This is a genomic window from Desulfovibrio sp. UIB00, assembly GCF_022508225.1.
In the GTDB taxonomy this organism is placed as follows: Bacteria; Desulfobacterota; Desulfovibrionia; order Desulfovibrionales; family Desulfovibrionaceae; genus Desulfovibrio.
In genome coordinates this window covers 57,672-288,357 of the sequence record NZ_JAETXJ010000001.1, presented here as the reverse complement: position 1 = coordinate 288,357, position 230,686 = coordinate 57,672, and the positions used below count along the sequence as shown (strand labels likewise).

At 56.7% G+C, this 230,686-nt stretch carries 206 protein-coding genes, 6 tRNA genes and 1 riboswitch (2 of these 213 only partly in view); of the genes, 94 read left to right on the top strand and 118 right to left on the bottom strand.

The window, feature by feature from the left end:
* The 3 genes in view from JMF94_RS01290 to JMF94_RS01280 are tightly spaced (at most 30 nt apart) and all read left to right on the top strand, a layout consistent with a single transcriptional unit that may run on beyond the window.
* On the top strand, positions 1–240 hold the final stretch of the coding sequence (locus JMF94_RS01290; RefSeq protein ID WP_240823414.1) for a glycyl-radical enzyme activating protein. The gene continues 702 nt to the left of window position 1, outside the view; 240 of the gene's 942 nt are visible here — the last part of the coding sequence; its start codon lies off the left edge, out of view; its stop codon occupies positions 238–240.
* 30 nt (positions 241–270) lie between these two features.
* Entirely contained in the window at positions 271–1,671 is a 1,401-nt protein-coding gene (locus JMF94_RS01285) for a sigma 54-interacting transcriptional regulator (RefSeq protein WP_240823413.1), read from the top strand.
* Positions 1,671–2,597 carry a DMT family transporter gene (locus JMF94_RS01280; protein ID WP_240823412.1) on the top strand — a complete coding sequence of 309 codons (927 nt, stop codon included), beginning with the start codon at positions 1,671–1,673 and terminating at the stop codon, positions 2,595–2,597. Before JMF94_RS01285 ends, JMF94_RS01280 begins: the two co-directional genes overlap by 1 nt.
* 73 nt (positions 2,598–2,670) lie before the next feature.
* Here the strand turns inward: JMF94_RS01280 and JMF94_RS01275 are convergent, their stop codons facing one another.
* Together JMF94_RS01275 and JMF94_RS01270 are read right to left on the bottom strand one after the other, a co-directional pair.
* Positions 2,671–3,114: a MarR family transcriptional regulator gene (locus JMF94_RS01275; protein WP_240823411.1), complete on the bottom strand. Its 444-nt coding sequence runs from the start codon at positions 3,112–3,114 to the stop codon at positions 2,671–2,673.
* 347 nt (positions 3,115–3,461) lie between these two features.
* On the bottom strand, positions 3,462–4,439 hold the full coding sequence (locus JMF94_RS01270) for a lipoate--protein ligase (protein ID WP_240823410.1): 978 nt from the start codon (positions 4,437–4,439) through the stop codon (positions 3,462–3,464).
* Between the two features lie 10 nt (positions 4,440–4,449).
* Between JMF94_RS01270 and JMF94_RS01265 the strand changes: the two genes are divergently transcribed.
* Positions 4,450–4,668, top strand: coding sequence for a hypothetical protein (locus JMF94_RS01265; protein ID WP_240823409.1), 219 nt, complete (start codon positions 4,450–4,452; stop codon positions 4,666–4,668).
* Positions 4,669–4,705: 37 nt separating this feature from the next.
* Here the strand turns inward: JMF94_RS01265 and JMF94_RS01260 are convergent, their stop codons facing one another.
* From JMF94_RS01260 to JMF94_RS01230, 7 genes are all read right to left on the bottom strand, one after another.
* Positions 4,706–5,887 carry a mandelate racemase/muconate lactonizing enzyme family protein gene (locus JMF94_RS01260; protein ID WP_240823408.1) on the bottom strand — a complete coding sequence of 394 codons (1,182 nt, stop codon included), beginning with the start codon at positions 5,885–5,887 and terminating at the stop codon, positions 4,706–4,708.
* Between the two features lie 140 nt (positions 5,888–6,027).
* Complete coding sequence (locus JMF94_RS01255) at positions 6,028–6,840, bottom strand: MetQ/NlpA family ABC transporter substrate-binding protein (protein WP_240823407.1); 813 nt, start codon at positions 6,838–6,840, stop codon at positions 6,028–6,030.
* A 71-nt stretch (positions 6,841–6,911) separates the two neighbouring features.
* Positions 6,912–7,559, bottom strand: coding sequence for a methionine ABC transporter permease (locus JMF94_RS01250; RefSeq protein ID WP_240823406.1), 648 nt, complete (start codon positions 7,557–7,559; stop codon positions 6,912–6,914).
* A gap of 24 nt (positions 7,560–7,583) precedes the next feature.
* Positions 7,584–8,549, bottom strand: a complete 966-nt coding sequence (locus JMF94_RS01245; protein ID WP_240823405.1) for an ATP-binding cassette domain-containing protein — start codon at positions 8,547–8,549, stop codon at positions 7,584–7,586.
* A gap of 590 nt (positions 8,550–9,139) precedes the next feature.
* Positions 9,140–10,447 (bottom strand): nickel-dependent lactate racemase, encoded by a 1,308-nt coding sequence (gene larA / locus JMF94_RS01240; protein ID WP_240823404.1) that lies wholly within the window; start codon positions 10,445–10,447, stop codon positions 9,140–9,142.
* Positions 10,448–10,599: 152 nt separating this feature from the next.
* A complete protein-coding gene (locus tag JMF94_RS01235; protein WP_240823403.1) occupies positions 10,600–11,325 on the bottom strand; it encodes a sulfite exporter TauE/SafE family protein in 726 nt (241 codons plus the stop codon).
* A 32-nt stretch (positions 11,326–11,357) separates the two neighbouring features.
* Entirely contained in the window at positions 11,358–11,669 is a 312-nt protein-coding gene (locus JMF94_RS01230) for a hypothetical protein (protein WP_240823402.1), read from the bottom strand.
* A gap of 256 nt (positions 11,670–11,925) precedes the next feature.
* On the opposite strand from JMF94_RS01230, the gene JMF94_RS01225 reads away from it, so the two are divergent.
* Positions 11,926–12,630 carry a DUF554 domain-containing protein gene (locus JMF94_RS01225; protein ID WP_240823401.1) on the top strand — a complete coding sequence of 235 codons (705 nt, stop codon included), beginning with the start codon at positions 11,926–11,928 and terminating at the stop codon, positions 12,628–12,630.
* Between the two features lie 80 nt (positions 12,631–12,710).
* Here JMF94_RS01225 and JMF94_RS01220 read toward each other — a convergent pair whose 3' ends face one another.
* A complete protein-coding gene (locus JMF94_RS01220) occupies positions 12,711–13,709 on the bottom strand; it encodes an Ldh family oxidoreductase (protein ID WP_240823400.1) in 999 nt (332 codons plus the stop codon).
* A gap of 440 nt (positions 13,710–14,149) precedes the next feature.
* On the opposite strand from JMF94_RS01220, the gene JMF94_RS01215 reads away from it, so the two are divergent.
* Entirely contained in the window at positions 14,150–15,424 is a 1,275-nt protein-coding gene (locus JMF94_RS01215) for a DUF4910 domain-containing protein (RefSeq protein ID WP_240823399.1), read from the top strand.
* 45 nt (positions 15,425–15,469) lie between these two features.
* Here JMF94_RS01215 and JMF94_RS01210 read toward each other — a convergent pair whose 3' ends face one another.
* Entirely contained in the window at positions 15,470–16,258 is a 789-nt protein-coding gene (locus JMF94_RS01210) for an L-2-amino-thiazoline-4-carboxylic acid hydrolase (RefSeq protein ID WP_240823398.1), read from the bottom strand.
* A gap of 377 nt (positions 16,259–16,635) precedes the next feature.
* On the opposite strand from JMF94_RS01210, the gene JMF94_RS01205 reads away from it, so the two are divergent.
* The 5 genes from JMF94_RS01205 (at position 16,636) to JMF94_RS01185 (ending at position 21,958) form a co-directional block, all read left to right on the top strand.
* The gene (locus tag JMF94_RS01205; protein ID WP_240823397.1) at positions 16,636–17,130 is read left to right on the top strand and encodes a GyrI-like domain-containing protein; all 495 of its coding nucleotides are present in this window, start codon (positions 16,636–16,638) and stop codon (positions 17,128–17,130) included.
* 232 nt (positions 17,131–17,362) lie between these two features.
* Positions 17,363–18,829, top strand: coding sequence for a 4Fe-4S dicluster domain-containing protein (locus JMF94_RS01200; protein ID WP_240823396.1), 1,467 nt, complete (start codon positions 17,363–17,365; stop codon positions 18,827–18,829).
* A gap of 210 nt (positions 18,830–19,039) precedes the next feature.
* The gene (locus tag JMF94_RS01195; RefSeq protein ID WP_240823395.1) at positions 19,040–19,840 is read left to right on the top strand and encodes a dioxygenase; all 801 of its coding nucleotides are present in this window, start codon (positions 19,040–19,042) and stop codon (positions 19,838–19,840) included.
* A 54-nt stretch (positions 19,841–19,894) separates the two neighbouring features.
* A tRNA-Ala gene (locus tag JMF94_RS01190) sits at positions 19,895–19,970 on the top strand.
* A gap of 428 nt (positions 19,971–20,398) precedes the next feature.
* Positions 20,399–21,958, top strand: coding sequence for a hypothetical protein (locus tag JMF94_RS01185; RefSeq protein WP_240823394.1), 1,560 nt, complete (start codon positions 20,399–20,401; stop codon positions 21,956–21,958).
* A 366-nt stretch (positions 21,959–22,324) separates the two neighbouring features.
* On the opposite strand, the gene JMF94_RS01180 is transcribed toward JMF94_RS01185, so the two are convergent.
* Positions 22,325–22,780 (bottom strand): hypothetical protein, encoded by a 456-nt coding sequence (locus JMF94_RS01180; RefSeq protein WP_240823393.1) that lies wholly within the window; start codon positions 22,778–22,780, stop codon positions 22,325–22,327.
* Between the two features lie 589 nt (positions 22,781–23,369).
* On the opposite strand from JMF94_RS01180, the gene JMF94_RS01175 reads away from it, so the two are divergent.
* Both JMF94_RS01175 and JMF94_RS01170 read left to right on the top strand, forming a co-directional pair.
* The gene (locus JMF94_RS01175; RefSeq protein ID WP_240823392.1) at positions 23,370–23,894 is read left to right on the top strand and encodes a hypothetical protein; all 525 of its coding nucleotides are present in this window, start codon (positions 23,370–23,372) and stop codon (positions 23,892–23,894) included.
* Between the two features lie 43 nt (positions 23,895–23,937).
* Positions 23,938–24,423, top strand: a complete 486-nt coding sequence (locus JMF94_RS01170) for a hypothetical protein (RefSeq protein ID WP_240823391.1) — start codon at positions 23,938–23,940, stop codon at positions 24,421–24,423.
* Positions 24,424–24,485: 62 nt separating this feature from the next.
* Here the strand turns inward: JMF94_RS01170 and JMF94_RS01165 are convergent, their stop codons facing one another.
* Both JMF94_RS01165 and JMF94_RS01160 read right to left on the bottom strand, forming a co-directional pair.
* Positions 24,486–25,664, bottom strand: a complete 1,179-nt coding sequence (locus JMF94_RS01165; protein WP_240823390.1) for an HD-GYP domain-containing protein — start codon at positions 25,662–25,664, stop codon at positions 24,486–24,488.
* Positions 25,665–26,027: 363 nt separating this feature from the next.
* Entirely contained in the window at positions 26,028–26,612 is a 585-nt protein-coding gene (locus JMF94_RS01160) for a DUF4823 domain-containing protein (protein WP_240823389.1), read from the bottom strand.
* Between the two features lie 369 nt (positions 26,613–26,981).
* On the opposite strand from JMF94_RS01160, the gene JMF94_RS01155 reads away from it, so the two are divergent.
* Both JMF94_RS01155 and JMF94_RS01150 read left to right on the top strand, forming a co-directional pair.
* Positions 26,982–28,151 (top strand): HD-GYP domain-containing protein, encoded by a 1,170-nt coding sequence (locus JMF94_RS01155; protein ID WP_240823388.1) that lies wholly within the window; start codon positions 26,982–26,984, stop codon positions 28,149–28,151.
* A gap of 126 nt (positions 28,152–28,277) precedes the next feature.
* On the top strand, positions 28,278–28,595 hold the full coding sequence (locus tag JMF94_RS01150) for a multidrug efflux SMR transporter (RefSeq protein ID WP_240823387.1): 318 nt from the start codon (positions 28,278–28,280) through the stop codon (positions 28,593–28,595).
* A 136-nt stretch (positions 28,596–28,731) separates the two neighbouring features.
* On the opposite strand, the gene JMF94_RS01145 is transcribed toward JMF94_RS01150, so the two are convergent.
* From JMF94_RS01145 to JMF94_RS01115, 7 genes are all read right to left on the bottom strand, one after another.
* Positions 28,732–29,379 carry a L,D-transpeptidase family protein gene (locus JMF94_RS01145; RefSeq protein WP_240823386.1) on the bottom strand — a complete coding sequence of 216 codons (648 nt, stop codon included), beginning with the start codon at positions 29,377–29,379 and terminating at the stop codon, positions 28,732–28,734.
* 269 nt (positions 29,380–29,648) lie between these two features.
* A complete protein-coding gene (locus JMF94_RS01140; protein ID WP_240823385.1) occupies positions 29,649–30,686 on the bottom strand; it encodes a hypothetical protein in 1,038 nt (345 codons plus the stop codon).
* A complete protein-coding gene (locus JMF94_RS01135; RefSeq protein WP_240823384.1) occupies positions 30,658–30,894 on the bottom strand; it encodes a hypothetical protein in 237 nt (78 codons plus the stop codon). The genes JMF94_RS01140 and JMF94_RS01135 overlap by 29 nt, the downstream gene beginning before the upstream one ends.
* Positions 30,895–31,277: 383 nt before the next feature.
* Positions 31,278–31,691: a hypothetical protein gene (locus JMF94_RS01130; RefSeq protein WP_240823383.1), complete on the bottom strand. Its 414-nt coding sequence runs from the start codon at positions 31,689–31,691 to the stop codon at positions 31,278–31,280.
* Between the two features lie 10 nt (positions 31,692–31,701).
* On the bottom strand, positions 31,702–32,079 hold the full coding sequence (locus JMF94_RS01125; protein WP_240823382.1) for a hypothetical protein: 378 nt from the start codon (positions 32,077–32,079) through the stop codon (positions 31,702–31,704).
* 5 nt (positions 32,080–32,084) lie between these two features.
* Entirely contained in the window at positions 32,085–32,564 is a 480-nt protein-coding gene (locus JMF94_RS01120; RefSeq protein ID WP_240823381.1) for a hypothetical protein, read from the bottom strand.
* Between the two features lie 901 nt (positions 32,565–33,465).
* The gene (locus tag JMF94_RS01115; protein ID WP_240823380.1) at positions 33,466–33,699 is read right to left on the bottom strand and encodes a hypothetical protein; all 234 of its coding nucleotides are present in this window, start codon (positions 33,697–33,699) and stop codon (positions 33,466–33,468) included.
* Positions 33,700–33,973: 274 nt separating this feature from the next.
* Between JMF94_RS01115 and JMF94_RS01110 the strand changes: the two genes are divergently transcribed.
* From JMF94_RS01110 to JMF94_RS01100, 3 genes are all read left to right on the top strand, one after another.
* A complete protein-coding gene (locus tag JMF94_RS01110; protein WP_240823379.1) occupies positions 33,974–34,654 on the top strand; it encodes a hypothetical protein in 681 nt (226 codons plus the stop codon).
* Between the two features lie 311 nt (positions 34,655–34,965).
* Positions 34,966–35,469, top strand: a complete 504-nt coding sequence (locus JMF94_RS01105; RefSeq protein WP_240823378.1) for a hypothetical protein — start codon at positions 34,966–34,968, stop codon at positions 35,467–35,469.
* A 64-nt stretch (positions 35,470–35,533) separates the two neighbouring features.
* A complete protein-coding gene (locus JMF94_RS01100) occupies positions 35,534–35,725 on the top strand; it encodes a hypothetical protein (protein ID WP_240823377.1) in 192 nt (63 codons plus the stop codon).
* Positions 35,726–35,960: 235 nt separating this feature from the next.
* On the opposite strand, the gene JMF94_RS01095 is transcribed toward JMF94_RS01100, so the two are convergent.
* From JMF94_RS01095 to JMF94_RS01080, 4 genes are all read right to left on the bottom strand, one after another.
* Entirely contained in the window at positions 35,961–36,575 is a 615-nt protein-coding gene (locus JMF94_RS01095; RefSeq protein WP_240823376.1) for a hypothetical protein, read from the bottom strand.
* The gene (locus tag JMF94_RS01090) at positions 36,545–37,408 is read right to left on the bottom strand and encodes a DUF4747 family protein (protein ID WP_240823375.1); all 864 of its coding nucleotides are present in this window, start codon (positions 37,406–37,408) and stop codon (positions 36,545–36,547) included. The genes JMF94_RS01095 and JMF94_RS01090 overlap by 31 nt, the downstream gene beginning before the upstream one ends.
* A gap of 288 nt (positions 37,409–37,696) precedes the next feature.
* A tRNA-Ala gene (locus JMF94_RS01085) sits at positions 37,697–37,772 on the bottom strand.
* 103 nt (positions 37,773–37,875) lie between these two features.
* Positions 37,876–39,066, bottom strand: a complete 1,191-nt coding sequence (locus JMF94_RS01080; protein ID WP_240823374.1) for a pyridoxal phosphate-dependent aminotransferase — start codon at positions 39,064–39,066, stop codon at positions 37,876–37,878.
* 89 nt (positions 39,067–39,155) lie between these two features.
* Between JMF94_RS01080 and sfsA the strand changes: the two genes are divergently transcribed.
* Positions 39,156–40,034: a DNA/RNA nuclease SfsA gene (sfsA, locus tag JMF94_RS01075; protein ID WP_240823373.1), complete on the top strand. Its 879-nt coding sequence runs from the start codon at positions 39,156–39,158 to the stop codon at positions 40,032–40,034.
* Positions 40,035–40,704: 670 nt separating this feature from the next.
* Here the strand turns inward: sfsA and JMF94_RS01070 are convergent.
* A complete protein-coding gene (locus JMF94_RS01070) occupies positions 40,705–41,214 on the bottom strand; it encodes a methylated-DNA--[protein]-cysteine S-methyltransferase (RefSeq protein WP_240823372.1) in 510 nt (169 codons plus the stop codon).
* Complete coding sequence (locus JMF94_RS01065) at positions 41,211–42,401, bottom strand: MFS transporter (RefSeq protein ID WP_240823371.1); 1,191 nt, start codon at positions 42,399–42,401, stop codon at positions 41,211–41,213. The genes JMF94_RS01070 and JMF94_RS01065 overlap by 4 nt, the downstream gene beginning before the upstream one ends.
* 124 nt (positions 42,402–42,525) lie before the next feature.
* On the opposite strand from JMF94_RS01065, the gene JMF94_RS01060 reads away from it, so the two are divergent.
* The 5 genes from JMF94_RS01060 (at position 42,526) to JMF94_RS01040 (ending at position 46,763) form a co-directional block, all read left to right on the top strand.
* On the top strand, positions 42,526–43,092 hold the full coding sequence (locus JMF94_RS01060) for a GNAT family N-acetyltransferase (RefSeq protein ID WP_240823370.1): 567 nt from the start codon (positions 42,526–42,528) through the stop codon (positions 43,090–43,092).
* 24 nt (positions 43,093–43,116) lie between these two features.
* Complete coding sequence (locus JMF94_RS01055) at positions 43,117–44,166, top strand: asparaginase (protein WP_240823369.1); 1,050 nt, start codon at positions 43,117–43,119, stop codon at positions 44,164–44,166.
* Between the two features lie 101 nt (positions 44,167–44,267).
* Positions 44,268–45,548 (top strand): phenylacetate--CoA ligase, encoded by a 1,281-nt coding sequence (locus JMF94_RS01050; RefSeq protein WP_240823368.1) that lies wholly within the window; start codon positions 44,268–44,270, stop codon positions 45,546–45,548.
* A gap of 57 nt (positions 45,549–45,605) precedes the next feature.
* Positions 45,606–45,971 (top strand): hypothetical protein, encoded by a 366-nt coding sequence (locus tag JMF94_RS01045; RefSeq protein ID WP_240823367.1) that lies wholly within the window; start codon positions 45,606–45,608, stop codon positions 45,969–45,971.
* A 216-nt stretch (positions 45,972–46,187) separates the two neighbouring features.
* On the top strand, positions 46,188–46,763 hold the full coding sequence (locus tag JMF94_RS01040; protein ID WP_240823366.1) for a hypothetical protein: 576 nt from the start codon (positions 46,188–46,190) through the stop codon (positions 46,761–46,763).
* 176 nt (positions 46,764–46,939) lie between these two features.
* Here the strand turns inward: JMF94_RS01040 and JMF94_RS01035 are convergent, their stop codons facing one another.
* The gene (locus tag JMF94_RS01035; protein ID WP_240823365.1) at positions 46,940–47,878 is read right to left on the bottom strand and encodes a sirohydrochlorin cobaltochelatase; all 939 of its coding nucleotides are present in this window, start codon (positions 47,876–47,878) and stop codon (positions 46,940–46,942) included.
* Between the two features lie 31 nt (positions 47,879–47,909).
* Positions 47,910–48,130, bottom strand: a riboswitch (cobalamin riboswitch).
* 210 nt (positions 48,131–48,340) lie between these two features.
* On the opposite strand from JMF94_RS01035, the gene JMF94_RS01030 reads away from it, so the two are divergent.
* Positions 48,341–50,053, top strand: coding sequence for a 30S ribosomal protein S1 (locus tag JMF94_RS01030; protein WP_022659135.1), 1,713 nt, complete (start codon positions 48,341–48,343; stop codon positions 50,051–50,053).
* A 254-nt stretch (positions 50,054–50,307) separates the two neighbouring features.
* On the opposite strand, the gene JMF94_RS01025 is transcribed toward JMF94_RS01030, so the two are convergent.
* On the bottom strand, positions 50,308–51,144 hold the full coding sequence (locus JMF94_RS01025; protein ID WP_240823364.1) for a DMT family transporter: 837 nt from the start codon (positions 51,142–51,144) through the stop codon (positions 50,308–50,310).
* 390 nt (positions 51,145–51,534) lie between these two features.
* Between JMF94_RS01025 and JMF94_RS01020 the strand changes: the two genes are divergently transcribed.
* Positions 51,535–52,779 carry a diguanylate cyclase gene (locus tag JMF94_RS01020; protein ID WP_240823363.1) on the top strand — a complete coding sequence of 415 codons (1,245 nt, stop codon included), beginning with the start codon at positions 51,535–51,537 and terminating at the stop codon, positions 52,777–52,779.
* A gap of 53 nt (positions 52,780–52,832) precedes the next feature.
* Complete coding sequence (nspC, locus tag JMF94_RS01015; RefSeq protein ID WP_240823362.1) at positions 52,833–54,053, top strand: carboxynorspermidine decarboxylase; 1,221 nt, start codon at positions 52,833–52,835, stop codon at positions 54,051–54,053.
* Between the two features lie 183 nt (positions 54,054–54,236).
* Here the strand turns inward: nspC and JMF94_RS01010 are convergent, their stop codons facing one another.
* On the bottom strand, positions 54,237–55,271 hold the full coding sequence (locus JMF94_RS01010) for a polysaccharide deacetylase family protein (RefSeq protein WP_240823361.1): 1,035 nt from the start codon (positions 55,269–55,271) through the stop codon (positions 54,237–54,239).
* Between the two features lie 306 nt (positions 55,272–55,577).
* Here JMF94_RS01010 and JMF94_RS01005 point away from each other — a divergent pair.
* Both JMF94_RS01005 and JMF94_RS01000 read left to right on the top strand, forming a co-directional pair.
* Positions 55,578–55,653 (top strand) — tRNA-Val (locus JMF94_RS01005).
* Between the two features lie 11 nt (positions 55,654–55,664).
* Positions 55,665–55,741, top strand: a tRNA-Asp gene (locus JMF94_RS01000).
* A gap of 129 nt (positions 55,742–55,870) precedes the next feature.
* On the opposite strand, the gene JMF94_RS00995 is transcribed toward JMF94_RS01000, so the two are convergent.
* The 5 genes from JMF94_RS00995 to JMF94_RS00975 form a co-directional block, all read right to left on the bottom strand.
* The gene (locus JMF94_RS00995) at positions 55,871–56,806 is read right to left on the bottom strand and encodes an efflux RND transporter periplasmic adaptor subunit (RefSeq protein WP_240823360.1); all 936 of its coding nucleotides are present in this window, start codon (positions 56,804–56,806) and stop codon (positions 55,871–55,873) included.
* Between the two features lie 20 nt (positions 56,807–56,826).
* Entirely contained in the window at positions 56,827–57,522 is a 696-nt protein-coding gene (locus tag JMF94_RS00990; protein WP_240823359.1) for an ABC transporter ATP-binding protein, read from the bottom strand.
* Between the two features lie 9 nt (positions 57,523–57,531).
* Positions 57,532–58,656: an FtsX-like permease family protein gene (locus JMF94_RS00985; RefSeq protein ID WP_240823358.1), complete on the bottom strand. Its 1,125-nt coding sequence runs from the start codon at positions 58,654–58,656 to the stop codon at positions 57,532–57,534.
* A 79-nt stretch (positions 58,657–58,735) separates the two neighbouring features.
* On the bottom strand, positions 58,736–59,332 hold the full coding sequence (locus JMF94_RS00980) for a TetR/AcrR family transcriptional regulator (RefSeq protein WP_240823357.1): 597 nt from the start codon (positions 59,330–59,332) through the stop codon (positions 58,736–58,738).
* Between the two features lie 190 nt (positions 59,333–59,522).
* Positions 59,523–59,870 carry a helix-turn-helix domain-containing protein gene (locus JMF94_RS00975; RefSeq protein WP_240823356.1) on the bottom strand — a complete coding sequence of 116 codons (348 nt, stop codon included), beginning with the start codon at positions 59,868–59,870 and terminating at the stop codon, positions 59,523–59,525.
* A gap of 215 nt (positions 59,871–60,085) precedes the next feature.
* On the opposite strand from JMF94_RS00975, the gene JMF94_RS00970 reads away from it, so the two are divergent.
* Together JMF94_RS00970 and JMF94_RS00965 are read left to right on the top strand one after the other, a co-directional pair.
* The gene (locus tag JMF94_RS00970; RefSeq protein WP_240823355.1) at positions 60,086–61,075 is read left to right on the top strand and encodes an MBL fold metallo-hydrolase; all 990 of its coding nucleotides are present in this window, start codon (positions 60,086–60,088) and stop codon (positions 61,073–61,075) included.
* A 257-nt stretch (positions 61,076–61,332) separates the two neighbouring features.
* On the top strand, positions 61,333–61,926 hold the full coding sequence (locus JMF94_RS00965) for an adenylyl-sulfate kinase (RefSeq protein WP_240823354.1): 594 nt from the start codon (positions 61,333–61,335) through the stop codon (positions 61,924–61,926).
* Positions 61,927–62,049: 123 nt separating this feature from the next.
* Here the strand turns inward: JMF94_RS00965 and JMF94_RS00960 are convergent, their stop codons facing one another.
* Positions 62,050–63,393 (bottom strand): deoxyguanosinetriphosphate triphosphohydrolase, encoded by a 1,344-nt coding sequence (locus tag JMF94_RS00960; RefSeq protein WP_240823353.1) that lies wholly within the window; start codon positions 63,391–63,393, stop codon positions 62,050–62,052.
* A 153-nt stretch (positions 63,394–63,546) separates the two neighbouring features.
* Between JMF94_RS00960 and gmhA the strand changes: the two genes are divergently transcribed.
* The gene (gene gmhA, locus JMF94_RS00955) at positions 63,547–64,119 is read left to right on the top strand and encodes a D-sedoheptulose 7-phosphate isomerase (protein ID WP_240823352.1); all 573 of its coding nucleotides are present in this window, start codon (positions 63,547–63,549) and stop codon (positions 64,117–64,119) included.
* A 100-nt stretch (positions 64,120–64,219) separates the two neighbouring features.
* Positions 64,220–65,893 (top strand): acetolactate synthase large subunit, encoded by a 1,674-nt coding sequence (locus JMF94_RS00950; protein WP_240823351.1) that lies wholly within the window; start codon positions 64,220–64,222, stop codon positions 65,891–65,893.
* A 925-nt stretch (positions 65,894–66,818) separates the two neighbouring features.
* Here JMF94_RS00950 and cysK (JMF94_RS00945) read toward each other — a convergent pair.
* The 4 genes from cysK (JMF94_RS00945) to JMF94_RS00930 all read right to left on the bottom strand — a co-directional run bounded on the left by cysK (JMF94_RS00945) (position 66,819) and on the right by JMF94_RS00930 (position 69,824).
* Entirely contained in the window at positions 66,819–67,775 is a 957-nt protein-coding gene (gene cysK, locus JMF94_RS00945) for a cysteine synthase A (protein ID WP_240823350.1), read from the bottom strand.
* Between the two features lie 202 nt (positions 67,776–67,977).
* Complete coding sequence (locus JMF94_RS00940; RefSeq protein ID WP_240823349.1) at positions 67,978–68,415, bottom strand: Rrf2 family transcriptional regulator; 438 nt, start codon at positions 68,413–68,415, stop codon at positions 67,978–67,980.
* A 42-nt stretch (positions 68,416–68,457) separates the two neighbouring features.
* Positions 68,458–69,144 (bottom strand): metal-dependent hydrolase, encoded by a 687-nt coding sequence (locus tag JMF94_RS00935; RefSeq protein WP_240823348.1) that lies wholly within the window; start codon positions 69,142–69,144, stop codon positions 68,458–68,460.
* A 101-nt stretch (positions 69,145–69,245) separates the two neighbouring features.
* The gene (locus tag JMF94_RS00930; RefSeq protein ID WP_240823347.1) at positions 69,246–69,824 is read right to left on the bottom strand and encodes a UbiX family flavin prenyltransferase; all 579 of its coding nucleotides are present in this window, start codon (positions 69,822–69,824) and stop codon (positions 69,246–69,248) included.
* A gap of 186 nt (positions 69,825–70,010) precedes the next feature.
* On the opposite strand from JMF94_RS00930, the gene JMF94_RS00925 reads away from it, so the two are divergent.
* Together JMF94_RS00925 and JMF94_RS00920 are read left to right on the top strand one after the other, a co-directional pair.
* Positions 70,011–70,087: transfer RNA gene (locus JMF94_RS00925), tRNA-Arg, on the top strand.
* A 182-nt stretch (positions 70,088–70,269) separates the two neighbouring features.
* On the top strand, positions 70,270–70,857 hold the full coding sequence (locus JMF94_RS00920) for a hypothetical protein (protein WP_240823346.1): 588 nt from the start codon (positions 70,270–70,272) through the stop codon (positions 70,855–70,857).
* A gap of 199 nt (positions 70,858–71,056) precedes the next feature.
* On the opposite strand, the gene JMF94_RS00915 is transcribed toward JMF94_RS00920, so the two are convergent.
* From JMF94_RS00915 to hisH, 12 genes are all read right to left on the bottom strand, one after another.
* Positions 71,057–72,067: a glycosyltransferase gene (locus tag JMF94_RS00915; RefSeq protein ID WP_240823345.1), complete on the bottom strand. Its 1,011-nt coding sequence runs from the start codon at positions 72,065–72,067 to the stop codon at positions 71,057–71,059.
* 143 nt (positions 72,068–72,210) lie between these two features.
* The gene (locus tag JMF94_RS00910; RefSeq protein WP_240823344.1) at positions 72,211–73,386 is read right to left on the bottom strand and encodes an iron-containing alcohol dehydrogenase; all 1,176 of its coding nucleotides are present in this window, start codon (positions 73,384–73,386) and stop codon (positions 72,211–72,213) included.
* Positions 73,387–73,448: 62 nt separating this feature from the next.
* On the bottom strand, positions 73,449–74,372 hold the full coding sequence (locus tag JMF94_RS00905) for a glycosyltransferase family A protein (RefSeq protein WP_346770000.1): 924 nt from the start codon (positions 74,370–74,372) through the stop codon (positions 73,449–73,451).
* A 23-nt stretch (positions 74,373–74,395) separates the two neighbouring features.
* On the bottom strand, positions 74,396–75,439 hold the full coding sequence (locus tag JMF94_RS00900) for a glycosyltransferase family 10 (RefSeq protein ID WP_240823342.1): 1,044 nt from the start codon (positions 75,437–75,439) through the stop codon (positions 74,396–74,398).
* A 105-nt stretch (positions 75,440–75,544) separates the two neighbouring features.
* A complete protein-coding gene (locus tag JMF94_RS00895) occupies positions 75,545–76,321 on the bottom strand; it encodes a hypothetical protein (RefSeq protein ID WP_240823341.1) in 777 nt (258 codons plus the stop codon).
* 136 nt (positions 76,322–76,457) lie between these two features.
* Positions 76,458–78,740, bottom strand: coding sequence for a L,D-transpeptidase family protein (locus JMF94_RS00890; protein WP_240823340.1), 2,283 nt, complete (start codon positions 78,738–78,740; stop codon positions 76,458–76,460).
* Positions 78,730–79,287 carry an orotate phosphoribosyltransferase gene (pyrE, locus tag JMF94_RS00885; RefSeq protein WP_215647574.1) on the bottom strand — a complete coding sequence of 186 codons (558 nt, stop codon included), beginning with the start codon at positions 79,285–79,287 and terminating at the stop codon, positions 78,730–78,732. The genes JMF94_RS00890 and pyrE overlap by 11 nt, the downstream gene beginning before the upstream one ends.
* Before the next feature lie 33 nt (positions 79,288–79,320).
* On the bottom strand, positions 79,321–80,637 hold the full coding sequence (purB, locus tag JMF94_RS00880) for an adenylosuccinate lyase (protein WP_240823339.1): 1,317 nt from the start codon (positions 80,635–80,637) through the stop codon (positions 79,321–79,323).
* Positions 80,638–80,644: 7 nt separating this feature from the next.
* Positions 80,645–81,037, bottom strand: coding sequence for a zinc ribbon domain-containing protein (locus JMF94_RS00875; RefSeq protein ID WP_240823338.1), 393 nt, complete (start codon positions 81,035–81,037; stop codon positions 80,645–80,647).
* 394 nt (positions 81,038–81,431) lie between these two features.
* Positions 81,432–82,313: a PP-loop family protein gene (locus JMF94_RS00870; protein WP_240823337.1), complete on the bottom strand. Its 882-nt coding sequence runs from the start codon at positions 82,311–82,313 to the stop codon at positions 81,432–81,434.
* Positions 82,314–82,363: 50 nt separating this feature from the next.
* On the bottom strand, positions 82,364–83,143 hold the full coding sequence (hisF, locus tag JMF94_RS00865; RefSeq protein WP_240823336.1) for an imidazole glycerol phosphate synthase subunit HisF: 780 nt from the start codon (positions 83,141–83,143) through the stop codon (positions 82,364–82,366).
* A complete protein-coding gene (gene hisH / locus JMF94_RS00860; RefSeq protein ID WP_240823335.1) occupies positions 83,133–83,771 on the bottom strand; it encodes an imidazole glycerol phosphate synthase subunit HisH in 639 nt (212 codons plus the stop codon). The genes hisF and hisH overlap by 11 nt, the downstream gene beginning before the upstream one ends.
* A gap of 290 nt (positions 83,772–84,061) precedes the next feature.
* Between hisH and JMF94_RS00855 the strand changes: the two genes are divergently transcribed.
* Entirely contained in the window at positions 84,062–84,982 is a 921-nt protein-coding gene (locus JMF94_RS00855) for a sulfite exporter TauE/SafE family protein (protein WP_240823334.1), read from the top strand.
* Positions 84,983–85,131: 149 nt separating this feature from the next.
* Positions 85,132–85,974, top strand: a complete 843-nt coding sequence (murI, locus tag JMF94_RS00850; protein ID WP_240823333.1) for a glutamate racemase — start codon at positions 85,132–85,134, stop codon at positions 85,972–85,974.
* A gap of 9 nt (positions 85,975–85,983) precedes the next feature.
* On the opposite strand, the gene JMF94_RS00845 is transcribed toward murI, so the two are convergent.
* Positions 85,984–86,325: a hypothetical protein gene (locus tag JMF94_RS00845; RefSeq protein WP_240823332.1), complete on the bottom strand. Its 342-nt coding sequence runs from the start codon at positions 86,323–86,325 to the stop codon at positions 85,984–85,986.
* Between JMF94_RS00845 and JMF94_RS00840 the strand changes: the two genes are divergently transcribed.
* Entirely contained in the window at positions 86,324–86,599 is a 276-nt protein-coding gene (locus tag JMF94_RS00840; protein WP_022659096.1) for an HU family DNA-binding protein, read from the top strand. The genes JMF94_RS00845 and JMF94_RS00840 overlap by 2 nt on opposite strands.
* Before the next feature lie 131 nt (positions 86,600–86,730).
* A tRNA-Ser gene (locus tag JMF94_RS00835) sits at positions 86,731–86,820 on the top strand.
* 132 nt (positions 86,821–86,952) lie between these two features.
* On the opposite strand, the gene JMF94_RS00830 is transcribed toward JMF94_RS00835, so the two are convergent.
* Both JMF94_RS00830 and JMF94_RS00825 read right to left on the bottom strand, forming a co-directional pair.
* A complete protein-coding gene (locus JMF94_RS00830) occupies positions 86,953–88,878 on the bottom strand; it encodes a UvrD-helicase domain-containing protein (protein ID WP_240823331.1) in 1,926 nt (641 codons plus the stop codon).
* Positions 88,871–90,754: an AAA family ATPase gene (locus tag JMF94_RS00825; RefSeq protein ID WP_240823330.1), complete on the bottom strand. Its 1,884-nt coding sequence runs from the start codon at positions 90,752–90,754 to the stop codon at positions 88,871–88,873. Before JMF94_RS00825 ends, JMF94_RS00830 begins: the two co-directional genes overlap by 8 nt.
* 259 nt (positions 90,755–91,013) lie before the next feature.
* Here JMF94_RS00825 and JMF94_RS00820 point away from each other — a divergent pair, with 259 nt between their 5' ends.
* The gene (locus JMF94_RS00820; protein WP_240823329.1) at positions 91,014–91,406 is read left to right on the top strand and encodes a nucleotidyltransferase domain-containing protein; all 393 of its coding nucleotides are present in this window, start codon (positions 91,014–91,016) and stop codon (positions 91,404–91,406) included.
* Positions 91,406–91,825, top strand: a complete 420-nt coding sequence (locus JMF94_RS00815) for a DUF86 domain-containing protein (protein WP_240823328.1) — start codon at positions 91,406–91,408, stop codon at positions 91,823–91,825. The genes JMF94_RS00820 and JMF94_RS00815 overlap by 1 nt, the downstream gene beginning before the upstream one ends.
* 150 nt (positions 91,826–91,975) lie before the next feature.
* On the opposite strand, the gene JMF94_RS00810 is transcribed toward JMF94_RS00815, so the two are convergent.
* Complete coding sequence (locus JMF94_RS00810; protein ID WP_240823327.1) at positions 91,976–93,460, bottom strand: L-serine ammonia-lyase; 1,485 nt, start codon at positions 93,458–93,460, stop codon at positions 91,976–91,978.
* A gap of 36 nt (positions 93,461–93,496) precedes the next feature.
* Positions 93,497–95,224 carry a C69 family dipeptidase gene (locus JMF94_RS00805; RefSeq protein WP_240823326.1) on the bottom strand — a complete coding sequence of 576 codons (1,728 nt, stop codon included), beginning with the start codon at positions 95,222–95,224 and terminating at the stop codon, positions 93,497–93,499.
* 367 nt (positions 95,225–95,591) lie between these two features.
* On the opposite strand from JMF94_RS00805, the gene JMF94_RS00800 reads away from it, so the two are divergent.
* Positions 95,592–98,408 (top strand): FAD-binding and (Fe-S)-binding domain-containing protein, encoded by a 2,817-nt coding sequence (locus JMF94_RS00800; RefSeq protein WP_240823325.1) that lies wholly within the window; start codon positions 95,592–95,594, stop codon positions 98,406–98,408.
* A gap of 86 nt (positions 98,409–98,494) precedes the next feature.
* On the opposite strand, the gene mutL is transcribed toward JMF94_RS00800, so the two are convergent.
* Positions 98,495–100,513, bottom strand: a complete 2,019-nt coding sequence (gene mutL / locus JMF94_RS00795; protein WP_240823324.1) for a DNA mismatch repair endonuclease MutL — start codon at positions 100,511–100,513, stop codon at positions 98,495–98,497.
* Between the two features lie 192 nt (positions 100,514–100,705).
* Between mutL and JMF94_RS00790 the strand changes: the two genes are divergently transcribed.
* From JMF94_RS00790 to JMF94_RS00760, 7 genes are all read left to right on the top strand, one after another.
* On the top strand, positions 100,706–101,011 hold the full coding sequence (locus JMF94_RS00790) for a hypothetical protein (RefSeq protein ID WP_192113188.1): 306 nt from the start codon (positions 100,706–100,708) through the stop codon (positions 101,009–101,011).
* A gap of 363 nt (positions 101,012–101,374) precedes the next feature.
* On the top strand, positions 101,375–102,145 hold the full coding sequence (locus JMF94_RS00785) for a DeoR/GlpR family DNA-binding transcription regulator (RefSeq protein ID WP_240823323.1): 771 nt from the start codon (positions 101,375–101,377) through the stop codon (positions 102,143–102,145).
* Positions 102,146–102,182: 37 nt separating this feature from the next.
* On the top strand, positions 102,183–103,514 hold the full coding sequence (locus JMF94_RS00780; protein ID WP_240823322.1) for a four-carbon acid sugar kinase family protein: 1,332 nt from the start codon (positions 102,183–102,185) through the stop codon (positions 103,512–103,514).
* Between the two features lie 48 nt (positions 103,515–103,562).
* Complete coding sequence (gene pdxA / locus JMF94_RS00775) at positions 103,563–104,558, top strand: 4-hydroxythreonine-4-phosphate dehydrogenase PdxA (RefSeq protein ID WP_240823321.1); 996 nt, start codon at positions 103,563–103,565, stop codon at positions 104,556–104,558.
* A gap of 151 nt (positions 104,559–104,709) precedes the next feature.
* The gene (locus JMF94_RS00770) at positions 104,710–106,071 is read left to right on the top strand and encodes a gluconate:H+ symporter (RefSeq protein WP_240823320.1); all 1,362 of its coding nucleotides are present in this window, start codon (positions 104,710–104,712) and stop codon (positions 106,069–106,071) included.
* Between the two features lie 96 nt (positions 106,072–106,167).
* Positions 106,168–107,328, top strand: coding sequence for a glycerate kinase (locus JMF94_RS00765; RefSeq protein WP_240823319.1), 1,161 nt, complete (start codon positions 106,168–106,170; stop codon positions 107,326–107,328).
* A gap of 3 nt (positions 107,329–107,331) precedes the next feature.
* On the top strand, positions 107,332–107,634 hold the full coding sequence (locus JMF94_RS00760) for a hypothetical protein (RefSeq protein ID WP_240823318.1): 303 nt from the start codon (positions 107,332–107,334) through the stop codon (positions 107,632–107,634).
* Positions 107,635–107,752: 118 nt separating this feature from the next.
* On the opposite strand, the gene JMF94_RS00755 is transcribed toward JMF94_RS00760, so the two are convergent.
* Both JMF94_RS00755 and hemW read right to left on the bottom strand, forming a co-directional pair.
* The gene (locus tag JMF94_RS00755) at positions 107,753–108,319 is read right to left on the bottom strand and encodes a hypothetical protein (RefSeq protein WP_240823317.1); all 567 of its coding nucleotides are present in this window, start codon (positions 108,317–108,319) and stop codon (positions 107,753–107,755) included.
* A 498-nt stretch (positions 108,320–108,817) separates the two neighbouring features.
* Complete coding sequence (gene hemW / locus JMF94_RS00750; protein ID WP_240823316.1) at positions 108,818–110,107, bottom strand: radical SAM family heme chaperone HemW; 1,290 nt, start codon at positions 110,105–110,107, stop codon at positions 108,818–108,820.
* Between the two features lie 300 nt (positions 110,108–110,407).
* Between hemW and JMF94_RS00745 the strand changes: the two genes are divergently transcribed.
* The 6 genes from JMF94_RS00745 to sdhE all read left to right on the top strand — a co-directional run bounded on the left by JMF94_RS00745 (position 110,408) and on the right by sdhE (position 118,096).
* The gene (locus tag JMF94_RS00745; protein ID WP_240823315.1) at positions 110,408–111,910 is read left to right on the top strand and encodes a leucyl aminopeptidase; all 1,503 of its coding nucleotides are present in this window, start codon (positions 110,408–110,410) and stop codon (positions 111,908–111,910) included.
* The gene (gene cobA, locus JMF94_RS00740; RefSeq protein ID WP_240823314.1) at positions 111,910–113,427 is read left to right on the top strand and encodes a uroporphyrinogen-III C-methyltransferase; all 1,518 of its coding nucleotides are present in this window, start codon (positions 111,910–111,912) and stop codon (positions 113,425–113,427) included. Before JMF94_RS00745 ends, cobA begins: the two co-directional genes overlap by 1 nt.
* Positions 113,428–113,430: 3 nt before the next feature.
* Positions 113,431–114,105 (top strand): phosphoribosylglycinamide formyltransferase, encoded by a 675-nt coding sequence (gene purN, locus JMF94_RS00735; RefSeq protein WP_240823313.1) that lies wholly within the window; start codon positions 113,431–113,433, stop codon positions 114,103–114,105.
* A gap of 340 nt (positions 114,106–114,445) precedes the next feature.
* Positions 114,446–116,278, top strand: a complete 1,833-nt coding sequence (gene sdhA / locus JMF94_RS00730) for an 8-methylmenaquinol:fumarate reductase flavoprotein subunit (RefSeq protein WP_240823312.1) — start codon at positions 114,446–114,448, stop codon at positions 116,276–116,278.
* Entirely contained in the window at positions 116,278–117,237 is a 960-nt protein-coding gene (locus tag JMF94_RS00725) for a succinate dehydrogenase/fumarate reductase iron-sulfur subunit (RefSeq protein ID WP_240823311.1), read from the top strand. Before sdhA ends, JMF94_RS00725 begins: the two co-directional genes overlap by 1 nt.
* Before the next feature lie 4 nt (positions 117,238–117,241).
* The gene (gene sdhE, locus JMF94_RS00720) at positions 117,242–118,096 is read left to right on the top strand and encodes an 8-methylmenaquinol:fumarate reductase membrane anchor subunit (RefSeq protein WP_240823310.1); all 855 of its coding nucleotides are present in this window, start codon (positions 117,242–117,244) and stop codon (positions 118,094–118,096) included.
* A 185-nt stretch (positions 118,097–118,281) separates the two neighbouring features.
* Here the strand turns inward: sdhE and JMF94_RS00715 are convergent, their stop codons facing one another.
* Positions 118,282–119,223 (bottom strand): chemotaxis protein, encoded by a 942-nt coding sequence (locus tag JMF94_RS00715; protein WP_240823309.1) that lies wholly within the window; start codon positions 119,221–119,223, stop codon positions 118,282–118,284.
* 254 nt (positions 119,224–119,477) lie between these two features.
* A complete protein-coding gene (gene cysK / locus JMF94_RS00710; RefSeq protein WP_240823308.1) occupies positions 119,478–120,389 on the bottom strand; it encodes a cysteine synthase A in 912 nt (303 codons plus the stop codon).
* 170 nt (positions 120,390–120,559) lie between these two features.
* Here cysK (JMF94_RS00710) and JMF94_RS00705 point away from each other — a divergent pair, with 170 nt between their 5' ends.
* A complete protein-coding gene (locus tag JMF94_RS00705; protein WP_192113173.1) occupies positions 120,560–121,021 on the top strand; it encodes a nuclear transport factor 2 family protein in 462 nt (153 codons plus the stop codon).
* Positions 121,022–121,340: 319 nt separating this feature from the next.
* On the opposite strand, the gene JMF94_RS00700 is transcribed toward JMF94_RS00705, so the two are convergent.
* From JMF94_RS00700 to JMF94_RS00690, 3 genes are all read right to left on the bottom strand, one after another.
* Positions 121,341–121,856 (bottom strand): YceI family protein, encoded by a 516-nt coding sequence (locus JMF94_RS00700; RefSeq protein WP_240823307.1) that lies wholly within the window; start codon positions 121,854–121,856, stop codon positions 121,341–121,343.
* Between the two features lie 259 nt (positions 121,857–122,115).
* The gene (locus JMF94_RS00695; protein WP_240823306.1) at positions 122,116–122,598 is read right to left on the bottom strand and encodes a DinB family protein; all 483 of its coding nucleotides are present in this window, start codon (positions 122,596–122,598) and stop codon (positions 122,116–122,118) included.
* 142 nt (positions 122,599–122,740) lie between these two features.
* On the bottom strand, positions 122,741–123,250 hold the full coding sequence (locus JMF94_RS00690) for a peptidylprolyl isomerase (RefSeq protein ID WP_022659070.1): 510 nt from the start codon (positions 123,248–123,250) through the stop codon (positions 122,741–122,743).
* A gap of 112 nt (positions 123,251–123,362) precedes the next feature.
* Between JMF94_RS00690 and mutY the strand changes: the two genes are divergently transcribed.
* Positions 123,363–124,613: an A/G-specific adenine glycosylase gene (gene mutY / locus JMF94_RS15030; protein WP_276612803.1), complete on the top strand. Its 1,251-nt coding sequence runs from the start codon at positions 123,363–123,365 to the stop codon at positions 124,611–124,613.
* A 64-nt stretch (positions 124,614–124,677) separates the two neighbouring features.
* Here the strand turns inward: mutY and JMF94_RS00675 are convergent, their stop codons facing one another.
* The 3 genes from JMF94_RS00675 to JMF94_RS00665 form a co-directional block, all read right to left on the bottom strand.
* Positions 124,678–124,965, bottom strand: a complete 288-nt coding sequence (locus JMF94_RS00675) for an HdeA/HdeB family chaperone (protein ID WP_240823305.1) — start codon at positions 124,963–124,965, stop codon at positions 124,678–124,680.
* 602 nt (positions 124,966–125,567) lie between these two features.
* A complete protein-coding gene (locus tag JMF94_RS00670; protein WP_240823304.1) occupies positions 125,568–126,971 on the bottom strand; it encodes an L-serine ammonia-lyase in 1,404 nt (467 codons plus the stop codon).
* Positions 126,972–127,068: 97 nt separating this feature from the next.
* Positions 127,069–127,515: a MarR family transcriptional regulator gene (locus JMF94_RS00665; RefSeq protein WP_240823303.1), complete on the bottom strand. Its 447-nt coding sequence runs from the start codon at positions 127,513–127,515 to the stop codon at positions 127,069–127,071.
* Positions 127,516–127,696: 181 nt separating this feature from the next.
* Here JMF94_RS00665 and JMF94_RS00660 point away from each other — a divergent pair, with 181 nt between their 5' ends.
* The 5 genes from JMF94_RS00660 (at position 127,697) to JMF94_RS00640 (ending at position 136,831) form a co-directional block, all read left to right on the top strand.
* Entirely contained in the window at positions 127,697–128,911 is a 1,215-nt protein-coding gene (locus JMF94_RS00660) for an MFS transporter (protein WP_240823302.1), read from the top strand.
* Between the two features lie 101 nt (positions 128,912–129,012).
* Complete coding sequence (locus JMF94_RS00655; protein WP_240823301.1) at positions 129,013–129,765, top strand: tetratricopeptide repeat protein; 753 nt, start codon at positions 129,013–129,015, stop codon at positions 129,763–129,765.
* A gap of 125 nt (positions 129,766–129,890) precedes the next feature.
* Positions 129,891–134,789 carry a response regulator gene (locus tag JMF94_RS00650; protein ID WP_240823300.1) on the top strand — a complete coding sequence of 1,633 codons (4,899 nt, stop codon included), beginning with the start codon at positions 129,891–129,893 and terminating at the stop codon, positions 134,787–134,789.
* A 59-nt stretch (positions 134,790–134,848) separates the two neighbouring features.
* The gene (locus tag JMF94_RS00645) at positions 134,849–135,271 is read left to right on the top strand and encodes a universal stress protein (protein ID WP_240823299.1); all 423 of its coding nucleotides are present in this window, start codon (positions 134,849–134,851) and stop codon (positions 135,269–135,271) included.
* A gap of 144 nt (positions 135,272–135,415) precedes the next feature.
* A complete protein-coding gene (locus JMF94_RS00640) occupies positions 135,416–136,831 on the top strand; it encodes a phospholipase D-like domain-containing protein (protein WP_240823298.1) in 1,416 nt (471 codons plus the stop codon).
* A 175-nt stretch (positions 136,832–137,006) separates the two neighbouring features.
* Here JMF94_RS00640 and JMF94_RS00635 read toward each other — a convergent pair whose 3' ends face one another.
* From JMF94_RS00635 to JMF94_RS00585, 11 genes are all read right to left on the bottom strand, one after another.
* Positions 137,007–137,693, bottom strand: a complete 687-nt coding sequence (locus JMF94_RS00635) for an NTP transferase domain-containing protein (protein ID WP_240823671.1) — start codon at positions 137,691–137,693, stop codon at positions 137,007–137,009.
* A gap of 22 nt (positions 137,694–137,715) precedes the next feature.
* Complete coding sequence (locus JMF94_RS00630; protein WP_240823297.1) at positions 137,716–139,404, bottom strand: cytidine 5'-phosphate N-acetylneuraminic acid synthetase; 1,689 nt, start codon at positions 139,402–139,404, stop codon at positions 137,716–137,718.
* 95 nt (positions 139,405–139,499) lie between these two features.
* Positions 139,500–140,687 carry a DegT/DnrJ/EryC1/StrS family aminotransferase gene (locus JMF94_RS00625; RefSeq protein WP_240823296.1) on the bottom strand — a complete coding sequence of 396 codons (1,188 nt, stop codon included), beginning with the start codon at positions 140,685–140,687 and terminating at the stop codon, positions 139,500–139,502.
* A 96-nt stretch (positions 140,688–140,783) separates the two neighbouring features.
* Positions 140,784–141,863 carry an iron-containing alcohol dehydrogenase family protein gene (locus JMF94_RS00620; protein WP_240823295.1) on the bottom strand — a complete coding sequence of 360 codons (1,080 nt, stop codon included), beginning with the start codon at positions 141,861–141,863 and terminating at the stop codon, positions 140,784–140,786.
* A gap of 140 nt (positions 141,864–142,003) precedes the next feature.
* The gene (locus JMF94_RS00615) at positions 142,004–142,444 is read right to left on the bottom strand and encodes a DUF805 domain-containing protein (RefSeq protein WP_240823294.1); all 441 of its coding nucleotides are present in this window, start codon (positions 142,442–142,444) and stop codon (positions 142,004–142,006) included.
* A gap of 24 nt (positions 142,445–142,468) precedes the next feature.
* Positions 142,469–143,326 (bottom strand): bifunctional methylenetetrahydrofolate dehydrogenase/methenyltetrahydrofolate cyclohydrolase FolD, encoded by an 858-nt coding sequence (gene folD, locus JMF94_RS00610; protein ID WP_240823293.1) that lies wholly within the window; start codon positions 143,324–143,326, stop codon positions 142,469–142,471.
* A 188-nt stretch (positions 143,327–143,514) separates the two neighbouring features.
* Positions 143,515–144,816 (bottom strand): phosphopyruvate hydratase, encoded by a 1,302-nt coding sequence (gene eno, locus JMF94_RS00605; RefSeq protein ID WP_240823292.1) that lies wholly within the window; start codon positions 144,814–144,816, stop codon positions 143,515–143,517.
* Positions 144,817–144,971: 155 nt separating this feature from the next.
* Positions 144,972–145,766: a type III pantothenate kinase gene (locus JMF94_RS00600; protein WP_022659053.1), complete on the bottom strand. Its 795-nt coding sequence runs from the start codon at positions 145,764–145,766 to the stop codon at positions 144,972–144,974.
* 247 nt (positions 145,767–146,013) lie between these two features.
* The gene (glmS, locus tag JMF94_RS00595) at positions 146,014–147,843 is read right to left on the bottom strand and encodes a glutamine--fructose-6-phosphate transaminase (isomerizing) (RefSeq protein WP_240823291.1); all 1,830 of its coding nucleotides are present in this window, start codon (positions 147,841–147,843) and stop codon (positions 146,014–146,016) included.
* 222 nt (positions 147,844–148,065) lie between these two features.
* A complete protein-coding gene (locus tag JMF94_RS00590) occupies positions 148,066–149,985 on the bottom strand; it encodes a SurA N-terminal domain-containing protein (protein ID WP_240823290.1) in 1,920 nt (639 codons plus the stop codon).
* Between the two features lie 140 nt (positions 149,986–150,125).
* Positions 150,126–151,763 (bottom strand): sigma-54-dependent Fis family transcriptional regulator, encoded by a 1,638-nt coding sequence (locus JMF94_RS00585; RefSeq protein ID WP_240823288.1) that lies wholly within the window; start codon positions 151,761–151,763, stop codon positions 150,126–150,128.
* A gap of 332 nt (positions 151,764–152,095) precedes the next feature.
* Between JMF94_RS00585 and JMF94_RS00580 the strand changes: the two genes are divergently transcribed.
* The 4 genes from JMF94_RS00580 to JMF94_RS00565 all read left to right on the top strand — a co-directional run bounded on the left by JMF94_RS00580 (position 152,096) and on the right by JMF94_RS00565 (position 155,805).
* Positions 152,096–152,380 (top strand): UxaA family hydrolase, encoded by a 285-nt coding sequence (locus JMF94_RS00580; RefSeq protein WP_240823286.1) that lies wholly within the window; start codon positions 152,096–152,098, stop codon positions 152,378–152,380.
* A 4-nt stretch (positions 152,381–152,384) separates the two neighbouring features.
* The gene (locus tag JMF94_RS00575) at positions 152,385–153,545 is read left to right on the top strand and encodes a UxaA family hydrolase (RefSeq protein ID WP_240823285.1); all 1,161 of its coding nucleotides are present in this window, start codon (positions 152,385–152,387) and stop codon (positions 153,543–153,545) included.
* 148 nt (positions 153,546–153,693) lie between these two features.
* Positions 153,694–155,034 carry a C4-dicarboxylate transporter DctA gene (gene dctA / locus JMF94_RS00570; RefSeq protein ID WP_240823284.1) on the top strand — a complete coding sequence of 447 codons (1,341 nt, stop codon included), beginning with the start codon at positions 153,694–153,696 and terminating at the stop codon, positions 155,032–155,034.
* Positions 155,035–155,133: 99 nt separating this feature from the next.
* Positions 155,134–155,805: a dimethylmenaquinone methyltransferase gene (locus JMF94_RS00565; RefSeq protein WP_240823283.1), complete on the top strand. Its 672-nt coding sequence runs from the start codon at positions 155,134–155,136 to the stop codon at positions 155,803–155,805.
* 157 nt (positions 155,806–155,962) lie between these two features.
* Here JMF94_RS00565 and JMF94_RS00560 read toward each other — a convergent pair whose 3' ends face one another.
* From JMF94_RS00560 to JMF94_RS00550, 3 genes are all read right to left on the bottom strand, one after another.
* Positions 155,963–157,459 carry a sigma-54 dependent transcriptional regulator gene (locus JMF94_RS00560; RefSeq protein ID WP_240823282.1) on the bottom strand — a complete coding sequence of 499 codons (1,497 nt, stop codon included), beginning with the start codon at positions 157,457–157,459 and terminating at the stop codon, positions 155,963–155,965.
* A 238-nt stretch (positions 157,460–157,697) separates the two neighbouring features.
* Positions 157,698–157,922, bottom strand: a complete 225-nt coding sequence (locus tag JMF94_RS00555) for a hypothetical protein (RefSeq protein WP_240823281.1) — start codon at positions 157,920–157,922, stop codon at positions 157,698–157,700.
* A gap of 96 nt (positions 157,923–158,018) precedes the next feature.
* Positions 158,019–159,515, bottom strand: a complete 1,497-nt coding sequence (locus tag JMF94_RS00550) for a M23 family metallopeptidase (protein WP_240823280.1) — start codon at positions 159,513–159,515, stop codon at positions 158,019–158,021.
* Positions 159,516–159,896: 381 nt separating this feature from the next.
* Between JMF94_RS00550 and JMF94_RS00545 the strand changes: the two genes are divergently transcribed.
* The 12 genes from JMF94_RS00545 (at position 159,897) to JMF94_RS00490 (ending at position 177,008) form a co-directional block, all read left to right on the top strand.
* The gene (locus JMF94_RS00545; RefSeq protein ID WP_240823279.1) at positions 159,897–161,234 is read left to right on the top strand and encodes a DnaA/Hda family protein; all 1,338 of its coding nucleotides are present in this window, start codon (positions 159,897–159,899) and stop codon (positions 161,232–161,234) included.
* Positions 161,235–161,384: 150 nt separating this feature from the next.
* Positions 161,385–162,539: a DNA polymerase III subunit beta gene (gene dnaN, locus JMF94_RS00540; RefSeq protein ID WP_240823278.1), complete on the top strand. Its 1,155-nt coding sequence runs from the start codon at positions 161,385–161,387 to the stop codon at positions 162,537–162,539.
* On the top strand, positions 162,539–164,944 hold the full coding sequence (gene gyrB / locus JMF94_RS00535) for a DNA topoisomerase (ATP-hydrolyzing) subunit B (RefSeq protein WP_240823277.1): 2,406 nt from the start codon (positions 162,539–162,541) through the stop codon (positions 164,942–164,944). Before dnaN ends, gyrB begins: the two co-directional genes overlap by 1 nt.
* 205 nt (positions 164,945–165,149) lie before the next feature.
* A complete protein-coding gene (gyrA, locus tag JMF94_RS00530) occupies positions 165,150–167,696 on the top strand; it encodes a DNA gyrase subunit A (RefSeq protein WP_240823670.1) in 2,547 nt (848 codons plus the stop codon).
* A 102-nt stretch (positions 167,697–167,798) separates the two neighbouring features.
* On the top strand, positions 167,799–168,518 hold the full coding sequence (locus tag JMF94_RS00525) for a hypothetical protein (RefSeq protein WP_240823276.1): 720 nt from the start codon (positions 167,799–167,801) through the stop codon (positions 168,516–168,518).
* 5 nt (positions 168,519–168,523) lie between these two features.
* Positions 168,524–169,927 carry an amidophosphoribosyltransferase gene (gene purF / locus JMF94_RS00520; RefSeq protein ID WP_240823275.1) on the top strand — a complete coding sequence of 468 codons (1,404 nt, stop codon included), beginning with the start codon at positions 168,524–168,526 and terminating at the stop codon, positions 169,925–169,927.
* A gap of 57 nt (positions 169,928–169,984) precedes the next feature.
* Complete coding sequence (gene hisS / locus JMF94_RS00515) at positions 169,985–171,241, top strand: histidine--tRNA ligase (protein ID WP_240823274.1); 1,257 nt, start codon at positions 169,985–169,987, stop codon at positions 171,239–171,241.
* Positions 171,234–173,108 (top strand): aspartate--tRNA ligase, encoded by a 1,875-nt coding sequence (aspS, locus tag JMF94_RS00510; RefSeq protein WP_240823273.1) that lies wholly within the window; start codon positions 171,234–171,236, stop codon positions 173,106–173,108. The genes hisS and aspS overlap by 8 nt, the downstream gene beginning before the upstream one ends.
* Before the next feature lie 15 nt (positions 173,109–173,123).
* Positions 173,124–173,642: a peptide deformylase gene (gene def / locus JMF94_RS00505; protein WP_240823272.1), complete on the top strand. Its 519-nt coding sequence runs from the start codon at positions 173,124–173,126 to the stop codon at positions 173,640–173,642.
* The gene (fmt, locus tag JMF94_RS00500) at positions 173,615–174,628 is read left to right on the top strand and encodes a methionyl-tRNA formyltransferase (RefSeq protein ID WP_240823271.1); all 1,014 of its coding nucleotides are present in this window, start codon (positions 173,615–173,617) and stop codon (positions 174,626–174,628) included. Before def ends, fmt begins: the two co-directional genes overlap by 28 nt.
* Positions 174,629–174,796: 168 nt before the next feature.
* Complete coding sequence (locus JMF94_RS00495; protein WP_240823270.1) at positions 174,797–175,615, top strand: DUF116 domain-containing protein; 819 nt, start codon at positions 174,797–174,799, stop codon at positions 175,613–175,615.
* 1 nt (position 175,616) lies between these two features.
* Positions 175,617–177,008: a transcription antitermination factor NusB gene (locus JMF94_RS00490; RefSeq protein ID WP_240823269.1), complete on the top strand. Its 1,392-nt coding sequence runs from the start codon at positions 175,617–175,619 to the stop codon at positions 177,006–177,008.
* Positions 177,009–177,110: 102 nt separating this feature from the next.
* On the opposite strand, the gene JMF94_RS00485 is transcribed toward JMF94_RS00490, so the two are convergent.
* Positions 177,111–178,055, bottom strand: coding sequence for a ParB/RepB/Spo0J family partition protein (locus JMF94_RS00485; protein WP_240823268.1), 945 nt, complete (start codon positions 178,053–178,055; stop codon positions 177,111–177,113).
* A 280-nt stretch (positions 178,056–178,335) separates the two neighbouring features.
* Here JMF94_RS00485 and JMF94_RS00480 point away from each other — a divergent pair, with 280 nt between their 5' ends.
* Positions 178,336–178,848: a hypothetical protein gene (locus JMF94_RS00480; RefSeq protein WP_240823267.1), complete on the top strand. Its 513-nt coding sequence runs from the start codon at positions 178,336–178,338 to the stop codon at positions 178,846–178,848.
* Positions 178,849–178,856: 8 nt separating this feature from the next.
* On the opposite strand, the gene JMF94_RS00475 is transcribed toward JMF94_RS00480, so the two are convergent.
* Positions 178,857–179,645 (bottom strand): ParA family protein, encoded by a 789-nt coding sequence (locus JMF94_RS00475; protein WP_022659024.1) that lies wholly within the window; start codon positions 179,643–179,645, stop codon positions 178,857–178,859.
* Positions 179,646–179,951: 306 nt separating this feature from the next.
* On the opposite strand from JMF94_RS00475, the gene JMF94_RS00470 reads away from it, so the two are divergent.
* Genes JMF94_RS00470 through JMF94_RS00460 form a run of 3 tightly spaced genes read left to right on the top strand, consistent with a single transcriptional unit; the run spans position 179,952 to position 181,634 of the window.
* Positions 179,952–180,341: a response regulator gene (locus tag JMF94_RS00470; RefSeq protein ID WP_240823266.1), complete on the top strand. Its 390-nt coding sequence runs from the start codon at positions 179,952–179,954 to the stop codon at positions 180,339–180,341.
* 27 nt (positions 180,342–180,368) lie between these two features.
* Positions 180,369–181,175, top strand: coding sequence for a thioredoxin domain-containing protein (locus tag JMF94_RS00465; protein ID WP_240823265.1), 807 nt, complete (start codon positions 180,369–180,371; stop codon positions 181,173–181,175).
* 3 nt (positions 181,176–181,178) lie between these two features.
* Positions 181,179–181,634: a GNAT family N-acetyltransferase gene (locus tag JMF94_RS00460; protein WP_240823264.1), complete on the top strand. Its 456-nt coding sequence runs from the start codon at positions 181,179–181,181 to the stop codon at positions 181,632–181,634.
* Positions 181,635–181,730: 96 nt separating this feature from the next.
* On the opposite strand, the gene JMF94_RS00455 is transcribed toward JMF94_RS00460, so the two are convergent.
* The 4 genes from JMF94_RS00455 to JMF94_RS00440 all read right to left on the bottom strand — a co-directional run bounded on the left by JMF94_RS00455 (position 181,731) and on the right by JMF94_RS00440 (position 185,380).
* Positions 181,731–182,315, bottom strand: a complete 585-nt coding sequence (locus JMF94_RS00455) for a MerR family transcriptional regulator (protein ID WP_240823263.1) — start codon at positions 182,313–182,315, stop codon at positions 181,731–181,733.
* A 248-nt stretch (positions 182,316–182,563) separates the two neighbouring features.
* Positions 182,564–182,902, bottom strand: coding sequence for a C40 family peptidase (locus JMF94_RS00450; protein ID WP_240823669.1), 339 nt, complete (start codon positions 182,900–182,902; stop codon positions 182,564–182,566).
* Between the two features lie 434 nt (positions 182,903–183,336).
* Positions 183,337–184,920, bottom strand: coding sequence for an ammonia-forming cytochrome c nitrite reductase subunit c552 (locus JMF94_RS00445; protein WP_240823262.1), 1,584 nt, complete (start codon positions 184,918–184,920; stop codon positions 183,337–183,339).
* Positions 184,913–185,380 carry a NapC/NirT family cytochrome c gene (locus JMF94_RS00440; protein ID WP_240823261.1) on the bottom strand — a complete coding sequence of 156 codons (468 nt, stop codon included), beginning with the start codon at positions 185,378–185,380 and terminating at the stop codon, positions 184,913–184,915. The genes JMF94_RS00445 and JMF94_RS00440 overlap by 8 nt, the downstream gene beginning before the upstream one ends.
* Positions 185,381–185,758: 378 nt before the next feature.
* Between JMF94_RS00440 and JMF94_RS00435 the strand changes: the two genes are divergently transcribed.
* The 3 genes from JMF94_RS00435 (at position 185,759) to JMF94_RS00425 (ending at position 189,874) form a co-directional block, all read left to right on the top strand.
* Positions 185,759–187,969, top strand: a complete 2,211-nt coding sequence (locus tag JMF94_RS00435) for an ATP-binding protein (RefSeq protein ID WP_240823260.1) — start codon at positions 185,759–185,761, stop codon at positions 187,967–187,969.
* Between the two features lie 89 nt (positions 187,970–188,058).
* Positions 188,059–189,498, top strand: a complete 1,440-nt coding sequence (locus tag JMF94_RS00430; RefSeq protein ID WP_240823259.1) for a sigma-54 dependent transcriptional regulator — start codon at positions 188,059–188,061, stop codon at positions 189,496–189,498.
* A gap of 118 nt (positions 189,499–189,616) precedes the next feature.
* A complete protein-coding gene (locus JMF94_RS00425; RefSeq protein ID WP_240823258.1) occupies positions 189,617–189,874 on the top strand; it encodes a hypothetical protein in 258 nt (85 codons plus the stop codon).
* A 263-nt stretch (positions 189,875–190,137) separates the two neighbouring features.
* Here JMF94_RS00425 and JMF94_RS00420 read toward each other — a convergent pair whose 3' ends face one another.
* From JMF94_RS00420 to JMF94_RS00405, 4 genes are all read right to left on the bottom strand, one after another.
* Positions 190,138–193,449 (bottom strand): UvrD-helicase domain-containing protein, encoded by a 3,312-nt coding sequence (locus JMF94_RS00420; protein ID WP_240823257.1) that lies wholly within the window; start codon positions 193,447–193,449, stop codon positions 190,138–190,140.
* A 54-nt stretch (positions 193,450–193,503) separates the two neighbouring features.
* Positions 193,504–194,358 (bottom strand): methyltransferase domain-containing protein, encoded by an 855-nt coding sequence (locus tag JMF94_RS00415; RefSeq protein ID WP_240823256.1) that lies wholly within the window; start codon positions 194,356–194,358, stop codon positions 193,504–193,506.
* A gap of 124 nt (positions 194,359–194,482) precedes the next feature.
* Positions 194,483–196,729 carry a peptidase U32 family protein gene (locus JMF94_RS00410; RefSeq protein ID WP_240823255.1) on the bottom strand — a complete coding sequence of 749 codons (2,247 nt, stop codon included), beginning with the start codon at positions 196,727–196,729 and terminating at the stop codon, positions 194,483–194,485.
* Positions 196,726–197,742 carry an NAD-dependent epimerase gene (locus tag JMF94_RS00405; RefSeq protein WP_240823254.1) on the bottom strand — a complete coding sequence of 339 codons (1,017 nt, stop codon included), beginning with the start codon at positions 197,740–197,742 and terminating at the stop codon, positions 196,726–196,728. Before JMF94_RS00405 ends, JMF94_RS00410 begins: the two co-directional genes overlap by 4 nt.
* A 147-nt stretch (positions 197,743–197,889) precedes the next feature.
* Here JMF94_RS00405 and JMF94_RS00400 point away from each other — a divergent pair, with 147 nt between their 5' ends.
* Both JMF94_RS00400 and JMF94_RS00395 read left to right on the top strand, forming a co-directional pair.
* The gene (locus JMF94_RS00400; protein ID WP_240823253.1) at positions 197,890–198,891 is read left to right on the top strand and encodes a hypothetical protein; all 1,002 of its coding nucleotides are present in this window, start codon (positions 197,890–197,892) and stop codon (positions 198,889–198,891) included.
* Positions 198,892–198,936: 45 nt separating this feature from the next.
* On the top strand, positions 198,937–199,311 hold the full coding sequence (locus JMF94_RS00395; protein WP_240823252.1) for a helix-turn-helix domain-containing protein: 375 nt from the start codon (positions 198,937–198,939) through the stop codon (positions 199,309–199,311).
* A 35-nt stretch (positions 199,312–199,346) separates the two neighbouring features.
* Here the strand turns inward: JMF94_RS00395 and JMF94_RS00390 are convergent, their stop codons facing one another.
* The 18 genes from JMF94_RS00390 to JMF94_RS00305 all read right to left on the bottom strand — a co-directional run bounded on the left by JMF94_RS00390 (position 199,347) and on the right by JMF94_RS00305 (position 213,616).
* On the bottom strand, positions 199,347–199,544 hold the full coding sequence (locus JMF94_RS00390; protein WP_227118795.1) for a tautomerase family protein: 198 nt from the start codon (positions 199,542–199,544) through the stop codon (positions 199,347–199,349).
* Positions 199,545–199,846: 302 nt separating this feature from the next.
* Entirely contained in the window at positions 199,847–200,539 is a 693-nt protein-coding gene (locus JMF94_RS00385; protein ID WP_240823251.1) for a precorrin-8X methylmutase, read from the bottom strand.
* A gap of 7 nt (positions 200,540–200,546) precedes the next feature.
* A complete protein-coding gene (locus JMF94_RS00380; protein ID WP_240823250.1) occupies positions 200,547–202,214 on the bottom strand; it encodes a cobyrinate a,c-diamide synthase in 1,668 nt (555 codons plus the stop codon).
* A 49-nt stretch (positions 202,215–202,263) separates the two neighbouring features.
* Entirely contained in the window at positions 202,264–202,500 is a 237-nt protein-coding gene (locus JMF94_RS00375; RefSeq protein WP_240823249.1) for a hypothetical protein, read from the bottom strand.
* A 10-nt stretch (positions 202,501–202,510) separates the two neighbouring features.
* Positions 202,511–203,581: an endolytic transglycosylase MltG gene (mltG, locus tag JMF94_RS00370; RefSeq protein ID WP_240823248.1), complete on the bottom strand. Its 1,071-nt coding sequence runs from the start codon at positions 203,579–203,581 to the stop codon at positions 202,511–202,513.
* Positions 203,578–204,015 carry a Holliday junction resolvase RuvX gene (gene ruvX, locus JMF94_RS00365; protein WP_022659004.1) on the bottom strand — a complete coding sequence of 146 codons (438 nt, stop codon included), beginning with the start codon at positions 204,013–204,015 and terminating at the stop codon, positions 203,578–203,580. Before ruvX ends, mltG begins: the two co-directional genes overlap by 4 nt.
* 80 nt (positions 204,016–204,095) lie before the next feature.
* Positions 204,096–204,770, bottom strand: a complete 675-nt coding sequence (locus tag JMF94_RS00360) for a site-2 protease family protein (RefSeq protein ID WP_240823247.1) — start codon at positions 204,768–204,770, stop codon at positions 204,096–204,098.
* A gap of 43 nt (positions 204,771–204,813) precedes the next feature.
* On the bottom strand, positions 204,814–205,122 hold the full coding sequence (locus JMF94_RS00355; RefSeq protein WP_240823246.1) for a hypothetical protein: 309 nt from the start codon (positions 205,120–205,122) through the stop codon (positions 204,814–204,816).
* 9 nt (positions 205,123–205,131) lie between these two features.
* On the bottom strand, positions 205,132–205,572 hold the full coding sequence (locus JMF94_RS00350; RefSeq protein WP_240823245.1) for a C-GCAxxG-C-C family protein: 441 nt from the start codon (positions 205,570–205,572) through the stop codon (positions 205,132–205,134).
* 9 nt (positions 205,573–205,581) lie between these two features.
* Entirely contained in the window at positions 205,582–206,562 is a 981-nt protein-coding gene (locus JMF94_RS00345; protein WP_240823244.1) for a hypothetical protein, read from the bottom strand.
* Between the two features lie 101 nt (positions 206,563–206,663).
* Positions 206,664–207,134, bottom strand: a complete 471-nt coding sequence (gene rnhA / locus JMF94_RS00340; RefSeq protein WP_192113110.1) for a ribonuclease HI — start codon at positions 207,132–207,134, stop codon at positions 206,664–206,666.
* 215 nt (positions 207,135–207,349) lie between these two features.
* Complete coding sequence (locus JMF94_RS00335; protein ID WP_240823243.1) at positions 207,350–208,585, bottom strand: M20 family metallo-hydrolase; 1,236 nt, start codon at positions 208,583–208,585, stop codon at positions 207,350–207,352.
* A gap of 90 nt (positions 208,586–208,675) precedes the next feature.
* Positions 208,676–209,668 (bottom strand): ketol-acid reductoisomerase, encoded by a 993-nt coding sequence (gene ilvC, locus JMF94_RS00330; RefSeq protein ID WP_240823242.1) that lies wholly within the window; start codon positions 209,666–209,668, stop codon positions 208,676–208,678.
* 28 nt (positions 209,669–209,696) lie between these two features.
* Positions 209,697–210,467: a (S)-ureidoglycine aminohydrolase gene (allE, locus tag JMF94_RS00325; protein ID WP_240823241.1), complete on the bottom strand. Its 771-nt coding sequence runs from the start codon at positions 210,465–210,467 to the stop codon at positions 209,697–209,699.
* Positions 210,468–210,587: 120 nt separating this feature from the next.
* Entirely contained in the window at positions 210,588–211,316 is a 729-nt protein-coding gene (locus tag JMF94_RS00320) for an amino acid ABC transporter ATP-binding protein (RefSeq protein WP_240823240.1), read from the bottom strand.
* Positions 211,297–211,953, bottom strand: a complete 657-nt coding sequence (locus tag JMF94_RS00315) for an amino acid ABC transporter permease (protein ID WP_240823239.1) — start codon at positions 211,951–211,953, stop codon at positions 211,297–211,299. The genes JMF94_RS00320 and JMF94_RS00315 overlap by 20 nt, the downstream gene beginning before the upstream one ends.
* Entirely contained in the window at positions 211,950–212,618 is a 669-nt protein-coding gene (locus tag JMF94_RS00310; protein ID WP_240823238.1) for an amino acid ABC transporter permease, read from the bottom strand. Before JMF94_RS00310 ends, JMF94_RS00315 begins: the two co-directional genes overlap by 4 nt.
* 194 nt (positions 212,619–212,812) lie before the next feature.
* Complete coding sequence (locus JMF94_RS00305) at positions 212,813–213,616, bottom strand: transporter substrate-binding domain-containing protein (RefSeq protein WP_240823237.1); 804 nt, start codon at positions 213,614–213,616, stop codon at positions 212,813–212,815.
* A gap of 152 nt (positions 213,617–213,768) precedes the next feature.
* On the opposite strand from JMF94_RS00305, the gene JMF94_RS00300 reads away from it, so the two are divergent.
* Positions 213,769–214,506: a FadR/GntR family transcriptional regulator gene (locus JMF94_RS00300; RefSeq protein WP_346769998.1), complete on the top strand. Its 738-nt coding sequence runs from the start codon at positions 213,769–213,771 to the stop codon at positions 214,504–214,506.
* 117 nt (positions 214,507–214,623) lie between these two features.
* Here the strand turns inward: JMF94_RS00300 and JMF94_RS00295 are convergent, their stop codons facing one another.
* Positions 214,624–216,366, bottom strand: a complete 1,743-nt coding sequence (locus tag JMF94_RS00295) for a methyl-accepting chemotaxis protein (protein ID WP_276612800.1) — start codon at positions 216,364–216,366, stop codon at positions 214,624–214,626.
* A 549-nt stretch (positions 216,367–216,915) separates the two neighbouring features.
* Here JMF94_RS00295 and JMF94_RS00290 point away from each other — a divergent pair.
* Positions 216,916–217,176: a helix-turn-helix transcriptional regulator gene (locus JMF94_RS00290; protein WP_240823234.1), complete on the top strand. Its 261-nt coding sequence runs from the start codon at positions 216,916–216,918 to the stop codon at positions 217,174–217,176.
* A 90-nt stretch (positions 217,177–217,266) separates the two neighbouring features.
* On the opposite strand, the gene ahcY is transcribed toward JMF94_RS00290, so the two are convergent.
* Positions 217,267–218,688 carry an adenosylhomocysteinase gene (ahcY, locus tag JMF94_RS00285; RefSeq protein WP_240823233.1) on the bottom strand — a complete coding sequence of 474 codons (1,422 nt, stop codon included), beginning with the start codon at positions 218,686–218,688 and terminating at the stop codon, positions 217,267–217,269.
* Between the two features lie 72 nt (positions 218,689–218,760).
* A complete protein-coding gene (locus tag JMF94_RS00280; protein WP_192113100.1) occupies positions 218,761–219,684 on the bottom strand; it encodes a metalloregulator ArsR/SmtB family transcription factor in 924 nt (307 codons plus the stop codon).
* 159 nt (positions 219,685–219,843) lie between these two features.
* Between JMF94_RS00280 and JMF94_RS00275 the strand changes: the two genes are divergently transcribed.
* Together JMF94_RS00275 and JMF94_RS00270 are read left to right on the top strand one after the other, a co-directional pair.
* Entirely contained in the window at positions 219,844–220,353 is a 510-nt protein-coding gene (locus JMF94_RS00275) for a DUF721 domain-containing protein (RefSeq protein ID WP_240823232.1), read from the top strand.
* Between the two features lie 351 nt (positions 220,354–220,704).
* Complete coding sequence (locus JMF94_RS00270) at positions 220,705–221,082, top strand: hypothetical protein (RefSeq protein ID WP_022658986.1); 378 nt, start codon at positions 220,705–220,707, stop codon at positions 221,080–221,082.
* Between the two features lie 234 nt (positions 221,083–221,316).
* Here JMF94_RS00270 and JMF94_RS00265 read toward each other — a convergent pair whose 3' ends face one another.
* From JMF94_RS00265 to JMF94_RS00255, 3 genes are read right to left on the bottom strand one after another with little or no spacing between them, the layout of a single operon-like run.
* Positions 221,317–222,612: a TRAP transporter large permease gene (locus JMF94_RS00265; RefSeq protein ID WP_240823231.1), complete on the bottom strand. Its 1,296-nt coding sequence runs from the start codon at positions 222,610–222,612 to the stop codon at positions 221,317–221,319.
* A gap of 11 nt (positions 222,613–222,623) precedes the next feature.
* Positions 222,624–223,106, bottom strand: a complete 483-nt coding sequence (locus JMF94_RS00260; RefSeq protein WP_225530006.1) for a TRAP transporter small permease — start codon at positions 223,104–223,106, stop codon at positions 222,624–222,626.
* A 53-nt stretch (positions 223,107–223,159) separates the two neighbouring features.
* Positions 223,160–224,260, bottom strand: coding sequence for a DctP family TRAP transporter solute-binding subunit (locus JMF94_RS00255; protein ID WP_240823230.1), 1,101 nt, complete (start codon positions 224,258–224,260; stop codon positions 223,160–223,162).
* Positions 224,261–224,689: 429 nt separating this feature from the next.
* Here JMF94_RS00255 and JMF94_RS00250 point away from each other — a divergent pair, with 429 nt between their 5' ends.
* The 3 genes from JMF94_RS00250 to JMF94_RS00240 all read left to right on the top strand — a co-directional run bounded on the left by JMF94_RS00250 (position 224,690) and on the right by JMF94_RS00240 (position 226,435).
* Positions 224,690–225,094 (top strand): thioesterase family protein, encoded by a 405-nt coding sequence (locus JMF94_RS00250; protein ID WP_240823229.1) that lies wholly within the window; start codon positions 224,690–224,692, stop codon positions 225,092–225,094.
* Positions 225,095–225,194: 100 nt separating this feature from the next.
* A complete protein-coding gene (locus tag JMF94_RS00245; RefSeq protein WP_240823228.1) occupies positions 225,195–225,737 on the top strand; it encodes an NADPH-dependent FMN reductase in 543 nt (180 codons plus the stop codon).
* An 83-nt stretch (positions 225,738–225,820) separates the two neighbouring features.
* A complete protein-coding gene (locus JMF94_RS00240) occupies positions 225,821–226,435 on the top strand; it encodes a YkgJ family cysteine cluster protein (RefSeq protein WP_240823227.1) in 615 nt (204 codons plus the stop codon).
* A gap of 108 nt (positions 226,436–226,543) precedes the next feature.
* On the opposite strand, the gene JMF94_RS00235 is transcribed toward JMF94_RS00240, so the two are convergent.
* The gene (locus JMF94_RS00235; protein ID WP_240823226.1) at positions 226,544–228,688 is read right to left on the bottom strand and encodes a hypothetical protein; all 2,145 of its coding nucleotides are present in this window, start codon (positions 228,686–228,688) and stop codon (positions 226,544–226,546) included.
* A gap of 136 nt (positions 228,689–228,824) precedes the next feature.
* Positions 228,825–230,686 carry the 3' portion of an FAD-binding and (Fe-S)-binding domain-containing protein gene (locus JMF94_RS00230; protein ID WP_240823225.1) on the bottom strand. 1,690 nt of this gene lie beyond the right edge of the window, so 1,862 of the gene's 3,552 nt are visible here — the last part of the coding sequence; its start codon lies beyond the right edge, outside the window; its stop codon occupies positions 228,825–228,827.

Here is a 230,686-nt window from a genome sequence, read left to right as displayed (position 1 = left end):
CCGGTTATCCCCGGCTTTAACGACAGCGAAGAGGCCATTGCCGCCATTGCCGGATTCCTCAAGCCTTTTGAGCGGGTGGAATACGAAATGCTGCCCTACCATCGCCTTGGCACGCAGAAATACCAGTTTCTCGACAGACCCGTGCCCATGGGTGATGTAAAGCTGGAAACAGAACACATGAACAGGCTTCAGGCTGTGGCGCAGGCCATCCTGGGCGATCGGCTCCGCGTACCGCACTGATAACCACTTACCCCCCCAAAAAATTGACCTATGGCATGCAGATCTTCCGAGCTTCTATCCAAACATGTGGAGCGCATCCTCGATGCCCTGCCCGAAGGCGTCTTTATAAGTGATGCCGCTGGCACCAGCCTGCAGGTTAACCGCATGTACGAACAGCTGACCGGGCTGACCCAGGAACAGATACGCGGCAAAAATGTGCGCGATCTGGTACAGGAAGGCACGTTTGACTGCATTCTGAACCCGGAAATAGTGCGCACGGGCAGGCCCACCACCCATGTGCAGCAACTCAAAAACGGCAAAAAGCTCGTGCTCACGGGCTTTCCCGTTTTTGACGCCAAGGGAGACCTGTGTCTTGTGGTCACGTTTGCGCGCGATGTCACACTGCTGGCGCAATTACAGGATCAGGTGGCCGGGCAGTGCAAGCTTATTGACCAGATCAACGACCAGTTGGCCTACATTGCACAGGGCGCGGCAAAATCACGCGAACCTGTGTATGCCAGCCGGGCCATGGGCGATGTGGTTTCCCTGCTCCGCCGCTTTGCGGACACGGACGCGACCGTGCTTATTTTGGGCGAAACCGGCGCAGGTAAGGACGTATTTGCCCGCTACACCCACTCCCAGTCGGCCCGTAACGATAAAATCCTGCTCAAGGTCGACTGCGGCGGCATTTCAGAATCACTCACGGAATCGGAGCTGTTCGGCTATATGCCGGGGGCGTTCACTGGCGCTTCCAACAAGGGCAAGGCCGGGTATTTTGAAATTGCCGATGGCAGCACGATCTTTCTGGACGAAGTGGGCGAGTTGCCGCTTTCCATGCAGACGCGGCTTTTGCGCGTGCTCCAGGACGGCGAAATCATGCGGGTGGGCGCTTCCAGCCCGCGCAAGGTGGACGTGCGCATCATTGCCGCCACCAACCGCGATCTGGCCGAAAGCGTGGAGGCCGGGACCTTCCGCCGCGACCTGTACTACCGCCTCAATGTTGCCACGGTGCGCATCCCCCCACTGCGCGAAAGGCAGGAAGACGTGCGCCCCCTGGCAGAACACTACCTTGCCCAGTACACTGCCAAATACCACAAGGCCATGGCCTTTATGGACGTGACCCTCGACATCATGACGGCCTATTCCTGGCCCGGCAACGTGCGCGAGCTGCAAAACCTTGTGCACAGTCTGGTCATCACGCTCAGCGGGCCGCTGATTTCCCCTCGCGACCTGCCGCCACAGATATCCGGCGCACCCCGCGAAGCCTCGTGCTATAGCGAGGACATCCTCGCCGCCCGCCGCCCCCTGCGCGACATCATGGCCGAAATGGAGCGGGATTTCCTGCTCAAGGCCATTGAAGTGCACGGCTCTGTGCAGCGCGTGGCGGAGCTGTTCCAGATCAACCGCAGTACTGTGTTCCGCAAGTTGCAGGGCGCACGGCGGATTGACTGATGCGTGTGGGCGTCAGGGCTGGCAACGCGACAGTCAAGACGCATGCTTCCCCCTTGGTGGTGGCGGCCTTGACGACCTTGGTCATGATTCTTTTTGCCGCCAATTCCCTGCTCTGCCGTTTTGCGCTTGCCGAAGGCCAAAACGCTCATCCCCTGAATCCCTCTGCATATACGGCCCTGAGGGCCATTTCTGCCGCTGCCATGCTCTGGCTGCTCCAGATGCGGCGCGGCGGCAACCCGCTGCGTGCCGGCAGCTGGGGTGCGGCCTTGGCGCTGTTTGGCTATATGGCCTGCTTTTCCTGGGCTTATGTTCGGCTATCTGCCGGGGCGGGCGCTCTGGTCATTGCCGTGGCCGTGCAGGCTGGCATGCTCGTGGCCGGGCTGCGGCTGGGGCAACATCCCGGCAAGGCCCAGAGCCTGGGCATTGGGCTTGCCATGGCAGGCCTAATCTATCTGCTGCTTCCGGGGCTTGATGCGCCGCCAGCAGGGGCGGCTACGGTCATTTTCTGCTCTGGCCTGTGCTGGGCGGCCTACACGATCTATGGCAGGGGCGGCGACAATGCCGCTGCGGCCACGGCTGGCAATTTTATCCGTTGCGTTCCACTAGCTGTAGCACTGCTGGCATGGGCTGTGGCCTTTGACCAGGCGGGAATGCCTGCCGCATGGCCGTGGGCAGGCGTTGTGTGCGCCCTGGCAGCCGGGGCGCTGGCATCCGCCCTTGGCTACGTTCTCTGGTATGCGGTTTTGCGCTGGCTCAGCGTGCCCTCAGCAGCTGTGGTGCAGTTGAGCGTACCACTCATCACCGCCCTGGGTGGCGCCATGCTCATGGATGAAACTCTGGGGCTACGACTGCTGGTGAGCGCCCTTGCCATTCTGGGCGGTATTTTCTGCGCAACGGCCCTGCCCCATCTGCTACGCAGGCACTGAACAAACAGGCCACGCGCCTGCGCCCCCCAAGTATGCCGGGGATAAAAACGCTGCTGCAAAGCTGCGTTAAACGCTACTTTGCTGATGCGGACAGCAGATTGGCCAGAATAACTTCCGTCACACGGTAAAAAACTTCAAGGTCTGCATCGGATATGCCCGTCAGAGCTTCAACGCGCAGTTTTGTGCCAATGCTCAAGATATCGTTGATGACGCTGTCCGCCTTGGGGGTCAGACAAATGCGTCTGGCGCGCCTGTCGCCCTCCACGCCCACGCGTTCCACAAGGCCCATCCGTTCAAGGCCGTCCAGCACCCGCACAAGGGTGGGGCCTTCCACACCCACAGAAACAGCCAAGTCCTTTTGCAGGGCCTTGCCGTTCATCCGCGACAGATGCATGAGCACCAGCCAGCGCGCCTGGGTCAGCCCCAGGTGGGAAAGACGCTCGTCAAGCTTGGTACGCCATGTGCGGGAGGTGCGGTTGATGATTATACCAACAAGATCTCTGGTAGAAGCGCTCATTGTAATGCCCCCATTGTGTGCGTTGCCAGCTTGTAATTGATACTTGCTTGCCGCCTGCCTGGCGCCAACGCCAAGTTATTTTTGGCGCCAGATGTTATGCACTGCCACATACAACTGTCTCGCGCAAGTCAGGAAAAATCTTAAAAGTACACATCAGCCCACAGAATCAGACCATGCGCAGAGGATCACCCTGCAAAGCAGACCTGCAACACGCTGCTGGAGCGCATATGCGCAAACAGGAAGATATGGGGAAAAGCCCGAAAAATAAAGCGAATAAAATATATGAAAATTAATAAAGCATAAAAATGAACTGCGCCGACGGTTGCCCCATGCCCCTGTCGGTCTGGCTAAAAAAGACAGTCCAGAAACATGCGGTCGCCAATGCCCTGAATGAATGCGTCAATGTGCACCAGAGCCAGTCGACGTTCAAGAGCCTCACGTTCGTGCCTGCATCCGCAGAGCATGTCTTCAAGTTCCGTCACATCCCGAACGCCAAAATAGTCGCCGAACAGACGGATATCGGCGATTATGCCGTCACGCACATCCATATGTACGTCAAGCACGCCGCTAGGGGTCTTTGTGCTGCGCTCAAAGGCGTAATTGGGTGAATAGCCAAAATTCCAGTACCAGGAGCGGTAGCGTTCTTCTGCCAGAGCTTCAATGGCGGTTATTTCCTCCGCGCTCAAGGCAGTCTGCCCTATAGAATCCTCCCCGGCCACAAAGCGCATGAGGTAGTTTATGAATTCCTCAATGGGCATGGGCTGGGGCAAAAAATCCACAATGTTGCCCACGCGACCGCGCACGCTTTTGACAGATTTATCAATGTATTTTGCGGGACTGGGCTTGAGCGCGGCACAGACGGAATCCAGGTTGGCAGAATACAGCAGGGTGCCGTGGTGCAGCAGGCGGTCGCGGTGCATGTGCTGCGCGTTGCCGGAAATTTTGCTTTCTCCAACGACCATATCGTTACGGCCATTGAATTCACAGGGGACTCCAAGGGCATTGAGCGCTTCGGTAATGGGCGTGGCAAAGCGCTTGAAGTCCAGCAGCCCCGAATGGTTGTTCAGGCTGATGAAGGTAAAGTTGATATTCCCCAGATCATGAAAGACCGCACCCCCGCCGGTGAGCCTGCGCACAACGGGGATGCCGTGCTGCTGCACATAATCGGCGTTGATTTCGGAGTGGGAGTTCTGGTTTCGTCCCACAATAACAGAAGCCGCATTACGCCAGAGCATAAAGATGTCGGTTTCGCTATTGCGCAGCAGCCATTCTTCCGCCGCCAGATTAAACGAGGCGTCTGTGCAAGGATTATAGATAAAACGCATACTCCCCCCCATGAAACACATTGCTGGGACATATCGTATTTTCTACATTTATCCAAGCAATTCGCTGATGCCAGCGCTTGCAGGCATGAAGGGAGCGGCGCTTGTTCCGAAAGTTGGCGGCAATGCAGTGGGCGTTATCAACGCTGGCACAAAAGAGCGTGCATACACTTGGCCATATGCCCGCTCTTTTATACCAGAAAAGTATCAGCAGCGGGTTGTGCGAGCTTAAACAGCTCCCGGCAGCCCACCTTCAGCGAGACTGCCAGCTATTCTACCGTAACCAGTGTGCCTTCTTCAAAAACGCAGGGGGTCAGCTCATTGCCAAGTCCGGGTAGTTCCGGGACGCTGAACATACCGTTCACCGGCTGGTAGTCGTACTTGCACAGGCGTTTGTTATAGCCGTGCAAGTTGTATACATGGTGTTCGTGGATGGTGAAATTGGGAATCACCGCCTCAAGATGCAGGGACGCTGCCGTAAGCAGGGGGCTTGAGCACACGTGCACCTGAACACCCACGTCATAGGTGTGGGCCATATCACATATTTTTTTTGCTTCGGTTATGCCGCCGCAGTTGCCGATGTCCGGCTGGATCATCTGAATGGAGGCATTGTGAAAGTACGGAGCAAAACCCCATCTGCCATAGATGCGCTCCCCCTGAGCAATGGGAATGCCCAGATTGTCGTGGACATATTTGTTCAGTGACGGTTCCGGGGTGCAAGGTTCTTCAAAAATCAGAATGCCATATTCCTTGGCCATGTTTCCGATCTGGATGGCAGACTGCACGTCCGTGTAGGAGTGATTTTCCATTATCAGATCCACATCCGGGCCAATGGCTTCGCGCACGGCACTGATACGATCGCGCAGCATGCGCATGACATGCGGCGGCTGAAGGCGGGTGGTTTGCTCGCTGTTGGTGCGGTTGCCCTTATCATCAAAGGCATAAAAGTCAATTTTGATGGCATCATAGCCGTCACCAACAGCTTTTTTGGCATAGCGCGCGTAATCATCCGGGCTGACTGCCGCCTTTTTACCGTCTTCATCCCATCCAAACTGCAACTGACTGGCATAACAGCGCAGTTTTTCACGCCTTTTGCCGCCGAGCAACCTGTACACCGGTTCTTTGTAGTATTTGCCCTTGATATCCCACAGGGCCACATCAAGGGCTGAAATACCGGCAAAAGCCACGGCTCCGCCATTCTGCCCCCAGAATGTGGATTTATAGAGCGTTTCCCATATGGGTTCATTGTCCAGAGGATTTTTGCCGATCAACAGGGGCGCAAGCTCGCGGATCATGCCAAAGGCAGCATACGCGCCCCGCCCATACGCAAGTGCGGCCTCGCCATCACCATAAAGGCCGTTATCCGTGTACACACGGCAAAGAACTGGTCGCCACAGGGGCGGGTTATTGGGGGTATCCAGTATCACTATGTCGATCTTGGTGATTTTCATGGCAGCATCCTGTTTAGCAAAGTGCATTTGCCTATATGATTACACTTTTTGTCCTGCCATTGCGCGGCAGGGTTACGATCAATGACAACAATCCGCATCCGGCACGATAAACAATGCCAGATACGCTGCGCTGAAGGCGGCTAGAACCCGGCAACGCTGCCGCCCTTGTACAGGGCATTGATGGCATTGCGGACATCTTCAGTGGTATATGCCTTGATGAGATCCCTGGTCCACGGGGCGTCCTTGTTGGCGCTGGAAACAGTGAAGCCCACGCCAAACTTGTCCAGATCGCTGGACTGGGCCAGTTCTGTAAAGTCAGCCACCTTGTTGCTCACGATAAAGAGCTTGGCGCTGCATGCCGCGTCAACATCCTGAAGGGCAGAAATAACCTGATGCGTATCGAGCTTTATGATCTCGATTTGTTTTATGTTGCTTTCGATATCAAGGTCGGTGGGATTGGTGACGCCGGGCTTGAGCTTGATGAAACCCAGTTCCTCCAGCAGAAACAGAGAGCGGCTCATGTTAGATTCGTCCTGCGGAATGGCTATGCTGGAACCTTCTTTTATCTCACTGATATTTTTGTGCTTTGAGGAAAAGATACCAAAGACGTTTTTATGAATATACGGCGTAAGCATGGTTATACTTTTTGATTTTGTTTTGTTGTAGCTGTCCATCCAGGGCTTGTGAGCGTGCAGGGAGGCATCAATTTCGTTATTGTCGATGGCTTCAAACATTATTGTTGCATTTTGCAGAACAATTACTTGAACCTTGTAGTTCATGGCTTCAAGTGCCTTCACCCCTGCCTGAACTTCTGGCTCATTGTAGGCCATGCAAGCCAATCGCAACGTTTTTGGCTGCGCGCTTGCCTCAGCCTTGGAACTTTCCTTTGTTTCATTGCAGGCGGTCAGACACAGCAGGGCAAGGACGGAAAGCAGAACAAAAATCTTTTTCATTGGTAAAATCCCTTTTTCATCATTTATTATATGCTGGTAGCCTTGTGTTAGCTTTATTGCGGCGCGCCATGTCAGCTTGCAGACTTGTACAGCCTGTCTCCTATAGCCTGAATACCCATGACGATAACAAACATTATAAAAACGAGAAGATACATTACAGTGTCGTTAAAGCTCTGGTAGCCGTAAATGAGTGCTGAAGCCCCCACGCCGCCTGCTCCCATTGTCCCGGCAATGGTAGAAAGCCCAAGCATATGGATGACCCCAAGCACGGACGCACTGATGAGCGAAGGGAGAGTGGCGGGCACAACTACCCGAAAGATAATCTGCAAATTACTGGCGCCGAATGAACGCGCGGCTTCAATGAGGGCAGGATTTACTTCTTTCAGGCTGTTTTCAAACATTCTGCCAAAAAACGGAGTGGAGGCCACAGTAAGCGGCAGCAGGGCCGACACCCAGCCAATGGAAGAAGATGTTACAAACCGTGTAACAGGAATGATGGCCACGATCAGTACCACGAAGGGAAAGGAACGTATGCTGCTTACCAGCGCGCTGAGCACCTGATAGGTTCTGGGGTTTGGCCTGAGGCCGTTCTGCCCGGTCACAAACAGCGAAACTGCAAGCAAAAAGCCAAAAAAACCACCGAGAAGCGAGCCAAAAAGCAGCATCTTGCCTGAGGCCACAAGTGCGGGAAGAAGTATCTTTGCCCAAACAACTTCCATAGGATAATCAACCATTGCAGCAACCTACCGCGAAATAATTTTGCAGGGCACGCCCTGTTTCTGAAAAAAAGACAGAAATGCATCCGCGCGTTCACTCGGGAAATTCAGGGCAAACACCCCATATACGCCACCCCTGTGGCGCGACACCTTGCTGTCCAGCAGATGATAGGGGTGGCCCACATCGCGCGACATTCTGTAGAAGAGCTCCTGCTGGGTGCGCTGCTCCAATGTGACAATCTGAACCGTACAACCCTCAGCCGGAATTTCGACCTCTCCTTCACCCAGCAGATTGATGAGAGCTGGCGGCTGCTGAATAAATATTTCGCGCACATCTCCCGTGGTGTCGCATCTGCCATTCTCCAGAATGGCCATCTTTGTGCAGATTTTGCGCACCACAGACATCTGGTGGGTAACGGCAATAATGGTGACCCCAAGTTTTTCATTGAGGCTCATGAGCAACTCGAGGATTTCATCAGTAGTTCTGGGGTCAAGGGCCGATGTGGCTTCATCGCTTAGCAAAATGGCCGGGTCCATGACCATCGCGCGCGCAATGGCCACTCGCTGTTTTTGACCGCCGCTCAGCTCTCTGGTTTTGGTATTTATTTTGCCAGCAAGGCCTACAAGTTCAATAACATATTCAATCTTATCCCTATGCTGCGGCACTTGTTTATGCCAGCACTGCATGGGGAGGGCTACGTTGTCGTAAACAGATTTGCGATCAATGAGCGAAAAATTCTGAAATATCATTCCGATATTTTTTCTTGTTTCGCGCAACGTGTTGTCATTGAGACCTTCAATGGCGATGCCGTTAACCGTGATACCGCCCGAAGAAAATTTCTCCAGTCCGTTGATGCAGCGTAGCAAGGTGGATTTTCCTGCACCGCTACGTCCAACAAGGCCGTATACATCGCCCTTGTTGATGGTCAGATTGATGCTGTCCAGCACCTGCACTGTTCCATAAAATTTTGACAGGTTTTTGATTTCGATCATGGGTGTTTGAGGTGGCTATAGGTGGCGGGGAAACTCCCAAAACCCGCCGGAACTGACGGGTTGGTGCGGGGCTGGGGCAGCACAGGCCAGACAGAGGGGGAATAGAGAACACGTGCGCCGGATGGGGAATGTAAAGCTACGGTATGTGCAGCAGCAAAAGCCGCCAGACCGGTGACAGCCCAAAGGGCAGGCACCAGCCGGCGGCATGCTAATTCAGAAAGAATGCGTAAAAAACAGGAGGAACGTACTGCTAACAGCAAAAGGCCGGCTGTTGGCAGCCGACGTGAGCACCTGAAGGAGTGGATAAACTCATTTGCGCGGGAATTCTTCCAACCTGGAAGAAATGAGGCGGTCATAGCCTCAATCCGTTCATTTGAGCGAAAGGCAGCGGCATCCTGTTACGCAATGGGATAAAACCTGAAAAGAAATTAACGGTTGTGTTATTTTTTAACGATAGTCAAATGAACTTTGTTTGTCCACTGGCGGCCTCTTTGCAGCACTGAGAACCTTTCCGCAGATCAAAGCACTGCATTCTATAAGGGGCATAGAGACTGTATTCTTGTCAGCCCCCTTGGCGGATGGACCGGCCTCTAGCGACTGAACGTCTGAAGCTTGGGCAGGGTATTGGCCCCGTGGGGCAGCAGTGTTGCCCGGAGGTCTTTGCCGCCGTTCAGTTTTTTTGCCAGTGCAAGGGCTTCGTCCAGCGTTGTGGTGATGTGGATATTTGTTTTGGCAAAGTCTGCGGCATTCATGGAGCTGACCATGATGAGGTTGTGCTTTTCCGCCGACTCCGCAAACAGAAAGCCCACATAGCTGCCGATGGAAAAATTCTCGCGCAGGTCTTTTTCACGCGCGTCCATATTGTCAAAATCGCAGATCTGGTGCTGGGTATCTGGGCTGCCAAAGCCCTCGGTGCAGGCTGACAGAATGATGATGGTGCCGCCCTCGCTCACCACCGCAAGGGCGTTGGCCAGGGTTTTGATGGTCTGGTAAAAATTGATGTCCTTGGGCGCGCCGCCCGCGCTGGCGATGACCATAGGCGTGCGCTCGGACACGTTGACGCCGTCGATGGCGTCAACCAACGCGCAGGCCTCGCGGTGGGCCTGCACCATGTCGCCGGCCACGGCCTTGATGATGTTGTAATTGTCGTCCACCACAACGTTGAGCAGAAAACGGGGTTTGGCCAGCAGGGCGGCCTCTTCAAGATCGGCGTGAAAAATATTGCTGGTTTCCATATTGGCGCTGCGCACCGCCGCATTGGTGCCGCTGCCAAAGCCCTTGTTCAGGGCCAGGTTGTGATGCCGCTGGATGGTCTCGTAGCTGGCGATGCCGGGCAGCAGATACTTGGGGCCGCCGCCGTACCCGGCCAGAAAGTGGTACACCACGCCGCCGGTCAGGATGATATGGTCGCACTCCATGGCAAAGCGGTTAAACCACACTTCGGTGCCGTTGCTGGTCACGCCCGCCTTGACCATATCCGCCGCGTCCCGGCACTTGTGATCAATAACCTGAATACGGTTGTAAATATCTTCGGAAACAATGGCGATGTGCTCCTCGCGCGTCATGGGGCGGTGCGTGCCTGTGGCCGTGAGTATACGAATGTCCGCATCGCGGATGCCGCATTTATTCAGACGGGCAACCACAGCAGGAACATAAACATTGGGCGACTGCCACAGGCGCGTGGAATCTGGCACGACAATACACACCGTCTGACCGGGGTTAAGCATTTCCTCAAGCCGGGGTGAACCGATAGGATTATCCAGAGCTTCGTTAATGTGCTCCAGCGCGCTTTTTGCGGGCAGCGCAACCGCGTTGGAATGCAGCTCTGCCGCTATGAGGCCGTTGCCAAGCTCCACAGAAAATTCCCTGTCGCCGTATTTCATGTAATGCTGTGCCATGAGTCGTGTCCCTGTTTGTTGCTGTGCCGCAAATGCAGCGCCGGGCCTTGTTCCACACAATTTTGCCGCAGCGCCAGTTCGTTCAGCGTCTGTTATGCCTCATGCAGGCTTTTGTGAAGAGGGGGAAATTCCGCTTCTGCGCCGCTTAGGCTCTATCCGAACAGCGCGCTGCCCGTCATCACAAGGCCCGCGCAGGCAAGCATGACATCAATAAGCAGGCGGAAGGTCGCTTCAGACATGCCAAGCACAAAACGTTTGCCCAGAAATGTGCCAAGAGCCAGCGTAGCCCCAACCACAAGACCATTGCACAGCACTGGCAGGGGCAGGCCGCCCACAGCGCCGAAGGCCAGGGCCTTGGCAACATACACGGCAATGGACGCAGCCGCCTCGGTGGCGAGCAGCGCCCCCTTGGCGAGGCCAAAACCGGCAAAAAGGGGGATGGTCAGCGGCCCGGTTGAATACACAACCCCAGTCAGATACCCCACAAGGCCGCCTGCCAGGGCCATCTGCCGAGGGCCAAGGCGCACGCTGCGCGTTCGGCTGGCCCGGCGCAAACCGATGAGCGCAAAAAAGAACAGCCCGATGCACAGATTGGAAATTTCCGCAGGCATGATCCAGAGCGTCCGCACACCCAGCACCGCCGCAGGCACGGCCGTTGCCGAATAACAGACAAAGGCCCTGAGGCTTATCTGCCGCCGCCAGGCCACCACCCGCGAGGCATTGCCCGCAATGGAGGCAACAGCCATGATGGGGATGGCGGCCTTGGGGCCAAAGGCCAGGCTCAGCATCGGCAGCAGAATTATGGACGACCCTGTACCCACCACCCCGCTGATGGCCCCAGCCACAATGCCGCACAGCCCAATGAGCGCGTATATCATGGCCTCTCCATTCTGCGCGCGCAGATTTGCGTTTACAGGGGCGTAATCTGATCTACCTCATGGTGGAACACATAGGGGTCTGCCACCAGCTCAAAGCGTTCGTCATCGGGGTAGTGCACCGCAAGCTGGTAATTTTCGCCCGCAAAGGCCTTTATGGCCTCCAGAGAATCCCACCAAGTGGCAAAGAAAAAATGCTCCGATCCGCGAAAGGTCATGCGTTTGACCGCAACCCCCAGATTGCCGTGAACGCTTTTGGCGTGGTCTTCGCCCGTTTTGCGCAGATGCTCGGCAAAGGCGTCGCCCATAGCCTCCGGCACGCAACCGTGCCATGTTCTCACAATCATGTTTCCCCTCTTCTGTTCCTGATTTTCGCCCCAGCCGGGGGATTATTGTCAACCCAAATGCCTTGTGTTACCCAAACTGCACATCAGAACATTCTGTTGATGACACTTTCGGCACGCTGGCGGCCCCGCGCCTGCGCCCTTGCTGTTTTCGGGGCAACAAATCCTGGCATCACCACATCGATTCACACCGGCCTACAGATCACTTTTCCTGTCCGCCTTCCAGAACGATTTCTATGCCATTACGCGGAGCACGCATATGATCGGGCCAATTGTGAACAGTGGCGGACTTTTCATCGGCGGCATCATCGGCGTTATTTTTGCCGATATTTTTCCTGAACGGCTCAAAAAAGCGCTGCCTTCCATCTTTGGCGTCATAACCCTGTGCCTGGGCGCAACCCTTGTGGGTAAGGCCGCAGCACTGCCCGCCGTGACGATTTCGCTCATTCTCGGCACCATGGTGGGCGAAATCATATATGCCGAGGCCCTGTTGCAAAAGTTCCTGCGGGCCATTTTTAGCCTGCTTAAGAGCAAGCGCATGGGCGACGAAAACTTTTCCCTGATGGTCATAACCCTGGTGGCGGCATTCTGCTTTGGCAGCATGGGCTTTTTGGGGGCCTTTCATGAAGGGCTCACCGGCAAGCCCGACATCCTGCTGACCAAGGCCGCGCTGGACATGTTTACCGGCGTGGTTTTCGGCTCCTTCATGGGCTTTTCCGTAAGCCTTATCGCCGTGCCGCAGTTTATTATTCTGGCGCTCATCTACATGGGGGCCACCACCATTGCCCCGTTCATGACCCCGGCCATGCTCAACGACTTTACCGCCTGCGGCGGCGTCATCTTTGTGGCCACGGGCCTGCGCATGTGCGATATCAAGATATTCCCGGTCATCAACATGCTGCCCGCGATGGCCATTATTTTGCCGCTTTCGCACCTGTGGGAGCTGTACTTTCCCTTCAAGTAACCGGCCTGCGACCATGACTGAAATACGGTTTTGCCTTCCGGCCTTGCGCGCCGGAGGGCAAAACCGTTTAAACACTGCGGCTAGAGCAGCGATTGCAGTTGGGCCAGCAGATCCTCCGGCAGATCAATACTATTTCGCTCACTGGCGGCGCGGCTGAGGCCGATGCGGCGGTCGCCCGGCAGACGCGCGCCCGGCTGGTCGCTGATGAAACCCAGCAAGAGCTCCACCCGATCCAGAAAGTTCGCTCCCGCAGTAGCCGCAGGGTCCATGACCAGAAAGCTCTGCCCAAGGCGCGGCGGCGGGCCGTCCGGCGTGAACAGGGAAGAGGCCTCAATGGCCAGGGAAGCCCCCGTAAGCGCTGCCGACATTATTTCCACAATGAGGGCCAGGGCGTAGCCCTTGGGGCCGCCAAAGGGCAGCAGCGCTCCGTTGAAAGCCTTGACCGGATCGCAGGTGGGATTGCCCTCCGCATCCACAGCCGCGCCCTCTGGGATGCTCTCGCCCTTTTTTGCGGCCTGCAAAATCTTGCCGCGCGCCAACAGCCCCATGGAAAGATCAATAACAAGGGGCGGAGCGTCCTTGCGCGGGCAGGCCATGGCCAGCGGGTTCGTGCCAAAGGTCACCTTTGTGCCGCCGTAGGGGGCCAGAGCAGCTGGGCTGTTGGCAAAGCCAAGGGCCAGCAGGCCTTGCGCCGCCAGATCCGCCACAGGGAATCCCATAACGCCCGCATGGTGCGAATTGCGCACGGCCATGAGGGCCACGCCAGACTCCCTGGCAGCCTGAGCCACCACGGACAGGCCATCGGCAAATGCGCTGAAGGCAAATCCGCAGCAGGCGTCAACAAGCACCACGCCGGGCTTTGTGCGCTCCACCACAGGAGCGGCATAGCCATCAACTTTGCCTGCCGCCGCCTGGGATGCATAGTAGGGAATGCGCGAAAATCCGTGCGAGGGCAGGCCTTCCATTTCTGCCCGCAGGAGCGAGGCGATGGTCAATTGGGCATTTCGCTGTCCGACATTGTGGGCCTGTAAAATATCTTCACCCAGTTTTTGCGCTTCGCTAAGGCGGATATGAGGCATGGAGTCTCCAGATTCTAGCTGATTTTACTTATAGTTGCTTGCATTGCGCGAGCACTTTTTGCATACCAGTATTGTTGATGGCGGAAAAGGATGTTTTGCGAGCCCACACTGGGGCTTTTCTGCGCACAAACTAAATGCTAACCTTTAAAAGGCGCGCTGGCTCCCGCTTGGCCCGTGCTGCCGTTGAAGCTCCACGTGCGCGGTCATAATGGCAGTTCTGGCCTGCGCGACGACCGGGAACAAAAGCCCTGTATGGGGGCAGCGGGCATCTTTTTTCCGTTTTACAGAAAATTGCTGCTTGACTGCGCGCCTCAGTCGCCATAAGCAAGCTCGCGACAGGCATTGCCGCCGAAAAATTCCCCCCCTTGGAATTCGGTGCTCAGGGTTAGTGCCCCTTTTGGGAATTGCTGCCTCACGCGATGCCAACATAAGGAAGGATAATGACGAGCTTCCACGACTTTCTTCGCAGTCTTTTTCCCATATGCCGCAGTATTACGGGCAACGGAGTGCGGCAGACGTTGCGCATGTTACAGGAAGAACTACCGGGATTACGCACCTTTGAGGTGCCGTCTGGATCCAAGGTTTTTGACTGGACAGTGCCGGAAGAATGGAACATCAGGGGCGCGCGGCTGACCGGCCCATCGGGCGAAGTGATTGCTGACTTTGCCGATACCAATCTGCACGTTATGGGGTATTCCGAACCCGTTGACTGCGACATTTCGCTGGAGGATCTGCAAAATCATTTGCATTCCCTGCCCGAAATGCCCAATGCCATTCCTTATATCACATCATACTATGCCCGGCGCTGGGGCTTCTGCATCAAGCATGATGAGCGGCAAAAGCTGGCCCCCGGCACGTACCACGCCTCCATAGATTCCACTCTGGCTCCGGGGCATCTGACATACGGCGACCTTGTGATCCCCGGCCAGAGCGAAAAAGAAATTTTTCTTTCCACCTACATCTGCCATCCATCCATGGCCAACAACGAGCTTTCCGGCCCGGTGGTGGCCACGGCACTGGCGCAGTGGGTGGCGCAACGTCCGCGCCGCTACACCTACCGTTTTGCCTTTGTGCCGGAAACCATCGGCTCCATCACCTATCTGAGCCGCAACCACGAGGCCTTGCGCCGCAATGTGGTGGCGGGCTTCAACCTCACCTGCATGGGCGATGAACGGGCCTATTCCTATCTGCCCAGCCGCAAGGGCAACACCCTGGCTGACAAAGCCGCCCTGCACGTGCTGCGCCACTTTGCGCCCGATTTTATCCGCTACACCTTTCTTGACCGCGAGAGCGACGAGCGCCAGTACTGCGCGCCCGGTATCGACCTGCCCCTGTGCAGCGTCATGCGCAGCAAATACCACGTCTACCCCGAGTACCACACCTCGCTGGACGACTGTTCACTTGTGACGCAAAAGGGGCTTGAAGGCAGCGTGAACGTCATGACGCGCATCCTTGAAGCGCTGGAAGAAAACGTCACCTACGAGCCGCGTGTGCTGTGCGAACCGCAGTTGGGCAAGCGCGGCCTCTACCCCACGCTGAGCACAAAAACTTCCTGTACGGAACAGGTCAATCTGATGATGGATCTGCTGGCCTACGCCGATGGCGAAACCACGCTGCTTGAAGAAGCAGACATTGTGGGCAGGGATATTTTTCGCTGCGCGGAAACCATGCGCAAGCTGGTAGAAAAAGACGTGCTGGCGGTAAAAACCTGCTGACGACTGTGCGCGGCATGGCAGCAAGGCCGCCGCGCAACAGCCGCGTCACGCCATGTCCCATCCCTGGATTGTTTCCCGCCCCTGCTTGTAGCGGAAGTCGCATACCTTGCCGCCCTCAGCCAGCGTTGAGGTGCGCGCAAGGCCCGTGCCTTCCGCCCGTGCGGTGGGAAAGTCCACCCGGCAGGGATAAGGAGCCAGCTCGGGCATGCCCAGCGAGGCAAAATACTTCATCAGCCCGCATTCCGTGTAGTTTACGCCGATATCAAAATCGCGCCCATCACCCCGAAATACTGTCTGCACCCAATCCAGCGGGTAGCGCCGCTGCTGGCTGCGCATGGCCCAACCCTGCAACAGGGCAAAATACTCCGGCGTAAAAAACCGCTGCCCGTTGGCGCGGTACACGTCCTTCTGTTCCTCAAAACTGTAGACCGCCAGATCGTACACAAGCTTGCCCACATCCCTGGCGTTGAACCCGTGCGGGCGCAGGGCCGTGTACAGGGCCGCATACTGCGGCCCTACAAGAAAACTGGGATAGGTCAGGTTTTCCGGCCCGCCAATATCCGGCAGAGGCAACAGCCGCGCATGGGCCTGTCTTGCCTGGGCAAACATGGCGCGCAAATCTTCCGCTGGGCGCTGCCCGGCGAGCATCTGCTCCGCACCTGCGCACATACCTGCAAATTCGGCCTTAAGGGCCTCATCACTCACCGGCTTGCCGACACCCTGCGCAATGGAGGCCATACAGGAACAAGGCAGCAGCAGAGCGGCGCAGGTTCCCAGCGCCATAGAGCAAAATGCGCGCCGGGTATAGCGTGGAAGCATAGTGGCATGGTGCATGACGGCTCCTGCTTGTGGCGCTCGCGCGCCAGACTACGGGTTTACGGCATGACTCACACTAGCCGGAGCCGGGGGCGCTGTCCACGCGCGCCAGAGCAGCGGCGTGTGCCTGCGGCATGGTCAACGGGCATGGATGCGCGGCACGCCTCACTTTTGTGAGCAAATCACTATTAATTACAAATTATCATTTACTAATTTTAAATATAATTCAGTGTAATATATGCTTATGGCGATTTCACCACATTGGTATACCGGTTGACATGTAAACATAACTGGTACATGCAAAACGGCTACCCGGCGCATATGGGAGACTGACGTCATTTCACCCCTGCGGCCGGAAACTGTTGCCCTGTGATCAGACCTGCCGAGGAGCGTTCATGCCAATGCCTTTTGCCGTTGTGGTGCTGCAACACCACAGTGTCCGCCTTTTCGGTGTGCGCATCCACACAACCTTGCACAACGCCCCGCAGGAATGCCCCCGGCTGTGGAATGAGGTCTTTACCCCCCGCATGCCAGAACTGAGCGGCAAGCCCAGCAATACCTATCAGGGGCCTTCTTACGGGCTTTCCTTGTTTACAGACCATGCGGGCCTTGCTTTTGATTACTGGGCTGCGATGGAAGCCCCGGAGCTTGCCGCGCCCCCCGCTGGCATGGATGAAGTAACCCTGCCCGGCGGTCTTTATGCCTGTTGCCGCATCCCCGCAGCCGGAATGCTTCAGGAAGCCTACGACTACATGTATGACGAATGGCCCCAAACGCCGGAGGGCTATACCGTTCTGGCAGACAAGCCCTGCTTTGAGCGCTACGACAGCCGCTTTTTTCAGTCCGGTACCCACGATGTCTATGTACCAGTGCTGCCCCGCGAAAAATAGCCTCCTCTTGCGACCTATTCGGCCTGATTTCCCAGCCGCTTGGGCCTGATTTTCGGGCCTGCTTCTCTTTCATTTCCCTAGTTTTTCCCTTGCCTGTTTTGCCCACAAACCGCACCATAAAAGTATGCTATAAATTGCACTCTTTTTCGGAATATGCCATATTGCGAATGAATCGTAATAATCGGCAATTCGGCTGCACCCTTGCGCCCGCATACGCCGATAAGGAGCATACATGGCACTGACCCGACGTAATTTTCTGGTGGGCGCGGCCTCTGCGGCAGGCATTGCGGCTGTGGGGCTGGATGCCCGGTCCGAAACGGGCGCAAGCGCGTCTGCCCAGCACGCGGAATACGCAACATTACTCGACATTGAAAAATGCATCGGCTGTGGCCAGTGCGTGGAAGGCTGCCGCGAGCGCAACGGGAGCCGTTATCCGAAAGTCAAAAAGCCCCTGCCGGTCATGTTTCCGCCTGGAACCAAGGACGAGGATTGGTCTGGCAAGCGGGATGTGGACGACAGGCTCACGCCGTACAACTGGCTGTATATCGAGAGCGTTACCGTGCAGAAGGACGGTGCGCCGCTTGAACTGCACATTCCCCGCCGCTGCCTGCACTGCACAAACCCGCCCTGCGCCAATCTCTGCCCCTGGGGCGCTGCCAGCCGCCAGCCAGAAACCGGCACGGTGAGCATCGACAGCCAGACCTGCCTTGGCGGGGCCAAATGCCGCACGGTCTGCCCCTGGCATATACCGCAACGACAATCGGGCGTAGGACTGTATCTTGACCTCATGCCGCGCTTTGCAGGCAACGGCATCATGTACAAGTGCGACCGCTGCGCGGACAGCTTTGCCCACGGCCAACTGCCCGCCTGTGTGGAGGTTTGCCCTCAGCAGGTGCAGACCATTGGCCCGCGCGATGAAATTCTGGCGCAGGCCCGCACGCTGGCACAGGAGCGCGGCGCGTACCTTTATGGCGTGACGGAAAACGGCGGCACCAATACTTTTTATCTGTCGCCCGTGCCGTTTTCCGAACTGGCGGCGCAGGCCAAACCCGGCCCCGGCAAGCCTACCTTTGGGCCGGTGGCGGACTCCATGGCGCAGGCTGGCAACCTCACCCGCATGATGATGACCGCACCACTGGTGGGTGTGGCAGGGGCGCTGGTGAACGCCGCGCGCCAGGAACAAGGCCCGAACCACAAACACACGCAGGCCCGCCCTCAGGGTGCGCTGCATGACCCAAGAGCTGAAGCTGCCCTCTCCGGAGGATTGCTCAAGAAGCTGTGGGTGGCAGTGGCTCTGCTGCTCGGCTTTACGGGCATGATGCAATTGCCCGTGGCAAGCCGCTACGGCATTGCCAAAGTTCCCGGCCTCACATGGACAGGTGATTTTTACACCACGCTGAATGTCCATTATGTTCTGGCGGCCCTGCTGCTGGCATTGGGCCTGTATTGGCTGACCCTGCAGGTGCGCGGCAGGCTGCGGGGCCGCCTTGCCTACTGGGGCAAGGTGCGGCTGGCAGTGCTTGGCGTTGTGGTGCTGAGCGGCATGGCCCGCGTTGCCAAAAATCTGCCTTCCATCACGTTTTCGCCGGGCATGACGACCTTTATTGACCTTATCCACCTGGGTTTTGCCGTGCTGCTCGGTGCGCTGTGCCTCTGGCTGTGGGTAACTGGGCGCGGCGCGTGGCGCGAGAATGGGTAACGGGCACGGCCCGCAAACATGACTGCATGCACAGGCGGGTATTCTGCGGAATGCCCGCCTTCATTATGGGCTTGGCTTCCAACCCCAAAAATTTGTCTGCACTGGTCACTACGGCTCTTGGCCCCGACAGGATTTGGCGCTACGCTGATTACTGCATCTTCCCTCCTCAAGCTAGTTTTGTGACATCCACCCCCACCAGCGAGGCGCACCATGACCATGCCCGCATTTTACATCCCCCACGGCGGCGGCCCCTGCTTTTTTATGGACTGGATGCCGCCGGACACATGGAATGCCCTTGGCGGCTGGATGCGCTCCATCCCGGCGACGTTGCCGCAACAGCCAAAGGCGCAGATTGTATTCTCCGCCCATTGGGAGCAGCAGGAATTTACCCTGTTGACCACGCGGACACCGGGCCTGTATTATGATTATTATGACTTTCCGCCGCATACCTATGAGTTGCAGTGGCCTGCGCCGCCAGCCCCGGAACTGTTTGACCGTGTGGGCCAGTGCATGCGCTCGGCAGGACTGCCGCTGGCAGAGGACACTACGCGGGACTTTGACCACGGCGTGTTTGTGCCGGGCCTGCTGATGTACCCAGAGGCGCAGATCCCCACGGTGCAAATATCGCTGAGGCGGGGGCTTGATCCGCTGGAGCATCTGGCGCTGGGCCGGGCGCTGGCCCCACTTCGAGAAGAGGGAGTGCTGTTTGTGGGCAGCGGCATGAGCTTTCACAACATGCGGGCCTTCCGCTACGGGGATAACACGCCCATTGATGGGGCGGATGTTTTTGACAACTGGCTGACGGATGCCGTGCGCAACCCCAACGCCGTCATGCGCAACGCGGCCCTTGCGGAATGGGAAAAGGCCCCAGGTGCGCGCTTTGCCCACCCGCGCGAGGAGCATCTGATCCCGCTCATGGTGATTGCCGGGGCTGCCGGAGCCGCGCAGGGCAAACTCGCATGGCATGGAAGAGCTATGGGCGCACCGCTCTCAGCATTTTCTTTTGACTAGATGAAATAAATACTTGCGGCCCACGGCGAAAAGGTATAAATCCAAATTCCTCATGGGGCTGTAGCTCAGTTGGGAGAGCGCTTGAATGGCATTCAAGAGGTCAAGAGTTCAATTCTCTTCAGCTCCACCAGATAGGTAATTGAAACCCCCGATCATTGAAAAATGGTCGGGGGTTTTTTGCGTGTTTAGAAGTTTGTGGAAGCAGCCAATTTCTTGCTTATGCGACGTGCACCCTGTGCAATCGTTGTGGTGAGTTAAAGGTGCTCAACTTCAAAAGATTTCCAAACTCAAGGCTTAGGGGGCAAGCACCATAATTTGCGCGGAAACAGAAGCTGCTATATATATTTTCTTTAATCACACTTTCCCCAGCTATCAAAGAATATTCGATGATATGTAGGAATGCTACATACTGGACTGGACATATCCTGAGGCTTGACCCAAGTGTAATCGCTGGATATGAATATGATTATAGCCTAAATTGTTAGCTTAGAAAGACAACATTTATAATTCCTAGAATAAGTCTGTAATACCTGTTTTTTTAATAAGAGGAGAGCGCTAATGAAACTCTTTGACAAGTTGGTACAGATCAAAGATTCTGTTGTTGACACAACAACTTCTACTAAAGATATTGCCGTTGACGCAAGTGCTTCTGCAAAAGAAAAAATACATAAATCTACAAAAGATGCATTTGAGTATTTTTCGTCTGTAGATTTAAATAAATATAAAGATATTGAATACAAAAATTATATAAAAAATAAATATTGCGACTTTTCAGAGTCTGTTGTTGAAAAATTTAATGCCACTTTTGAACTTGATAAAGACGCAGAGCAACTTGTTAATGACATGAAAGAAGCCCGGCATGGTTGCCCCCAAAATGCCTCTGAGATCTTTGAATTATGTAAAAATGAAGCCTTGCAGCGCACTATAGCGGTATTTTGTTTGGGGCCAATATTTAATAATCTTGATGATACCCTTGAGAACAGGTATTCGAAACTATCTACTCCTTATAAAGATTATGCAAAGGTAAAAGACGTAAGAAGACACAAAAATTTTGCTAAATTGGGTAAGATACGCGATAGGGCAAAAGAAAATATGGAAGTCCTTGATAATGGCTATAATGCTGATAAAGCATTATATCCATGGGAGGCACAAATTGAACATATAATATCTGCAAAAGAATATCATTCAAATGTCATTTTGAAAGCAGGAACAAACGAGAGTGAGTATATTTCTGCCATAAACGATAAAGACAACTTAACATTTATTGACGGAATTGTTAATAGTGCGAAAGGCGAGTTGGATTTAATTGAGTTTGTAAAAAGTAATATTAATTTTGAGATCGATGAAAATGATCCAGATATATATAACTACATTGATAAAAATGGTGATAAGCATTCAATAAATATGAATGACGTTAAAGATAGATATGGTGAAGCAAATGCTGCATATATGCATAATACAATCAATGCCGCTAAAGAGATTGGCCGGACTGCTGTGGAGTCTGGCTTGAAGATGAGCATGCAGCAGATTGTTGGCTTAATTGTTTATGAAACCGTGGATATTTTTGTCGACGAGATTAAAGACATATCAGAAACATGTGATATATTTGATAAAAAAAGCTATAAAGAAAACATATCCAAGCGTGCATCTTCAATTTCAAAAAAACTGAAAAAACGTTTTGATGAGAGAGATTTACTCAATCGGGCAAAAACACTTGGAATAGAGAGCACAATCTCTGGTGCGCTCTCTGTTATACCTCAAATTATAATCGCTATTATCATAAAAATGCCAGCATTTTTAATAGCAATCATTCGAGAATCTACCTTGTCTATGGTTAGGTGCGTGCGGATATTGACAAGCAAGATTGATAATAAATTTGATGCTATTAAGATTGTCTTTGCCGGGACGGCTTCTGCAATTTTAGGTGTTTATATCCAAAAGGTTATATCTTCATCAATCGCAGCCATACCGATCATTAATCGATTCAATAGACAAGTTACGGAGGTTTTATCTGGAATGCTCACTGTTGCAATACCTTTAAGTGCGGTTTATTTATTTGAAATAAACAAAAATAAATTTTCATTTTCTTTTAAAGGCAACACCGGTCTTTCAGAATAAATTTTGGTGAATGGTGCTTGCCCCCTAAGCCTTGAGTTTGGAAATCTTTTGAAGTTGAGCACCTTTAATTCACCACAACGATTGCACAGGGTGCACGTCGCATAAGCAAGAAATTGGCTGCTTCCACAAACTTCTAAGCACGCAAAAACCCCCGACCATTTTTCAATGATCGGGGGTTTTAATTACCTATCTGGTGGAGTTGAAGAGAATTGAACTCTTGACCTCTTGAATGCCATGCAAGCGTGCTTAGCGCTATGCCTGCGGCAACGGGATAGCCCCCAATTGCCCCCGTGCCTACCGCTCAAGATGCATTCAGGAAAATGGTCTTCTTGATGCTGACAAACTCTGGCGGCACAAGCAAGCGAATCAAACGTACACATTCACAGAGGGATTCGCAGCCGCAGGCTGTGCGGCACTGGCTCCAGCGCTATCCCCATCAGCAACGGCTACCTGGGCAGGCTGAACCTGGGCAGTTGAAAGGCTGGGCTGAGAAACAGCCGCAGGGGTTGCTTCCGTAACAGGCGCACTGACCGCAGGTGCTACTGCCTGAGGTTTTTGATCCGTCTGCGTCAGTTGTTGCGGTTGGCCTACAGCGTCCTTTCCATCTGCTGAATCTTTGCCCTCTGCTGCTTTCTTTGCCATTTCTTCAATACGTTTCTTGATTTCCTTGAGGTTGCGCCTTGATTCTTCAGAAACGCTTGTCTGCATGGCAAACCCCATTTGCCGGGCTGCCTTTTTAGCCTCGAGCGCAACCTCTGCGGGGGTTTTGGCAGCAGCGCATGCTGCCATGCCCGCTTCAAGAATGGCCTGTTGGCGATTCATGCTGGCACTTTGCTCGATCTGAGCTCCAAGTCGAGAGGCTTTGACATATTTTGATTCACCTGATGACGCCGACACAAAATTGCGGGACATCAAGCTGGAGTCAACAGATGATATGCTCATGATGGCCTCCCTGCGCTCAGACAATGTTATCTGTTTTATCGTCTAAAAAAGCAAAAGCTATAGGCAAACATTTTTATGTATGGCCATAACTCTGATGCTTGCGCACTGCCGTTAAATGCGCCGCTGTGGCAAGAATTCTGTATTTATCTGATTTTATTGATACTCACACAGATTGCAGATTTTTTTGCAAGCCCAAGCCCTCCCCAAAAAAATTCTGTCAGACATCTGGCACCAACCCCAGGCCATATTTTCCCCTGAATGTATCGAATTGCTTCTCCAACCTGCCAACAAAACAATATCTTTTTGATACACTTCATTTTGTGCACTGCGGCAGCTTTTATAAAAATCATATTACACTGTAATTATTAATACAAAGTACGACTCTCAATTTTTTCTATTGACAAGATACTAAATATCGAAGAGCAGTCATCCTGAAAACTGAACGCTACTGAGTTTTTTGGAGTAGTTTATGAAGCATATTATTCTACTAGCATTTATTTTTACATTGCTCGCTGGCTGTGTGGAGTCGTATTCGCATAAAACTGGTGCGCCAGTGCCGCAGTTGGCCCGCATGCCTACACTTGACCCTGAAACAGGAAAACCCGCCAAATGGTGGCTTCCGGATCTCAGCAATGAAGAAACGGTTGAGCCGCTTGAGGCGCGGGCACAAGAGCGCCGTTGCATGTATGGCCTGTACAATGACAAAAATATCAGCGAGTTGTCCCACCCAAACATGACGCACAAGGCCCTGCCGCAGAAAAAAAATCAGGTATGGGCTTATTCGATCTCGTATGTTGAAGAAAGGGAAAAGTCTCGCGGGTTTTTCCTCCGCAACGAAATAATTAAAAAGCCCGCCAGCACCATATTCAATATTTTTACAGATATGGACGGAAAAATCCTTGCCTGCACGTGGATCAGGGGCACGCCTGCATACCTTGCAGAGCAACGCGCAAAGGCGGCGCAAGATGCAGATGCCGCCCACCCCGCCCCATAGCGCCGCAAAACTTTTGCGTACCTACTGATGTACGGAGAATCTGATGCTCAAGAATATATTACTGGTTGGTGTATTTGTGGTGCTGCTGGGCTGCGGACGGCACGGCAACGGGTATGACGGCTGGGATGAAAACTATGTTGAAACCGGGACTGGCGTTACCATGTGGCTTCCCAAGAAGATGCACACGCGCATGTATTATTCATCCGTTGTGGAAGATTATGCAAAGACCTGCGGTCAAAGCCAGTATCTGGATGTAAACCTTCTACCTGAACCGCAGGATGTTTATAGGGATGATGCCGACGGTGTGCGCACCTATGCGTTTTGTAGCACGTTTTCTGTCCACGAAGGGCGAAAAACGAAGCTAAACAGCCCGGATGTGGACCGAACCGTCTACCATGACTACATTTTCAACGTCATGATGAACCAGAAAGGCGAAGTGCTGGACTGCGACTATATATACTCGGAGAGCACAACCGATTCGCCCATTTCAAACGAACCCTTCAAATTCCCCATTATTATTTTCAAATAAATAGACAGTACCCACCCGTTGCCAATGCTTTTGCAGCGTAGTTTTTCGCTATGGACAATCTGCTACCGGTCAAGAAACATACGGTAAAACTTGCTGTTCTTGATGCTGGCAAGCTCTGACGGCACAAGCACCCTGTTGATGCTGACCTGATCATTCTGCGCAAGCTTGAGGTAGTATGGCGCGTAGGGTCTGTCTTTTTTAAGTATGACAAGCACCGTGGGCTTGAGAGGCGACTTGTGATCCTGCTGACATACAATGCCCGTTGTTTCGTTTGAGAGCTGTACAACAGTACCTACGGGAAATATGCCCACCAGCTTGATAAAGTGCTCTACCAAACCCGGCGCCCACGCCTGCCCAGACATGGTGAACAGCTTTTTTACCGCCTGCGCAGGGGGGATTGCATTTTTGTACACCCGCGTAGATGTCAGCGCGTCATACACATCGCAAATGGAAATAATGCCACCGTGCAGGCTGATGGCCTCGCCGCTGAGCTGGTGCGGATAGCCTGAGCCATCGTGCCGTTCGTGATGGTGCAGTATGCCGTCAAGAATTATGCTGTTAATCCAGGGGATATCCTTGAGGTTGTCGTGGCCAAGCCTGACGTGCGAACGGATAACCGAGGTTTCGTCCGGGTTCAGGCTGCGCGGCGCATTCAGAATTTCCAGTGGCACAAAAGCCTTGCCGTAGTCGTGAAAAAGCCCGGCCATGCCAGTATCAAAGGTTTCATCATCGTCCAGCCCCAAAAACTGGGCAAAGGCGATGGAAAAGATGGCGACGTTGATGCTGTGCCGATAGGTATAATCGCTGGTTTTCTTGATGGTTGTGATAAGCAGCAGGGCGTTGAAATTACGGTGCAGGCTTTGAATAATCTCGTTTACAAAGGCTTTTAGCTCCGCAACTTCAATAGCGCCCACCTTTTTTTCCTGCATCAGGTTTTTGATGTAGTTGCAGGCGTCAAAGTACAGGTCACGCGCCCGGCAAAGCTCCTCGGCAAGTGACGTTTGCCCTGCATCGTTACACCTCGGGGTGCTGTGGCAGGGGCCAGATTGCACAACTTCGGAGCGGGCAGGATCGTAGTAGGCTTCCGTATATCCAGATGCAATAATATGTTTGATATGTTCAGCGCTTTTGATGACACCACTCTTGCCATAGACAAACGGAGCATTTATCCAGGATGTTGTGGGCTCTACGAGCCACATCCCCTGGCGTAACTGCGATACGGATATCTTTATCGGCTTCATGAAATCTCCCGCCAAAAGCATTGCCGCGAATATAGGTTTGCACGAGGCAGACCAAGCACCTCGCAAGCGAAATGTGATTACTTATTACCGTAATCTGATTTTTTTAATCTATCAAATGGAAATTCGACTTCAAATTTATACAGGAATGCTTATCAACAAGGCCTGGATTGCGTGATGCTATTGATTCTTGGCTGAAATTGGAAACCCGAAGTAGATGCATGCGTGCGGCATGTTGTCCAAAAGAATGCCCGGCGCATAGGCTGCATCGGCACTGCATCCCCCCTGCATACATACAAAAAGCCCCCGAATTGAAAAATCGAAGGCTTTGGGTGTTATAGGCGCTGGTGCGTCGGTACGCGCTGCTCACTGTTCAACGGCACGCTCGCCCGCTTCGTAAACGGTCTTTGCATAGCCAGGCAATATGCTTTTAAACAATGCATCGATATCTTTTGGGGTTTGCGCAGGCGGCATTGTATTTTTTTGATATATCCGCATCCCTACACTGCGGACAGGCTCTTTGCTGTCTGACTGAAGGTCAAATGTGCGCAATATGAGCGAGAACCTATACACACGTGGTTCCCACAGCACTCTACGCTGCATCTGGATGTTAAAGAATGGAATGAGAACATATCTGGCCCCTGCCTTTTTGCCGCTTTCGATGGCTTCCTCGTCGGTTTCATATCTGCTGCCTGTGGATACTGTTCCGGCATAGGGGGCAATGGTTTCCCTGAGCAAAACCACAATTTCCTCGCCAGTTCCGGGGTAGCGCTTTGCATCAACAATACCGCCGCCGGGTCTGTCATCAAAATCAGGAACATCCTTGGGCACGGCAATATACGTACTCTGATTCTTCTCCAGCGGCGGAAGCTGCTTAGCTGGCGGCACTTGGGCAGCACACCCGGTCAACGCAACCAAGGCCAGAAGCAGCATTACGACTTTTTGAAACATCTTTCCTCCAGCATTCAGTATCCACAAAAAATATGACATATGATTATTTCATAATAATTTTTATATTACCACCAATTGCGTTAGTATGGATTGTTGCCCGTTGCAAAAGGCAAGGCTTGTGCCCCCCTGCCTTATGCATCTTTGCTACGGAAACCCCTGTGCGTGGGGGACGGCAAAAGTTGGGTTCGGGACCACGATAATCCACTTATTTTTGAGCAGCTTGACAATGATAGTGATAATTGATTTTGTTGCACATAGATCAAGATTTTTGTTTTACTGGTAGCTGCCGCGCGCGTATTGCCCCCTTTTGGGATCCGCCCCCCGTGCGCGCCCATTGCGTCAAACTCCAGATGTGAAGTGACGAACGGCATGTCATCAGTGCGTATTTCCATAGACCGCCTCAAACCTGGCATGTTTTTGGTCAACCCCGGCATCTCCTGGCTGGCAGAACCCAATCTTTACCAACAAGAGGGGTTCATCGCCTCGCAGGATGAAATCAGGGACATTGCCCGTCAGGGCTATGCAGAGGCCTGCTATGATCCCATTCGCTCGCAGATTGTGCGCAATCTGGAATCGCCACCAGCGCCCCAGACGCCTCTTGCAGAAGAAATCTATGCGGCACGGGGCGCGTTTTCCGCTGCCTATGGGCACGTAAAATCATTTATGCAGAGCGCCGCCAGCGGCAATATTGAGGTTGCGGCGGTGGAGCCATGCCTGAGCGCCATCAAAAAAAGCATTGTACGCAACCGCAACGCCCTGCTCCTGCTGGCAAATCTCAAGAGTCTGGACGATTACATGTACCGCCACAGCGTCAACGTGGCTATTTTTGCCGTGTCTTTTGCGCAATATCTGGGCATGGATGACGAGGAACAGCGGCAGATCGGCATTGCGGCGCTGTTTCATGATTACGGCAAAGCGCTGCTGCCCGCCAACATTCTCAATGCGCCGCGCAAACTCAACGAGGGCGAAATGCAGATCATGCATTCGCACGTTGAGTGCGGTCATGCCAAGCTGCAGGCCACAGGCAAATTTTCGGCAGAAGTGCTGGAAGGCATCTTGCAGCATCACGAGCGACACGATGGCACAGGCTACCCATACAACCTTTCCGGCGACCAAATAGGCATGTTCGGGCGCATCATTTCCATTTGTGATGTGTATGACGCCCTTGCCTCAAAGCGCGTGTATAAAGACGCCATCCACCCCAAGCACGCCCTGGGCACCCTGTTCAAGATGGGCGAGAACGCATGGGCACCCGGCTATGCCGAGCATTTCATCAAGATGGTGGGCATCTTCCCCATTGGTACGGCGGTGGTGCTCTCCAACGGGCAAAAGGGCATTGTGTGCCATTCCGACCCGTATGCACCTTCATTGCCGCGCGTACTGCTGGTCAAGGATTGCGAGCACGGCGTCAAGCCGCTCCGCACCATCGACCTGTGGCGACAAAAAAGCATTTCAGTCAACAGATCACTTTCCAAGATCGAAACAGCCTACTGGGATATTGCCGCCCTGCTTGATTCCGCGCACGAGGACGATGCCTAGCAACGCCTTGAGCCTCAGTAGGCGCTTTTTTTGCGCCATGCGCAGACAAAACCTTTTGCACAAGCACCACAAGATGCCTTTGTTTGTCGCGTTCGGCTTTAAAAAATCAACCATCATGGAGGCTGTATGGCGTGGCTTTATCTTGTACTGGCGGGCTTTCTTGAAATTGGCTGGCCCATCGGCCTCAAACTGGGCTGGACAGAAGAAGGACTGCGCGTGTTGTGGCTCGCCTTTGCCATTGCCTGTATTTTGTGCAGCGGCATGATGCTGCTGATGGCCCAACGGGAAATTCCCATGGGCACGGCCTATGCGGTGTGGACGGGCATTGGCGCTGTGGGCACCTTTGTGGTGGGCATTGTTGCCTTTGGCGATGCGGCAACGCCCTTGCGCATGGCCTCTGCCGGTTTGATTATCGCCGGGGTGATCGGCCTTAAATTCGCCTGATTCCTGCCATCGGCAACTCTGATAAAATTGGCGGGACAATAGCGCAGAATCATGTTGCGCCATTGTCCCGCCTTTTGTTCATACCCTTGCAGCCGGCGCATCCGCCAGGCTCCATGCAAAAGTTTGCCCCTACGGGCTACTTTGTCAGGTTTTTCAGCTCGGCATCTGAACGCGCAATGGCAATGCGCGTACCGGGCTGTATGAATCCCAGAATCTTGACCATTGCTTCCTCCGGCACGCTGATACAGCCGGATGTGGGTTTGTCCTGCGTACAGTGCAGAAAGATTGCCGAACCTGCCCCCTTGACGATCTTATCCGTATTATACTCGACCACGGCTACATACTTGTAAGCCACGGTTTCTTTGGACAGATCTTCGGCAGACTTCCAGTCAACGGGGGTTGTATCCTTTGTAACCCACTGGTTGTAGCGGGCTGAGGCAACGTCATCCACCCACTTTTCGTCGCCTGCAAGCTTGGTATAGGCAATGTTCACCACAGGGGGCGTAGCCAGCCCAAAACCGCGCCGGATTTCATACACGCCCACGGGCGTTTTGCCATCGCCCTCGCGCTTGTCCACGCTGCAACCGTTTCTGCCCACATAGGCCGGGGTGCGCAGCAGCTCCTGCCGGGTGCCGTTGGCTGTGGAGTACACCACCAGCGTGCCCGTTGTGCCGGAGGCGACAACTTCAATCTCGGTAGTGGCGGCCTGGCACTGGCTTATGCCGTTGCTGCCGCAAACCAGCACGAAAAGAAGAAGACAGATCGAAAATAGATATCTTTGCATGGTGCCTCTGAATGTTTGTACAAGCCTGCTGACCTATTACCCCGCCGTTGCGCAACAAAAAGCTATGCAAGCCTTTTTTCACGCAACAGCGCGGCATGCCTGCTACACGCTCGCATACTGCTATCGCGATTCGCGGGCATATTCAACAGCAGGACACGCTAGTAAAACAGAAACGAGCCCCATACGTTATAAAAGCCCCGACCAGTGATGAACTGGCCGGAGCTTTTTTCAGACGCGTAATGGCAGAAGATTGTTCTGCCTTACGCGCATCAGTAGTCTTTGATTTCCAGATACACAAGAGTCTGGTTCAAGAGCTGGTAGGCTATTTCGCCAAACGTAACAGGCCCGACAAAGGCGCCTGTTTTCTTGTTTTCAAGATTGGAGAACAGGTAGTTCAAAATACAGTTGCACGAGAACACAACCTTGTCTGTATCCGAACCCATTACCTTGCTTACATGCGCATCAAAGGCCGCCACGTAATCCGCAATCGGCTTTGCATGTTTATAACGGATGCCACTGAAAACCGGTGCATAAAAGTGCACCATGTTTTCCGCCTCGTTTATGCACTGAAAGCTGATGTTCACCAGCGCGCCATAGTAGTCGGCAACGATTGGCAGCCTGGTATCCAGATTGTGTTCTTTAAGGTAGGCAGCGAAATTTTGGGGAGCGCCATTGACCATGACATCCTTGGCTGAGAACCCGTCGGCAGAAAAGGTCAGCGTGTCGCCATCGCCCTGCTCAAAAAGATTGATGATGCCGATCTCTGCCAGCTTGCCGGGCTTGAGCTCTGCCTGAAGCACTATGGCCCCATCTTCAATCATGCTTCCCGTACTGCCGTTAAAAACCTTTGGTGTCTTTTTGCCAAGATCGTCGAGATGCACGCCTGCAATCCAGCCGATGAGCGGCGACATGCCGAATGATTTGTAGTTGGGTGCATTCACCGCAAACGAAAGATGCGTTTCGCTTGCCGCAGGTATCAGAATAAAACTGAATCCCTGCTTTGGCCCCTCCACATACACATTGGCGAGCGTGTCTTTATTGTACTGGGCAATGCTGACGCTTTGGGCAATATCGGTAATGTCTGTAACAAATATGAGTTCACGGGAGGCAAGCCCTCCATGCTCTTTTGTAATAAAATAAGGAATTGTGCCGCCAACCCAGTTACCCTTAGGCAACTGCTGAATAATAGCTTCTTCGCCTGCAAGGAGAAGTGAACGCCCTTCGGAAATTTTTTTCTGAACGTCATGTATTCCCATAATTGACTGATTCATATGTTCCTCACTTCCCGAAAATTGTTTTGATATCATCCTGCACGGTTTGCGAATTGGCGTTTTGCACAAACAGATTATACAACTGCTCTATACTTGAGGCGATATTCTGCGGTGTTGGGTTGTCATGAACCCCGCGCACAAGTCGACCGAGCATGATCTTGGCTGCCAGAAACTTGAGTTCGAAGGTCTTCTTGCCAGTGATAATGTCTTGCCAGCCCGCATGGCTTTTGCTCGGAACTTCCATTGGCTCCTCCTTTTTCAACTAGCTGAATACACTTAAGTTATAAATCTATGGACATTTCTGTTCTTAATGTAAGAATAATCATATGAAAAATACAAAGTAAAGGTGAAATAATAAATTATATAAACAAAGCAAGTTACACTTCTATTCTGAGCAATTGCATACATATTTCACACACCATATTTAATTTATATATTTTAAAATCAGCGTGTTATAAAAATACAATAAAAATTGCACACATAGATTATTTACAAGAGAAAAATTATACAAGCTAAACTCAGAGCGGCTTGTTCAATAGTATCAGCGGGCTGTTGACAATCAGACGTAGAAAAGCCCCTCGGTCATAGCATGTTGACCGAGGGGCTTTCAAAGCGAGTTACCGTTGCTTATTTGCTTTGATAAATAATTTTTTCGGCTAGGCATTCCTGAATTTTGCCGTCCTTACCCACCGTAAGGTTAAGCATTACTGCGGTGGTAAATTCAACATCGGTTGCATACAGTGAATAGAGCTTGCCTGCCTGCAGGGTTTTGCCGCCTTCCAGCGGTTTGCTGTAAAACTTCATGTCTGCCAGCGTGGCATCTTTTATAGTTTTGCCTTCAAGTGCGCCACCGTTACAGGCCTTCATGGTGGTAATCACCTTTTCCCACGATGTTTTTATGGCCGGGGCCTGTTCTGGCGCCCACACCGCAACAAAGGGCATGGGCGGCGGTGGGGGCGGCAACGTTGAGGGCTTGGGGGCATAGCTGACGCAGGCTGTGAGCATGCAAAAGATGCCAGCCAGCATGATTTGTATACGCATGTTGATTCCTTTATTCCGTTTTGGTGCGACAAGCGGTTATGTTGCCCTGCTCATTCAGCACAATGTTGAACCACGCACGAGCCTGCACTGTGGCGGAATAGCTGCGCCCATCCGCATACGAAAACACACGTTTTTCAGGAAATTCCAGCACCATGGCGCATAACTGGCCAGTATACTGCGGCTGGCAAATGGCCTGATCTGATTGGGGAAAGTTTTGTAAAGCGCTACCCAAATAGGCTCCATCGCGGCATGCGTTGATTATTGGCTCGGCCTGCGCCTTGGTGATTTTAATGGAGGCAAGCTCCGCAGGCCGCCATTGGGGAGCCGAAGTTATCACGCACGCCCCCAGCAGCACATAACAGAGGAATAGAATCAAGTTATGTCGCATTCGGGCTACTCCTTGGGCATTTTTGCTGCCAGAGTTCCTTCCTTGGGCTTTTTGCTGACTTGCACATGGTGCCCATACGAGGCCTTGCAGTCGTAGACCAGACCCTTGGTATTGATGTAGAGATTTATCATGTAGTGGTAGTAGTTGGTGTCCTCTTTTGTTACCGAATGCCACGAATTTGTTTTTGAGTCGAATTCTTGGCCAAGATACTCATGCGTTTCAGAGTCTATGAGTTCTGCCGCACAAATCCTGTTGCCGTTTTCGATTTTTTCGCAGCGCTGGCTCATTATGGGAAAGAGATTCTCTGGGCTAAAACCGCTGTAGTATCCGTTGTTGCACCTTTTGGCGATGTCTTCCATTTCTGGCGAGCCGCCAAATTTATAGGGCGCACTTTTGGGAGCCCAGATTTCATCAGGATACTGCGTGGAGCCGCAGCCCGTAAGAAGCAGAAAAAACACTGCCAAAAGCCCACTATATCTGCCCATTATTACATTCCTTTTAAAGAGGCTGTAGTAAAAACCGGATGCAAGATATACTGCAAGTGATGTGGAGAGTCGAGCAGTAGTGATAATTTTTTTCACCAAGTGAAATAATAGGTATATTAAATTTGGATTATCAGCGCAAATATTGCAATAAAATCAGCATATAATGTGCTAATGCAGGCGCACTAGTATAAAAATCACTCTTGAAGGAGAATATAGAGCCAGTAGTCTGATTTTGTTGGCGGTGTAAGGTTTGGGTCATGATGCCTTAGTATGGCATTCAAGAGGTCAAGAGTTCAATTTTCTTTAGCTCCACCAGATAGGTAATCAACCCCCCCGATCATTGAAAGATGGTCGGGGGTTTTGTGTCTTACGCGATTTGAAAAAAGAGTGGGGTCTACACCAAAGACAGGGGCAATCGCCCCGGCCTGAACAGCTAGACCATAACTCCACTTTTCCGGCCCGCCACTATAAATAATTAGAATGATGACAGGCCAGCACAACAGCACTAAACAAAAAATTTTGTTCTATTTGCGCGCTTGTTAGGAATGACATGTAAACCCCGCTACTTGGGACTACTCATTCACTAGCGCATAACTACAATCAGTTTGAGCCAGAATGCGCGACTATACTGGCCCGAATACGCTTAAGGCCAGAATCATCCAAAACTCCATAAAGGTTGGCCCCAGGGCCGCGAGCAGAAATAACATACAGATGGGGATCTTGACCAGCATTGCGGCGCTAATCTGCGACCTAAAGAAGAATATATACAGGAGCAGTACGCAGATAAACGAAGCAATAGAACCCTGAACTGCAATTGTTATTAAGATGATAGACCATGAGGACAACCATCCAAGGCCCATAATGTCAGCGATATGCTGAGTGTCTATTATTTCGGCAGCACCTATGAAGCATAAAGACATGCCTGAGATATAAATCCATATATTTTTTGCAATTTAAAAAGTGACAACAGCACAATAACGCCAGCCGCTCCAACAGCCTGCACCACATGCCCCATATAGTCGTCATCGACCAATCCACCGAACCAAGTAAAAATCAAGATAATAATATTAGGCCAGTGTTCTCGCACTAGGCCCGCAACTTTTGCTTTTATTTCCGGGCTTGTTGGGAATGCCATATAATTCCTCAAAGCTGTTTATGTGTTTTGCTCAAGCATGCTCAAATTTTGGCAGAAAAAATAAAAATATTTTTTCGAGGTCTGCAAAAAATTTCGGCGTTTATGCCATTCCATGACCTCTGCGCAAAATCATAACTAACTGAAAATTTTATTTTTTTCATCATAAATGCCCTTATTTATCAAACTGAAAAGAACAAAAAACTACTGAAACGTTTCAGTCTTACAAAAACGCCCGCCTCTGCTATATCTCCTCCAAACCCTTTAAGGAGGAGACATGGCAGCGAACAATTTCAGCACCAGAAACATGGGGCATGATGTCTCAGACCAACCACGTTTGAGCAACGGGCGATTCACATTTAAAGACGCAGCAAACGCGGCAACAATGCCTTCCAACAGGCAACAGACAGCGCTTGAGGCCGCAATGCCTGTTCCACAAACTGCTCCGCTGGAGGAGCGCATGTATCCGGCCAGCGTTGCTGACGTTGTGAAAAAACATGCCAACGGCGATCACACAGGTTTGCAACCATATTCAAGTGATCCCAATGCCACAATCCCGTATTATCAAATGGGGGTTAGACCTCTTGAATCACGTTTTTTTTCAGGATGGTATGGCGAGAGATTACCAGGGGCTGACCTACACTTTGACCACATGCACTTCCTTGGCAACGACGGCAGCAATTTTGGCCTGACGTCTGACGGCGTATTTTCTGAACCCTTGCAGAATTTGAATAAATATCAAGTCGAGTCCCCCAAGTATCGCAAGGAATACATTGACAGAGCAAAGATTGAAACAGACCGCAAATGGGAAGAACTTCAGTTAAAAGCGATTGATACACAAGATTATGACCACCGGATGTACAACTTAGCAACGCACAACTGTCAGCACTACTTTGCCGAAGTTCTTCAAAAAGCCCAGGAATACGCAACCAAGGAGAAACCTCTTGTGCTGCCCTGAAGCGCCGGAAAGATTGCCCACACTTGCAGACATGTAATGCATAGTAATCCCATATACATCTAAAATAGCACACAGAACATAAAGCAAAACGCCCCCGACAATCGCGGGATAGTCGGGGCGTTTTGCCTGACCAAGCAATCTGTAAACAAATATTCCATTGCCATATAAATGAGAGTTCCATAAATTGCTGGCAAGTTGGCGGCCAACGGTGCCACCCTTCAGCTTTTTTGCTGAGCAACAGGAGCAAAGCACTCTTTTTTGCGCACCGTATGGCTTTGCGGCTTACACAAAAAACAGCATTGGAGAATTGCATGCCCGCTCCAGCAGACACACAAGTACAAGGGTCAACCCTCTTGTGGGCACATTGGCCTGTAATCGTTGCGCTGATCATCGCATTTTTGGGCTGGTGGCTGCTCATGCGGGAAACCACGTCTGCGGTGGTTATGACCGCAGGCATGGCTGGAATGCTTGTTTGCCTGCCGTTGTTTAAGCAGGAAAAGAATCCGTGGCTCTATGTTGCGGTGCTTGTTTTATGCTCCACAGGTACGCTTGTGGATGCAAAGCACCTCACTGATGCCATAGGGCTTGAATGGCTGCCAAGACGAACCGCTGCGATGATATCCCTTTCTGTGCAGGGATTTGTAGCCTCATTTGTATATTTGTTGCTGCATTTGTATATTTTTAGACTGAAAGGGCGGGCGGGGCTGCTTGCAAAAGTTCCCCCATGCATGTTGTTTATGACTGCGGCCTTGTACCCCGCAGCTGCACTATTCTGGCTGTTTCTTGCTGCCATCGGCCTTGCGCCGCTCTGCTAGATAAGGACGCAGCTCAAAATTTGCCCCTAAACGCTAGTGCTGCACACTAGCGGCACAATAGACCTTGAAGCCAGCAGGAGCACCACGCGCCTTCAAGCTCACGGTGCTGGTCATACAGAAAAAAGACCGCCCCTACGCGCCCTACTACCTTAAGCTTGCGCAAAACGATCAGGTAAGTATCAACAGGGTGCTTGTGCCCTCTGAGCTTGATAGCATCAGAAACAGCAAATTTTACCGCATGTTTCTTGAGGGGTAGGGACGAGAGGAAATTTGGATTGCGCGCGAGAGAGAGGTGGAAGCAGGACGCCATTCCGCGCTGCTGCGTGACGCGCCAGACGGACGCTTGAATGGCATTCAAGAGGTCAAGAGTTCAATTCTCTTCAGCTCCACCAGATAGGTAATCAAAACCCCCGATCATTGAAAAATGGTCGGGGGTTTTTGCGTTTTGGGAGGTTGGAATGGAAGATAGCAAGCGTGCAATCCCGTAATTGCTATTTTTTTTTCGGTGAATCCAAAAAGTTTTTATACCATTTGCTAATTGTTTTTATCTCAAAAGCTATTGCTATGCAAAAAAATAGTGCGTAAGGAAAGGGTATACTCATTAAAAAATTAAGCATAAAATTTGTTATTTCGAGAGATTGATTTATGTATGCTAAAAATATTGCTAATGTTTGACTTATAATAAAGTGCATAAATGCACCGTTAATCATAAGTAATATTGACTTTCCATCCTTTGTTGTCGTCTTAGCCAAAAATTTTCTAAATTCATCATCTCCAAATGTAATAATTATTGCATACCCACCAACAGAAAATCCAAGTATATTAGGCAATACACTTAGAGCAATGTTAGACCAACCGTTTGGACATTGACTAAACAGTGAAATAAAAAGAGCAGTGATAACTGCCAAATGAAAATATGGTGTATATAAAATATCGCGGATTGGGCCAAAATATATAAAATAATCAGAGATATCTTTGGATAAAAACTTGTATTCCTCCACAATTTTTGCCTTCAGCACTTTGCAGGAGGGAGTTATTTTTTTGAAAAAAGGACGAAATAATTTTCGCATGTTTTTTAACCATCTTGTGTTGTAATCTTCTCCCATACTTTTTGAGCGGCCCTAGCAAGGGCGAACAAATAGGGTTCGTTTTTTTCAGTAAAAATACTATCTACAAGTGGCGAATTATCCGTGTCGAATTCGACAGTCTTGCCATCTTCGTCCCGCCCCCTCCCTATCACACGCCCATTATTTCTTGCAGCATTCATAAAATTTTTTGTTAGTTCATTTGGTGTGATATTATCACTTCGAGTCGCCAGCCGATGCTGTAAAGATTCAGCATTTTGCTCTCTTAGACTTTCTTCAACATCAAAATCAAATCTATTCATATTTGTTGGATTTGGTCGATGGACAAAAATTTCTAAAGATCGCAAAGATGGTATGCGCAATATCTCCTCAATATATTCTTTCGTAGAGTGCAGCGACACATCAACCTCACCAAACTCGGCAACAATCTCTTCGCGTTTAAAAATACGCTCAAAAAAATCTTTTGCCATCTTTGGAGTGATATTCCTCACATCTACAAATATGCGGTGCGAGTCTTCAAATAAGCAGAAATTAACGTCCAAAGTATTTGATCTGATCTGTGGATCAATAATATTTTTGGGGTTTCCGTCTTCATCCAAAATAAGCGACAGCTTGTTTATATCAAAATACGGTGGTCGAATGTTAACAAATTTAAATACTGTTCCGAATAAATAGTTTCCATAAGGGGTAAAAGATTCTTTTACCCCTATAAGGCAGGCAGCATGAGTCTTATTAAACTGAACAACATCATGCTTGTCTGAACAATTTTTTAATAATTTGCTGTAATCCCTTTTATTCTCGTCATGGATTACAACATTCAATGCACATACAGCAATTCTTTGTTTTCGCGCCATATAACCACCAAATGAGGAGTGTTTTGCTGCTGCATCTACAGAAACAGTAGCATTATTAAATTTTTATGATGTCTGAATTTTGTCGTCGTTTAAATTTACGCGTTATTCTTTTGTATGGCAATAGCTTTTAAGATAAAAATAATTAGCAAATGGTATAAAAACTTTTTGGATTCACCGAAAAAGAAATAGCAATTACGGGATTGCACGCTTGCTATCTTCCATTCCAACCTCCCAAAACGCAAAAACCCCCGACCATTTTTCAATGATCGGGGGTTTTGATTACCTATCTGGTGGAGCTGAAGAGAATTGAACTCTTGACCTCTTGAATGCCATTCAAGCGCTCTCCCAACTGAGCTACAGCCCCACGGCGAAAAGCAGAATGACCAAAACTAGCCTAACTGTCAATACAATTTTGCATTTTTTTTACAGAGGCGGTTTTGGCGGCAATTCTGCCACGTCTTTCAGCCCTATTTCGGCTCCGCAGCCAGTTGCGCAAGCACCTTGCCGATATTTTCCAGCGCGCCCTTGAGCACGTCGTCACCCACAGCGTACGAAAAGCGGATGCACTTGTCGTCGCCAAAGGCCGCGCCCGGCACCACGGCCACGTGGGCCTTGTCGAGCAGCAGGGTGCAAAGGTCGGTGGAGTTGTGCACGCTGCCGCCATAGCACTTGGAAACATCCAAAAAGAGGTAGAACGCGCCATCGGGCTTGGGGCAGATGGCAAAGGGCCAGCCCTCAATGATCTTCATGGCAAAATCGCGCCGCCGCACAAAGGCCTCGCGCATTTTGTCCACGCATTCCATACTGCCGGTCAAGGCCGCAAGGCCCGCCTTCTGCGCGATGGAGCAGATATTCGAAGTGCTGTGGCCCTGCATGGCCGATATCTTTTTGATCAGGGTCGGGTGCGCAGCCAAAAAGCCCACGCGCCAGCCTGTCATGGCGTAGCTCTTTGAGAGACCGTTGAGCACGGCCACCTGCTCGGGATATTTGGCAAACCAGCCAATGGCGCTGGTCATCTTGGCAGGGGCGAACACAAGCTGATCGTAAATTTCATCAGAAAGCACAAACAGCCCGCGCGCAATGGCCCAATCCATAATGGCTGTAAACTCGGCCTCGCTGTAGACCGCGCCAGTGGGGTTGCTGGGCGAGTTCAGAATGAGCAGCTTGGTTTTATCCGTGGTGTGCGCCTCGAGCATGGCGGGCGTCACCTTGAAGCCCTGCTCCGGCCCGGCAAGCACAGGCACGGGGTTTGCGCCAGTCAGCATGACCATATCGGGGTAGCTGAGCCAGTACGGGGCAGGCACAAGCACCTCGTCGCCGGGGTTGAGCGTGGCCTGCATGAAATTATAGAGGCAGTGCTTGCCGCCCGCGCCGATAACAATGGATTCCATCGGCACCGGGACGCCGTAGTTTCTTTCAAAATACGCGCCCGCAGCCTTGCGGAGTTCGGGAATGCCCGGCACGGCGGTGTAGCGGCAAAAATTGTCGTCAATAGCCGCTTTGGCAGCCTCGCAAACGTGTTTGGGCGTGGGGAAGTCCGGCTCGCCCACGGCAAGGCTGATTACTGAAATTCCCTGGGCCTTAAGCTCAAGGGCGCGGCTGTTGACACTGAGTGTCAGAGAAGGTTTGATACTGCTCAGACGGTCTGAAATCTGCATAAGGGGGCTCCTTGGCGTATGCAACGCACCCGCAATCGGCAGGCGTACTCACAACTGGCTGTTTCTAGCAGCTTCATATCGGGGTGTAAATGAGCTCTGAACCCAAAAATGCAGCACATACAGCCGCTGCCGATACCTCCCGGCCCTCATGCGGCGACCTGCCCGGCCCCTCCACCGCTGCCCCGCTGCTACCCTTGCCGGCCCACTGCATTGTGGCCGCCTTTGTGGCGCGCCGCAAACGCTTCAGCGTGCTGTTGCAGCATCAGGGCGCAGACCTGTGGGTGCACAGCAACAATTCGGGGAGCATGCTGGGCCTGTGCCTGCCGGGCGCGCCGGTGCTGGCATCCCCGGCAAGCAATCCTGAACGCAAGCTCAAATACACGCAGGAATGCGTGTGGCTGGCACGCAGGGCCGTACCTGCACTGGTTGAGAGCGCCCACGAGTCTGGAGCACATGAATCAGACACACACTCCCCTGCCGACGGCTTCTGGGTGGGTGTGAACACCAGCACCCCCAACCGCATGCTTGAGGCGGCCTTTCATGCGCGCCGCCTGCCCTTTGCGCAGGGCTACACCACCATTGTGCGCGAGGCCAAACGCGGGCAAAGCAGGCTGGACGGCCTGCTCACGGCCCCCGGTCTGCCGCCTCTGTGGGTGGAGTGCAAAAACGTCACGATGGTGGAAGACAACGCCGCATGCTTCCCCGATGCCGCCAGCGAACGCGGGCAAAAGCACCTGCGCGAACTCATGGACATTGTGGCCTGCGGCGAACGCGCCGCCATGTTCTATCTGGTGCAGCGTCCGGACGGGGAATGCTTTGCTCCGGCGGATTTCATTGATCCGGCCTATGCCGCCCTGTTTTATGAGGCGCTCTCCGCAGGGGTGGAGATGTATCCCTTCCGCGCCTTGGTCAGCCCTGCGGGCATTGACCTTGGCCCCATGCTGCCCGTGCGACCGGAGCGCCCATAATATTCGAGGTGCCCGTAGTTCCCGAAGCTTGGGGCAGATTCCATGTCCCGGCGCAATGATTTGGTGGTTAGGAACAGTTTCTTCAAAGAATTACTTCAATAATAACAGAATAATAAATTAATTGCGCACAATTTGAGCGCCCGCATTTAAGGAATTGATTTTCGGCTGTGGCAGAATGGAGGGGGAACCTTCATCCTGCCGCTGCCGTTTTTTACGCGCCGTGCAGCAGTGGGCACTTCACCAAACAAAAGCTTGTACCCCACGGCTGATCATCATTGAAATGTTCAAAACAAATATTTAAATTACAGTATGTTATTTTAGTTTTGAACAATATCTACGCCCGTTTTTTGCACTTGTGCACAGTGCCGACATTCTGCCCGATAGCGAAACAGGGGTTCACCCTTGCGCCAACAGGGCCAGATTATGCACAAATCAACATGCAAATTAATATTGTATTTTCAGTATATTACGTAATTTATGAACAGTATCGCCAGTGTCAAACGCACACAAGGCAACACAAGAAACGCGGTCACAAGCGAAGAAACACGCGTGGAAAGAGGCAGCCCCCGGCGTGGATTTGCCCAGCGGACAAAAATGACTGCACACGCAAAAAAGCCGCCCCGAAGGACGGCCTAGAAAAAGGTACACGTGTACCTGAAAAAGTTTGCGGCTACATGTAACCCTCCAGATGCAACAGGGCTTCCTTGATCGGCAACCCGCCCCCGTAGCCAACCATGCTGCCGTCCGCGCCGATAACACGATGACAGGGAATAAATATGGCAATGGGGTTGCGATTATTGGCAAGGCCCACCGCGCGGTATCCATTGGGGCAATTGGCGGCTTCGGCTACCTGCCTGTAGCTGCGCGTCTGCCCGTAGGGTATCGTTTGCAGGGTACGCCACACGCCGCGCTGAAAGTCCGTGCCCTCGGGGGCAAGGGGCAAATCAAAATCGCGGCGCTTCCCGGTCAGATATTCGTCAAGCTGCTTAAAGGCCTCACGCAACAGGGGTGTTTCCTGCTCCGTGGTATTTTTCAATGGCTCAAAGGGTGCCGTGGGGCCAAGATCGAGCCGAATTACGCACCCCCCGCGCTCCACAATACGCACAGTACCGATAAGCGGCACTTCGCGCGTCAGTGCATGCGCTGCATGGGGAGGTTCCGTTTTTTGTTTGCTGTTCATGCCTTCTTTTCCTTCTTCACGGTTACGGGTTTGAGGGAATAGGCAAAAATCGCGCCCACAATGGAAAGCGCCGCCAGCGACTGAAAGGTGGCTGGCATGCCGTAGTTGTCTGCAATCCAGCCAAGCAGCGGGGCAACCACGCCGCCAAGGCTGGTTGCCAGGCCAAGGGTTATGCCCGAGGCAAAACCGATGTTCTTGGCAAGATACTGCTGGCCCAGCACCACCTGCGCGCTGAATGGCGCGTACAGCACAAAACCCAGCAAGGGCAGCAGAGCCCAGGCCGCGTACAGGTTGTTGCTCAGGCTGAATACTGCCACCACTGGTGGCAACAGGGCGAATACCCCGCGAATAACGGCGCGGTAGCCAAATCTGTCAGAAAGCATCCCGCCGAAAAAGTTGCTGATAACACCGCATACGCTGAAAAAGGTCAGGGCCACAGCGCCCGTTGCCGTGGACTGCCCGAAAGCGCTGACCCAGTAGAGCGGAATAAAGGTGTTAAAGCCCACAAAGGTGATGGAACGGGTCACAATGGAGACCGTCAGCTTTGAAAATTCGCGCCAGTTGTTCTCGCCGGGGGTTTCTCCCTCCGCCGCAAGGGCTGGCCCGGCCTTGCCGCCTGCCGCCGCGCCCACCTTCTTGGTAGCGCCCATGCGGGCGATGGACCACACCAAGATGCTCGCCGTTATCACAGCCAGCACGGCAAAAACTGTCGTCCCGGTCAGGCCAAAGGCCCCAAGGCAGGCGGTAGCCAGCAGCGGCCCCAGCACAAAGCCCCCATTGCCGCCAATGGAAAACAGGCTCATGCCCGTGCCCTTGTTCTGCCCCGACACCGCATTGGCAAAACGCGCCCCTTCCGGATGGAACAGGGCCGCGCCAATGCCGCTCAGGCCGATAGCCGCAAAAATTCCCCAGTAGCCGGACATCCAGCCAATGGCCGCGAGGCCGCAGCCCGCCAGCAGCACGCCCACAGGGATGAACCAGGGCTTGGAAAACCTGTCTGAAAGCAGGCCGAACAGCGGCTGGATCATGGACGACAGGCAGGAGTAGGCAAACATCAGCCCGCCCGTGGCCTGATAGCTCAAATCAAAAGCCGACCGCAAAAAAGGCAGTATTGCGGGCAATGCCCCGCCGTTAATATCGCACGACAAATGCCCTAACGACACAAGGAGTATTTTCTTTTTGTCCATTGCGGCACGCTACACCAATGTTGTTCCAAATCCAAGCAACGCGCACGGCTTCACAAGCGCGAGGACTGCACTGCGTTCCCGGCTGTTGACGCGCTGCACTTGCTCGCTTAAGCAGAGGGAGGCCATGAAAACGACAACTTTTCCCGCCCACGCAGGGCATGCCGCACCTCGCCCGGCTGTAACAACAGTCAGGGCCGCATCTACCAAGGATTACTCGATCTGTGCCGACATCTGGCTGGCGGCCTCTCTGGCAGGGCATGACTTTGTGCCTGCCGCGTTCTGGCGCGGGCAGCGGGCGGCTATGGCGGAAAGCTATCTGCCTTCATCGCAGGTCTTATTGCTGACAGCCGATGGAGAGCACGCCGCATTTGCCGCAACCCTGCCGGACGGCAACTGCACGTATCTGGCGGGATTGTTCGTGCTGCCCCGCTGGTGGGGCAAGGGCCTTGGGCGGCAACTGCTGGAACTGGTGCAGGAACAGGTGCTGGCTGAACTCCCAGACCAGAAGAACGCCAGCCTCCGCTGCACCGTATACGATAACAACAGCCGCGCCCTGGCATTTTACGCCAGCAGGGGGTTTATCCCCACAGGGCGCAGCATCTGCCCGCATACCAACGAGCCGCAGACGGATATGCTCTGGACTGCGGCGAGCACTGTTCACGACAACGCGGCTGCAACCTGCCGTCCCTAGGCAAAGCGCGCCGCAGGAGCCACCATGAGCAATCATTCTTCAGCATCGGCCAGTTCCAGCGCAACCTCCCTGCCCAAGGTGGCCCTTATTGCCACGGGCGGCACCATTGCGGGCGTTGCCCCCACGCCGCTTGAGCAGATCAGTTATCAGGCGGGGGTGCTCACCGTTGACAGCATGCTCGAAACCCTGCCCGGCATTGAGGGCGTGGCCCGCATCACCAGCGTGCAGTGCGGCAACCTGCCCAGCGAGAACATCACCCCCGAGCATTGGGCCATGCTGGGCGAGCAGTGCGCCAAGGCGCTGGGCGACCCAGAAATCTGCGGCGTGGTGCTGACCCACGGTACAGACACGCTGGAAGAATCGGCCTTCTATCTGCACCTCACCCTTGCCAGCCCCAAGCCCGTTGTGCTGACCGGCTCCATGCGCCCCGCCACCTCGCTGAGCGCAGACGGCCCCATCAACATACGCGATGCCGTGGCTGTGGCGGCCTGCCCGCAGGCGCAGGCGCGCGGCGCGCTGCTGGTCATGAACAGCCGGGTGCTCTCGGCCCGCACGGCGGTGAAGGTCGCCACGCTTGATGTGGAGGCCTTCCGTGCGCTGGAATCAGGCTGTCTGGGCCGGGTTATCAACGGCGAACCTCAGTTTTACTACGGCGGGGAGGAAAATCCCGCTCTGGCAGGAACCTTTGCCGAGCTTGCGGGCCGCAAAAATCTGCCACGTGTGGATGTGGTCTACGGTTGCGCGGGCATGCCTGTTGATCTTGTGCGCTATTCCGTGGAACGCAGCGCGGGCATAGTGCTGGCTGGCATGGGCAACGGTTCCATGCCCGATGCCGTGCGCCACGAGCTGCGGCAGGCCATTGCAGGGGGCATCCCTGTTATCCGGTGCAGCCGCACCGGTTCCGGCCCGGTCACGCCCCTTGATGAATACGAGGGCTTTGTGCCCGGCGGCATGCTTTCGCCCGCCAAGGCCCGCGTGCTGCTCATGCTGGCGCTGGAGCAGCAAAAGGAGGCAGAACCGGCGCAGCGCATGCTTTCGGTGCGCGAAGTGTTCGCCCTTGGGGCCAAACTGTAGGCAACAGGGCCCTTTGGGCTTGCCTGCGGCGCAAAAAAACCGCAGTGTGTGGTTTATTTTCTTTTTCAAGCCCATGACCCCAATGGAATCAGGAGAGCTTCATGTCGTATCGCTTTATTCCCCAGCTCACCGATGAGGATATCCGCCAGAAACAGCTTGAAGGTCTGCGTTACACCGTGCGTCAGGCCTGGAATTCGCTCCAGTACAGGGCAAAGCTGGAAGCCTGCGGCCTGAAGCCGGACGACATCACAAGTCTTGACGACCTGCGCCGCCTGCCCACCTGCGATGTGGAAGACCTGCGCGAGGGCTATCCCCTGCCGCTTCTCTGCGTGCCGCCGCGTGATGTGGCGCGCATACATGCCTCCAGCGGCACCACGGGCAAACGCAAAATTCTGGCCTACACCCAGCGCGATATTGATACGTTCAGCCTCCAGATTGCCCGCTGCTTTGAGCTGGCGGGCTTTACCCCCGAAGACCGCATGCAGCTTGCCGTGGGCTATGGCCTGTGGACGGCTGGCGCTGGCTTTCAGGCGGGCAGCGAAAGGCTTGGCATGCTCACCGTGCCTGTGGGGCCGGGCAACCTTGAAATGCACCTGCAGCTTTTGCAGGACCTGGGCGCCACCGGCTTTACAGCCACGGCATCCATGGCCCTGCTGCTGGCGGAAGAAGTGGAACGGGCCGACCTGCGCGGCAAGATCAAGCTCAAGCGCATGGTCTGCGGTTCAGAAACCCGCAGCGAAAAAATGCGCCTCGCCATTGAAAGCAAGCTCGGCCTTGAGGGCTGTTACGATATCGGCGGCATGACCGAAATGTACGGCCCCGGCACCGCCATCGACTGCGATGCCCACGAAGGCCTGCACTACTGGGCCGACCTCTTCATCATCGAAGTGCTTGACCCCGCCACCATGCAGCCCGTTGCCGAGGGCGAAGTGGGCGAAATGGTCGTTACCAGCCTGTGCAAGGAGGCCGTGCCCTTGCTGCGCTACCGCACCCACGACCTTTCGCGCCTGCTGCCGGGCCAATGCTCCTGCGGCCTTGCCATGCCGCGACATGACCGCATCCTCGGACGCTCGGACGACATGATCATTTACCGTGGCGTGAACATCTACCCCGGTCAGCTCATGGAAGTCATCGGTCAGTTTGCGGAGCTTGGCGGTGAATATCAGGTGGAACTCACCCGCGATGATCGCTCCCTTGATCATCTGGCCCTCACCGTGGAACGCGGGCAGGGGCAGACCGCAGGCAACGATGCCGCCCTGGCCCATGAGCTTGAAACCCGTCTGCACAAGGCCATCATGGCCCGTGTTTCCGTGAGCGTGGCGGACTACGCCAGCCTGCCGCGTACCTTCAGCAAATCCAAGCGCGTGGTGGACAAGCGCTAGGCCGTGCCGAAAAATATTGATTGTACTGGCGCGGGGTTTTTGCCCTGCGCCTTTATTATGAGCTTTGTCGCCGTATGCCTGCTGGCCTTTTGCCTGTTGCCACTCGCTGCCTCCGCGCGCGAAATCGCCGATGTGGATAGCCCCGCATGGTGCGCCCGACACGTCAACACAGCAAAAAATCAGACAACAGGGCCGAATCAGGCACAAGCCGAATGTCTGCGGCTTGAAGCTGCCTGCCGCGCTGCCCTGCCCGACCTTGCCCCAGCCGCCAGTTGCCCCGACAGACAGCTAGACCGCTGCGTGGCGCAACAGCGTGATGGCGGGTCCTGGTGCGCCATCCTGTGCTGCTTTGCCCCTGATGACGCATCCTGCCGTGCGGCTGCGGCCAGCATGCCCGCCTTTCTCACCACGCCCGAACGCTAGGCCAAAACATCAGGCAAAAGTCGCCGCCCAGAGTGGGTGGGGCAGAGCGCCAGCCCTTCGCCCGACGGCGGACGCTTGCATTGCCGCATGTGCGCTCCACCCCGGCAAATTATCACAACTCCCTTTGCCGCATAGACCTTTGCCCCTTTTTGGCATAGGATTTTATGCGAGCGCGCCCATGTTTTACGCGCCAGAACCGCCGACACTGGAGCGCGTATGCCCCTTGCCGCCTTACCCGCATCCATTTTCTCGCTTGCAGGCTACCTCATGCTTGCAGGGGGATCGTTTGCGCTGGTGAGGCCCGGTCTGGGCCTGCTCATTGTGCCAGTGCCGCTTCTGGCAATTCCCCTGCATTTTCTTGCGCGGCGCATCGGCGATTTTGCTGGCGTGGCGCATTCCCGCTGGCAAATGCGCACCTTTGGTCTTTTTCTGCTGCTGTTTCTTGGTGTTGTGGCCATTTTTTTCATTCTTGGCGCAATTTGCACTGACGGCCCGGCTCTGGACAGGCTGGAACTCATCGGCAATGCCTATAATTCCGGCAATGTTGACCTGTATGCCTCGCTGGTGGGGCTGTGGGAAATCAAGGAGTTGCAGGTTTTTACCCTGAGCGCATCGGTGTGGGCGGGGCTGGCGTTGTTGTGGCCTCTCAAAAGGGCATTTCAGGGCATGCTGGCGCTGGCTGCGGGCATTGCGCCCAAGGCCTTGCCCCTTTGGGGCTGCTGGCTGGCCCTTGCGGCCGCCATTGCGGCGCAGGGCGGCATGCTGGCCTGGCTGGTGGCACGGCAGGCTTAAGTCGCAACATTCTCAAGCGCACTGAGCCTTACAACTAGTCTGAAAAACCTCCGCGAAACACCGCATCGCCCGCATTCCCCAATTTCCCGCACCCAAAAACAGAAGCCGCACAAACCAGACGCGCTGTCCCGGCTTATGCGGCTCCCGCAACAAATATGCGGCGCAGGCAAGCCCTGCTACTGCTTCTTGGGTTCCTTGGTCAGGTCATCGGCAGCTTCGCGGGCATGGCGCACCAGTATGGCGCGCGCACCGGCAATCTGGCCCAAACCCTTGAGGTTGGTCTCCACCTTGAAGCCGGCTGCTTTGAGTTTCGAGGCCCAGGAATCGTCTTCATCCCCGGCCATGTCGTTGTGCGCATGATCGCCAGCCACCAGCATGAGCGGTTCGATAACCACCTTCTTGACCTTGGCTGCCTTGAGTTCCACCAGCAGATCGTCCACGCTGCGCGCACCCTCTACTGTCGCCATAAACACGCGTTTGTCCGCATCGTGGAACACGGCGCGCGTACCTTCAAAGGTCAGATCCGCGCGGCCATGGCTCTGGCCGTGGCCCATGAGCACCAGGGCTGCATCCTTGCCGCGCAGGGATTTGACGTCTTCCCTGATGGCCTGAATGAGTTCCTGCGCGTCTTTTTTCGATTCCAGCATGGGGCGGCCAAGAAACACGGAGTCAAAGCGGCCCGGATTTTTTTGCAGATCGATAAGCACGGCCCGTTCAAGCGCGCTGAACTCCTCGCCCGCCATGACGTGCAGCGACTGTACGCGCACGACCTTGACGCCGTCCTTGGCAAGCTGGGCGAGGCCATCGCTGATGCCGCCCACGGGATGCCCCTCGGCGGCTATTTTTTTGCGGATAATCTGCGAGGTATAGGCCCACACCACCGGCTGACCGGGAAAAGCGGCCTTGAACTCCGCATCCACGGCCTTCATGGAAACCAGGGCTTCGGGAACACTGGTGCCAAAGGCCACCAGCAGCACGCCCGCTTTGGGGCTCTCTGCGCCGGATTCAGCGGCAGGAGCAAGCGCAGGCGCGCCCATAACGGCGCACAGCAAAAGAATGGGCAAAAGGGTACGGGTGAAATAATGCAAAATGGAATGCGGCGTAGCACGCAGCATGGCAACCTCCTCAATGGCGCGTTGACGGGTTGAAGTTGGATAAAATGCCGGAGGATATTCGGACTTGAGGGCGTGGGCCTTGCGCCCCTTGCCTAGACTTCGCCTTCGCCGCTCGCGCGACTGGCTGTAGCGCCCCGCCATGTGGCGGAACGATGAAGCTTCGTTCCCTCTTACCGCAGCGCGACTGTTTCCGATTTTAACGGAATTCCCCGCCGACCCTTTCAAAACAATTCATGCGACAATAAAAGTCAAGTGGGCATACCCTGCAAGCCCCGCCAGACAGGCCCTTGCAGGGTATGCCCCGCGCGGGCTGCCGCGCCTGGGCCATCCGGAGCGGCGCGGAATCCCGATTTTTCGGCGGCTAAAGCCGATTTGGCGCGTATTTTTTCTTGTTCTTTTACTGAAATCCTGATAATAAGGCACCTCCCTGTTATGGGGAAATTATGTTTGGAGGCTGGACATATGGCAGGTTTGGAAACCGGGCACGACAACGAAATCAATTTCGAAAGCGCCCTTGAAAACTACCTCAATCCCGATTTCGGCGATCTTGAGGAAGGCTCTATCACGAAGGGCGAAATCGTCCGCGTGGATGATGACAATGTGCTTGTTGACGTGAACTTTAAGTCCGAAGGGCAGATTCCTGCGGCAGAATTCCGCGACCCCGCCGGCAACATTTCCGTCAAAGTGGGCGATCGTGTTGACGTTTACGTTGTTCGCAAGAACGAAAACGACGGCACCATCACTCTTTCTTTCGAGAAAGCCAAGCGCATGCAGGTGTTCGACCAGCTCGAAGACGTGCAGGAAAACAACCGGGTCATCAAGGGCCACATTGTCCGCCGCATCAAGGGTGGCTACACCGTGGACATCGGCGGTGTGGAAGCGTTTTTGCCCGGTTCACATGTGGATCTGCGCCCCGTGCCGGATATGGATGCCCTGGTCAACCAGGAATTCGAATTCCGCGTGCTCAAGATCAACCGCCGCCGCAGCAACGTTATCGTTTCTCGCCGCGTGCTGCTTGAAGAGGAGCGCGATTCCAAACGCCAGGATCTGCTGCGCACCCTTGAAGAAAACCAGATCGTTACCGGCAAGGCCAAGAACATCACCGAATACGGCGTGTTTGTTGACCTCGGCGGCCTCGACGGCCTGCTGCACATCACCGACATGAGCTGGAAGCGCATTCGCCATCCCAAGGAAATGATCACCATCGGTCAGGAACTGACCCTGAAGGTGCTTTCCTTCGATCGCGACAACAACAAGGTTTCCCTCGGCCTCAAGCAGCTCGTGCCCGATCCGTGGCAGGACATCTCCGCCCGCTTCCCTGAAGGGGCCAAGTGCAGCGGCAAGGTCACCAACCTGGTGGACTACGGTGCATTTGTGGAACTGGAACCCGGCGTTGAAGGCCTGGTGCACATTTCCGAAATGTCCTGGACCCGCAAGCTGCGTCATCCTTCCCAGATGGTTCACACCGGCGACGAAGTCGAAGTGGTCATCCTGGGCGTGGACGGCGACAAGAAGCGCATCAGCCTCGGCATGAAGCAGGTTCGCCCCAATCCTTGGGAACTGGTTGCTGAAAAGTACCCCGAAGGCACCGTCCTTGAAGGCGTCATCAAGAACATCACCGAATTCGGTATGTTCATTGGCATTGAAGACGGCATCGATGGTCTTATCCACGTTTCCGACATTTCCTGGACCAAGAAAGTGCGTCATCCCAACGAACTGTACAAGGTGGGCGACACCGTGCAGGCCAAGGTGCTGACCGTGGATCAGGAAAACGAAAAGTTCACCCTCGGCGTGAAGCAGCTGGTGGACGATCCGTGGGGCCATGTGCCCAACACCTACCCCGTGGGCTGCACCATCAAGGGTATCGTGACCAACATCACCGACTTCGGCCTCTTTGTTGAAGTGGAAGAAGGTATTGAAGGCCTGGTGCACGTGTCTGAGCTTTCCAGCAAGAAAGTGAAGACCCCCGCCGAGATCTACAAGGAAGGCCAGGAAATCCAGGCCAAGGTCATCCATGTCAGCGCTGAAGAGCGCCGTCTGGGCCTGTCCATCAAGCAGATCAAGGACGAAGAAGAACGCCGCAAGCCCAAGGAATTCCATTCCGGCCCGCAAGAAGCCGGTCAGAGCCTGGGCGACCTGCTCAAGCAGAAGTTTGAAGAAAGCGAAAACAGCTAGTCTGTTTCTGCTTCAAAATACAAAAGGGCGTTCCCGCAAGGGAGCGCCCTTTCTTGTTGCCCGCCAGCAATAAAACAGCGGGGGGTGTTTGAGTTGGTAATGTGCCGGCGATGCACCCGTGGCATCGAGGCAGGGCTGACTTCTTGCCCACGGACAGAACGATCCCATACAGGGTGGACTACGCCGCCTTCAGCAAAGGTTCCCTCTCGCATAGTCTGCCGCCATTATCACCGAGCCTGCCTGCAGCCTTTTGATCAGGCCAGCTTGAGCAGTGCTGCCCCACCGACAACCAGCAGCACAGAAAATCCACGCAAGGGTGTAAAACGCTCGTGCAGCAGCCACATGGCCAACAGCATGCCAAAAATCACCGAGGTTTCGCGCAGGGCCGCCACCACGGCAATGGGCGCAAGGGTCATGGCCCACAGGGCAATGCCATACGAGCCCATGCTTGCCAAACCGCCCAACGTACCCACACCAAGCCGTTTACGGGCATAGCCCACGTAACTCCAGCCATACCGCCACAGGATGTAAACGTGCACGGGCAGCGCGTTGATCAGAAAAATCCAAATAGTGTAGGTGGCGGCGTTGCCGCTTTCCCGCGCACCAAGGCCGTCTGCCAGCGTGTACCCCATAATGATGCATGATGTACGCAACGAGATAAAAACTTCGCTCCAGCCATAGCCTCGACGCATATTATCCGTGGCAAGGCACATAATCCCCGCGCACAACGTAAGCACGCCGCACCATGCGCCCACCGACATGTTCACGCCAAAGGCCAGCAGTGCCAGCGAGGTGAGCAAGGGCGCGCATCCACGCATTACCGTGTAGGCAAAAGACATGTCTACCCGCTCATAGGCCGCTGAAATACATATGTAATAGCCGAGATGACACATGCACGACATGGCAAGATAGGGCCACGCGGCCTGTGGCAGCGGCGGCAAAAAAGGCAGCAGGCACAGTGCGCCAAGACAGGCACCAAAAGCGTTCAAGCCTGTTTCAAAAAGCTTGTTGTCACCGCTTTTGACAATGATGTTCCACAGCGCGTGCAGAAAGGCGGCAAAGAGGATGGCGAGCAAGATTGATGGGGACATGGGCATTGCTACCTCTTTGCCGTGAAAATGCCAAGACAACAACACAGCCCCTCCAGGCAAAGAGGGCAATACACCAATTGGAACCGCATACATTGCGTTCATGCCGCCCACAATTGCCAGCGAGGCTCTCGCTCACGCAGAGCTTGTTGCCTGTTATCTTGGGCAAAACTGCGGCAGGCAATCGTTCCCGCTGCACTGGCCCGCTGTTTCGCCGACGGTATTGGACGGGAAATGTTCTGCAAATATAACACGCAAGGGCCGTTATCCCTTTTGACTGCAAGAGCAAAAATCAATACGATTAAAATTTACAGCCGCCGCGCAGGTTCCGCACTCTTGCACGGCGCAATTTTTTTATCCAGCCCCAAACCAATCCCCCATGCGGAAGCAAACATGCAGAAAGTTCTCATCGTTGAAGACAGTCGGACAACAGCGCGCTTTATGGCGCACAATCTCAAGGAACAATTGGGGCTTTCCTACGAATGCGCCGAGAATCGCCAACAAGCCTTAAAACTGCTGGAGGACAATCCTTCGCAGTACTTTCTTGCCCTTTGCGACCTCAATCTGCCCGATGCCCCCAACGGCGAAATTGTCCCTGCCATCCTTGCCCGGAACATCCCTGTGGTAGTGGTCAGCGCCCACTTTGACGAAGATATCTATAAACGCCTCATGCTGCAGGGCGTTACAGATTATATCGTCAAGCGTACCCCCGATGACATGATGTACCTCATGCGCGTGGTGAGCCGTCTGCGCGCCAACAGCGGCGTTGAAGCCCTGATTGTGGACGATTCCAACCTCTGGTGCATGCAGGTATCCGAGTTGCTGCGGCGTCAGCGCATCACCGCTTACACGGCAAGCAACGGCCTGGAAGCCCTGCAGATCCTCAAGGAGCATCCCGCCATACGCATTGTGCTGGCCGACCACTACATGCCCGGCATGGACGGCATCAAGCTCACCGCCGCCATCCGCAAAACCCACACCATGGACGAGCTGTCCATTATTGTCATTTCTGTGGGCACGGACGCTGGAGCGCAATTTCTGCGTTCAGGCGCCAACGATTACGTGTTCAAGACATCCTCCTTTGAGGAGCTTTTGTGCCGTATTTCCATGAATCTTGACATTCAGGATCTTATCCGCAAAAACCGCGCCCTTGCAGAGCGCGATGCCCTCACCAACCTGCTGGTGCGCCGTCAGTTTTTCTCTGAAGCGCAAGAGGCTGTGGCCGAGGCAAGGAAAGATCGCCGCCCCCTGGCCGCCGCCATGATCGACGTTGACTATTTCAAGCAGGTCAATGACCGTTACGGACACCTGGCGGGCGATATTGCCCTGCGGCAGCTGGGCGGCATGCTGCGCGACGAGTTTCCAGAACCATACATTTGCGGACGCTACGGCGGCGAAGAATTTTGCGTGGTCGCGCCACGCATGGATAAAAACGACTTCGCCCGAAGGCTTGAAAATTTTCGCACTTCCGTTAGTTCAAAACCAGTGCAGATCGGCGCGCTCAGCATAGCCATTTCTGTTTCCATCGGCATGGCCGAGCAAAAGGCCAGCGACCTCGAATCGCTCATCAACGCGGCCGATGCCCAACTCTACACAGCCAAACGGGAAGGGCGCGACCGTTTTATCTGGCAAGCATAAGCCTGCACGGGCGCGACACCATACTGAAACTCTCTTTGTTCAAAGGAATACCCATGCACTGCCAGAACCTTCTGTTCGATCCGGCCCGCATTCCTTCGCCCTGCTTTGTTCTGGACGAAGCACAGCTTCTGGCCAATGCCGCAACTCTGGGCACAGTTCAGGAGCGCACCGGGGCCAAGATTCTTCTTGCGCTCAAGGGGTACGCAGCCTGGGCAACTTTTCCGCTTCTTTCGCGCACCAAGGGGCACGGCCCCTTGTGGGGAGCCTGCGCAAGTTCTGTGGACGAAGCACGGCTGGCGCGAGAGGACTTTGGCGGCGAGGTACACGCCTTTGCCGCTGCCTGGAACCGCCGCGAGATGGCCGAGCTGCTCACCCTTGTGGATCACCTGGTATTCAACTCCATTGCCCAGTGGCGCGAATTCGCACCCGCAGTGGCCATGCAGAACAAGAGCCGCTGCCCGGACCGCCAGATTCAGTGCGGCCTGCGCATCAACCCAGAGCATTCCGAAGGCGCAGCCGCCATCTACAACCCCTGCTCACCGGGTTCTCGTCTGGGCATCAGGCCCAAGAACTTTGATCCTGCAGCCCTGGAGGGCATTTCCGGGCTTCATTTCCACACGCTGTGCGAACAGGGGGCAGATGCTCTTGAACGCACCCTGAGGGCCGTTGAACGCCATTTTGGGCAATGGTTGCCGCAGTGCCGCTGGATCAACTTTGGCGGCGGGCACCACATCACCAAGCCAGGCTATGATCTTGATCTGCTCTGCCGCTGCCTGACCGACTGGCGCGACCGCTACAACGCGCAGATATACCTTGAGCCGGGCGAGGCCGTGGCTCTGGACGCAGGCTGGCTTGTGGCAACGGTGCTGGATGTGGTGCAGGCCGACATGCCTGTGGCTATTCTTGATATCGGCGTTCCCTGCCACATGCCCGATGTCATTGAAATGCCCTACCGTCCACGAGTGCGCTACGAATCTGCACATGTGGCAGAACTGGCAGGCGAAGCCGGGGAGCAGGCCTGGACCTGCCGCCTTGCCGGAAAGTCCTGCCTGGCGGGCGATGTGGCAGGTGAATATTCTTTCAACGCGCCTCTTGTGCCCGGCCAGCGGCTGGTGTTTGAAGACATGGCCATTTACAGCATGGTCAAAACCACTACATTCAACGGCCTGCGTCTGCCATCCATTGGCATTTGCGAAGCCGATGCAGCGGGTGACACGCGCTTTCGCATGTTGCGGGAATTTGGCTACCAGGATTTTAGGACGCGGCTTTCATAAACGGGAAAAACCGTCCCTGAATCATTTTTTGAAAGCAGAAAGGCCCGGATCGTTGATCCGGGCCTTTCATTTGTACTTCCCTGTGGGGGGGAGGACAGTGGAAAATATGAAGGCATGCTCTCATGCCATAGCTGAATTACACGCCTTTGGCAGAGCAATGTCAAAAGAAACATTACTCCCGCATCAGGAAGCAGGAGCCTGCGCCGGGGAGAGGGCGGAGCCTTCTCTCGGCTGGACTGCACTGCTGCCCGTGGGCTGAGGAGCATCCTGCGCCGGGTGCGCGGCAGTGCCGGGCAATGCGGCCTGACCTGTCATTTCCGGGCTTGGACTCTCCACCAGTTGCCAGGGGGTGCTGCTGCGCGCAAGAGGGATATCAGCCGAACCGGCAGGGAAGCTGTGCGGCGGCAGTTCTTCTGACTGATGCACGCCTTCAACCTGATGCCGGGCAACCATGGGGGGCTCATCCATGCCGGGCGCGCCGCGCTTGACGCGCGTCATGAGCAGGCCGGGTTCTGGATCCATAAGCCCCTCAAGATAGTCGGTCACGGTCACAAAGCGCTGACAACCACCAGCGCGCAGATCACGAATGATGCGCGGCAGGTCGTCCACAGTGCGTTTGTGCGAATCGTGGAATAAAAAGATACCGCGCAGGGTACCCGGCGCGTAGACTGTGCCCCTGTTGTTGCGCAGGGTGGCGTAATTGTCTGGCAGGCGCTGCCAGTCGCGGCTGTCCATGGACCAGAGCATGAGGGAAAGCCCAAGGCTGGCCGCAACCTTTTCAGTAGAGGCGTCATACGAGCCATAGGGGGGGCGCATGAACTGGGGCGAGGCCCCAAGGTTGCGCAATATGGTATCTGTGCGGCGCAGCTCTTCTTCCTTGCGGGCAAGGCTGACCACGCGCAGATTGGGGTGCGAATAGGAGTGGTTGCCCACTTCATGCCCCTCGGCAATGACGCGCTTTACAATATCGGGATGGCGCTCGGCCTGGTTGCCCAACATGAAAAACGTGGCGGGGATGCCGTATTCTCCCAGCATATCCAGCAGATGCGGCGTGTTTATCGACGGGCCGTCATCAAAGGTAAGGGCGCACAGGTTCTCCCGCATGGGTTGATCCATGATGGCGTTGCCTTCGACCACACGCGCCTGCGCCGACTGGGCAGCAAGCCCAATTGCAAAAAAACAGGCCGCCAGGCATATCTGCTTGAAAAAAAATCTCATTTTTCTTGTGCCTCAACAGGGAATTGCCCATAACAGAAAACCGCCTCCACGGCGGCGCGTCCACAGTGCTGCTTTTGCGCCGGAAGCGCGAAAACAGCCGCGTTCAGCGTTCTGTAATGTGCTAAGGGGAGGTCTAGCACTCCCCAAGAAGCACCGCAACACAAGCAAAAGAGCATTTTGGAGTAATTTTTTAACTTTTACTTAAAAATCAGCATGTTAATATTTTTTTCCTGTAAAAATTTTTTTACTTCATTTTTTTCGCTTGACTCTGAGGGGGTGTTTGCGTAGAACTCATCTTCGCCGGGAGGGCAGTTAGCTCAGCTGGTAGAGCACCGCCTTCACACGGCGGGGGCCACAGGTTCAAGTCCTGTACTGCCCACCATCCCCAAAAACGGAGCGGTAGTTAAGTCGGTTATAACGCCGGCCTGTCACGCCGGAGGCCGAGGGTTCGAGTCCCTTCCGCTCCGCCAGAAGTCACCGGGAGGTCAGATCACTGACCTCCCGTTTCTTTTATCTGTAGCCCACGCGAAATATTCAAAGGCCGCCCGCAACTGCGGACGGCCCTGTTTTTATCCATTGAAAGCCCTGGGGCCTCGCCGTCAGTCCTTGTGGCTGCTCCCGCCGTCCGCAAGGAACCGCACAACAACCCTTTGCCCGATCAGCAGGCCGTCCGCCTCAAGGGTCGTCACCACTTCTACAACCCTTGTGTCTTGCTTTTCCGCCGGATCTTCCGGTGGCAGCCGCTGGCCCACAACCCGGCCTATGCGCAGCACAGTACCGCTCATCGCGTGAAACTGATCGCTCTCTGGCACAATAAGCACCCGCTGCCCCGGCGAGGCTTGCGACAGATACTGCTCGTCCAGTTCCGCCCGAACAATCAACGGGCTATTGGGCACAAAGCTGAACAGGGGGGTCACATTCAGGGTACTCACCCCATTCCCCGGACGCGCCTGCCGCTGCACAATGCGGCCATCAAGCGGCGCAACAATCCTGTACTCGTTGACTTCATTCTGCGCGACCACTACGCGGGCACGGGCCACCTCCACTGCGGCAATACTGCTGCGCAGATCGACTTCAGCGACTACAAGGGTATCCCCGGCCTGATCAAATTCTCGCATGGCTACAGCCTTGGTTTTGATCATGGGGCGCAGACGTTCCAGCTCCCTCTGCGCCGCCCGCAACACGATTTCGTTACGCCGCACCTGAAGCTCTGTATGCCTCAACTCCTGCTCCGCAAGATTCAGCCTGTTGCGCGCGAGGCTGTCATCCAGACAAGCCAGCACACGACCAGCCTCTACAGTTTCCCCTTCTTCCGCCATCACAGCGGTGATCACGCCGTCCCTGCGCGCTGCAAGCTTGATCACGCCACCTTCCACATCCACACGGCCCTTGGCGCTGGCCAGCACTTCCACGATTGGGGCAGAAGGCGTTTCCTGCCCCTGACCGGCTGCCAGCAAAACCCTACAGAACACGCACAGTATGATGCACAGCACGGCTCCGCACATTTTTTTTGCACGCACGGCAAGACTGTTCATTTGTACTCCACAGAAATTACTTAAGGATTACGGTGATCCTGCTTTAAAATGCCGTCTTCAAGATGAATAACCCTGTCGGCGTGGGAAAGCAGGCGCGGGTCATGCGTGACGCCCAGCACGGTTGCGTTGTGCTGTCCGGCAATACTTTGAAGCAGGGTTATAACAATTTCGCTGTTGGCCTTATCAAGAGCGGAAGTTGGTTCATCGGCAAAAATCATCTGTGGCCTTTTGACAAGCGCGCGGGCTATGGCAACACGCTGTTTTTCGCCGCCAGAAAGTTCAATGGGCCGTAAATGGCAACGTCCCCCAAGGCCAACTTCTTCCAGAGCCAGCCTCGCCCTGTCTCTGGCCTCCTCCCCCTGAATGCCCATATACTGGAGGGGCAGGATTACGTTATCCAATGCGCTTAATGAGCCGAAAAGATTGAAGCCCTGGAAGATGAATCCGCAATGTTCCAGACGAAACATATCCAGTTCCTTTTCTCCCAGGCTCCACAAATTGGTGCCAAGAGCCATAACCATCCCGGTATCTGGGTGCAGCAGGCCAGACAGCATAGAGAGCATGGTGCTTTTTCCTGAACCGGACGGTCCCACAAGCAGGGTGAGTTCACCTGAGAACACATCGAGCGAACTCTGTTTGATTACTTGCTGTGAAATACTGCCGCTGACAAAGCTCTTTGATATGTCCATGGCCTGTAATGTGGGGATGTTGGACACTGGAGGCTCCTAGCGCAAAAGTGTGACCGGCTCGGTGTTGAGCAAAGGTTTAAGCGCAAGCAGACCGGAACCAACGGCAATTGCCATCATGATCAAGGCATTTCCTGCCAGCAGCCACACAGGAAAAGCCATGGCGATATTGGCGCTCTCGCCCAGCAGGGCAATGGCAACAGTGAGCGCAGCCGTGAGCAGCAGTCCAATAAAGCCAATCCAGGCAGCCTGCTCTATGACCACGCAACGCAGGCTGTGCCTGGACACTCCCAAAGCCCGCAAGGCCGCAAATTCTTTGATAGACGCGGTGATGGCCGCTGAAAGGGTCTGACTGGTGATTGCCACGCCCACAAGCAGGGCAAGCAACGAGGCAAAGCCCGTCCCCACACCGCTGCCTGATTCAAAAAGCCAGTAAACCTGAGACTGAACAGAAAAATCCTGAGCCTGCCACACGCTGTAGCGCGAAACAAGGCCAGAATCAGCAATTTCCTTCTGCACCTGTTCTGCGGCAAAGCCAGGCTTGAGACGCACCATGTAATACGTTGTCTGGTTGGCAGTTTCTGGAGCAAGCCGCCGTGCCGTAGCAAGCGAGGCCAGCATGTTCACACCGCCAATGGCACGCAGCCCCTTAATTGTGCCGACGATACGCGCCCTCTTGCCGTTGATTTCCACCAGGGTGTTGCCCTCTGCGCCAAGTTTGTTTGCATCTGCCACATCAATGAGCACGGCATCTGGTTCGCGCAGCAAGGCACGCTGTTTTGGCGTGAGCAGCCGCGAAAAGGCCGAGGCCTCTCCGCTGGTATCAATGCCGTTGATAATCACTGAGACGGGCACGCCATCTGCCCTTCGCAGATCGCCGTAAGCGCTGACAAACCTTTCAACATAGGCAACACCCGGATGCATCCAGGCTCTGGTGTCGGCGCTCTGGCTCACAGCCCGGCCAAGATCCACACTTGCCGTGTTGCGGAAACCAATCCACAGTTCTGCCGTTGACTGATCCAGCGGAACAGACACCGTATTGAACAAACCAAGTAATAGGGCCAGCTGCACCACAGTCAAAAGTCCGGCAAAGGTAACTGCCAGTACTGCGGCCAGATAGCGCCGCCACTCGTATAAAAGGCTCGAACGCGCGATGGAAACCATGCATGCCCCACTATAAACGGAGTACTCCGTCATTTTATTAAACGAACATCTGCACTGAACAAAGTGCGGTGGCATAACACTAGGAGGTCAGAATAAAACTTTTGATAAGGTCTGAAATGGCCTGTGCCGAGGCCTCGTAGTCGATATCCATGCCGAGGTCTGCATCAAATTGCACCCCGGTATACAAAATAAGCAGCAGGCTGGCAGCGCCCTTGGCGTTGAGATCGCGGCGCACCCAGCCCTCGGCTTGACCTTGGGCCAGCAAAGCGGCAAGGGCTGCTTCCAGTTTGGCAGATGAAGCGGCAAGCTGCTTTCTGCCATCGGGACTGCGAGAGAGTTCAAGCCAACTCTCTGTTGCCAGCCCGTACCCGCCGGGACGGAGCATCTCTTGTAATTCTTCTGCCGTCAGTTTGGCCAACCCCTCTACGGACTGCCGTTGGGCCAGAACCAGCAGATCCTCATCGTTGGCCTTCATTTCTGCCTCAACAATAGCTTCGATGATTTCTTTTTTCGATTTGAAATAACGAAACAGTGTTCCCGCGCTTGTTTTGGCCTCGGTGCAGATGTCTTCTGTTCTGGCAAGATGAAAACCCTTGGCCCGGAACACGCGGGACGCAGCCTGCAAAATTTCCTCACGCCGCTGGATTTCAAGCTTTTCATTTTTTGGTCGGGCCACGGGAAGTCTCCTGCACTTTTTATTAATAAACGAAGTGTTCACTCCTATTATAAACTCTTCGCCCGCATGTCAACAGCCATACTTCATCCAATCGGCAATACCATTTAAACCTTGCTGATTGGCGAAAACTGACTCGCGCCGAGGGTGTCCTATCTGTCAGCCTTCAATTATGCCGTCTTTCCATCCGGCCCTATTCATCCGCATCTTTCCTGCCATATTCCTGGGCATACGCCGCCAGAATTTCAGCTATCATCCGCCCAAAGCGGGGCTGCAATTCCTGGCAACGCGGAGTATTTTTGAGCGCAACACCACTTCTCTCGCTACGGATCAGACCAGCCTCGCGCAATATTCTGAAATGCTGCGAAAGGGTCGACTTGGGTATGACCCTGTCCGGCATGTTCAGAAAGTCAGAACACGTTTTGGGCGAATTTGAGCGTATGATTTCCTTGAGAATCTGTACGCGCACAGGATCAGAAAGGGCATGCAGGAGACCTTCGACAGTTACGTCTTCAACAGCCGGATGGTGCAGGATTTTCATTATTTTTTCCTGATATAAAGGCAAGAGGGGCGGCGCAGACTTGAACCTGTGTACAGGTGATATTGACACCCGCTCCAATTGTTCATAAAAACGGAACTAACGAACAATATGCGTACGCATTCCGCTAAACCAAACATATACTGGGCCTAGAGGGCATTCAAGCATGCATGCGCTGCATCCTTGCCCCAGGTGATCCCAGCGCAACAGGAGGCCGTATGAACAGACGCCAGTTTCTTCAACAGGCGGCAGTCGCTTCACTTGTTTTGCCCGGCGCAGCACTGTTGCCGCAGCCTTCCCGTGCAGCTACGCCCCCCTCTGTGCCGCTCTACAGACAGGCGGGCTTCTACTGGTTGCAACTGGGAGATGTGCATGTGGCGGCAATTTCTGATGGCACACTAAACAGCAACGCAAAGCTGATCAGCACCAAACAGGGCCAGGTAGAAGACGCCCTTAAAAAGGCGTATGTGCCCTCGCCCAGGCCGACCTCGGTCAACGCCTTTCTTATCCTTACCCAAAACCGCCGAGTACTTGTAGACACGGGTTCAGGCAAATTGCTCGGCCCGACCGTAAACAAACTCGCAGCCAGTCTTGAGGGGGCCGGAGTCAAGCCCGCCGATATCACGGATATTCTGCTCACGCACATCCACGGCGACCACTCTGGCGGGCTCACGGTGGACGGCAAGAAGGTTTTCCCCTCCGCCACCGTGCATGTGAACCGCGTTGAGTCCGAGTTCTGGCTCAGCGCTGCCCAGATGGGAAAATCGCCGGAGTATTTCAGACCCATGTTTGTGAAGGGGCAGGAATCTCTGGCCCCCTACCTCAGTGCAGATAAGGTGGCACGGTTTGAAGCGGGCCAGATGGTGTTGCCCGGAATATACGCCGTGGCCGCACCGGGGCACACTCCTGGTCACACCTGTTACCTGCTTGAAAGCAAAGGAGAAAAATTGTTGTTCTGGGGAGATACCGTTCATGTTGCTGAGGCGCAGTTTCCCCTGCCGGATACGGTCATTGAGTACGACCTTGACCCGGAGGGAGCCGTCAGACAGAGGCAGCGTCTTTTTGCAGAAGCCGCAGAAAAGGGACACCTTGTGGCTGGAGCGCACATTTCCTTTCCCGGCATTGGGCACGTGGGCAAGGCGGGGCAGGGATATCAGTGGTTCCCCATCCCCTATGTCAACGATGCCGTCCAGAGTCCTGCAAAATAACAGTGGATCTTTTCTCGCCAGCCCCAAATCAGCCTTACCCCCACAGCTTGTGTTGCCCGCGTAAACGCCTTGGGTGATCCCGCCAGGGATTGCCTAAGGTGGAATGGGGCCAACACTGTCAAAATTGCCGCACCCCCTATTATTGGATATCCTTAACAATACAAACTTACTAAAAAAATTTAATACTGGCAGGTAATTTGCATAAGTAGTGCAGGTTTGCCACACGCATAACCGCACTGCAAGCAAGCGAGGATAGTATGACGCCGACAATCTGGTTGCTGGGACTTTCCGGCAGTGGAAAAACCACCCTTGGTTCACTGCTGCGCCTGTATCTTGACGGGCAGGGATTTGACGTTGAGTTCATCGACGCCGACACCTTCTGCCGCAGCAACGGACTGTCCGCCGCTACCCCTGAGGATCGCGTGCGCAATACCGATATCCTGCGCGATTACGCGCTGAATATGCAGGCGCAGGGCAAAGTATGCGTGGTCGCAGCCGCCACACCATACGAGAGCATGCGCCAGAGCAACCGGGCCATGCTGCCCATGTACCGCGAGGTATGGGTGCGCTGCTCGCTGCAAGCTTTGGTGCAGCGCGATGCCAAGGGCTTGTATGCCAAGGCTGAACGCGGCGACCTTTCCACCCTGGATTCAGTTTTTGACGCTTTTGACGAACCCCGTAGCCCCCACTGCATCATTGATACCGACAGGTATTCGCTGGTGGAATGTTACGAACAGCTGCGCGACCTCACGCTTGACGCCCTTGCCCAAGACCACGAATGGGCAGACACCGGGCACCGCATGTTGCCGCAGGCTTCGGGGCCGTTTATGAATGCCGCCATAGCCCTTTAACGGGGCGCACCTGACAACCTGCATAGACAGGTTCGGCGAAAGATGCCGCGCAGCACATGCCCAAGGCACGCGTTGCGCGGCATCCTTAATTCTCAGTGAGATTGCGATCTCGACTGCAAAGGCTCACCGCCCCGCTGTGCCGGAGAACTGCTGCGAAATAAACGCCGCGTAGTCGTCCGTCATGCCGGACACAAAATCCAGCACCCGCAGATAGGCCATATACAGGCTGTCTTCCCTGCTCGGCGCATTGGCTCCCATGAGCGTGAGGGCGCGTGTTTCCTGATAGCTCATGGCATTGCCCTTGGTGAAGTTGAAGCAGGCAGGAATGAACACATCAAGCAACCGCCGATAGAGCGTGTAGGTGCCGATTTCCAACGCTGTCTTCTGCGGGTTGTTCATAATCTTGCTGTTAAAAACCCGCCCCGCCTCACGCATGAACCCGGCCACATCCTCCTGGGAGTGGTTCAGCAGGCAGCCCTCAAGCCGCCCTTCCATGATGGCTTCGTAATTGTCCATGAACGTCTGCGTGATGGACGGAATCATACGCCCCATGGCCGTGGTGCGCAGCATACTGGTGCGTCTGCGGTCGGAATCCATGGAATCAAGGCGCGGATCGTCCAGACAGTTCACATCCAGCAGGGGCGTCATGGCGGCCTTAAAATCGGCATAGGTGATGATGCGCAGCTCGCGCGCGTCTTCCATGTCGATAATGCGGTAGCAGATGTCGTCCGCCGCTTCCAAAAGATACGAAAGCGGATGCCTGCGCCAGCCAGCGCCTTCCGCCAGGCCCATAGCGCCGAAGATTTCGGCGAAAAGATCCCGTTCCGCCGTATAGAAATTGAACTTGCTCTTGCCCACGCCCTGCGCTTCATAGGCCGAGCGCGGGTACTTCACCAAAGCCGCAACGACAGGGAATGTCAGGCGAAAGCCGCCCCTGTCCTTGTTGTTTTCAAGAGCGTTGATAACGCGGAAGCCCTGAGCGTTGCCGTCAAAAGCCGTAAAATCGGCCCACTCTGCGGGCAGCAGATTTTTGAAATACTGCTCTTTGTTGGCGGAATCCTTGAACCAGTCGCGGATGGCCTCCTCGCCCGCATGCCCAAAGGGCGGATTGCCAATGTCGTGCGCCAGGCAGGCGGCCTGAATGATCTGGCCCAGATGGTCCGGCGTGCAGCCCTCGGGCAGGTCGCCGCGCCGCCGCAGGGCATCGCCCACGCCAAGGCCAAGGGAACGGCCCACGCAGCTCACCTCAAGCGAATGGGTGAGGCGGTTGTGGATATGGTCGTTGCGCACCAGCGGGTGCACCTGGGTTTTTCTTGCCAGCCTGCGGAAGGAGCTGGAAAAGATGATCCGGTCATAATCCACCAGAAAGGGATTACGCACCGCGTCCAGCGTGTCGAGCTTCATGCCCGTGCCGGTTTTGCGGTTGGGGGCCAGCAGTTGCGCCCACTGCTCTTTGAATGTGCTCATAATGCCTCCTCCCCTGCATGTACGGCATGCGCGCCGGTGCCGCAAGCGCGGGCGGCGGATGCTTTTCTTTTGTTCCCGGCCTTGCTAGGCTTGCAAGACGTTTTCAAAACCGATGCCCTACGGGGAAACTAAACCGTGCAGCAAGGTCAAATCATGACGAATTCGCTTTTTGATATGTCCCTCTCCGCCCATCTGGAGCTTTTTGGCGCGCTACAGACCATGCGCCCCGCCGTGGAAGCGGCGGCAGAGAGGCTGGACGCGGCCCTTGGGGCAGGCGGCAAAGTGCTTATTGCCGGCAACGGCGGCTCGGCGGCGGACGCTCAGCACTTTGCAGCAGAGCTTGTGGGGCGCTTTCAGTGCAACCGCAAGGCGCTGGCCTGCATCGCCCTGACCACGGACACGTCAAACCTCACGGCCATCGGCAACGACTACGGCTTCAACGATGTTTTTTCTCGCCAGGTAGAGGCCCTTGCCCGCCCCGGCGATGTTTTCGTGGGCATTTCCACCTCCGGCAATTCGGCCAACATCATCGCAGCCGTCAACGAGGCACGCGCTCAGGGCATTGCCACCATCGCCCTGCTGGGGCGCGACGGCGGCAAGCTGGAATCCCTGGCCGACATGGCTGTTATTGTGCCCCACGATGTCACGGCCCGCATTCAGGAGGCTCACATTTTCATTCTGCACCACTGGGCCGATGTGCTTGAACGCGCCGTGGCGCAAAAATAGGCTCGACCGCAAAATCTGCGCACGGCAGGATTACGCCAAGCCCTTTCCGGCCAGTCATCCCAAGGCATGAGCCTTGGCAAACACCCCAACGAGGTTAGCCATGGATCAGCAGAACGTAGCCCAGTTCCTTGTTTCATGCCTCAGGGCCGAGGGAGTTAAGTACGTCTTCGGCATCCCCGGTGAAGAAAATATAAAATTTGTGCGGGCTGTGGCCGCCTCCGGTGACATCCGCTTTATTCTTGCCCGGCACGAGCAGGGCGCATCCCTGATGGCCGACATTTATGGTCGTCTGACAGGCAAGGCGGGCGTATGCGCCGCCACTCTTGGGCCGGGGGCCATCAACCTGCTGCTGGGCGCTGCCGACGCGCAGACCAATTCAAGCCCTCTGGTGGCTATTTCCGCCCAGGTGGGGCTGAAGCGCATTTACAAGGAATCGCACCAGATTGTTGACCTTGTGGGCATGTTCAAGCCCGTTACCAAGTGGGCGGATACGGTGCTGACGCCCCAGGCAGTGCCCGAAATGGTGCGCAATGCCTTTCAGGTAGCGCAGGAGGAACGGCCCGGCGCGACCTACCTTGCCATTCCCGAAGATGTGGAAGCGGCCCCCATGCCCGAAGCCGTGCCCCTCAAGGCGGCTCCCTGCGCCAAGGCCATACCCTCGCCCGCTGCGGTGGCGGAAGCCGCAGCCCTGCTGCGTTGCGCACGCAAGCCCGTCATCATGGCCGGGCACGGCGTGGCCCGCACAGGCAATGCCGCCGTGCTGGCCGCCTTTGCCGAGCGCTACAAAATCCCCGTGGCGACAACGTTCATGGGCAAGGGCGTTATCAGCGACCGCAGCCCCCAGTCGCTGGGCGTCATTGGCTTTATGCGGCACGACTACGAAAACTGCGCTTTCGACCAGGCGGACGTGATCCTCTCCATCGGCTACGAATTGCAGGAATTCACGCCCATGCGCATCAATCCCCAGTCAAACAAGCGTATCATCCACATCAATACATTCATGCCCGATGTGGATGCCCACTATAACCCCGAAGTCACCATCATGGCCGATGTAGGCCTTGCCCTGGCCTCTCTGGCCAAGGAACTTGGAGCGGAGCCTCTACTTTCCGCCGGGCGCGGGGCAAGAATTCGCGAACTGGTGGAGGCCGAGCTTGCCAAGGGCCGTGAGAGCGATGCCTTCCCCCTCAAGCCGCAGCGCATTGTGAGCGACATTCGCGCTGCAATGGGCGATGAGGATATAGTGCTGGCCGACACAGGGGCCATCAAGATGTGGATGGCGCGCCTCTACCCCACCTATGCGCCCCTGACCTGCATTGTTTCCAACGGCCTTTCCACCATGGCCTTTTCCCTGCCGGGAGCCATCGGCGCGCACCTGGCCTGCCCCGAGCGCAAGGTGCTGGCCGTCATGGGCGACGGCAGCTTTTTGATGAATTCGCAGGAGATGGAAACAGCCGTGCGCGAGAATATTCCGCTCAAGATACTGATCTGGGTGGATGACAGCTACGGGCTGATCAAGTGGAAGATGGACATGGAATCCGGCTCCCACGACTGCGTGGACTTTGGCAATCCCGACTTTGTGACCTATGCCGAAAGCTTTGGCGCCAAGGGTTACCGCATTGAAAGCGCCGCCGAACTTTTGCCCACCTTGCAAAAAGCTCTGAACGAACCCGGCGTGTCGCTGGTGGCCTGCCCTGTGGACTACAGCGAGAACATGGCGCTTATCAATAGCTTGGGTGAGTTGACGCCTGCGCTTTGCGCGTTGGATGAATTGTAGGGGATTGATATTCTTTTGACAGAGCGGCTGCATTCCTTGCTGAATGTGGCCGTTTTGTTTTTTGTGCGCCCTGGTTATTTTTTGCCCTACGGGCACTGGATTTCGCCCTTCGGCAAAGTTTGTGACGCCTGCGCGGCGCACGATTTCGCCTCCCCGGCGAGCGATTTGAGATTTTCTGCCCTTCGGGCTTGTTCTTCCGCCTTCCGGCGGAGTTTGGGACGCCTGCGCGGCGCGCGGCAAGGCGGGGCCGGTTATGGGGCTACGCCCCCTTCTCGGCCCCCCTTGCATCCCCCCCGAAGCACCCCCAAAGAAGCACTTTCAATTTTCATCAAGCGACGAGGGCAACGCGTCTCCTGCTGCGGGAGCTTCCCTCACTCGCTCCGCTCGCTCAGGTGATCTCCCTCCGCGACGCGTAAATGCCAAAAAATGCTTTCGCTTCGTTCAAAGTCCGCTTCAGCCCAATACCTCTGTAATATTTGCGATTAATGGGAGTGCTTTGTGACTTTGCGCTTACCCTGATGCATATTGTCGCCAGAATTATCGGGAATTGCAGCGTAAAAATTCGATTCCCATGATGCATCCCATGACGCATAAGCAATAACCAAGCGCGTTCGGGCACAAAAGCAGGTCACTTGTGCGTCAAAAATTTCAGCCGCCATAAGAAGCAGGTCGTGGAGTCGCCTTCCTTAAACTCGCCGGAGCAGCGCGGAGGCGATGGCTGGTGTTGGGCGAATTTGCAAAATACGCATTTTACGGCCTGAAAAGGAAGCGCCGGGATTTTGAGCGCAGCGTACTCAAGTACGTGAGCATCAAAATCCCGGCGCTGACGCATTCAGGGTGTAAAAGTCGGGTTTGCGTAAATCAGCCTGACAGGCTCACACCCGCCGCCAAGACCTTTTCCGCCTTCCTGCCTTTCTTTCCTCTTCTACTCGCCAATGCCCTCGTACAGGGCAGACGACAAATACCGCTCGCCCGCATCAGGCAGAATGACCACAATGGTCTTGCCTTCAAATTCAGGCAAGTCCGCCAGCCGCGAGGCCGCCGCTGCCGCCGCACCAGAAGAAATACCGGCAAGAATGCCTTCTTCACGCGCCAGCCTGCGGGCAAATTCAATGGCCTCATCGTTACCCACAGTCTCCACCCGGTCCAGCAAACTGACATCCAGCGTTTCAGGGATAAACCCAGCGCCAATGCCCTGAATCTTGTGTGGCCCCGGTTGCAGAGGCTTGCCCGCCAGATGCTGACTGATGACCGGGCTTGCCTCAGGCTCCACAGCCACGGAAACAATGTTCTTGCCCCGCGTGTGTTTGAGATAGCGCGAAATACCCGTAATGGTGCCGCCTGTGCCCACGCCCGCCACAATGGCATCCACCAGCCCATCTGTGTCATTCCAGATTTCCGGGCCGGTTGTGGCTTCGTGTATGGCCGGATTGGCCGGGTTCTTGAACTGCTGCGGCATAAAATACGCGCCGGGGTTGGCAGCGACCAGTTCTTCGGCCTTTCTGATAGCCCCGGGCATGCCCTCCGCACCGGGCGTGAGCACCAGCTTGGCCCCCAGCATGGCCACCACGCGTCGGCGCTCAAGACTCATGGTTTCGGGCATGGTGAGCGTAAGCTCATAGCCCTTGGCGGCGGCCACATAGGCCAGAGCAATGCCCGTATTGCCACTGGTGGGCTCCACAATACCCACGCCGGGGCGCAGCAGGCCACGGCTCTCAGCATCGGCAATCATGGCCGCGCCAATGCGGCATTTGACGGAATAGGAGGGGTTTCGGCCTTCAATCTTGGCCAGCACTATGGCCTTGGAGCCGACCACTCGGTTAAGCCGCACCAGAGGAGTATTGCCGATGGAAAGGGGATTATTCTGATAAATTCTGGACATATGCGTTCTCCTTGCCCGCCTTGGCGATGCTGTGTGCAATCCAGATTATATGGTTCAGCCGTGTCGGGCGGGCATGACACCTCTGTCCCGGCATTAACTACATTAACTCGACTGATTAAGTGATAATAATTGAACTCCTGAAAGGCAAGACCTGATACAAAAATATTTCTGCCCGCAGGGAAGAGGCGCAGATATACCCGCATCAAATGCTGAAATCGGGGATAGCTGCCGCCTGAGCGTCCACAAGATCCTGAAGCGTCGTGCCGCCGTATACGTTTTCCAACGCCTGCCGCGCCCGCTGCCACAAAGGCATGAACACGCAGTCCGGCCCAAGGGAGCACTTGCGTACAGGGTTGTCGCCCTCGCAATCAAAAGGATGCACGGGGCCGTCCAGAAAACGGATAACTTCGAGCGTGGTGATCTGGCTGGCAGACCGGGCCAGCATAAAGCCGCCAGCCTTGCCTCGGCGGCTGTCCACAAAGCCGCCGCGCCTGAGCTGATTGAGGATATTTTCAAGAAAACGCGGAGGAATGGCCTGCGCCTCGGCAATCTCCTGAATACGCGTTGGGCCGCTGCCCGTGCGCCGGGCAAGCTCAAACAGGGCGCGCAACCCGTACTGGCATTTGAGTGAAACGCTCATGGGTAATCCTTGCGGGAAAAGGCGGTGCAACCGCGAAAAAAATCAGCCGAAGCTTACGGTCTCGCCGGGGGCCATTTCCACACAGCGGCAGGGCAGATGCAGGCTTTCAAGCTCAGCCCTGAACCCTGCCGCACTCTGCGCCAGCACAGGGAACGTTCCCCAATGCATGGGAACGGCAGCCTTGCAGCGCAGCAACTTGCAGGCCAGAGCTGCCTGACGCGCATCCATGGTAAACACGCCGCCTACGGGCAGCAGGGCCACGTCTATGCTGTAAAGCTGACCCCACAGCTCCATGCCGCTGAAAATACAGGTGTCGCCCGCATGGTATACGGTGAGCCCATCGGGCATCCGCACAATATAGCCCGCCGGAGCGCCCGAATCGCTGGAATGGTAGGCCTGCGTCATGGTCATGCTCACGCCCTTGTGGGTCAGGGTGCCGCCCATGTTAAAGCCGATACCGTTGAGAATCTGCTCTTGGGACACACCAGCCTCAGCCAGTTTGCCCGCCGTGCCCACAATGGCCCCAAGCTGCGCGCCGGTGCGGCGGCACAGGGATACGGCATCGCCCACATGGTCGCCGTGGTCGTGGGTTACCAGCACAATATCCACATCACCTGCCGCGCTGGACGATACTCCCGCAGAAGGAGCAAAAAAGGGATCAATAATCACCTGCGCGTCAGGCGCGCTGATTTTGAATGCCGAGTGTCCAAACCAGGTTATGTCGCTCATGCTGCCTCCAGCGTAAGACTTTACCAACTCAAAAAATACGTACCGACAGGGGACGAAAGACGGCAAATGAAGGAGCGGCGTGGTGCCGCTTTTTGCTTGCGCTATGCCTGACCTGTCCAGCGGGCAAGACTATGTGCAAGCCCCACCTGATCAAAGATACGGCCACAGAACTGCTCCAGCAGTTCCTCCACGCCAGCAGGCCGCAGATAAAAACAGGGAGAAAACGGCATGATCACCGCGCCAGCCTCGCGTAAGGTCAACAGATTGCGCAGGTGGATGGCAGAAAGCGGGCTTTCGCGCGTGACCATCACCAGGGGCAAACGCTCCTTCAGCGCCACATCCGCAGCCCGGTGTACAAGATTGCGCGTGGCGCCGCTGGCGATGGCCCCGACTGTTCCCATGGAGCACGGCACAAGCAGCATGGCTGCTGGTTCGCTGCCGCGCCTCCACCACGAACCGCTGGCCGGGCCTGCGCCCAGGTCTTCCGCAACGTATACGGTGTGCGCCAGCGCTGTGAGCAGCTCGGCATCCGCGCCGCATTCCGCCCGCAGCACGGCCCGCGCGCCATCGGAAACCACGCAGTGGGTGCGCACATCGGGCATGGCCGCCAGCAGCCGCATGAGGCACAGGGCCAGGGGCATGCCGCTGGCCCCGCTCACCCCAACAAGAATATCACGCATGCATTCTCCGCATAAAATATCACCGAGCTATTACCCCTCAGCCTGATTTTTAGCGCACATTGCTACGGCGCGCAAACCCGACGGCGCGCGGCATGCCTGCGGCTGGTGACTGTGTGTCCTTAGCCCATCGGCTCAGGCCCACTCCTTGACAGCCGCCAGCACAAAGCATATCAGAAATGTTCTTATGCGCTCGTAGCTCAGTTGGATAGAGCGTTGGCCTCCGGAGCCAAAGGCCGTGAGTTCGAATCTCGCCGGGCGCACCATAAAGAATTCAAGCGGTTAGCTGTAAAAAGCTGGCCGCTTTTTTTAATCTCCCCCAGACCGCTTTCCGTTGGCATGGTTCTTACAGATAGCGTTTTTGCGCACCTTGTGATTCCATTGAAGCCTCAATACTTCCACTGCATTCACCATGATACGCCTGGGTTCTTTTTTTGTGAGGACATGTATGCGATATTTATATGTTATTTTATTAATATTAATGGCATTATGCGGTTGCACAAAACGACTGACAGATTTTGGTCCGCCTGAATTCGGAACTATGGAGCGCGGGGAAACTGTATATATTGTACCGGATAGTGGAATACTTCATGGCGATGACCGAAGAGAAGGCTACGGCATGCCTGTAGATAGCACACGATATCCGGATATTGAAGTTCAGTTAGCGAAAATGTTCCAGGAAGCCTTTACCCCCTTTGCGAAGCAGGCCATTATCACAGATCGACACGAGCAGTGGTACAAAGTCAATGAATTGGCCAAGGCCAACAATGCGCGTTATATAGTATACCTGTATTTACATACCGCACAGACTTCACTTTTTAATGAAAAAGATCCACAACGATATATGATAGTTACCATAAAGGCCATGGATTTAAAAATTTCTTCTTTGCCGCGATCCATATCTGTGCGCTTTGAATTGGGTGTTATTAATCCTCAGGATGTCACCACGATGTTGTGGAAAGATTTTCAGCCCGCGTTTCGCAAGATTGCGAAACTCTTATTCGAAGGAGAACCCTGCTCACGCATAATTCTATGATCAGAGGATTGGCATGGGGCGGTTACGGCTCTACAGCCGCCCTGCATGAAATGTTTTCTCGCCACTCCTGCCATTTTTTGATGCACGCGCTTACGCGCCGTGCATTATCGGCACGGCAAATTCTTACCCTCATGGCAAATCCGCTCATTTTACAAACGGCTGGTGCAACCCACTGACAGTAGCAGGTATGTTACATCTCTCACCCGAGCCTGCTGACCACCGCCTCGAGTCTGGCCCGAACCCTGGTTTCCATTTCCAGCTTTTGCTGCAATTCGGCAATGGCGGCCTCGGCTTTTTCAATGGTGCCGCACAACCCGCCAAGCAACGAAAATGCGCCGCCTGCCAGAAATTCCGCATTTTCAACTGGTCCCGCATAGGGGCTGCCGCCAAGACGTTGCCAACGGGCATAGTCCCGCTGCCATTCAGGAAAACAGGTGGCGGTGAGGCCGTCATTCCACAACTTGTATGCTCCAAAGGCATGCACCACTGGCGCAAAGGCAGCCGCCGGATTACGAGGATGCGCGTTGAAGCCCTGCGGTAGTTGAAAAACGCTCTGTGGATACTGCCGCAGCAGCATCTGCGCCAGCAGGTTAAAAGCCGCCTGATCCGGGTAGCGCAACTTTGCGCCGTGACGGCACACAAATTCCAGGCAGCCCTGACGCAGAGCCTCCGGCGCAGGCAAATCATTGCGGAATACAATGACGCCCGAATTCAGGTTGTCAGCGACTCCGTCAAACCCCTCAATAGGTTCGTGCAGATTGATCTGCGCGGGTTTGGCCCCCGGGGGGTCGGAAAATTCCGGGTCTTCCAGCGCCAGCCCCAGAGGGCCGCAATCAAACAGGCCCTCCAGGCTATCCTGAACCAGTACGTCCGCATCAAGCCATACAACAGACGTATAGCGTTGCAGCAGGTCAAAGCAGTCAAACTTCGCAAGGCTGAGCGGCGAAAAGACCTCCAGCGCCTCAGCTGTCAGCTCTGCGGGAACAGGCGTAAAGGGCACAAGCTGCGCACCAAGGCTTTGCAGTATCGCGGCATCGGTTTCCAGCAGAGAATCATCGCAAAAAACGATGATGTCTGCCTCCATCCCCGGATTATGCCGCCTGAGAGCCAGCAGCACCGTGCCTGCGGCAAAGGCCCAGTTGCCGGTTACGCCTGTGACAACCGCGCGCGGAAACCTCACGTCAATGCGGCCTTCAAATGCATCGTGCATGGCTGGCTCCTGATATCGCTTTGTACAGCCCGCAGGCCGCTTCAATGTCTCCGGCACAAGACCGGAAAAAGCCCGTTTCAGAAGGGGCCGTCTGGTTACCCCGGCCTGAAACGGGCCAACAATGCTATATCCGTCAGTCTCTCCTACCGCGAGGCAGCAAAAATGGCGACGATATCGGGCGGCAGCAGTTTTTTTACGCTGCCGATGTGGGTTTTGCCCACAAGGGCCTTCTCGGCCATTTCGGCAATCTGCGCATCAGTAGGCGCGAGATTCAGCTCTTTCAGCGAGGTGGGCATGTGCAGCGAGCGGAAAAACCGCTCCATGGCCTCAATGCCCTGCAATCCCGTGATAGTTTCCGTTTCCGCCGGGGCAACGCCCATGACCCGTTCTGCAAACAGGGCAAAGCGGTCAGGCCGCAGGGGCAGCACATGGCGCGCCCAGCTACCCCATATGGCAGACAGCCCCGCTCCGTGAGCCACGTCAAACATGCCGCTCAGCTCGTGTTCAATCATGTGCGTGGCCCAATCGCCGCCGTCAGAGCCGCAGCCGGTCAGGCCGTTGTGCGAAAGGCTGCCGGCCCACATGACTTCGGCTCTGGAGTCATAATTGGCCGGATCATCACGCAGCACGGCGGCATGGTGCATGACCACACGCATGAGTCCCTCGCTGATGCTGTCCGTAATGTCCATATTCGAGCCATGCCCGAAGTAGCGTTCCATGGTGTGCATGAGAATATCCACGCAGCCGCAGGCCGTCTGAAAGGGCGGCAGCGACATGGTCAGCTCAGGATTCATGACGGCAAAGGCCGGACGGGCCATATCTGTCTTGAAGCTGCGTTTGAAGCCGTTTTCCTCGTTGGTCACAACGGTTGAACTGCTCATCTCGCTGCCTGCGGCGGCGATGGTCACCACGCAGCCAATGGGCAGGCAGGCATCCGGCTTGCGCTTGCCCATGTAATAATCCCACACGTCTCCCTCGTTGGCAGCGCCGTAGGCGATAGCCTTGGCCGAATCAATGACGCTGCCGCCTCCCACTGCCAGCACAAAATCCACCCCTTCTTTGCGCGCCAGTTCAATGCCCTCGCGGATCAGCGAAAGCCGGGGGTTGGGCACTACGCCGCCAAGAGTGACAAAGGACAGTCCTTCAGCCTGAAGGGACGTTTTTATCTTGTCCACAAGGCCCGAACGCAGGGCGCTCTGCCCGCCAAAGTGTATAAGCACCTTGCTGCATTTGCAGGCTTTGACGAGTGCGCCGGTCTGCTGCTCTGTATTTTTGCCGAAAACAACCCTGGTGGGTGTGTAGTACGTAAAATCGTGCATGGGAACCTCCTGACTGTAAAAAAGCGCGGGCGGCCCAAAAGCGCAGGGCCAGGGCGTAAGCGTTAGATATTTTCTGCCAGCGCCGCGAGCGAAAGTGTACGCAAAAGCCTGCCTGTCTGATCCGCCTGTGCTGCATCTGCCGAGGCTTCGCGCAAAATGCGCGCCATAAAAACGAGCATGTGCCGTTGCATATGTTCATCATGTCCATAACGGTCAGTCCAGGCCTGCCAGAGAGTATCAAGCCAGCGCAGCGCAGCTTCCGGCTCTGTTGGCCCGCCATAGATCAGCCCTGCGTGCAGTGCCGCCTGTGTTCCTGTCGCCCGGATACCCAGCGGAGGAAACACATGCCCAAGCAGTGCGCGCATGTGCCACTGGCGGGCATGGGCTGCTGGCGCATAACGATAGTGCAGCAGCGGCTCTTGCAAATTGACCGCCTGCAATCCGGCATTGAGCAGGGCATCGGCCCAAAAGGCCATGTCTTCTGCCCTTGCCAGGCTGGCGTCATAGCGTAAGCCAAAGGCGCGCACCGCGTCCAGCCGCACCATGACGCAACAGTTGGGCACGGGCACCCCAAAGAGCGAGGCTGCGCGGGCGGCGTTCGGCTGTTCTGGAAAGAGTTCAAGCGCGCAGGACTGCCCAAAGTACTGGATGCCCGCTCCGCAGATGTGGATATCGGGTTGGGCCTCAAGGCAGGCATGCTGGGCCTGAAGCCTGCGGGGCATGGCTATATCGTCCGCATCCATCCAGGCCAGATATCTGCCGCGCGCACGGCCCATGGCCATATTGCGCGCTGTGGCCCGCCCTTTGTTTGCAGGCAGGCGCTCGACGCGAACCCTTTTGTCGTCAATGGACTTCGCGAGGGCAAGTGTGTTGTCTGTGGAGCCATCGTCCACCACCAGAAGCTCAAAGTCTTCAAAGCTCTGGGCAAGTACGGAATCAATCGCTTCAAGCAGGTGGGCGGCGGCATTATGGGCGGGCATGGCCACAGTGATTTCTGGCAAGGACGAACTCACTTGCCTCCCCCCCTCACCTGCCTGTATATGGCGGCCACATCATCGCGCCCAGAGCCAAATATGGGTTCCGGCCTGCCGAGCGCAGGCTGCCTCTGGCAATACTCTGGCGCTGTTTCCATCATCCGGGCTGCGCGGGCAAAAACATTGGTGGTTTCCATCATCCAGTTGCGGCACAGGGCAAGCTCTGCTTGCCGGGCCTCCCACAAACGGCTCTTGATGGCAGACAGAATACTCTGCGCACAGGCTTCCAGATCGCCGAGCGGCAAGGGCACAAATCCGGGTGCGGGGCAAACAGCGCCAAGGTTGGGTGCTCCAAGATAGAGCGGCAGCGCCCAGCCGAGCCAGGCATCGGACAGTTTTTCTGTCCAGAAGTTGTCCAGATAGTTGTTTTCAAGCACCACATGATACTTGTAGGGCGCAATGGCCGACATTTTGTCGTCCACGGGATTAAACTCGCGCCCGTACACATGCAACGCATCCCCCAGTCTTTCTTTGAGCATGCGTACGAGAGCAAGTCGCGCACGCTGTGCCGACGTTGCCGTCTTGCTGGAACAGACTACGGAAACAAGGCCTGGTTTTTCAGGCATGGGGAATGTGCGCAATTCATTAATATTGCTGAATTTGCTTATATTTTTTCCAGATGAACGCTCGACGCCGTAGTGCCAGCTCAGACAGGGGTTGCTGATGACCATGCTGCGGCGCTCGACACCACGTAAGTCATAGGGCGACACCACCGTGCCAAACTGACCGAGGTAGGATCGGGGATATTTTTTGATTTCAGGCGGTTCAGTGACAAAGAGGATACGCCGTTCACGAGGCACTGTGGTACTGAAACCCGCAGGGGCTTCATCAAAAACCACAAGCCATGCACTGGAAGTTTCTGCCGGAGAGGGAAACGAGGGAAAAGAGTGGGAGGCTTGCGAGGCCAGCACAAATTGCACACGGCCTAGAGCGCCGTTGCCGTCTTCTGTCTGCCGCATCCAGGGCCAGGCCTCGGGGATGGTGGCAAAATAGCACAACAGGGTGGAACTTTCAGCCACAAAAGCCTCGCAATGACAAGGCCCCGGCCCGCTTTTTCCTGGTCAGAGGCCCGTTAGCAGCACCCGTTGCTCAGGGCGCATCAACAACGGATGGTGAAAATCACTTTAATGCTCAACTGCGTAGATATTGCGAAATACAACGCCATTTTCCTGGCTGCGCACTTCAAGAATGACCTGGGCGTTGGTGAGGCTCATGGGGTGCTCGGCAGAAGCAACCATGACCGCACGCTTGAATCGGCTGATACGAAAACTGCCCACATCTTCGGGCTCAAAGCGCAGGGAATATTTTTTGCCATCGGCTGTCAGCAAAGTGCCGCTGACTACACCAGAAAGTATCTTCTGATTGTCGGCATTGCGCAGATCCAGTGCAATACGCAGCTTGCCGCCCCGTATTTCACGCACTTGCACATTCCCCACCTTAACGTAATCAAGGTCAATGGAGGGAAAGTCCTCATGCCCCGGCCCTTCGGTGACGCGGGCCGCATCGCTGGCCCCTCCCTGAGGTTTTTCAGCCATAGTCCCGCCAGTAATTGCGGGGCCTTCACCGGGTGCTTCCGCAGCGGCGCCGCCTGTGCTGAGTCTGCGCAGCACGATCTCCCGGCCTGGAATATTTTCTTCGCGCAACAGTTCTTCGAGGTGTTCAAGCCGCTCCGCGTTGGCCTGCGCCGTCTGCGAATCACTTTCAAAACGCAGCACATTGTCCCGCAACTGCACGTTCTGCTGCCACAAAGTCCAGCACAGCCATCCCAGAACAGCGCACGCAAGGGGTAGGCAGGCCATAACCCCAAGGGCCGCCACAAACCGCCCCCTGCGCACTCGATAGCTACGCCTGGGGCCGTTATCCCGCATCAGGATTATGCTGAGATTTTCGCGGTACTTCAAACGGTCCTCACGAACTTTGGCGTTTGAATTTTCGGGATGGCCGCACACAACACCTTGTTATGATACCTCGCCATTAAATCGGGCAGACTGTTTTACCAACCTTTGCATTACCCAATGAGGCAAAAGGCAGAAGCCCCTATTGACCAGCCTCTCCAATGGGCGCAACTGGCGCGCCAAGAGGTGCCCAGTCTTCGCGGGCGATTCGCCAGCCCTTGCCGTCAAAGCGCAGCAAAAGGGTCTTGGTGCCCCGGTCAGTGTGGCCGGAGCTGTCTGCGTAGACCTGATTCATGTCGGCGCGCAGGCCCTGCTTGTCAGCCACCAGCCGCAGGCCCGTGATCTGAACCAGAGTGGGCTGCACTCGCTGCCAGAGCAATTCCTTCTGCTTCTGAATATTCTTTGCCCCCCAACGTCCCTGCTGGATGGCATCGTCCGCATAGTATTCAATGTACTCGTCCAGATGTCCAGCCTCCCAGGCCTTGCGCCATTTTTCAACCATAGCGCTGGCGTCGTCGCTGACCTGATCCAGATAATCCGCTGCAAGGCCAAGCTCTTCTGGCTTGAACTGCGAGGCAACAATGCGAAAATCTCCCCTGTCGTCCCGGCTCCACCAGAAAGAACGCACCCCCTGCTCCATGCCGTTGGGGGCCACCACAAGCTGATCGCAATGGCTCACAGCCAGCGAACCCTGGATCTCCAGCTTGGGCTTGCGACTTATGAGGCGCAGCCACGGCACCGCAAAGCGGCGATCAAATTCGCGCATGGTCGAATTATAGGAATACCCGCGCGGAGTTCCGGCTTCGCGGTTGTACTTGGCTTGATCGTAAAGAGAAGCGATGTTGGTCGAACGCGCGGCAAAATCCGCATTCCAGGCCTGCACAGCCTTTTCCAGAGCGGCGCGGACTTCCGGTGTGAGGGTCAGCTGCTGTGCTGCCGCTGCCGCAGGAGCGTTGGGCTGTGTTGGCGCAGCAATGGGAGCCTGAACAGATGTTGGTGCAGGCAAGTTAACAGCTTGCTGGACCTCAGCGGGCTTTACCGCCTGATCGGCAGGTTTGGCAGGTGTGCCCTTGGGGGCGGATTCCGCTTCGCTGCGGGCCGCTTCTTCCATTGCAGGGCGCGCACCCCAGTTCACTTCTGCCGGGGGTGTTGCGCTGCTGCGGCGGGGCACCAGAGGATCATTGGCCGCCATGAGCTTGTCACCCTGACCAGCCTTGGCTGTAGCGGCTTTGTCCTGCGAGGGTTGCGGCGCGGCAAGGGCCGTTGCCTCCGCCTTTTCAGGCGCGGCTTCTGGCATATCCAGCCGGGGGCGCTGCGGCGCTTCGGAAGAAGCATCGCTGACCTGCTGCAAAGGCGCTTCGGCCACAAGCTGGCCCTTCTGAAAATCGGCGCGCATACCCAGATCACGTGGCGTCCATTCCATACCAACAATGCGGAATTTTTGGTCATTGCCGCGCTGCCAGTACAAACGGCGCACACCCTCAGTGGAAAGATTGGATGCCGTATAGAGTTGCTCTGACCATGTCACCCAATACCCCGGCCCTTCCAGCACATTAATCTTGCGATTAAAAATCTTGATGAACTGGAGCGACTTGAACAGACGCTCCTTGTTCTGCCGGAAGGCCGTGAAATTTTCCGTCATGGCCTTGGAATAGGCATCGGGATTATAATAATCAAACATCTTGACGGATCGCGAGGCCCAGGCGTTGCTCCAGTTCTGCATCAGGCGGCGCAGCTCGTTGGCGGTGCTGCTATCGGGCCGGGGCTGGGCGGTCTCGTCCATCTTATCGGCCAGGACCACGGCCGTACCGGGCGTCAGCTGCGGCCCGACCTCGTCAATTTCCTTAAGCCCGATGGCCACGCAACCACGTGTGGAAAGCGGTTCAATGCCAAAACCCTTGCTGTGAATCCAGATACCGTGGCCGGTTTTGCCGCGCAGACGATCCACGGGGTTGGGATAGTTCAGGGTATAGGCAATACCGCCATACTCCTTGAAATCCAGCCCGCTGGCAATCTTGTATTCCACAAAGTAGATGCCTTCGGGCGTGCGCAGATCGTTAAGGGCCTGCTTGTCGCCGGGCAACTGGCCTGTGGTGCAGGGATAGGTGTATTTGAGCTTGAGGGGGCTTTTTTTCTCAAAAAACATGAAGGTCTGGCGCTTTTTGTCCACAGCCACCAAATGCGTAGGAAGCCCCTCATTATACAGAGAGGCTTGCCATTCTTCGGCCTGCGCCAGATGTGGAGCGGCAAGGGGACAACCAATGCCAAAGGCCATCAGCAGCCCCAAGGCCATGCATCTGACAAGGCAATTGGTCAGACACCTGACCAGCGACCTGACAATAGACTTGTCCGCAGATTCCGTCAGACATTGCGCCAATGCCGCATGGGGCAAGGCGCGCGGGTCGGTGGGGACCTTAACGCGCAAGGTCCACCAATTCCGCACGGGTAAAGAGCGCAAGCAGGTCATATCCCGCCTCACGGAGCTTTTCCCGGCCACCTTCCTCCCGATCCAGAATGGCGCAAACCGCCACAATGGACAGGCCAGCGTCAGCAATGCGATCGCAGGCCTTCAGCAGAGAACCGCCGGTGGTAACAACGTCTTCAAGCATGGCCACGCGGTCGCCCGCGCAGAAATTGCCCAGCCCTTCAACAAACTGCCCTGTGCCATGCCCTTTGGCTTCCTTGCGGACCAAAAGGCCGTTCAACGGTCTGCCCTGTTCGTGCGAGATGACCGTGGTGGCTGCAACCAGCGGGTCAGCGCCCATGGTCATGCCGCCCACACCCTTGATATCCATCTCGCGGAGCATGTGGTTGAACAGGGTTCCAATAAGCCACGATCCTTCGGCGTGGAGCGCCGTGACGCGGCAATCAAAATAATAATCGCTTCTGCGGCCTGATGCCAGCACAAAATCTCCCTCGCGGTATGATTTTTCTACCAGCAGACGGGCAAGGCGGCGCTTGAGCGCCAGCAGTTCTTCAGAAGAAAGAGTTTGCATGACAGCTCCTTACGCCTTGTTGGCAGCAGCGTTCTTGAACACCCGGGCAAAAATTTCGTCTTCGTGTTGCAGGTAGTACGAAGGGTCAAAAAGCTCGGCCAGTGCAGCTGCGCCCAGCCGCCCGCTCATGTCGGCATCGTTGCGCACCAGATCGGGGAAGGGAGTGCGGCTTTCCCAGCTTTGCATGGCAAGGCGCTGTACGGCTTCATACGCCTGCTGGCGCGGAAGTCCGGTGGCAATAAGGGCCGTCAGCACACGCTGCGAAAAATACAGGCCGTAAGAGCGTTCCATGTTCTCACGCATGCGCTCGGGCTTGACCACCAGCCCTTCAAGCAACTTGGTGAGGCGGGTCAGCACGTAGTCGGCAAGGATGGTGGAATCGGGCATGATGACCCGCTCCACGGAGGAATGGCTGATGTCGCGCTCGTGCCACAGAGCCTGATTCTCCAGCGAGGCAAGAGCGTTGGTGCGCAAAAGGCGCGAAAGACCACTCATATTTTCTGCCGAAATGGGGTTCTTTTTGTGCGGCATGGCCGACGAACCCTTCTGCCCCTTGGCAAAACCTTCTTCCACTTCGAGCACTTCCGTACGTTGCAGGTGGCGCAGTTCCACGCACAGGCGTTCCACGCCGCCAGCCAGCACGGCAAGCGAGGTGAAGAAGTGGGCGTAACGGTCACGCTGAATGATCTGGGTGGAGTGCGGGTCAACCTCAAGCTCAAGATAGCTCAGGGCGCGCTGCTCAAGCTCGGGGGACAAAAATGCATAGGTGCCCACCGCGCCGGAGATTTTGCCCACGCGCACGCTTTCAATCCCGGCTTCAACCCGGGCAAGGTGCCGCTCGAACTCGGCGTAGAATCCGGCCATCTTGAGCCCAAAGCTGGTGGGTTCCGCGTGGATGCCGTGGGTGCGGCCCATGCACAACACACCTTTGTGGCGGCGGGCCAGGCCTTCAATGGCGGCCAGGAGCGCGCGGATGTCCTTGAGGATCAGTCGCCCGGCCTGCATGAGCAGAAGGGCGTTGGCCGTATCCACGATGTCGGAGGAGGTGCAGCCCAGATGGATGTAGCGCGCGTCTTCCGCGCCAACCTTTTCTTCAAGCGATGTCAAAAAGGCGATGACGTCGTGACGGGTCACTTCTTCGATAGCCAGGATGCGGTCCACATCAATGGAAGCCTTGGCCTGAATATTTTCCACCGCGGCGGCGGGGATGCGGCCCATGTCGCTCCAGGCCCGGCAAACGGCAACTTCCACATCAAGCCATGCCTGATAGCGGTTCTCAAGGGTCCAGATACGGCCCATTTCCTGACGGGTGTAGCGATCAATCATGGCTGCCTCATGAAGCCGAGCTGGCGGCTTTGGTGGGTGCCGACGCTGCGGACCCTGTGGTTGGCGTAGGGGCGGGGGCCGCCTTGGCGGCGCTGTTTCCAGAATCGGATGCAGATGCGGAGGCCTTTTCGCCTGCCGTACCGCCGGAAGCGGGGGCAGAGGAACCGCCGGAGGTGCCGGAGGAGGCCGTTGAGCCGCCTTCTTCCGTAACGCCCTTGCGGTAGCCGTAGTCGCTCACATACCAGCCGCCGCCTTTAAGGACGAACGAAGTGTGCGACATGATGCGGGGCGAAGGCTCACCGCACTTGGGGCAGGGCTCCTGCCCGTGGGATTCCGATGCCTTGACCCATTCCTCAAACGTATGCTGACACTTGGGGCACTGATATTCGTAGATAGGCATGGTAACACTAAAAAGGTCATGACACGGCATGCTGCCGCGCTGACCGCTGCTGCTTGTTTGCGCCCCGCGCGGCTGCCAGGAGGCAGCCGGGCCGAGCACCATATGTGACGGCGCGTCAATTCGCAGCCGTCGGAACGCCGGGTTCCCGTGTTCGAAGCTTAGGCCTTGGCAGCCTTGGCTTCGCGCACGCGCTGCTTCAGACGCTCTTCACGGCGCTTACGGCGGCGATCCAGTTCTTTCTTACGCTCAATTTTCTTATGTGCCATGATTCCCTCCAGGGGCAAGCCCCGTTAATATAAGTGGGTATTCATATGCTCTTTGATCGGCAAAGTCCAGCCCCGAGCCACATTCCGGGCCGAAAACACTGATTGCAGGCGGAAAATATTTGCCCTGCCTAGCGGCTTCCGCTGCTGTTGCCCGCATCGTAAAAGCCGCTGATATTGCCGCCTGCCTCCAGCTTGCAAGGCCAGAAACCGTGACGGATCAGGATGCACTGCAATTCCGGGAGCAGGTCTTCCGACAGTTTTTCAGCCTGCAACACAGGCTCCGGCGTGAGCCTCAGACGAAAATCCCCCAGCGCGCCTCCACGGCCCTCTTCCAACGCGGCACCTAGGGCCTCACCTTGTGCGGGGCCGGTTGCTCCCAATGCCGCAAGGTCGGCCTCCGCCGCTGCCAGATGCGCCAGCGTGTCGGCCTCGGGCCGCATGCCATAGGCCAGCCGCGTCAGCAGACAGGGCCGTGCGCGCTGCCACGGCCTGTCCAGACCAGTGGCGCGGGCGGCCTCGCGCACTTGCGCCTTGGTCAGCCCGGCTTCGGCCAGGGGCGAACGCACGCGGCCCTCTTCAAGCGCGCGCAGTCCCGGTCTGTAAGCCTGCAAATCATCCGCATTGGTGCCATCGCAGAGCACGCGGTTATGAGCTTCCGCCATGGGGGCAAGCTCGCCACGCAACAGAGCCACAAGCCCAGTCTTGCATCCATAGCAGCGCTGGGGGCTGTTGGTCTCCACCTCCGCCAGGGCAAGAGGATCAAACCGCGCCGTGTGCAGTTTCAGGCCGCGCTCACGCGCCCAGGCGGCAGCCCCGGCGCTTTCCTGCGGGGGGATGTGCGGGCCATAAACATGCACGGCCAGCACGTTGCAACCGCATAACAGAGCCGCATGGCATAAAAAACGGCTGTCCAGCCCGCCGGAAAAAGCCACCGCCACGCGGGGCAGATCGCGCAGCACAGCAGCAAGCGCAGCTGGAACCTGATCCACGTGGAAAGAATTTTTACCCATATCTTCGTCTTTTGATGCGACAAAAGGCCGCACAAACCATGGGGCAGAGCCTACCAGGTCATGCGCACCTTGGCCCCGTGCCCGGCCATGTAGTCCTTGCACTGCCGGATGGAATACTGACCGTAGTGCACGATGGACGCGATCAGCGCAGCGGAGGCCCCGCCCTCGGTTACAGCCTCGAGCATGTGGCGCGGCTCGCCCGCACCGCCGGAAGCGATCACGGGGATGGACACGGCATCGACTATGGCGCGGGTGAGCTTGAGTTCGTAGCCATCCTTGGTTCCGTCCGCATCAATGGAATTGACGCAGAGTTCGCCAGCGCCCAGCTCCTGACAACGGCGCGCCCAGGCAATGGCGTCCAGCCCCATGCGCTTGCGGCCGCCGTGGATGACGATTTCGTAGCCGGAGGGGATTTCTGCGCTTACCGGAACAGCCAGCACGTCCATACCCACCACGATAGCCTGGGAGCCAAAAGCATCCGCGCCATCGCTGATGATGTGCGGATCCTTGACCGCCGCCGAATTTACCGAAACCTTTTCCGCCCCGGCCAGCAGCACCGCGCGCATGTCTGCCACGCTGGAAATGCCGCCGCCAACAGAAAAGGGGATGAAAATCTGCTCCGCCACGTGCTCCACTACATCAATAAAGATGCCGCGCGCCTCAGCGGAAGCCGTGATGTCGTAGAACACGATTTCGTCCGCGCCTTCCTCATAATACCGCCGCGCGGTTTCAACAGGATCGCCGATGTCTTCGTTACCTACAAATTTGACGCCCTTGGTCAGCCGCCCGTTGCGCACATCCAGGCAGGGAATCACTCGCTTACTGAGCATGACGCGCCTCGCAGTAGTCGTAGAAGTTGCGCAGAATTGTCAGCCCCGGACGCCCGCTTTTTTCGGGGTGGAACTGGGTGGCCCACAGGCCGTCGCGCCCGTATACGGAGCAGAATTCCTTGCCGTATGTGGTGGTGGCGATCACAAAGGTGGGGTCCGGCTCCACATAATAGCTATGCACAAAATAGAATTCCGCTGTGGGGGCAACGCCCGCGAGCAGCGGGCAGGGAGCGGAAACTTTCAGGCTGTTCCAGCCCATGTGCGGGATGGGCGCGGGGGTGCCGTCCTCTTCGCGCATGTTGTCTTCAAAACGGCGGCACAGGCCCGGCACGATGCCAAGAGTTGTGGTGTCGTTCTCTTCACTGCGGTCAAGCAGAATCTGGCAGCCCAGACAGATGCCCAGCAGGGGCTGACCGCGCTTGACTGCCTCGCGCAGCAGCACGTCAAGGCCCGTGGGGTGCAGGGCACGCATGGCCTGCCCGGCAGCGCCCACACCGGGAAAAATGATGCCGTGGGCGCGTTCCAGTGTTGCGGGGTCCGCCGTGATGGCGCAAGGTATACCCAAATGTTCAAGGGCGCGGCGCACGCTCGTCTGATTGCCTGCCTTGTAGTCCAGAATGGCCAGCATGGTGCATCCTCTGCTTGTTGTTGCCGTGGGGAGATTGGCGGCTGGTGGCTTTGAAAGACACATCATACCTTTTTGCCGGTGCGCAGGCAACGCGCAGGATGACATGATGGCCCGGCGTCGCAGGAAAAATCAGCGCGCCCGCATACGGCGGCGGCAAACCTTTTGCGGAATGACGTGACAATTTTAATGTTCACGCTTATTATAGAAACCGTGAACATTAAAACTTTACGTTCAAAGAAAATTTTTAATATTTCTTCATAGTTATCACGCAATCTTCGCAGGAGGCCAGCATGTATTTTCCAACTGCAGGCATTGAATGCAACCCGTTTGTTCCCTTTGCGGTGGCTCTGGGCATTTCTTTTTTCACATCCATGGGTGGCATCTCGGGCGCATTTTTGCTGCTGCCGTTTCAGATGAGCGTTCTGGGCTACACCAACCCCAGCGTCAGCGCCACCAACCAGTTCTTTAACGTGCTGGCCTGTCCCTCGGGCGTATGGCGCTACTGGCACGAGGGGCGGCTTGTGTGGCCGCTGGCCTTTACCATTGCCCTGGGTACATTGCCGGGCGTGTTTATAGGGGCCATCGTGCGCATCAATCTGCTGCCCAATCCCCAGAGCTTTAAAATCTTTGCAGGTCTTGTGCTGCTGTACATTGGCGGGCGCATGGCCATGACCACATGGCAAGGCAGGGCCTCGCTGTGGTCGCGCAAGGAAAAGAAGGAGAACATGCCCACCTGCGAAGACAAAAACGGCAGGCTCATGTGCTGCCATGTACTCTACTGGAACATGAAGGAAGTGGCCTTTGTGTTTCAGGAAACCAAATATGTTGTCGCCACCCGCGCGCTTATACTGCTGAGCCTTGTGGTGGGCCTTGTGGGCGGCATCTACGGCATCGGCGGCGGGGCCATCATGGCGCCGTTTCTGGTTTCGTTTTTCGGGCTGCCTGTCTATGTTGTTGCCGGGTCCACGCTTTTTGCCACCTTTATAACTTCCGTGGCGGGCGTGTCGTTTTACGCTCTGCTCGCGCCCTTTTATCCGGATATGGCCGTTGCGCCCGACTGGCGCATGGGCGTTCTGGTGGGCCTTGGCGGCATGTGCGGCATGTATGCCGGGGCGCGTTGCCAGAAGTTTGTGCCTTCCATTGCCTTGAAGGCCCTTCTGACCGCAGTTTTGCTCTTTACAGCCGTGCGCTATTTGGGCCAAGGTTTCTAGCGCCGCTGCCGCCCGAGTTTTTCTGGCCGGAGCGCTTTCGACCTGCCGCAGGGCAGCGCCGGGGGCGCTTCGCCTGTTCTGGGCAGGCAGCAAAGCCCCCAAGGCGCGCGTTTTGCAGTATCGCGCGCGGCACTGTAAAGGAAATTGCAATGAATGATTCTTCCCGGTTGCCCATTGGTCTTTTTGATTCCGGCATGGGCGGCCTCACGGTTTTCAAGGCCCTGGCAGAATGTCTGCCCGGCGAAGATCTGCTCTATCTTGGCGACACCGCCCGTCTGCCCTACGGCACCAAGGGGCGCGACACCATCACGCGCTATACGCTCAAGGCCGCTCAAAAGCTGGTGGACATGGGCGTCAAAATGCTTGTGATTGCCTGCAACACGGCAACCTCTGCGGCGCTTTCCGCAGTGCGGGAGCAGTTTGCCCCGCTGCCGGTCATGGGCGTGGTGGATCCCGGTGCGCAGGCGGCTGCCGCAGCCAGCGCCAACGGTCATATAGTTGTAGTGGCGACAGAGGCCACCATCTCCGGCGGCGCATACCAGAAGGCCATTGCCCGCATCCGGCCTGACGCCGTTGTGACCGGGCGCGCCTGCACCCTCTTTGTGCCCCTTGCCGAAGAAGGCTGGATGAACGGCCCCATTGTGGAAGGCGTTGCAAAACGCTATTTGGCTGACATCTTTCCCTTTGAGGGAGCCGCCCCCGGAGGCGATCTGGAACCAGATACCCTGCTGCTTGGCTGCACGCACTTTCCACTGTTGCAGGAGGCACTGCAAAACGTGGTGGGGCCGCAGGTGCGCATAGTGGATTCTGCCGCAACCACGGCACAGTGCGTGGCTGACGAACTGCGGGCCACCAACCTGCTGCGACCTGCGGATAGCGGCGCGCACTACCGTTTTTTGACCACTGACAATGCCGCCCGCTTTGCCCGGACGGGCAGCCTTTTTCTGGGCCGAAACCTCGGCGATGACGAAGTATGCCTGGTTGATCTATAACAGTATTTTTTAATCATTATATTTCGGGCAGATAAAAAACTTCCAGTAAGGGGCAGACTCTTGCATCGAGCCTGTTTGCCCAAACGGTATTTCGTGAAAAGCTAGAGCAGACGCGGGATTCTGCGCTTTTTCGTTGACAGGAAACCGCCCCTGACGTAAGGAAACAAAAGTTCTGACCGCAGCAGAAGCGGTTTTGCTTACGATTCCCCCATGACGTGAAAAAGCCTTGGCGGCTTTTTTGCGGCTGTTTCTTTTGAGTGCGGCGAATCGGGCCCCGGCACCAGACTTCTGGCTTGTCGACCCGGTCCGGCTTGCAGGGAATAACCGAAATCCTTTATGGAGTAGCATCATGACCAAAGCTGAGCTCGTAGAAAAGATCCATGCCAAAGCTGGCCTGCCCACCAAGGCCAAAGCCGAAGAAGCTCTTGACGCCGTGGTGGCCTCGCTGCGCGAAGCCCTGGCCTCTGGCGAATCCGTGACCTTCACCGGTTTCGGCAGCTTCAAGGTGGTTGAGCGCGCCGCCCGCAAGGGTCGCAACCCCCGCACCGGCAAGGAAATCACCATTCCTGCCAGCAAGGTTGCCAAGTTCACGCCCGGCAAGGGCCTGAAAGACGCCATTAAGTAAGTGGCGTAGCGACACATTTTTTCGGCGGCGCTATTGCCTTCACACAGGGTAATCGCGCCGTCGACATTTTCTCCCGCCTTGTACGCGGCATTTTGGCCGCCTCTGCATAAAGCCGGAGAAAACACCCCTGCGGAGGGGTGGCAGAGCGGTTGATCGCGGCGGTCTTGAAAACCGTTGAAGGTGTGAGCCTTCCGGGGGTTCAAATCCCTCCCCCTCCGCCAGTTTCTTGTACGTGATTAGAAAAGAGCTGAAACCTTTGCGGGCTTCAGCTCTTTTTATTTGGCTGCGGCCTTTTATTATAGACGGAATACTTGTATTCAGGTCTCATAAACTTAGCAAACCAAAAGACCTTACTAAGCGTCTCCTTCCAGTAGGCTCTTAACACTGACAAGCTCCCACCCCCGCTGCTTCAAATCATTTGCATGCTCTGCGATCCTATTTATGTGGCAAGCCATTGCAAATAAATGTGTTGGCCGACTCATGGCTACATGTGCAATTTTGATGCAAGATTTAAGATGTACTCCTATAGGTTTCTTCAGTCCTTCTCCTTTGAGCAGCGGCATCAAATATTCTGAATCGTGTTTTTTTTGATATTTACTTTCAAGAAATAACGTTCCTGTATGTGTTTCCCCCTTAACGGAATGAACTGTTCCAATCTCGACATTTAACTGCTCAGAACAGCACATCCTGTTACAGGCTTCATCTTGAACACACGTTGAATCAATGTTTTCATCAACCAGAAATTTACTGGCGGCAACCGCATATGTAGCAAAAACGGTACTTGTGCTAAAAAAGTCAACTATATCTGCATGAACGGCAGCAACTTCATCGCCTGCAACAAGTTGATTGAGCCATGCTGTTATCTTTTTCCGAATCAAACAGAGGTCTTCCGGATAATCCTTCTCTAACAATCGCTCAAGCCTTCTTGCCGTCAAAGGCAGCCTTCCAACAACTTCATCGGGCAACCATTTAGCAAATCCCACAAGCCCCTCCATCATATAACTCTTGAATGTGCTAGGAGAATGAGCACAGCTTGCTAATGCGTTATACGCAGCAACGTAAGAAATAAAATTGGGAAAGCGAGGGGTAAGTTTAAGTTTTGATCGGTACAGGGGCCAGTACTTGGGGATACAGGGGGTGTCCTTTTCCTGTCCAATCCACCCAACAGCTTTAAAAATTCTTGGCGTTGTTGGGTCTGAATCCAACCCAAGGCGCTGGATCAACACCCCAAACGCTTCGATAGCGCCGCCCATACAACTATCATCATATGTAAGCATGTATGGAGGGTGAGATTTGATCTTCGAATTCCCGGCAAGAGTTATCTTTGTGTCTATGCGGATAGGGTCGATGGCTACTGCCAGAGCCTCTCCAAAGCGCATAGATGTAGAAAAATTCAACCTTGGTTCCCTCGGCACCCATTCCATGTCACCATCTTTTGACACAGAAAAAATAGCTTGGTTAGGGTCGCCGACTCTTTGAATAACAAGGGAGGGTTCAGAAAACAGTGCATCTAAAACTTCTATTTGGCGGGAGTCGGTGTCTTGCATCTCGTCAATTAATACAAAGCGATAGCGACTTGCGATCAATCTGCTAAGCGTAGGGTGGTCATTTAAATATTTTTCTGCCAACGCAAAAGCTTGTTCAAAACTTATTATTCCCTTTGATAACACTTTTTTGCAACAAGCTGTAATGGCTTTGTGGGTCTGAGTGTTGGGGTCTTTCAATCGTATATTAGAAAGATCAAAATCCAGCGTATTTGGGTCAAGAATAATTTTTCGCAATAAATCATTTGAGCTATTGCAAGTTGGGTTATTTTTTACCTGGATACTTATCCAGGGCGAAGCTGAAGATTTACCGCATTCCCTTGAAAGGCTATTCACCCACCTGTCCGTGTCAATAACACACGGACGACCACCGTATTCTTCAATGAATTTAGGGATAGTTAAAAAACGATCAACAAAGGATTGAATTGTACCAAAAAAGTTTGGATAGTTAATAAGAGTTCTCGCGTCTATACCCAGCCTTTTCTTGATTTCATCAATAGCGACATTTGTGTGGGTCAGAACACATATTCCCCCGCCGCCAGAAAAAGGCATCTTTTTTGATAAGATCAAAAGCTTAGCGAGCAAGGCAGTGGTTTTTCCACTTCCCGGGCAAGCTAGCACGTCACAAGAACTCAACTCTCTTATGAAGGTTCGCCGCTCGTCATCAAAGATACACCCCGGTGGAAGTAACATCCCCTCAGCATACGCGATATCCGAATCAGATATATTAATCATTTTCTAGCTCTTCTATGGGTTCGGTCACATAAGCGATAGCATCTGAAAGATATTTTAACTCGGGGCAAAGGAGACGAGCACGAAGCTTTTTAGAGTCCTTGTTGTGCCATCCATCGAGAACGCTAGAAAAACACTGCGCGACTATCGCTTTGGATATTTTATTCTTCGTTGGATCGTCACGCCTAAGCATAATCCCCCTGTAAATTTTATCAGCGATATATTCTTTGCTTTTTCCATCTCCATTCCATTTCTTCCAGCGCTCTGCACTTTCTTTTAAACACTTTTTATACACCCATGACTTAGGCTCACCAGTCTTAGCATTTTGAATTTTTTCTGATTCAAAAACACACTTCAAAAATTGAAATGCAAAGCTAGATAGAGAAATCTCATACTCCAAAGTCCAATTATGAGAAACAAAAGTCTCAACGCCATCCGCTGCATATCGCTTGACAATGGCTTTATGAGCCTCCTTTTTTTCATCTTCGATTTCCGTCAGTTGTTTGCCTTTTTGTTCCTCCTCCGGTTTAACATCTAAATCCGTTATAATAGCAGCTTTAATACCCATTTTTTGACCGTCTTTCCGAGAAAAAACCTTTGCATAATGTAAAAATGCGGTACTCCCGACGTTCACAATAGACACACCATATTGATATAATGGTCGACCGAGGCACTCTGCAATTGTAGGTAGCAGTATGTTTTCAGCATCCCCTTCAACCATTACCACGGCTTTAGCAAAAAAAAGATTTGCCTTTGTGGCATCAAGAAAACGCTCCAGATAGTCGTAATGCTTGGGCTCAAGATTGGTATACGCCGGCCCCATTGGAAAGGCCTCGCCATCCTTGCAAATGATTAAACTTTCAAGCTTGAGGCTTGAGGCCAATGTCGTACTATGAGTGGTGAGGATTAGCTGTCCTGGCATACTGGACTGAAGATACTTTATTAAACGAAGCTGTGCTTGTGGGTGCAAATGAGCTTCAAGCTCCTCAATTATGGTAAGCCGTAAACCTGTATCTTCCCCTGCCTGAAGAAGCAGCAACTCCGCTGCCATGTACAATAAATTGAGAGAGCCAAGACCAGGAGGCTCGTTCCCATAAACTAGGCTTAGTCTTTGCAAAATGTCGTGCAGCGCACTGCCAGAAATCGTTATATTTGATTCGTGCTTATCATTAGGAGAAAAAAAGCTTGAAAGATGACTATTAATTGTCGCTAGAAGTTTAGCAGCCTTCTCATCGCCAGCTTCTGTAAAGTGCTCCTCTACTTTTTTATTAGCCTCACCTACTATTGTTTCTAGCGCATGATTTTCACCAACATTCTTATGAAATGCAGGATGAGCTTTAAGAATTTGGGCTAACCTAGAATTACGTCCTGGCGTTAGTTCATTTTCTGCATCGCGCAATGGCTTGAGATAAATCACTCTCAGTAAGTCTTGAGCTGCAAGGGGGAGTGAAGCGCCCTCTATATCTGATCCAGCCCTCAACTCCCTTAGTATCTTCTCGGGAGTATATTGAGCAGAATAGGTGACTGTGAGTGAATATTCTGGTTCCCCATTACTCTCTATGATATCTATCCATTCTAAAAAATTCGCAGCCTCTCGGACTGTGAATCCCTTAAAACAACATTCAATTTTGAAAGAGTCTGCGCGATGGACTCCATCAAAGTGAAAATCACTTTCATCGATATAAAACCATTCTCGACTTTGTGTTCCAAGGACTAACCGGATGGAATCAACTATAGCAGATTTTCCGGCGTCATTTTCACCAATGAGAACATTCAATTTTTCATTAAATGGGATGTGAACTCCGGGAAGAGTCACTCCCTCTTTTTCGGATTGACCAAATTTTCTAAAGTTCCATATTCTGATGTCTGAGAGGTACATGGTTCACCTATGCCTTGGACTACTTTTGTGCGCAGATGTTGGCACCACAACAAATTTATTTCGCAATGTCTATACTCTACCCCTGAAATACGCTAAATTATATACAAGCGTACTGGTTAGCATAATTAGTTACCAACGTAGTTAAGCCCCACCCCTGATAATTATTCAACTACCATGAATTGTTCGCTTCTTTGCCAGACTGGTCATCCCGCATATTGATTGTTATGTTGCAGCAACCACCGCAATACTGGAACGCAGCATGACAACCGCTCTCATCCAACAAGTAGCAAGAACGCTTGCGCTCCATCCTGAAATTCAGCTGGCGTTCGTGTTCGGCTCCGCAGCCCGTGACGCTCTGCGGCCCGACAGCGATGTGGACGTGGCTGTACTTGCGGCATCTCAACTCTCGCCCGAGGCGCGGCTTGAACTCATGGCAGAGCTTAGCCTTGTCGTGAAGCGCGAGGTTGACCTTGTTGACCTGTCCACTGCCTGGGGGCTGATTTTACGTCAGGTGCTGACCACAGGCACCCTGGCCCTCAAGCGTTCAGACACCGCCCATGCCATGCTGCTCAAGCGCATGCTTTTTGATCAGGCGGACATGGAGCCGCTGCGCCAAAGAATCATTGAAAAAAGTCTGGAACGGGGGTTCTGATGGATACGGATGTCATCAAGACAAAGCTTGTTTCACTCCAGCGCTGCATGGAGCGCATCCGTCAGAAAACCCCGGCAAATGCGCAGCAACTCGCAGAGGATTTTGACCTCCAGGACATTCTCATTCTGAACCTGCAACGCGCTGTGCAGATCAGCATTGATATTGCCACCAGCATCCTTGCCGACTCCCCGGCGGTGCCTTCAACGATGGCGGAGGCCTTTTTGCTGCTGCACCGGCAGGGGGTACTCTCCGAGGCTGTGGCGCGCAAACTCGCCAAGGGTGTGGGCCTGCGCAATATCGCAGTGCATGAATACACCAGTCTGGACTGGAATGTGGTCTACGCCGTGGCGCATACGCACATTGAAGATTTTGCGGAATTTGGCCGCGAAATCAGCACATGGGTGAAATCGCGGACGTAAACGCTGCCACGACCATACGCTTGAGTCATATGCCCCCAACTCTCAGGCAAGAAAACGGCCCGCTTCTGAACAGGGATAGCACTCTTAGGAGCAAACCTGCGCAGAAACGGGCTGTTAGCGTTGCCTTGAAGGCAAAAGACGTTGGGGTTTCTAGCACCCCTGCGTATAGAACAATGCCAGCCCGCCGCGCGCGGTTTCGCGGTAGTCGTCCTTCATGTCGCGGCCTGTCTGGTTCATGGTGCGGATACAGAGATCAAGCCCCACAGGGTGCTTGGTGCCCTGCCCGGTGCGGGCCATCATCCAGGCGTTCCACGACTTCACGGAACTCATGGCGTTGCGCGAAATACAGGGAATCTGCACATAGCCGCCCACAGGGTCGCAGGTCATGCCCAGATGGTGCTCCAGCGCAAATTCTGCCGCATTTTCCACCACATCGGGCGTTTCGCCCATCACCTGCGACAGCATGGCAGCCGCCATACTTGAGGCGGAGCCGATCTCGCCCTGACAGCCCACGTCCGCGCCCGCCACACTGGCGTGCCGCTTGATGAGCGTCCCCACCATGGAGGCCACCAGGAGGCCGTCCACAAGGTCGGCTTCTGTTTTGCCGCGCTCCTTGATGAGCATGTGCACCACCGCAGGCATAACCCCTGCCGAACCCGCCGTGGGCGCGGTCACAATGGGGTGGCCCATGGCGTTTTCTTCCGACCCGGCCTGCCCGTAGGCCGACAGCCGCGCCGCAAAGGCATCGGCTGGCTCCGGCGAGCTGGCGGCCTGCTCCAGCATGAGTTTGGCCCGACGCTCCAGGCCAAACGGCCCCTTGAGCTTGCCTTCCAGCCCAAGGCCCGTGGCGGCGCAACTGTCCATCACGTGGATGATGCGCTGCGCGCCCTGCCGGATGTTCTGTTCCGACTGCCCGGTGATGGACATTTCGTTTTCCAGCATAATGAGCGGAATGCTCTTGCCCGTGTTCTTCACGATTTCAAGCAGGCCGTTCATGGAATCAAAGGCATGTACGGGCTTGCCTTTGTCCGGTGCCTTCCAGCCCTTCCACTGCAAAAACCCGCCGCCCACGGAATAGTATTCGCGCGAGGCAAGCTGTTTGCCCTTGCCCAGCAGCTCGATGACCAGCACGTTGCTGAACGGAGCCTCGATTGTGCCCTGTTCAAAGATCACGTCCGAATCCTTGAGCGGAATCCGGGCCGGGCCAAGTACCACCGTGCGGGTGTCGTCCGGTTTTACAAAAAGGTTGTCCAGAAATTCGGCCTTGCATTCATCGGGCTTTTGCCCAAGCAGGCCCGCCGCCACGGCGCGGTCAGTGCCGTGCCCCTTGCCCGTGGCCGAGAGGCTGCCGTACAGGTGCACCTTGACGGCATCCGCCTGGGCAAGCTGCTCCTGCGGCAACTGGGCGCACAAATGGATAAAATCATTACCCGCCGACATGGGCGCGATGGTGTGCGAACTGGAGGGGCCAGGGCCGATCTTGAACATCTCGAACACGGTCACATCAATGGGATTGACGCACACGGAGCCAGGCTTCCACAGGGGGTCAAAACCTGCCCACGTGAGCGAGGGCAGGCACAGTCCCGCGCCCGTCACAGCCATTGATTGCAGGAAACGCCGACGATTACAGTACATACACGCATCCTCCTGGGGTTTGGCAGATTGCGAAGCCTACTGCCGGGGCTTTTTGTACGAGACCGGGCCGGTGGAATAGTTGGTGCGGGGCAGCCATGCATCGGGATAGCCGATGTTCTGGGCCATTTTGTCCGGGCTGTTGAGAAAACCCTGACAGTGCCGCGCCACCAGTTGGGGGAAAAATTCCCGCCAGTCGCGCAACGCGCCCTCTGCCTGCGCCCTCAGGGCCTTGGAAAAGGCGGCCTGCGCCTGCGCCGGGGATGATGCCGCCTTGGGGGCCAGTTCCTTTTGCAGCGCGGCTACGCGGGCGGCAAAGGCGGTTTCCATGCTGGCAGCTCTGGTCTGAATCTCCTGAGAAATCAGGTCGTAACGGATGTTGGCGTAATCGCTCACCAGGGAATAGGCCCACCATGCGGAATCCTTGGCAAAGCGGCGGGTGTCGCCCTGTTCGTAGCCTGCGGGCATGGGGGCGACCGCCAGCGGCACAAAGACAGATTCCGCCGCCGGAGCCAGCGCAACCCAGCACACCAGCGCGAGCGGTTCCGGCACATCGGGCCGATACTGCGCAATGGTGGTGTAGCCCACATAGTACATGCCCATGGGCCGTTCCCACGCGCCTTCAAGCTTGGTGGTCGGGCTCACGTCGCCGCTGGGATCCTTGGGGCCGATAATGCGGTTGGGATTGCCAAACGGCCCCGCCGCAGTGCCCTTGGTGAGGTCGAATTCCGTTCCCTCGTAGTGGTCGCGGTGCATGCGCTTGATGTCGTCCAGGCTCAGCAGCTTGTCCGGCTTGACGGAAAAGGGATAAGCGCGGGTTGCGCCGTTTTCCACCCAGGCAGGCAGCTTGAGCGAAGGAGCCGCCAGAGAGAGCGCCCGCCACACGCGGCGCAGCGAATAGTAGGGGTGGTTATACTCGCCATCGCTTACCGTGGTCAGCCAGTCCAGAGGCTTGGACGCGTCCTTGGGGCTGCGCATGTTGTATTTGTCCACCGTGGCAAACAGGCTTTTGCCGTACATCTGGTCGGGGTTGCCGGGCGTGATGTCGCGGATGCGAAATTCGTTGGCCGCCACAAAAAACTGGCCGTCGGGCACGCGCTGGGCCACCCACAGGCCGCCTGCTCCCGCAGGGGAGGGGGCCATTTCCATAACCCATGCTTCGTTTTTGTCGGCCACAGGCAGGGTTTCACCCGTTCCATAATATCCATACTGCTCAATGAGCGCGCCCATCAGCTCAATGGCCTCCCGGGCGGTTTTGCAGCGTTCCAGCGCCACGCGCGCCAGCTCGGACGAATAGAAAATGCGCTTGCCCGGCTCTGCCGTGCAGGTATTGTGCGCCCCATCCGTGCATTCGCCAAACATGAGGCCATGCTCGTTCATGATGGCATAGTTGCCGTCAATATAGGCAAAGGTGTGCCGCACCTGAGGGATAAAGCCGATGGCAATCGTGCGCGGCGTATCCGGGTGGTTATAGCCCGGCGCGCGTTTGGGGTCTGAAAGGCGGGGAACAAGAAAGGTATTGGTGGCGGGATTTTCCTTCACCGCCACGGCGGAATCGTACACGGGGCGCTGCGCGCCTTCCGGCCAGTCGCGGGCGGGAACGTACACAATGGACTGGTCGTTGAGATCGTTGTCGTCAGAATGGCTTACCATCACGGAGCCGTCTGCGCTGGCCCCCTTGGTAACAATAAAGGTAGTGCAGGCAAGGGTTGCCTGGGGCAGCAGCAGGGCCAGAGAAACACAGCATAAGACGATCAGCCGCTTCATGGGACCTCCATAAAAAAATCAGACCGTAACATCCCGCATGCTCAAACCGATACGCAAAACGCCAGCGACCCCAACGGCAGGCGCTGGAATGCCGTAGATCAAATCAGCAAACTGTTTTTCTTTTTTGTAACGCAGGGGCGGCAGAGGCACAAGGATTGCGCAGGCCGAAGTGCTTTTTGATTGTAAAACAGTAGCAATCCGAGCCGAGAATTGTTATTGGTAATCCATTGTCATATCCAGATCAGCACATCCCGCATTTGCAGAAATGCCGGGATTCCCGTCCAGGTTTCAACGGCAGCAATTCCCCGCCCAGCGCTATTTTAAGCGCCCACCCAATGACGGCATGAACCGCCACGGAGGTTTGTCCATGCTTGCTTCCCCCTACAAAGAATTCAAACAAGCCCTTCTGGACTTTATTCCCAAAGACCGCATCCATACTGATCCCCTGCGTCTGCTGGCCTATGGCACAGACGCCAGCGTGTACCGCCTGATCCCCAAGATCGTGGTGGACGTGCTGGACGAGGCAGAAGTTGTGCAGCTGGTGGCCCTGGCAGACCGCATGCGCGTACCTGTGACCTTTCGCGCCGCCGGCACCAGCCTGTCCGGTCAGGCGGTGTCCGATTCCGTCCTTGTGCGCATAGGCAAGGGCTGGCGCAACTGGCGCGTAGGTGAAAACGCCGAGCGCATCACCCTGCAACCCGGCATCATTGGCTCCGGGGCCAACAAGATTCTGGCTGAATTTGGCAAAAAAATAGGGCCTGACCCGGCCTCCATCGACAGTTGCTTTATCGGCGGCATCTTTGCCAACAACGCCAGCGGCATGTGCTGCGGCACCTCCGACAACTCCTATAAGACTGTTGTTTCCTCGCGCATGGTGCTGGCAGACGGCACCATGCTGGACACGGCGGACGCCAAAAGCCGCGCCGCCTTTGCCAGAACCCATGCCCATATTCTCAACGGCCTTGCCGATCTGCGCAAACAGATCATGGACAATCCCGAGCTTGCCGACCGCATCCGGCGCAAGTTCAAGATCAAGAATACCACGGGTTACAGCCTCAACGCTCTGGTGGATTACGAAGATCCCTTTGAAATTTTGCAGCACGTCATGGTCGGCTCTGAAGGCACGCTGGGCTTTATCGCCGAAGTGACCTACCGCACGGTGGAGGAGGCCCCCTTCAAGGCCTCTGCACTGCTGCTTCTGCCCACGGTCAAGGCCGCCTGTGATCTGGCCTCTGCCGTGGCAACCCTGCCCGTTGCCGCAGCGGAACTTATGGACAGGGCGTCCCTGCGCTCGGTGGAAGGCACCCCTGGCCTGCCCGAAGGGCTGGAAACCCTGGACGACGACGTCTGTTCCCTGCTGGTGGAAACCCGCGCCTCCACCCACGAGCAGCTTGAAAAGAACATTGCCACCATCAATGCGGCATTCAGCAACGTGACCTTTGTGCGGCCCTACGCTTTTACCGACAAACCCGAGGAATTCACCAAGCTGTGGCTCATCCGCAAGGGCATTCTGGCTTCGGTGGGCGGCATGCGGCCCGTGGGCACCTCCATTGTCATTGAAGACGTGGCCTTCACCCTCGACAGGCTGGGCGAGGCCGCCAAAGACCTGCAGGATCTCTTTGCCCGACACGGCTACACGGTGGCCCCGCTCTTCGGCCATGCGCGCGACGGCAACCTGCACTTTGTTTTCTGGCAGGATTTTGGCGCTCCAGCAGAAGTGGCCCGCTACAAAGGCTTCATGGAAGACTTCTGCAAACTGGTTACGGAAAAGTACGATGGTTCGCTCAAGGCGGAACACGGCACTGGCCGCAACATCGCGCCCTTTGTGGAACTGGAGTGGGGCAGTCAGGCCTACGCCATCATGAAGAGCATCAAGAGCCTGCTCGACCCCAAGAACATCCTCAACCCCGGCGTGTTGCTCAACAGCGATTCTCAGGGGCATCTCAAAAACCTCAAACCCCTGCACCCCGCCGACGAACTGGTGGACAAATGCATGGAGTGCGGCTTCTGCGAGTCTGTCTGTCCCTCGCGCGATCTGACGCTCACGCCGCGCCAGCGCATCACTGTCTACCGCGAAATCTGCCGCCTGCGCGAGGTTGCCCCTGATAGCAACGAGCTGAAAACGCTGCAAAAGGGCTACGAATACATGGGCAAGGCCACCTGCGCCACAGACAGCCTGTGCCGCCCGCGCTGCCCTGCGGGCGTGGATACGGGCGTGTTCATCAAGAGCCTGCGCAAAAAGGACGCCGGCTCCCTCGGCAAGAGCATTGCCGGGACCATTGCCGACCACTTTGCTGGAACCTGCAAGGCCATGTCCATTGCGCTCAACAGCGTGGACGCCCTGCACCGCGCCCTTGGCACCACCATCATGCGCGACGGCTCGCGCCTCCTGCGCTGCCTCACCTTCAACAAGGTGCCGCTGTGGAACAAGAACATGCCCAAGGGCGGGCGCTCGGTCTATCTGCCCACTCCGTACTCGGGCAATGCCAAGAAGGTCGTCTACTTCCCAAGCTGCATCGCCCGCAACATGGGTCCCGGCGAGGAACACAGCGACCGCCGCACAGAGCCGGAAGCCGTCATCAGCGTGCTGCTCAAGGGCGGATATGACGTCATTCTGCCCAATAATCTGGACAAGCTGTGCTGCGGCATGGCCTTTGCCAGCAAGGGCCTCGCTGACGCCGCCCACAAGAAAGAGCAGGAGCTGGAAAAGGCCCTGCGTCAGGCCAGCAACAATGGCGAATACCCAGTGCTGTGCGAAACCAGCCCCTGCCTCTTGCACATGAAGCAGACCCTCGACCCCAGCATCAAGCTCATGGAGCCTGTGCAGTTTATCCTTGAGAATCTCATGGATACGCTCAAGCTCAAAAAGCTGCCCAAGACCGTGGCCCTGCACGCCACCTGCTCCATGCGCAAGATGGGCCTTGAGGGCAAGCTGGAAGAACTGGCCCGCAAGTGCGCCGAAACCGTGGTGGTGCCGGACGGCATCAACTGCTGCGGCTGGGCGGGCGACCGGGGCTTTACCCATCCCGAACTCAACGAGGCCGCGCTCAAGGGCCTGCGCATGCAGGTAAGCACCTGCGAGGTAGGATATTCATCCAGCCGCACCTGCCAGATCGGCCTCTCGCTGCACGGCGGCATCCCCTACTATTCCATCGTCTATCTGGTTGACGAAGCCAGCGAATAAACAGCAAAGCGGGCGGTTCTCATGGGAGAGCCGCCCGCTGTTTTATGTGCAGAAAATGAGGATGCCGCGCCTGACGGCATTGTCCTTTACGACTGCCGCCGCTTGAACATTTTTTCCAGCTCGGCGGCGTCCCAGCGCAAGACGCAGGGGCGGCCATGCGGGCAATATTCGCGGTCGGGCGTTTCCAGCCACTGCTGCAACAGCCCGGCGGCCTCGTCATCCGCAAGGCGTTGTCCGGCCTTGATGGCCCCCTTGCACGACATGGATATGAACATGTCGGCCAGATCGTCCTTGCGTCCGGCCAGGGCCTCGCGCAGAAAGTCCCTGGCTTCGGCCCGGGAGAGCACCGGGGGCATGGCATTCACGCGCAGGTTGCCGCCGCAGACCTCAAGCGCAAAGCCCAGGGATTCCAGCCGAGGCCGCAATTCAAAAAAACGTTCCGTTTCAGCCGGATGCAGGGGCAGATCAAGCGGCAGGGCCAGCAACTGCCCAGACCCGGCAAATCCCCCGCGCCGCAGGCGGGCATACAATACGCGCTCGTGCGCCGCGTGTTGATCGAGCAGCACCAACGCGCCGGATGCGTCCCGCAATACCAGGTAGGTCAGCGCCACCTGCCCGAGGTAGGCAAACTGCCCAACGCTCAAGGGTTGACGTTCCTGCGCGGGTGGGAAAAAGGTTTCACTGTGCTCGCCCGCCGTATCCGCAGCCTGATACGGGGCAGCATCAGGGGTTTGGTACGCATAAGCTGAGGCGGCTTCCGCAAGGCCAGAAATATCTTCCGGCGCAGCAACAAACAGAGCGCTTTCCTTCTGCGCGGACGCTGGTTCATGGGTAGATGCCGCATCACTCGGAACAGCATCGCCCCACCAGTTTGTTCCCTTGCCCGAGCCTGCGGCTGATTCGGGCAACCGGGCCTGCCACGAGGATTCCTCGTCCGGCCTGTCGTCCCGCTCCTGCGGCTTGATAAGGGGCGGATTGTCCAGCCTGCCCCAGAATCCCTGCGGACGTGGGGCTGCTTGTTGGGCAGAGGGAGCCACGTTGCTTTCCGCAGTGTCGCCTGCTGACGCGTTCGGCCACAGATTTTCTGCCACATCGTAGGAGGTCAGCAAGGCCCCCTGCACGGCATGCAGTACGGCAGAAAACACGGCGGTCTCATCCCGAAAACGCACTTCAGACTTGGCTGGATGCACGTTCACGTCCACTTCCGCCGGGTCCATCTCCACAAACAGTGCTACCTGCGGATAATCCCGGCTGGTCATGCGGCCCTTGTAGGCCTCGCGCACCGCTGCCAGCAAGCGCTTGTCCGTCACCGAGCGGCCATTGACGTAGAACAGCATGCGGTCGCCGCGCGGCTGGCTCACATTGGGCAGGGCGGCCAGACCGCGCACGCGGATACCGTGGCGGGTGCCGTCAAAGGGGCGTAGAGCCTCCACAATCAGCCGGGGCCAGAGCACGCCAAGGCGGTCAGCAAGGCTTTGCCCCGGCAAAAACCGCAGGGCCTCCCGCTCGCCGGAACTCAGGCTCAGGCCCACGGCGGGGCGGGCCAGCGCCAGCCGGGCCAGCCAGTCCTGCGCACGTTTGAACTCCGTGGATGGGGTCTTTAAAAATTTCAAGCGTGCTGGTATGTTGGAAAAAAGATCGCGCACTTCCACCCGAGTTCCCCGGTGCAGGGCCGCCGGGGCGGAAACCGTCAGCAAGCCGTGCTCCACCTCAACCCTGTGCGCCTGCGTCTGGCCGTCCGGGTCAGTCACCGCAGAGGTTATGGAAAAACGGGAAACCGAGGCAATGCTCGGCAGCGCCTCGCCCCTGAAACCGTAAGAGCTGATGTGCTCAAGGTCAGACAGGCTGGCAATCTTGCTCGTGGCGTGCCGGGTGACGGCCAGTTCCAGATCGGCTGCGGCTATGCCGCACCCGTCGTCCTGCACGCTGATAAGGCTTTGCCCGCCGTTTTCAAGGCAAACGTCGATCTGCGCGGCATCGGCGTCAAGGCTGTTTTCAACCAGTTCCTTGAGCACGCTGGCAGGGCGCTCCACCACTTCACCAGCGGCGATCTGATTGCGCAACTCAGGCGGTAGCAAACGTATATGACGATGTTTTTCAGACATAGGTCCAGTGTATTCGGGCGCGCTCCACAAGGCAAGCGGCCTCGACTGCGGCGCATGCGCGGCTGCGCGTGGAGAACAAATTCCCGTGGCAGGGCTTGCCTCGGCGCACGCGGTGCTTATGTATGGAAGGCAAGGCTGCGTATGCGCGCGGCCAGGCTTCTGGCAACACGCAAAGCAAGCCGGGAGGTTTCTATGTACAGCAACACACTGAAAGCCATTGCCGAACCGCTGCGCGGTACCCCCGTGCCCGCAGGCTTTGATCCTGAAATGCTCTATGTTGAGTGCGCCCGTTGCGGCTCACCCGTCATGTGGGAGCAGGGCAAGGCCACCCATATCCTCAGCTTGGCGGGCATTGACCCCCTTGAACTCGATTCTTCCTGCATGCTGGTCACAGACGGCTGCCCCATGTGCAGCGGCAAAGATCAGTATACGGTACAGATTTTCCGGGTCAGCGGCGATGCGCAGACGCGCCGCCCCCCATTCTTCGGCAACGCATAGCCAGCGCGGGTCTACCCCGCCCGCGTAAACCCTAGCAGAAGGCTGCCGGATCATGTGCCCGGCGGCCTTTTTGCGTTCTGACGCAGGCAATACGGCACAGGAGCGGCAAACGCGATTTTTCCAGCCCGGAGGGATTCTCCGGGCTTTTTTTGTTGCTCCGGCGGGGAGGCGGAACACAGTGCTTTGGCTGACGTTCCACTCGTTAACAAAAAACAACATTTTTCTGATAACATAGATAAAAAGTACGAGTTAAATCCACAAAATTACCTCACCAACCTTGACGATATTCGCCTTCAGGAGCATAACACAAAGCAACAAATTTGAAACAAAATTAACACACACCCGCCACACGCCGGAGTCGCCATGTTGCCAGCAGAACGCCGCAGAGAAATGGCCCGCCTCATTAAAAACCGGGGCGCGGTCAATACCCGCGAACTCGCCGAAGCGCTGGGCATTTCCACCATGACCGTGCGCCGCGACCTCAAGGCGTTGGAAGAACGCAACCAGCTTGAACTCACCTGGGGCGGGGCCGTGCCGCTGTGTTTTGAAGCCAACGACATCCCCCGCGCCCGTAAGGCCGTTTCCATGCTTGAGGCCAAGCAGACCATAGCCCGCGCCGCCTGCCAGTTTATAAAAAACGAAGACTTTATTGCCTTGGATGCGGGCACCACCAGCCTTGAGCTGGCCCGGCTGCTGCCCACCCTGCCCCTCACAAGCCTCGGCGTTGTCACACCTGACCTCGAAATCGCCCTGCTTCTTTCGGGCTGCGACCATATTTCCGTCTTTCTTTCGGGTGGGCTTATCGACCCCGTCAGCCGCGCCTGTAACGACAGCGATGCCGTGGCCTACCTGCGCGGCCTGCGCCTTACCATGGCCTTTGTGGGCACCAACGTATGGGACGCCCACCACGGCGTCACTACCAGCACTTCCGCCAAGATGCATTACAAGCGCCAGCTCATGGCCAGCGCCGACAAAACTTTTCTGCTGGCGGACGCGTCCAAGTACGCCAAGTTCAGCCCATGGCTGGTGGCCGGAGTGGAACGCTTCGACCACATCATCACCGACAGCGGCCTGACCGCCGAAGCCCGCGCCGCCCTGCAAGACGCAGGCGCTCGCCTGTGTCTCGCCGACTAAGCCCGCCGCCGTCACAAAATCACCGGAAGGTGTCTGTATGATCATAGCTGTTATTGCCGACGATTTTACGGGAGCCAACGACAATGGTGCGCTGCTTGCCGCCAAGGGCTTTTCCAGCGCCACCTGTCTGGGCCTTGCCCATTGGAACCCCAAAGAATTTACGCAGTGCGACGCCGTTTGTCTGAACGCCGAGAGCCGCCTTCTGCACCGCGAAGACGCCTATAAAGCGGTGTATGACGCCGTGATGGAATTCAACAAGGAAAAGCCCGCACTTGTTTCCAAGCGCATAGACTCCACCCTGCGCGGAAATGTGGGCGCTGAGCTTGAGGCCGTCATCAAGGCCATGGACGACACCCACGGTCACAACCAGACCCTGGCCATACTTGTGCCGTCCTACCCCCATTCGGGGCGCATCTGCGTGGGCGGATACCAGATCGTGCACGGCGTGCCGCTGGAACGCTCGCCCATTGCCAAGGACGCCGCCACCCCCGTGCACCACACGGCAGTGCTCAAGATCATCGCCGATCAGACCTCCCTGCCCTGCGGCTTCGTGTCGCTTGAAAAGGTGCTGGCCGGGCCTGCCGCCGTACGCCAAACCATTGAGGCCGCACGTGCCCAGGGTTGCCGCGCCGTGGTCTGCGATGCCGTGTCGGACGACGACATTGCCGTGATCGCCCAGTCGCTGGCCGATGCGCCCTATCCGCTGGTGTCGCTGGATCCCGGCCCGTTCACATCGGAGCTTGCCGCAGCGCGCATTGAAGCCCCCCGCGCGGAATTTGAAAACCGCATCTTCCTTACCGTGGGCAGCACCAGCGAGCTGACCCGCGTACAGATGGAAACCCTGCGGCTGGCCCACCCCTGCCACATCGTGTCCATGAACGTGCGCAAGGTACTGGCTGGCGAGACAGAAGCACAGGCGGAATGCCGCCGCGTGCTGGAGGCCGTGTTTGCCGCGCCCGAAGAAGCCAAGGTTCTTGGCGTATGCACCGCCGCCAGCAAGGAAGACGTTTTCTCCATGCAGGAAATGTCCCAGACCCTCGGCATCGCGCCCAGCGAAATTTCGCGCCGCATCAACATGGCTCTGGCCCATGTGGCTCAGGAAGCCCTGAAAAAAGAGAGCCTGCGCATCGGCGGCCTGTACACCTCAGGAGGCGAAGTGACGGTTTCCGTCATGCGCACGCTCAAGGCCGGGGGCTTTTCTGTGCGGATCATGGTGCTGCCCCTTGCCGTGTACGGCCACATCATCGGCGGCGAACACCCCGACCTGCCCATGATCACCAAGGGCGGTTTTGTGGGTGACAAGGACAGCCTTGTGGAATGCATGGAATACCTGTTCACCAAAATTTCAAGCCGCAAGCGGCCCGCCTGAAGGCTGCGCCGCACCCAAGCAAGTTCATAACCAACAAGGAACAGATAGATGAAACCCCTGATTTGCGCCCCCATGGGCGACCCCGCAGGCGTTGGGCCGGAAATTCTGGCCGCCTCGCTGGCAGATGCTGCCGTCACCGACATGGCCAATGTGCTGGTGGTGGGCAATACCGAAATCATGCGCCGCGCCGCCGCTATAATGAAGGCGAACCTCGACTTCAACGAGGTGGATGCAGATCTCAATGGCTGGCGCGAGGGCGCTGCCAATATCATCAACATGGACAACGTGGATCTGGCCTCCTTTGCCTATGGCAAGGTGCAGGCCCAGTGCGGCCAGGCGGCCTTTGAATACATCAAGGCCTCCATCGAGCTGACAATGGCTGGCAAGACCGCCGCCGTGGCTACCACGCCCATCAACAAGGAATCGCTCAAGGCAGCCCACGTGCCCTACATCGGGCACACCGAAATCTTTGGCGACCTCACAGGCACCAAGGACCCGCTGACCATGTTTCAGGTGCACAGCCTGCGCGTGTTCTTCCTCACCCGTCACCTCTCGCTGATCGATGCCTGCCGCGCCGTCAAAAAAGACCGCGTGCTTGACTACATCGGTCGCTGCACCAGCGCCCTCAAGCTGCTGGGGCTGGAGAATCCGAGCATGGTGGTGGCTGGCCTCAACCCTCACTGCGGCGAACACGGGCTTTTTGGCAATGAGGAAGACGCCGAGGTGGTTCCGGCCATAGCAGAAGCGCGCCGTCAGGGCTTTAACGTGCATGGCCCCAACCCGGCGGACTCGGTCTTCCATTTTGCGCTCAAGGGCGCGTGGGACGCCGTGCTTTCGCTCTATCACGACCAGGGACACATAGCGACCAAGATGGTGGACTTTGAGCGCACCATCTCCCTTACGCTGGGCATGCCCATTCTGCGCACGTCGGTGGATCACGGCACAGCCTTTGACATTGCCGGGACAGGCAAGGTCAGCGCCGTGAGCATGGTGGAAGCCATCCGCCTTGCTGCGGAATACGCGCCCAACTTCAAACGGGCCTGATCTGCGGCAGAGGATGTGAACTGCGCACCGCATCCGGAGGACGAGCAGAGTAAAACAAGAGAACAAACAGTAAGAGCGCCAACCGTTCCCCCAACTTTTACCGGCGCGGGCACTGCCCGGGCCGTGTCGCAACCACACCACGGAGGTTGAGATGACTGCCGTCCAATCGTTCGGCATCGGCTATTCGATGACCATGCTCTGCATTTCCATCGCCATAGTCATTGTGCTGTGCATCTGCTTCAAAATACACGCCTTTGTGTCCCTGACCGCAGCGAGCCTGTTTCTGGCGCTGACGCACAACATGGAACTGGCCAAGATTGTCATGGCCTTTGAAGGCGGCCTTGGCAAAACGCTGGGCTTTCTTGCGCCCATTCTGGCCCTGGGGGCCATATTGGGCAAACTGATGGAAGTCTCCGGTGCTGCCGAAAGGCTGGCGCGGACGCTCATCAACATTCTTGGCCAGTCAAAAGCGCACTGGGCCATGATGGTTGTGGGCTACATCTGCGGCATCCCGGTTTTTCTTCAGGTGGGCATCATCCTGCTGACGCCGCTCATGTTCTCCATCGTCAAGGAATCCAAGCTGCCGCTCATTCAGGTGGGCATGGCCCTTGTGGTGGCCCTGACCACGGTGCACTGCATCGTGCCGCCGCACCCTGCCGCCATGGCAGTTACCGACCTGCTCAAGGCTGATGTGGGCAAGGTTATCTTTTTCGGCCTTCTGGTGGGCCTGCCCGCCGCCAGCATTGCAGGCCCCATCTACGGCAAGTTCATTGCCAAGCGCCTGCCCGCCGTGCCGCTGACCGGCGTTTACGCCAATACCGAACCCCGCAAGGAATCTGAACTGCCGCCCTTTGGCAGCTCGCTCCTCGTCATGCTGCTGCCCCTGCTGCTCATGATCGCCAAGACCGTGGTGGAACTGACCATCGACAAGCAGAATCCGCCCGCCTACATGCCCTACGTGAACTTTATCGGCACGCCCATGATCGCCCTGTTCATTTCCGCAGTGGTGGCCTACATCGTGTTTGGTCTCAAGCGCGGTTTCAACTGGGATCAGCTGGGCCGCTTCAGCGAACAGGGCATGGCCCCGCTGGCCTCCATCATGCTGGTCATCGGCGCGGCTGGCGCGCTGAACCAGATCATCACCGACAGCGGCGTGGGCGTTGTGCTCAAGCAGGTGCTCACCAGCATCCAGATCAGCCCTCTGATCCTGGCCTGGATTATCGCCATTGCCCTGCGCTTTGCCCTGGGCAGCGCCACTGTTTCCATGATGACCGCCGCCGGGCTTATCCTGCCCGTGCTCAGCAGCAACCCCGGCATTGACCCGGCCCTCATGGCCATTGTCATCGGCGCTGGCGCGACCGGCGCTTCGCACGTGACCGACTCCGGCTTCTGGTTCGTCAAGGAATCCCTCGGCATCCCAATGGGTTCCATGTACGCCACCTATACGGCTGGCACTACCATAGCCTCCGTGCTTGGTTTGTTCGGCACGCTGCTGCTCTCCATGTTCCTGTAAGAACCGCTGCGCCGGGGTCTGGTATTTCACAGGCCCCGGCGCTATTATGGAAAACGTATCCTGTCTTCCACCGCCAGCCCCACCAAGGAACCAGCAATGAAGATCGTCATCGCGCCCGACTCGTACAAGGAATGCCTGTCTGCCCTGCAAGTGGCTGTTTCCATCGAATCCGGCTTTCGCGAGGTTTTCCCCGATGCGGTCTACGTCAAGGTACCTGTGGCGGACGGCGGCGAAGGCACCGTGGAAGCCATGGTTGAAGCCACGGCAGGCCGTCGGGTGGACACCACGGTACGCGGCCCTCTGGGCGACCCGGTGGAAGCTTTTTACGGCCTGACCGGCGATGGCAAAACCGCCGTGATCGAAATGGCCGCAGCCAGCGGCCTGGCCCTTGTGCCGCCCAACTTGCGCAATCCCCTCAAGACCACCAGCTATGGCACGGGCCAGCTTATCCGCTCTGCGCTGGATGCTGGCGCTCGTAAATTTATTCTGGGCATTGGCGGCAGCGCCACCAACGAGGGTGGCGCTGGCATGCTTCAGGCTTTGGGAGTGCGGCTGCTGGACGGTCAGGGACAGGAAATCGAGCCAACAGGGATGGGCCTTGGCAGGCTGGCGTGCATAGATATGTCCGCCTTTGACGCCCGCCTTACCGACTGCGTCATTGATGTGGCCTGCGATGTGGACAACCCCTTGTGCGGCCCACGCGGCGCATCGGCCATTTTTGGCCCGCAGAAAGGGGCCACGCCTGAGATGGTGCAGCAGCTCGACGGATATTTGCAGAATTTTGCGGCCATCGCGCGCCGCGACCTTGGCGTGGACATGGCGGACCTGCCCGGCGCTGGCGCTGCTGGCGGCATGGGCGCGGCCATGTTTGCCTTTTTGAAAGGGCGGCTGCGCCCCGGCAGCGAGATTGTGACCGAAGCCGTTGGGCTGGACGCGCATGTGCGCGATGCCGATATCGTTGTTACTGGCGAGGGCCGCATTGACGGGCAGACGGCCTTTGGCAAGACCCCTGTGGGCGTTGCCCGCGTGGCAAAGCGCCACAACAAGCCGGTTATCGCCATCGGCGGTTCGCTGCGGGCCGATGTGGACGCCGTCTTTGCCCACGGCATCGACGCGGTTTCAAGCGTGCTCTACCGCCCCTGCACCATTGACGAAGCCCTTACCGAGGGCAATGAAAATCTGCGCAGGGCCGCGCGCAACATAGCCGCCATCCTTTCCATGGGACTTGGCATTGGCGCTTCGGGCGCAAGGAAATAGCATATGTTGACCGCCTACAGGCAAAGCTGGCGCACACACCCCGGCTTCAATATCCTTTTTGTCTGCGCCATGCTGGCGGCGTGGGGCATGTATGCCCTGCTGTATGCCACCGACTTGCCCTGGGGCTCGAATCAAGCCAACGTGCTTGTTTTTGTGGTTGCCGCGCTGTGTATGCTGTTTATCTTTGTCACGCCCCGATATGGCTTCAAGCCCACGGCAACGCATTACGCCATCATGGCGGCAACATTGCTGCCCTCGCTGCCCAACGGGCAAGAGATCATCCGGCAGAGCGGCCTGTTTTTCTGATGTGCCGCCGCGCCCCCGGGCGCACGCCATAATAAAAGACGGCCACTCTCTGAGAGTGGCCGTCTTTTATTATGCTTGTGCTCTTGCGGAGCTCACCCCGCAGAGTTTTCTTTTCTGTTTACGCCTTCTTGGCGCGCAGGCCCGCAAAGGCCAGAATCACGCCCAGGGCAATGCCCAACGCCGCCGCAAACACCACCTGAAAATGGGCGGGCAGCATAAAGGTGATGGTGTGCGCGGGAATCCAGAAGAAAGGAATGGTCTTCTTGAGCACAAAGCTCCACATGGAATTCCAGTCTATGGTGCGAAACAGGGCCGCCACGTCAGGCTTGGTGCACAGGCTGTTGAGCGTGCCGCCGGTGGCCGCAATGTGCAGGTCGGTGAGCTTGTGGGTGATCATCAGCACCGGAGCGAACAATGTGTTGATGAGCACGCTGATGGAAAAAGACATGAGCAGCTTGGCGCCAAAGGTCGTGGGAGCGCCCGAAAGCAGACCCATTTCGTTGAGCAGCTTGAACGTGCCCGCGCCGTACACGGTAAAGGCAATCTTGATGCCTATGCCCAGCAAACCCCAGATAATCGCCTTGGGCAAAACGCCAAACCCGGGCCTGTTGTATACGCCCGTCGTAATGCGCAGGGCAATGCATTCGCCGAGGGTAGCCAGAATGGCAAATTTGAGAAAACTCATGCCAAAAGGATACTGGGCAGTCAGGCTGATAAAGCCCTCCAGCGCCCCGGGCCCAAAAGCCAGCCAACCGAACGCCGCCAAACAAACGCCTAAAACCACAAAATCCTTTTGACGCATACCCTCTCTCCGTATTCTTGTTGACGCTCAGGGACTGTTGACGCTGTGTGGAATTTTGTTCCCTGCCTGGGATGGAAGCGTTTTTATGAAAGGAGTGTACACATAGGTACTCAACTGAAATAAAAAGGCTTTCTGACGCCGACAGGGGCAAAGAAGCCATAGCGTAAACAGGCCCAAATCGGTTGGTCCCGCGCCGCGCGTAACCGCAGGCGGCGGGGAAGGATCAGCCATAGCCGCGCAATGCACGGGCAATTCGCATCAGCCGAGCAGACGGAGGGGGGCTACCGTCAAGACCGACTGCAGCATACTAGTGGCATTTTTGCCCCGCGTAAACACCGGCCTTGCGCAAACCTGCACAGCGGCCCTATTCCTGACCGGAACTCAGGCGCTGGGCCAGCGCACCGGGCGGATTTCCGGGCTGTCTTCGTGCAGCGCGCTTTGCGCCACGGTTCCTTCGGGAGATTCCACGGCCTGGGGTTTCAGCCCGCCGGAAAGCGCCGCCTGCTTGAGCACCTCGCGGGTGCGGGCAAACAGATTGCTGAGAATGGAATTGGAAACCAGCATGCCGCTGCGGGTCAGCCGCATATAGCCCTGCCGGATGCGGATAAGCCCGTTTTCGTGCAGGGCCTGCACCAGCCGCTGGTGATCGCGCACAAAGTCGCGCCCGGTCATCTCACGGTATTCCTTTACGCGCAGGCCCCGCGCCGTGCGCAGGCGCAGCATCAAAAGCTCGAGCACGCGTGTTTCGGGCGTAAGTTCTTCCACAGTCTGGGCCAGTTTGCCCTCACGGGTGCGAGCGTTCCAGGCGGCCTGACTTGAAGGATTTGTCCAGCGGCGGTTGTTGATGGTGGACGTGGCCGAAGGGCCAAGACCAAGATAGTCTTCCCCCTCCCAGTAGCCCATGTTGTGGCGGCACTGAAACCCCATGCGGGCGAAATTGGAAATTTCATAGTGCAGGTAGCCGTGCTGCTCAAGCATGGCTGCCCCTTCCATGAACATGATGTTCTGGTCGCGCTCCGGCGGCAGGGTCAGGCGACCTTCTTCCACATCAAGCTCCAGCGGGGTTCCCGGCTCAAGCGTGAGGCCGTAGGCGGAAATATGGTCAGGGGTCATGCGGATAACGTCTTTGAGCGTTTGCAGCCACTGGCGCACGCTCTGCCCCGGCAGGCCCCACATGAGGTCAAGGTTGATGTTGGCGCAGCCCGCCTCGCGCGCCAGAAAGGCCACGTGCAGACTGTCCTGCGCCTTGTGCGGACGGCCCAGCAGACGCAGCATGCCTTCATCCATGCTTTGTACGCCGATGGAAAGACGGTTGATGCCCGCATCCAGATACTGGGCCGCGCGGTGCCCGCCGCGCAGGGATTCCGGATTGGCCTCAAGCGTCACCTCGGCCTTGGGCACGAGCCTGAAATACTTGTTAATGCGCTCCATGGTCAGGCCGATGATGCGCGGCGAAAGCAGGCTGGGCGTCCCCCCGCCAAAAAAGACAGACTGTACTTCGCTGCCGCCAAGCTGGTCGCCCCAGTGGGCCAGTTCCAGAAACAGGGTATCCACATAGTCGCGCACGGCAGGGGAGCTGGCCGCATCAACGCCGCGTCCCAGCGGGCTTGAATGAAAGGCGCAGTAGCGGCAGCGCGTGGAGCAAAAGGGAACATGTATATAAAGCAGCATAAGCGATCCTGTGAGTGACAAAAAAACAACGCTCCGCCTGTGCGTAACACCCTGCGGAACAAGGAAAAGCCAGTTTTGCAGCACACTGGCGACAGCTTAGGACGATTGCTGCAAGGAATATGCCCGCATCCTCCGCTGTACCGGGAATTCCGCGCGCATGCGGCTGACCGCCCTTGGCAAAAACGCGGCGGCGAAGTATATTCACCAATTGGAACACGGCGCAAGCGCCCTGCGGCCTTCTGCCGCATCTTTCACTGCGCTGGCGGCTGTACGCAACGCACTTTCAGGAGACGCAGCTCTATGGATATACGCTTTCAGAATCTCGGACCGGAACAATGGAAAGGGGACGTTCTGCTGGCCCCCGTCTGCCAGGATGAAACCCTGCTTGAGCAGATTCCTGAACTGGACAAGGTTGCTCCCTGGCTGGTCATAGCCCCTGCCCTGCGCGACTTCAAGGGCAAGACGGGCGAACTGGCCCTTCTGCACGGGCATCCCGACCTTACCGTTCCCCGGGTGCTGGCCGTGGGCCTTGGCCCGAGGGAAAAGGTCTCCACCGCCGACATCCGCAAGGCCATTGCCGCCGCAGTGCAACTGTGCCGCAAGCAGGGCTACACGTCCATAGTGCTGCCAGAACCCGCCATGGCAAAACTGCCCGGAGGCCGTGAACGGCTGGTGGAAGAATGCGTATGCGCCGCCCAGCTTGCCCTGTACCGCTTTACAGCCCTTAAAAAGGCCGATGCGGACGAAACCGCCGACCCGCAGTGGCTGGCTGTGGCCTTTGACGGCCAGGAAGTGCCGGACGCCGCCCACGCCGCCGCCCGCAGGGGCGAAAACGCCGCCTGGGCCGTGAGCCTTGCGCGCGACCTTGCCACCACGCCGCCCAATTTGCTCTACCCTGAAATGCTGGCCCAGAAGGCGCAGGAACTGGCGCGCGAAAAAGGCTTTGCCTGCACCGTGCTGGACGAAACAGAACTGGAAAAGGAAGGCATGGGCTGCCTCATGGCCGTGGGGCAGGGCTCGGGCCGTCCGCCCCGCCTCATCGTGCTGGAGCACGCCCCCGCCGGGCACGAACAGGACAAGCCCCTCGTGCTGGTGGGCAAGGGCATCACCTTTGATACGGGCGGTATCAGCCTCAAGCCCGCCGCCAACATGCACCAGATGAAGGCCGACATGACCGGTGCCGCAACAGTGCTGGCCACGGTGGCGGCCCTGGCGCAGGAAGACGCGCCCCGCCGCGTGGTGGGCTTGCTGGCCTGCGCCGAAAACATGCCCGGTGGCCGCGCCATGCGCCCCGGCGATGTGGTGCGCGCCGCCAATGGCGACACCGTTGAAATCCAGAATACCGATGCGGAAGGCCGCCTTGCCCTGTGCGATGCGCTGGCCTATGCCCAGAAAACATGGGTTCCGGCTGCGGTGATTGATATTGCCACCCTCACCGGAGCCTGCGCAGTTGCGCTGGGAACCCAGCTTGCGGGCCTGTTCAGCGATGATGCCGACCTTGCCGAGCGCATCCGCGCTGCGGGCGGCGCTTGCGGCGAAGAATACTGGCCCCTGCCGCTGTGGAAGCCCTATGTTGAATCGCTCAAAAGCGAAGTGGCCGATATTTGCCACATGGGCCCGCGCGAAGGCGGGGCCATCAACGCCGCGCTCTTTTTGCAACACTTTATTCAAGAGGGCGTGCGCTGGGCCCATCTGGACATTGCCGGGGTAGACTGGGCCGCCAAGGCCACGCCCCTTGCTCCGGTAGGGCCCACGGCCTTTGGCGCGCGTACGCTGCTCGATCTCGCTAGGGGAGGCGTATAATGAAGGTATTTCTCATCGGAGCCGGACCCGGCGATCCGGGCCTGCTGACCATCAAGGGGCGTGACGCCCTGGCCGCCGCCGATGTGGTGGTATACGACGCCCTGGCAAACGACAGCCTGCTTTCATACGCCCGCCCCGATGCGGAAAAAATCTATGTGGGCAAGGTGGCGGGCAACCACGCTCTGCCGCAGGATCAGATCAACGCCCTCCTGGTCAGCAAGGCCAAGGAAGGCAACGTTGTGGCCCGCCTGAAAGGCGGCGACCCCTACATCTTCGGTCGCGGCGGCGAAGAAGGCGAAGAACTGGCGGCTGCTGGCATTCCCTTTGAAGAGGTGCCCGGCATCAGCAGCACCATCGCCGCTCCCGCCTATGCGGGCATTCCCGTGACCCACAGGGATTTTGCGTCTTCCGTGACCATCATCACCGGGCACGAAAATCCGGACAAGCCTGGCTCCGTGCACAACTGGAAGGCCCTTGCCGCCAGCGCCTCCACTCTGGTCTTTGTAATGGGCATGAAAAATCTGCCCGACATCGCCCGCAATCTGCTTGAAGCAGGCATGGATCCGCACACCCCGGCGGCGCTTATCTATCGCGGCACAACGCCCTATCAGCGCAGCCTTGTGGATACCCTGGCCCGTCTGCCTCAGGCTGCGGTAGAAGCCAAATTCACCAATCCTTCGGTCATTCTTGTGGGCAAGGTTGCCGGCCTGCGCGACACCCTTGGCTGGTTTGAGAAAAAGCCGCTCTTTGGCCGCAGCATTGTTGTGACCCGCGCGCGCGAGCAGGCCAGCGGGCTTGCCCAGAGCCTCACGGCGCTGGGGGCCGAGGTCATCCAGTGCCCCACCATTGAAATCAGCCCTCTTGCCGATTATGCGGAACTTGACGCGGCTCTGGACAATCTTGCCAGCTACGGCTGGGTTATCTTTACCTCGGTCAACGGTGTAAAGCACTTCTGGCTGCGGCTCGCAAAGGCGGGCAAGGACAGCCGCGCGCTCGGCAACTGCAAGGTGGCCGCCATCGGCCCCGCCACTGCCGATGCCCTGACCGAACGCGGCATCACCCCTGATTTCATTCCCGAGCGCTACATGGCCGAGGGTGTGCTTGAAGGTCTGATGGCCCTTGAAAACGGTAACGTGGCTGGCATGCGCTTTTTGCTGCCCCGCGCCGCCAAAGCCCGCGAAGTGCTGCCCGAAGAACTGCGCAAGGCAGGGGCAGTGGTGGACGTTATTTCCGCCTACGAAACCGTACCCGCCGCGCACAAAAGGGACGAAGTCCTCGAACGCATTAACGCCGGCACCCTGAGCTGCGTGACCTTCGGCTCCTCCTCCACGGTGGAGAACTTCCTCTCCCTTATCCCGGCTGCAATCCTCAAGACGCACCCGGAAGTGAAGCTGGCCGCCATCGGGCCGGTAACGGCAGAAACGCTGCAAAAAAGTGGTCTTACCTGCAACATCATGCCCATGGATTACACCATCCCGGCACTGGTGGACGCCCTGAAAACGTACTTTGCGAGATAAAACATGCCCCTGAAAATCGCCATACTGGCCTCCGGCAGCGGCACAAACGCTCAGGCCATGATCGACAAGGCCGCCCAGGGCGTGCTTGACGTGAACATTGCCCTGATCGTTTGCAACCGCCCCGGTGCGGGCGTTGTGAGCCGTGCGGAAAAGGCGGGCATCCCCTGCCTTGTGCTGGATCACAAAAGTTTCCCCGATCGCGAGAGCTTTGACGCCCGCATGGTTGAGGCCCTGCGCGGAGCCGGGGCGGAGCTTGTGGTGCTGGCGGGGTATATGCGGCTGCTGACTCCTGTGTTCCTAGAGGCATTTACCGGAAGGGTCATCAACATCCACCCGGCGCTGCTGCCCAGCTTTCCCGGCGTGCACGGCGGCGCCGATGCCGTCAATTACGGCGTCAAGGTTTCCGGCTGCACCGTGCATTTTGTGGAAGAAAAGGTGGACAGCGGCCCGGTGCTGATTCAGGCTGTTGTGCCTGTCAACGCTGGCGAAAGCGAGGACGACCTCATGAGCCGCATCCATGTAATGGAGCACCGCATCTATCCCCAGGCAATTCAGTGGCTGGCGCAGGGGCGCATAGACGTACAGGGGCGGCAGGTGCACCTCAAGCCCGGGCACACACCCCGTGCGCCGCACGATGGCGACTGGCTCGTGTGGCCGCCGCTGGAGCAGGGATTCTAACTGCTGCCGTAAGCCTTGAATGAATCCATGAGGAGACTCTTTAGCTAAAGAGTCTCCTTTTTTTGACTATTCTCAAAACCGGCGGAGCTGCAGGGTTCGCTGTCCCGCCCATGCCGCCCGCCGTTCTGGCTGTTTTCATTACTTACAAAAGTTTCAAAACTTACAAATCAAGAATCCGCGTTGCTCTGGAGCGATTTGGTGTGTTATTTTTCACTATCAACAGAGCATACCTTTATTCTTTGCTCAATCAATCAGCTTTTTGCCGCCCTTTCCGCCCACGTACTTTCTTGCACAACAGATGGAAATAACGGCAAATCCACCTACTTTTGAGGAAACCCTTATGACGCAGCAGTTTACCCGCAGAAAATTTCTGCAATCGGCCTGCATCACCATCAGCGCGCTGACGGTGAACATGAGCGGCATTGAAAAAGCTCTTGCCGCAGCCGCTGGTGTCGGCCCCCTGGCCACCTGCGACATCCTGATCATCGGATCGGGTGGCGCTGGCCTGCGTGCCGCCGTGGCAGCCCTGCAAAAAAATCCCAAGCTCAACGTGGTTGTGGTCAGCAAATGCATGCCCTCACGTAGCGCCACCTGTATGGCCGAAGGCGGCATCAACGGCGTCACCGATTTCAGCAAGGGCGACTCCTACGAGCTGCACTGCTTTGATACCGTGAAGGGCGGCGACTATCTGGTTGACCAGGAATCCACGCTCAAATTCTGCGAACAGGCAGGCCCCGCCATCCTTGAACTGGATTATCTGGGCATGCCCTTCTCGCGCACGGCTGAAGGAAAGGTCAAGGCCCGTCCCTTTGGGGGCGCTTCCAAGGTGCGCTGCAACTACTCTGCCGACAAGACCGGACACATCGTTGCCCACACATGCCTTGACGATGCCCTGAGCCACGGCGTCAAGTTCCTCATGGATCACGAGTTGCTTGACGTGGCCGTGGACAATGGCCGCTGCGAAGGCGCCGTGCTGCGCAATATCCGCACCGGCGAAATCGCCCCTGTGCGCGCCAAGGCCGTGGTGCTTGCCACAGGCGGCTATACCCGCATTTTCTGGAACCGCACCTCCACCCCCTACATTGCCACAGGCGATGGCGTTGCCGCTGCCATGCGCGCGGGCATTCCCTTCAAGGATGCCGAAATGGTGCAGTTCCACCCCACGGGCGTGGTGCACGGCGGTGTGCTGATTACCGAAGCAGCGCGAGGCGAAGGCGGCTATCTGCTCAACAACAAGGGCGAACGCTTCATGAAGACCTACGCCCCCGCCAAGATGGAACTTGGACCCCGCGACATCGTGGCTCGCGCCATCGAAACGGAAATCCGCGAAGGCCGAGGCTACGGCCAGGGGCTGGAAGCCTATGTGCTGCTTGACCTGAGGCACCTCGGCAAGGAAAAGATCGTGCACGATCTGCCGCAGATTCGCCACGTGGGCAAGCTTTTTGAAAATATCGACCTTGTGGACAAGCCCATGGTCATCCGCCCCACGGCCCACTACTCCATGGGCGGCATTGACGTGAACACCTTTGACGACATGGCCACGGTTGTGCCCGGCCTGTTTGCCGCTGGTGAAGCTTCGTGCGTGTCCATCCACGGCGCAAACCGCCTTGGCGGCAATTCGCTGGCCGATGCCGTGGTGACAGGCAAAATCGCCGGTAACGGCGCGGCGGCCTTTGCCAGCCACGCCGATTTTGGCGCGGGCAAACGCCTCACCGATCTGACCGCCCGCTGGCAGGATCGCTTCCGCAACACCACCAACGGCGGCGATGCCAAGCAGATGTATGCCATCCGCGAAGAAATGGGCGCGCAGCTCTGGGACAACATGGGTATTTTCCGCACCCAGACCAAGCTCGACTCCCTGAGCAGTTCCCTGGCCGACCTGCGTTCGCGCTACGACGCCCTGCGCGTCCCCAACGCCAACCCCGTCTACAATACGGTGTTCACCGAATATGTGGAGCTGGGCAACATGCTGCAACTGGCCCAGGCCGCCTGCCTTGCCGCCTCCGAGCGCAAGGAATCGCGCGGCGCGCACACCCGCGAGGACTTCCCCAAGCGTGACGATGCCAACTTCCTCAAGCACAGCATGGTCAGCATGGACGACAGCGGCAAAATGCGCATGGGCTGGAAAGAAGTGGAAATCACCAAATTCAAGCCTGAGGAGCGGAAGTACTAATGCCCACTATCATCATTGACCGCTTTGACGGCAAAAACAGTTTTGAGCAGAGCTACAAACTTGATCCGGCGGACGTGGCGGGCAAAACCGTGCTCAACACCCTGTTGTTCATCAAGCAGACCCAGGATCCCACGCTGAACTTCACGGCCTCCTGCCGCTGCGCCATCTGCGGAGCGTGTGCCGTGCGCGTCAACGGGCATGCGGTTCTGGCCTGCGACACCAAGATGGACGACCTCGCCCAAACTTACGGCTCAAATACCTTCCACATTTCGCCCCTGGCGAACTTCAAGGTTATTTCCGACCTCGTTGTGGACTGGGAACCCGCCATGGAAAACCTGCGCAAGGTGCATCCGGGCATGGTGGCAAAATCCGAATTCTCCATGAAGGAAGGCTGCCGCCAGAACCAGAAGGAATTCGACCGCATCATCAAGCAGTGGGACTGCATCCTCTGCGGCGCGTGCGCCTCTGAGTGCAACAAGCTCACCGCCGACCGCAGCGACTACATGGAACCCTTTGTCTTCACCCACGCATGGCGCGTGGCCAACGATTCGCGCTCCAAGGATCCCCTGTTGCACGGCAAGCCCGCCGTGGCGGGCGGCCTGTGGAACTGCGTGCATTGTCAGGAATGCGCCAGCCGCTGCCCCAAGGGCATCAGCGCTGCCGACGATATCGCCGGTCTGCGGGCCCTCGTTATGGCCAAGGGCATGACCGACGGCGTTGGCCCGGCCCACGCCAAGTCGTTCTACACCGATCTGGTGGAAGACTCCGGCCGCCTCAACGAAGTGCGCCTTGCCCTGCGCACCGAAGGAATCAGCACCATTGCCCGCGCGGGCATGGCTGTGACCCTGCTGCGTCAGGGCAAGATGAATCCGCTTGAGGCTTTTGGCGGCGAAACCATTGAAGGGCATGACGCCCTGGTGAAGATGATTCAGGCGGCCCATGCCGCAGAGAAGGAGTAGCCGTATGCAGACCGAATTCGCCTTTTTTCCCGGCTGCGTGCTGACTCAGGCCGCCAAGGAATCCAAGATGGCTCTTGAGGCCGTGGCCCCGAGGCTTGGCATCAAACTCAAGGAAATCCCCGGCTGGAGCTGCTGCGGCGCTTCACAGGCTCAGGATGTGGACCCCGTGGCGACCTTGGTTGCCAACGCCCGCAACATCGCCCTGGCCGAAAAAATGGGCCTGCCCGTGTTGACCTCGTGCAGCACCTGCCTGCTCATGCTGCGCCGCGCCAAGGCAGAGCTTGACGGCGGCAAGAAGGACCGTATCAACACCTTTCTTGCCAAGGGCAACATGACCTATAACGGCACCAGCGACATCACCAGCCTGCTCTGGGTTCTGGCGCAAAACGCCCAAACCCTCAAGAGCAAGGTGACCAAGCCGCTTACGGGCCTTAAAGTGGCGGCCTTCTACGGCTGTCACAGCCTGCGGCCAGAATCCGCCCTTGGCTTTGAAAGCTCGGTGAATCCCTCGAGCTTTGAAACCGTGGTGGCCGCCCTTGGCGGGCAGACGGTTCCCTTTGCCAAGCGGCTGGACTGCTGCGGCTTCCATGCCGTGTATCCGGCGGAAAAATCCGTCATGCACATGACCAGCCAGATTGTGGACAGCGCGGCGACCTCCGGCGCAGCCTGCATCGTAACCCCCTGCCCGCTCTGCCAGATGCAGCTCGACATTTATCAGGAAGCAGCGCAGGATATAGCCAAGTCGAAAGCCCGTGTGCCCGTGCTGCACCTTTCGCAGCTTGTGGGCCTTGCCCTGGGTATCCCCGGCAAGGAACTGGGCCTCGACTACAACGTGATTGACGCCACCAAGATGGGCTAATCAGCCCTGATCATAGTGACAAAAGGCGGCCCCTACCCCTGGCCGCCCCATGCGCGCCCCCTCTCGTGTCCCTACCCGAGAGGGGGTTGCGCGTTAAAATCGCAGATATTTCAATACAAGAAGGCCCTCTCTCATTGATTGACCAATGGGAGAGGGCCTTCAGAATATTTTAAGCGAAAAAGGCCTCAGCCCCAGGCTTCGGTCACCAGATCGTACAGCTTGACGGAAAGCACTTTGAGGTCGGGCTTGGTATACTGCACGTCAGCCCCCACAACAGCGCATTTCTTGGCAAGAGGCTCGTTGATCATGGAAGAGAAGATGGCCACAGGCAACTTTTTAAGGACTCTTTCATCCTTGATGTGCTTGCACAGGGCCAGACCATCCATGCCGGGCATTTCTATGTCTGTGATGACGCCGTGAATGAAATCGGAAATGGGGCGATCTTCGGCCTCGCAGCGGTCGCGCAGTACCTTCAGGTAATCCCAGGCTTCCTGCCCGTTGACCTTCTGCGTTACCGTGAAGCGGCCTTCCTTATTGAGCAGGTCAAGCAGCAGACTACGGATACTGCTTGAATCATCCACGTGTAGGATATTGTAAACTTTTTCCCCGCTGTGGCGCATGTCGGAGGCGTCAAAGCGCATGGCCATGGCCGGATGCAGTTCGGCTACGATGGCTTCAAGATCCAGCAAAAAGATCACGCGCTCTTCCAGCCGCACCACGCCCGTTACCGAGCTGCGGCTCACATTCTGCAAAAACTGCCCCGGCGCTTCCACATCCGTCCAGCTCAGCCGATAGATGCGGTTGACACCCGACACCAGAAAGCCCGTACATACGCCGTTGAATTCGGTGACGATAACCTTGGCGTCTTCGTTTTCAATGGGCCCACTGCCCAGAAACTGAGCCATATCAATCAGCGGCACCACACGGCCATTGCGGTGCAGAAACGCGCCCAAAAGTGCTTTATGGCGCATTTCCGGCATGGCAGTCACCGGCTGGCGACGGCCAATTTCAACCACCTTGGCCACGTTAAGGCCATAGTGGGCTTCGTAACCGTCCTGGTTGACGAAAAATTCCACAATTTCCAGCTCATTGGTGCCGGTTTCCAGCAGGATGTTGGTCTGCGCCATGGAAATGCTCTCCGTTGGGCTGAGGCCCGTTAATGTCGGACGGCAGACCTGAACCTGTTTGCTGCCAGCCGGTGAGCGAAGCTTACGCTGACTCTCTTATCGGTTGCCGAGTGCAAATATTTAGCCATGCAGGCCGAAAAGACAGTTTTTTTCATATTTTTCTGTTTCGCACAAAACGGGGAACATATCAAACTGAGGGCATTGGCATTGAAAATAGCGTCATAAATCAGGTGCAAAGCCAGCTTGCCAGCAGCTTATATTCCCTGGAACAACCGCGTTGACATGTAGCGTTCGCCCGTGTCGCAGGCAAAGGTAACGATATTCTTGTCCTGCATTTCTGGCCGCGTCGCAAGGTCAAGGGCCGCGCGCACGTTGGAGCCTGTGGATATGCCCGCCATGATGCCGTTTTCCATGAGCAGACGGGCGGTTCTTATGGCTTCCTCGCCGTCCATCTGGATGATTTCGTCCAGCAGCGCGCGATCAAGGATTGCTGGCACAAAGTCTGCGCCAATACCCTGAATAAGATGGGGGCCGGGTTTGCCGCCAGAAAGCACCGGCGAAGCGGCTGGCTCCACGGCCACCACCCTGAAGCCGGGAATGCGCTCCTTGAGGTACCGCCCGACGCCCGTGATGGTCGAGCCGGAGCCAACGCCCGCGACCAGCACGTCCATCTTGCCCACGCTGTCCTTGAAAATTTCCGGCCCGGTGGTCTTGTAATGGGCCACTACAGCCTGCGGATTGGTAAACTGGCCGAGTACAAAGGCATCCTGTTCATCGGCAATTCGCTTTGCAGCCGCCACTGCGCCGCTCATGCCCTGTTCCGCCGGGGTGAGTACAAGCTCTGCGCCCAGCGCCCGCAGCAGGTTGCGGCGCTCAACGCTCATGGATTCGGGCATGGTCAGTATGCAGCGAAAGCCACGCACCGAGGCAACCAGAGCCATACCAATGCCCATATTCCCACTGGTGGCCTCCACCAGCACACCGCCCGGTTCAACGCGCCCTTCTTCCAGAGCTTCGCCAACAAGGTGAAAGGCCACGCGATCCTTAATGGAACCGCCTGGATTGCGGTTTTCAAGCTTCAGCCAGACAGTGCCGGGTAGATCGCGCGAAAGATCGAGCCGCAGCATGGGAGTGTTGCCAATGGTTTGCAAAATGCTGGTTAACATGAAAACATATGCCTCACAGTAAAAAATGCCAGGAAATCCGGCTTGATGATAGATATTTGCTTTACAATGGAAAAGTTTTGCTTAACTCTTTACTCATAATCATAGAAGAATCCGTGCACATTGGCAATTTTCGTTCTGGCCGCCCCAACAGCCCATTCAGGGAGGATATCATGAAGATTCTGCAAGTAACCACTGTGTTCATCGCCCTTGTGATCGCCCTTTCCGGCGGGCTTGCCCACGCCAAGGCTGACACCGTGGCGCTCTATACAGAAGCTGTGATGACAGGCGACGTCCCGGCCCTTGAAACCCTGCTGGCCCCCAACTACTGGCATATCAACGCCAACGGGCACATTGAGGACAAGGAACACTTCATCAATACCATCAAGAGCAAGGAACTGGTCATTGACCGCCTGACCTTCACCAATGCCCGCACGGCCCTGATCAGCGACGCCAAGCTCATCACCGGCACAGGCTACCTCAAGGCCAAGGCCACTCCGGCTCTGCCCGAAGGCCTCATGCGCATTACCGTGGTGGTCATTACCAACAAGGGACGCGAACAGGTGGTATTGTTCCAGGCTACGCCTGTGATTGCCACCGAAGACTGCAACGACGGCAACTGCAAGATCCAGTAAGATTTTAAATACATATTGGCCCGACAGGGCCATCAGGCCGGGGCATCTGTACCCGGCCTTTTTTGTGGAGAAGTAATGCATGGCCAGAAGAATTAAAAGCCGCCCCTGTTAGCAGGAGCGGCTTTTAAACGTAACCCGGGGTATGGCGGGGCCGGATTTCGCGTGGTGGGAAAGATCGGAGGCAAAAAGCAATCATAAGTGAGCTGTTTCAGGCGCATGCAAGCATCAAAACAATGTGCGGAACCAACAAGGCTTGCCCATATCTTGCGGGGGTTCTCAACTCAAAGACCCCCCGCAAAACATCTCAATATTCAGATGCCTAGGCAGGCGAAACTTCAAAGTTGGCCGCCACCTTTACCCTGTCGCCCACAATGGCTGCCGGGATGTTGGGGCCAATACCAAAGTCGCTGCGATTCACCTCGCCAGTGATGCTGAAAGACTGCGTTTCCTTGTTGTTGATGGGATTGGTGATACGGTCGCTGGCTGTGATGTTGAACGTCACTTCCCGCGCGGCGCCACGCATTTCGAGCAGACCAGTGATGGTTCCGGCATGATCCGGCCCAAGACGTACAGACGAACTCTGGAAGGTAACCTCGGGGTGCTGCGCCACATCAAAAAAATCCGGCGAACGCAAATGTTCGTCCCGCGCATGCACATGGGTGTCAATGCTCACAGCCTTGGCCGTCATGGTAAAAACAGCGTCAGAAAGGTCATCCTTGGCTGTTTCAAGATCAATGGCAACGTCTGCAAATCGACCGTTTATGTCGGTAATCATGAGATGCCGCACCACAAAACCAAGGTGCGAATGGTCGGGATCGTTCTTCCAGGTAGCCATAACAACCTCCCGCTTAGTGCAGGTTGCGCTCAAATCTATAGTTTTGTTTTTGGCGGCAACGTTTGCCGAAAAAACATACGTTCAAGCTATGATTTTTAGTTAAGGCTCCACGCTGCCGAGTCAAGCTGTTCCAGATGATTTATCACAAAAAATTGCGCCGCTGCCCGCCCTTGTCGTGATACGCAGACGGCGCGGGTGTCTGCGGCAGACTCAAAGCTTGCCGCAACACACCCTGCCAACAAGCAAAATACGGTTACAGCTAGAACACGCCCGGCAAGCCGTGATCCCGCAAAGCCGCATCACAGGAACCCAGATGGTAGGTGGTGTGCGAGGCCAGCATGGCAATCATGGCTGCATAGGTGAGATCCCGGCCAATCTTTTTGCTCACGCGCTCCTGCACCCTGGTCAGGTCGGCATTGGAAAGCGCCACCAGCCGTGCGTCCACTGCTGCCTTCACAGATTTTCCGTAGGCCTGCATGGCTTCTTTGCCCACAACATCCTTGCCCTGCTCCTTGAGCATTAGCACGCCAATGGTGGCAGGCGCGGGCAAAAAGGCTTCATCATCTTTTTCAAGAATAAAGAAGTTCAGCACGGCAATGGCGTGGGCCACCTGTTGCCACACAGGCCAGCCGCCGTTGGTTTCGGCCCAAATGTTTTCGGGGCAAATGTCCATAAACTGGGCCAGCAGGGCCCAGGAGCGCTGATAGGGTTCTTCAAGGGCGGCAACGATGTCTCTGGACATGACTTTTCCTCTTTTTTCAGGTTTGGCGCACAGATTGCTTGTGCGTAACAGGCCGCTCAAACACAAAACCGCCGCAGCGCCGCAACTGCGGGCATACGGCGGTTTTGTGCGACGGCGTTGCAGACAAAGCCTGCTGCGCCATTTATTCGAAGCGGCTTGCCCCGGTGATCAGCACCATGTCGGTGGGCACATTTTCATGAAAGCCCACGGTCTTGGTCTTAACCTTGGCAATTTTGTCCACATTCTCCATGCCTTCGGTCACTTTGCCGAAAACGCAGTAACCCCAGCCGTCAGGGGTGGGGGAGCTGTGGTTGAGAAAATCGTTGTCCACCAGATTGATGAAGAACTGGGCGGTGGCGCTGTGGGGATCGCGGGTGCGGGCCATGGCCAGGGTGCCGCGCTCGTTCTTGAGGCCGTTGTCTGCTTCGTTGGTTACAGGCTCGCGGGTGGACTTTTCGTCCATGCGCGCACCAAGGCCGCCGCCCTGAATCATGAAACCGGGGATAACGCGGTGAAAAATGGTGTTGGCGTAAAAGCCGTCATCCACATATTTCAAAAAATTGGCAACGGTTTGGGGGGCCTTGTCGGCATAAAGCTCCACAAGAATGTCGCCGGAGGAAGTCTCCAGCAAAACCGTAGGATTGTCGGACATGGGTGCTCCTTGAATGGTTATTCTGCACAGCGGGCGTTCCCCCGCCATTGGCGCGAATATAGGGTATGGAAGCGCGGATGACAATGCCCGTTTCCCGGTATAGGCTTGCAGCATGAACCGCAAGACTTCCAAGCCCCAGCTGGCAACACTGCCGGGTATACCGGAACAGGCCGCAACCAGCGTGCATCTGCCGCCCCAGGATCATCTTGGCGAACTGCAGAACTCCCTGCTCGGCTGGTTTGCCGCAAACCAGCGCCGCCTGCCGTGGCGGGTCAACTACACGCCCTACGAAGTATGGATTTCCGAAGTCATGCTTCAGCAAACTCAGATGGAGCGTGGCGTCAGCTATTTTAACCGCTGGATGCAGCGCTTCCCGGACATAGCCACGCTTGCCGCCGCCAGCGAGGAAGACGTGCTGCGTCAGTGGGAAGGCCTTGGCTACTATTCGCGCGCCAGACATATCCTGACCGCCGCCCGCAAAATCATGGCGGAACACGGCGGCGTTTTCCCCTCGGAGCTTGAAGCCATCCGAAGTCTGCCCGGTGTTGGCCCCTACACGGCAGGCGCGGTGGCAAGCATTGCCTTTGGCGAGAAGTTGCCGTGCGTGGACGCCAATGTGGAACGCGTTATTGCGCGCATTTTTGATGTGGACAGCCCCGTAAAGCAGAACCCGGCAGCGGGCATCATTCACCGCTGGGCCTTGCGGCTGGTGCCCGAGGGCAAGTCGCGCGAGCACAATCAGGCCATGATGGAGCTTGGGGCGCTTGTTTGCAGCAAAAAGCCGCGCTGCACAGAGTGCCCGCTGGCACGGTTCTGCATCAGCCTGCATCTGGGTATCACAGACCAGCGTCCTGTGCCTGGTAAGCGAGCCACCATCACGCCCGTCAACGCCGTGACCGGGGTTTTGCGCTACGGCAACAGGCTATTTGTGCAGAAGCGCCCGCCTGCTGGCGTGTGGGGCAACCTGTGGGAATTTCCTGGCGGACGGGTCGAGCCGGACGAAAGCCCGGAACAGGCCACCGTGCGGGAATTTATGGAAGAAACGGGATTTGCCGTGCGCGTGGCGGCGCAGCACGGGATTATCCGGCACGGATACACCACCTACCGACTGACGCTGCACTGCTTTGGCCTTGAGTTTGACAGCGCGGACGCGCCGGATTCGCAGATAGCACCGCCGCAGCCGCCGCTGCTTTCTGCCGCCACCGAAGCCCGCTGGGTCACGCCGCAAGAGCTGGACACACTGGCAATGCCCGCTGCACACCGTAAACTGGCGGACAAGCTTTTTGCTTTTGGAAACGACAGCCCATCTGCCGCAAATACGGCTGCGCCCCGTCAGGCGAATCTGCCCCTGATAAAATCATAGCAGAGCGCTTAAGGCCTTCTCCCCAAGAATCAGGGGCGGGCCTTACGGTCCGCCCCTTGAGCTATTAGTCGGCAATAACCGAAAGCACGGTCTTGTTGGGGCTCTGTTTGCAGACCTTCATGATCTGGGTCAGGTTGTTTTCCACAGCGTTGACATCCAGAGTCGTGTCGCCAGTTTTGGCGCTGGCGTAACCATCAAGCCAGAAATAGAACATGGTCATGGTCTGGGCGTCCAACTGCACAAATGAACTGCAAGGCAGCTTGCCGAAATCTATTTTGTCGCTCTTTGCCGAGGCAGTCATGGGCAAGGCAAGCATGGCCGCCAGCACGATTGCAAAACATACTTTTTTCATCTTGCACTTCCAGTGTTACAGGTTTCAGGACGTACAACCGGCAGCATAAAGAGCACTATGGAGCATGATCAAATCCATTGCTGCAATGTCTTAAATCTGGACAAAAAAGATGTTAGCACTTTTTATCCAATTATATTCAAGTACTGCGCATTTTAATATACGCCAGATCGGTACTCTGTTTAACCAGACACCACGTAAGGCATATGTCCACACTACCCCAGATGCTACGTACGGTATAAAAAACACTCCCTTATTTTTTATATTTTGTCGATATGCTGTCATAAAATAAAATGCATTCGCAAATATTATAAGTCTTGCGGATTGTTGCATCAAAAAAAGACAAATTACAATATCTACCAAAAAATTGTTTGCGATACTTCACAATTCACACAAATCTACCAAGTAGATTACCACATAAACATAAAATTTTCTCCATTGTAAAAGCCTTGTCCAGCCTGTTTTACTTCTCCATTCTGATTGTTGCCATGTAAATACTCAAAAGTTGATTATATTTTCAACTAACTTGTACCCATCAATAAGAAAACGCGGCTTTGCAGCCGCGTTTTCTTCGCTCGTCCCCAAGGAAAAAAATATGTTCACACCTATTTGCCGGATGCCCCCGGCGCCATTTTTTTGCGCTCCATAACCTTTGCTACGGCCTCGGCCAGCCCGCCGAGCGAGGTCTCCTTGTAGCGCGACTGCAAATCAAGCCCGGTACGGTACATGACTTCAATGATATCATCCAGCGAGATCACCCGCTGCCGTCCGTCTTCCAGCCGCGACAACTGGGCGCAGTTGACCGCGCGCTCTGCGGCCACGCCGTTGCGCTCAATGCAGGGAATCTGCACCAGCCCTCCCACAGGATCACAGGTAAGGCCGAGGTTGTGCTCCATGCCGATTTCCGCCGCCACTTCCACCTGCTTGACGTTGCCGCCCGTAACCGCGCAGTACGCGCCAGCAGCCATGGAGCAGGCCACGCCCACTTCGCCCTGGCAGCCCACCTCCGCGCCGGAAATGGACGCATTGAGCTTGTAGAACAGGCCAATAGCCCCGGCAGTAAGCAGAAAATCGCGTGCGCCGTCATCCGTGGCATGGGGGTAAAAATTCAGATAGTACAGCAGCACTGCGGGCACAATGCCCGCCGCGCCATTGGTGGGAGCGGTCACAATGCGCCCGCCGGAGGCGTTTTCTTCCGCCACGGCAAAGGCATAGAGCATGGGCCACAGACTGAGGTCGCGCCGTCCGGCTGCTTGCAGGGCGCTGACCTTGCGCAGCAGGTTAGGGGCGCGACGGCGCACATTGTACCCGCCCGGCAGCACGCCGTCAGTATAGCAGCCGCGTTCTACGGCTTCGCGCATGACGTCTATGATGGCCGTTACGCGCTCATTGACCTCGCTTTCAGACCGCCAGAACACTTCGTTGGCCATAACGATCTGCGCGATGGTCTTGTTTTCGCGGGCGCAGATATCAAAAAGCTCCGAGGCTTTTTCGTATGGATGGGGGGGCGTGGCGTACAGTTCGCGCGGGCTGTCAAAATCCTCGTCCGTGCGGATAAACCCGCCGCCGATGGAATAGAAATTTTTGGAATATATCAGCACGCCGTCTGCGCTAAAGGCCGAAAGCGTCATCGCATTGGAATGTTTGGGTAAAAATATGCCCTTGTGCTGGCACACATCGCGCTCAAAATTAAAAGGGATGGTGTAGGCGCACATGAGCACCAGATTGGCATTGTTTTGCAGATCCGCAGTGCGGCGGGCCATATGGGCAATGTCCACTTCCTGTGGTTCCTCGCCTTCAAGCCCCGCCAGCACGGCCCCAATGGTGCCGTGCCCCTCGCCGGTAAGCGCCAGCGAACCGTAAAGCTCAACCTTTACCCGGCCTACCATGGGCAGCATGCCCAAAACCGCAAGCTCGCCCGCAAAGGCTTTGCCCGCAATCATGGGGCCAATGGTATGGGAACTGGACGGCCCGATGCCGATCTTGAACAGATCAAAAATGCTGAGCATGACGCTCCTCCCGCAAACCGCATGTCAAGGCGCAATGGCCTTTGGCGCAACATATCCCGTAAAGGTCACAAGACACAAGCGCTTAGCGAAAACTGCCCTACTTTCTGAGGGAAGCAGTGCTTGCCCCGCGCAGGGCAGCGGCCTTGTCCGCTACGCGCTGCATGAATTCCAGCAGATTTTCCTTTTCCTGGGCGCTGAGCACGCTGGTCACAGCATCGTCCCATGTTGCAATAACTTCCATTATCTGCGGATACAGCTCCCGCGCCCGCTCGGTGGGAAAAACCGCCGCCGTCCGCTTGTCCACAGGATTAACCTGCCGCCGGATAAGCCCTTTCTTTTCAAGCTGGGCCAGCGTACGGGCAACGTTGCTTTTGTTCACGCAGATACGTTCGGGCAACTTGTCCTGAGTGATGCCAGGGTCGCGGCACAGATTGAGAATGAACAGATACTGGCTGCTGTTGATGCCAAAAGGCGCAAGCGCCCGGTTGAGGTACATGTAGTAATGCCGGTTGGCCAGCGTGATCCATTTGTAGACAAGTTCCATGACATATTCCTGTGGCTGGTTGTCAGCAGACTCTGCGAGCCGACTCCCAATGGATTGCGGCAGGCAAGGCCGCAAAAAAGGCTACGCTTGAGGTGCTTGCCTTGACAAGTACGTGGGCAGGGGGCCATAAATCGTTGCGAGCGCAACGAAATGTCTTGAACCCTGTTATGGAGGTCAGGCCATGCCCAGGAAACACCTTCACGGCCCAGCGGCCCGGCAGACGGAAGCAGGTTTCATTGAGGCCTTTGCCGCCATTTGCCGGGGCAACTTTTTGGTTGTCACCTGCATCAACATGTTGTTGATGACGGACTACTATCTCATCTTTGTGACCGGCACGGCCCATGTGCAAAAAACCTTTGGCACCAGTCTGAGTACAGCAGGGCTGACTTCCGGTATCATGGTCATCGGCTGCCTTGTGGGGAGGTTCCTTACCGGCAACCAGCTTTCCACATTTGGGGGCAAACCCTGCCTGCTTGCGGGCCTGCTGCTGTTTACCGCAAGCATTGGCGGCCTGTTTCTGGTGGATTCTCTGCCCATACTTTTTGTGCAGCGCTTTGCGGCCGGCTTTGGCATAGGCGTTGCCGGAACTGCCACAGGAGCCATTGTGGCCTATGTGGTTCCTGTACGGTTTCACGGCCTGGGCATAGGCCTTTTTACCATGAGTGCCGCACTGGCTCTGGCTTTTGGGCCATTTTTAGGCATCTTTCTTTCCCTCAGATACGGATACCACACTCTCATGCTGCTCAATGCGGGCATCAGCCTGCTGTGCCTGGGTATTTTCTGCTTTTTGCGCAACCTGCCGCCCATGCGCCAGCCATCGCGTCCGGTCTTGAGCCTGTACAGCTATATTGATCCGCGTGTGGTGCGCTTTTCGCTGGTGGCTCTTGTCGTATGCCCGAGCTATGGCTGCATACAGGCATTCTTGCCTTCCTTTGCGGCTGAGCACGGACTCACGGGCGCAGCCAGCATTTTTTTTCTGTGTTACGCTGGGGCGGCACTGCTCACGCGGCCCCATAGCGGCCGCCTGTTTGATCGGCATGGCGAACACGTGATTTTGTACCCCGCCCTGCTACTCACGGCTCTGGCTCTTTTGGTGCTTTCGCGCGCCGAAAGCGCCGCCGTGCTGCTGTGCGCGGGCCTGCTACTGGGCGTGGGCTTTGCCAACTTTCAATCTGTGGGGCAGGCGGTATCCCTCTCGCTGGTTTCACGCTCGCGCTATGCGCAGGCAACCACAACATTCTACATTTTTTTTGACCTTGGCATCGGCCTTGGGCCGTACATATTCGGCCACCTTATTCCCTCAATGGGCTACAGCGGCATGTATCTGATCCTGAGCATCGTGGTTCTGGCTTCGGTTGGCATATACCGCATTGTTCACGGTGGAGGGACACGCTGAACCAGAGGATGGCGCAGGGGTGCGCAAGCTGCGGGCTTGCCTCTTTTTTCCTCCGGTTGTAGGCTGATGGATAAAGATATTTCCCAAGCCACGAGGAATACATGGCAAACAAAAAGCCCCCCAAAAAGTCCGCAGACACTCCCACGGCCGCGCAGACTTCCGCGCCCGCCGACACCACATCCACCCCGGAAACCGCCCCCCAGGCTGAACAGGCCCACGGCATCAGCAAGGTCAGCAAGGGTGTTTTTTTTGTAGGCATCGCCGTGGCCCTCGTGCTGGGCGTTTATGTGGGCAGCCTTGTGCCGTCAATATTCACGCAGGAGCCTGCGCAGCAGACGCCCGCAGGTCAAACGCAGGCGACAGCTCAGGCCCCGGGGCAGCCTGCTGCTCAACCTTCCGGCCAGACCAAGCAGGACAACCAGCCCCCCATTCCGCCCGAACTGGCAGCCAAGATCGTCTCCATGGAACAAAACGTCCTTGCCAACCCAAAGGACGCGCAGAACTGGGCAGACCTTGGCAACCTCTATTTTGACACCGGTCAGTCGCGTAAGGCCGCCAGCGCCTACGAGCGTTCGCTGGCTCTTGCCCCGGACAATGCCGATGTCCTGACCGACCTTGGCATCATGTACCGCGAGCTTGGCGAATACGACAAGGCCGTGGCGAGCTTCCGCCGCGCTTCCAGCGTCAATCCCCGGCATGAAAACGCCATGTTCAACGAGGGCGTGGTGCTTTACTTCGACCTCAAGCGCAAGGACGACGCCATGAAGGCATGGCAGCGCCTGCTGGCAGTCAACCCCGCTGCGCGCGCGCCTGACGGGCAGTCCGTTTCTGATGTAATCAGAAACCTGCGCTAGGCACAGCTGCGGCCAAAAGCCGTCCCAGCACGACAAACCGCCCCCTGCATCGGATTTGGAGGCGCATTCGCGCCTGAAGGGGGAAAGACCATAGATAGATCGGTGATCTTACAGGCGGAACGACCATGACTCTCACTTCCTCCGGCATTTTGCGTGCGTTGCTGCGCGCCTGCGCCCTTTTTTTGTGCATAGCATGCGCAGGTATTGGAGCGCCGTCCACGGCGCACAGCGGCATGATTCCGCCCGTGTTGCGTTCTGCAAACACGCCGCTGCTGCCCGACCTGCAATACTTTATTGACGTGACGGGAACCATGGATGTGGAGGAGGCTGCCGCCCCTTCCAACAGCCAGATGTTCAAACCCCTGAACGTCAAGGAACTGCCGCGAGTCACCGGCGTGATGTGGCTGCGCTTTACCCTGGCCCCTCTGCCCGCAGGGGGACGCTCACAGGCAATGCTGCTGGACATGGGGCCGGATATTCCGGCTGACCCTGTTCTGTACGAACCCGCCGCCAACCCGGCGACAGACAGCGTTGAATGGCGCGAGATTCTCCCGAGCCACCGCAATGTGATGTTGCTGCCCGAGCCGGGGGCCGACCCGATCACCTGCTACATCCGTCTCGACGGCCTGCCGGGCATCTGGTTTTCACCCATGCTGCGCAGCCCGCAGGACGCCGCCTCCAACTGGGGCAGCCTTGCGGGCACAGCCGCCTTGCTGGCTCTTGCCGTGGTCATGCTGTTGTGCCTTTTGCGCGGACTCTCCGAAAGAGGCCAGTGGCGCATCTGGACAGCGCTTTACGTAGGCGTTGCTCTTGCGCAAGGCATATTTGGCATGCCTGCCTACGGCTCCGGCAGCATAACCCTGAATCAGGCCCTGGCGGTGCTTGCGCCAGGTCTGGCGCTTATGCTCCTGCCCCATGTGGGCCGTCATCTTATGCGCACGAGGGGCCGCTCCCCCCTGCTGGACGCCCAGTTTATATTGCTTTCCCTGCCGGGAGCGGCACTAGCCCTGCTGCCGCTCCTTCCTGGTTTTAGCTGGAGCATCCGTTTTCTTTCCCTCTGGCCTGCCTGCACGGCGATCTTTACCCTGAGCGCCCTTGGCGGGGCCCTCATGGGGCTTGGCGGCTCACGGCGTTTTCTTTTGGGCTGCCTTGTGCCCCCCCTGTTTGTGGCTGCGGGCGTCAAGGGGCTTGATTACGGCTACGCCGCAAATCTGCTGGCTTCTGCTCCCCTGTGGGGCACGGCCCTGAGCGCCCTGCTCATTGCCGGAACAGGCCTGCCGCGTGACGCTGCCCAAGCCGAAGAAACCAACAAGGCCACAAAGCGCGAATCCGCAGCAGCGAGCAAACGTAACGCCGCCGCGCTGGATGCGGCGCTGATCAGTTCCAGCCTAGGCGCCGGGGCAAACGATGCCCCCATCAGTCTTGATACACCGCTGGACGACCCGAATCTGCGTCTCTTGCCTCCCTCTGCCGTCTCAGGCAAAACCGCTGCTGACTTTTCCGCCCTGCCAGTGGATATTTCTGACAATTCCGATCTGGAACCAGTTGCAGCGCCTGCCAGAAACCAGAAAAAATCAGCCTCCGCCGTTGACCCCGGCATGTGGGAAAACCTGCTGCGCCCGCCGCTGGATCGCCTCATGCGCGAGGGTGCTGCTCTCGGCCATTGCTCTCTGCCCCCTGCGGTGCGTCAGTATGCTGAGAACATGCTTGGTGCGGCTGGTGATCTTGCCAGAATTATTGACAATCCTGGCAAAGAGCTGGACCAGACCAGTGTTGGCGAACAGCGCGTGGCCTTCAACCTGCAGCATCTTGTCCGCGAGGCGCACGATGCCGTGACCACCGCCGCCGAGAATTCAGGAATTGGCCTTGCGTGGTACATGCCCCCACTGCTGGGCCACATGTATGAAGGACAGGCCAAAGCCCTGCGCGAAACCCTCGGTCTGCTGCTTGAAAGCGCCGTGCGAGCCACCACAAGGGGTGCAGTGCACCTTTCTGTGCGGCGTGTACCCGAAACCGCCGATCCGGGCCATCTGCTGTTTACCGTGACCGACACCGGGGCGGGTATTCCGCCGCGCGACAGATCTTCGCTGGCGCTCACCCGTGCATGGGAATTGGCCGGTTCCAACAGCGGTTACCTCAATGTGGAATGCGGCCCGCAGGGAACATCTATTGCCTTTACCCTGCGCCTGAAGCCGCTGGAGAACGAAACCGGAACAGAAGCTGCGCCGGAACCACAGCGCGCGCCCACCATTACTGTGGTGGCCGAAAGCGCCGTTGACCGGCAGGCCTTGGCCCACATGATAACCACCCTTGGCTGCAACAGCACCCAGGCCCGCAGCATGCGCGAGGCGCTGGAATGCAACCGCGAAGCTCCCGCACTCATGCTCGTGGCCCAGTATCCCCACGACGGCCCCGCAGAGGCGGACGCTCTGGGCCGTTTTGAGGCCGAAGCCCTCAAGGCCGGGCTGCCCGTATTCAAGGCCCTTGCCGTCACCAAGGACAATACCCGCTGGGATGAACTGGCAGACACGGGGTACACCCACGCCCTGCTCGAGCCTGTGGATGCGGAAGCCTTTGCCGCTACCCTGCGCGAAGTGCTCGACGAAGCAGGATTTACAGGCCACGGCCCGGCCGTACCACCCGTGTCGGCCCCTGCCCCTGCGGCAGAAGAACACGATCCTGTGCCGCCGGCAGAGGAAATTTCCCTGCCCGCTCACGAGGAAGGCTTGTCCAAATCCGAGAGCCTGCCAACCAATGCTGCACCCATAGTACAGGCACAGGAGCAAAACCATCTGCCCGATCTCTTCGGCCACGATGCATCCTTGCAGAATGCCCTGCCGGACACTGGCGCATCCATGGATTCTCAGCTGTTGACAATGCCGCTGTCGCATGAAGGGTTGCTGTCTTCCCCGCAATCCTTGAATTTTGGCACTGCCGACCAGTCCGACATGCTGCTGCCCATGATGGAAGATTCCTCGCAGGCAGAAGAAGACGCGCCCATTGAGCTGACAGATCTTTTGCCCCCCGAAAACGCAGCACAGGATGCCGGGCAGGCGCTTTCCACCATGCCGAACACTCCAGAAACTTCCTTGGAGGAACCTGCCGCCGCTGTCCCTGCTCCTTTTGACGATGCCCAGATCGAAAAGGAAGCAGCTCCGGGAGAAGAACAAACAGCGCCACAACAGCCTGAACCGCTGGATATTTTGTCCAATACGGCCCAACCCGAGCCTCTCAGCATGCAGGCCGAAGCAGAGTATCAGCCCGAAGCGCAGCCGGAAATTATTGCGGAGATTTTGCCGGAGCCATTGGCAGAAGAGCCGCAGAAAGCTGACACGGCCACCACGCAGCAGGAACCCGCGCAGGCGGCGAACAACACTGACGCAGAATTTATGGCCTCGGCTGGCCTGGAAGGCCCGCAGTGGGCGGCAGAAGCCCCTGCTGCCCAAGCGAGCGAGCCTGAGCCTGAACCAGCACGAGAATCCGAAGCCGAGGATGCGGCAGCACTGCAAGAGAGCTCCGCCTCTGCACCAGTGGAACAGGCGGAACTCGTCACAGATACGCCCATAGTCACACCTGTTCCAGAAGCAACGGAGCAAATGCCTGCCCCGGCGGACAAGACGCCTGACGCCCTTGAAACCCTTGCATGGCCCGAGCCAGAACAGCATCCCGGCCCAACCCCTGCGACCAGAGAAACAGTTACCCCGGCAGAATTTCTTGAGGCTTCCCTGCCTTCGGATTCAGATATGCCCGAAGCAGCAGAGCAGCCCGCCGCCGAAAGCGCCGACCCGCTCAAGGCCATGACAGGCAGAGCTGGAGAAGCCACGCTGTCTCCTGTCAACACCGCAGCCTTTGATGTCCCCGCGCCTGCTGGCAAGGGCGCATGGGATACTTACAGCCTTCAGGATGAATGGGTGGGTGAGCCAATGCCCATTGGCACCCCCATCAAAACAGCCAACCCTGTGGCGCAGTCTGCGCCCCGACCTGCGCAAGGCTTTGGGCAAGACTCTGGGCAAGCCATGCCACAGCCAGCCGCACGGGATGCCCTGTCTGCCGCCGCTGCCACTCGACCCGTTGCTGCGCCTGCCAGAGAAGAAAAAAGCTATATCAGCCCCAGCCTCGCGCACCCTGGGGAATGGGTTGGCGAACCCATGCCCATGACCAAGCCCGCCATGCAGGAGGATACCTCCGGCGTGGCCAACCAAGCCCCCAAGCGGGATTCCGGGCATACCGCAGATGAAAAACGTGCCCGTCAGGCTGAAATGCCCCGCACCGCAACCGGGCGGCTCATTCTCAAATTGCTGGGCAGCGCTGGCGACCGCCCCCTTGGGGCCGACAACGAGCCTCTGCACGGCGGCAAGCCTGACCTCATGGCGGATCTGGCGGCCATGCCCCGTCAGGATGATGTGCAGGCCGCGCCCCCAGCGCATGCTGGCACACCCCGCGCGGGGGCATCTGCCGATGTTTCTGCCAACGTTGCGGAACCCCAGCGTACCGCCGCTCATCTCAAGGGCAAGACAACTGGCAATTCCATCATGAATTTCATTGCAGGCGCCGCAGAGGCGCTGCGCCATAATGGGCATGACAACGCTCAGCATGGGCCTCAAGGCGCTCACTCCGGTGAAACAGCAGCGGCACAGGCCCCTGAGGCCGAGAGCCATCGTGCGGTCCCTGCGGAACAGAGAACCTCGGAACCACAACCTGCCGCATTTGCGCCGCAGGCTCCTGTGCAGCCCACAGCCCCGCGCGAAATGGATCAAACCATTCCGCAGCTAGTGGCACGGCTTGATGCCGCCATGGACGATGCCCAACAGGGCTTCAAAAACCGCCGCTGCGCGGTGGTGGGTGATGCGGCCAACCGCATTGCCACGGAATCCGACGCCTTTGGCTTCCGCGTGCTGGCCCGAATGGCCCGTTGTGTGGAGCGAGCCGCCAAGGCCAATGACATGAACGCACTGCGCGACCTGCTGCCCGAGCTGGCCGTGGCGGTTGAACGCAACCGCATCGGCCTGACACCGCGCCGCTGAGCGGCCGCTTTCAGCAAGTGCAATCGACATTAAGATAAACCTTTGACCCAAGGGAAACCATGTACAAGACCATTCTTATACCTGTGAGCGGCAAAAACGGCCTCAGCCGTGCCAAGTCTGCCCTGAATCACGCCAAAAATCTTGCCTGCGGCGATATTGTCCTCCTGCACATTTTTGAGCCGCTGCCCCAGATTGTGGGTGGCGAGGCCCACGCCGAGCTTTTGGCGGAACAGAAGGCCAAGGGACAGACACTGTTGAACACTGTGGTGGCGGAAATGGAAAAGCCCGCCGGGTCTGTGCGCTGCCGCGTAGAAGAAGGCACCACGGCTGAAACCATCATTCGCGTGGCGCATGAAGAAAATGCCGACCTTATCATCATGTTCACTGATGGGCGCGATGGGCTGCAAGACATGCTGCTCGGTTCCATTACAGAGCGTGTGCTGCGCAATACCGACACGCCGCTGCTGGCCATACGCCGCTAGGCGCCGCGCCATCTGCTCTGGCTGTGGCGGAGCAATAAGCTTTGTAACGACTGGTAATTAACCAATCCTTTACGCAGACGCCCTGCCCGCCCGGCCTTTAACCGCGCGCACCCACTGCTGACGCGCTCTCACTGTGGGAAAACAATGCTGCTATTTTTTGAAACACTGGGCCTCATTGTCGCCCACATACTTTCGTGGGTTGCCGTCTGCCACGCCCTGCTGACCAAACATGACCCCCGCGCTGCCCTTGGCTGGACGGTCACGGCCCTGTTTCTGCCTGTTGTAGGCCCCATTCTGTACGCCTGTTTTGGCATCAGCAGAGCAGAAAGCAGGGCCAGCCGCATCATGCGGCGCCAGCAGCCCCTGGAGCCGGATTACGCCCATCCGCCCTTTTCCAAGGTCCCACCGGAAAATATCCCTGACAGCATAGCCCGCATGGAACACATCGGGCGTGTACTCACCGAGCAGCACCTGAGCACCGGCAATGCCGTCGCCCCTTTGCGCAACGGCGATCAGGCCTACCCGGCAATGCTTGCTGCCATAGAAAATGCCAAGGATCACGTTTTTCTCTGCACCTATATTTTCAACGCAGGTCAGGTTGCGACGGCCTTTGGCGAGGCCCTGGCCCGAGCTGCGGAGCGCGGCGTAGACGCCCGCCTGTTGGTGGACGGTATCGGCATGCTCTATTCCCTGCGCAAGCCGTGGAAAAAGCTTGCCAAACGTGGGGTGCGCGTGGCCCTGTTCATGCCGCCGCGCCTGTTTCCGCCCAATTTCAGCATAAACCTGCGCAACCACCGAAAAATGCTGGTGTGCGACACCGTGGCCTTTACCGGCGGCATGAACATTGCGGACGACAACATCGCCGCAGGCAAGACCAAGTACGTGCAGGACATGCACTTCCAGTGCGAAGGCCCCATTGTGGACCAGCTGCGCCGCGCATTTTTGCTCAACTGGGGTTTCTGCACCAATAACTACACCCCCCTGCCGCCAGCCACCACCCTGCCGCGCGGCGAAAGCCGCTGCCGCATCATCATGGACGGCCCCGGCTCCGAGGCGGATATCCTCAACGACATCTACTGCGCCGTCATCAATGCGGCCCGGCGCTCCGTGCGCATCATGACGCCCTACTTTCTGCCCTCGCACGGTCTTGTCTCCGCACTGCGCTCCGCCGGGCAACGCGGCGTGGACGTGCGCGTGGTGCTGCCTGAAAAAAACAATCTGTTCTACGTACACTGGGCGCAATACCGCCTGCTGCCCACCCTGCTGGAAGCTGGCGTACGCGTGTGGTACCAGCAGCCCCCCTTTGCCCACACCAAGCTGCTGGCCGTGGACGGCTACTATTCGCAGATAGGTTCGGCCAATCTGGACGCCCGCAGCCTGCGCCTGAATTTTGAGCTGAACATGGAAGTGTTCAACCCGGATGTGCACGACCAGATCACTGCCCACATAGACCGGGCCATCATCACGGGGCGCGAAATCACCAGGGATTACCTTGCTGCCCTGTCCCTGCCCGTAAAGCTGCGCAATGCCGCCTGCTGGATATTTTCGCCCTATCTGTAAGTTGGTACGCAAAAGCCCCCAAGGCGTCTCTCAGTCCATATTACGGGCTAAAAAAACACCTTGGGGGCCTGAGCATGCATCCCTGAACCAAACTAGGGGCTGTTTCTGTCCATGACCGGAGTAAAAAATGCTTGATGACGCAGTGATCGGCAAAAAGAATTATTGAAAAACGCCCCTAGCCAAACACGCGCACAATGTCCCTTGCGTCCATGTCGGGATGGATGGGCTTGAGCGCCAGACGGCAGAAGTCGTCAGGCCTGTCCATATCCAGCTTGAGTTCGGGGCGGCGCAGCCAGTCTTCTTCTGGATCGAACGTGCCTATTTTAAAGCTGGCGGCATTGTCCCATATGTAGTTGAGGCAGTGCTCGCGTTGCGAGGTTTCGGCAGCCTTGGCGTCCAGTTCTTCCAGCAGTTCGCGCGAGAGGATTTCCGCACCAAGGCCGTCGGGCCAGAGGTTGTTGCGCGGAATATGGTTATAGGCATAGTCCCAGCCGCCCTGATCGTAAAAATCCACGAGCCGATCAATGGCCCCGCTCCAGATGAGCGGATTATCGGCGCACACGCGCACCACGCGCCCGGCATCCGCCGTGCGGGCCGCCAGGCAGAACCGCGCCAGAACATCGTCCTCCGAACCGGCAACGCAGGGCACGCCGCGCCTTTGCAGGTGCTCCATTAGCACGCGGTCAAGGGGCGTATCCGGCACAGCCACCATGATGCCGTCAAGCTTTGCCGCCTGCGCCAGCCGCCGCGTTACCCAGTCTATAACGGGCACATCACGCAGACAGAGCAGTGATTTCATGGGGAGCCGCGTGGAGCCGAGGCGGGCCTGAACAATGGCTATAACCTTGCCGGTCTTGCGCATGGGTGTTCCTTTGTGGAGCAGGTTACGCTTGCTGCGGTTCTGCGGGAGCGGCATCTTCCGCCGCCTGCGGGGTGGCTGCGCCTTCCTGCAGGATATTCTGCATAAGGGCTACAACGCGCCCCTTATTGGCCGTAAAATTAAGGAAGTTCTGGCGATCCCAAAAGCGTTTGCGCCGGGGATTCTTGAGCATGGCCAGAAAAACATTGCGAATCTTGGCATCACTGACCCTGTCCATAATGCCCACAAAGGCAAAGCCGTTGCGGGGGCGGGCAAAGGTGTGGCGCGCCTCGCGCTCGTGGTGGGCAAGCACCATTGAGGGAATCCGCATGTGGGCCAGCTCGTACACCGTGCGCCCTGCGGAGCAGATGGCGAGGTCGGCCCCTTCCATCATGCGGCTCATGACATTGGTAGCCCAGGTAAATTCCACCAGCGGGTTATCCAGCCGTGCCAGATGCGCCTCCATGGCGTCCTTGTGGGCATAGCCCGGCCCTGCCACAAGGCGGATACGGATGCCGTAGGCCCGGCAGATGGGTTCGATGATGTCCAGCACCCGGCGCGAGCAGTCGTTGAGATCCGTACCACCAAAGGTGATGAGCACTGTCCGGAGTTCAGGGCGGAAGGGATTGCGAGCCGCACCCAGAAATTCATCGCGCAGGCAAAAATAATCCGGCCCATAGCGCAGGCGCTCGTTGCTGTCCCTGTCTTCATACAGGGCGTTGACCACCAGCCGCGCCCAGTCCGCGCCGGGGCCTTCATCCTCAAAATTGACGCAGCGCACGCCAGCCGTGGTCAGGCGGGCCATATAGGCCGCCGTGGTGTTCAGAATATCGTTGACCACAAGGTCGGGCCGCAGGCGCAGCACTGTGTCTGCCAGCTCCTCGTTGCCCTGACGCACGATCTTGTAGTCTTTGCGGGCAATGCTTTCCACCGCCAGCTCGCTCTCGCGCGTACAGACAAAGCTGATCTTGTGATTGGTGATCTCGTGCGCCAGCATCAGCGCGCGGAACACATGCCCCATGCCGATGGCGGGCCAGCCCGCCACCACAAAGACCACATGCCGCCGTTGCAAAAGGTGCTCGCAGATCCACCAGTCCTGATAGCCCTGAATTTCAATGGCCCTGTCGTTGAGAAAATACGGCACGATCTTGCCGCGCTCCAGTGTGTGGCCGTTGGCCTTGTCCAGCAGGGCAAGACGCAAAATGATCAGCGCGCGGCTTTCCACCACCAGCATTTTTTCGCTGTCGTGCCCGGCGTCTTCGTCCAGCAGGCTCTCAAGCCCTTCGCCCTGCACATTCCAGATGCGCTGGCGCATGCTTTTGACCGTCACCAGGCTATCGGCCTGTGCCTCGCGAAAGCGCTTCCAGGCGTCTTCCACGTCCACCCAGGTGAGCAGAGGGCAGGAGGCGCGCAAAATCATGCAGTGCTCGTATTCCCGCGCAAGTTCTGTCAGCAGCCCGCGCATTTCGGTGACGATATCAAGGCTGGTGAACCGCAGATCCTTGTTCCAGTGGTGCCGCACGCCCGCGCGTTCGCAGATGAGCGCGATTTCCTGGCTGTCGGTCAGCACAACAATATCATCGCCGGGCAAGACGCCGCGTGCGGTATTGACGGCCCGTTCCACAAGCGTAACCCCGGCCAGTTTTTTAACAAGCTGGTCAGGAATGACGGCATTTTTCTTGATGGCAGGTATGACGATGCAGCGTTCTTTCACGTGTGTTCTCTGCTGTGCGGAAGGAACAGGGCGCAGTGAGCAAACCCCGGACAGCATCGTAAATTCCGATGCCGTCCGGGGCAATACAGGCCGCGTTAGCGCAGGTTGGCCAGAACCTCGCGGGTGGAGGCCAGCATGTAGTCAAATTCCTCATCCGTCAGCCAGTGCTGGAAGGGGAAGGAAATCATGGCGTCAAAGAAGGTGTCGGCATTGGGGCAGTCGGCCTTGCCCATGCCCAGACGGCGGTAGTAATCGTAGCGGTCCAGCGGAATATACTGCACCACGCACTTCACGCCCTTCTCGTTGAACATGGCGCGGATAAAGCGGTCTCGGGCTTCGGTGCCCGTGGTCATGCGCGCGGCCAGCAGGTGGTAGTTGTGGCGGCGGGAATCCTCGCGGTGGAACTCCAGCTCGGGAAAGTCCGCCAGCGCATCAATGAAGCGCAGGGCGCGGACGCGCTTTTCGTCATTGATGGCATCGATACGCTCAAGCAGCTTGGCCCCCAGCGCGCATTCCGCTTCGCCAAGGCAATAGTTGTTGGGCTGCAGGGGTTCCCCGTCCAGCATGGGCAGATCGACGTTGCCCATGGCGGGCTTCCAGTAGTCGGGGCGATCGAAATCATAGCCGCAATGCCCGTTGTGGCGCAGGGTGGGCACCAGGGCCGCCAGCCTGGGATCGCGCACATAGAGCATGCCGCCCTCGCCAAGAGTGGTGAGGTTCTTGTGCGAATGGAAGGAGAACACGGCCATATCGCCAAAGCTGCCAGCCTTTTTGCCATTCAGCTCGGAGCCGATGGACTGGGCCGCGTCTTCGATAAGGATAAGCCCGCGCTCTTTGCACAGGGCGGCAATGCCGACCATATCCGCCACATAGCCGTACAGATGCACCACCACAACGGCCTTGGTGCGGGGTGTAATGGCTTTTTCAATGCTTTCGGCTGTGACGACCCGGGTCAGAAGGTCAACGTCAGCCCAGGCCATTGTGGCGCCCTTTTTGATGTAGGGGTAGGCAGAGGCCGTAAAGGTATGCGAAGGCATGACCACTTCATCGCCGGGCTTGAAGCGGCACAGCTGGGCCGAAAGTTCCAGAGCCGAAACGCCGTTCATGGTCACAAAGCAGCTGCCCTGGGCAACGCCCTGATAGCTGGCGAACTTGCTTTCAAAATCACGCATGTGCACGCCCTGGGTGAGCGTGTCGGCATTGCGCATGACATCGACAACCACGGCGATTTCTTCTTCCGTGTAGCGGATGGCGCGGCCGCTGAAATTCACTTTAAGGTCCATGAGGACTCCTTGTGGCAAATGCGCCGCCGGAAGGCCCGACGGCGCACAATATGCGGTTATCACTGCAAACGGAGGCGCTGGTTGCGCCGCGCGCGGCTACATGCGCTTGAAGCGCTCGATAACGTTTTCCTTGGTGAGGATCTTTTTGAAATCCGGCCCAAGGCGATTGGAAAGGGGCTTTTCGTGCACAATGCTGGCGCCGTAAAGGGCATCGTACTGTGCATCGGTAAGGCCCTGGCAGATGCCCTTGGGCAGGTCGATGCCCTGGCGTTCCATCATGGCCATAAAGTCTTTGTACTCATTGGGGTAGATGTCTTCCAGCACCGTGAGGGCATAGCAGTTGGCAATGCCGTGGTGCATGTGCAGCACCATGCTGAGGCCCGCCGAAAGCGGATGCACCACGCCCACGAAACCGGCGGCCATGCCGCCCAGGAATGAGGCGATCATGAGCTTTTCGCGGTTTTCATCGCTCATCATGTCGCTGGAAAGGTAGACCTGCTTGCTGAGGTCAATGGCCTTTTCAGCCAGGGAATCCACCACCACGTTGCGGTAAGAGCCGGTGATGCTCTCAAAGCAGTGCATGTAGGTATCGATACCCGTGTAGAAATACTGGTTGCGCGGCACGCTGGCGGTGAGGTCAGGGTCGAGCAGCACCTGCTCGAACATGGTGTAGTCGCTGTTCATGCCCAGCTTGATGTTCTTTTCCTCATTGCAGATGATGCCAGTGCGCGAGGTTTCGGAACCTGTGCCGGAAAGGGTGGGCACGGCGATTTTGTAGGGAGCGGGGTTCTTGACCAGTTCCCAGCCCTGATAATTTTCGGCCTTGCCGGGGTTGTTCAGCAGGTTGCCCACGCACTTGCAGGTATCAAGAACGCAGCCGCCGCCGAAGGCCAGCAGGGCGCAAGGGGCCGCGCCGTTGAGGAAGGCCTTCACCTTGTCGGTGTAGCCGTCTATGCTGTCAGTGGTGGGTTCGTTGGTGGTGTCCACATAGACCACCATGTCCTTGCTTTCCACGGGCAGCTTGGCAATGAGATCCTTGCCTTCAAAAAAATGGTCAATAAAGAACACGGCAGGGCCGTTCACTGCGGCGCGGCGCGCGCCGATCAGATCGCCAAGCTGGGCAAGGCTGCCCGAACCAATCATATAGTAACCGACATTCTTTGCGTTGCGAAACATAGTTGCCCTCTCAATATGGCAGATGATGACCGGGCCATACGCTATAGCAGAACGTCTGGCAAGATGGCCTGCAATGGGCCACTGGCGCGGATTTTCGCCTGTTGTCGCCGAAGGGCGGCACAACCTTTGTATGTTGGCCCTCAGACCCCGCTGTCGTCAAGTGGATCAGGGCCAAAACGGTTGGGCCCGGAGGTTCCTTTAAGCGCGTATACGACCATCAGCCCGATACTTGCAATGCTCACGGCCAGGGCTGCCACAATGAACAGCCATTCGCCATCAGTGGCCAGCCCGATCAGGCCAGGCAGCATCAAGGCCGCAGGCAGTGCCTGCCACCAGCCGGAAAGATCGCGGTCGTGCAGCCTGCGCGTTGACACGCTCACCGTTGGCAGCAGCAGCCACAGGGCCTGCACTGCGCTGATGATGGAAGCCAGCGCTGGCGCAATAGCTCCCACGATGGCCACCGCAATATTGATCAGCAGCGTGAACAGGCAGAACCACCAGAATTCAGAGCGCGAGGCCCGGCCCTTAAAGCTGCAATACTTCTTGGTCAGGCAGATTTTTACGGCATCCCTGAATTCCATGCGCTCTCCCTCCAACGGGCAAGATCAGGCCCGGTGCTGCCGCCACGACTGCACGGTATTGCTCAGCAGCATGGCAATGGTCATGGGGCCAACGCCGCCGGGCACAGGCGTAATGGCATGCGCCTTGGGGCTTACGCTGGCAAAGTCCGCATCGCCGCACAGACCTTCGGGAGTGCGGTTGATGCCCACGTCAATGACCACCGCGCCCTGGCGCACCATGTCGCCCGTGATACAGCGCGGCCTGCCCATGGCAAGAAACAGAAAATCGGCTTGACGACACTGCTCCGCAAGGTCGGGCGTACGCGAATGGCAAACGGTCACTGTGGCGTCGCCAAAACGGCCGGAGCGGGCCAGCAGCATGGCCAGCGGTTTGCCCACAATATTGGAGCGCCCCACAACCACGGCCTTCTTGCCGCTGGTGGGCAGGTCGTAGCGGCGCAGCAGCTCCATGACCCCGGCGGGCGTGCAGGAGACGAATCCCGGCAAACCCAGCGAAAGGCGGCCCACGCTCACAGGGTGGAAACCGTCCACGTCCTTTTCCGGATCAATGGCCAGCAGGCATTCCTGCGCGTCCAACCCCTTGGGCAGGGGCAGTTGCAGCAGGATGCCGTCCACAGCGGGATTAGCGTTGCAATCGTTAATGAGTTGCAGCAGATCCTGCTGGCTGGTGGTGGCGGGCAAATGGTGCGGAAAGGAAACAATACCGGCTTCGGCGCAGGCGCGCTCCTTGTTGCGCACATAGACCTGCGAGGCAGGGTCTTCACCCACAAGGATAACCGCAAGGCCCGGAGCACGATGGCCCTCGGCACGGGCGGCGGCCACTTCCGCGCCAAGTTCCGCCCGGATGTCGGCGGCGGTTTTTTTGCCGTCAATCAAGATCATGTCAAACTCCAAAAAATAAGATAGCCGCCGCAAACAGGGCGACCGCCGCGCCCGGCCGGTGCGACGGTCGCTGGTGGTACCCGCGCCCTTCCAATATGGTTGCGCGCGGGTTGGAGGTCCATACGCGATCAGCTGTGAAAAGCCCGCAGACCCTGCCTTAGCGCGGCCTGATCTGCGGGCGGATAAACCTAGTCTTCGTCTTCTGCCTGGAGATAGTATTCAGCCATGATGGGGCCGAAGAAGTCCGCATCGTCGTCCAGTTCTTCTTCAATGCGCAGCAACTGGTTGTACTTGGCCATGCGCTCGGAGCGGCAGAGCGAGCCGGTCTTGATCTGCCCGGCGTTGACGCCCACGGCGAGGTCGGCAATGAAGCTGTCTTCGGTTTCGCCGGAGCGGTGCGAAACAACGGTGCTGTACGAAGCTTCCTTGGCCATTTCGATGGTGTCCAGGGTTTCTGTAACCGTACCGATCTGGTTGAGCTTGATGAGGATGGAGTTGCCCACGCCCTGATCAATGCCCTCGGCCAGGATGGCGGGGTTGGTCACGAACACGTCGTCGCCCACCAGCTGGATATGGTCGCCCAGGGAGGCGGTCAGCATGCCCCAACCGTCCCAATCGCTTTCGGCCATGCCGTCTTCGATGGAGATGAGAGGGTACTTCTGGGTGAATTCGGCCAGCCAGTCGCTCATTTCGGCATTGTTGAAGGTCTTGCCTTCGCCGCCGAGCACGTACTTACCGTCCTTGTAAAATTCGCTGGCTGCGGCATCGATGGCCAGAGCCACTTCGGAGCCGGGGTTGTAGCCCGCTTCTTCAATGGCCTTGATGATGTAGGTAAAGGCCTCGTCGTGGTTCTTCAGGTTGGGAGCAAAGCCGCCTTCGTCGCCAACGCTGGTCACGTGACCGTCCTTCTTGAGGATGGCCTGAAGGGTGTGGAAAATTTCCGCCCCGATGCGCAGGGAGTCGCGGAAGGTCATGGCCCCCACGGGCATGATCATGAATTCCTGAATATCCAGATTGTTAGGAGCATGCGCGCCGCCGTTGATGATGTTCATCATGGGCACGGGCAGCACCTTGGCGTTGATGCCTCCAAGATACTTATAGAGCGGCAGGCCAAGAAATTCGGAAGCCACGCGCGCGCATGCCATGGAGACTCCCAGCATGGCGTTGGCGCCAAGGCGGGATTTGTTGTCGGTGCCGTCAAGGTCGATAAGAGTGTTATCGATCTGCACCTGACGCAGTACGTCCATGCCAACAATGGCTTCGGCGATTTCACCGTTGACGTTGTCAACAGCCTTGGTCACGCCCTTGCCGCCAAAACGGCTCTTGTCGCCATCACGCATTTCCAGGGCTTCACGGCTACCCGTGGAGGCCCCGGAGGGTACCGCCGCGCGGGCGCTGTGACCGGATTCCAGCGTCACTTCCACTTCAACAGTGGGGTTGCCGCGCGAATCGAGAATCTCACGGCCATAAACTGAAGCAATGCCGCTCATTGTCTACTCCTTTTGCCCTGGGGGGCTTGTTTACGAAAATGCGTACCACGGCGCAAAGGCTAATGGTCTGCGGATAAATTGATCAGAAATTTTGCACGTGAAACGTCTGTTCAAAGCCAGAAGCGCCGCCTGACTGCCAGGCGGGATTCATGACGCTACTCGTCAGTGCCGGGTTCTTCATAGTGCAGCCTGCGCAGACCCTCGAGCAAGAGCATGGGCAGCACCTGATCAAACACGTTGCTGACCCTGGCGATGGAGGAGGCAAAGCCCCCTGTGCCAAGCACCTTGACCGGGCCGGACATCTGCCGCTTGAGGCGCTGCGTCAGGCCTTCGACCATACAGGCAAAGCCAAAAACAAGGCCGTGCTGGATGCTGGTGGTGGTATTGCGGCCAGGTGTTGGCTCGTTGGCGCGCACATCAAGGTTGACCCTTGGCAGCTTGGCGGCCTCGCGCGAAAGCGCGGTCAGGGCCGTGCGCGGGCCGGGAAAAATCAGGCCGCCCATGTAGGCATCGCCGCTCACGCAGTCGATGGTCACTGCCGTGCCAAAATCGACAATAAGCAGAGAAGGCGTTTCCGGATACATGCGGCGCGCCGCATAGGCTCCCACCAGCCTGTCCGCGCCCACTTCCGCAGGGCGTTCATAGCGGTTTTCAAGCGGAACGGGCAGTTCCTTGCCCACGCGTTGCAGGGGGCAGCCCACATAGCGGGCCACAGCCTCGCGCAGCAGGGGATCAAACCCGGGCGCAACAGAAGACGCAACGCAGGCTTTGAGTTGCGCTGGCGCAACGCCCGCATGCTGCAAAAGCGTGAGAAGGGTAAGACCAAAATTGTCCGCCGACTGGGCGGTATCGGTGCGCAGGGTGTACGAGGTCAGCACATGACGCTCGTTGCCCAGCCCAATCTTGATGGAAGTATTGCCTATGTCGAAAAGCAGAATCTCGGGCTGCATATGCGCCTCCGCAAAGGCCTGAAAGGTTACAGAGACGGATTATGCCCAATTTGCCCGCACTAGGCAAGCCGCGCAGAATCGGGGAATTGCGCGGTAATTGCCTGTCAAACATGACCGAATCGAGCACATAATACCGGGCAGTCGGTACACCACAGCAAGCCCCGCGCCTGCCGGGCCCATACATTGGCACGACAGGCGCGGGGCAACTGTTTTCTCGGCGGCTTAGTGCTCGCCAGAGCTGATTTGTCTATTCCACCGTTACGCTCTTGGCCAGGTTGCGGGGCTGGTCCACATCCTTGCCGAGGTAGTCGGCGGTTTCATAGCTGAAAAGCTGAAGCGCGGGCAGGGCCATAAAGCCTGCCAGAGGAGCGGGCAGGGAGGGGATAACCCAGGTATCTTCCGCGCCAAGGTCAAAACCTTCGTTGGTCAGGGCGATAACCTTGCCCTGCCGGGCCTGCACCTCGACCATGTTGGACTTCACCTTGGGCAGCAGAACATCATCCAGCGCCAGGGCAAAAGTGGGGAACGAGGGGTCGATCAGGGCAATGGGGCCGTGCTTCATTTCGCCAGCCGCATAGCCTTCTGCATGGATGTACGAAAGTTCCTTGAGCTTCAGCGCGCCTTCCAGAGCCAGGGAGTAGCAATGGCCGCGCCCAAGGTAGAAGAAATTGCGGGCCTGGGCATACTTGCGGGAAAGCTCGCGCGCCTTTTCGTGCATGGCGGGCAACGAGGCATCCAGCAGTGCGGGCAGGTTTTCCAGCATATCGATGATCTTGCGGCGCTCGTCCGCAGACATGGTGCCGTTGCGCTTGCTCCAGTACAGGGCCATGAGGGCCAGCATGAGCATCTGGCTGCACATGGCCTTGGTGGAGGCCACGCTGATTTCCGGCCCGGCCTGGGTGTAGAGCACGGCTGAGGCATCACGCGCGATGGACGAACCCACCACGTTGCACAGGCCAAGCACTGTCACGCCTTTTTCCTTGGCAATACGCAGGGCTGCCAGGGTATCGGCGGTTTCGCCGCTCTGGCTGATGACGAGCACCATGTCGTCCTTGTCCAGCAGCAGGGTATCCCGATAGCGGAACTCGGAGGCGATTTCCACCTGCACGGGCACATGCGCCCAATGCTCCAGCAGATGCCGCCCCCATAGGCCGGAATGGTAAGACGTGCCACAGGCCACAATATGCAGACGGCGCGGCACAGGCAGGCTGTCCAGCTCCGCGAGGCGCACATCGCTGTGATCGCCTTCAATGCGGCCCGTGAGGCCATCAGTGATAACGCGGGGCTGCTCAAAAATTTCCTTGAGCATAAAGTGGCGGTAGCCGCCCTTTTGCGCGGCCTGCATGTCCCACTGGATGGTCTGCGGTTCGGGCTGCACCGGGCTCAGATCTTTAAGACGCATGATGGCGTAGTCAGAAGCGGTGGCGCGCACCAGCTCGCCATCTTCCAGAAACACCACCTGGCGCGTGTAGGGCAGGAAGGCCGGAATGTCGGACGCCACAAAATTTTCGCCAGTGCCCTGACCAAAAATAAGCGGGGCAGACATGCGCGCGGCGTAGATGACGCCTGGCTCGTTTTTATCCATAAGGCAGACCGCATACGCACCGTGCGCTTCGCGCAGGGCTGCTGCAAAGGCGTGCAGCAGGTCAGGCTCTGTCTTGCGGCGTTCGGCTATGAGGTTCACCAGCACTTCGGTGTCTGTCTCGGAGCTGAACGTATAGCCCTTGGCCGTCAGGTCAGCCTTTATTTCCTGATAATTTTCAATGATGCCATTGTGCACAATGGCGAGAGTGCCATCGTTAGAACGATGGGGATGGGCGTTGCGCTCGGCGGGCACACCATGGGTGGCCCAGCGTGTGTGGCCCATGGCGCTGGTGGGTGTGGTCACGCCTTCTTCGTGGGCGAGCTTTTCTTCCAGCGCGGCCAGCTTGCCGGTGGCGCGTACCACATGCAGATCGCCCTGACGGGCAAAAGCCACGCCCGCAGAGTCGTACCCACGGTATTCCAGACGGCGCAAGCCCTCAACCACAACGGGTACCGCAGGCCTGTGGCCCGCATAACCGATAATGCCGCACATAGAGTGCCTCCTTTTATCGCCGGGCAAGGCCCGCTCACAGACCACTCGGTCGACCTGTGAGAAATAGGTAGGTATGTCGTTTTGTAAATATCCCTGCCGCCAGAACGGAGAGGGTTGGGGGGAAATATGCAAGGCCGGAACCGCAATACGCGGTTCCGGTCGGGAGTTCAATGTGTCTTTCGCCTGCGCGCCGGGGGCAGTGGGGCCATCGGCAGGGCAGAGCTACATGTTCTTTCTGTCCACAATGTCCATGTTGTGCACTTCAACCTTGGCGGTCGAAAGCAGACGCTGCATGAAGGTTTCATACATGCCCTGAAGGCGCTCGCGCTCCACGGCATTGACCATGATGCCCTTGATCATGTCCCATTCTGCGGGATCAGGAGGCTGCACAGCGCCAACATGCACGAGCACGGCACCCTGACCGTCCTTGGGGCTGTTGACGGCAAAGGCCGCAGGCAGCCACTGGCCGACCTTGGCATGGAACAGGGCTGCGGCAAGTTCGGGGTCCGCCCCAAAATCTGCCAGGCTTCCGCTGCGGTCCATGGGGTTGGCGGTCTTGATGCCCATGCCCGTCTTAACGGTGGGGTTGATGGGGCCGTCCGCAAGGTTCTTGCGGCGCTCCGCCGCCGCGCGCATGGCTTCGGCAAGGGCCTTTTCGCCCTGCAAGCGGGCGAAAATTTTATCCTTCACAGTTTCAAGCGGCGCGGTGGATGCGGACTCAGCCTTAAGCACTCGGGCAACCACATAGGCATCGCCAGCTTCAAGCGCTCTGTCCACAGGCGAATTGGCCGGGGTCTTTTCAAGGCTTGCGGCGGCTTCGGCGCTGATGCCCATCTTCTGTTGCAGCTCCTGCGCAGAAGCCATGCCCGTTTGCTGGGCTTCAAGGCCCAGAGCCTGCGCGCTTTTTTCAAGCGGCTTGCCGAGGATGTTGTCTTCAATAAGGTTATCAAGAACGTCGCGCAGTTTGTCCGCGCCCTGTTCTTTGGCAATGGCCTTGCGCACATCGGCGGCAACGCTGGCAAAGGGCTGCGTGTCGCCGCCCTTCTTTTCCTCCACCTTGATGATGTGCAGACCAAACTGGCTGCGCACAGGCGCGGAAACCTTGCCGGGCTCAAGGGTAAAGGCCGTGTCTTCAAAAGGCTTGACCGTGGTGCCGCGCTTGATCCAGCCAAGCTCACCGCCGGGGCCGGCAGCATTGGGGCCATTGTGGGCATTTGCCACATCGGCAAAACTTTTGCCGCTCTTAAGTTCCTTCTCAATGCTGGCTGCAGTTTCCTGCGCTTTCTTCACGTCCGCTTCAGCGGCGTCTTCGGCCAGCGGCACAAGAATGTGCGCGGCTTTGACTTCTTCCTGCTGGTTGAAGCGGGAGAGATTGGCATCGTACCACTTGCGGGCGTCAGCCTCACTGATGGCTTCGGGTTTGACAAGATTTTCCGGCGAAATGCGGATATAGGCCACGTCCACCTTGGGAGGAATGGCAAATTCAGCCTTATGGCTGTCGTAATAGGCGGCGACTTCCGCATCCGAAGGCTTGGCATTTGCCATGAAATCGGCAGCAGGAATAAAGATGTAGTCGGGCACCCGCTGTTCACGCAGGAAGTTGTAGCGGTTCTGGGCTTCGGCGGGGTCATGCCACGCTGCGGCAGTGACCAGGGCAAAGAGCTTCTGCCGCAGCAGGTCTTCGCTCATGTCATGCTCGTACTGCGCGGGCGAGATGCGCTGCATCTGCAAAACGCGCTTGTACGCTTCGGGATCAAACTGTCCCTTGGCGTTCTGGAAAGCCGGGATCTGCCCCACGGCAATGCGCAGCTCGAGCGGGGTCACGGTAATGCCCGCGTTGGCCGCTTCCTGACGCACGAGAGACTGGCTGACCAGATCACGCAGCACCTGACGGCCAAGGCCCTGACGAACCTGCTCGCGCGTTGCGCCGGGGTTGTTGCGCATCACGGATTCTTCCGCATTGCGATAGGCGAGTTCAAAATCACGCACGGTAATGGGTTCGCCGTTTACCATGGCGACCACATTGCCCGCGCCCCGGTCTTTCATACTGCCCACGCCCCAAAAAACAAAGACAAGAATAATGAGGCCAAAAGCCAGTTTGACGCCAAGAGACTGCGAATTGGAACGGATATACTCAAGCATGCTTACTCCGAGATGCGGTATTTCCCAAAAGATAGGGAGGCATCATAAGCGCAAACGGTGGGAAACTCAACAACAGGAAGAGTACGAAAGAAAATAGCCACCTACCGACTTGCGACGCAAAGGCCAGGGAGCAAAAAAAGTTACTTGTCCATGCCCAGCTTGCGCATCCTGTGTTGCAGGGTAGAGCGCGGCACGCCCAGCAGCACCGCAGCTCCTCGCGGCCCGGAAACTCGCCCGCCGGACTGGCGCAAAGCTCGCTCTATGTGGCCCCGCTCATTTTCCTCAAGTGTTGGAAGACGCGCCGAGGCTGCCGCCTGCTCCTTGCCTGTACCGCCTGATGCCAGATCGGCAACACTCCCGGAGATACCGCCCGCCCCAGTAACAGCTGATTCACAGGGCTGTTTTTCAGCAGATTCAGGTTCCCACTGGTGCAGGGCCTCCAAAACAAAATCCTCCGTGACCGCCGAATCCAGCGAATGAAGCAGCATGCGGCTCACCACATTGCGCAGTTCACGGATATTGCCGGGCCATGAATGCCCGTGCAGGGCCTGCACAACGGAACGGCTCAGCCGGGGAGGACGTATCTCGTACTCCTTGGAGAACTGATGAATAAAGTGTTCCACAAACAGGGGAATATCGCTTTTTCTCTCCCGCAGCGAAGGCATACGCACAACCACTGAACCGAGCCTGTAATACAGATCCCGCCGCAGTCGCCCCTCGGCCATTGCTGCTGCCAGATCGATATTGGTGGCTGAAATTACGCGGATGTCCACGCCAGTGGACTCAGCCTCGCCCACTCGTTCAAATGAATTTTCTTCCATGACCAGCAGCAGCTTGCTCTGCATTTCCGGCGCGAGTTCACCTATTTCATCCAGAAACAGGGTTCCGTGCTGGGCCAGTTCAATGCGGCCAATGCGCTTGGCTGTGGCCCCGGTAAAAGCACCCTTTGCATAGCCGAACATTTCGCTTTCAAAAAGGGTAGGCGCGATGGAAGGGCAGTTGACCTTGACGAAGTTTTCTTCCCGGCGCGGACTGTGACGGTGCAGCCAGCGCGCCAGCATGCTTTTACCCGTACCGGTTTCCCCGGTGATAAGCACGGGAATGTTCAGCTTGGCAACTTTGCGCACCACAGCCATTGTGCGCACCATGGGCGGGGTTTCGAGCAGCTTGCTTTCCAGCAGGATCGTGCCCGAATTGTCCTGTACACGGCTGGACTGCTCTGGCATTGGCCTGCCTTTTGCCACGCGCTCCTCCGCCAGCACGGCAAAAAGAAAGGTAGTAAGTACAGGCGTAAGTTCAATGAGAAAGTTCAGGATATCAACAATATTGTCCGGCTGCTTTACAAAAGAAACATGCAGTGTGCCTATCACTTCGCGGTTGATTATGAGAGGCAGGGCAATGGTTGCGTTGAGGCCGACCGATGAAAGGGGCATTGGGCCATCACCCAGATTATGGGCCGCCAGATCGTTGATAACCACAGGCTTGCGCGAGGATATGGCAAGACTGGCAACGGTATTGCGGGCTATGCGCGTATTGGAAAGTGATTCTACCACGGTTCCATCCGCAGCGGTGAACAGATTCAGAAATTCCCGCTCGGCATCATACAAGTTGATGCAAAACCGGTCATAGTGAAAGAGCACACGAAGCTGCTTGGATAGTATCTGAAAAAACGCGTTTCTATCGATCTTTCCCGCCACAATGCGCGCAAGATGGTGCACAACTTGCCCTACAGTGAGTGAAGGACTGCTCAACCCATTGGGTGTAATTTTGTATTCCATGGCCTCCGCCTAAATATGGGCAATTTTTTGCCCAAATATCATCAATACTGCCAACAAATCAAGCCATTAGTTGAGCGGTCAATCAAGATTGTGAAAAAAAATCCATATTTCTCGCCTAATAATTCGGATCACTGTTTTTGGCACACCAATTGCTATAACTCTTACAGCAAGGCTTAAAGGCATAAAAAAGATTTGTATTTACATGTGGGGATAAAATAATCCACATATGCATACTCATAATGCCGCAAGATAAACTCTTGTTTTTCGCATGATGCCGTTAAGTTTTGCCATACAAAACATTTTTTATACCATTGTTATTCAAGGAGAACGGTATGGTAACCCATTTTGTGGTTCACGAACCCGGCGATAGCGTCGGCGTTGTCGTTGTCGAAGGGGTGAAGAAAGGCGATAAGCTTAACGGTTGGGTTATGGACGGCAACCAGAGCATCGACTTTGAAACGCTGAGCGATATTCCGATCGGCCACAAGATTGCCCTGAAGGATCTTGCTGTGGGCGATACCGTCATCAAGTACGGCACTGACATCGGCAAAGTTGTGAAGCCCATCAAGCGCGGCGAACATTTGCATGTCCATAACGTAAAAACCAAGAGGTGGTAAGCTGATGCAACAGACATTTATGGGCTATCGCCGCGAAAATGGCCGCGTGGGCATCCGTAACCACGTTATCATTCTGCCCCTGGACGATCTTTCCAATGCCGCTTGCGAAGCTGTTGCCAACAACGTTAAGGGCACCCTTGCTCTTCCCCACGCTTATGGCCGCCTTCAGTTTGGCGAAGACCTTGACCTGCATTTCCGCACGCTGATCGGCGTGGGCTGCAACCCCAACGTTGCCGCCGTTATCGTTATTGGCATCGAGCCCCAGTGGACCAAGCGCGTGGTGGATGGTATCGCCAAGACCGGCAAGCCCGTTCAAGGCTTTGCCATCGAACAGCACGGCGACCTTGAAACCATTTGCAGCGCTTCCCGCAAGGCTAAAGAATTCATGCACTTCGCCACAGAACTGCAGCGCACCGAATGCAAAGTGAACGAACTGTGGGTCTCCACCAAGTGCGGCGAATCCGACACCACCTCCGGTATTGCCGCCAACCCCACTGTTGGCAACGCTTTTGACAAGCTGTGGGAAAAGGGCGCTACCACCCTCTTTGGTGAAACCACCGAAATCACCGGCGGCGAACACCTGGTTATGGAACGTTGCGCCAACGCTGAAGTTCGCGCCCAGTTCAAGGCCTTTTTTGACCGCTACGCCAAGGTTGTTGACGATCACAAGACAGACGACCTCAGCGACTCCCAGCCCACCAAGGGCAACATTGAAGGCGGCCTGACCACCATCGAAGAAAAAGCCCTTGGCAACATCCAGAAGATTGGCCGCAAAGCCCCTGTTATCGGCTGCCTCGACAAGGCTGAAATGCCCACCGGCCCCGGCCTGTGGTTCATGGATTCCTCTTCCGCCGCTGCCGAAATGGTCACCCTTTGCGCTGCCTCCGGCTTTGTGGCCCACTTCTTCCCCACGGGCCAGGGCAACATCATCGGCAACCCCATCCTGCCCGTGATCAAGCTTTCGGCTAACCCCCGCACCGTGCGCACCATGAGCGAGCACATCGACGTGGACGTTTCCGGCATCCTGCGCCGCGAAATGGATCTTGATGCCGCTGGCGACAAACTGCTCGAAATGTTGTTCCGCACCTGCAATGGACGCAATACATCAGCTGAAGTTCTGGGACACAGAGAATTCATTATGACCCGTTTGTACGAAAGCGCCTAAGCTACGCTTTAAAAGAGGCCGACCGGCACCGTCAGGGCCGGCCGGCCTCTTTTAAAACTGCCTTAGCTAAAATTTTCACAAATCTTGTATTTGGCCGTGTTTTACCTGGCAAACCCGTTGACCCCCCTTGCCTGATATTGAGGTGGATATGTCGAAAAAAGTATTTTCTTCTCTATATTTCAAAGTTCTCGTAGGCATAGCTCTAGGTATTGCGTTTGGCTTTGTCTCTCCCGACATTGCCGTTAAACTCAAACCTCTTGGCGATGCATTCATCAATCTTATAAAGATGATCATTACGCCGGTGATTTTCTGCACTGTCGTTGTGGGTATTGCACGCATGGACAGCCTCAAGGCTGTGGGCCGTGTGGGCGGTAAAACTCTGCTGTATTTTGAAATAGTTACCACTCTTGCTCTTTTTATCGGCCTGGTTGTTGTGCATTTTGTGCAGCCTGGCGCCGGTATTCATGCTGACCCTGCCACCATGGACGCTTCTTCGCTGGGCAAGTTTGCCCATGCCAAGGCGCAGACCACCATGGAATTTGTCATGGGCATCATTCCCCACAGTGTTATCGGCGCGTTTGCAGAGGGCAACCTGCTGCAGGTGCTGCTGTTCTCCGTGCTGTTTGGCATGAGCCTTTCCCACATGACCGGCAAGCCCAAAGAAGCCATTCTCGGCACCCTTGAACGCTTCAGCACTGCATTGCTGGGCGTGGTCAACCTGATCATGAAGCTGGCCCCGGTGGGCGCTTTTGGCGCAATCACCTTTACCATCGGCAAGTACGGCGTTGGCGCGCTGGCTTCGCTGGGCAAGCTTGTGCTCTGCCTCTACGTGACGAGTGCGCTCTTTGTGATTGTGGTGCTGGGCCTCATCTGCAAATTTTCGGGCATCAACATATGGCAGCTCATCTGCTATATGAAGGATGAAATTTTCATCACCCTCGGCACTGCCAGCACAGAAGCCGTGCTGCCCCGCAGCATGGAAAAAATGGAAGCCCTGGGCATCAAAAAATCCGTGGTTGGTCTGGTGTTCCCCACCGGCTACTCCTTCAACCTTGACGGAGCGGCCATCTACCTGACCATGGCGGCGTCCTTCATAGCACAGGCCATGGATATCCACCTTGACACCAGCCACCAGATCACCCTCATGCTGGTGTTGCTGCTCACATCCAAGGGCGGCGCGGGTGTTGCCGGTGCGGCCCTTATTGCCCTCGCCGCCACGCTTTCGGCCACCAACATCATCCCCGTGGTGGGCATGACCCTGGTTATTGGTATTGACCGTGTGCTCAACGAAATGCGCGCTGTGGTCAACCTGATTGGTAACTGCGTTGCCACTGTGGCAATTGGCCGCTGGGAAAAGTCCATTGACCTTGACCGGGCCAACAAGGTGCTTCGGGGCGAAATAGACGTCGACCATGTGCTCAACGATGCTGATGCACGTAATGAAATTGCCGCTTCAATGGTCGCAACAGAAGCCGAACCCTGCAAATAGACCCTCTCCATACCCAAGCGAACTGCCTGCCCTTCCGATGCGTCTTCGGAAGGGCAGGCGTCCGTTCATACACAGCGCCCTGCGCCATGGAACACGTTTATGCGATACGCCATCAACTGTCAGATAGACCGCCTCTCTCCCGAGATTGTGAGTCAGTACGATGAGCTTGCTGTAGCGGACATCTGCGACGCCCTGGGCCGCAACGCCGCCCTGCCGTCAGCGCTCAAGCCTTTCAACAACAGCCGCATTGTGGGTAGCGCCTATACCGTCAATCTGCCCGCAAGCGAAAATCTGCTGCTCTACTATGCTGTCGATAATGCCCGACCCGGCGACGTGCTGGTTGTATCCTGCGCGGGCTATACGGAAAGAGCCGTGGCAGGGGAAATTGTGGCGGCACTTGGCAAGGCTCGAGGTCTGGCAGGCTTTGTCATTGATGGAGCCGTGCGCGATGCCGAAGCCCTGCGGCAGACGGATTTTCCCGTTTATGCGCGCGCAGTATCGCCCAACGGTCCATACAAGGACGCCTGCGGCGAGATCAACGTACCTGTCAGCATGGGCAACGTGGTTATTCAGCCCGGTGATCTGATCGTGGCGGATGCGGACGGCATTGTGTCCATCCGACGGCAGGAGGCAGTTTCTGTAGCGGAACAGGCCCGCAAAATTACAGAATCTGGCCTAAAAAAACTGCAATCCATTGAAAAACACGGTTCAATGGACATGACATGGCTTTATGACAAACTCGCCAAAAGCTGCTGCGACATCCACAGCTAGTACCTTTCACGGTGGGTAGTTGCGGGGGATGGGTAGTCTTGCAAAAGGCCCTCCGCATGCCCACCTTGGATTTGAGGCGCCAACCAGCGCACGGAACGCAAAACGCCCGCATCAGCGGGCGTTTTTATATCTACCTGAAAAAGTTATCCGGACAAAATCAGTCAATGGGGTGCCCGGCAGCTCTGTATTCGTTCAGCTTGTTGCGCAGCGTGCGCACTGAAATACCCAACAGATCGGCTGCCTGCGTACGGTTGCCGGAAGTAACCTCCAGCCCCTTGAGAATCATGATACGCTCCATCTCATGCAGAGGAATCACAGCGCCCTGCATGCGGTTGTCTCCAGCCGATACGCCCGTTGCCGGAGCAGACTCGCTGGAGCGGGGCGCATCAACATCCTGAACAGCCGCAGAAGCCGCCAGCGCGTTGGCATGGGCTTCTTCCACCAGAGCAGTCGACTGGGGAGCCTCTTCTTCAAACAGCGGCCAGTCTTCATTTTCAAGCAGAAAATGGCAGGGCTCAACAGGCCTGCCGTTAGCAAGCAGAACTGCGCGTTCCATCAGGTTTTGCAGCTCGCGCACATTGCCGGGAAAGTCATACTGCTGCAACCAGGCAATAGCGCTTTCAGAAAGGGGGGCGGCAGGCAACTGGTATTCACGCGTATACATGCCTATGAAAAATCTGGCCAGTTCCAGCACGTCATCCCCGCGCTCGCGCAACGAAGGCAGACGCAGGGGAATAACATTCAGCCGAAAATACAAGTCCTGACGGAACTTGCCCTCTTTTACCCAGCCCTCAAGATCGCGGTTGGTGGTGGCAAGCACGCGCACATCAACCTTGATGGTTTCGGTGCCGCCCACGCGGTCGATCTCGCCCTCCTGAAGCACACGGAGGAGCTTCGCCTGCAAGGCCATATCCATTTCAGAAATTTCATCAAGCAGGAGAGTGCCGCCATCGGCAAGCTCAAACTTGCCGGGCTTGCGAGCAATGGCCCCTGTAAATGCGCCTTTCTCGTGGCCAAAAAGCTCGCTCTCAAGCAGGTGTTCCGGCAGGGCGGCGCAGTTTACGGCCACAAAGGGCTGCTCCGCGCGCTTGCTCATGGCGTGCAGATAGCGGGCAAACATTTCCTTACCAGTACCTGATTCACCGGTAATCAGCACTGTAGCGCGCGATCCGGCCACCTGGCGGGCCAGTTGCAGCACACGGGCAATGGCCGGGTGATCGCCCACAATACGAGGGCCTGTGCCATCGTGACGGGCCTTGTGCCCACCAAGAGTAGACACTGCCGGAACCGGGGCAGTCTTGCGCTTCTGGCCTGCCACAGCGGCCACGCGCTCCACGTCCAGCGGTTCAAGCCAGTAGTCGCGAGCGCCCAGCCCCATGAGCCTCTCGGCCTCTTCAGGGCTGCCTTTATCCGTAATAACGATGACAGGGGGAAAATTGGGGTCTTCCGCGCCAACGGCAAGCAGATCTTCAACACGAAAGCCCGGCAATGAGGGGCGTGAGAAAATCACGTCCGGTCCGGATTTTTTTATAAAAACAGAAGCGCCTTTGAGATTTTCTGCAATGCCAAGCTCATAGCCCGCATTTCGCAACGCAGGAAAGACGGCAGTGACTGCCTGAGCGGGGGTAAGAAAAAGGAGACGGCGCGATGACATGAGAATTTGTGTATCGTTTCGCGCTTCACAATGCAACCGCCAAGGCCCAAAACAGGCCATGTTCGGCTACTTACAGCAAAAAACGGGGCAAAACAGTGTAGCTTTCAGCCAGATTTGGCTGTCACCTGGAAAAAACTCCACCGCGCGATGTTGTCGCTGCGAGAATCGACTCTGAAATTTTTATCAAATAATATACTAAAATAATTAATATTTCATTAAAAACTAGGACAAATAACAATCAGGCCCAACCACTGGCAATAACACCAATCCCCACCATGTTGGAGGCGGCCAGCCGCCACTGACTCTGCATGAAGGATTTGGCGCTTTCTTCCGCAAGCAGGGCTTCAGCAGCAGCCGTGGAATCGTTGATAATGGAGGGGTAGTACGTAATGGAGTCCGGATTGCCGGGCGAACCCGGCAACACGGTAACAGAAAGCCCGGATGCTGGGTCATAGTATGTCATAAAGCCCCCTGGGCGGAAAATCCGCCGCAATGCCGCGCATCCATTTAACAAAATATGGTGGGCGTGTCGGAAAAAACTTTACGAGCTGAAAATAATCTAGTTTCTATGCTTCTTTTTGCGTTTTTCGGCCTTGTGTTCTGGCTCGGATGTTTTTTCAGGCTGCGGCAGATCCACATTGTCGAGTACAATGCTGTCCACAGTATACTCGGGAAAATTTTTTTCTCCCTTAAGCGCTGCCAGTTCCACAGCCATAACTTTTTCAAAGGCGCTCATGGCGCTCTTGCTGACCGGCTCGCCTCTGGGGTTAATGGCCTTGGCGGGGTTTACGAATTTGCCGTTCTGGCGCAGCCTGAAATCAAGATGCGGCCCCGTGGCAAGACCCGTCATGCCCACAAAACCAATAACCTGCCCCTGACGCACCTTCTGCCCGTTTTGCAGGCCCCTAGCATAGCCGGATAGATGCGCGTACAAAGATTCCAACCCGCCACCATGACGCACAATAATCTGGTTGCCGTAGCCGCCAGCCCAGCCGCGCTGCGTAACCACACCTTCACCCACAGCTTTGACAGGCGTACCCGTGGGAGCGGCATAGTCCACACCTTCATGTGGTCTGCTATACCCCAATATGGGATGGAGTCGGTTTTTTGTAAAGCGCGAGGTCACGCGCGTGAATGCCAGGGGAGCCTGCAGCAGTGATTTGCGGACGTTTTCGCCCTTGCTGTTATAATAGCTGGCGGCCTTGTTTCCTTCGCGGAACAGATAGGCCTCAAAGGTTTTACCCTTGTTGGTGAAATGCGCGGCCAGAATACGCCCGTAACCTTTGTATTCGCCATCACGATAGCGCTTTTCAACCAGTACCGAGAAAGAGTCGCCTTCTTGCAGATCACGGATAAAGTTGATTTCCGAACCAAAAAGCTCTGCCAGCTTAAGGGCCATTTGCGGGCTTTCCCCGGCATCGGCCACAGCCTGAAAAAGATTGTCGTCAATGGTGGCGCTCATCGTGGTGAGCAGGGTGACATATTCAATGGCCTCCACCCGGGCCACGGGCTGTTCCACGCCCTCCACCACCAGACGGCGGCGGCTGTCTATCTCGTATTCAAAGCGCTTTACCTTGCCTGTGGCGGCATCGGTTACAACCACGTAAGGTTGTCCATCGCGAAAAGCCCGCATGGAAAACACTCGGCGCGCGGCGCTTATATAATCCTGCACGGCCTGGCTGTCTGCCCCCGCAAGAATCTTGGTGACAGTATCACCTTTCTCAACCGTGCCCTTGACCACTTCCTCGCCAGGGGCGGCAGATTCTTCATCTGGATTTGCAGCTTCCGGGGCAGCGGATTGCGTCAGGTCTGCTCCAGTACTTCCGTCACTCTCAGCGATATTGGTCTGAGAGGCGGCTTCTGTCCCCTGGGTTTTGGAAATATTGGCAGGGTCCTCCCCACCGTTAGCTGGTGCTGCCTGATCCGCAGAAGCCTGCCCACCCGCAACGGGGATGCCAGCTTGCAACTGATCAAACGGGAGCCACCCCTTTTCCCAGGCAAACAAACCTGCAAAAAGCAGAAACAGGGCCGCGACCAGCATCCAGCGAATCTTCATGTGCAAAAACATTGCAAACGTATACCTGCCGTGGTGTTCCTTGTCCAGTTGCGTCCAACAGCCTCAGCAGGCATTGAGGTTTTGCACAGATTTAAACAGATAATGCAGTATATTATAAAAACTGTATCCATGCCGTCTACCAGTATCATGGATCCCCTTTGTTTTTCCACGCAGAACAGGGAGCGGGGAGGCCGTTGAATATGGCAGCACTTGTTTCATATTAAGCTTTATGGTATGCATGCTCTTTGTTCCTTCATGGCGAGAACCGCGCCAAATCCGGCAAACAAGGCCTGTGGGCCCTGCCTGAAATGCTGGCATGTCTTGGCGCAATACCCCGGAAGGAACAGTTATCCACAGGCCTATGGACAGGCCACATACGCTATGCTGAAAAACGAGTTGCGGGACATACTGGCACAACAAAAGGCCAACGACAGGGGAGACTGGCTGGAATCCCTTACCCTGTGCCATGAAGGCGATACACTAACCGTTGGCTTTCCCCACTTTTATTTTGCCGCGTGGTTCAAGCAGCAAAAGCGCGATCTTTTTGAACAGGCGCTTTTCTCCCGCTTTGCCGACAAAAAGCTTCCGCAAATAGTATATGAACAGCCCACCCTGGGGCACGCGCAGACATGGTCGCTTCCACATGTTGAGCAAAAAACTGCCGATCAGAACAAACAAAATTTTATGGTGCACACGGATCCCCCCGCAGCGCCCAGAATTGAAAATGATGCTTTCACAGCATTTATTGCCAATGCAAAAAATGCCTTCCCCCTGGCTGTCGCCAAGGAGATAGCAGAAAGGCGCGCCGATGTGGCCTACAATCCCTTTCTGCTCTGCGGGCACAGCGGTACAGGCAAAAGCCATATTTTGCGATCCATGGCAGCCACCCTGGCAGAAGGGCCTACAGGCAGCCGCGTAATTATTTCTGCGGCTGCGCGCTTTTGCGCAGACAATCCGGCATGGGTGCGTAGGCCGGAAATTTTCTGGCAACAGTGCGATGTTCTGCTGCTTGACGATATTCAGGATATCGTCGGGCAGTCGGCCTGGCAACGCAAACTGGTATCCTGCATGGATGCTTGCCCGCGCAGCGCCGGGCAGGACGGCAAGCCTGGACAGATGGTCTTTGCCTGCACGGGTCAGCCACAGGCTCTCAAGGCTCTGGACGAACGTTTACGCTCACGCCTTGAAAGCGGGCTTGTGGTAGAACTCATGGAGCCTGACCTTGACGTGCGTATGCGCTACCTACAGGCCATGAGCAAAGAGCGGCACATGAACCTCACGCGGGAACAACTGCTGTTCATTGCCCAGCGCTGTTCGCAGTTTCGTCTGTTGCAGGGACTGCTGCTCAAGGTGGCGGCCTTTTGTTCCGTTACTGGTTGCGAATTGTCGCAGGCAGACCTTGAAAATATTGTACGCACGGGAGTGGCCGACAAGACGCCTGGCTGTCTGGAAATTCTTGGGGTTGTGGCCCGGGCCATGAATCTGCGGCCTGAAGATGTACTTGGCGGCAAACGCCGACCAGACCTCGTTCTGGCGCGGCAGGTTTCCATGTATATATGCAGGCGCAAGCTTGGTCTATCCTACCCGGAACTTGGGCGGGCATTTGGCGGCAAAGACCATAGCACTGTTATATATGCCATTAAAAAGATTAAGAAAATTCTAGTTAGTGACAAAGCGCTCCAACAACTAGTGACAGAACTGGAGCTCAAGGCACAATAGCAGCCCGCCAAGCGGGCGAAAATACGGGAAAATGTTCCCGGCGTTTCCTTGGACGTTGTTGGGGTGTTCACTTGATTTTTCAATAATAAAAGCAAGTTAGCTGTCTTAAGAACAAAGACACAGACGACTATAATAGTAAGGAAAAAACATATGAAACTTACTGTAAACAAAGAGCAGATCATCGAAGGCCTGCTGAAGGCAGCTGCCATCATTCCTGCCAAGGCAGGAGCGCAATATCTGCGCTCCATCTGGCTCAAGGCTGAAGAAGGCAGCCTTTCAGTCATGTCTACTGACGCCAACATTGAATTCACCGGGCGTTATCCTGCCGAAGTTGCAGCACCTGGCCTTATAGGCGTTCAGGGCAGGGCCTTTGTGGATCTTGTACGTCAGTTGCCCACGGGTGTTCTGCACCTCACCCTTGATGAAGCTTCTGGCAATCTGCTTTTGGAACAGGGACGCCGCACCTACAAACTGCCTGTGAGCGGAGCGGAGTGGTTTCAGAACTTCTCCGCCTTTCCTGCTGAAAACGCTGTCACCTGGTCTGGCGACTTTTTGCAGGATATTCTGGACAAGGTGGGCTTTTGCATCAGTGATGACGACGCCATGGACGCCATTGCCTGCCTGTGCATGAAGCCACGCGGCAACGGACGTATTGATGTGTGCGGCCTCAATGGCCACCAGTTTGCCCTTGTTTCCTTTACCCATGACGAACTGGCCGAACGCCTGCCCGAAGCGGGTATGCTGATCCAGAAAAAATATCTTGCGGACATCAAAAAATGGCTTGGCGTGGATGAAATTGAACTGAATATCACTGACAAACGTCTGTATCTGCGCAGCCTTGATGGCGCTGAGACGCTCAGTCTGCCCCGCGCCGCCCACGAATATCCCGATTACAATATATTTATGAGCAAGCTTGCCAGCGAAGACATGCACCCCATGACTCTTGCTCGCAAGGAAGCTATTGAAGCTCTTGGTCGTATTCTCATTTTTAATACCGAGAGCGACCGCTGCACCTACATGGATCTTTCTGCCGGGGAAGCCCTGCTTTCCGCCCAGGGGCAGGATGTGGGCTCGGCCAATGAAAGCCTTGAAGTTGCTTATAATGGCGATATAAAACGCATTGCCTTCCCCACGCGCAACCTGCTTGATGTGCTGGGACACTTTGTTTCTGCAAAGATCGACATGATGCTCACCGGCTCTGAAGGCCCCTGCGGTATCCGCGGCGCCGATGATGCCGACTATACAGTTATCATCATGCCCATGAAGGTTTCTGAAACGACCTACTATAGCGAGGAAGACGTTTAATGGCTCCTGAAACCGGCAACGGCGGGTACAACGCCTCTTCCATTACCATTCTGGAAGGCCTGTCGGCTGTGCGCAAGCGCCCGGCCATGTACATAGGCTCTACAGACGCGCGCGGCCTGCACCATCTGGTGTACGAGGTAGTGGACAACTCCATTGACGAAGCCATGGCCGGCTTCTGTTCGCGGGTCACTGTTATTCTGCATGCTGACAACAGCGTGACTGTTCGCGATGACGGTCGCGGTATTCCTGTGGATATCCATCCCAAGGAAGGCGTGCCCGCCGTGCAGGTGGTCATGACCAAGTTGCATGCTGGCGGCAAGTTCGACAATTCGAGCTACAAGGTTTCGGGCGGTCTGCACGGCGTGGGTGTTTCCTGCGTCAACGCTCTTTCGGAAGAGCTCACGGTCACGGTGCGCCGAGATGGCAAACGCTACCGCCAACACTATGCCCGTGGCGTACCGCAGGACGAACTGGTGGTTATCAGCGAGGGCTTCGTTGAAGGGCACGGCACCACCGTTCGCTTCAAACCTGACGAAGAGATTTTTGAAGTTCTCGAGTTTTCATATGAAACATTGAAAAAGCGCTTTGAAGAACTGGCCTATCTTAACAAGGGCCTGACTATCGAGTGCATCGATGAGCGCATCGGCGAAACCCATGTGTTCCACGCCGAAGGCGGCATCCGCCAGTTTGTGGGCGACCTCAACTCCGGCGAGCAGGGCATTCACCCCATAATCTTTGGTGAAGGCATTGTTGATAATGTTACCGTGGATTTTGCCTTGCAGTACAATGCGGGGTACAAGGAAAACATTTTCACCTTTGCCAACAACATTCGGACCAAGGAAGGCGGCACCCACCTTGTGGGTTTCCGTACTGCGCTCACGCGCGCCATCAACGGCTACATCAAGGGCCAGGCCGACCTGGTCAAAAAGATGAAGAACACCTCGCTGTCTGGTGATGATGTGCGCGAGGGCCTTACCGCCGTTATCAGCGTCAAGCTGCCCCAGCCCCAGTTTGAAGGGCAGACCAAGACCAAGCTTGGAAACAGCGAAATTGCCGGTCTGGTTGCCGGTGTGGTGTATGACCGCCTGAATGTGTATTTTGAGGAAAATCCCAAGGATATCCGCCTCATCATTGACAAGGCCATAGACGCCTCGCGGGCGCGGGACGCAGCCCGCCGCGCCAAGGAGCTTGTCCGCCGCAAGGGCGCGCTTTCCGACAACTCGTTGCCTGGCAAACTTGCCGACTGCCAGAGCAAGGATCCCATTGAATCCGAGCTGTTTATCGTGGAAGGTGATTCGGCAGGCGGCTCTGCAAAGCAGGGGCGTAATCCCAAAAACCAGGCTATTTTGCCCTTGCGCGGCAAAATCCTGAACACGGAACGCACCCGCTTTGACAAGATGCTTGCCAACAAGGAAGTTAAGGCGCTCATTACCGCCATGGGCGCAGGCATCGGCGAGGAAGACACCGACCTCGACAAGCTGCGCTACCATAAAATCATCATCATGACAGACGCCGATGTGGACGGAGCGCACATCCGCACCCTGCTGCTGACCTTTTTCTTCAGGCAGTATCAGGAGATGGTTGAGCGCGGCTTTGTCTACATCGCACAGCCGCCTTTGTACCGTGTGCACAATTCGCGCATGGAAAAGTTCATCAAGGACGACCCCGCGCTCAACGAATTTCTGCTCACACGCGTGAGCGAAGACGTGACGGTGGTGGCCTCCAACGGAAAGGAATTCCGAGGTAAGGAACTCATCAGTCTCATGGAACACATTGAAAAGGCCGAAGGCCGCGTGAATGATGCCGAAATGTCCGGCACTCCGCGTGACCTCTTCATGGCCCTTGTGACCCATGAAAAGCAGATTGACGCTCATAGCCTTGAAAATCAGGACAGCGAACTCATCGAATGGCTTAACAGTCACGGATACATGCTCACTCTTGAGCGGGAAAAGAGCGAAGACGAGGAAGAACGCCTGTTTGCCGTGTTTGAAAATACCGGTGGGCACCATACCCGCAGAGGCATGGAGTTTTTCTCTTCCCGCCTTTACAAGCAAGGCTGGCAGCTCTTTGACGAGCTGCGCCAGCAGTGCGGCTCCTTTGCCTTTACCCTGCGCAAAAAGGACGGCGAAGTTGCCACAGAGGATCTGTTTACGCTCATGCGCATGGTGCTTGATGAAGCCCGCAAGGGTATCAACATCCAGCGCTACAAGGGTCTTGGTGAAATGAACCCCGACCAGCTCTGGGTGACGACCATGAATCCAGAAAATCGCGTACTCCTACAGGTTTCCGTGGAGGATGCCAACGAGGCTTCTGACGCTTTTGTGGAGCTTATGGGCGACCGTGTGGAACCGCGCCGCGATTTTATCGAGCGCAACGCCCTGGCCGTACAGGATCTGGATATTTAAAAGAAATCCGTGTGGAACTGTCCTACACGGACAGTTCCACACGCTTTTCTGTGAATAAATCAAGCGTGAAGCGAAATTCAGGATTTTCAAGTTTTTCGCCGCATGACACGTAAAATGGGGATGCAGGAGGGTACAGGCCCTTTGCATCAGAAGGGCTTGCCCTTCCAGCCCCCAAATAACAGCAGCGAGGCCCGCAGTGGCAGATATGCAGCAGCCGCAGATCAGCATTGAAACAGAACTCCGCAAATCGTATCTGGAGTATTCCCTTTCGGTCATTATCGGGCGCGCCATCCCGGACGCGCGCGATGGCCTTAAGCCGGTTCACAGGCGTATTCTTTTTGCGCAGTACGAGCTTGCCAACAACTACAACCGTCCGCACAAAAAATCCGCGCGCATCGTCGGTGACGTCATCGGTAAATATCACCCGCATGGCGACTCTGCCGTGTATGACGCACTGGTGCGTATGGCGCAGGAATTTTCCATGCGCGATCCGCTGGTGGACGGGCAGGGCAACTTTGGCTCCATCGATGGTGATGCCGCTGCTGCCATGCGTTATACCGAAGTGCGCATGTCCAAGCTTGCCCAGGAGTTTTTGAACGACCTGGACAAGAACACCGTGGATTTTCGCCCCAACTACGACAACACCCTTCAGGAACCTACGGTCATGCCGAGCAAGGTTCCCAACCTGCTGCTCAACGGCAGCTCGGGTATTGCCGTGGGTATGGCCACCAATATTCCGCCCCACAACCTGGGGGAACTGTGCGATGCCCTGCAACTGCTGCTGGATAACCCGCAGTGCAGCATCGATGAACTCATGGATTATGTGAAAGGTCCGGACTTCCCCACCAGGGGTTTTGTCTACGCGGGCAAAGGCCTGTACGATGCCTATCACACCGGGCGCGGCACGGTTAAGGTGCGTGGGCGCATTGAAATTGAAGACCGCAAAAAGGGCGCGCAGAGTATCGTTATCCGCGAGATTCCCTTTGGGCTTAACAAAAGCTCTCTGGTGGAAAAAATCGCGGCTTTGGTCAATGACCGCAAGATTGACGGCATCACCGACCTGCGCGATGAATCCGACCGCAAGGGCATACGCATTGTTATTGACCTCAAGCGCGGCACCATTCCCGACATTGTGGTCAACGCCCTGTACAAGTTCACGCCGCTGGAAACGAGCTTTGGTATCAATATGCTGGCCGTGGTGGACAACCGCCCCCAGCTGCTGAACCTCAAGACGGCGCTTTCCTGCTTTGTGGATCACAGGCGTGAGGTGGTCATCCGCCGCACGCGCTACGATCTGGAAAAAGCCGAAGCCCGCGCGCACATTCTGGAAGGTCTGCGCATCGCCATCGACAATATCGATGAGGTGGTGGCCCTTATCCGCGCTTCCGCCAATCCGGAAGAAGCTCGTAATGCCCTGATGGAGCGCTTTGCACTTTCAGAAGTGCAGGCCAAGGCCATTCTTGAAATGCGATTGCAGCGTCTGACGGGTCTTCAGCGCGAAGAGCTGATGAACGAATACAAGGATCTGCTGCAGAAAATCGAATTTTACCGCTCCATTCTGGAAAATGCCGAAGTGCTGCGCAGCGAACTCAAGCGTGAGATTGCCGAAATCCGCGAAAATTTCGCCACTCCCCGCCGTACGGAAGTGCTGCGTGAAGCCCTGACCGATATTGATATTGAAGATCTCATCCCTGACGAAGAAGTGGTCATCACGCTGTCGCGCCGTGGCTACATGAAGCGTACCGGTCTTGAGAACTATCAGCAGCAGAAACGCGGCGGAAAGGGGATTGCGGCCCTGCACACTTCGGATGACGACTATGTGCAGGAATTTTTGTCCACCACCAATCACCAGTATCTCTGCCTCTTCACCAACAAGGGGCGCATGCACCAGCTCAAGGTGCATCAGGTGCCGGAGGGCAGCCGCACGGCCAAGGGCGTACATATCAACAATCTGTTGCCGCTTGAAGAAAACGAGTGGGTTACAACAGTTCTTGCCCTGCGCGAGTTTGCCGAAGACAAGTTTTTCCTGTTCATCACCAAGAGGGGCATGATCAAGCGTTCTTCCGCCTCGTTGTACGCCAAGTGCCGCAAGACAGGCCTTATGGCCGTTGGCCTGCGTGAGGACGATGAACTTGTGGTTGTGCGCCCCATCCGTGATAATAACCACATTGTTCTGGCTACCGCAGATGGCTTTTCCATCCGTTTTGCCTGCAACGATGTGCGGCCCATGGGCCGCGTGGCCACGGGCGTCAAGGGTATTGCCCTGCGCAGACAGGATTTTGTGGTGGCGGCGGTTATCGTCAAGGATATCGATCAGACCACCGAAATTATGTCCATTTCCGCAAATGGTTACGGCAAGCGCACCAGTGTTGATCTCTACCGCCTGCAATCTCGCGGAGGCAAGGGCATCATTAACTTCAAGGTGACTGCCAAGACCGGGCCTGTGATCGGCGCCATGCCTGTGCGTGACAACGACGGGCTTATCCTGCTGACCTCGTCCAACAAGATCGTGCGCATCGGCGTTGACGATGTGCGCAGCAAGGGCCGCGCCACCATGGGTGTCATGCTCGTGCGTCTTGATGAAGGCGGTCATGTGGTGGGCTTTGACCGTGTGGACGAAGGCGGGCAGACCGGCAGGGACGCCAGTGCCGAAATGGACGATGACGATATGACCGATGTCGCTTCCGCTCCTGTTGTTGCCCAGCCTGAAGGGCTTGCGGACGACAGTGCGGACGATGACGGTGAAGAATAACCACAGCTGATGAGAATATTGCGGCGGGTTTGCGGTAAGGGTTTAACCCTGTGCCTGTGTCTGGTTTTTGCTGGCTTTTTGTGTGCTTGCAAAGACCAGAGCATGGTGGGCGATGACCTTTCCGCAGCCCGCACCGCAGTTTCTTTGCGTGATTGGTCCCTTGCCGAAAGGCTGCTTGAGCGTTATCTGCGTGAGGCACGGGATGCTGATTCGCGTTGGGAAGCGTGGCAGCAATTGCTGGTGGTTCTCAATGCCGCCGGGCAGGAACCTCGTGCCACCCTTGAATGCCTTGAAACCATGTTGGCGGAATTTGCAGACAATGACGCTAGAAGCGCCGTTATTTTGCGGCGTATGGGCGAGGTAAACGAAGGTTTGCGGCGTTATGGCCGTGCGGCTGACGCCTGGAATGCTTATATAGGACTTGCCGGGTTGTCGGCGGAGCAGACTGTGGATGGTTACCGCAGGCTGGCGGCCATGCAGTTCAACCTCCGCCGGTTTGACGCAGGCGAAGATACCTTGCAACAGTGTCTTGCTCTGCCCATGGCGGATCATGACAAAATAATGTGCATGTACGACCTTGCCGACCAGAACATGGCAAGGGAACGCTGGCAGGATGTGTCTGACCTTTGCCAGCAGATACTGGACAGCGATCCGGACAAGATTCTGCGTGGTCTGGCGGGCTATTTGCTGGCTGATGCCCTTGAGCAGCTCGGTAAGGGTAAAGAAGCCCTGAAAAACTTTGAACTGGCCCGCGACGATTATCCCAATCCGTCGGTCATCGATAATCGCATTGCGCATCTGCGCAAAAAACTGAAGAAGTAAGGCCTATGATCAAGCACGAATGCGGCGTATTCGGCATTTATGACCACGAGGAAGCAGCTCGTCTGGCTTATTTCGGTTTGTATGCACAGCAGCATCGCGGACAGGAAAGCGCGGGTATAGTTACCTTTGACACCGACGGCGTACACGAACACAAGGGCATGGGCCTTGTGCCCGATGTTTTTTCAGAGGCGCATCTCAAGGCTCTGACAGGCAGAACGGCCATAGGTCATGTGCGTTATTCCACCACCGGGCGTTCCTCAAGCAGCAATGCCCAGCCCTTCCTTGCCCATTTCAAGGGGCGGGATGTGGTGCTTGCGCACAACGGTAATCTGGTCAATGCCGCGCAGTTGCGCGAAGACCTTGAAAACGAGGGCGCCATATTTTCTACCAGCAATGACACGGAAGTGTTCATGCATCTGCTGGTGCGCGCACTCAGGCATAACGACCTGCCCGGCGCAGTCAAGGAAACCTGCGCCCGGGTTCGCGGCGCGTACTGTCTGCTGGTTATGGTAGACGGTGTTATGGTGGCGGTGCGTGACCCGCACGGCTTCCATCCTCTTGCTTTTGGTCGCATGAACGGCAGCCCTGTGTTTGCCTCCGAAACATGCGCCTTTGATTTGCTTGAGGCCGATTTTGAACGTTCTGTGGAACCGGGCGAGATGATTATTGTAGACGGCAACAGCGTTCGCAGCGATCACCTTATGGGGCCGCTGCCCGAGAAGCCTCGCCAGTGTATTTTTGAGCTGGTCTATTTTGCCAGGCCCGACTCCTATATTTTTGACGAGCAGGTCTATCTGTGCCGCAAAAAAATGGGCTGGAATCTGGCTGACGAATCTGCGCCGGAAGTGGATTACGTGATGCCCTTTCCGGATTCGGGCATTTACCCTGCCCTTGGTTTTGCCCAGCGTTCCGGCTTGCCCTATGAGCATGCCATGATCCGCAACCACTATGTTGGGCGTACCTTTATCCAGCCTTCGCAGAGCATGCGCAGCTTTGGGGTGAGGGTTAAGATCAACCCAGTGCGTGAAATGATTGAAGGTAAGCGCATCTGCATCATTGACGACAGCATTGTGCGTGGCACCACCATGATGACCCGCGTCAAAAAGCTGCGGGAACTGGGGGCAAGAGAGGTGCACATCCGCATTTCCAGCCCGCCGGTCAAGTTTCCCTGCTTTTACGGCATAGACTTTTCTTCGCGCGGGGAGCTTATTGCGGCGCAACATAATCTGGCGGAAATTACCCGCAAGCTGGATGTGGATTCTTTGCATTATCTCAGCATCGCTGGCTTGCTGGGTTCTGTGAGCAAGCCACAGCATTACTGCATGGCCTGTTTCACTGGCGAATATCCCGTGCCTTGTGATGACTGCGCCGGAAAATTCAGCCTTGAATCCCCCTGCGCCAGCAGGTAGACCATTTCTTTCGCGCCGTCTTGCACGTCAGGGCAGCCAGTTTTTTATGAGGAAGCCATGAGTATCGCACGTATCAAGGGTTTTGCGGATATGTTTCCGCCGGACAGCGACCAGTTCACGCGCATTGAAAATACCGCGCGCCAGGTTTTTGGACGCTACGGTTTTGTGGAACTGCGTACGCCGCTGCTGGAATTTACGGAACTTTTTTGCCGTTCCATCGGTGAGGAAACCGATGTGGTGCAAAAGGAAATGTATACCTTTCCTGACCGTAAGGGCCGTTCGCTTACCCTGCGGCCTGAAGCCACGGCTGGCGTTATGCGCGCCTATATCGAGAGCGGCCTGACCAACCGCGAACCTGTGAGCCGGCTGTTCACCACCGGCCCCATGTTCCGCTACGAGCGCCCTCAGAAGGGCCGCATGCGTCAGTTTCACCAGATCAACTGTGAGTGTCTTGGCAGCCACAGCCCCATGGCAGATGCAGAACTTGTCAGCATGCTGCTGCGCTTTTTGTCGGATCTTGGCCTTACGGATCTGACACTCAAGATCAATTCCCTTGGCTGTTCGGAATGCCGTCCCAAATTCAAGGCGGCTTTGCTCGAATACCTTGCCGGAGTTGACAAGGACGCCCTTTGCCCGGACTGCGCCCGCAGGGTGGAAACTAACCCCTTGCGCGTGCTTGACTGCAAGCAGCCCGGCTGCCGCGCCATTACGGACAATGCCCCCAAACTTATTGATTACAATTGCCCTGAATGCCGCGCCCACTTTGATACGGTGCTGGAACTGCTGCAAGGTCAGGGACTATCCTTTGAGCTTGATCACAGGCTTGTGCGCGGTCTTGACTACTATTGCCGCACTACTTTTGAGGTGGTAAGCGGTAGCATTGGCGCGCAGGCTGCTGTTGCCGGCGGCGGCAGGTATGATGGCCTTGTGAAGAGCCTTGGCGGTCCTGATGTTCCGGGCGTTGGCTTTGCCTGCGGCATGGAACGCCTTGCCCTCATGATGGGCGAGGGCAGTGGCCAGACAGCCGATTTTTATCTGGTTGCCATGGACGCCCAGAGCCGCGCTCAGGGCTGGCAGCTTGCCCAGAAGCTGCGTGATGCCGGGCTGACTGGCGAAATGAATTTCAGTGAAGGCGGCTTTAAAAGCCTTATGCGTCAGGCTGGAAAGTCCGGCGCCGGGCATTGTCTGATTATTGGCCCTGACGAAGCCGCTCAGGGCACAGTGGTCGTTAAAAACCTTGAAAGCGGCGAGCAGTGCTCTGTGCCGCAGTCGGGCGTACTCCAATTCTTGCAAACGGGAACCAACAATGACTGAACAGATGCAGACGCAGGACGCGCAGCAGGATGTGCAGCGCGAACACCAGAAATTTGTCACTGAGCTTGGTGACTGGCAGCGCAGCCATTCCTGCGGTCAGTTGACCATTACCAATGATGGTGAAGATGTTTGCCTGATGGGTTGGGTGCAGTACCGCCGCGACCACGGCGGCCTGATATTTGTCGACCTGCGCGACCGTGACGGTCTCACCCAGGTTGTTTTCAGCCCGGATATCGCTCCTTCTGCGCACGAAAACGCGCATATTCTGCGTTCGGAGTATGTGCTTGCGGTCAAGGGCAAGGTGCGTCCGCGCCCCGAAGGCATGGTCAACGCCAATATGGTCACTGGCCAGATTGAAATTGTGGCCCATGAGTGGAAGCTGCTCAATACTTCCAAGACGCCGCCTTTTGCTATTGAAGACCGCAGCGATGCTGGTGAAAACCTGCGCCTTACCTGGCGTTATCTTGATCTGCGCCGTCCGCGCATGCAGGCCAATCTGCGTCTGCGGCACAAGGTTTCGCAGGCCGCCCGCTGTTTTCTGGATGACAATGGCTTTACGGAAGTGGAAACCCCGGTGCTTACCAAATCTACTCCTGAAGGTGCGCGCGACTTTCTGGTGCCCAGCCGTTTGAACAACGGTGAATTTTACGCTTTGCCGCAGTCTCCCCAGTTGTTCAAGCAGCTGCTGATGGTTGCCGGCATGGAGCGTTACTTCCAGATCGTGCGCTGCTTCCGCGATGAAGACCTTCGTGCTGACCGTCAGCCTGAATTCACTCAGGTCGACCTTGAAATGAGCTTTGCCGATGAAGAACAGGTCATGGGCATTGCTGAAGGCCTTATGGCCCGCGTTTTCAAGGATGTGATGGGCAAGGACCTGACGCTTCCCTTCCCCCGCATGCCTTGGGACGAAGCCATGGCCCGTTATGGCGTGGACAAACCCGACACCCGTTTTGGGCTTGAGCTTGTGGATATTACGGATATTGTGCGTGGCTCCGGCTTCAAGCTTTTTGCCACTGCGCAGCTGGTCAAGGGTATGAAGGTTCCCGGCGGCGAATCCATGACCCGCAAGGAAATTGATGCCTTTACCGAATTTGTCAAAATCTATGGCGCACAGGGTCTGGCCTGGATCAAGATCAAGGCCGACGAATGGCAGTCGCCCATCGCCAAGTTTCTTTCGGACGATGAGCGCAAGGGTATTGCTGAAGCGCTCGATCTTCAGGTCGGCGACATTGTCTTTTTCCAGGCGGGCGAGGCTTCAATGGTCAATGCCGCCCTTGGCAACCTGCGTGTGCATCTTGCTAACCATCTGAAGCTGATTCCTGAAAACAGTTTCAACTTCCTTTGGGTTACGGATTTTCCGCTGTACGAATACGACGAGGAAGCAAAGCGTTATGTTGCCTGCCACCATCCTTTCACCTCGCCTGCGCCTGGTCATATGGAACTGATGGTTACTGATCCTGCCAAGGCCCGCGCCCGCGCCTATGATATGGTGCTCAATGGCTGCGAAGTGGGCGGCGGTTCCATCCGTATCCACTCCGGTGAAGTGCAGCGCCGTATGTTTGAGGCCCTTGGCTTTACGCCTGAGCAGGCCGAAGAGCAGTTTGGCTTTCTCATTCAGGCGCTTGATCTGGGTGCGCCGCCGCATGGCGGTTTGGCTTTTGGCCTCGACCGTCTTGTTATGCTGCTTTCCGGTTCGTCCAGCATCCGTGATGTCATTGCCTTCCCCAAGACGCAGAAGGCGACCTGCCTCATGACCAACGCACCTTCCCCGGTGTCTTCGCGTCAGTTGCGGGATCTCGGATTGCGCTTGCGTGAAGTGCCCGGCGCAGAACAGAAAAAGGACGGCGCTACAGCCGACAAAGCTTAGGAGGCGAACGTCTGCATGATTCTTGATATTGTCACCTATCCTGACCCCAGGCTCAAAGAGGTTTGCGAACCTGTTGCCGAGGTGACGGACGACATTCGCCAGCTTGCAGCCGACATGCTTGAAACCATGTACGCTGCTCCCGGTGTGGGGCTTGCTGCGCCGCAGGTTGGGCGCAACATCCGCATGCTTGTGATGGATCCTGCCATGAAGGACGAGGAAAAGCAGCCCAGGGTGCTGATTAACCCTGTGCTGACCCTCTCCGGCGAAGAAGTTCTGAGCGAACAGGAAGGCTGCCTTTCTGTTCCCATGAACTACAGGGCCGATGTCAAGCGCATGAGCAATGTGCATCTGCATGCAATGGATCTGGACGGCAATATCATCGATGAGGATCTGGACGAGTTCCCGGCTATTATTATCCAGCATGAATATGACCATCTGGACGGCATTCTGTTTATTGACAAAATAAGCCGGCTGCGCCGCACCCTGTACGACAGCAAGGTGAAAAAATGGCTCAAACGAAAAAGTGCCGTATAGTCTTTATGGGAACGCCCGAGTTTGCCGCCGCCAGCCTGAAAAGGCTGGCGGCCTGGCCTCGTGGCGAAATTGTGGCTGTCTACACCCAGCCGGACAGACCAGCAGGGCGCGGCCACAAGCTTTCGGAATCGCCAGTCAAAAAGCTCGCCTTGCAGCTTGGCCTCTCTGTCATGCAGCCTGCCAGCCTGAAAGGTGCCGAGGCACAGGCCGAGCTGGCGGCTTTCAAGCCTGATCTGCTGGCTGTGGCGGCCTATGGCCTCATTTTGCCGGACGCTGTCCTTGCCATGCCTACGCTTGATACTATCAATGTTCATGCTTCGCTTTTACCTGGCCTGCGAGGTGCTGCACCCATTCAGCGGGCAGTTATGGAAGGCTGGCAGCCTGGCGCTCGTGCTGGTATTTCCATCATGCGCATAGTGCGCAAACTTGATGCCGGGCCCGTTTTTGCAACAGATGGCCTGCCCATTGGCGAGCATACGGCAGGTTCCCTGCACGATGCCCTTGCTGGCATAGGCGCAGAACTGCTTGTGCGCGTTTTTGACGATATCCTTGACGGCAAGGCGCAGGCAGTGGAGCAGGACGATTCGCTCGCCACTCATGCCCCTAAAATTTCCAAGGAAGACGGCTTTATTGACTGGTCGCTTCCTGTCGCCCAGGTTCATGCCCGGGTACGGGGAGTTACCCCCTGGCCAGGAGCGCGCACTGTTCTGGAAACTGTGGACAGCGATGGCATGCAGCGCGAAGCGCTTTCGCTCATTCTTGCCCCGGGCAGGGTGGGGGAATCTGCACAAGGGCATACCCCCGGTGCATTGCGTGTTGATGCCGACGGTTTGAGCATAGCCTGCGCTGATTGCTGGTATGTGCTGTCTACCGTCAAACCTCATGGTAAAAAAGAGATGTCCGCACGCGATCTGCTCAACGGAGTGTTGCGCGGTTTGCCAAAGGGTGTTTGCGGGCTGGCAAGAATTCCCGAACCTGGGGAGTGATGGTTTTTTTCCGCAATGGGTATTTTTAATGAGGCTCTTTTGAGCCTCGTTTTTTCTTTTTTTGACCTATGTATCGCGTTGCGACCTTGCGCTTTCCATAGGGTTAGTTTTGTGCGAATTTGAGGCTCATGACTGTTTTTTGCTTCTGATTTTTCAAACCGAGGCCACATGTTTCGTAAATCGCCCTTTTCTTTGCCGCCAGAGCAGTATGGTGGAGCGCGAAAGCGCGTTTTTATCGGGCTCATGCTTGCCTCGTGCCTTCTGCTGTGCCTCGGGGTTGCTTTTTTTCTTATTCTGCCGTGGATTGGCTTTTTCTCAACGCAACACTGGCTTCCATCGCTCAGTATGGGTTTTGGTTTTGTTGTTATTGTGGCCCTGTTGTGGCTTTGTATTATCCTTATTTTTCATATTTATACAGGAAAATCATTGCCGGGTGTGGACAGTGTGCGGCATGTCACCATTCGACTTTTTTTCCCGCTTATGGAATTGCTTGCAAAGGCAGTTGGAATTGACAGGGGAAGAGTGCGCCGAAGCTTTATTAAAGTGAACAACGAGCTGGTGCTCGCCAGTGGCTGCAGGGCGCAGCCGCAGGAGCTTTTGCTGCTTTTACCGCATTGCGTTCAGCAGGCCTTGTGCCCGCAAAGGCTCGTCCACAATCCGGACAATTGTCAGCGCTGCGGTAAATGTCCGGTTGGTGAGTTGCTTGCATTGAGGGACAAATATGGTGTTCGGCTAGCCATAGCCACTGGCGGCACCATTGCCCGCCGCATTGTGGTGCAAACTCGCCCGCGCTGCATTATTGCTGTTGCTTGTGAACGTGACCTTACATCCGGCATTCAGGACAGTTACCCTTTGCCTGTCTTTGGTGTTCTTAATCAGAGGCCGCATGGGCCGTGCGTTGATACGCTTGTGCCTATGAAGGCGCTGGAAGACGCTGTGCGTATTTTTCTTGGCCTTTCACAACCCTTGAATCAGGGCAGGGCATAACATGGCTACAATCCGCGCTGCCCAATCAGGCTTTGCGCCCTTGCCTGGGAAAATTCGCAAGCTTTCCCCCACGGCCCGGCATTGCGCACTGTGGGCTTTGTTGCTGGCAGATACTGGCATGACAGCCCAGCAGGCACTTTCAGCGGCTTTGTCCAGTGCTTCCACAACCGCTCCCAGCTCTGAAACTTCAGGCCTTGCCCCGGTTGAACGCAATCTGTGTTCAGAGCTTGTGTACGGATACCTGCGAACGGAACTTCGCATTGCGTTTATTCTGTCCAAAGTGCTGCCGCGCCCGCAATCCTTGCCACGCCCTTTACTTCATGTGTTGGGCCTTGCTGTTTACGGCCTGCTTTTTCAGTCCAAGGTGCCGGACTATGCCGCTGTTTTTAGCGCTGTAGAGACTGCACAGGCCTTGTATGGTCAAGGGCTGGCCCGTGTGGCCAATGGGGCTTTGCGTTCAGTACAGCGCCTTGCAGACGCTCCCATGCATGAAGATTTTTATCTGTCCAAGGATGCCGAGTTCGGATGTGCGGAGCACATGGGACTTTTTTATTCTCTGCCGCTGTGGATTATGGGGCATTGGTACAAGCACTACGGGCGTGATGCCGCCTTGCAGCTTGCACGACGGTCGTTTGAGCGCCCCTGGAGCGCGGTGCGTCTCAATGCGCAACATTCAGATGCCGTGGTATTGCGTGAGGCATTGCTCTCCTGTGGTGGAGAAGCTGTGGGGCAGTGGGGTTTTGCTTTTGCACCGGGTGTGCAACCGTCATTTGTTTGTGGTCAGTCGCTGCACGACTTGCAAAATGAAGGTGCGCTCTCGTATCAATCCGCAGGTTCGCAGCTTGTTCTTGAGGCGCTTGGCCTCTACGGTTGGGACAAACCCGTTTGGGATGTCTGCGCTGGTTTTGGTGGCAAGACTGTTGCCCTGCTTGAGCGGGAGGTTGCGGTTTCTTTTGCTACAGACCGCAGCATGCAGCGTCTTTCGGGTTTGCCGGGTCAGTGCCTCCGGCTTGGTCTTGCTTGCCCATCTGTTGCTCTTGCCGATGCAGTCAAACCGCCGCTCAAATACTGGGATGGGCATCTGCTTGTGGACGCTCCCTGTTCCGGACTTGGCGTGCTTGCCCGCAGGCCAGATATACGCCGTAGGCCCCCGCAAGAAGCCATCGAACATCAGAGTTTGCAGCAATCCATTTTACGCAGTCTCGCAACAAAGGTGCGTTCGGGTAGCCAGATAGCCTACATTACCTGCACTCTTCGGCCTAATGAGAATGAAAAGCAGATTGAACAACTTGTCCGTGAAGTAGACGGCTTGCAGGTGCTCAGGCAGTGGCAGACACCACACGAACACCCCTGGCTTGAAGGCATGTTTGGTGCGCTCTTGGTCAAGGCCTGATCTCTTAAAAAAATGATAAGCGCAACCGGATGATTCCGCATTGCGCTTATCTTCGTATTAGCAGGGCAGGGTATCTGTTCTGTCCGCGTAATCTCTCGCTGCTTATTCAGCGGTATTTTCTGTAGAATCTTCTTCTGCTTCCGGCAGGCTCACTCCAAGTTTTTGCAAGAGTTGTTCAAGCTCTTCACGGCTGCCGTATGCAAACGCAATGCGGCCGCTATTTTCGTCTCCGCTTACCTGCGTTTTGCAGCCAATGCTGGAGCAAAGATTCATTTGCAGGGTCTTGAACTGCGGGCTTTTCTTTCTTGGTGCCTTGGCGCGGGGTTGCGGACTTGTGTCCTCCTGTTCCCAGGGCAAGGCGTTGTGTCCCCGCCAGTAGGCGGCGGCGTCTTCTGCTTCGCGCACGGTCAGTTTATGGCTCAGGATGCGCTGGCGCAAGGCTTCGGAAGCAATAGGGGCGTCAATGCCCAGCAGGCAGCGCGCGTGCCCCGCGCTGAGCAAGCCAGCCTGAATGTCGGCCCGTGCCGTTGCGCTCAATTGCAGTAAACGCAATGCGTTGGCTATAGCTGGGCGGCTTTTGCCAAGTCGGCTCGCCAGTTCTTCCTGCGTTAGCTCTAGGGCATCCCGCAAGGCCTGCAGGGCTTCAGCTTCTTCAATGGGGTTGAGGTCTTCGCGCTGCAGGTTTTCAATAAGAGCAGCGGCCATAACCTCCTTGTCGCTCAACTGGCGCACATAAACGGGTACTTCTTTGAGCCCTGCCAGTTGCGCGGCACGCCAACGGCGCTCGCCAGCTACAATCTGATAGGTATTTTCTCCACCCAGAGGGCGCACAAGCAGCGGCTGGATAATTCCTTGCGATTTTATGGAATCGGCCAGTTCCCGCAATGCGGCATCGTCAAAGTGTCTGCGCGGCTGATTGGGGTTGGGATGCAATGCCGTAATCGGCATCAGGTTTACGGAGCTTTCCTGTCCTTGCGGTTCCTGTTTTGGCGCGGTTCCACCAAACAGTGCGTCAAGCCCTCTGCCCAATCCCTTGCTGCTGCTCATTTCTCTTCCTCCAGCATAAGCTGTGGTTGCGGCAATACAACCAGTGTTCCGGGCGCAGTGGTGCAGGCCCGTTGCCAATGCGGATTGCTGTTTCAGCAAACCGCTTGCGTGATTGCCTTCATTTAAAATTTGTATATGCCCAAATTTGCTGCACGATGCAGGGTCATTTTTTGAGTCGCAAGCTCATTGCGTAAAACACCCTACCTTCGTTGTTGTCACCTTGACATTTGCCCTTGGGGCGCGGCACCTTATGCGCTATTGTTTTCTGGCAGAAACCTGCATGGCTTGTTTAGTTGCGCAATGGGCGGTTTTGCCCTTGTGCGTGGCGTTTTTTGTGTTCCAAAGCTCTTCTTTGGTTCTGTTCCGATTCTTACTTCAAGGATTAGTTATGCTGGATAACCCGCAGCTTCAGTACATCACCGACATTAAGGGCAATATTTCTTCTGTGATCATTCCTTGGCCCCTCTGGGAAAAAATGGAGCCCAAGGTTCGCAGCATTTTGGCAGCCGACGCAAAGCCGCAAGAGCTTGAACAGGCCGCCGGCCCGCTGGAAAGTTTTGAAGAACTCATGAAGTTTTGGGATTTCAAGTATCCCTACAGCCCTTCAGTTATCTGCCCCCACTGTGCTGCCAGCACCGAGGATTGGCGTAATGATCCGCTACGTCCTTTTATCCTGACCAACGCAAACGTTGGCGGCCTGCTTGTTTTTCATTGCCACGCTTGCGGAACCACAATCAGGCAGAAGCATTTTCATAACCACGTTGCGCTTGAGCATACCACGCCCAAAGAATAATCCTTGGCTTATTGCAGAACCGTATTTTTTTTGCTTGGTCTGCGCAGTACAATCTCTTTGGCCAAGCCAAGGTAGGCTTCCGCACCCTTGGATTTTATATCGTAATGGATGATGGACTTGCCGTGGCTGGGTGCTTCAGAAAGGCGCACGTTGCGGGGAATAACTGTTTCAAAGAGGTGCTCGGGGAAGCAGCGGCGCACTTCGTTTTTAACTTCGCGAGTCAGGCGATTGCGCGTGTCATACATGGTCAGCACCACACCCAACAGAGAAAGATCCGGGTTGAGTCTTTTTTTCACCTGCTCGTAGGTTTGCAGCAGTTTGACGATGCCTTCAAGTGCAAAAAATTCACATTGCAGGGGAATGAGCAGTTCGCGTGACGCGCAGAGGGCGTTGAGTGTCAAAAGTCCCAGAGAAGGAGGGCAGTCGAGGATGATATACTCATAGTCGTTGCGCACGCTTTTGAGGCATTCGTCCAAAAAAAATTCGCGAGCCATTTTGTCTACAAGTTCCAGCTCAACGGCCACCAGGTTGGTACTTGCGGGCAAAATATCCAGAAATGGAGAGCGACTTTTGGCTATATTTTCTTTCAGCTTTTCTGGTTCATAAAAGGTGTTGTACAGGTCGCCGTGCAGGTCTTCCTGGTGCAGGCCTATTCCGCTTGTGCTGTTAGCCTGCGGATCGCAATCAACGAGCAGAACTTTTTTTTCCATGACTGCAAGGGCAGCGGAAAGGTTGATGGCAGTGGTGGTTTTGCCTACCCCGCCTTTTTGATTTGCGATGGAAATAATGCGCGCCATTGAGGCCTCCCAGTCATTTTGACTGATTTTAGAGGAGCTGTTGCTTCAACCGTCAGGTGAACCTGTCAGGAGCAGATACGTCAACGAGCATGAAATTTTGGCTTTGCCACCTTTTTTTCATGGTTCACTTGAAGAGAAAAACTTCGTGTTTCACATGAAACATGGGGCGGTACACTGAAAGCTGCAATGGGTTGTTTGTAAAAGAGAGTAGTGAGAGCGTCAAGGCTTAAAGCAGATTGAGCAACAAAACTTGCCCCGAAAAATTAAAGCGCGTAAAAAAAGCACGATCTCTTGGCTGGAGAAATTATGGAACTAGCAAAAGTGCTGTTGGTTGATGATGAATCAGATGTAACGCGGATACTCTCCAAGCGCCTTGGTCGTCGGGGGTATGAGTGCCAATCCGCTGCTAACGGACAAGAAGCCGTTGATGCCATGGAGCAGTTCCCATTTGGCATTGTAATCATGGATGTAAAAATGCCTGTTATGGATGGCATGTCCGCCTTGCAGATTATCCATTCCCGCTGGCCAAAGACCCAGGTGATCTTGCTTTCGGGGCATGCAGACATGCAACTTGCGGTTCAGGCAATGAGCGAAGGGGCGTTTGGCTACTTGATGAAGCCTGTTGACATTGAAGAACTGCTCTTTAAAATTGAGGATGCCGCAACCCAGATTCGCCTTGAGGCGGAGCAGGGCTAAGCGAGCGCGCAGAAAATGAGGAAAGTTATGTTCGATAAAAAAATGGTGGCGTCCTTTCTATTGGCTTCAACCATGGCTGCCGGGGTTGTGCCTGGTATGTGCGCCATTGCAAATGCTGTGGAAGTTACGGAAGAAAACCTGCCCAAGCTGCTTGAAAAACTGTTCCGTGAGCGGCCAGAGCTGGTCATGGATGTGTTGCGCAGGCAAAGCGAGTCAGTGCTTGATATTGCTCAGCAGGGGTCGAATTTGCGCCGTCAGCACAGCCTTGAGGCTCAGTGGGCGCAAGACATGAAGGTGCCCAAAACGGTTAAAACCGAAGGGCGTCCGGTTATGGGCGCACCCAAGGCCAAGGTGCGTATTGTGGCCTTTTCTGATTTTACCTGCCACTTCTGTCAGCAAGCATCCAAAACTGTGGACGCCATTTTGCAGGAATACGGCAAGGACGTGAGCCTTGTTTTCAAAAACATGCCGCTGGACGACAAGGGCCCTGCCAATATCGCTTCGGCATATTTTGTCGCCATATCGCAGCAGAGTGAGGAAAAGGCCTGGCAGTTCTATAAGGCACTCTTTGCCGACAGAGATAAGCTCATTGCCGAGGGGGAAGCCTTCTTGAAAAAGACGGCTGAAGGCATCAATGTGGACATGAAGCGACTTGCCAAGGATGTGCACAGCAAAAAGGTTACTGACATCATCGCTGAAGATCAGATGGATGCCCAGAAGCTCGGCATTGAGGGAACTCCATACTTCCTCGTGAACAATCTGGTGGTTCGCGGAGCCCTGCCGCTTGATCTCTTTAAGAGCGCCGTTGATATGGCGCTGAAAAACAGCAAATAGCAGATGATAATCCTGCCAGTCAGTGAATCTGATCTGCCGCAGATTTTGGCCCTGCAAAAGGCCGCTTTTGAAAGCGAAGCGAGGCTGGTAGAAAATTGGGATATTCCGCCTCTCACGCAAACGCTTGACGAGCTAGTGGAAGAATGGCGCATTGGTGTCATGCTCAAGGCCTTAAATGGGCAGACGCTGGCAGGAACGGTCAGGGCGCACCTTGCGGATGACACTGCCTACATTGGCCGCCTTGCGGTACTGCCGCAATGGCAGGGCAGGGGGTGCGGTTCTTCACTGATGACGGCAATTTTGTCCGCAATTAAGGCCGCCCGTTATGAACTCTTCACCAGCGCAAAGAGTAACCGCAATTTGCGGTTATACGAAAAGTTCGGGTTCGTGCCGTATAAAAAGGCCCAAACCGCAAACGGTGTTGAACTAATCTGGCTGGAGAAAATCAGTAAGCCCTGATGTGAGTGACACACCTCAGAGTGATGTTCTGAAGAGTATTCTGCAAGCAAAAAGGCCGCGCAATAGCGCGGCCTTTTACATGCTCATTGGCAAAATTCATTCTGATTGGCCTGATCCACCGCGATTGCGGATAACCTTGGCCATCCAGGAGCGCAACTGCTCAAGGTCGGCTTGTTGCGTTTTTTCGGACGAATCAAGCAGAACGCGCAAGTTTGCAACTTCCTGGCGCAGCTGCCCAACCTCTGGCGCTGTGTTGCCACTTGGGGCGGGAAGTCGCTGCACAACAAGTTGCAGCAGGTGGGCAATCCCTTCAATGGCGCTTGTCTGGCGCTCCAGAATCTGGAGAGCAGCTGAAGGGAAATAGTCATTGCTTGAAGGGACTTCAGCAATGGCTGGGGAAGAGTCAGCATCCGTAACCGCAACGGCATTTCGCGGAAAGCGCGCGTTAAGCGCATCTTCAACTGCCGCTGCCGTGCGGGATTTTTGCATCTGCTCAAGCACAGCCGCAATGACATCCAGCGTTTCTCGGCGATAACGGCGCCTGCGGCCGTCGCCAACACTGGGAATAAAATGGGCAAACCGTTTGCAGTAATAGCGGGTGGTAGATTCAGGCAAGGAAAAATGGCGCGAAATATCCGCAATACTCAACAGGCTTTCAGCAACTACAGCCTTGCGAGCCATGTCTCCTCCCGCGCCGGGCAAAGGACGCCTGAAACACGCTGCGAGGCGCGTCACCCGGCAATTTGAATCGGATAAAAGGAGTGGGCAGAAACGGAAGTCAGCAACAAAGTGATTCCGATGTAATTCTTTTTGAGATACTCCAAACAAAATTTAATAGCAAGTCAGCAAACAGAAAAGGCGGTACAGACTATGCCGTTACCGCCAATAAAATAAACAACTGCGTGGTTACGCGGTGGCGCTGCTGCTGATCAGTACACAACCCGCCTTACCGCGATAAGTTTGTTGCGCCAGTATGGCACATCAAGGCTCTCAACCCTCACATTTTCGCCGCGTCTGGGGCTGTGGATAAAGGAATTGCCGCCAGCATAGATGCCAGTGTGCAGCCCCCTCGGGCCTGAGCCTGTGCGGAACACCAAAATATCGCCCTGTCGAGCTGCTGTAAGCGGAATCTGTTGCCCTGTATGCGCCTGATCAGATGTTATGCGCGGTACTTTTACGCCGTTTTGCTTGTATGCCCACCAGATCAAACCGGAGCAGTCAAAGCCCTTTTGTGGTGACGCGCCGCCGGGTCTATATTTTGTGCCCATCTGCGTATAGGCAGTTTTAACCACTTTGCGCGCTGATTCAGGGGCAGGGCCGCCATCGGGCGCGGATCTGAAAGCTCCGCAACCTGTCAGAAGTACGGCGCAGGTCAAGAGCAGCGCAATGTTGCGCCATCTTCGCCAAATGTTTGAGTGTATTGCTGCTTCCATGCTGCAACCTACTGTGTTTGCAAACAATTTTGCAAATGTCAAAAATATAACACATATGTGCTGCATAGGATTAAGCAATTTGTGTGCCTGATCGGCAGGCTGCGAGGAGTATTGTTGGCAGGCCAAAAATAATAATGGACTAACAAGCTGCAATAACGACAGTATTCATACTTTGAAAGATCAAAACAGCAAGGCCCTGTATAAGGGCCTTGCTGTTTAAGGGATTATGCAGAGTCCGCGTAGCCGCGTGGCCTGCAAACAACTGATGGTTACTGGGCAGGTTTTGCCTCAGAAGTTATCCTTGTCTGGTTGTCCCAAACCTGATCAGCCTTTGGCAACGTGGGCAGCAGCTTGGTCCAGGGGTTCTTCTTGAGGAATTCGGGGTCCTGCTGGAGCTTGCGGCTCATTTCCAGAATGGGCGGCACGGTTTCCTTGATATCCTTGGAAAGCGGTTCAGCGATGCCAAAATCCGTAGCCTTTGTGGCGAGGTCAACGGCCTTCTGGCTGCATTCCATGGAGGTCATGAGCGTATCAAGCGTCTTGGCGGGGTTGTGGAAACCAACGCTGTTTTCCGCAGAAACGTAATCCCAGAACAACTGGCCCTTGCGCACCATTTCGCGCGCTTCAGTCATCAGGGCGTCGTAATCGGCTGCGCGCTTGCCTTCGTAGGCATTGGCAAGACGAACGGCTTCATGTGCCTTGACCGAGATTTCCTGCGCTTTCAGCAGTTGGTCAAAGGCCTTTTTCTGGGTGTATTCCACGCGACCGCGCAGGTAGTCGGCGGTCTTGTCGGCGTGGCACTGGCGGCATGCGCGCAGTTCCGGATCCTTGAGGGGCGAGGTCATCCAGTGACTGGAAACCTTTTTGCCGCCTTCACGCATGTAGGGCATGTGGCAGTCGGCGCAGGCAACGCCCGCAGCACCGTGGGGGCCGTCCTGGAACATTTCATAGTCAGGATGCTGCATCTTGATCATGCCGACTTTGGAGGCCGCGTGCGTCCAGTCAACAAAAGGCCCGGGCTTGCCATCGGCGTTCTTGGGGCCGTGCCCCTTGTAGTACTGATACATGTCTTCGGGGTTAAAGCCATTATCCCAGGGGAACACAGGCTTGGCGGCGGGGCCGTTGTCCTTGTGGGTAAAGTAGTACTCCACGTGGCACTGGGCGCACACAAGGCTGCGCTTCTGGTTGCGTGAAAGCTTGGCCCAGTCTTGACCGCTGCGCTTCAACCAGTCTTTGAGAGGTTCGGAATAGGGGCGCAGTTCCATGGTCACAGGATCGTGGCAGTTGGCGCAACCAATGGTTTCATCCATCTCGTTGATCTTGTCCTTGCTACGGAATTCATTGACGTCCTTGGACCAGAAGGCATCACCGTACTGCTTGACCCATTCCATCATCTTGGGGGTTTTGCAGTTCCAGCAGGTGGCGGGCAGGCTGCCCTTGCCGTCGGCGGCAAAGCGGTTGATGCGGTCAATGTTGAGAAAATCTTCAACGGCGTAGGTGTGCCCACGTGCTTCATTGTACTCGTACATGAAGGGATAACCCAGCCACAGATTCTTGAGATAGGGCTGGGCATGCTTGAAGCCCTTGGGCAGGGGATTAACGTTGTCGTTCTTGTGGTAGGGTATGGAACCCTTGTATTCGGTCATGACCGAGGATTCGTTGTTCTTCATGTACGAGGCGTACTGCTGCGGAAAATCTTTCTGGAAAGCAGAAATACGAGTTTCGCTTTCAGGAATGGAAGTTTTGTACTTGGGGGGCTTAAGGTCTGTGGAAACATCCTGACAGCCCGCAAGCAAAGCTATGCCAAGCAGGGCCGCCACTCCCAGGGCCTTGTGTATGTTGCTCTTAGTCATTGGCTACCGTCCTTGTGCTTATAGGCATCATGCGCATGTGGGCCATACCCTTGTGGCAATCCACACAGTAGGGCTTGGCGTCCATGCTGGCCACATTGACATTGGTCTGACTATGGCAGGCCATGCAGTTGGCATTGACCACATCCCTGGTGCGAACGCTCAAAGGACGCGGAATGTCGTGGCCTGAAACATTGCCGATAAAGTCACGCAGACCTTCCTGGGCCTTGAACGGCAGCTTGGCCAGCAGATTATGCGGGGCATGGCACTCATTGCAGGAAAGTTTGGCGTGTGATCCCATTTTCTGGGTCACTGCAGCTTCCTGCATTATGTGACAACTGGCGCAAAAGGGTCGCTGGTCAGTTGTCGTCATGGCGTACGCAAGCACACCCAAAAGCACCATTCCCGCCGCAACGCCGCCCAACAGCACCTTAAGCCATGGTCCATTGCGGGGTGTTCCCATAGAGCCTCCTTAACTCGCTCCTTGTGTGCCGCCCCCATGGCGGCATCCCGGTTAAGAAAACAAGAAACGTACCAAAACCGGCAAATAAAATAAAAAAATAATTAGTAGATAATCAAGATAATTGCGTAAAATCGAAAGAAAAAGAGTGATTGCGGTCACAGAAAAATTCAGAAAAAAAAGACAGATTCAGAAATAAATGACAACACCTATGGAAGGTGAGCAATGCTGCGCGAATCATTAGTAAAGTCGAAGAAGATGCCGTGGCTGGTTCTTGTCGCCAGTATGGGCTGGCTTGGATTCACTGGCTTTCTTTACAGTCAGGCAGTGCAGGTCAATGCAGAGCATAGCCTTGAGTTGGAGCATACACGACTTTCAACCATGGCGCAGCAATTAATGGACGCAAGAAACTGGAATGCAGCGCACGGCGGCGTATATGTTGAAAAAAGTGATTACGGCCAGCCAAACCCATGGTTGCCAGAATCGGAGCGCACCGTAACCACGCAGGATGGGCGCACCCTCGTGCTGGTCAATCCTGCATACATGAGCCGCCAGCTGGCGGAGCGCAGTTCGCGCGAAGGGCTTACCATCAGCGTAATTAGCAGTGCGCCGCTGCGGCCGGAAAACATGGCGGATGTGTGGGAAAAGTCAGCACTTGCCCGCTGTGCGGAAGAAACCCCCGAAGTGTTTACGGCTCCACAACCGGGCAATGGCCAAAGCTTGCGCCTGCTGAGCGTGCTTATGGCCCAGCAAAGCTGTTTGCGGTGCCATGTGAACAAAAAAGTGGGGGAAGTGCTCGGCGGCATCAGCGTGAGCCAGGATGCAAGCTCATTCCACAAAGGTCTGGAAAGGCAACGCTATAACATGCGTTTGCTGTACGGCCTGCTAGCGTTCACAGGGGTGCTTGCCATTGGCGGCCTGACCTTTAACCTCACGCACCGGCGCTGGCTGGCGGAAGAAGCCAGCCGCATGAAAAGCTCGTTTATGGGGCACCTCAGCCACGACATGCGCACACCCCTGACAGCCATTGTGGGAATGAGCGAACTGGCACAGCGTGCTGACCTGCCAGAAAAGGAACGCAAAAAGGCCTTGGGCTATCTTGCGCAAGCCGCAGAGGCCCTGAGGGAAATGGTCGGCGACATAACAGACCACGCAGCACTGGAGCAGGGAACTCCCACGCTTGAAGCCGCGCCCTTTGATCTGCGGGAGTGCCTCGCAAGCTGTGTGAACTTGTACAGGCCCATTGCCGACAGCAAGGGGATTACCCTTACCCTCGGACTGGACGAAAATTTACCGCAATGCGCGGTGGGCGACAGCTTTCGGCTGCGGCAGGCCCTGGGCAACATTGTCAGCAATGCGGTCAAATTTACAGAGGTTGGTTCTGTTCGCATTTACGCCACAGCGCTTGAAGGCACACGTGAACATCTGAATCTGGCGATTTCTGTCAATGACACAGGTCCTGGCATGTCGCAGGAAGATCAGGACAGGGTGTTTGAGAGTTTTCAGCGGGGGCGCGATACTGCGCACACACCGGGAACTGGCCTCGGTCTGAATATTGCCCGCACTCTTGCAAGGCTTATGGGCGGGGATGTGAATCTGGCTTCACGTGCCGGGCAGGGGGCCTGCTTCACGCTCCACGTGCGGCTCTTGCAGTGTGCGCAACCCGAACAGGATACAAGCAGAGAGAATGTGCCCAAGTCAGATGTAGCCAAGTCTGAGGCGCAGGATAGCGCAACGCAGTTACTGGCTCGCAAAAAGGTACTGGTGGCGGAAGACACCGCATCCATTGCCTATGCCATGCAGCATATGCTGCGGGGCATGGGGGCAGAGCCCGTGGTGGTTGAAACTGGTGAAAAGGCGCTGGAACAGCTGCGGGATCCGCACCAAGTGCATTGGGATTTGCTTGTGCTCGACAGTCGGTTGCCCGGCATTGATGGGCTGGAAGTGCTGCGCGCTTTGCGGAACGGCGATACTTTGTCCCCGGCAAAAACTCTCGCCGTCGTCTATACTGCAACAACAAGCGACACATTTCTGCGTCAATGTGAAGCGCTAGGCGCGGATGGCGTGTTTTTAAAACCCTTGAGTTTTGAACAATTGCGCCATGAACTGGAAAAAATGGTGACAGCAAAGTCGGCAGAAAAATCGACCGATTGCCCAAGCAAGCCCCAAAATGTCACCCAGGAAAAAAGCGCATTGCCTAATATGTCTGCAAACATACAAAATGAGCAACAATCAGCAGATATTCAAAGCAAAAATACGATTTGGAACCGCAATGCAGCACTCGAAGCGCTGGATGGCGATGAAGACGTGCTGAAAAGCCTTGCCAACGTATTGGAAAGTGAACTTCATGAGCGTCTGCAAGCCCTGAACATCGCCATTTCCACGGGTGATTTGGAGCAACTGCGCCGCACAGCCCATGCCTGCAAAAATTCGGCAGGCGTCATGCGGCTTGATCGTCTGCGCGCAGCAGCGGCGGCAACAGAAGATGCGGAATCAGGAACTATTGCAGAAGAAGCGCAAAAATTGCGTTCAGCAATGGTGGAAGCCGTTCAGGCGCTCGCAGCAGATGTGGAGCAGTGCAAGACCGCATAAGGTACATACCCGGGCGGGGTTTGCTGGCAGAAGCGGTAAACGTGCAGGCAAAAAAACGGCAGAAGCAGGATTGCAGGGGGAACAAGCTGATGGCCAAAGTGCTTGTGGTGGATGATGAAGGACTGATGCGCACAATGGTGCAGGTGGTCTGCAACCGCATGGGGCATGAAACCCTGCTGGCCGCATCTATTCAGGAGGCGCTGCGTATGGTCAGCGAGCCAGTGGATGTGGTCTTGCTGGACGTATGGCTCCCGGACGGTAACGGGCTTGAATATCAGGCCGACTTTGCGCATTTACCGGGCGCGCCGGATGTGGTTGTCATCACTGGCAACGGCGACGGCGACAATGCCGAGGCCGCCTTGCGCTCCGGAGCATGGGAATTTCTCACCAAGCCATTGCAGATGCGGGATATTGAACAGTGTTTGCGCCAAATTCTACAATTCAGGCAAAATCGTACCCCTGTATCAGAAGCTCTGATTGTAGACAGCGGGCATATTCTTGGCAGCGGGCCTGGTATGAGCCGCGCTCTCAAGCTGCTGGCTCAGGCTGCAAAAAGCGAAGTAAATGTGCTTTTGCTGGGTGAAACCGGGGTAGGCAAAGAACTCTTTGCCCGGGCGCTCTTTCGCAACAGTGCAAGGGCAGCCAGGCCATTTATAACGGTTGACTGCGCCTCGCTGCCAGAAACGCTGGTGGAAAGTCATTTGTTCGGCCACAGCCGTGGTGCGTTCACTGGTGCGGACAGAGCGCGCGAGGGGCTGCTGCTTGCGGCAGACAAAGGCACGCTGTTTCTAGATGAAGTGGGTGATCTGCCGCAGCCCATGCAGGGGGTTTTTTTGCGGGCACTGGAGCAACGGCGTTTTCGCCCTGTGGGCGAGGTACGCGAGGTCAGCAGCGATTTCAGGCTGGTGGCCGCCACCAACAAAAATCTGGAACAGATGGCCAAGGAAAACAGCTTTCGGGCAGATCTGCTCTACAGGCTGCAAGGTCTCACCATTGTGATTCCGCCATTGCGCGAGAGGCTTGATGAAATCCCTGCCTTGGCGCGACAGGCCATTGCGCGTTTTTGTCTGGGTAGTGACCAGCCGGAAAAGACCATTTCCAACGAGGCTCTGGATGTGCTGCTGGAATATGGCTGGCCCGGCAATGTGCGTGAACTGATCCATTGCCTCGAACGGGCATGCCTCACGGCGGGGAAAAGTGATCTGATCCTGCCTGCGCATCTTCCCACGCGCATGCGTGTGGATTCAGTGCGGCGCCGCATGGGTCAAGGAACTGTGCTGCCAGTCAAAGAGAATGGAATACTGCATGCGAATGATGGGGCGGGGCTAGGTTCAGTCGAGAATGGTTTTCTGGTCAATGAGACGTTGGGGCAAAAACCGCCCAGCCTGCGTGAATGGAAATCGCAGGCTGAGAAAGCCTACGTGCGGCAAGTTTGGGACATGTGCTCGGAAGACGTGCGAAAAGCCTCGGAAGTAGCAGGTATTTCGCGCGGGCACTGGTATGAGCTAATGAAAAAGAATGGCCTGTAGCAAGGGGCTCAGACCGGCGGAGCAAAAAAACGCGGCAAACAGCCAGGGATGCTTGCGTCAGAAAATAAAAGGAGCTATAGGCGAGAAAAATCGGCATTGAAAGGCAATGTTAGAGCTTATGAACAAGAGTCCCATTACTGTCAGAGGGTATGTCGCGGCGGTGCCGCGTTCTGTGGATGCGCGCCAGGCCCGTGTCGCTGTTGTGCAGGATGATGTGGAATACCGCATTGTACCGCGCGGCGCCGGGGTTGACCTGGATGACGAAGTCAGCGTGCCCGTGGAAGTTTCAGGCATTATGGATGAAGCGGACGGCGTGGTATACCTCACCGTGCGCGGCTACAAGGTGCTTGAAGACGACTCCTGGCTGGAAGAATAAGCGGCTTTATTGCGTCACGTTGTGATGCACTCTTGAGCAGTTTTGCCGGGTGTGGCGTTCGTCAGGCCGGACAGCTTGTTGCGCCCTTGTTTCCAGGCCGTCAGAGACAGGGGCAAGCGCGGTGCAATGCCCCTGTGCCCAATATAGCTCGTTGAATCGCCCGTCTCTGTCTCTGGCCAAAATCAATCCCGCAACTGCACAAGCGCCATTGGCGCTTTTTTTGTTCTTCATCCCGCTGTTGATAGCGCGGGCGGGGCAGGGGATCAGAGCAGGCTGATCTGTTTCTGCTCCTTACGGGTGCGCGTTGCCAGCGTGCTGTGCCGGCAGAATTCACAAATCTGTCCCATGAAGGGCGAGGGCTGCAAATGCAGGGTGCGCCCATAAAGAGTGCGCTGCGCGCAATGACTGAGAAAAAGCGCCCGCGCGGCACGCGTCAGACCCACGTACAGCAGACGGCGTTCCTCGGCTTCGTTGTCCTCGATTTGGGCGCTGCTGGTGGCGGCATCCGTGGCAGGGAACAAAAGTTCACGGCGTAAAGGCAAAAGACCGTCTTCAAGCCCCGGCAGGAAGACCGCCTGAAACTCAAGCCCTTTTGAAGCGTGCAAAGTCAGAATCTGCACACTTTCGGCCTTAGCACGCACAAGCTCGGCCTCCTGAAGCCATGCCAGCTGCTCAAAAAAGCCCGCCCAGTGACCGCTCTGGTTCCAGAGGCGGCACAGTTCACGCCATGAGCGGCTGCCGGTAAAGACTTCCCCCGCCCAGGGCTGCTCCGCCAGCCAGGGGAGCATGCGCTCCGGCGCAGGCAGGCTCTCTGCTGCTGTCCAGCTTTGCGGCAATGCGTCCTGCTGATCCTGACCCTCGGTGGGCATTTGCGCAAAACCGCAATGAGAGCCAAGCAGGCCCAACAGGCGCGCGCATGTGGCGTCCTGCCAGAATCCATCCTGCGAGGGCGCGGCGCAGGGTATCCCCGCCTGTTCAAGGGCAGCCCGCAAAGGTGGAATCTGCGCTTTCAGGCGAACAAGAACCGCAATGTCGCCCGGTGCCAGTGCTCCGGCCAGACCATGCAGGTCGTCCCCCCTGCTGTGATCCAGCAGGGTGTGGGCCGTAGCGCCCAGCAGATGTCGAACTCGCTCTGCTACCCAACGGGCCTCGGTGCGCTCATCAGGTGCGGAAAAGAGCCGCAGTTCAGCCGTGAGGGATTGCGCGGCCAACAATGGGCCGCACTGCCCTTTGTGGTGCAGAAGGCTGCGGGCCATGTCCAGCACGCTCTGGCTGGAACGGAAGCTCTGCCCAAGGCGGAAGACGTTCAGCCCCGGCCAGCAGGCGCGCAGACTGGCCTCGCTTTGGCCCGTAACTCCACGGAATCCGTAAATGGCCTGATCCGGGTCGCCAATGCCGAAGAATCCATGCCCATCAGCAGGCAGCAATGCGCGAACAATGGCAAGCTGCACAGCGGAAAGATCCTGTACTTCATCCACAAGCACGTGCTGTGGGCGCTCGTTTTCGGGCAGGGAGCGGGCGTGGTCCAGCCACCAGTCCAGAAGGTCGGCGTAGTCCACATAGCGCTGCCCCATGTTCTTGCGCGCCGCATAGTTGGCAGCAGCTCGGGCCAGAGGGCTTTGAGCAGGCTCATGGGCAAGAACACCGCCCTCACGCGCGAGAGCAAGGGCATCCCACAGTTTGCGCGCATCGCGCTTTTCCAGCTCCGGATTCGCAAGGCAGAACAGATTGAGCGCGGCATCCTCGCCAAGCAGGAGCGGGGGATTGTCGGCGCTGGCAGCGCGCAGGGCCGCCCATGCCATGCCGTGCAGGGTGTCGCACAAGGGGAGCGCAGCTTGCGAGGTTCCCGCAAAGGCCTTGCCCAGTCTCTCCCGCAGTTCATCCGCAGCGCGCCGTGTAAAGGTGACAGCCAGCACCCTGCGCATGTCTGCGCCTTCTTCCACCAGCCATTGCAAGCGGCCCACCAGAACGCGGGTTTTGCCCGCGCCGGGGCCAGCCAGCACCAGCACGGGCGCTGGCCCTGCTGCAAGCGCCGCCTGCTGTTCGTCAGAATAGGCAAAGACCTGCGCAGGCGTGTCAGTTGTCGCTGCGGATTTTACTGCAGAAAAATTGCTTGTGGCTGCTGCGTTGGTATCACCCGCAAGGGGGAGGCTCGCTCGACGCACCCGCACGGACGCGGGCTGTCCGGCAGTAGTCTGCGCGTCCGCAGACGCAAGCGGTTCAGCCTTTTTGCGTCCCCGCTTGGCAGGAGTCTTTACGCCCGGCAGGGTGCCGCGCGCATCGGCCAGTTCCTCCGGAGAGAAAACACGCACAGTGCCGTATTCGCCGTCATAGCCCCCTTCGCGGTAGACCTGACCGCGCCGCATACGGGCCACAGCTTCGCCCAGCGGCTCCCAGTGAGCGCGGATGTCTGCTTCCGGCAGGCTGCAAAGGATATCCAGCTCCGGCCCCAGCTCGCGCAGCAGACTGCTGTAACGCTCCTGCACCCGGCGCGAGGCCGGGCCAACGCCAAGTATTTCACCCACGACTTCAGCCAGCGGAATCAGCGGGCGCACTTCTGGTTCGCGCGGGAGTTCCGGCGTGGTTTCCCTGTCCGCCAGTTCCAGCACCCGGTGCAGTACGCCGACTGTGAGCGGCTTGCCGCAGACCGGGCAAATGTTGCCAAGAGCCAGCGACTCTTTAGGCTCCAGCACCACGTTGCAGGCGCGGTGCCCGTCAAGGTGGTATTTGCCTTCATCAGGATAGAATTCCATGGTGCCGAGAAAACGGCAGTCCAGATTGCTCTGGTCTTCCCGCCGGGCAGAGGCGCGCAGGGCAGCAAACATGCCCGTATAACTGGGGTGGCCCGCAAACAGATTGGCCTCGCGTCCAAGGTTGGCCCCGGAATGCGCGTCCGAATTGGACACAAGAGCGTAGCCGTCAAGCCTGCTGATCAGGCGGTTCATGGCCGGGTCGGACGAAAGGCCCGTTTCCAGCGCAAAAATGTGTTCCGAAAGATCGCCGTAGCAGTCTTCAAGCCTGTCAAAGCCTGACTTGGAGCCGAAAAGCGCAAACCAGGGCGTCCACACATGGGCGGGGATCATCACTGAACCGGGCGCGCATTCCAGCATGATTTCAAGCAGGTCGCGCGAGTCCAACCCCAGGATGGGGCGGCCATCGGCATTAAGGTTACCGATCTGCGCCAGCCGCAACGAAAGGCGCTCCGCATCTTCCAGAGTAGGCACAAACACAAGGTTGTGCACCTTGCGCACCTTGCCGCCGCGTTTGTAGATGGAGCTGATTTCCGCCTGCAGCAGAAACAGCGGGTCGGCGGATTCCTGCATGCCGGGACCAGCCTTGGAGTCCATAAAATCCAGAGTTTCCGGCTCCACAGCCAGCCTGTACAGTCCCGTAGTTTCGTCCAGCACGAGCTGCTCCGCCAGTTCCGCTCGCCACTGGGGATGTGTAAAATCCCCGGTGCCCAGTACGTTGATACCTTTGCAGCGTGCCCAGGCCGCCAGATGACGAGGATTGAGGGCCTTGCTTGTGGCGCGCGAGAAACGGGAATGGATGTGCAGATCAGCTATAAAATTCATAATTCACCCTGTGGGGATGGAATCTGTGCGGGATTGATCACAGCAAAGCCTGCGTCAGGCCAGCCAGGGGCAGAAGCGCAGCGCCTGTGTAGACCACCGAGGCCCACGTTTGCCGCCGCCTGTGACCTTGCTGGTTCCTGAGTTGTCATTGGTGGATGCCCCGGTGTGCAGCGTCAGCGGCGTTTCAATCACGGTTTCGTGCGCGGTATTCTTGCGGGCCAGAGCCAGAATCCGCAATGCGGGTTTTGCCCTGTGCGTTCTCACTGGCAGCAGGAGGCGCAGCCCGAGGCCAGCATCGTTCAAGCCCGCGCACAATTGCGGCAAGGCCGGGGCATCATAGATACAGCAAAAACAGCCCTGGTGGCGCAGCAGAGCTGCCGCAGCTCGGCAGAATAGCTGGAGCACGTATTCCCGGTTTTCCTCGCCCGGTGCGCCACGCAGCGCCCGTTCGCGCATATGGCGGGGCGAGGGCCTTCCGGCGACTCCATAGGGCGGATTTGCGAGAACCAAATCAAACTTTCCGGCATGACTGACGCCTGTCGTACCTGCCAGCTCTGACAAGAGTTTTCTGTCGGCCAGATCAGCTTCGGCAAAGCGCAGCCTGTCTGTCAAGCCAAGGCGAGCGGCGTTGACAGTGGCGGCCTGCACGAGCGGTGCTTCCCTGTCCAGCCCCAGCCCGGTAATGCCAGGGCAACGCAAGGCCAGCCCCAGCAGGGCGGCTCCGCAGCCACAGCCAAGCTCTGCCGCAGTCAGATGTGCCTGACGTGGCGCGTTCAGGCTTTCCACATGCCGCGCAACAAAGGCAGACAGCAGGAGGGCATCCGCGCCAAATCGCAGGCTGCCTTCCGGTTGTTCAAGCCCGCGTGGAAAAAGCTGACGGGCGCTGTAAAAAGGTTCATCCGTGTGCATTGGGGCTTCCTGCGCCGGAAAAAGGGCCGCCGGCAGAACATTGTTTCTGACGGCGGCCCGCAAGTATGTGTCAGGATGCTGCGAATGCGGTTAGCCCCCCCCGGTGCTTGGGGTGACAGGCCTCTTACAGCAAGTCCCCTTCCCAGTTGAACAGGCTCTTGCGCCGCATTTCGGGCACGGAGGCTGGCGGATTTTCCTGCATGTGCGCAAAGAAACCGTATCCCGCCGAGAGCAGTTCCTGCCTTTTGGCGGTGATATCCAGCGGCCAGCCGGGATAAATCCAGATGTTGCCGCCGTACTGCCGCGCCCAGAAGGGTTCGCCCATGGGGCTGAGGAATGGCTCGTTGGGTTTGACGCCCAGCATGCCGAAACGGCTGATGCCAACGGGCCAGTAGCCGGAAAGCACCACGCCAAGCGGCAGGGGGCTTTGCGCGGGCAGGGCCAGCATGTCCTCCTGCGCCAGTTCAGGGCTTACAAACGCGCCCGAAAATCCCATATTGGCAAGTATGCCAAGGGCCGAGGCATTGGCCGCGTTGCAGAAAGGCCCGGCCAGCAGGTCGGCGTTTTCTTCAAGCTGCTCAGGGAACAATCCGCGTTGCCACGGAGCATTGCACACAAAATGCCGCGCGCCGTCACGCCACAGCCGCCCGATGGAGCGGCGGACGGTTTCTTCCTCATCTGGCCAGATAACCGGCGGGAGCCACCAGCACATGCGCGGGGCAACAGTGCGCGATAGTTCGGCGCTGCGCGCCGAAAGCCAGAGGGCCTGCAACTGGCTTCGGCCTGTGCGGGTCTCCTTGCCGTGGGGCACGCTTGAGCGCACATACATGTCGGGCCGGGTTTTGGCCTTGATGGGCCTGGGCAGACGCGGGTCGCTTTCCACAGCCTTGCTGGGGCGGGAGGGCATGGCCTCAAGGCGCGCCTGCCAGCTTTTGATGATGCGCATAAGTTCAGGTTCGCGCCGATCAATAAGAAAGACTGGCGTTCCGGCCTTGGGCGTCTTGTGCTTGGGCAGGCGCAGGGTAAGGCTGCCGCCCTTGGGAATGCGCCTGGTTACGGGCATGGTGGCATGCCAGCGCTCGTCTTCAACACCAACACGCAGGTAATCCTGTGGCAGCAGTTCAAAGAAGGGCTTGAGCGTCACGCCGCCTTCAGGCTCGATGCGAATCTTGCCCGCCAGCAGGCCGGAACTGGTCTGACCGTCCGGGGTGGTGGGGATGGTGTGGTCCTTCTGCGGCAAAAAGCGCGCGCGTGTGGAGGGCCGCCCCAGCGACATTTGCAAAATTTCTTCCGCCGCCTTGCGGGCCTGGGCATCGCCGGGGTTGTCGCGCAGCATGCGATAGGCCGTAACCACGTGGTACACGTAGTGCGGGCCTTTTTTGCGGCCTTCGATCTTCCACGACACAAGGTGGGGGATGTTCAGCAGGGTTTTTGCCAGCACGTCCAGCGAAAGGTCGAGGCAGGAGAACCAGCGTCCGTTGTGTTCCTTGCCGCGTATCTGTCCGCGCGAGGCGGGGCGGCGCGGCGCGTCAAAAGATTCGTTGCGGCGGTCGTCCGGCCTGCCGCGCCCGGCCCGTGGGTCACGCCCATCGCGTCCGGTGCGGTTTTTGCGGGCAATATCCATGCGGGACTGTTCCTGGCGCATGCGATCCTGTTCCTCGCGTTCCGCATTGCGCACAAGGGCAATGGCAGCGGGGCCGCCCTGACGGTACACGCGGCGGCAGGGCTGCACGCAGCGGCCCCGCAGGCCGCTTTTGCCGCCCATGTAGCTCGACCAGTAGCAACGGCCAGACACGCAGTAGCACAGCGCGCCGTGCACAAAACATTCAAGGTCAAGGCCTTCGGGGCAGGCCTCGCCCATGGTGCGGATTTCATCAATGGAAAGCTCGCGCGGCAGGATAACGCGGTTGGCGCCGAGTTTTTTTGCCTGCAACAGGCTTTCCGGATGGGTGAGGTTGGCAAGGGTGGAAAGAAAAAGCCCGCCCTCAAAACCTGCCTGACGCGCCAGATCCAGCATTGCCAGATCCTGAACGATAAGCCCGTCCGGCCTGACCTGACGGGCAAGGCGCGCCGCCAGCCGGTATGCCTGAGCCGGTTCGTTGGGCTTGACCAGGGTATTCATGGCCACGTAAACGCGGGCGTTTTCCGCATGGGCAAGGTCTGTCAGGCGCGAAAGTTCCGTCAGGCCAAAGTTTTCTGCCTGCATGCGGGCAGAAAAATGTTTGAGGCCCAGATAGATGGCGTCTGCCCCGGCGGCAAGAGCGGCCAGGAATGAAGGCGCGTCGCCCGCCGGAGCCAGAATTTCCGGCCGGGCGGGCGTGGGGGCGGATATGTTCAGATGATCCGCAGAAGTGGAGAAAGTGTCGTTCATATTTTATAATACTCTTTGTACCAGGCCACAAAGCGGGCTATACCCTCGCTGAGAGGCGTGGAAGGGGCAAAGCCGGTGGCGGCAGTGAGGTCGTCAATATTGGCCCAGGTGGATTCAACATCGCCCGGTTGCATGGGCAGAAGCTCCTTGCGGGCTTTCATGCCAAGGGCGTCTTCAAGGGTGCTGATGAAATCGTTGAGTTCCACCGTATTGTTGTTGCCTATGTTGTAGATGCGCCAGGGCGCGGAGCTGCTGGCGGGGTTGGGATTTGCGGTGTCAAAGTCCGGGTCGGGCTGCGGGGCCAGGGGCAGCAGACGCACCACGCCTTCAATGATGTCGTCGATATAGGTAAAATCGCGGCGCATGCGTCCTTCGTTGAACACCTTGATGGGTTCGCCGCGCACAATGGCGGTGGTGAACAGGTGCAGGGCCATATCTGGTCTGCCCCATGGGCCGTATACGGTAAAAAAGCGTAGACCCGTGCAGGGAATGCGGAACAGATGGCTGTAGGAATGGGCCATCAGTTCGTTGCTTTTCTTGGTGGCGGCGTACAGGCTGACCGGGTGGTCAACATTATGGTGCACACTGTAGGGTCGTGCCGTGTTCATGCCATACACGGAAGAAGACGAGGCAAAAAGCAGATGCCCCACCTTGTTCTGGCGGCAGCCCTCAAGAATATGCCCAAAGCCCAGCAGGTTGGCATTGAGGTACGATTCCGGGTTCTGGAGGCTGTAGCGTACGCCAGCCTGCGCCGCAAGGTTGACCACATGGGTAAAGCCTTCGCGGGCAAACAGGGCGGCCATTGCAGGGCCATCGGCCATGTCCAGCAGTTCAAAGCGGAAGCGCTGCGCCTCCGGCATGGCGGCAAGTTGGGCCAGACGGTCTTTTTTTAGTTGCACATCGTAATAGTCGTTGCAATTATCAACGCCCACCACACTGTGCCCATCGGCCAGAAGGCGTTGGGAAAGATGGTATCCAATAAAGCCCGCTGCGCCTGTTACCAGAACATGCATGAGAACCTCCCAGTGTGCATGCAGGCAAAGTATGCCAGATGCGCGTTCTGGGCAAGAGCGGCGCGCAACGGTGAAATCCTTGTTTCGGGGTATGGGGGCTTGCGGGAAAAAGCGCCGCAACGTATGTTTTGAGAACCGAGGTAACGAATGCAGAAAGCAGAGAATAAAGGATCCGAAACGCAAGGCAAGTCCGCATCTTCTGCGGATAAAGGCCGCCGTCAGGATCGCGCAGCTTGGTACGCTGGTCCGTACAAGGACGCGCTTATATATCTTATGGTCGCCATCTTTTTTGTAGAGATGATTGTTGGCGGCATTTCTTTTTTTTACGGCGTCATGCATGCAGCGCCGGATGTCCCCGGCGGCCCGCCGTTGGCGCGCTTTCCCTGGCTTGGCTGGGCCGTTGCCGCAGTGCTTGCCCCTGTGGGGCTGATGCTCATTGTACACCTCTCCGGCACATGGGTTTCGCGCTATCTGGGGCGCGAGGACAGCATGCAGGGCGGGCAGGGAGCAGGGCCGGCGGATGACGATGAGCAGGTTCCTGAACGGCTGCGCCGTTTCTATGCCATAATCCGCAACGCGCCCACGGTTGTTTTGCTGCTGGGCATCATGCTGCTGGGTGCCGGACTGTTTTTTGTGGACGGGGCATTCTCTGCCCTGATGCGCCTGGGCGGCGCGCTGGCAGAATATATCCCCTGGATTGCGGGCAGTCTGGCCGCTCTTATTGCCGTGTGCTATCTGGTGCACCGCTGGTTTGTGTACCGGCACCACCGCATGCAGCAGGAATATGAATACCGACGCGAAGTGCTGGAACGCACGGGCATTGTGCTGGTGGACAAGGGCTGCATACCCCTGCCGCAGAATGAGGTGCAGCGTCTGGCTCTTGGTGGGCATGTGGTGGAGGCGCAGGCCTTGCCCCCGGCCCTTGATGCCGAAGCTGCGTCGGGTGATGCCGCAGCTAACGGGAATGGAACGGCGGGGCATGACGACGAGGTGACCGATGCGGAAATTATCAGCCCCGACACGGCAAATCTGTCTGAAAATGAGGCTGTCACACCCCCTGCCAACAGCGCAGTCAGGCCCGCTGATGCGTCAAAGCCCGTGGATGCTTCCGCAGTCGATGAGGCTGAAAAGCCCCGCAAGCAAGGTTAACTGCTGATATGGCACCATATTGTTCAGCACAAATGCGGCGGAATCATGAGCATACCCACACCAGGTAAACCTGTTCGAGGTTCGCGTAGCGGCGTGCCGCTCATGGCGCTGTTTGATCTGTTGGGCAAGCGGTGGGCCATGGGCGTCATCTGGCAACTGCGCAAGGGCCCGGCCACGTTCCGCGCCTTGCAGGATGCCTGCGAATCCATATCCCCGGCGGTGCTCAACAGCCGTTTGAAAGAACTGCGCGAGGCAAAGCTCGTGTGCACCACCAATGATGGCTATGCTCTGACAGACATGGGTGTGGAGTTGAGCCTTCTTCTGGAGCCATTTGGAGCCTGGGCCATTACCTGGGCTATGGAAGTGGCCCCGGAGGAAGCCGAACGCTGGAACGAACTGCTCAGCAAAAGGCTCACGTAGCCTCCTCCGGGGATTCCTGCGCAATCGGACCGCGACTATTGCTGCGCAGCCTTGATCGCCTTGAGCGTCCGGCCTCCCAGACCGATGGCATCGGTTGCATATTCCTCAACAAATACCACAAATTTTTCCTGCGGAACGGACGTTGCCGCCACTGCGGCGGCGGTCAGGCCTTCAATCAGGTTCTTCTTCACTTCTTCCGTTGTGCTGTGCATGGCTATGGTGATGACGGGCATGGTTTGCTCCTTGTCGTTTGATCTTGCTGCTTGCGCTCCGCATATTTTGCGAAGCTGCAAGCAAGGGTGGTGTTCTTGCGCGCGCTATGGAATGAATAGCGCGCTATGAAAAAAATAGCAAGAACTGCCCAAGGTCAAGTTTCAAAGACAGCAGGGTGTGCCCGCATGACTGATTTTTCAAGGTTTAGCCGCCAAAAGCTGATGGGCATTCCCTGAACGTGTTCATGTTCAGGGAATGCCCATTTTCAATAACCAGCCAGTATCAGGCTTTTGCTGAAAAAAACTGCTACCTTGTGCCGTATCTAAAGAGCCGCAACCTGCGTGAGGCCGCGCCGCGCAAGGGCTATGTCAGCCAGTGCGTTGATGCAGGCCGCCGCCACAGCGGAGCCGCCCTTGCGGCCCAGCAAGGTAAAGTGGGGCCAGGGACTTTGCCGCAGAAGTTCCTTTGACTGCGCTGCGTTCACAAAGCCCACAGGCATGCCCACTATGAGGGCGGGTGGCTGCGCGCCTTGCGCAAGCACGTCCAGAAGCCCCAGCAGGGCAGTGGGTGCATTGCCGATGACCACAATGTTGCCGCCCATGTTCCGCGCAATGCTCTCAAGCCCGGCGCGGGAGCGCGTGGTGCCCCGGCTGGCGGCAAGCTCCGCAAGACCGGGCAGGGCCATGAGCGGGGTCACTGATACCCCTAGCGGTTCAAGGCGGCGCATGGGCAGGCCAGCGGCAGCCATGCGGGTGTCGGTATACACCGTGCAGCCCGCGAGCAGGGCGCTCACCCCAGCTTCAAGGCCCTGGGCGCTCAGCCGCAGGTCGCCCACGATATCCGTATCGCCGAGGGTGTGGACACAGCGGCGGGCCACTTGCCAGAGCGGGCCGCTAAAGGTTCGCGGCTCGGGAATTTCCGCATCTATGATGGCGAAAGAGCGGTTTTCTATGTCGGCTGGGGTGCAGGCCGGGTCAAGATCAACACTGATTTTGTCTGTGGGGTTGTAAACCATAAAATCCTCAGTGGCATGTGTCTGAAAGGTAGGCGGCGCAGGTGCGCAGCCATGCGCGCCAGAAGCGGCGGGAGCCTTCTGGATAGCAGTGCAGCCATGATCCGGCGACATGTCCGAGGCGGCAGCCTTCATCCCGCAAAAAACGGCCCTGACTGTCGTAAAGCTTCCACAGGGGACGGCATGGGGTGGGCAGGGGTATTTCTTCTTCCTGCGCATAATGAAATTCGTGCCCGCGCACCCACAAGGGGGGGGCGGCAGGCCGTTTAAGCGTGGGGCATGTGGGCGCGGGCCAGTCAGGCGCGGCCTGCGCGGCCCGGTAGCCCAAAGCAGCCTTGCTTGCGCCAAGTACGCAGTTGCGCGGCAGGAGGCCGCTCATGGCGTGCCCTTGCCCTGCAATCTGCACGGACTGCATGAGATAGATATAGCCTCCGCACTCGCCGTACATGGGCATGCCCTGTGCAGCCAGCCTGTGCAGGGCATCGCGCATGTACGTGTTGGCGGCAAGGCCCGGGGCATGCAGTTCCGGGTAGCCGCCGGGAAAGTACAGGCCAGAACATTCGGCTGGCGGCGCGGCGTCCCGTAATGGGGAAAAGGTGACAATGCGCGCCCCAAGTTCGTGCAACACGGCGGGCAGATCCGCATAGCAAAAGCTGAAAGCTTCGTCCCAGGCCAGACCCACAACCGGCCTGCGCTTGCGGTGGAGGTGAGGTGGGTGCTGCGTTTGTGCGTCTGAAAGGGGAAAGAATCTGTCTGACGGCGGTTCATGTGCCTCGGATAACCGCGCTTGCCGGGCAACTTCCGGCATTGACGCCCCGGACTTGTCTGCATCGATTGCCCTTCGTGGGGTCTGCACTCCCGCCAGTTTGAGCATGCGGTCTAGGTCGCAGTGCTGCTCAACCCATTGGGTCAGGGCTTGCCTGTCCACCGCTGGCAGGGCCTCGCGCGCTTCCACAAGCCCCAGATGGCGGGAGGGAAGTTCCGGCGCGCCATGGCGGGGCAGCAAGCCCAAGAGGGGCACGCCAGCGCTTTTTGCCAAGGGCGTCAATGACTGGCGCAGCAGGTCGGCGTGGCGGGTGCTGCCCACATGGGTGCACACCATGCCAAGAAAGCGAACAGGCAGGCCGCCAGCCCATGCGGGACGGTGATGCAGAAAGCCCTCTGCCAGAGCGGCAATGGATTGCCCCATACCGCCTGCGTTGAGTATCAGCAGCACGGGCAGACCCAGCAGGGAGGCCAGATGCGCAGTGCAGCCAGCTCCACGGTGCCCGCCGTCATAGAGGCCCATGGCCCCTTCCACCACCAGCAGGTCTGGCCTGGCGGAAGGACTTGTTACGGCCTTTGCGCCGTCCGCGTCCCCATGCTGGGAACAACCTGCGGACATGTGTTCAAAAACGCGGATCAACCCTTTGGGGATGCGCCCTGCGGGCAGTGGGCGTTCAGCAGGGGACGGCGCGGCTTCCCGGCACATCCAGGTATCCAGATTGGCTGCGGGCTGGCCTGTCAGCGCCGCATGAAAGGCTGCATCAATATAATCCGGCCCGGTCTTGGCCGCGCGGGCCATGAGCCCGCGAGCGTGCAGGGCGCAGAGCAGGGACAGGGTAAAGGTCGTTTTGCCCGCATTGCTGCCCGTGCCGCCTATTACAAGGCCGGGTATGCTCGGCTGCGGCTTGGGCATGCTTGCGCTCCGTAGGGTGTCGGCTGGGATTGCCTTGCGGCATACGCTGTCAGCGTTGTCGCAGGGCCTCGGCAATGATGGCCGCGTCTGCCTCTGGCCGGGCTTTGAGCTGCAGCTCGGGGTTGCCGCCGGAGCAGGCAAAACCATCTGGCCCCAGTTCCACAAAACCGGCGGAAACAACGCGGCTGTAGGGCAGCTGTTCGCGCATGTCGCTGTGGTCTACACGGCGCGGAAAGATGAAAGGCACTTCCTGACCAGAAAAGTCTTCAACGATGAGGTACTTCACAGGGGCCTCCTCAGCGCGCGTCGGGCGCGGCGGGCTTGGCATTGCGGCGGTTTTGCAGATACTGCCGCACGGCCTTGTTGTGGTCATTGAGGTTGGTGGAAAAAACATGCTCGCCACCATCGAATTTCGCCACAAAGTACAGATAGTTGTGCGCCTCAGGGCGGACAGCTGCGGCAAGGGCCGCAGCGCCGAACGAGCAGATGGGGCCTGGCGTCAGGCCGGGGCGCTGATACGTGTTGTAAAGATTGTTGGGATCGTCCAGATCGCGGCGGCGCAGGTTGCCGTCAAACTTGGGGCCAAGGCCGTAAATCACTGTGGGGTCGGCCTGGAGCAGCATGCCCTTGTTGATGCGGTTCTGGTAGACCCCGGCCACGCGGGCGCGTTCTGCGTCAATGCCTGTTTCCTTTTCCACAATGGAAGCAAGGATAACCCATGTTTTGAGCTGTTCTGTCTGGCTCGGCCCCGGTTTTTTGCCATCGGGCCACACGTTGGCGGTCTTGCGCCAGAAGTTGTCCACCATGCGTCCGGCAACGGCCTTTGCCTGCGCCAGATCGACAACGTCATTCTTTTTGAGCAGATATGTATCCGGCATCAAAAAGCCCTCAGCCGTGGCAAAGGGGATGCCGTAATGACGCAGAAAGTCCGGGTCGGTCACGACCTTGCGAAAGTCGTCAAAAACCACAAGTCCGGCCTCTTCAAGCACCTTGCCCGTCTGCCACCACGTGAGGCCTTCCGGCACTGTAACGCGGTACAGCACGGGGTGCCCGTTGACCAGCTCGTCCAGTACTTTTTCCGGCAGCCAGCCCGTATTGAGGGCGAATCTGCCAGCCTGGAGGCGGTTTTCCCATTTTTTATAGCGGGCCAGCAGGTCAAGCTTGCGGGCGTCGGTAACAACTCCCTGCTTTACCAGCCCTGCGCTTACCTGTGCCAGACGCGCTCCGACGGGTACGTCAAAAAAGACATCGCGGCCTGGGGTTTCCGGTGCGGTGGTGAGGAAGGTGTGGGCCTCGTAAGCCACCCATCCTCCGCCTGCGAGAGCCAGCAAAAGCAGCAGGCCCAGCGCGCGCAACAGTGTTTTCATGCGGGTCTCCGGTCTTGGGGCGCAAGAGAAAGAAAGGAAGAAAGAATGCGCACGGCGGCCTGCTGGTCAAGCACTGCCTTGCGTTTGCGCATTTTCAGGCCAGCCTCGCGCAGGTCGGCCCAGGCTTCCTCGGAACTCAGCGCCTCAATCATAAAGAAAAAAGGCAGCGGCACTCGGCGCTTGAGGCGTTCGGTCACGTTGCGTATCTGGCGCGTGGTCATGGTTTCTTCCCCATCAAGGGTCAGGGGCAAACCTACCACCACCGCTTCTGCCCCGGCCTCGGCAATGCGCTCGGCAAGGGCGGCCAGAAAGGCCTTGCGGTCGGTAAAATCCTCAAGCCGCAAGGTAGCCAGCGGAAAGGCCAGCCGTCCTTCAGGGTCGGATGCGGCAAGGCCCGTGCGGGCCAGACCGTAATCAACGGCAACGAATTTCACTGCAAGCCTCGTTGTGCGTGGCGCGTTTGCCAGCGGGTGCGGCCATACCTAAGAAAATGCATTCTCAAAGGCAAGGTTGCCTAAATGATGCCCAGCAGCGACAGCAGGCCAAGGGCGCTGCCGCTGACCAGCGGCCCAAGCACAAGCCCAAGCGCCCCGGTGAACAGCAACAACAAAAGAATGACAAATCCGTAACGCTCCACACTCAGGTAACGATATGCGGTGTTTGGAGGCAGAAAATAGGCCACAACCTTGCTGCCGTCCAGCGGAGGAATGGGCATCAGATTGAGCCAGCCCAGCCCGAAATTAATGATTACGCCAGTCTGGATGGTCTTGAGCGCAAAGACGTAACTTGTGCTGTCCATCCATTGTTGCGGCGGAAAAACATGCAGCACGGCCCACAGCAGAAGGCCAAAAAGCCCTGCCAGCAAAAAGTTTGTGAGCGGCCCGGCAAGGGCTACCAACATCATGTCTTTTGCGGGATTGCGGAAGTAACGGGGATTGATTGGCACTGGCTTGGCCCAGCCGAACACAAAGGCTCCAGAAAGGCTTGTCAGCACAAAGGCCAATAGGCCCATGGGGTCAATATGCGGCAGGGGGTTCAGGGTCAGCCGCCCCATAAATTTTGCGGTAGGGTCGCCGCAGCGAAAGGCCACCCATCCGTGGGCCACTTCGTGCAGAATGATGCCCAGGAGAGCGGGTACAGCGGCTACAGCCAGGGTGCTCAGCACCTGGGAAAGGTCTAGGTTCAGCATATGTTGCGGGTACCATTTTCCTCTTGGCGCGGCAAGGTCGGGCCTAGCCCGAGGAGGCTACCTTGCGCACCAGCAGATCGTCGTCAGGCCAGATGTGGCGGTCAGGCGTAAGCAGCTGGCCGTTGCGGGCCACAAGGGCGGTTTCTTCAGCAAGGCCAAGGGCTGCAAGCAGCTGGCGCGAGGTCTTGGGCCGGGGCAGGGAAAGGTATTTTTCTTCCGGCTGCACCAGTACGGTCACGCGTGCGCCCGTGTGTTCCGGCTTGACCACCTGAACATGTGCGGCGTGCACGGCGGGGGCGGCTGCGGCCTCGGTTGCCTGGGTATCGGTAGCCGGGGTGGCGGTGTCAGTCATGCAATACTCCTACAGATATTTTTCGAGCAGCGCGCAGGTATGGCAAACCAGCGGCGCACAGGTTTTGATAAAAAGATTGTTCTGTTTAACCGCTGCCATGCCCTCGGGCGTGGTAAGGTCATGCCCCAGAACCCCCCGGCACTGCAAGCTGCCGTGAGCCTTGGCAAAAGCCTCGGTAAAGGCATCGCGCCGGGCGTAGAAAGCCTCTTTTTGCGGGCGCGGGCATGGGCCGTTGGGGCCGTGCATCATGCCTATGACCATGAGCGAGCCGGAAACGCAACCGCACACTTCGGCCTTGCCCATGCCGGAGCCGAAGGCCGAGGCTATGCGCAGGGCTGTGTCTTCCGTCAGGCCAAGCCTGTCTGCAAAGTGGGCCAATACCTGCTGCGCGCAGATAATGCCCATATTGAAGTCTTCTTGCACTTCTTCAAGCTCAGGAGGGGTTCTCATGCTTTGTCCTTATGTGCAGAAGTAGTAAACAAGGGTCACAACGGTCATACTGGCTGCGCGCAGCCCCTGATTGGCGAGGATAAGCCGTAGGGCCAGCGCCGGGCGGAAAAAGCCCGCATAGGATGGCAGCTGGTGCCGTATGGCCCGCATGGGTGTGGAAAGGATATTGCCCACCATGAGGGCCAGCACCACATCGCGCGGCGAAAGCCCGCCCGTTTGCAGTACGCTGCCCGCTGCGCCAAGTGCCGCGCCAAGCTCCGCCGCCAGGTGCAGCACAATGATACCCATGGCCTGCGGCTTCAAAAATGAGAGCCAGCCCATGTGATCGGCCAGCCATGCCTCTGCCAGCGCAAAATAGCCGTAGCGCTGCATGCAGAACATAAGCACGTAAATGGGCGCCGTGAAGTATACCAGCTTGGGAAGACGCCGCAAAAAGCGCCGCCAGGCCTTGTTCAGGGCTTCGCGCCAGGAGGTGCCCGCCTGCTTGATGTTCTGGCAGGCAATACAGCCCGGCGGTGGCGGCGGCAGCAGCCAGCGTGAAAGCACAACGGTAAAGCCCGTGCGTCCTGCGGCGGCAATAAATGTAAGCCCCACGTACACCAGGGCAGGAGTGCCCAGTACCGGCCATGTGAGCAGAAAAATGGTGGGGGTATGCACAAGATAGGCTGGCAGGCTGTTGAAAAGGTTTGCCAGCATAAGCTCGTTGCTCGAAAGCTCGCCCAGGTTATGGCTGTCAGAAAGCAGGCCGTTGGCGGCGGCGGGGGACACAAAGGCCAGCGAAAAACTCGCGCCCGCGACTTCGCGCAGGTGGGCGGTCTGGGCCAGGGGCGCGGCAAGGCGGGCAAGATGGCGCGTCCAGCGCAGGGCCTCCAGCAGGTTTGCCACAAGCAGGCCCACCGCCAGCCCCAGCAGCAGACGCAGCAAAGGCCAGCCAAGGGAATGCCAGAGGTTTGCGAGTGTGAGTGCGGTATCAGGGGAGGTTGCTGTCATGCTGGTGGGGTGGCACTGCCGGAAGCTGAATGCGGAACAGTCAAGGATTTGCGCGCCCCTGCGGCTACGGCCGCAAGGGCAAAAACAGGGCTTCTCCGTGGCTAGGGATTATAGCCCGTGTCGGGGGGCAGATCCCTGCGGCCAGCTTCTGCGCGGGCCAGAACGTCGCAACGTTCGTTTTCAGGGTGCCCGGCATGGCCTTTCAGCCAGCGCATGCGCACCTTGTGGGTGGAAAGCAGGGGAAGCAGGCGCTTCCACAGATCCACATTGAGAGCGGGTTTTTTGTCGCTCTTGATCCAGCCCTTTTTCTGCCAGCCCCAGACCCAACGCTTTTCAATGCTGTCGCACACGTATTTTGAGTCGGAGTAGAGCTCGACTTCGCAGGGGCTTTGCAACTGGCTCAGGGCTTCCACTACCGCCAGGATTTCCATGCGGTTGTTGGTGGTCAGCTTGTAGCCTCCGGCAAATTCCTTGCGGTAGTCCTGATCGTCAAGTTTGAGTACGGCGGCCCAGCCGCCGGGGCCGGGATTGCCCAGACATGAGCCGTCAGTATGAATGGTCACTTTCTGCATTGTAGTCCTTTACGCGGGTTCCTGCCGAAGCTGTTCGGCGAGCGGCAAGCATACACGGCAAAGTCTTGCTGGGCAATGCGCCTCTTGGGGCAGGGGGAGGTCGTTTCCATCCTGGCAGAAATATCCCTGGATGGCTTGCGGCAGAAATGAAAATGCGAGGGCGCAGGGGAGGAGAAAGACGCCTCCCCCGCAAAATTTTGTGGATTGAAATTGCCTTAGCCGGGCTCGTTGCCCGTGCGCATCAGGCAGTGCAGCAGCACGTCCGCGCCTGCTGCGCAGTCTTCCCATGAGGTATTTTCTACTTCGGCATGGCTGCGGCCCCCCATGCTGGGCACAAATATCATGGCTCCCGGCGCAACCTGGGCAATATAGATCATGTCGTGCGATGCTCCGGAGACCATGTCCAGGCATGGGAGGTTAAGGCTGGTCGCGGCCTCGCGCACCATCCCGCGCAGGCGCTGGTCAAAGGGCACCCGCGAAACCTGCCAGATGCGTTCTGGCGTTACCTGACACCCCGCCTGTTGGGCTGCCTCTGTCAGCGCGGCCTCAATGCGCTGGCACACGTCATCCGTGGCGGCTTCGTCCCAGCCGCGCACGTCGATGGTGAACTGCACATCCCCGGCAATGACGTTGCGTGAATTGGGGGAAGCATGCACTTCGCCCACTGTGGCCACCACCTGACCGGAGTCTCGCGCAATCTCGAAAATGCGCGCCGCCATGAGCGAAAAGGCGTATATGGCATCGTGCCTGCTGGTCATGGGCGTTGGCCCGGCATGGTTGGGCACGCCCTGCACGCGCACATTGTACCAGCGCAGGCACACAATGCCCTGTGGTATGCCGATGGGGATGCTTTTCTCTTCCAGCACAGGCCCTTGCTCTATGTGCAGTTCAAAGGCCGCATGTACAGGTCGGGGGAAGTAACTGGAATCACCCCGGAAGCCGATGCGTGTAAGCTCCCCGCCAAGGGTAAGGCCTTGCTGGTCTTTGAGGGCATACATATCTTTCTGCGCCAGCTTGTCAGCCCATACGCCGGAGCCAGAGCAGCCGGGGGTGAAGCGGGAACCTTCCTCATTTGTCCAGTCGGCTACCACCAGATCGCGCAGCAGGGTTACGCCCGCATCGCGCAGGGCGTTCACAACCTCCACGCCAGCCACAACGCCCAGCATGCCGTCAAAGCGTCCGCCGAGCGGCTGGGAATCGCCGTGAGAGCCTGTCATCACCGGGGGCAGGGTTCTGTCCTTGCCCGGCAGTATGGCAAAGATGTTGCCCATGCCGTCCACATGGATCTCACAGCCCAGCTCCTGCAGCCATGCGCTGAGTTGCTGCCGGGCATCTTTGTCTGCATCGGACAGGGCAAGCCGGGTGACGCCGCCGCCCGCAGTTGCCCCGAATGCAGATATTGCTTCCATGCGGTTTTGCAGCCGCGCTTTGTCTACACGCACAGAGTTCATGCCTTCTCCCTTGGTTCAGGCTCTATTCATTCGGCGGGGGCACGGGCCGTCATGCCGTGGCCTCAAGATACCCCCGCCAGCGGCGGATACCTATGACATGCCGAATTTGTCGCGGAACAGTTTACCGGTGCGCTCCATGTCCGACTCGGCCCAGGTGCGGCGCATGCGGTTGAGGGTGGGCATGCCCAGATTAAATTCGTTCAGCCAGTTGCGGGCAAAGATGCCTTTTTCCGTTTCTTCAAAAATCTGCTGGATGGCGTCTTCGTTGATGACGCGCGGGCCGGATGTGCGCACGGCAAATTCGCAGGTGCGGCTGGCCCGGCGCGTGAGGTATTCTTCCACGCCCACCTCATCGATATCGTCAATGATGGAACGGATGGAGCGCACAGCCTTGGCATAAGCGAAGGAAGCCGGATAGCCGTTATCGGTCATGACCTTGTAGATGGAGCGCATGAGCTGGATGGCACCGCCGTAAAGCACCTGTTCTTCAAAATTGTCGCCCTCGGTTTCGTGCTGGAACGAGAGCTTGATCGTGCCCACGCGGGTGCTGCCCACGCCCTTGGCAATGGCAAGGGCCGTGGCGGCGGCATGACCGCTGGCGTCCTGATCAACGGCCACAGCGCCGTAGATGCCCGAGCCTTCCTTGAACTTGCGGCGCACCACCGGGCCGGGGCCGTTGGGTACAAACAGGATGACATCCACATCCTTGGGCGGTTTGATGGTGCCGTAGAGTATGGCAAAGCCGTGCGCAAAGCTGAGGGTCTGACCGGGGCGCAGGTGGGCGTGGATGGAAGAATAGTACACGGCGGGCTGGGCCGGGTCTTGCAGCAGGATATGGACGATATCCGCCTTTTTTACGGCCTCCTGGATGTCGTACACGGCAAAGCCGTCGGCCTCGGCGTCCTTCCAGCTGTTGTGCACGGTTCTGTCGCCTACGCCCACAATCACATTGATGCCGCTGTCGCGCAGGCTTTTGCCTTGTGCCTTGCCCTGGCTGCCGTAACCGATGATGGCAATGGTCTTGCCGTGCAGCACAGAAATATCAACGTCTTCGTCCCTGTAAATTTCGCCAAACTGTGACATGGTATATCCTTGTTGAAAAAGCGGGAGGCTAGAGGGCCACATCGCGGTTGCAGTCTTTGGAGTAGATGTACGTGAGCCGTCCCCTGCCAGTGGCGTATACGGCCTGTGGGGTATAGGGGCCAAAGAAAATGAAATCTTCCTTCTGCACCTGAATCCACTCGGCCCCCAGCAGATAGATGCCCTCGCCCTCCAGCAGATAGGCCCCGTGCTCCTGCACGTGGGTTTCCACAAAGGGATGGCAGCCTGCTGGGTCAAAACTGAGGGTGTGCATGTTCATGTCAAAACCAAGATGGGTGGGCAGCAGATCGCGGATAAACACATTGGCCATGTCTTCGTAGATGCGCTCTTCCATTGTTGCGGTATTGCCGAATACTACTTCGGCCTCGTGGCCCGGCAGGGCGATGTAACGCTGCTTGTAGAGCAGAAAGCGCACCGGGGCATTGGTGGTGTTGGTAAATTCAAGGCTTTTGCCAGCGGGTGCAAACACGTAGCCGCCGGGGGCCAAGGTGTGCTTTTGCCCGCAGGTGGCTGCGGTCAGCGCGCCTTCGCCGTCCATGACATACAAAAAGGCCTCCACGCCCGGCTCTTGCGCAAAGGGGGCAACGGTACCCCCGCCGGGCAGGGCGGTTCCTACATACTGCACAAAACTCGCGCCCAGTTTGGGGGAGGCAATGATGGACATGTAGCATCCTTCAATGCCGGGTATGACGTTGCGCACCCGACCTTCCGGCGGAATGACCGCATATTCGCCGGGCCGGATGACCGCCCGTGTTTTCAGCAAGCCCTCTGGATAAGCCATGTTTCCTCCTTGAGCAGATTTAGTTTTGTTTGCCCAGACCGGGCACAGCGCGCCGGTCTCCGCAACGGGCGTTCGCATGGGCGGACGCCGGAGCAATTTTTGATAAATTGCCCATAATGCTTAGTTCACCGTCTGGATGAACGAAGCCAGTTCTGGAGTGCCGGGCTTGGCAAAAAGCGCCTTGGGGGCCCCGGCCTCATGAACCTTACCCTGGTGCATGAATACCAGTTTATTGCCTACTTCACGGGCAAAGCGCATTTCGTGAGTGACCATGATCAGGGTCATGCCTTCTGCCGCAAGCTTGCGCACAACCTCAAGCACTTCGCCCACCAGCTCGGGATCAAGGGCTGAGGTTATTTCATCGCACAGCAACATCTTGGGGCGCATGGCAAGCGCCCGGGCAATGGCCACCCGCTGCTGCTGCCCGCCAGACAGCTGATCGGGAAAGGCGTTGAATTTGTCGGCAAGGCCCACCCGCGCAAGCATTTCTGCGGCAAGCTTCCGCACTTCGGCTTCGGGCTCTTTTTTGACAATGCGCGGGGCCAGCATGACGTTTTCCCCCGCTGTAAGGTGAGGAAAGAGGTTGAACTGCTGAAAGACCATGCCCACCTTGAGCCGCAGGGGGCGCAAGTCGTTTTCAAGCCCATGGACACGATCGCCGTCAATTTTCACAAAACCCGCATCAAAGGTTTCCAGCCCGTTGAGAATACGTAGAAACGTGCTCTTGCCAGATCCGCTACGGCCAATGACGGCCACAACGTCGCCTTCTTCCACCGTGAGGTTGACCCCACGCAGCACCTTGGTTTCACCGAACTGCTTGTGCAGTTCATCAACGACGACCAGCGACATGGAGCCTCCTTTCGATGCAGCGGGCAAAGGCCGAAAGCGGGTAGCACATGAGAAAATACCCCGCAGCCACAAGGCCGTAGACCAGCAGCGGCCTGAATGTTGCGTTGGCGATCATGGTTCCGGTTTTGGTTATTTCCACAAGGCCGATGATCGAGGCCACGGCAGTTCCTTTGACGACCTGTACTGAAAAGCCCACAGTCGGGGGGATGGCTATGCGCAAGGCCTGGGGCAGAATGACGTGACGCAGCTGCTCGTAACGGTTCATGGCAAGGCACGCCGATGCCTCCCACTGACCCTTGGGCAGCGCCTCAACGCATCCGCGCCAGATTTCAGCAAGGTACGCGCTGGTAAAGAACGTAAGGCCCAGCGTTGCGGCGGCCAGGGGCGAAATATCCACCCCAAACAGTGCCAGCCCGAAAAAGATGAGAAAAAACTGCATAAGCAGCGGCGTATCCTGAAAAAACTCAATATACGTCATGGCCAGGGCGCGCAGCTGGGCCTTGGGCGAAATGCGCACAAAAAGCACAATAAGGCCCATGACTCCGCCAAGAGCGAAAGCGATGGCAGACAGAGCAATTGTCCAGCCCGCGCCCGTAAGCAGATGGCGCAGCATGTCCCAGATAGAGAAGCTGATCATGCGCGCCCCCTGCGGATGCAGTGTTTGCCAAAGGAATGCAGGCTCTTGCGCACGGCGATGGCCAGAGCAAGATACATGAGCGTGCTGGCGAGGTAGACCTCAAAGGCGCGGAACGTGCGGCTCTGGATGAGGTTGGCCTCAAAGGTCAGCTCCTCGGCGGCTATCTGCGAACATACCGAAGACCCCAGCATGACAATGACAATCTGGCTGCACAGGGCGGGCCACACAGTTTTGAGCGCCGGGCGCAGAATCACGTGGAGCAGGCATTGCCAGCGGCTCATTGCCAGGGAGTCTGCGGCTTCAATCAGGCCCTTGGGCACAGCCGCCACGCCAGCCCGGATGATTTCGGTCGAATATGCGCCAAGGTTGACGACCATTGCCAGCACGGAGGCTTCCCATCCGTTCAGCCGTACCCCAAGGGCGGGCAGGCCGAAGTATATGAAGTACAATTGCACAATAAAGGGCGTGTTGCGGACGCATTCCACATAGGCGGTAAAAAACGGGTGCAAAAAGGGCAACCGCCACTCGCGTGAAACCGCTCCCAAAATGCCCACGGCAAGGCCCACCGTGGCGCTGACCGCCGTGAGGGCCAGCGTCAGGGCTGCCCCCTGAACCAGCAATGGCCAGTTTGCCGCAATGGGCTCAAAGGTAAACTGATAGGCCATGGCTGTTCCCCTAACGGGAGGTCGCTCTATGGGCGCCTCCTCCATACGTCCTGGCTGCTGCGGCAAAGTCGCTGTTTTGCAGCTTTGCGAGGTTGCCGCCGCCAAATCATGCCGTTATAACCTTGCGGTCTTACCGGTAAAGATTTGGCAACAATGTGTTCCTCGCGGTCCTTTTTTGCAAGTCGCAGGAATTTTTAAAAATCCTGCGGCAGGGAGGTGTGCAGCCATGTTTGCGCAATGGCTTCAAGCTGCCCGTCCTTCTTTGCCTGGGTGATGATGTCGTCCACAGCCTTTTGCAGTTCCGGCTCGTTTTTGTTCAGCCCGATGTAGCAGGGCGAATTTTTGATGAGGAATTTGACTTCCAGATGCTTGGATGGATTTTGTCCGTTGATGGAGGCAGCCACAACGTTGCCCGTGGCAACCATCTGCACCTGACCGGAAAGGTAGGCGGCTATGGTTGAACTGTTGTCCTCAAAACGGCGAATTTCTGTGGATGCGGGCGCAATCTTGGTCAGTTCCATGTCCTCAACCGCACCACGGGTCACCGCGATTGTCTTGCCTGTCAGGTCTTCAGCTGTGGCGACCTTGAGATCGGCGGGGCCAAATACGCCGTTAAAAAAAGGCGCGTAGGCCACTGAAAAGTCGATGGCTTTTTCGCGCTCGGCATTTTTGCCCAGTGAAGAAATGACCAGATCAACCTTGCCTGTGGTAAGGTAGGGGATGCGGTTTGTGCTGGTTACCGGCACAAGCTTCACCTTGACGCCAAGGCTTTTTGCAATAAGCCGGGCAGTATCGATATCGTAACCCACAGGCTGCATGTCTGCGCCCACAGAACCAAAGGGGGGGAAGTCCTGCGGAACAGCAATGGAGATAACGCCTGACTTTTTTATTGATTCAAGCGTGTTGTCCGTTTGTTGGGCGTAAATGGATTGCGGCAGGGCTGCGGTCAGCAGCATGACGGTCAGGATGAAACCAAGACGGCTGAGAAAAAATTGCATGACGTCCCCCGAAGAAAATGTTTGAGTGAGTCCGGAATTATCCACGTTTTGGTCAATTTCTGGTAAGACCGGTAAAAAATGATTGCGCGTATTCTACAAATTTGTCAACATGGGTAAACGAAAAATATTACTTCTACAATTTGGTGGAAACTATGTGCGCTAAATTACAGGAAAAGTTTGAAGAAGCTACAAAAATGTGGAAGTCTAGCTCGGAAGAAGCCGCTGAAAGCATTTTGTCAATGATTTTAGATAATAACTGGCAAGAAGGGCATAAACTGCCCCCACAGCGCGCACTTGCGGAAACTCTGGGAGTCAGCCGTCCCACGGTACGCGAAGCTCTGGTTATTTTGGAGACCATGGGCAAGGTGAGCATTCAGCCCGGCAAGGGCGTGTTTCTGGTGACGCGTGCGCAGGAGAGCCTGCCTGGGGCGCCTGTCACGTGGTTTGACCGGTCATTTATTGCGGGTAAAGAAACGCAGATTTTTCAGTTCAGGCATGCCATAGAACCGGCCATTGCCGCCCTTGTGGCCCTGAACGCCACGCAGGCCCAAATTGACGACATGGCAGCCATGCTGGACGACATGAAGCAGGCCAGTGTGCGCGGTGACGTGCAGCTTTTTGCCCAACTGGATTTCGCCTTTCACACCCAGATGATTGAAGCGGCCAACAACCCTTTTTTCATTGAGGCCATGCGCCCGTTTTTTGATCTGTTTTCTGAAAGCCAGCGTTTGCCTTTTTCTAATCAGGAAGGGCTGGTGGAGACCATGCGCGAACATGCGGCACTGCTGGAGCATCTGCGGACACGGAACTCGCACGGAGCGCGTTTGGCCATGGAAGAGCACGTTGTCGCCACAGCCGCCAGAGCTGGGGTGCGTATTTCCTCTTGGTGAGGGAGGGGCGAGCCTGGGCGGCGTAAACGGGGGTTGGGAAAATAGCGGGGTGCGCCAAGGCCAAAAAAAGGCGGCCCTGCGTCTGCAAGGCCGCCCCGAGACTGCGTACAGCCAGAGTTAGGAATTCTTGAGCTGTGTTATGATGCGGGACAGGTTCTGGGCCTGCGCCGCCAGCTCGGAAACAGCCTTGCTGGCCTCGCCCATCGCCTGTGATGTTTCAGACGCAATGGTATTGACGTGCTCCACCGAGCGGGCGATCTCTTCAGAAGAAGCGGACTGCTCCTCGCTGGCGGTGGCGATGCTGCGCACCTGATCAGCGGTCTGCTCCGCAAGGCTGAGAATTTCCGCAAGCGCGGCACCGCATTTTTCCGCAAGATCGGCAGCAAGGTTTACCTTGCCCACGGCCTGATCCATGCGCCGCACGCCTTCTTTGGAGCTTTCCTGAATGGCCTGAATGGCCTTGCCCACATCCTGGGTGGAGGACATGGTCTTTTCCGCCAGTTTGCGCACTTCGTCTGCCACAACGGCAAATCCACGGCCTGCCTCGCCAGCGCGCGCTGCTTCAATGGCTGCGTTGAGCGCCAGCAGGTTTGTCTGGTCGGCGATGTCCGAGATAACAGTCATAATTTCGTTAATGGCCTGTGCGTGGACAGAAAGAGTGTCCATGTTGGTTTTAAGGCCTATTGTTTCGGCCTGAACCTCGTCCATGGCTCGCCGACACTTTGTGGTTACATCATCGCCTTCCTTGGCCTTGCTTTGTGTGGAAGCGGACAGGTTTGCTCCGGCTCCGGCGTTCTTGGCAACTTCAATGACCGTGGCGTTCATTTCTTCCACTGCCGTGGCAGTGTCCGCAATGCGGTGGGCCTGTTGTTCTGCGCCGTGTGAAGACTGCTCGATCTGGGCGGAAAGTTCTTCAGAGGCTGATGCGATGACGTTGACCACGCCTTCAAGCTGGGTGGCGGCGTCAAGCAGGCCTTCCTTGCGGGCTGTTTCTGCGCGCGCAGTGGCTTCTTCGGCTACAATCTGGGCCTTGCGGGCCTGTTCCGCTGCTTCCTGAGCCTTGCGGGATTCTTCCTTGGCGTGGTCAATATGGTTCTTGAGTGCCGCAACCATGGCTACAATGGATTCGTATACGCCAGCCTTTGGGCTGCCATCGTCAATGTTGTAGTCGCCATCCACAACCCGCTGGGCGATAGTGTTCAGTTCGCCGGGGTCTTTACCGAGCTGTTTGTGGGTGCCGCGCAGGATGACAACCGCAGTGGCGGTTCCCGCCAGAACAGAGGCCACCAGCAGGCAGATGACCAAAAGTTTGGACGAGGAATACAAGTCATCACAGCCTTTGCTGGCGGCCAGGCTGCCTTCCGTGTTTATGCGGACAAGATCTTCCAGGTATGCAGTGGTTTTTTCAAAAATGGCCCGCGTTTTGCCACGTGTGAGGTCACGCGCTTCTTCCAGTTGCCCCTTGTTGGCAAGCATTACCACATCTTTGGAAATATCCATGTAGCTCTGCCACTCGTGCAGGAAGCCCTCGTATGCCTTCTTCTCTTGGGCTGAAGCAATGAGCGGGGCGTACTGCGACTTATTCTTCTCAATGTCTTTGAGTGTAGCTTCCATTCTGGCCTGATAGCGAGCCCTGTCTTGTGCTTCTGGACTGTTGGCAAGCTGCACCTGGGCAAGACGAAAATCTGATGTATTTACGTTGAGATTCAAGACATATCTGGTGGAGGGGAGCCAGTTCTGATTAATGTCTGCTGTGCCGTCATTGATCTTTGACATTTGCACAAGGCTGAAAAGCCCAAGGGCAATTGTCAGAGCCATTAAAAAACCTGCCATCAAGGATAACTTGACACTCAACTTCATGATGCTTCTCCACTGTGATAAGATCTGTTTAGGCGTTTCGCTCAATCTTTTGTTAAAATTTTAATTAAATGGAACGCAGAGTTGATTTTGTATAAATTTCCCTGCTACCATTTTAGCTTATCGACTTAGTATCATTTTTACATAGGTATAGATTACTTGAGTGTAAAAATGTATAAATACATAAAAATAAAAAAATAACATTGAATTAAATTATAAAATTAAATTACAAAATATTATAATAATAAAAAGAACGTAAGTTCTATTTTGTGTAAAATAATAAAGTAATAATTTTTTTTTGGTCAACATTATCTACAAAATAAAACAGCTACTATGAGAAGTAGTTAGGCTGTCTGTAAAGTAATTGCTTCCGTAGATAATAATTCAAGCCCCTCTTTTTGGGGGTTATGAAACTAAAATTGAATTGCAGTAAAGAAATAATGTAGAGGGATTATGTGACCAAAAAGCACGAAACCGCACGGGTACTTGCCCCTGATATAGATGGTAATATACTCCCATGTCTAGTCAAGAAAATTCCGTTATAGTAATAGGATGGAAAAATATCCTTATTTAAATGAAGCAGTTGCAAATATTCTGAAGGGCAGACGTGAAGCTCTTGGCATGAGCAAGCGTAAGTTGTCTGAGCTTGCGATGATAGAAAGGGCATACATTACCGGATTGGAAAATGGTAAGTGGAATGTGTCATTGAATGTTTTGTTCTTTTTAAGTGAGGCGCTTGAAATAAAACCTGATGCGTTTATCCGGTTAGTTATAGATGAAGCTGAAAGCATTAAAAAAAGTAAGGATTTATGATGGTGATCTTCCCCTTTTCAGGACAGTACAACAAGAAAAAGCCGGAGCTTTGCTCCGGCTTTTTCTTTCTGGAATGTTCGCCTTGCTGGTCTAGTAGCGGTAATGGCTGGGCTTGTAGGGCCCTTCAACCTTCACGCCGATGTACTCGGCCTGCTCGGGGGTAAGCGTGGTAAGCTTGACGCCAAGGCGGGCAAGGTGCAGACGGGCCACTTCTTCGTCCAGTTCCTTGGGAAGAGTGTAAACCTTGTTTTCCAGCGGTTCGGAGGCGAGCTTGAGCTGGGCAAGGGTCTGGTTGGTGAAGCTGTTGGACATGACAAAGCTGGCGTGCCCGGTGGCGCAGCCAAGGTTAACCAGACGGCCCTCGGCAAGCACAATGATGCTGCGGCCGGACTTGAGCGTCCACTTGTCCACCTGCGGCTTGATGTTCAGGCAGGTAATGCCGGGGGTGTTTTCCAGGTAGGACATTTCAATTTCGCTGTCGAAGTGGCCGATGTTGCACACGATGGCCTCGTCCTTCATGGCTTCCATGTGGGCGCCGGTGATGACGTGGTAGTTGCCGGTGCAGGTCACATAGATATCGCCCTGGGGAAGGGCGTTTTCAACCGTGGTGACTTCAAAGCCTTCCATGGCAGCCTGAAGGGCGCAGATGGGGTCGATTTCCGTCACCAGAACGCGAGCGCCAAAACCGCGCATGGATTGGGCGCAGCCCTTGCCCACATCGCCGTAGCCCACGACCACAACAACCTTGCCTGCCACCATGATGTCGGTGGCGCGCTTGATGCCGTCAGCCAGGGATTCGCGGCAGCCGTACAGGTTGTCGAACTTGGACTTGGTGACCGAGTCGTTGACGTTGATGGCCGGGAACAGCAGGGTTCCGGCGGCTTCCAGCTGGTAGAGGCGGTGAACGCCGGTGGTGGTTTCTTCCGAAACGCCCTTAACCTTGGCGGCAACCTTGTGCCAGTGCTGGGGGGCTTCCTTGAGTCGCAGCTTGAGTCGGTCAAGAATGCACTGAAATTCCTTGTTGTCGGTCTTCTGGTCAAGGATGGAGGGGTCGTTTTCCGCTTCATATCCCTTGTGGATCAGCAGGGTGGCGTCGCCGCCGTCGTCCACGATAAGGTCGGGGCCGCTGCCGTCAGGCCAGGTGAGGGCCATTTCCGTGCACCACCAGTAGTCTTCAAGGGTTTCGCCCTTCCATGCAAAGACCTTGGCCATGCCGCTTTCCGCAATGGCGGCGGCGGCGTGATCCTGGGTGGAAAAAATGTTGCACGAAGCCCAGCGGATGTCTGCGCCAAGGGCGTGCAGGGTCTTGATGAGCATGGCAGTCTGAATGGTCATGTGCAGGGAGCCGGTGACCTTGAGGCCCTTGAGGGGCTGGGTGGGGCCGTACTTCTTGATGCATTCCATGAGGCCGGGCGTTTCGCGCTCGGAAAGCTGCATTTCCTTTTTGCCAAAGTCTGCCAGGGAAATGTCGGCCACTTTGTAGTCAAGGGTAAGGTCAAGGGGCTTAATCATTGTTTTCTCCTATCCGCAATTTTGTTGTTGTCGGTAAAATCATGGGAAATATGAGCGCGCTGCGCCAGGTTATCAGCGGGCTTCGGCGCTGAGCAGAAGCATGGTCATGTTTCTGTTCACCTGCATGTGCTTGCAGTGCAAAACCGCAAAGCCAGCCGCAGCCAGATCAAGGCCAAGCTGCTGTTCGTCAAAGCCAAGCCAGCGGTCACCGTAGCGGGAGCGCATGGTTTCATCGGCATGGCGTTGAAAATCGGCCACAAAGAACCTGCCGCCCACCGCCATGATGCGCCGGATCTCGCGCAGGCCTTCAGCCGGGTCTGAAAGATGGTGCAGTACAAGGTTGATGCAGGCAAAGTCCGCCTCGTGGTCGCGCAGCGGCAGGTGGCTCAGTTCGCCGATGCGCAGTGAAACTCGGCCCTCGGCCAGATCCTCCGGTGTAAAGCGGCGGCGGCAGATTTCAAGCATGCGGGCGGAGCCATCCACACCGATGACCCCTTGGGCCTTGGGCAGCATGCGCGCAAGCACCGCGCCCGTGCCGCAGCCGAGGTCTACAGCGGTGCCGCAGCCGTCAGGCATGGCATCGCAAACGGCCTCGGCCAGATCAAAGCTGCCAAGAACCTCGCGGTTCAGCTCGTCCCAGTCTTCCGCAATGGCGTTAAAGAACTGGCGGGTTTTAAGCGCGCGTTCTTCAAGAATCTGGGCGGCCATATTAAGGTCTGCCCGCATGGCTGCGTCCGGGTGGACAAAGGGTGTGATGGCGCGCAAAAAATCAAGTTCTTCGCCCGCGCGCGGCGTGGCATAAAAAACCCACAGGCCATCGCGGCGCGAGGTGAGCAGCCCTGCCTCGGTAAGAATCTTGAGGTGACGCGAAACACGCGATTGCCCCATATCAAGGATACTGACCAGCTCGTTGACCGAGAGTTCGTAATGCAGCAGAATATGAACCAGCCGCAGGCGGGTTTCATCCGACAGCGCTTTGAAAAATAAAAGTGCCATTATCTGTCCAGTTTCAGTAAATCAAATTTGATTGATGTAAGTATCAATATATCAGCATATAGTCAATGTGTTCACAGCAGGCATAGGCAGTAGCCCGCGTCCAGCAACAACAAAATCCCGGCTAGGATCAGGGGCGCTGTCTGTTTTTAAGGAACGATAATGGCCGTATTCCGCAAACGACAGAAAGATTCGCAACCCGTACACGCCATGGAGGTCATGGCCTCTGTAATGGCGGGGCTTGGCGCTGCCCCCGGCCAGGGGGAAACGCGGGCGCGTTTGCAGCAGCTCTGGCTCAACTGGGGCATGGTCATGGGGCCTGATCTTGCGCCTCTGGCGCGGCCTATGGGGCATCATCGGGATGTTCTGCTTATAGGGGCAGAGGATGCCATGCTGGCGCAGGAGCTGCACCTTATGGCGGCCGAAATGCTGGAGAGGGTCAATGCCTTTATGGAACAGCCCTTTTTCAGCGGCATAAAGGTCAGCCTGCTCATGGGCAAGGCTGGGCTGGACAAGGCCGCAACGCGGAAAACGGCAAGTGCGCATAAGCCAGCCCCCCGGGCACGAGCACCAGAACCCCTGTGCGCTGATGGCGTGTATCTGGAGGCAATGGATCCTGCATCTCCGGTGGCGAGAGCCTATGCGCGCTTTATCCGGCGGCGCGCCCGCTAAGCTCAGGCGGTCAGGCCCGGCGAGGAGCCGCAACCGCAATGCGTGTTGAGAACAACGAGCGCTCCAGACAGAAAAAACAGCCTGTGAGCACCCTTGCCTTCCCCCTCCGGTTTTATTCATGTCAGGTACGGCTTTCCATTTTCTTTAGGGTAAACCGCAAAAGAAAACATATCTTTTTTAGATATATATATCGATATGTTATAAATTTTAAGTGCACTTTGCGCATGCGATTTTGTTGTTCGCTTGCTGCGCTTTATTGACAACGCTTCTGGTGCGGTGCTAGTTTTCCCCAACGTTAACTGGGGATTTTTGTGGCCATTGTTTGATGGTCTGAGCCTGCGGAGGGAATGAATGGACGTGCAGAAAACCATGGAAGACATTTGCCTGAAACAGGACAACGGCTGCGACTTTGCTTTTTGCGGTCGTCTTTTTTCGGAATGTTCCTGGTATGACGAATCGCTTGGCACACTTACCCGCCAAAAGCTGTATGTGACTGAAAGCAATGAACAGATCTATTACATTGTTCGTTCCAGCGGGCAGGAGCGCAGCCGTCATGCCTACAAGCTGTTCATGCGCGGCGATGTGTGCGTGATCCACAACGGCGTGACCGAAATGGCCCTCCAGTTTGACATGCTCATGTTGGCAGTGCGCGGCTTGTGCGGCCTTGATTCTGGCGCGACGCCTTCGCTCTCCATGGTTGAAGAGATGCTCAAGGCAGCCAATGCCTGATTTTTCCATATAGCCGCAGTCACCGCGTACGCGTTGGCGGCAGCAACCTCCACATGAAACAGCCCTCTTTGCGAGGGCTTTTTCATTTTCTGCTTTCCAGATGTCTTGGCCCACTCCCTAACCGTATGTTGCGGGAGGCTTGGCAATGACTTGCCCGGTCTTTGGGGGGGCTGAAGCCTGGCTCCGCATTGGTGCCCGACCCCAAATCACGGATGGGCCGGGCACCGTGTTTCATCAATACAGGCCCAGCAGCTTGGGCATAAAGGTTGAGAGTTCCGGGAATGCGGTTATGACAGCCAGGGCAAGCAGGGCAGCGCCAATGAGCGGCAGGGCAGCCTTGCTGATCTGCTCCATGGTCAGGCCGCTGATCTTGGCCCCTACGTACAGATTAACCGCAACAGGCGGCGTAACCTGCCCCACGGCAAGGTTGGTTGTCATCATGATGCCAAACCATACAGGGTCCCATTGAAAATGCGTCATAATGGGCAGCATGAAGGGCAGAAAAACATAGTAGATGGAAATGGCGTCCAGCAGCATGCCCGCAAGCAGCAGGATGATGTTGATCATGAACAGGACAACCCAGGGATTTTCTGAAACGCCCAGCAGAACGCCAGAACATTTTTCTACAAGCCCCACGGTTGATCCCACCCAGGAGTACAGACCCGCGCATGTAACCACAATCATGACAACAGCTGTTGCCTTGACGGTTTCGGTGAGTATTTCGACCAGCATCGCAAGGCTGTTGATGGTGCGGTAAATGAAGACGCCCACAAAGAGGCCGTAGAAGATGGCAACCGCAGCGGCTTCGGTGGGGGTAAACACGCCGCCGTAAATGCCGCCCAGAATAACCACCGGGGTCATGATGCCCCAAAAAGCCTCGCGCAAGGCCTTGCTGACAGGCTGTTGCCGCTCCTTGCCCTTGTATCCGTGCTTGCGGGATATGAGCAGCACAGCGCCCATAATGAATATGGCAACCACAACGCCTGGGATAAAGCCCGCCGCAAAGAGTGCAGGCACAGAAACATCCGCAACACCGCCATAAACGATAAAGGCAATACTTGGCGGAATGACAATGGCAAGCCCGGATGTAACGGAAACCGTTGCGGTGGCAAAGGCTTTGTCATAGCCGGCTTTGGCCATGCCGGGAATAAGAATAAGGCCCAGCGCAGCAACCGTAGCAGGGCCGGAGCCGCTCACCGCGCCCCAGAAGGTGGCAACCGCAACCGTGGCGACTGCCAGCCCGCCTGTCATGGAGCCGACCAGCGCTTCCATGAGCGCCACAATGCGGGCGGCAATGCCCGCGCGCTCCATTATGTAGCCCGCCAGAATAAAGAAGGGGATGGCCAGCAGGGGAAACTTGGCTATTCCTGCAAAAAAATTGTAGGAAAGCATGTTGAGCCCCATATCCCACTTCCACACCACAGCGAGGGCGGAAAAGCCCAGCGCAAGTGCAATGGGCACCCGCAGCAACAGGGGGATGATGAAAAGCGCCAGCAGCCAGAATGCGGGATCGTGTAACAGGGAGTCCATAGTCCCGCCTCCTAAAAGTTGTTGGCGCGCTGGTCCTCAACGGCCCTTTGCGCAATGCGGAAAATGATCAGCAGGGAAAACGCGGGCGTGGCGATGGTGTACCACCACACCGGAATCCCCAATGCTTCGGAAGTAGCCTCAAGGTCGATTTCGTCCAGAACTTCGGTGAGTCCTGTCCAGAACAGAGCGCCAAAAAAGCATACCGCCAGCAGCACGGATCCCCAGTAGCAAACGCGGCGAAAACGCCGGGGCAGGGCATCGTACAGGGCGGTCATGCCGAGGTGTCCGCCTTCGCGGAATGCCCGGGCTGTTCCCAGCATGGTTATCCAGACAAAAAAATTGATGGTCAGTTCTTCTGTCCAGGCAAAAGAAAAAGAGGTGCAGTAACGCACTACCACGTTGATAAAAGCAATGGCCGCCATTGCAGCCAGCATGAACGATCCCAGGTAGTCCTCAAACCGTCTGTCCAGCAAACTCCACATGTTCTTGCCCATCCCTGAAAAAGCCCCCTCCTAAGCCTTAGGCTGCAAAAGGGGGCTGTTTAATGCTATTTCGCAGCAGCCATGTCCTGCTCTGCCGCTTTGACAAGATCGGGGCCGATCTTGGCTGTCCAGTCATCGCGCACGGCCTGTGTGGCCTTGAAAAACTGCGCGGTCTGCTCCGGGCTAAGACGTGTTACCGTCATGCCATGCTGCTCAAGGCAGGCATAAGGATCGGTAATTTCCGGGAGCTTGCCGATTTTTTCAAGGTAGGCCTTGGACTGCCCGTCATCCATGCCCAGGCGGGAGAGTGCCTTGCCGTACAGCTCCATTTCCTTGGCGCAAGCCAGCAGAATCTGCTGATCTTCAGGCGAAAAGCTCTTCCACACGCCGGGATTCGCGCCCAGCATCAGGGGGTCAATGACGTAGTGCCAATCGCAGAGGAATTTGTGATAGTCCCATATTTTCAGGGGAATGTTGATGCCGTTGGTGGGATTTTCCTGCCCGTCCACAACGCCCTGCTGAAAACCCGTGGTGGCTTCGGCCCAGTTCATGTTGACCGGGTTTGCGCCCATGGCACGAAACGTATCGATAAAGATCGGGCTGCCCACCACGCGAATTTTCAGGCCCTGCATATCTTCAGGTTGGGTGATGGGGCCTTTGCTGGTGGTCATTTCGCGGTAGCCGTTTTCGCCCCATCCGAGGATTTTGACGCCCTTGCTTTCAACGGCGGCGATCAGCATTGCACCAGACTTGCCGGAGGTAACGGCGTCTATGGCTTTGTAGCGGTCGGGCTGTACAGCCATGAGAAAGGGCAGGGCTGTGAGGTTCAGTTCCTTGATCTGCGGCGACCAGTTGATCGGGGACGCCAGAGCAAAGTCAATGGCGCCATTGCGCAGCATGAGAAATTCGGAAGTCTGCTTGCCTGCCAGCAACTGGCTGGAGGGGTAGACCTTGATATTGATGCGCCCGTTGGTGCGCTCGTGCACCAGTTCCGCAAAGCGGGCTGCCGTGAGACCCCACCCGGATGTTGCGCCGGGTACCACGCTGAGTTTGTATTCCGCCTTGTAGGCCGCCGCAGCTGCCTGTTGCGGCAATGCGGTCAACACGCCGCCCGCCAGCAGGCAGACGAACACAACGCCCCATGTCCAACGCAAAAAGCCCTTCATAAAACGGACTCCTCAAAAAAAAGGTGAACGAAAAGGCCTTGCTCGCAAAGAGTTACGCGCAAAGAACAAGAAAGCCGCGCCGGTTGGAGCGCGGCAGCTTTGTCCTGAAAACGAGATCCTTAAGGCAGCCTTGTGGGCCGATGGACGCCGGCAGGTGTTGCAGTGGGGCTTGTGGCCGGGCGTTGCCGCTGCAATGTACCCTCGGTAAAAAAAGATCACGTGCAAGGTTTTGGTAATGATGCCAGAGTTATGCTTGGGGGTCGAGATTTTTTTAAGCGGCAGCATCATGCTCAATGGGCATATTCAGGGCGCGGGGCAATCGTGTTGAAAGAGGGCAGCAAGTCATCTATCATCCAATAAGAATAAAATACGCATGGTAGTTGCCGTGAGCGCAACCCATGCGCAATGTTAAAAGCCAGCGAGGCAGGCATGAGCAATACTATTACGCCCGGCATGAACGGTACGGCAGAAACCACGGTTACCGAGGCCATGCTGGCAAGTACTGTGGGCAGCGGCAAAGTAAGTGTTTTTTCCACCGCCATGATGGTGGCCTGGATGGAAGGCACAGCCGTGGATGTGGTGCAGCCGCACCTCGAAGAAGGGCAAACGACCGTAGGAACCGGCATCAACGTCAGCCATGTGGCAGCGACGCCGCAGGGTATGAAGGTGCGTTTTACTGCGGAAGTAACCGCAGTTTCCTCCAACGGCAAAGGCCTGGGTTTCAAGGTTGCTGCCTATGACGAGACAGGGCTGATCGGCGAGGGTACGCACGAGCGCGTGGTTGTGAACAAAGATAAATTTGAGAGCAGAACCAGGGACAAGGCAAAAGCCTGATGAAGAATCTTCCGTGCGGAATTTCGGCGGCAAGGCATATGGGCTTTTGCGTAAAAACACAGTAAACTACTCGTGTCTATGCAACCCTTAAGGAGTAGTTATGGGCAACCTTACCTTTGTTGGCATATCGGGCAGTCTGCGCAAGGCTTCGCGCAATACCGGGCTTCTGCGGTGCTGCGCAGCGCATCTTCCTCAGAACGTACGCCTTGAAATTGCAGATATTTCCGCTTTGCCGTTCTACAACGCGGATATTGAAAAACCCGCAGTGGCGCAACGCCTCATTGATCAGGTGAGCGTAGCGGACGGGCTGGTTCTGGCCTGCCCCGAATACAATTATTCTCTTGCTCCCGCGCTGAAAAATGCGCTGGACTGGCTCTCGCGCGAAACCGACCTCGCCCCCCTTACAGGCAAAACCGCCTGCATCGTGGGTGCTGGCGGCGGCATGGGCACATCGCGGGCGCAGTACCATCTGCGTCAGGTATGCGTGTACCTGAACCTGCACGTACTGAACAAGCCAGAGCTTTTTTCCAACGCTTTCACTCCTGCCTTTGCCGATAACGGCGATGTGCAGGATGAAGCCCTTGCGAGTCAGGCAACGGCCCTCATGCAGGCCATGACCGATTGGACGTTGCGGCTGAAGTAGCCCCCCTATCTGCCAGCCCCGTGGACAGACCGCTGCTTCGGCAGTGGTTTTCTGCGGGGCTGCACGTTGTCAAGGAGTGGGAAATGGCTGCCAGTCCGGGAAAAGACGCTCAGCGCTTCAGGTACAACAACCGCAGGTTTGAGCGCATGCCGGGCATGAGTCTGCTGCTGGACGCGTATGCCCTGGTGGATTGCGACGTAGCGGAATCCATCGCGCTCCAGAAGGAGCCGCCAGCCTGCGGGCCGGGGTGCTGCCAATGCTGTATCCAGCCCATCCCTGCAACCCCACTGGAAATTCTGGCCTTGCGCCTTTTTGCGGAGCTGGAGCTTCTCCCCTCCAGGCGGAACGCTCTCAAAGCAGCCTTTGTGCTGTTCCACGGGGCGCGGACAACTCTTGGGGGTGCCTGCCCTTTCCTGTTGGAGAGGAGCTGCGGCGCTTATCCTGTGCGTCCGATTGCGTGTAGGCGCTATGTAGTTTTCGGCCAGCCATGTAAAGCGGGCGAGGATGCCACTCAGACCCGCCCTGTTGATGTGCTGCATCCTCGTCAGGCTGCCATGCAGGCAGCCTTGCGGCTCACATTGCCCTGGTACAGGGAGCGCTACTGCCTGCCGGAACAGATTACAGCGGAGGAAACACTGGCTTTCTTTCGCGGCGTCACCACGGTCTTGCAGGCCGTGCCTTGGGCAAACTACGCCTGATCAAGCTGACCGCCAAACCACGCCAGCCTACCCCGGCCAACAGCTCAGGCCAGTTAGACCAGCCTTGATCGGCTCCTGAGCCTGCGAGCGTTTGCACCGTCCGGCTGGTCAGGGTTTTGACAAGTCAAGCCGGAGCATGGGGCCATTGTTCAGGCTCACAAAAAGGCCCAGCGGCACATTGACAGCCGGACTCACGGGCACTGCCAGATATTCGCCGACTTTCCAGCCTTCAGCCATGAAGTGGATTTGTTCACCTGCCAGCGCGTCCAGTATTTGCTGATAAGCGGAGCCTCCGGCGGCGCTGTCTGCAAGCATCTGCCGCTCCAGGAGATGTGATGCAGCAAGTCGTTGCAGGAATACGGGCATAAGCCTGCGCCAATCCGTTTTGTTGAGCCGCAAAACCGCAATGCGTTCAATCTTTGAAATATCCTGTCCGTGAAGCACCAGCCACAGATCGCTGAACGTGGTGGTAGCCGCTGTGAGGTGCGCATTTGACGGCGCGCCATTGGCGCGCACCAGCCATGCTGCGTCAATTCCCGCATCATGCAGGCCTTGCGGCAAGCCCAGCGTTACTGGCTTTTGCGCGGCCATGTCCGCAGGTGCCTCCAGCGCCGCCACGGCTGCGGCGGCCACGGGCGGTGCGCTGTATACGCCGCCGAGGCCCAACATCCAGGCTGCCCAGAGGTTGGGCCATGTTTCAGGCTGCGCGGGCAAGGCCTCATCCATTTGCACAGGAAAGACTGTCGCCGGAATACTGCGCTGCACCACAGGCAGGGGCAAATTCTTATCTATGGCTCGCTTGCGTGCGCCGGGTCGGTAGATTTCGCCAAGCAGGCCGAAGCGCGGCGGCGCATCTTTTGGCTGGGCGGCATTGCCCACGGCCTGCAACGTGTCGTAGCGTCCCTGCAATTGCAGCCCAAGGTGGAGCATGCTGCCGTTGGCGGCATTGGTCATGGTGTTGCGCCAGTTGGAGCTGCTGGCAAGCAGAGCCAGCAGGGGAATAAGCAGCGCAGCCATGAGCGCCCGATGGGGCAGCCGCGCCAAGGCGCGTTCCACAGAAGGGGACGCGTTCAGCAAACCCCACAGGGCAAAGCCGCCGGCATAGGCTGAAAAAATGGTCAGACCTGCGGGCAGCTTGCCAGTGGAGCTGATGGTCACATCACTGAAGGCATGCACCACGGTGAGCAGCGCTGAAAACCCCAGATACGCGGCTATAGCCAAAACGGCCATAAGCAGGCCGAAACGCGCAGTCCCCTTGCCCAAGGCGGGGCATTGCCCGCGCATGCCGCGCAGCACAAGCACCAGCAGCAGAACAGCCCACGGCCATAGCCCGTCAAAAAACCAAAAGGCCACCTGCCGCCATTCGTCAACAGCTGCGGCAAGCTGGCGTAGCTGTACGTCTGTGCCGATATGGCGGGCAGCCCTGCGTACCTGATTGCCCGGAGCAAGAAAGGAAAACAGCAAAGCCCCGAAAACCCATAACCACAGAACGCTTAAATGGCGCAGCCGGGTGCGGGCGTTTTGCGTGGCATCTGGTTCCGTTTCCCGTCTTGCAAAACGATCCGCAAGGGCAAGCAGAACTGCAACCGTACATGCCGCCAAAGACGCCAGCGCCGAATGCTCAAACACACCAACCGTCAGTAGGCCCACAATGATGGCCTGACGCCGCGCCTTGCGGGCCTCGGCTGCCGGGGCGGCCCACAGGCGGCAGAGCATCCACAGAAAGACAAGAGTCATGGCCTGCAAAAGGCCCATGGTGAGGGCATCTGTCAGCAGGTAGAAGTTGGGCAGGCTCTGGTGACCGGCAAACACCACAAGCACGCCCAGCAATCCACAAAAAGCAGCAGGGCCACGCCGTATGTGTACCACCCGCGCGAGGCCGAACAGGCCAAGGCCGAACAGCGACGCCACGCCCGCGCACACAAGCCCGTAAAGGGGGCGGATTTCCCCTGCCTTGCCCAGAAAAACCGCCAGGAAGTGGTAGGTGTAGCGCCCGCTCCAGGTCAGCCATTCGCGGGCAACTTCATACAGCCCGCCGGGCAGATCAAAGGGGAACATGGCCCTGGTGACTTCATCAAAGTCATCCCCGCGCGGAAACAGAAAGCCAAAGGCATAGGCAAAGGGAAGCAGCAAAGCCACAACCGCCACCCACCAGCCCCAACCGGGGGCAGGCAACGTAAAAGTATCCGCCTTAAATTCGGGGGCCGGGGATTTACCGCTGTGCGCGGGGCAGGAATCGGCAGGGTGCGCCATATGCTGACAGACCTTGTGTTTGCGCGGGAGGCCCCGGAACCGGAACCCCCCGCGCTGTATTTTGGGAATAATGCTGGCCTTGCCAGAGAAACAGGAGGTCGAGCCTGCATGCGCAGGCCGCCTGATAATAAGGCTGTTATTTTACGTCAATAACGCGCACTTCGCCGCGCATTTCGTTGACCTTTTTGCGGAAGGTCTGGCGGCGGTCCTCACCATCCACCTGACCTGCCAGCCATTCAACCACGTGCATGACAGGGCGTTTGTCGCGCATGTTGATGAGGCAGCGGCCAATACCAATCTTGCACGAGGGGCAGCCCACAATCACGGGGCCGTCGTTGCCCTGCTCAAATGCCTCGCCAAGGCGGATCTGCTTGCGTGAACGCAGCAGGTTGTAGATGTCGGGCGAGGTCATGGCGCCCATGCCCGATTCGCCGCAGCAGCCGGGGTTGAGCGTGATTTTGGCGCCGCTGAAGTCGCCCAGCGCCTTGATGATCTGCTTTTGTCCCTTGATCTTGTGTACATCGGCCCATTCGCAGTGGCACGCTCCGTGGTACAGAACCTTTGAGCCTTCCGGCAGGGGAGCCTTGAGCTTGTCCTTGTCCAGCAGGGGCAGGGTAAGCTGCCCCACATCGCGCAGGGTCAACTGCGGGAACTGCGTTTCCATGTGCAGGCGTTCAAGACCGTCACGGCACGAGCCGCAGGCTGTGACCATATGCTTGCAGTCAAAGCCCAGCTTGGCAAGATTGCGCAGCATGGAGGCCAGATATTGCCGATTTTGGGCCATGTTGTCTTCAAAGGCCGTATCCATGCCCGCTGCCAGCAAGGGGAAGCCGCAGCACATGTGCCGGGGCGGCACGGCTACGGCAAAGCCGGCCTTGAGCAGAAGCATGACGGACGAAACGCCGATGCGGTCATAGAACAGCGCGCCGCCGCAACCGGGGAAGTACAAGACGCAGGGCATGCCCGGCGTTGGCTCGGCAGGCGCAAAAATGGAACCCCTGTGCAGCTTGAGGGCCTCATACAGATTTGTGTAGCCCATCTTGGGGCCGCGACCAGAAAAGAGCGGGCTTTTAAGGCGGCGTTTCCACATGTCTGGCACGAAACCGAGAAACTTGTTCTGCATTTTTTGTCCAAGGGAGGCCATTTTGGCCGCCTTGGGCACACGGTGCTGGATGTCGCGCGAGAGCCACTCAAGGGCGTGTCCCTTGAGGGGGTGGCCGCCAGCGCCTTCGTGTTCCAGCAGGGCGCGCAGGGTAAGGGCCACCTCGCCCGAGGGAATCTTGACCGGACAGTTGGCCATGCAGCGCCCACAGGCGGTGCAGTGTTCCACAATATCGCGCAGGGCCTTGTGCAGGCTTTCCTCGATGCGGCCCTTGTTGACCTGACTGTAATACACGGCCTCCAGCAGCATGCCCAGCACCATGTTCTTGTTGCGGGGGTGGTACTGCATGGAGCGCTCGGGATAGCACATGGAGCAGACCTGCTTGCACTTGCCGCAGCGTGTGCAAACCTGAATGGAGGTGAGCAGGCTGATGAGTTTTTCCTTGTCGGGCAGGCCGCTTTCGCGAATATCACGGATCAGGCGGTTGAACGAGAAGGTAAAGGGGCGCACCGGCAGTTCGCGGAAAACGAGCTTGGCCGGGTTCATCACATCGCGGGGATCCACGCGCTCCTTGAAAGCGCGCAGGGCGTCCATCTTGTCTTTGCCGAAAAAGGCGATCTTGGTGATGCCGATGCCGTGCTCGCCCGAAACCTCGCCGCCCATTTCCTGGCATTCAGCCATGATGCGGGCTGCGGTTTCTTCCGCTTCTTCAAGCATGTGGGCATCGTTGGAGTTCACAGGGATGTTCACATGGCAGTTGCCGTCACCCGCGTGCATGTGGCTGGCAACCACAATGCGGCTGGCATCCATGTATTCCCTGATCTTGTCGATCTTTTTGGCAAGATGGGGGTATTTTTCCTTGAGCTTGGCAAGAAAGTCTTCTGCGCGGGCGGCCA

Coding starts and splice junctions, on each gene's coding strand:
- JMF94_RS00410 (WP_240823255.1), bottom strand. CDS start 196,729: ATGAACGACACTTTCTCCACTTCTGCGGATCATCTGAACATATCCGCC.
- JMF94_RS00665 (WP_240823303.1), bottom strand. CDS start 127,515: ATGGAACTTGTCTACAAATGGATCACGCTGGCCAACCGGCATTACTAC.
- JMF94_RS01040 (WP_240823366.1), top strand. CDS start 46,188: ATGCCCCTTGCCGCCTTACCCGCATCCATTTTCTCGCTTGCAGGCTAC.
- JMF94_RS00235 (WP_240823226.1), bottom strand. CDS start 228,688: ATGGCGCACCCTGCCGATTCCTGCCCCGCGCACAGCGGTAAATCCCCG.
- JMF94_RS00440 (WP_240823261.1), bottom strand. CDS start 185,380: ATGGGAACACCCCGCAATGGACCATGGCTTAAGGTGCTGTTGGGCGGC.
- JMF94_RS00420 (WP_240823257.1), bottom strand. CDS start 193,449: ATGAATTTTATAGCTGATCTGCACATCCATTCCCGTTTCTCGCGCGCC.
- JMF94_RS01150 (WP_240823387.1), top strand. CDS start 28,278: ATGGCGTGGCTTTATCTTGTACTGGCGGGCTTTCTTGAAATTGGCTGG.
- JMF94_RS00380 (WP_240823250.1), bottom strand. CDS start 202,214: ATGCCCAAGCCGCAGCCGAGCATACCCGGCCTTGTAATAGGCGGCACG.
- JMF94_RS01200 (WP_240823396.1), top strand. CDS start 17,363: ATGGCACTGACCCGACGTAATTTTCTGGTGGGCGCGGCCTCTGCGGCA.
- JMF94_RS00845 (WP_240823332.1), bottom strand. CDS start 86,325: ATGATGCTACTCCATAAAGGATTTCGGTTATTCCCTGCAAGCCGGACC.
- JMF94_RS00335 (WP_240823243.1), bottom strand. CDS start 208,585: ATGAACTCTGTGCGTGTAGACAAAGCGCGGCTGCAAAACCGCATGGAA.
- JMF94_RS00430 (WP_240823259.1), top strand. CDS start 188,059: ATGGCCAAAGTGCTTGTGGTGGATGATGAAGGACTGATGCGCACAATG.
- gyrA (WP_240823670.1), top strand. CDS start 165,150: ATGCAGCAGCCGCAGATCAGCATTGAAACAGAACTCCGCAAATCGTAT.
- cobA (WP_240823314.1), top strand. CDS start 111,910: ATGAAGGTATTTCTCATCGGAGCCGGACCCGGCGATCCGGGCCTGCTG.
- JMF94_RS01090 (WP_240823375.1), bottom strand. CDS start 37,408: ATGGCGCGAAAACAAAGAATTGCTGTATGTGCATTGAATGTTGTAATC.
- JMF94_RS00975 (WP_240823356.1), bottom strand. CDS start 59,870: ATGAAAATCCTGCACCATCCGGCTGTTGAAGACGTAACTGTCGAAGGT.
- JMF94_RS01065 (WP_240823371.1), bottom strand. CDS start 42,401: ATGGACAAAAAGAAAATACTCCTTGTGTCGTTAGGGCATTTGTCGTGC.
- mutY (WP_276612803.1), top strand. CDS start 123,363: ATGAACCGCAAGACTTCCAAGCCCCAGCTGGCAACACTGCCGGGTATA.
- JMF94_RS01080 (WP_240823374.1), bottom strand. CDS start 39,066: ATGCAGATTTCAGACCGTCTGAGCAGTATCAAACCTTCTCTGACACTC.
- dctA (WP_240823284.1), top strand. CDS start 153,694: ATGTCGAAAAAAGTATTTTCTTCTCTATATTTCAAAGTTCTCGTAGGC.
- JMF94_RS01110 (WP_240823379.1), top strand. CDS start 33,974: ATGGCAGCGAACAATTTCAGCACCAGAAACATGGGGCATGATGTCTCA.
- JMF94_RS00345 (WP_240823244.1), bottom strand. CDS start 206,562: ATGACAGCAACCTCCCCTGATACCGCACTCACACTCGCAAACCTCTGG.
- JMF94_RS00310 (WP_240823238.1), bottom strand. CDS start 212,618: ATGGCCTATCAGTTTACCTTTGAGCCCATTGCGGCAAACTGGCCATTG.
- JMF94_RS01050 (WP_240823368.1), top strand. CDS start 44,268: ATGTCGTATCGCTTTATTCCCCAGCTCACCGATGAGGATATCCGCCAG.
- JMF94_RS01135 (WP_240823384.1), bottom strand. CDS start 30,894: ATGGAAGTTCCGAGCAAAAGCCATGCGGGCTGGCAAGACATTATCACT.
- JMF94_RS00830 (WP_240823331.1), bottom strand. CDS start 88,878: ATGATTAATATATCTGATTCGGATATCGCGTATGCTGAGGGGATGTTA.
- JMF94_RS00400 (WP_240823253.1), top strand. CDS start 197,890: ATGCAGAAAGCAGAGAATAAAGGATCCGAAACGCAAGGCAAGTCCGCA.
- JMF94_RS00935 (WP_240823348.1), bottom strand. CDS start 69,144: ATGAGCGACATAACCTGGTTTGGACACTCGGCATTCAAAATCAGCGCG.
- JMF94_RS00910 (WP_240823344.1), bottom strand. CDS start 73,386: ATGCACGATTTTACGTACTACACACCCACCAGGGTTGTTTTCGGCAAA.
- JMF94_RS00760 (WP_240823318.1), top strand. CDS start 107,332: ATGTTGACCGCCTACAGGCAAAGCTGGCGCACACACCCCGGCTTCAAT.
- JMF94_RS00755 (WP_240823317.1), bottom strand. CDS start 108,319: ATGAGTTTTCTCAAATTTGCCATTCTGGCTACCCTCGGCGAATGCATT.
- JMF94_RS01055 (WP_240823369.1), top strand. CDS start 43,117: ATGAGCAATCATTCTTCAGCATCGGCCAGTTCCAGCGCAACCTCCCTG.
- JMF94_RS00970 (WP_240823355.1), top strand. CDS start 60,086: ATGAACAGACGCCAGTTTCTTCAACAGGCGGCAGTCGCTTCACTTGTT.
- JMF94_RS00395 (WP_240823252.1), top strand. CDS start 198,937: ATGAGCATACCCACACCAGGTAAACCTGTTCGAGGTTCGCGTAGCGGC.
- purF (WP_240823275.1), top strand. CDS start 168,524: ATGATCAAGCACGAATGCGGCGTATTCGGCATTTATGACCACGAGGAA.
- nspC (WP_240823362.1), top strand. CDS start 52,833: ATGCACTGCCAGAACCTTCTGTTCGATCCGGCCCGCATTCCTTCGCCC.
- JMF94_RS00960 (WP_240823353.1), bottom strand. CDS start 63,393: ATGAGCACATTCAAAGAGCAGTGGGCGCAACTGCTGGCCCCCAACCGC.
- JMF94_RS00785 (WP_240823323.1), top strand. CDS start 101,375: ATGTTGCCAGCAGAACGCCGCAGAGAAATGGCCCGCCTCATTAAAAAC.
- JMF94_RS00745 (WP_240823315.1), top strand. CDS start 110,408: ATGGATATACGCTTTCAGAATCTCGGACCGGAACAATGGAAAGGGGAC.
- folD (WP_240823293.1), bottom strand. CDS start 143,326: ATGATCTTGATTGACGGCAAAAAAACCGCCGCCGACATCCGGGCGGAA.
- JMF94_RS00270 (WP_022658986.1), top strand. CDS start 220,705: ATGGACGTGCAGAAAACCATGGAAGACATTTGCCTGAAACAGGACAAC.
- JMF94_RS00250 (WP_240823229.1), top strand. CDS start 224,690: ATGAGCAATACTATTACGCCCGGCATGAACGGTACGGCAGAAACCACG.
- JMF94_RS00985 (WP_240823358.1), bottom strand. CDS start 58,656: ATGGTTTCCATCGCGCGTTCGAGCCTTTTATACGAGTGGCGGCGCTAT.
- JMF94_RS00445 (WP_240823262.1), bottom strand. CDS start 184,920: ATGACTAAGAGCAACATACACAAGGCCCTGGGAGTGGCGGCCCTGCTT.
- JMF94_RS00840 (WP_022659096.1), top strand. CDS start 86,324: ATGACCAAAGCTGAGCTCGTAGAAAAGATCCATGCCAAAGCTGGCCTG.
- JMF94_RS01250 (WP_240823406.1), bottom strand. CDS start 7,559: ATGGAAGTTGTTTGGGCAAAGATACTTCTTCCCGCACTTGTGGCCTCA.
- JMF94_RS00940 (WP_240823349.1), bottom strand. CDS start 68,415: ATGAGCGTTTCACTCAAATGCCAGTACGGGTTGCGCGCCCTGTTTGAG.
- gyrB (WP_240823277.1), top strand. CDS start 162,539: ATGGCTCCTGAAACCGGCAACGGCGGGTACAACGCCTCTTCCATTACC.
- sdhA (WP_240823312.1), top strand. CDS start 114,446: ATGACGCAGCAGTTTACCCGCAGAAAATTTCTGCAATCGGCCTGCATC.
- JMF94_RS01225 (WP_240823401.1), top strand. CDS start 11,926: ATGATCGGGCCAATTGTGAACAGTGGCGGACTTTTCATCGGCGGCATC.
- def (WP_240823272.1), top strand. CDS start 173,124: ATGATTCTTGATATTGTCACCTATCCTGACCCCAGGCTCAAAGAGGTT.
- JMF94_RS00490 (WP_240823269.1), top strand. CDS start 175,617: ATGGCTACAATCCGCGCTGCCCAATCAGGCTTTGCGCCCTTGCCTGGG.
- JMF94_RS00825 (WP_240823330.1), bottom strand. CDS start 90,754: ATGTACCTCTCAGACATCAGAATATGGAACTTTAGAAAATTTGGTCAA.
- JMF94_RS00280 (WP_192113100.1), bottom strand. CDS start 219,684: ATGGCACTTTTATTTTTCAAAGCGCTGTCGGATGAAACCCGCCTGCGG.
- JMF94_RS00560 (WP_240823282.1), bottom strand. CDS start 157,459: ATGTCATCGCGCCGTCTCCTTTTTCTTACCCCCGCTCAGGCAGTCACT.
- JMF94_RS00485 (WP_240823268.1), bottom strand. CDS start 178,055: ATGAGCAGCAGCAAGGGATTGGGCAGAGGGCTTGACGCACTGTTTGGT.
- JMF94_RS01285 (WP_240823413.1), top strand. CDS start 271: ATGGCATGCAGATCTTCCGAGCTTCTATCCAAACATGTGGAGCGCATC.
- eno (WP_240823292.1), bottom strand. CDS start 144,816: ATGAGCGGCATTGCTTCAGTTTATGGCCGTGAGATTCTCGATTCGCGC.
- dnaN (WP_240823278.1), top strand. CDS start 161,385: ATGAAACTTACTGTAAACAAAGAGCAGATCATCGAAGGCCTGCTGAAG.
- JMF94_RS00640 (WP_240823298.1), top strand. CDS start 135,416: ATGCTGCTATTTTTTGAAACACTGGGCCTCATTGTCGCCCACATACTT.
- JMF94_RS00950 (WP_240823351.1), top strand. CDS start 64,220: ATGGATCAGCAGAACGTAGCCCAGTTCCTTGTTTCATGCCTCAGGGCC.
- JMF94_RS00655 (WP_240823301.1), top strand. CDS start 129,013: ATGGCAAACAAAAAGCCCCCCAAAAAGTCCGCAGACACTCCCACGGCC.
- cysK (WP_240823350.1), bottom strand. CDS start 67,775: ATGTCCAGAATTTATCAGAATAATCCCCTTTCCATCGGCAATACTCCT.
- JMF94_RS01230 (WP_240823402.1), bottom strand. CDS start 11,669: ATGATTGTGAGAACATGGCACGGTTGCGTGCCGGAGGCTATGGGCGAC.
- JMF94_RS00455 (WP_240823263.1), bottom strand. CDS start 182,315: ATGGCTCGCAAGGCTGTAGTTGCTGAAAGCCTGTTGAGTATTGCGGAT.
- JMF94_RS01215 (WP_240823399.1), top strand. CDS start 14,150: ATGACGAGCTTCCACGACTTTCTTCGCAGTCTTTTTCCCATATGCCGC.
- JMF94_RS00930 (WP_240823347.1), bottom strand. CDS start 69,824: ATGCGTGATATTCTTGTTGGGGTGAGCGGGGCCAGCGGCATGCCCCTG.
- JMF94_RS00770 (WP_240823320.1), top strand. CDS start 104,710: ATGACTGCCGTCCAATCGTTCGGCATCGGCTATTCGATGACCATGCTC.
- JMF94_RS00545 (WP_240823279.1), top strand. CDS start 159,897: ATGCTGAAAAACGAGTTGCGGGACATACTGGCACAACAAAAGGCCAAC.
- JMF94_RS00965 (WP_240823354.1), top strand. CDS start 61,333: ATGACGCCGACAATCTGGTTGCTGGGACTTTCCGGCAGTGGAAAAACC.
- JMF94_RS01265 (WP_240823409.1), top strand. CDS start 4,450: ATGAAACACATTGCTGGGACATATCGTATTTTCTACATTTATCCAAGC.
- JMF94_RS00870 (WP_240823337.1), bottom strand. CDS start 82,313: ATGGGTAAAAATTCTTTCCACGTGGATCAGGTTCCAGCTGCGCTTGCT.
- JMF94_RS00495 (WP_240823270.1), top strand. CDS start 174,797: ATGTTTCGTAAATCGCCCTTTTCTTTGCCGCCAGAGCAGTATGGTGGA.
- sfsA (WP_240823373.1), top strand. CDS start 39,156: ATGAGCTCTGAACCCAAAAATGCAGCACATACAGCCGCTGCCGATACC.
- JMF94_RS01245 (WP_240823405.1), bottom strand. CDS start 8,549: ATGATCGAAATCAAAAACCTGTCAAAATTTTATGGAACAGTGCAGGTG.
- JMF94_RS01195 (WP_240823395.1), top strand. CDS start 19,040: ATGACCATGCCCGCATTTTACATCCCCCACGGCGGCGGCCCCTGCTTT.
- JMF94_RS00815 (WP_240823328.1), top strand. CDS start 91,406: ATGGATACGGATGTCATCAAGACAAAGCTTGTTTCACTCCAGCGCTGC.
- JMF94_RS01030 (WP_022659135.1), top strand. CDS start 48,341: ATGGCAGGTTTGGAAACCGGGCACGACAACGAAATCAATTTCGAAAGC.
- JMF94_RS01060 (WP_240823370.1), top strand. CDS start 42,526: ATGAAAACGACAACTTTTCCCGCCCACGCAGGGCATGCCGCACCTCGC.
- JMF94_RS00470 (WP_240823266.1), top strand. CDS start 179,952: ATGGAACTAGCAAAAGTGCTGTTGGTTGATGATGAATCAGATGTAACG.
- JMF94_RS01025 (WP_240823364.1), bottom strand. CDS start 51,144: ATGTCCCCATCAATCTTGCTCGCCATCCTCTTTGCCGCCTTTCTGCAC.
- JMF94_RS01270 (WP_240823410.1), bottom strand. CDS start 4,439: ATGCGTTTTATCTATAATCCTTGCACAGACGCCTCGTTTAATCTGGCG.
- JMF94_RS01145 (WP_240823386.1), bottom strand. CDS start 29,379: ATGCAAAGATATCTATTTTCGATCTGTCTTCTTCTTTTCGTGCTGGTT.
- JMF94_RS00590 (WP_240823290.1), bottom strand. CDS start 149,985: ATGCTTGAGTATATCCGTTCCAATTCGCAGTCTCTTGGCGTCAAACTG.
- JMF94_RS00670 (WP_240823304.1), bottom strand. CDS start 126,971: ATGCTCAGCATTTTTGATCTGTTCAAGATCGGCATCGGGCCGTCCAGT.
- ahcY (WP_240823233.1), bottom strand. CDS start 218,688: ATGATTAAGCCCCTTGACCTTACCCTTGACTACAAAGTGGCCGACATT.
- JMF94_RS01070 (WP_240823372.1), bottom strand. CDS start 41,214: ATGAACAGCAAACAAAAAACGGAACCTCCCCATGCAGCGCATGCACTG.
- JMF94_RS00415 (WP_240823256.1), bottom strand. CDS start 194,358: ATGCACACGGATGAACCTTTTTACAGCGCCCGTCAGCTTTTTCCACGC.
- rnhA (WP_192113110.1), bottom strand. CDS start 207,134: ATGCAGAAAGTGACCATTCATACTGACGGCTCATGTCTGGGCAATCCC.
- JMF94_RS00565 (WP_240823283.1), top strand. CDS start 155,134: ATGCGATACGCCATCAACTGTCAGATAGACCGCCTCTCTCCCGAGATT.
- JMF94_RS01220 (WP_240823400.1), bottom strand. CDS start 13,709: ATGCCTCATATCCGCCTTAGCGAAGCGCAAAAACTGGGTGAAGATATT.
- glmS (WP_240823291.1), bottom strand. CDS start 147,843: ATGTGCGGCATTATCGGTTATGCGGGCCACAGGCCTGCGGTACCCGTT.
- JMF94_RS00800 (WP_240823325.1), top strand. CDS start 95,592: ATGCTTGCTTCCCCCTACAAAGAATTCAAACAAGCCCTTCTGGACTTT.
- JMF94_RS00260 (WP_225530006.1), bottom strand. CDS start 223,106: ATGGGCAAGAACATGTGGAGTTTGCTGGACAGACGGTTTGAGGACTAC.
- JMF94_RS01125 (WP_240823382.1), bottom strand. CDS start 32,079: ATGCGACATAACTTGATTCTATTCCTCTGTTATGTGCTGCTGGGGGCG.
- JMF94_RS01105 (WP_240823378.1), top strand. CDS start 34,966: ATGCCCGCTCCAGCAGACACACAAGTACAAGGGTCAACCCTCTTGTGG.
- JMF94_RS00525 (WP_240823276.1), top strand. CDS start 167,799: ATGGTGGGCGATGACCTTTCCGCAGCCCGCACCGCAGTTTCTTTGCGT.
- JMF94_RS00820 (WP_240823329.1), top strand. CDS start 91,014: ATGACAACCGCTCTCATCCAACAAGTAGCAAGAACGCTTGCGCTCCAT.
- JMF94_RS01115 (WP_240823380.1), bottom strand. CDS start 33,699: ATGGCATTCCCAACAAGCCCGGAAATAAAAGCAAAAGTTGCGGGCCTA.
- JMF94_RS01185 (WP_240823394.1), top strand. CDS start 20,399: ATGAAACTCTTTGACAAGTTGGTACAGATCAAAGATTCTGTTGTTGAC.
- murI (WP_240823333.1), top strand. CDS start 85,132: ATGAATGATTCTTCCCGGTTGCCCATTGGTCTTTTTGATTCCGGCATG.
- JMF94_RS00690 (WP_022659070.1), bottom strand. CDS start 123,250: ATGTCCGACAATCCTACGGTTTTGCTGGAGACTTCCTCCGGCGACATT.
- gmhA (WP_240823352.1), top strand. CDS start 63,547: ATGACGAATTCGCTTTTTGATATGTCCCTCTCCGCCCATCTGGAGCTT.
- JMF94_RS00300 (WP_346769998.1), top strand. CDS start 213,769: ATGTGCGCTAAATTACAGGAAAAGTTTGAAGAAGCTACAAAAATGTGG.
- JMF94_RS00705 (WP_192113173.1), top strand. CDS start 120,560: ATGAAGATTCTGCAAGTAACCACTGTGTTCATCGCCCTTGTGATCGCC.
- JMF94_RS00265 (WP_240823231.1), bottom strand. CDS start 222,612: ATGGACTCCCTGTTACACGATCCCGCATTCTGGCTGCTGGCGCTTTTC.
- fmt (WP_240823271.1), top strand. CDS start 173,615: ATGGCTCAAACGAAAAAGTGCCGTATAGTCTTTATGGGAACGCCCGAG.
- JMF94_RS00480 (WP_240823267.1), top strand. CDS start 178,336: ATGGCTTGTTTAGTTGCGCAATGGGCGGTTTTGCCCTTGTGCGTGGCG.
- allE (WP_240823241.1), bottom strand. CDS start 210,467: ATGGCTTATCCAGAGGGCTTGCTGAAAACACGGGCGGTCATCCGGCCC.
- JMF94_RS00555 (WP_240823281.1), bottom strand. CDS start 157,922: ATGACATACTATGACCCAGCATCCGGGCTTTCTGTTACCGTGTTGCCG.
- JMF94_RS00240 (WP_240823227.1), top strand. CDS start 225,821: ATGGCTGCCAGTCCGGGAAAAGACGCTCAGCGCTTCAGGTACAACAAC.
- JMF94_RS00575 (WP_240823285.1), top strand. CDS start 152,385: ATGCAACAGACATTTATGGGCTATCGCCGCGAAAATGGCCGCGTGGGC.
- JMF94_RS01255 (WP_240823407.1), bottom strand. CDS start 6,840: ATGAAAAAGATTTTTGTTCTGCTTTCCGTCCTTGCCCTGCTGTGTCTG.
- JMF94_RS01155 (WP_240823388.1), top strand. CDS start 26,982: ATGTCATCAGTGCGTATTTCCATAGACCGCCTCAAACCTGGCATGTTT.
- ilvC (WP_240823242.1), bottom strand. CDS start 209,668: ATGTCACAGTTTGGCGAAATTTACAGGGACGAAGACGTTGATATTTCT.
- hisS (WP_240823274.1), top strand. CDS start 169,985: ATGAGTATCGCACGTATCAAGGGTTTTGCGGATATGTTTCCGCCGGAC.
- JMF94_RS00275 (WP_240823232.1), top strand. CDS start 219,844: ATGGCCGTATTCCGCAAACGACAGAAAGATTCGCAACCCGTACACGCC.
- JMF94_RS00660 (WP_240823302.1), top strand. CDS start 127,697: ATGCCCAGGAAACACCTTCACGGCCCAGCGGCCCGGCAGACGGAAGCA.
- cysK (WP_240823308.1), bottom strand. CDS start 120,389: ATGTTAACCAGCATTTTGCAAACCATTGGCAACACTCCCATGCTGCGG.
- JMF94_RS00315 (WP_240823239.1), bottom strand. CDS start 211,953: ATGATCAGCTTCTCTATCTGGGACATGCTGCGCCATCTGCTTACGGGC.
- JMF94_RS00580 (WP_240823286.1), top strand. CDS start 152,096: ATGGTAACCCATTTTGTGGTTCACGAACCCGGCGATAGCGTCGGCGTT.
- JMF94_RS00290 (WP_240823234.1), top strand. CDS start 216,916: ATGGAAAAATATCCTTATTTAAATGAAGCAGTTGCAAATATTCTGAAG.
- JMF94_RS00915 (WP_240823345.1), bottom strand. CDS start 72,067: ATGCACGATGCATTTGAAGGCCGCATTGACGTGAGGTTTCCGCGCGCG.
- JMF94_RS00245 (WP_240823228.1), top strand. CDS start 225,195: ATGGGCAACCTTACCTTTGTTGGCATATCGGGCAGTCTGCGCAAGGCT.
- JMF94_RS00995 (WP_240823360.1), bottom strand. CDS start 56,806: ATGAACAGTCTTGCCGTGCGTGCAAAAAAAATGTGCGGAGCCGTGCTG.
- JMF94_RS01045 (WP_240823367.1), top strand. CDS start 45,606: ATGAGCTTTGTCGCCGTATGCCTGCTGGCCTTTTGCCTGTTGCCACTC.
- JMF94_RS00465 (WP_240823265.1), top strand. CDS start 180,369: ATGTTCGATAAAAAAATGGTGGCGTCCTTTCTATTGGCTTCAACCATG.
- JMF94_RS00855 (WP_240823334.1), top strand. CDS start 84,062: ATGTATTTTCCAACTGCAGGCATTGAATGCAACCCGTTTGTTCCCTTT.
- mltG (WP_240823248.1), bottom strand. CDS start 203,581: ATGAAAACACTGTTGCGCGCGCTGGGCCTGCTGCTTTTGCTGGCTCTC.
- JMF94_RS01165 (WP_240823390.1), bottom strand. CDS start 25,664: ATGAAGCCGATAAAGATATCCGTATCGCAGTTACGCCAGGGGATGTGG.
- JMF94_RS00780 (WP_240823322.1), top strand. CDS start 102,183: ATGATCATAGCTGTTATTGCCGACGATTTTACGGGAGCCAACGACAAT.
- aspS (WP_240823273.1), top strand. CDS start 171,234: ATGACTGAACAGATGCAGACGCAGGACGCGCAGCAGGATGTGCAGCGC.
- JMF94_RS01260 (WP_240823408.1), bottom strand. CDS start 5,887: ATGAAAATCACCAAGATCGACATAGTGATACTGGATACCCCCAATAAC.
- JMF94_RS00550 (WP_240823280.1), bottom strand. CDS start 159,515: ATGAAGATTCGCTGGATGCTGGTCGCGGCCCTGTTTCTGCTTTTTGCA.
- purN (WP_240823313.1), top strand. CDS start 113,431: ATGCCCCTGAAAATCGCCATACTGGCCTCCGGCAGCGGCACAAACGCT.
- JMF94_RS00385 (WP_240823251.1), bottom strand. CDS start 200,539: ATGGTTTACAACCCCACAGACAAAATCAGTGTTGATCTTGACCCGGCC.
- JMF94_RS00425 (WP_240823258.1), top strand. CDS start 189,617: ATGAACAAGAGTCCCATTACTGTCAGAGGGTATGTCGCGGCGGTGCCG.
- JMF94_RS01035 (WP_240823365.1), bottom strand. CDS start 47,878: ATGCTGCGTGCTACGCCGCATTCCATTTTGCATTATTTCACCCGTACC.
- JMF94_RS01010 (WP_240823361.1), bottom strand. CDS start 55,271: ATGAGATTTTTTTTCAAGCAGATATGCCTGGCGGCCTGTTTTTTTGCA.
- sdhE (WP_240823310.1), top strand. CDS start 117,242: ATGCAGACCGAATTCGCCTTTTTTCCCGGCTGCGTGCTGACTCAGGCC.
- JMF94_RS01205 (WP_240823397.1), top strand. CDS start 16,636: ATGCCAATGCCTTTTGCCGTTGTGGTGCTGCAACACCACAGTGTCCGC.
- JMF94_RS01095 (WP_240823376.1), bottom strand. CDS start 36,575: ATGGGAGAAGATTACAACACAAGATGGTTAAAAAACATGCGAAAATTA.
- JMF94_RS00645 (WP_240823299.1), top strand. CDS start 134,849: ATGTACAAGACCATTCTTATACCTGTGAGCGGCAAAAACGGCCTCAGC.
- JMF94_RS00805 (WP_240823326.1), bottom strand. CDS start 95,224: ATGAAGCGGCTGATCGTCTTATGCTGTGTTTCTCTGGCCCTGCTGCTG.
- JMF94_RS00435 (WP_240823260.1), top strand. CDS start 185,759: ATGGCGCAGCAATTAATGGACGCAAGAAACTGGAATGCAGCGCACGGC.
- JMF94_RS01210 (WP_240823398.1), bottom strand. CDS start 16,258: ATGCACCATGCCACTATGCTTCCACGCTATACCCGGCGCGCATTTTGC.
- JMF94_RS01235 (WP_240823403.1), bottom strand. CDS start 11,325: ATGATATACGCGCTCATTGGGCTGTGCGGCATTGTGGCTGGGGCCATC.
- JMF94_RS00650 (WP_240823300.1), top strand. CDS start 129,891: ATGACTCTCACTTCCTCCGGCATTTTGCGTGCGTTGCTGCGCGCCTGC.
- JMF94_RS00635 (WP_240823671.1), bottom strand. CDS start 137,693: ATGCGCAAGACCGGCAAGGTTATAGCCATTGTTCAGGCCCGCCTCGGC.
- JMF94_RS01130 (WP_240823383.1), bottom strand. CDS start 31,691: ATGCGTATACAAATCATGCTGGCTGGCATCTTTTGCATGCTCACAGCC.
- JMF94_RS00620 (WP_240823295.1), bottom strand. CDS start 141,863: ATGTTTCGCAACGCAAAGAATGTCGGTTACTATATGATTGGTTCGGGC.
- JMF94_RS00405 (WP_240823254.1), bottom strand. CDS start 197,742: ATGCATGTTCTGGTAACAGGCGCAGCGGGCTTTATTGGATACCATCTT.
- JMF94_RS00675 (WP_240823305.1), bottom strand. CDS start 124,965: ATGAAAAAAGTATGTTTTGCAATCGTGCTGGCGGCCATGCTTGCCTTG.
- JMF94_RS00585 (WP_240823288.1), bottom strand. CDS start 151,763: ATGGAATACAAAATTACACCCAATGGGTTGAGCAGTCCTTCACTCACT.
- JMF94_RS00305 (WP_240823237.1), bottom strand. CDS start 213,616: ATGCAATTTTTTCTCAGCCGTCTTGGTTTCATCCTGACCGTCATGCTG.
- hemW (WP_240823316.1), bottom strand. CDS start 110,107: ATGCTGCTTTATATACATGTTCCCTTTTGCTCCACGCGCTGCCGCTAC.
- JMF94_RS00920 (WP_240823346.1), top strand. CDS start 70,270: ATGCGATATTTATATGTTATTTTATTAATATTAATGGCATTATGCGGT.
- JMF94_RS00765 (WP_240823319.1), top strand. CDS start 106,168: ATGAAGATCGTCATCGCGCCCGACTCGTACAAGGAATGCCTGTCTGCC.
- JMF94_RS00615 (WP_240823294.1), bottom strand. CDS start 142,444: ATGGAATTCAGGGATGCCGTAAAAATCTGCCTGACCAAGAAGTATTGC.
- JMF94_RS00450 (WP_240823669.1), bottom strand. CDS start 182,902: ATGGGCACAAAATATAGACCCGGCGGCGCGTCACCACAAAAGGGCTTT.
- JMF94_RS00695 (WP_240823306.1), bottom strand. CDS start 122,598: ATGTCCAGAGACATCGTTGCCGCCCTTGAAGAACCCTATCAGCGCTCC.
- JMF94_RS00790 (WP_192113188.1), top strand. CDS start 100,706: ATGTACAGCAACACACTGAAAGCCATTGCCGAACCGCTGCGCGGTACC.
- JMF94_RS00715 (WP_240823309.1), bottom strand. CDS start 119,223: ATGGCGCAGACCAACATCCTGCTGGAAACCGGCACCAATGAGCTGGAA.
- JMF94_RS00625 (WP_240823296.1), bottom strand. CDS start 140,687: ATGGACCTTAAAGTGAATTTCAGCGGCCGCGCCATCCGCTACACGGAA.
- JMF94_RS01140 (WP_240823385.1), bottom strand. CDS start 30,686: ATGATATCAAAACAATTTTCGGGAAGTGAGGAACATATGAATCAGTCA.
- JMF94_RS00475 (WP_022659024.1), bottom strand. CDS start 179,645: ATGGCGCGCATTATTTCCATCGCAAATCAAAAAGGCGGGGTAGGCAAA.
- JMF94_RS01180 (WP_240823393.1), bottom strand. CDS start 22,780: ATGAATCGCCAACAGGCCATTCTTGAAGCGGGCATGGCAGCATGCGCT.
- JMF94_RS00350 (WP_240823245.1), bottom strand. CDS start 205,572: ATGAGAACCCCTCCTGAGCTTGAAGAAGTGCAAGAAGACTTCAATATG.
- mutL (WP_240823324.1), bottom strand. CDS start 100,513: ATGTCTGAAAAACATCGTCATATACGTTTGCTACCGCCTGAGTTGCGC.
- JMF94_RS01020 (WP_240823363.1), top strand. CDS start 51,535: ATGCAGAAAGTTCTCATCGTTGAAGACAGTCGGACAACAGCGCGCTTT.
- JMF94_RS01160 (WP_240823389.1), bottom strand. CDS start 26,612: ATGTTTCAAAAAGTCGTAATGCTGCTTCTGGCCTTGGTTGCGTTGACC.
- JMF94_RS01280 (WP_240823412.1), top strand. CDS start 1,671: ATGCGTGTGGGCGTCAGGGCTGGCAACGCGACAGTCAAGACGCATGCT.
- JMF94_RS01120 (WP_240823381.1), bottom strand. CDS start 32,564: ATGGGCAGATATAGTGGGCTTTTGGCAGTGTTTTTTCTGCTTCTTACG.
- JMF94_RS01170 (WP_240823391.1), top strand. CDS start 23,938: ATGCTCAAGAATATATTACTGGTTGGTGTATTTGTGGTGCTGCTGGGC.
- JMF94_RS00725 (WP_240823311.1), top strand. CDS start 116,278: ATGCCCACTATCATCATTGACCGCTTTGACGGCAAAAACAGTTTTGAG.
- larA (WP_240823404.1), bottom strand. CDS start 10,447: ATGGCACAGCATTACATGAAATACGGCGACAGGGAATTTTCTGTGGAG.
- JMF94_RS00360 (WP_240823247.1), bottom strand. CDS start 204,770: ATGCTGAACCTAGACCTTTCCCAGGTGCTGAGCACCCTGGCTGTAGCC.
- JMF94_RS00355 (WP_240823246.1), bottom strand. CDS start 205,122: ATGACTGACACCGCCACCCCGGCTACCGATACCCAGGCAACCGAGGCC.
- hisF (WP_240823336.1), bottom strand. CDS start 83,143: ATGCTCAGTAAGCGAGTGATTCCCTGCCTGGATGTGCGCAACGGGCGG.
- JMF94_RS00390 (WP_227118795.1), bottom strand. CDS start 199,544: ATGCCCGTCATCACCATAGCCATGCACAGCACAACGGAAGAAGTGAAG.
- JMF94_RS01275 (WP_240823411.1), bottom strand. CDS start 3,114: ATGAGCGCTTCTACCAGAGATCTTGTTGGTATAATCATCAACCGCACC.
- pdxA (WP_240823321.1), top strand. CDS start 103,563: ATGAAACCCCTGATTTGCGCCCCCATGGGCGACCCCGCAGGCGTTGGG.
- JMF94_RS00295 (WP_276612800.1), bottom strand. CDS start 216,366: ATGAAGTTGAGTGTCAAGTTATCCTTGATGGCAGGTTTTTTAATGGCT.
- JMF94_RS00810 (WP_240823327.1), bottom strand. CDS start 93,460: ATGTACTGTAATCGTCGGCGTTTCCTGCAATCAATGGCTGTGACGGGC.
- purB (WP_240823339.1), bottom strand. CDS start 80,637: ATGATTGATCGCTACACCCGTCAGGAAATGGGCCGTATCTGGACCCTT.
- JMF94_RS00875 (WP_240823338.1), bottom strand. CDS start 81,037: ATGCCTATCTACGAATATCAGTGCCCCAAGTGTCAGCATACGTTTGAG.
- JMF94_RS00460 (WP_240823264.1), top strand. CDS start 181,179: ATGATAATCCTGCCAGTCAGTGAATCTGATCTGCCGCAGATTTTGGCC.
- JMF94_RS00700 (WP_240823307.1), bottom strand. CDS start 121,856: ATGGCTACCTGGAAGAACGATCCCGACCATTCGCACCTTGGTTTTGTG.
- JMF94_RS00320 (WP_240823240.1), bottom strand. CDS start 211,316: ATGTCGCTGGTCGTCGTTGATGAACTGCACAAGCAGTTCGGTGAAACC.
- hisH (WP_240823335.1), bottom strand. CDS start 83,771: ATGCTGGCCATTCTGGACTACAAGGCAGGCAATCAGACGAGCGTGCGC.
- JMF94_RS00600 (WP_022659053.1), bottom strand. CDS start 145,766: ATGCAGCCCGAGATTCTGCTTTTCGACATAGGCAATACTTCCATCAAG.
- JMF94_RS00255 (WP_240823230.1), bottom strand. CDS start 224,260: ATGAAGGGCTTTTTGCGTTGGACATGGGGCGTTGTGTTCGTCTGCCTG.
- JMF94_RS01175 (WP_240823392.1), top strand. CDS start 23,370: ATGAAGCATATTATTCTACTAGCATTTATTTTTACATTGCTCGCTGGC.